The organism is Capnocytophaga endodontalis (assembly GCF_002209445.1).
Classification (GTDB): domain Bacteria; phylum Bacteroidota; class Bacteroidia; order Flavobacteriales; family Flavobacteriaceae; genus Capnocytophaga; species Capnocytophaga periodontitidis.
The window spans coordinates 2,113,871-2,344,556 of record NZ_CP022022.1; the positions used below are offsets into that span (position 1 = coordinate 2,113,871).

Consider the following 230,686-nt stretch of genomic DNA (forward strand, 5'->3'; position numbering starts at 1 on the left):
AGTGAAAGATATGGCTAACAAACTTTTTACAGCAACTCATTTCCAAACCATTAAAAACGAATAGCTATGAGTTATACTAAAACCATTAGAAAAACCGTGAGGATTCCCTATTCAGGGAGTGTGTCGTATGGCCCTTCACAAAATGGAGGTAGTGTAAGTTACAGTGGCACTGTAACTGAGGAAATAGAGGTAAATGTAGAAGTAGATACAGATCCTTTTGAAAAAAGTATCAATGATTGTAACCAATCGGTAGGTGGACTTACAGAAGCTGTTGTAGCTACCGAAGTTGCTCAAATAGCTTCAATAAATACCAATGCTAAAAAAGTAAGTGGTGCCATCATTAAAGGTTTTTTCAGTACAATCCGTTCAGAAATTACTCAGCAAATAGCAGAACTACAATCACAAGTTGATGCAACGCTCATACATTTGCGCGGACTTGCCCAACGCTGTGTAGAGAAACAAAAGCAGATGGAAAGAGATTACAATAGCATTGCTAAACGCTATTTAAAAACTTTTGAAGACCTGAATAATGAACTCTCTAATCGTATATATGAACTGAATAAACCTGCCTTTACTTTCTGCAAACAAAGCAATCAACAAAACAATCGTACTTGTGAGAACGATTTAGTGAGTACTGTAACTATTTTTGCTAAAGAGGAAGCTGAATTAGTAGCGCAAGTCAGTGCTTCAGTAGCCAAAAAAAGAGCACTTGATACTATTGAAAAGGTTAATACTTTTTTGCAAAAACAAAAACAGTTAGAAGAGCTTATCAACCTAAATATGCTAAAAGAAAGCAAAAATGCTACAACATACACTCCTATTTGTTTTATAGAAACGGAAAACGAACAAAAACAAATAGATAAAAAGCTGTATCAACAAGAGTTTATTCCTCAGATGCCAACAAATGAGCTTATAGATAACTTTTTGAAGCAGAATTGGTATAAATTACCTGAAGAAAACACCGTACAGATTGAAAGGTATTTCAACATTGAAGTAGATAATCGTTATTCCAATATCGATGAGCATAGTTCACGAGTGAAAGCTCATATTTTAAAAATGCTACAACTCAATGAAATAGAATGTATATAACCATAAAATCACCTTATAATGAAAGAATTAAAAGAAATTCGTTTTAACGAAAACAATATACAACTAAAGGACAATTTAGTAAAAGGAAGCATATTACCTGAAAAAGTAGCAGAGCTCACTCGTACCATTACAGTACAAGGAGATACAGTGATAGAAGGCCCTGTATACGCTCATAAACTCGAAATACAAAATGGAGACTTAGAAATTCAAGGTGCCGTCTTTACTCAATTAGAACTCTATGTGAATAGTGAAGCTCAAGGAAATGTAGCTTTCCAAAAAAGTGTAGGGTCTGCTAACTCTATTGTTTCAAGAGCTCATAAATTAAAACTTACATTTCATTCCGACATCAATGCTAAAAGCGTAACTCTTTACAATGCTTTTATAGCAGGTAGCATCTATGCCGATGAAATTGTGTTAGATAATTGTGTCGTGTGTGGAGGAGTATTCGCTACTCAACAAATAGACTTGAAAAACAGTGTGGTTGGCACATTCAACACTCCTTCTATACGTATAGAAGGATCTGTGTATCTATTACTTCCAAGTGCTTTTTCTATAGAAAAAATGCTTGCTACTGCCGATGCGCAACTATACAACCTCAGTTTAGCCGATTTAGGTGCTCTCTACAAAGGATTACCGCAAACACCTAATTCAGGAAAAATAACAATGGATATTGAAACCGACGAGGTAAAAAGCACTCTTGTAAATAACGAAATACAGAAAACTCTTCGCAGTTATACTGTTGTAGGCAAAGTATTAGCTGTAGATTTGATAGATACCGATAAGTTTGAAAACCATTTCTTACTTACTGCAGCAAGTTTAGGAGCTCAGCTTCTCAAAACTTATGATTTAGGAGTAGATAAAAATGGTAATACGGCAACTCTTACTCTTAATAAAATCCGTGACTTCTTTTTTGATATTCTCAATGGCAAAATAAGTGTTCAAGATATTAATGGTAAGTTTGATATTTCACAGTTAAATAAGTAGTCTTACTCTTTTTTGTTGTGGTGTTATTTTATTTTTGTATTTTTGCCCTCTGAAAAATCGCTAAGGATAAAGGTAAGTTGCATTCACAACTCTTTACCTTTTTATCTCTTACCTCTTAACTATAAAAATGTACGCACTATTCAAAAAAGAAATCCGTTATTTCTTCACTTCGCCCATTGGTCTTACTATCATTGGGCTCTTTATCGTACTCAACGGCTTGTTCCTATGGGTCTTTAAAACAGATTACAACATTTTCAATGCTGGTTTTGCCGATTTGTTGCCTTTTTTTAGGCTTTCATCTTGGGTTTTCGTCTTTTTAGTACCCGCCATTACGATGAGAAGTATCTCCGAAGAGAAAAAAAGCGGTATGTTAGCCCTCTTGTTCACCAAACCGGTCAGCACTCTGCAAATGGTGCTCGGCAAGTACTTAGGCATCCTCTTCTTGCTCTTTGTAATCCTTTTACCATCAGCCCTGTATGTCTATATGGTATGGGTGTTGGGCAACCCCGTAGGCAACTTAGATATAGCAGGCACTGTGGGGTCTTACATTGCCTTGTTTTTGCTGGTAGCCACCTTTGCCTCAGTAGGCTTATGGGCGTCGTCTATAAGTAGTAACCAAATCATTTCCTTTGTGTTAGCAGCCTTTCTGTGCTTCTTTTTCTTCTTTGGTATCGACCAGCTTATTGCCTTTGTAGCCCCCGAAGATTTTGGTGGGGTAGGCTTCCAAACGCATTTCGACGCTATCAGTAGGGGAGTGCTCGATACCCGAAATATCGTGTATTTTCTCTCTGTTATCTCATTTTTCATATATCTCACTACCTTATCACTCAAAGCCTACAAACGATGAAAAAACTCTTTCAAAACTCTATTAGCAAGGTAGTTATAGCCTTAGTATGCCTCCTTGCAGTCAATTATATCGCCAAACAATGGCACACGCGGATAGACCTCACCCAAGACAAACGTTATACGCTCTCTGAGGTGAGCAAGAAAACACTTGCTAAAATACAGAATCCTATCGAGATTGATGTATTGCTCAAAGGCAATATCCCTACCGAATTTAAGAAATTACAGACTGAAACAATTCAGTTATTAGACGAGTATGCAGCTACCAATAACAACATTATCGTCAATTTTGTAAACCCATTAGAAGGGGAGGAGCACCCCGAAAGTGTGATTCAAGAACTGATAAATAATGGTTATCAGCCCTTGCAAATCACTCAAAATGAAGCAGGAAAATCTTCTATTGAGTATATTTTCCCTTGGGCAGTCATTAGCGATGGCAAGAAGAGTGAACGCGTGCGTCTCTTTGTAAACAAACTTGGCTCTACCGACCAAGAGCAGGTACAGAACTCTGTGCAGAAGTTAGAATACAATTTTACCGATGCGCTCTATAAGTTTGCCTTAAATAAAAAGAAGAAAATCGCAATACTTAGAAGTAATGGTGCCCTAAAAGATATCTATATGGCCGACTTCCTCAAAACAGCGCGCGAATACTACTTTATAGCACCTTTTACCCTCGATTCAGTGGCTACCAACCCCGAGAAGACTCTACACGACCTCGAAAAATTCGATTTACTGCTCGTGCCTAAGCCTACTGAGCCTTTCACCGATGCCCAAAAGCAGGTGGTAGACCAATATATAATGAATGGCGGTCGTGCTCTATGGCTGATTGACAATGTAGCGGTTTCCTTAGAAGATATGTACAAAACAGGCGGAATGACTATGGCAATGCCCGTCAATCTAAACCTTACCGATATGTTTTTCCAATATGGTTTCCGTATCAATTATACTTTGGTAAACGATTTGTACTTCTCCGAAATTATAGTAGCTACTGGTGATGGTTCTCAAACCCGTTATATGCCTATCCCTTGGGTATATAATCCGCTGGTGCTTTCAGGTAATAATCACCTTATCAACAATCATTTAGATGCAGTGAGGTTTCAATTTGCCAATAGCATCGATACGTTGAAAAACGGAGTGAAGAAAACGGTGCTTCTCGCCAGTTCACCTTTCTCAAAAGCAGATGGCACCCCACGCGAAATCAACTTGCGCTTCGACCCCAATAACCAGAATAAAGAAGCCTACAAACACGGAAATATTCCCTTAGCAGTGCTTTTGGAAGGTGAGTTTAACTCAGTTTATAAAGACCGTATTCGTCCCATAAACCTCAAAGAAAAAGCTGATAGAAGCAAACCTACTAAAATGCTTGTAGTGGCTGATGGCGATATTATCAAAAACGATATAGATAGCAAAAATAATATTCCCTTAGAACTCGGTTTTGATAAATGGACAAGCAAATATTATGACAATAAATCCTTCTTGCAGAATGCTTTAAACTATCTTTTAGACGATACTGAGTTTTTGAGTTTGCGCAATAAGAAAGTTCAATTAGCTTTCTTAGACAAACAAAAAGTAGCCGAAAGTGTCAGCAGTTGGCAAATAAAAGTATTTGTGTATCCATTATTACTTTTGATATTGGTAATGCTTTCAGTATTATATTTTTATAGGGAGAAGAACATAAGAAAAGTATAATGCAAAACTACATTGATATTTTAGCACTGAATCAGGATTTCCAAGAATTTATTTTTGATAAGAAACTGTCAAGAATAACAGAAAATTGTTCTTTACTGACTGATTTCTCAAAGATTTACGAAGAAGAGTTATCGAAAATACCTTTTAGAACTAATCTTTTGGATAGTTTTAATGTAAACGAAAATGCACATAGTCGTTTGCTGATTTCATTGTTAAAATATAAACCTGCATTGTGTCACTTTTTGAATTTTCTCACAAAGAAAAAATTAAATTTTGATATATCATTAATTGATAAACCTATTCTTACAGTAGAAAAATGGCGTATTGATGGACTTGTTCAAGAAGAAGGAAAATATGCTTTCATAATAGAAAACAAGATTCATAATGCTGTTGAACAAAAAGAGCAAATTGGTCGTTATATTGATGTATGCAAACAATTAGGGTATAAATTAAAACAGATTTACATTCTATACCTAACGCGTTATGCTGAAAATAAACCTACAATACAAACGTGGGGAAATTATAAAGAAAGTGATTTTGCAGGACGCTATATAAAAATAGCCTATAAAGAAGATATAATTATTTGGCTTGAGGAATATTTACAAGTAATATCTGAAAAAGAAACTATTGTAAAAAGTGCAGTAATACAATATATAGATTATTTGAAGCACGTTTTTAATAGCAGAGAAATATTTAAAGAGATGGACAACAAGTTACAAGATTTCTTAGTTGAAAAGTTACAACTAACTGATGACAATAATGTTAAAAATATAGATATTATTACCACAAAAATTAGTGAAATTGATGAGCTTCAAAAACATTTGAAAGCATTAGTTGAAATAACAAGAGAGAAATGTTTTAAAGATTGGGAAATACAATTAAAAAATAAATTTGTAAACTATGATATCAAAGCTAAAATTAAAGAAGGTTGGTGTGATGTCTATTTAGAACTTAAATATAAGGGAGCCCCTTTTATTGTAGCAATAGAATATGAGTTTTCAGAAGGTATTTATTATGGTATTGCAAAGCATTTTTCTGCTTCAGTCTTAAATGAAGAGATAAAGTACTTTTTCAGCAATTTTCTAAAAGATAGAGAATTTCAATCTAATGATTGGTGGTATGGCTGGAAAGATACTACTTTTCAAGAAGCTTATACAGATTTTTCTTTTTTTCTCAAAGAAGTATTAGATAAATTAGAAACACTAAATAATTAAATGAAAAGAGTAGTAGTAGGACTTAGTGGGGGAGTAGATAGTAGCGTAGCAGCCTATTTGTTAAAAGAACAAGGCTATGAAGTGATAGGCCTTTTTATGAAGAATTGGCACGATGATTCGGTTACTATTTCAGATGAATGTCCTTGGTTAGAAGATAGTAACGATGCGCTTTTAGTAGCGGAAAAGCTCAGCATTCCATTCCAGACAGTGGATATGAGTGAACCCTACAAAGCCCGTATTGTCGATTATATGTTCAATGAATACGAACACGGCAGAACGCCCAATCCCGATGTGTTATGTAATCGCGAAATCAAGTTTGATGTCTTTATGAAGCTTGCTCTTAGTTTAGGTGCCGATTACGTAGCAACGGGACACTATTGTCGCAAAGAAGAAATAGAGATAAACGGTAAAAAAATCTACCGATTGCTATCGGGAAAAGATGAAAATAAAGATCAATCATATTTCCTATGTCAGCTTTCACAAGAGCAACTCAATAAAGCACTTTTTCCTATCGGGGAATTGCAGAAATCAGAAGTAAGAGCCATTGCCAAAGCTCAAGATTTGATAACCGCTGATAAAAAAGATTCTCAGGGACTTTGCTTTGTAGGGAAAGTGCGTTTACCCGAATTCCTACAACAAAAACTACAACCCAAACAAGGCGATATTATTGAAATCTCCAATGATTGGAAAGGATATACTGACTTTGATATGCTACGCCTTTTTGAAACTTATGAAGATGAATTAAAATATTTATCACAACGTTTTGTTTATCGCCCCGAAGACGGTAAAAAAGTAGGTATCCATCAAGGGGCTCATTATTTTACTAAAGGGCAACGCAAAGGTTTAAATGTGGGAGGAACCAAAGAACCTTTGTTCATCATAGAAACTGATATTGAGAAGAATATCATCTATACAGGACAAGGACACACTCATCGCGGATTGTTCCGCAGTGCTTTGTTTATCGCAACCCCTGATGAACATTGGATTCGTGAAGATTTAGCATTAAAAGTATATGAATCGAAAGAGTTTATGGTACGTATACGCTATCGTCAGCCATTACAGAAAGCAGTTTTATACAAAGTGAAAAATGGTTTATATATTCATTTTTCAGAACCTCAAAGTGCTATTACTGAGGGACAATTTGCGGCTTGGTACAGCGGAGATGAATTGGTGGGTAGCGGTGTGATTTCATAGCAAAAAAACACCTTTACCAAATAAACTATAATGTATATTATGTAAAATAGAGGATAAGAAAAGGATATGAGAAAGGTACTTATCATCACTTATTATTGGGCGCCTGCTGGCGGACCTGGTGTACAACGTTGGTTAAAATTTGTAAAATATTTACGAGATTTTAATATAGAACCTATTGTATATATTCCTAAAAACCCAACTTATCCTATCATCGATAATGAAATAGGAAACGATTTGCCTACCGATATACAAATTATCAAACATCCTATATGGGAACCTTATGCTTGGGCTTCGTTATTCTCTAAAAAGAAAACCCAAAAAATTAGTTCGGGTATCATTCCACGTAAAAAAGTTTCTATTTTAGATAAAGTATTACTTTGGATACGTGGTAATTTCTTTATTCCCGATGCTCGTAAATTCTGGGTAAAACCTTCTATAAAGTATCTGAATAAGTTTATAAAAGAAAACCAGATAGAAACTATCATCACCACTTCGCCTCCTCACAGCGTACACCTTATAGGTTATGAATTAAAGAAAAAAATTCCTCACCTCAAATGGATTAGCGATTTCCGCGACCCGTGGACAACTATTGGTTATTACAAAGATTTACGCCTTACTAAATGGGCAGATAAACGTCAGCATTATTGGGAAAAAGAAGTGTTACAACAATCAGACTTGGTGATTACAACAAGTTTCAAGACGCAAAAAGACTTTCATCAGCTTACCAATACTCCTATTGAGGTGATTACCAATGGTTACGATGAGGAAAAAACAATCACCCCTCCCCTATCCAATAAATTCCTTATTTCGCACATAGGTTCCTTATTATCAGATAGAAACCCCAAAATGCTGTGGAAAATATTAGCCGAATTAGTACGCAAAGAACCTCATTTTGCCGAAGATTTCACACTTTGTTTTGCAGGCAAAGTAAGTGAAGAAATCGAAGAAGATATTCGCCATAACGGACTTACACCTTATTATATTAATAAAGGTTATATTAGTCATCAAGAAGCTATTGGTTTGCAAAAGCAATCGCAAGTATTGTTGCTCATCGAAATAGATTCCGAAGAAACACAAGGTATTATTCCGGGTAAGCTGTTTGAATATATGATTTCGGGGCGACCTATTCTCGCCATAGGACCTCATAACTGGGATGTTATACCTATTCTCACTGAAACACAAACAGGTACTTTTGTGGGATATACTGATGCCTCTCAGATGAAAGCCAAAATAGTAGAGTTCTATCATCAATTCCTACATAAAACACTTAAAACCAACCCAAAAAAAGTAGAACAATACAGTCGTAAAGCCCTTACTCAGCGGTTGGCTAAGTGCATTGAAAATAATCTTTCAAGTTAAATTCTCTGCTAAAAACTTGTCTTTTCAAAAAAATATACTACTTTTGTCAAAAAAATAAATCAACCGAAGAATATGTTAGTAAAAGTATACGGAAGTGCAGTGTTTGGAGTAGAAGCTACTACCATTACTATAGAAGTAAATATTGTTAAAGGAATTGGCTATCACCTTGTTGGACTACCCGATATTGCTATTAAAGAAAGTAACTTTCGCATTGCTGCTGCCTTACAGAATACAGGGTATAAAATCCCAGGAAAGAAAATCACTATCAATATGGCTCCTGCTGATATGCGTAAAGAAGGTTCAGCCTATGATCTTAGTCTTGCAATAGGCATATTGGCTGCGAACGAACAAATACAAAGTGACGAAATAGAAAAATATATCATTATGGGAGAACTTTCTTTAGACGGAGGGCTACAACCTATTAAAGGAGCACTCCCTATTGCTATTCAAGCACGTAAAGAAGGTTTTAAAGGTTTTATTTTGCCTGCTCAAAACGCCAAAGAAGCGGCAATTGTAGATAATTTAGAGGTTTATGGTGTTGAAAATATCAAAGAAGTAATTGATTTCTTCAATGGCGAAAGAGAACTTGTTCGTACAGTAGTGGATACTCGTAAAGAATTTTATAAAAATTTAGAATTCCCTGAGTTTGATTTTGCCGATGTAAAAGGACAAGAAACTGTAAAACGTTGTATGGAAATAGCCGCTGCAGGAGGTCATAACATCATTCTCATAGGTCCTCCTGGTTCTGGTAAAACAATGTTAGCCAAAAGATTACCTAGTATCCTCCCTCCTATGACACTTCACGAAGCTCTCGAAACTACTAAAATACATAGTGTTGTAGGTCGTATCAAAGATACAGGTTTGATGAGTCATCGCCCTTTCCGTAGTCCACATCACACAATTTCTGATGTAGCCCTTGTTGGAGGCGGTACATATCCTCAACCTGGTGAAATATCCTTAGCGCATAATGGTGTACTTTTCCTTGATGAATTGCCTGAATTTAAACGTGCTGTATTAGAAGTGATGCGTCAGCCTTTAGAGGATAGAGAGGTTACCATTTCGCGTGCTAAATTCTCTATCACCTACCCTTCTTCATTTATGTTAGTAGCGAGTATGAACCCCAGTCCCAGTGGCTATTTCAATGATCCTGAAGCTCCTGTAAACTCTACTCCTGCCGAAATGCAACGTTATATGAGTAAGATTTCAGGTCCCCTATTAGATAGAATAGATATTCATATAGAAGTCAATCCTGTCCCTTTTGAAAAACTTTCTGATGATCGCAAAGGGGAAAGTAGCAGCGAAATACGCAAGCGAGTAATTGCCGCACGTAACATTCAAACAGAGCGTTTTAAAGAATATGAACACATTCATTACAACGCTCAAATGAATACTAAACAAATACAAAAATTCTGTAAAGTAAGTGAGGAATCTTTAAAACTTTTAAAAAATGCAATGATGAAACTCAACCTCTCCGCACGCGCTTATGATCGTATTTTGAAGGTAGCTCGTACTATTGCCGACTTAGAAGGTACTGACAATGTACAACCTCATCACATAGGTGAAGCCATTCAGTATCGAAGTTTAGATCGTGAAGGATGGTTTGGTAACAACTAACAATGGAATAATTAACGTTAATACACTATAACAATGAGAAAAAATCTTATAGCGATAGCTACCATTTTCATTACTTTGGTAGCTTGTAACACAAGCAACAAAATCAATACTGATGAGGCTACTACACTCATCACTGAATATTTAGAGGAAAATCCCCTCTATGAAACTGGTAAATTCAATACTAATAAACAAAAATTAGTAACCAATAAGGATAAAGAACTCATTGAGAGCATTCAGCGATTATCTGATGAAGGATTGATAGCTATCAACAATGAAAAAACACGTAAAAAGTGGTTTTCTAAGGATAGTGTATATGTGATCTCCCCTACCCTAACTGAAGAGGCTCTCCCCTATTTAGTAAAACAAAACAAAAATAGTGCTCAAGTAAAGACCATTATCTACAAACTAAATAATAAAAAGATAACTCTCGAAAAAAGTACTGAAAAAATGGCTACTTGTGTAGTAGTTTTAGATAAGGAAAAAACTCCTTTCTATAGTTTTGGAAAAGACCCCTATCCCAATAGCAACTTTATTACTCAAAAGTTTAAATTAAAATATAACGAGAAATCAGGATGGAAAATCATAAAAAAATAAACTATGAAAAATTTTAGTATCCTTACTCTCATACAAGCTGTAATGAGCCTCATTTCAGCTATCCTTATCTCTAAAATGTCATTTATAGGTAAGATAGGGGTAAGTACTTTTTACAGCCAATATGCAGTGTTTAAAACGTGGTGGAAAACAGCTATCTTGCTATTTATAGTACAATTCATCTTACTGTTATTTCTGCAAACTTTCCGCTCAAAAGTAAGCGCAGGATTTGCTCGTGCTTTAGCGCTTTTACTTGCTGTTGTAGGTGCAGTGGGGTTCTATCTCTCGTATGTAGATTTCACCACTACTTCTCATAAGATGATGAAATTCAGTTTTCATTTTGGATTTTATCTCTTTTGGATAGCGTGGCTCATTACTTGTGGTTATTTTCTTTTAGCCAAGGAAGCAAAGCAAACGCCCCCCCCCCAAGAAGAAGTGTTATAGCAAATTGTGAAGTCCAAACAAGCCATCCAAAAGCAGTACCTATAGGAGTTGGAACTCCAAAGAGATATAATACTTCTGCTATAAAAAATGGGTAAGCACCAAATCCTGCATTGGTGAAAGTCATAGCAAAACTACCTATGACAAAAGCTGTAAGTACGTTTGGTAAACTTATATTAGTAGTCTCTGGTAAGGCGAAGAAAGGAATATAAAACATCAAAAAGTACATTGCCCATATAAATAATGTATGTATCAAAAAAATCCAACGATGGCGTATTTTCAACACTGAAAATACGCCTTCTTTTATACCGTTTAAAAACGTCTTCACTTTTATAAAAAACTTGCGTTCTGAAGTATATATAAGGTATAAGAAAATCACAAATGATAGCCCTCCTATTAGCAAGATCAATAAGAGTTTTTCAAACGGAATTTTAGAGAGTATAAAGTTGCTTATCACCTCAAATTGCAATACAAAAGCTGTAGCGGTAAACAAAAATAACAAGAGTAAATCAATCACACGTTCAGAGATAATTGTCCCAAACGATTTTTCAAAAGGTACTCCATCATAATTGCTTACTAATAAAGCTCGTGACACTTCACCTGAGCGCGGTATGGTTACATTTACTAAATACCCCATAAACACTGCCATTATTCGATGTAATAAAGAGGTTTTATACCCCATTGGTCTAAACATCAATTCCCAACGAACTGCTCGAGATATATCTGCTAAGAATCCTAAAAACACAGCTAAAATTATATAAAAATAATCAGCAACAAGAAATGTTTTTTTTATCTCAGTAAATTGTTCTTCAGTAAATTGCTGATAAGCATACCAACATAAAAACCCTCCCACAAGTAGTGGAAGGGTAATCTTTAACCATTTTTTCATTCCAAAAGATTTGTTTGTTCATTAGGGAAGATTATAGAAGGTTTAAAGGTTTTTGCTTCTTCAAAATTCATTAAAGCATACGAGATGATAATTACTATATCTCCTCTTTGTACCCTACGCGCTGCAGGTCCATTTAGTACAATAGCTCCTGAATTTCGTTTCCCTTTGATGATATAAGTATCAAAACGTTCTCCATTATTCACATTTACTATTGATACTTTCTCACCTTCTATCATTCCTGCAGCCTCTACCAAAGCTTCATCTATGGTAATGCTACCTATGTAATCTAAATCTGCCCCTGTAACTTTCACACGGTGAATTTTAGATTTTAATACTTCTATTTGCATTTTTATTGTATTAAAAAACGCGACAAAAGTAGGAATAATTTGTCAATTAGCCAATTTGTCAAATTATCATTTTGTTAATTTATTAATTTTAAAATTCAAAATCACCTGATTATGAACAATATATAAAACTTCTTTATATTATTCTTTTTATTTTATTACATAACAATTGTATATATCAAAAAAAACATTTACCTTTGCTTCAACTAAAACTAAAAGTTAATCGCAATGAGTGTATTAGTGAATAAAAATTCAAAGGTGATTGTACAAGGCTTCACCGGAAGTGAAGGTACTTTTCACGCTGAGCAAATGATTGCTTACGGCACGAATGTAGTAGGCGGTATTACCCCTAACAAAGGTGGACAAACACACTTAGGAAAACCCGTATTTAACACCGTAGCCGACGCTGTAAAAGCTATAGGTGCTGATGTTTCTATCATTTTTGTACCTCCTGCTTTTGCTGCCGATGCTATTATGGAAGCTGCCGATGCTGGTATCAAAGTGATTATTACTATTACTGAAGGCATTCCAGTTGCTGATATGGTAAAAGTAGCTGCCTATATCAAAAACCGTAATTGCCGTTTGGTAGGACCTAATTGTCCTGGAGTTATTACTCCTGAGGAAGCTAAAGTAGGTATTATGCCTGGTTTTATCTTCAAAAAAGGCAACGTAGGAATTGTCTCCAAATCGGGAACACTCACTTATGAGGCTGCCGATCAAATCGTTCGTCAAGGTTTAGGTATTACTACAGCTATCGGTATAGGAGGCGATCCTATCATCGGAACTACTACTAAAGAAGCTGTAGAACTACTGATGAACGACCCTGAAACTCATTGTATCGTAATGATTGGCGAAATAGGAGGTCAGTTAGAACCCGAAGCTGCCCGTTGGATCAAAGCTAATGGTAACAAAAAACCTGTAGTGAGCTTCATTGCAGGCGAAACAGCTCCTAAAGGGCGTACTATGGGCCACGCTGGGGCTATTGTAGGTGGTGCCGATGATACCGCCGAAGCTAAAAAACGCATTTTAAAAGAATGCGGTATCCATGTAGTCGATTCACCTGCCAAAATAGGTGAAAAAGTAGCCGAAATACTCAAAAAATAGAAATACTCAAACTGTTTGATTACTGTCTAAAAAGTTCCATATACTTTTTTAGACAGTTTTTTTATGCTTTTTTTGATTAACTCATTCAATATTTGTACTTTTGCACCCCGAAAAGTAAAACATTACATTACAATGAAAAAACTAATATCTATTGTTTTGATTTCTACAATTATATCTTTCTTCAACAACCTTTTTGGTCAAAAAAAACTACTTGACACCGATGTATTCCGTAAAAATCCTTCTGAAGTAACTTCTTTTGAAGAAGCTCAAAAAGAAGCTGAAAAAATATTGCAATATCTCATTCAAGAAGAATTGATTCCTGGCGCTTCTATCACAGTTACCAAACAAGGAAAAATAATATGGCAAGGTGGATACGGCTATGCCGATATTTCTAAAAAAAAACCTATTGACCCTAAAACTACAATTTTTAGGGTGGCAAGTATGTCTAAAGCCATTACTGGAGTAATTTTAGCGCGCCTACAAGAGCAGAAAAAATTTGATTGGAATATGTCTCTATACGAATACATTCCTGATTTTCCCCAAAAACCTTTTGATTTTACTATAAAACAGTTAGCAGGACACTTAGCCGGTATACGCTCCTACAAAGCTAATGAATATACACTCAACAAGCCTTATACTATAGCACAAGGAGTTGATTTATTTAAAGATGATATTTTGCAATCAGCCCCTGGTACAAAGTTTCTTTATAGCAGTTATGGTATCAACCTTATTTCGTTAGCTATTGAAAAATGTCTCAATAAAAAATTTGAAGATATAGCAAAAGAAGAAGTTTTTAAACCTTTAAATATGTGGCGCACTTTCCCTGATAGAGGTAAAATTATTCAAGATGAAGCTATTCCTTACACACGCAGTAAAAAGGGGTTGGATAAAGCTACTGATGTGAATAACTACTTCAAGCTTGCTGGCGGTGGATTCCTTTCTACATCCAATGATATAGCTAAAATGGGTACAGCTATAGAACGCCACAGCTTTCTTTCTCAACCTATCCAAAATGAAATGCTTAAAAAACAATGTACTATAGACGATACTGAAATAAGTTATGGTATTGGCTGGCAAGTACAACGCGATTGGAACGGACGTGATTATTTTGGTCATACGGGTATGGGCGTAGGAGGATTTGGTTGGTTATCAGTATATCCTAATGAAGAAGTAGTAATAGTAATGCTTTTCAACGTAACCGACCCACAAATTAGTATCTATTTGCAACGCCTCACCGACTTTATTTTAGAAGGAGCTGAACATATTCCGTCTATTTATCAATAAATATTCAGTTTTATATATTCTTCCTCCATACTTCAAAAAATTGCAGAGGCATTTACGAAACGCCTCTGCAAATAAGATTTATTTTTTGGTAACTATATTTCTATTTTGTAGGAATATTCTGAAGTATTGCTAACAAGAACTTCCAAAACTTCTGTACAGAAGCTATATTTACCTTTTCAGCTGGCGAGTGTGCCCCTTTGATAGTAGGACCAAAGCTCACCATTTCCATTTCGGGGTAATGGGTTCCTAAAATGCCACATTCTAAGCCTGCGTGGCAAGCTACTACATTAGGTGTTTCACCGAAGAGCGTTTTGTATTGTGTTTTTACAATCTTCAAGATTTCAGCATCTACTTTGGGCTCCCAACCTGGGTAACTACCAGTGTATTCTACTTCAAATCCAGCTAACTCAAAACTACTGCGAATCGTATCAGCCAAATCATATTTAGAAGTTTCTGAAGCCGAACGAGTGAGGCAATACACGTTTATTTCGCCGTCTTTAATTTGTACTCTTGCTACGTTATTACTGGTTTCTACAAGGTCAGTAATCGTCTGACTCATTTTGTACACCCCATTGAAAGCTGCGTAAAGAGCGCGTAATACATCTTCTTGTTCTTCTTCTTCCATTACTTTCTCAGGTACCGCAGTAGGTTCAAGTAATACTGTAAGAGTCGGTTCAGTTACTGAATACTCATGTTGGAGTGCTTGGGTAAGTGTAGCTACTTCTTTTTTAAAAGCGACTTCGTCGTTTTTATCAATAGTTACCACCGCTACGCTTTCTCTCGGAATAGCATTGCGCAAACCGCCTCCATCTACACTTGCAATGTGTAAACCAAATTTCTCAGTACAAGTGAATAATATACGGTTCATTAGTTTGTTGGCATTAGCATAACCCTTATGGATATCTGTACCACTATGTCCGCCGTGCAATCCTTTTATGGTAAGTATATAGCCTACTGAATTATCAGGCGTATCTACCACGTCGTACTCTCTAAACGCCGATACATCTACACCACCAGCACATCCTATATCAATTTCGTCGTCTTCCTCAGTATCTAAGTTGAGAAGAAAATCACCAGAGAGCAATCCGCCTTTGAGACCTTTAGCACCCGTCATTCCTGTTTCTTCGTCAATAGTAAAGAGTGTTTCGAGAGCAGGGTGAGGGATATCCTTACTTTGGAGTATTGCCATAATGCTTGCTACCCCAATACCATTATCAGCTCCTAAAGTAGTACCATCAGCACGTACCCAGTCGCCATCTACTAACATTTTGATACCTTCCGTACTAAAGTCGAACACCGTATCATTGTTCTTTTGGTGTACCATATCGAGGTGTGATTGTAGCACCACTGTTTTGCGGTTTTCCATTCCTGCCGTAGCGGGCTTTTTAATGATTACATTACCCGTTTCGTCTTGATAGGTATCAAGCCCTAAACTTTTGCCAAAAGCCACCATAAAAGCAATGACTTTCTCTTCTTTTTTTGATGGGCGAGGTACGGCATTCAAGCTCGCAAAGTTCGCCCATAACTGTTTTGGTTCTAACTCTGTTATTTTCATTATATTTAGTTATTTATTAGTTATCGTAATATTGTTTTTAGTATTTTGTCGCTAATATCTTTCACTTTTCATTTTTTCACTTTAGAACCAATACCCTATATTAAACAGCCATATTGCTTGCCGTATTTCGGGTGAGTAAGTGCATTTTAGTTCTATAGGTCCCAAAAAACTTTCAATACTATACCCTATACCATAGCCCGAATAATCAGGGTATTTTTCCCATTGAAAACTTTCAAAAAGATTATTATCTGCTTTAGCTACATTAGCCAATATTAACAAGTGATGTTTTTTAAAAGGTTGAAAATCTATCACCCATTCTGTTTTTAAGTAGTTTTTAGCACCAATACTCAAAAAATCATAGCCATAGAAAGGTGAGTAGTTAGAGAACACATTTTTATTATATCCTCCTAAAAAGAAGTCTAATGAATAAGTTTTAGAATTTCCTATCGTAACACCTCCTTCAAACCCTATTCGTGCATTCAATCTTGGTAGTATGGGAATAGCGAATGATATTTCTGTTTTGCCTGTGGTGAACTTATTAAAATTTGCATCATTAGGAGCTGCAAGTGCGTAAAGGTTAAACTGTGTATTAAAAAACACACCTTTACTTGGAAAAAAACTATTGTCAAAACTATCGTATTTTAAATAAGAATATAAACTGCCAAAGTGTTTTTTTTCAGAATATGAAGCAATAGCGCTTACTGAATATATTTGTTCAGCATCAAACTGTACTTTGCGGTGTTCTGCACCTAATCCAAACACAAAACCATTGCCTAAGAGCGTTTGTAAATACAATTGATTTACCCAATCGTAAGCCTCTACGTCCATTCGGTTGAGTTCAGATTGTTCTATTCTATAATTAGATAAACGTCTTGTATTCAGATTACGGTCGAACTGCACAAATTTAGAACGCAATCCATAACTAATATAGAATCCTTTATCTACAAAATAATCAAACTGATAGCGTATATTATCGCCTACGATAAGGTCAAGTGAAAGGAAGTCACTATCCTGTAAAAAATAGTTTTGAGTATAGTTCATCAAGAAGCCTGTTTTCAACAGATTATCATAATGAATGCCAAACTTCAAAAAAGTACGTTGCGGATTTTCTTTCAAGAAAAAATCAATATGTTCCCCTTCAAAAGTATGTCTAATTTGATAATTAATAGAATGGAAATTATTTGTTGCCATTAGGTTAGACAATCCGTCGTTCAATTCTTCAAACGAAATTTTGCGATCCAAGTGTTTTAAGTGGAGTTTTCCACGCAAGTAGCTACGAGTAAAGTGCTCGTTATTATGAAAATGTATTTCTTTTAGATAAAAAGAATCTATTTTCTCTATAGGTTCTCTCCGTTGGGTAGTATGTTTTTGTTGAGCAGCTATTTCACGCAAACGAGGCAAAAAATGTTCAGCAGCTATTTTCCCATTGTTGATGATTGTCTCACCTTTATCAAACGAAATCACATTGAATCCTTCTATATTAGGTTTGATGTATACATCTGTTTCTTTTATTTTCTGTGGCATATTATCTACCATCGGGAAAGTTGTAATTTGTGAAAAGATACTTAAAAAAGAGTTGATTTCCTCACGTTTTGCTAACGGACTCTGTACATCTACCCCTATAATAATATCCATTCCTTTTTTTTTCACTTCGTCTACGGGGTAATTATCAGCTATACCTCCATCAGTAAGCCATTTACCATCTATTTCTACCAAATCAAATAGCGAAGGGAATGAGCCACTAGCTTGTATAGCTTGAGGTAAGAAGCCGTCTTCAAGTACTACTCCTTTCCCTGTTTCTATATCAGTAGCCACGCATAGAAAAGGAATAGGTAACTTAGAAAAATCAAAAATTTCATTCACAGGATAGAGTAATTTCACAAATTCATTATAGATATTTTGACCTTTCGATACTGCACGAGGTAACCCTACTTTGAAGTTATCAAAAGGTAATGCTACAGTATAACGATCGTATATATAACGTTCGTGCAATGATTTTGCACGACGTGAAGTTTTGTCTTGCAAAAGTTTATCAAAGTCTAATTGTCGGAAGATAGAGTCCAATTCATTAGCCGAGTATCCTGCAGCATACATAGCACCTACCATTGCCCCCATACTTGTCCCCCCAATATAATCAATACGTACTCCTGCTTCCTCCAATACTTTTAACACTCCTATATGCGCTAATCCTTTCGCTCCACCTCCACTGAGCACTAAGCCTACTTTTAAGTCTTTATTAGAAGTATTTGACTGACTATAAACTATATAAGGAGTTATTATAAGGAGTATGATAAGTAATAAAATTCTCATACATTTTCTTCTTTTATAAACTTGGCACAAAGGTACAAATAATTGGTGAATTAACAAATTTTAAATTAGCAAGTTCCTATCACAACCCAATACTTTCGTTGGATACTTTTGCCTTTTGCTGAAACAAGAGTTTCTTCAAAAGGCAATTTTGTTATATCTTCAAAACCAGCTACTTTAAGTATTTCAGCTACTTCTTCAGCGGTATAAAACTGAAAACCTTCACGCGCAAAAGGCGTCTTCTCTCCCGTACTTTTATCTATAAAACCAATAGCTACTTTACCTTGTGAGCTGAGTAAAGCGCGAATCTTTTTGTAATAATATAATGGGTTTTCTAAAAAATAAAGGGTATTTACCGAAAAACATACATCAAAAGAATAATCGAAATTAGGGAGCTTATCAGCAGCTACCTCTAAAAAATGTACTTTTTTTTGACTAACTAAAACGTTGTTGTACTCAGTTGCTTCAGTTATCATTGCAGCAGAGGTTTCTACCCCTATATATTGTAGGGAACTTTCCTTGTTAAATAAATACGGGAGATGATTGCCATTACCAAAACCTATCTCTAAAACTTTTTGATGGGGTTGCAGTGCTAAACAATCAATAGTACAGTTTATCATAGCACTATTGGAAGCAAAAATAAAATCGCCTACTTCTTTGGCGTAGTCTCCTTCAGGGTGACGAAACAACTGTCCTAACAGACGCATATCAGTAATGGGAGGGGTCATTATTTCTTATAGTATTTCAATTAATTAGAACGGCAAAGTTACGATTTTTTGTATAATAATTTGTGTAGTTAGTAAAAACATAGTACTTTTACGCCTTTAAAATTAAAACATTAAGTTGAATTTAATCCTATTATCTATAAGATTATGAAGATATTAGTATGTATCAGTAGTGTTCCCGACACTACTTCTAAAATAAACTTTACGGAAGATAACAAACAGTTCAATCCTTCAGGGGTACAGTTTATTATCAATCCTAATGATGAGTTTTGCCTCACTAAAGCTATTATGCTTAAAGAACAATTAGGGGCAAGTGTTACCCTTGTGAATGTGGGAACACAAGAAACAGAACCAGTACTAAGAAAAGCTTCAGCTATAGGAGCCGACGATATCATTCGTATAGATGCCGCCCCTACTGATGCTTTTTTTGTAGCTACTCAGCTTGCAAGAGTTGCTAAAGAAGGTAATTATGACCTTATCATCGCAGGTAAGGAATCTATCGACTACAATGGTGGAATGGTAGGAGGTTATTTAGCTTCGCTTTTAAACCTTCCTTTTATAAACAAATGTATAGGTTTAGAAATTGAAGGCATCAAAGTAACTGCCCAACGAGAAATAGATGGCGGCAGAGAAAAACTAACTGCTACACTTCCTTTGGTAATTGCAGGGCAAAAAGGTCTTACTCAAGAGAAAGACCTCCGTATCCCCAATATGCGTAACTTAATGGCAGCACGCACTAAAGCAATCACGGTATTACCTGCTGAGGCTACCGATGTGAGGGTAACAACTGTAGGATTTGAGAAACTCCCTGCAAAACAACCTGTGAAAATGGTATCTGCCGATGATTTAGATACCCTTATTGATTTATTACACAACGAAGCAAAAGTAATTTAATTAAAAATGTCAGTACTCATATATATAGATTCCGAAAACGGAAAAGTGAAAAAAAGCGCTTTTGAAGTAGCTACCTATGCTCGTGCAATTGCCGATAAACAACAAACAAAAGTAGTAGCTGTAACTATAAATGTACCTCAACCTGAAGTATTAGCTGCTTATGGGGTAAATAAAGTGCTTAGCATTACCAATGACCAACTACAACATATTTCTGCCAATACACTCAATCATCTATTGCAACAAGCAGTAGCAAAAGAAAATAGTACAATAGTGGTATTTAGTGCTTCTTCACAAGCCAAAGAAGTAGCTCCTTTATTAGCTAATAGTTTGCAAGCGGGGTATGTATCTAATATCATTTCTTTACCTACTGAAGATTTTATTGTAAAAAGTAATGTGTTCTCAAACAAAGCGATTAGCCTTAGTCAAATCAATACCCCTATAAAAGTATTAGGATTAGCTCCTAATGCTTTTAAAATAGAAGAAAAAAATGTTGAACTTGCAGTAGAACCTTTTGCTCCTACACTTCCTGATAGTGATCAGGAGATACAAGTAATCACTACTGAGAAAACCTCAGGTAAAGTGTCGTTAGACGATGCTACTATAGTGGTTTCAGGAGGAAGAGGGTTGAAAGCAGCCGAGAATTGGCAGATAGTGGAAGGACTTGCTGAAGTATTAGGTGCAGCAACCGCTTGTTCTAAACCTGTCGCTGATATGGGATGGCGACCTCATTCTGAACACGTAGGACAAACGGGTAAACCTGTAGCGCCTAATCTCTATATAGCTATAGGTATTTCGGGAGCTATACAGCACTTGGCAGGAGTAAATGCCTCTAAAGTGAAATTAGTTATCAATTCTGATCCTGAAGCACCTTTTTTCAAAGCTGCCGATTATGGTGTTGTAGGTGATGCTTTTGAGGTAGTTCCTAAACTCATTGAAAAACTTAAAGCAAGACAATAACAAATAATCCAAACATTATAAACTTTGCCAAGGATTCTGTCCTTTGGCAAAGTTTTTATTTTTTATTTATTTCCCGATACAGAAGCGGGAAAATATGTTTCCTAAGACCTCCTCATTACTTACTTCTCCAGTGATACTGCCTAAATGATAAAGTGTTTCACGTATATCAATAGCTAATAAATCACCCGATAAATGCATTTGCATTCCTTCTTCTACTTTTTCAATAGCTTGTAAGGCATTGGAAAGAGCTTCGTAATGACGGATATTCGTTACTACAGTTGCCTTGCCAGTTTGACTAAGCGTTTGGGCATAATCAGCGAGAAAGTTCTTTAACTCAGTGATATTTTGCCCTTCTTTAGCTGATATTCTTAATAAAGTATCAGTATAGCCTTTGAGAGATTGTAGAATCTCATCATCAAAAGCAGTTGTCTCTTCTGATGATAAGTCTGTTTTGTTGTGTAGTAAAACATATTTAGCACCCTCTCGGTAGTTTTCCTTTACAAAAGTAGTGATTTCACTCACTGTATTATCTTTGTCGTCAAATAGAAATAATATCACTGAGGCTTTTTCTATTTTTTCTTTGGCTTTTTGTACCCCTATTGCTTCTATTTGATCTTGTGTGTCACGAATACCTGCCGTATCAATAAAACGAAAAGCAATACCTCCTATATGTAAGGTTTCTTCAATCGTATCACGAGTTGTGCCTGCAATATCCGATACAATAGCACGCTCTTCATTTAGTAAAGCATTGAGCAAGGTTGATTTGCCTGCATTGGGTTTCCCTACAATTGCCACAGGAATACCATTTTTCAAAACATTTCCTACTGAAAATGATTGGATAAGTGATGATAACGTAGTTTTAATAGTTTTTAAAAGGGTTTTAAACTGACTTCTATCAGCAAATTCTACATCTTCTTCCGAAAAATCTAACTCAAGCTCTATTAGTGAGGCAAAATTGAGTAATTCTTGTCGTAGTGCTTCTATTTCAGAAGTAAAGCCTCCACGCATTTGTTGCAAAGCTACTTGATGAGAGGCTTTACTATCAGAGGCAATTAGGTCGGCTACCGCTTCTGCTTGATTGAGTGCTAATTTGCCATTTAAGAAAGCGCGTTTAGTGAATTCTCCTGCTTCAGCCAAACGAGCGCCATTGGCTAAACACAATTTAATAACTTCTTCTACAATATAATTACTTCCGTGACAAGAAAACTCTACTACGGGTTCTCCTGTATATGATTTTGTACCTTTGAAAATAGTAGCCAAACACTCATCAATCACTTGGTTTTTAGCTTCTAAAGTTCCTAAATGTACTGTGTGGGAGGGAGCGTTGATTAAAGGTTTTTTGCTATAGCTCTTGAATATTCGGTCAGATATCTCTATAGCATCGACACCTGATAATCGAATAACAGCAATAGCTCCTATTCCCGAAGCAGTTGCTAAAGCAACAATAGTATCGCTCGTATATATTGTATTTTTCTTATTCATAGTAAGTGATATTTGTTTTTTCGATGTACAACAATCGATTATTTTCATCGGTTACAACTTCTTCAACCAAATTTCCTATAATATCATAAGAGTATGTGTGGTTTTCAATGCTTGTTTTGTTATTTCTATTGGTATAAATGTATTGTACTAATTTATTCTTATCATTGTATTGTTTAGTATATGAATAGATTAGTGTATCGTTTTTATATTGTTTATAGGTATAGGTATTATGAGAATCATCATATACTTCTTCTGTACAAAAGGCATTAGTAGTCATAAAATCCTCTTTTGTTTTCTTGAGGATTCTGCCCTCTGTATCCTTAATAGTATGAATACTCTGTAGCAATTCTCCTTTTTCATTAAAGAATTGTTCTAAAGTTTCGCCTGTGTTAGGATAGGAATACAAAGTATAATTTTTGAAAGATTCTGAGGTACTATCACATCTTATGACTTTACCTTTAGCATCATACGTGAAAACATAGGTAGTATAATATTGTAGAGTATTTAAATATTGCTTTTGCACTAATATATTACCTTCCCTATTATATTGATAAATATTACTTTCTATAATTTTCTTCTTACCGTCCTCAAATATAGCATCTTCAGTGAGATTACCTTTTTTATCGTATTGATAAACTTCTTTTCTGTACAATTTGCCGCTTGCATTGTATTCAAAAACACTTTTAAACTTACCATAAGAGTGGTATTCATTTTCAGTCCTTTTCTTTAGATTTTTCATATCATCATAATATATTACTTTAGTGATTAAATCCTTTTTATTGTAAAAACTTATAGTTATTTCTTTCAGTTCATTTTCACTGTACTCCTCATCTCTCACACTACGAGCTTTTTTGTTATGAGTATAATGATGTATAGTATAAGTATTTTTACTTTCATCATAAAATACTCTTTCTAACAAATATCCTTCTTTATCATAATGATGGGTAAATTTATACAGATTTTTATTTACTGAACTATCAATTTTGAGGAGTTCTGTTTGTATAGTTTTTACTTTCTCCTTATAGTCTTTAGCATCGGCAAAAAGAGACAGAAATTGAGCTTTTGTTATCAAAGGGATCACTCCTAAAATAATAAGAAATAGTTTGTTAAAATTCATAATTGTGTATTAGTGAGGCGACAAAAGTACGAAAAAACTTGCTAATTCAAAAAAAAATAGTACCTTTGCCCCCGATTTGGAGTAACCTCTGGCGAGAGTCGTGAATGTTGCCCAATGATAACATAATTATTTTATATTTTTTATGGAACCATTATTAAAGTACGTACAAGACAACTTTATTGAGAAAAAAGAATTCCCAGAATTTTCAGCAGGTGATACTATCACTGTGTATTATGAAATCAAAGAGGGAGACAAAAAACGTACTCAGTTTTTTAAAGGTGTTGTAATACAACGCAAAGGTCACGGCGTGACAGCTACATTTACCATTCGCAAAATGTCTGGTACAGTAGGGGTAGAACGTATCTTCCCTATCAATATGCCTGCCCTTCAAAAAATTGAAGTAAACAAAAAAGGTAAAGTTAGACGTGCTCGCATCTATTACTTTAGAGGACTTACAGGTAAAAAAGCCCGTATTAAAGAAGTTCGCTAAAAGAAAATTGATGAACAACATAAAAGCAAAGAGTAAAGTATGCCTTTCTCTTTGCTTTTTTTCATTTACTAATGACTAAATGTCTAATCCCTAACACTTAAACATTTGTACGCAATACTCGACATAGAAACTACGGGAGGTAAATACGATGAAGAAGGTATTACCGAAATTGCTATTTATCAATTTGATGGACATACTATTACTGATCAGTTTATCTCTCTTATCAATCCCGAACGCCCTATACAAGACTATGTTACTAAACTTACAGGCATTAACAACAAGATGTTGCGCAATGCACCAAAGTTTTATGAGATAGCCAAACGCATAGTGGAGATTACAGAAGGGTGTATCATTGTTGGGCACAATGCCGCCTTTGATTATCGCATTTTGCAAACAGAATTTCGCCGTTTAGGATATGAGTACATCAAAACAACACTCTGTACAGTAGAACTCTCACAACAACTCATTCCTGATAAAGAATCGTATAGCTTAGGAAAATTAGTGCGTTCTTTAGGTATCCCGATGAGTGAACGCCATCGTGCTTCGGGCGATGCTATGGCTACCCTCAATCTTTTTAAATATTTACTTGAAAAAGACACTAAAAAGAGTATTATCACCGCTTCAGTAAAAAATGATGTACGCTTAGAAATGGCTTCACGACACCTAAAAATACTCGATGCACTCCCTGAAACCTTAGGCGTATTCTATATTCACAACGAAGAAGGTAAAATTATCTATGTAGGAAAACATAAAAACATCAAAGGACGGGTGAACCAATTGCTCACCTCTCCCTCTAAACGCGATAGATATTTGCAACGCCATACTTATAAGGTAACTTATGAAGAAATGGGAAATGAACTCATTGCAACCCTTAAAGAATTAGAACTTATACAACTTAACAATCCTAAATGTAACAACCGGAGTATTGATAAATTAAAGAATATCAACTATATACTTACTTCTCATTACAACAAAAGAGGATACCTCTGTTTTTCTATAGAATTATTGCAATCGCAAAACAATTTTATCACTACTTTTGAAACACTAAAAGAAGGATTGTTTTTTTTGAAGCGCATAGAAAAAGAATTTCAACTCAACGAAGTAGATTTCTATAACGAATCTCCTGAAATATACAATAAACGAGTTAAAGAAATTTTTGCTAAATACGGACTACAAAATGAAGATGTAGCAATTGTAGATAAAGGCAGAGTAGTAGGTGAAAAAAGTATGATTTTAGTAATAGATGGCAATATCAAAGGGTATGGATTTTTAAATCTGAACTACCAACTCACACAACGTTCTATTTTAGAAACCCTTATCACTCCTTTAGCCAATTCTTTACTCAACCGACACCTTTTACACTCTTATCTCCGTAAGAACTCCAAGGTAAAGGTACTCAAACTAAGCGAACAAAAACCTTATCATAATGAATAAACATTTTTTTATTACACTCTTAGGAACTGCTGTTTTGGTAAGTTGTAACTCAACGAACAATGAAAGTGCCACAGCATTAAAGGAATCGGCTGAAAAGATTTCAAAACTTACTGATTCTATCAAAAAGATTGACGAACAACGCCTTGAAGCATTGAATTTCAGTCTTGAAACTAATGAATTAGCACAACAATATTTTGAAGATTTAAAAATTGACAATCCTTCACAAATTGTTATGAATGCGCTAATGGAGATGAATGTAAAGGATCATAACCCTTACATCAAATCAGAGTCTAACGGCAAATTCTTATTTAATAAAATAAGAATACTCAATGAAAAATGGGTGATTTGTGAATTTACTGATGGTGAATTGTGGGGCGACCTGCTTTTGGAATACCACATTGATGGCAACCAAAATGTTACCTTTAAAGCCCTAGATGAGGTCATCCACCCTAAATAAATGCGAAGCTATACCATCTGAGAGGAATCTGCCTTTGCGCGTTACTTTCAGATGGTTTTCTTCTATAACTAAAAGCTCATCGGCAAGGTACTTCTGTGCTCGCTGTAATAAATATTGGTTATAATCTTCCCCAAAAAAAGTTTTTACTTCTTCTAAATCAATTCCTACCATCGTTCGTATACGCGTAATAATAAGTTCGTTATATCGGTTGTTGAGGGTAAGTTCTTCTTTTTCCTGAGGTAATATTCCCTGCTGTATTTGTTGTATATACTTAATGTTATGAGCAATATTCCAACTGCGTTCTTTTCCATTAAAACTATGAGCTGAAGGACCTATCCCCATATAAGGTTTGCCAAACCAATACGCTGTGTTATTCTTACTAAAATACCCCTCTTTACCAAAATTTGAAAACTCATATTGTATAAACCCTTCCTTTTCAAGAGTGTCTATCAGTATTTGAAAGTGTGTATAGGCTTGCTCATCGTTTATAGGTGGTATTTTTCCCGTAGCTATAAACTTGTGCAAAGCTGTTTTTTCTTCTACTGTAAGTGCATAGGCTGAGATATGTGGAATATCAAAAGACAGCGCCTTATTGATATTCTCCTGCCAACGTTCCTTACTCATTCGAGGAATGCCGTAAATCAAATCAATCGTGATATTATTAAAATACTGTGGAGCTATCTGTAATAAAGTCTCTACTTGGCTTACCGTATGCACTCTGTTCATCAATTGTAAGTCCTCTTCAAAAAACGATTGTACTCCTATACTTAGTCTATTGATACCCAAAGAGCGCAATTGTTCTAACATTTGTTGGGGAGAGGAGTCTCTAAAAAAGTCATCAGGATTAGCCTCTAAGGTAATTTCGGCTGTGGGGCTTACCTTGTTATGTGTGAAGATTGTATGAAAAAGCTGTTGTAATTCGTCATACGAAAGGATACTGGGCGTCCCTCCTCCTAAGTAGACTGTTTGTAATTCACTATTTATAGCTTCATCCTTGCGCAAAATGAGTTCCTCACAAAGGGTATTTACCATTTCTTCTTTTCTTTTCAGAGTAGTTGAAAAATGGAAATCACAATAATGACAAGCACGTCTACAAAAGGGAATATGAATGTATAAGCTATACAAAGTGAAGTATTTTTTAACCTATACGGTCTTGATTTTGTTTTACAAAAGCATCCCAACCACTATAGTTTTGCTGTTTTTGTGCCTTACCACCATTAAAAAAGTGACAAACAGCCACCGCCAGACCGTCGGTTGCGTCAAAGTGTTTGGGGAGTTCTTTTATGTTTAGAAGTTGTTGAAGCATTTTGGCTACTTGTTCCTTGGAAGCACTACCGTTGCCCGTAATAGCCATTTTTACCTTTTTAGGTTCGTATTCAGTAATAGGGATTTCGCGCGATAAACCTGCTGCCATCGCTACTCCTTGAGCTCTCCCTAATTTCAACATTGATTGAACGTTTTTACCAAAGAAAGGTGCTTCAATAGCTAATTCATCAGGTTTATAGGTGTCTATCAGTTCTAAAGTACGATTGAAAATCACACTTAGTTTTAAGTAGTGATTGCTGTATTTACTGAGTTGAAGTTCATTCAGTTGTAAGAGTTTCATAGTATCTCTTTCCACCTGAATAAGTCCAAAGCCCATAATAGTAGTACCAGGGTCGATACCTAAAATAACACGTTCCAAAAGCTACTACAGATTATTTAACGTTAATTTTAATAGGGAGTTCAAATTGAGTGCTTACATTTTGTCCATTTTTAGTAGCGGGGGCAATAGCATCGTTATCAGACAACATTGATAGATTAGCGCGCAAAGAATCCTCAAAACTTTCGTTTTCGGTGCTGAGTAATTCTTTAGTTTTCTCATCAGCTTTAATATCTATGAGCACTATTTTTCCGATATTATCTACTTTTATGTTGAGAATAACACTATCTTTAATAGGTTCAGACACTTCGTAAGGGTCTTTTCGCAAGCGTTCTTCAAAGAGAGCTGCAAAAGTTTTCTCAAAGCATTCTTTTTGAGTAGGTTTAGTAGTAGCGGTATCGCATACCCCTTTAAAAATAGGGTAAGTATCTACATCTTCTTTTATTACTTCATCAAATTTAATCTTAGCAAGAGAGTCTAATTTTTTTTGTAACTCAGCTTCTTTCTGTTCAGGAGTGAGTTGAGATCCATTCTTTTTGCAAGAAGCAAAAGCTAAGAATAAAGCTAAAAAACAAAAGTAAAATTTCATAATTGAATGTGTATTAAATGTTTTTAGGGCTCAAAAGTATTACAAAAAAATGATTTATAAAAATAAATCGTTTATTTTTTGAGGTTTTAAAGTGTAATTTACAGAGTAGTTTGATATATAAATCACTGATAATAAGATAAATATAATTATTTTAAACTTATTTTATAACGTTGTTTTCTTTGTTGTAAATAGTCCTTACGATACCATCGGCGAGACCAATACGAGGTACGTGAACAATCTCAGCTCCCGACCATTTCATTGCATTAGTGAATACAGTGAGAGCATAGAGGATTACGTCGGCGCGATCGGGATTGAATCCTAAGAGCCTAATACGTTCTTCATAAGAAAAACCAGAAACATAGTTGTGATAATCGGTGAGATACTGATAGCTAAGAGGTTCACCTTCTTTACTATTAGAGTTCTTATGGATTTTATTGATATTTCCGCCAGAGCCTATGGCTTCTATATGTTCACAATCTTTAGTGTGTTTTTTTATCCATTTTTCAACATCTTCCCACGTTTTGTCGCTCACCTTGTTATCTAATAAGCGCACTGTACCAATAGGGAATGAACGCGATTTTTTTACTTTCCCTTTAGAAAAGACAGTGAACTCAGTGCTACCTCCTCCCACATCTATATATAGGTAATCTTTATCTTTTTGTATCAAACTTGAAATATCGGTAGAGGCAATGATGCTCGCCTCTTCAGCGCCATCTATAATTTCAATGCGTACTCCAGTGCGTTTATAAACCTCATCGGCTACTTGTTGTCCATTAGTAGATTCACGCATTGCCGAAGTAGCGCAAGCACGATAGTTTTCTACTTGATTTATTTTCATCAGCAAGCTAAAGGCTTGCATAGCATCAGCTAATCTATCAGTATTTTCAGGAGAGATAAGTCCATCTAAAAACACATCAGCTCCCAAACGGATAGGAACACGTACTAAGCTCGCTTTGGTAAATTTTGGGGCTTCATTAGGTTCTTCTAAAACGTTAGAGATGAGCAATCTCACCCCGTTAGACCCTATATCTATAGCTCCTAACTTTTTGATATTCATATTGTAATTATTTATCTTTATCTGCTTCTAAAGCACGTACTTTCAGAGGGTTTTTAGTTAGTTCGGCATATTCTTCCCGATTTCTGAATACATCTAAAGCGGTGTAAATAGCATGGCGGAATGACTCAGGATCGGCAATACCCTTACCTGCTATCTCGTAAGCAGTACCATGATCGGGGGAAGTGCGTACTTTGCTAAGTCCAGCTGTGTAGTTCACACCACTACCAAAAGCAATGGTTTTGAAAGCTATAAGACCTTGATCATGATAAGGAGCAAGCACAGCATCGTAGTTGCGATAAGTTTGAGAACCAAAGAAACTATCGGCAGCAAAAGGACCAAATACTAATATATTTTCATCGAAGTACAGTTTTTTTAAGGCAGGGCGTAGCACTTCATCATCTTCATTGCCAATAACCCCTTTGTCTCCACAATGAGGATTGATACCTAATACAGCTATTTTAGGGCGTTGCAAGCGGAAATCTTTGATGAGAGATTCATTCATCAAACGAGCTTTCTCCATAATGAGTGATTCGGTAATGAGAGAGGATACGTCTTTTAGAGGCACGTGATCTGTAAGTAATCCTACCTTTAAGTCTTCACTTACCATAAACATTAGGCTGGTTCCATTGAGTTCTTTGGCTAAGTAATCGGTGTGACCAGGGAAGTGAAAATTATCAGACTGGATGTTGTTTTTATTGATAGGAGCAGTTACTAATACATCAATTTCGTTATTTTTAAGAGCTTCTACAGCAGCCTGTAACGATAGGAAAGCATATTTTCCACCTTCTTCAGTTTCCTGACCAAAGGTAACTGTAGGAGTTTCTTTCCAGCAGTTGAGTACATTTAGTTTACCTTCAATGGCGGCATCTACACTATCGATGCCTTGAAAATTAGCCATTGTATTGAAATGTTTCTTTTGGAAAGAAACTAATTTATTAGAAGCAAAAATAATAGGGGTACACAATTCCAATATTTGGTGGTCTTCAAAGGTTTTGAGGATAATCTCAAGCCCTATTCCATTCATATCACCAATGGAAATGCCTACTTTTATCAGTTTATCTTTCATAAAAATTGAGATGTTTTTTAGGGTATTATTCTTCTTTTTGATTGTAGAATACGGTTATTTTAGGTAGGCGTTTTTCTACTTCTTCATATTGTTGAGTAGTAAAATTACGGTTGTTTATATACAAAACCCCTTTCCATAGTACTTTTTCGACAGATTTTATAAACTGTTTGAAATCAAGAGGGTTGTTGTTAATATTTACGTAAGTTAAATGAGGATTTTCAGCTAATGCTTGAGGTAATTTGGTAAGATTGTTTGCATTGAAATATACGTTTTCCAAGTGTTGCAAACGCCCTATAGAGGCAGGAACTTCAGTAAGTGCAGCATTGCGCAAAGATAGTTCTTCGAGCAAAGGCAATTTGTCGAAATTATCAGGAAGAGTTTTGATTTTATTTTTAGTGTCGAACTGACTAATGATGAGTGATTTCAGTTTAGACAAGGCAAATACTTGTTCAGGGAAAACAATTAATTCAGCTCCTTCAAACTTTAAATTTTCTAATTGTTGTAAGTTGATGAGAGAATTAGGAACTTCGGTTATAGGATTATAGACGTCTAAGGTTTGTAGAGCAGAAAGATGACCAATATTTTCGGGGAGTTTAGTGAGGTTGTTGAGACGCAACACTAATGTTTTTAGTGATTTATTTTCAGCACTCAATTCAGGAAAAGTAGAGATGCCTACTTCTTTTATTTCTAAATACTCTAATTGATTTGCCTCGGTGAGTAGTTTTTTTAACAAAGTTTCATTTAATTGTACTTGGTCGTTGCTATATATCTTTACTTCTTTAAATTTAGTAAAGTTAGTTTTTATCAATTCATCAACCGAGTTGAAATTTAGGTCGTTACCATCAGAAGTAGCAATGTTTACTCGTATAGATTGCGCTTGAGTAAACATAGGAATTGCTATGATAAAGGAGCATAAAAGTTGTTTTATTTTTTTCATTGTTCTATTTTTTATCTGTAAATAATTATTACTTTTGTACTTTCAGAGTGCAAAGATATAAAAAATATGAGAGTAACACAAACTTATTCTTTTCACAGTAATGGTAAATTACTTATCACAGGTGAATACGCGGTGCTTGATGGGGCACTTGCTTTTGCCCTTCCTACTCGAAAAGGACAAACATTAGAAGTAACTGAAAATGATGTGCAAGGAGGTTGGCAAGCCTTTGATAGCAATGGTAATTTATGGTTTGATAGCGCTGTGCTCACAACAGATGCTGACCAGAAAGTGGCTCAAACTCTACAAAAGATACTCACTACAGCAGCAGAACTCAATCCTGATTTTAAAAACAAATGGATGTATTCACAAGTGCAAACACATTTAGAATTTCCTCGTTTGTGGGGGTTAGGAACATCTTCTACACTTATCAATAACATAGCCCAGTGGGCAACAGTAAACCCGTATGAACTTCTATTTAAGAGTTTTGGTGGTAGTGGTTATGATATTGCTTGTGCTAAGAGTCAAACTCCTTTATTATATCGTCTTCAAGAGGATAAACCCCATAGTTACCCCTTGCGTTTTCTTTTCCCTCATACCCACTATATTTACTTTGTTTATCTCAACCAAAAACAAAATAGCCGAGAAGGTATTGCACGCTATCGCTCAGTAAGTAAAAGCAAACGCAAACTCGCTGAGAGTATCACACACCTTACAGAACACCTTGTATTAGCTTATACCATAGCCGATTTTTGCGCTATACTTAATGAACACGAAATGCTCATCAGTGAGTATCTTGGTATTCCCACAGTGAAAGAATATCTTTTCTCTGATTATAAAGGTACAGTAAAGAGTTTAGGAGCTTGGGGAGGAGATTTTGTATTAGCTATTTCAGAAACTGAAGATACACCGAATTATTTTTCATCTAAAGGTTTTGATATTTGTATTCCTTATGATGAAATGGTGTGAGAAAGTAAATACACTTTGTAGGAATAGAAAGTTTATAGAGTGCAACACAAGAGAAATTTAAAAACTTTATAGAAGTTCAAAAATTTTTTAACATTGGGGTCTATTTTTATTGTTTATCCATCTGAACAGTGCGAATAGGAAATGGTATATTTATATTATGTGCATCAAAACACTTCTTGATAGCCATTATAGCTTCTGATTTATACAGAAAAGACTCAGAAAGTTTCTTGGAAGGAATGGTAAAATATACGATAAAATTGATAGCACTATCGGCAAACTCAGTATAATAAAAAGAAATAGCCGTATCAAGCTCTTTTTGTTGCATCATCTTCCGAATAGTAGTCTCAGTGAGTATTTTCACCTGTTCTAAATCCGATTCATAACCTACACCACAAGTTACTAATACATTGGCTGTATCACTTTCAGAATAATTTTTCATAGGATTATCTACTATAAGCTTATTGGGTATAGAAACATAGTTCCCGTCAGCCATTTTAAGCTTGATAGTACGCAAATTTATATCTTCAATAGTTCCTGTATAGCCCATAGTTTCAATTTGATGCCCTATACGAATACTCTTGCTAAAAGATAAAGTAATGCCTGAAAAAGTATTGCTAAGCGTTCCTTGTAAAGCCAAACCGATAGCTAATCCAGCTACTCCAGCCCCTGCCAAAATGGTTTTGAACATATTTTCGAGATCTAAAATATTTAACGAAAACATAAAGAAGGTAATAACTACTAAAACAGAAATAATATTACCAAGCATTATGCGCGAAGAAGGTTTTACACCGCGCCTTTCTAAGATACGAATGGCTATTTTTTTGATAAGTCTAGAAAGATAAAAGCCCAAAATAAAAACTAATAAAGCTATTACAATATTAGGTGTTTTATCGATGAAGAGTTGAATCCATAGATGTATTTTTTTAGTGAATACTTCTATAATATTAATATAATCATTTACTATTCCGTTTTTCATTGAGTCTAATGAGTTTATTTTATCAGCTGGCAAAAGTACAAAATATATTGTTGATAGTCACTTTTTTGTTATTTATTACATAAATGAGGCTGTCTGAAAAGATTAGACAGCCTCATTTATGGAAGTTATATTCGTTTATTAACGTGAATAATTAGGAGCTTCTTTGGTGATGGTAATATTATGGGGGTGGCTTTCGGTAATTCCGCTTGCAGTGATGCGCACAAAGCGACTCACGGCTTGCAACGTTTCGATATCCTTGGCACCACAGTATCCCATACCTGCGCGCAAGCCTCCGATGAACTGATGCATACTTTCTTGTAGTTCGCCTTTGTATGCCACGCGCCCTACAATGCCTTCGGGGACAAGTTTTTTGATATCGTCTTCTACATCTTGGAAATAGCGGTCTTTACTACCTTGGTTCATCGCTTCTACCGAGCCCATACCGCGATAAGATTTGTATTTTCTGCCTTCAAAAATGATAGTTTCCCCCGGTGATTCCTTAGTGCCAGCAAGCAGAGAGCCAAGCATCACACTATTGGCACCTGCGGCGATAGCTTTTACGATATCGCCGGTGTAGCGAATGCCTCCGTCGGCAATCACAGGGATTCCTTTGCCTTTAAGAGCGTTTGCGACGTTCATCACCGCTGATAATTGAGGATAACCCACACCTGCTACCACTCTGGTAGTACATATAGAGCCTGGACCTATGCCTACTTTCACTGCATCGGCGCCATTTTCGGCTAAATAAAGGGCGGCCTCGGCAGTGGCAATGTTTCCTACCACTACTTCTAAGTCGGTAAACTTGCTTTTTACGGCATTAAGAGCATTCACTACGCCTTTTGTATGTCCGTGAGCTGTATCGATAACTACGGCATCAACTCCTGCTTGTACAAGAGCTTCGGCACGGTCTACTACATCGGCAGTAACGCCTAAGGCTGCTGCTACGCGCAAGCGTCCTAAGCTATCTTTGTTAGAAATAGATTTTTCTTGCAAGTTGGCAATATCTCGGAAAGTAATAAGACCTACTAATTTGTAGTTTTTATCTACTACGGGGAGTTTTTCTACCTTACTGCGTTGTAAAATACCCTCAGCTTCCTTCATAGAAGTGCCTTCGTTGGCAATCACGAGGTTTTTAGAGGTCATTACTTCAGTTATAGGGCGATTATTATCGTGTTCAAAGCGTAAATCGCGGTTAGTTACAATGCCTTTTAAGATTCCGTTAGCATCAACAATAGGTATACCACCAATACTATTTTCTTTCATACAGCGTTTTGCATCACTCACCTTACTGTTTAACGGAAGCGTAACAGGGTCGATAATCATACCGCTTTCGGCACGTTTTACTTTGCGTATTTGTTTAGCTTGCTCCTCAATAATCATATTTTTGTGGAGTACCCCTATGCCTCCTTCGCGTGCCATAGCTATAGCCATAGCAGCTTCGGTTACAGTGTCCATAGCTGCTGAGATAATAGGTACATTCAAAGTGATATTACGGGTAAAATGTGAAGTTATCGACACTTCACGAGGTAATATCTCAGAATAATTGGGGATTAGAAGGACATCATCATAGGTAAATCCTTCATTAATAATTTTATCTTGGAAATTCATTTAAAAAAGAGAATTTAGTTGCGTGCAAATGTACTTCTTTTTTTATATATGAAGCAAATTTTTTCTGAGTATTTTTCTTTTATTGACTGTTTTTTGGTAAGAAAAACACCTATCAGTTTCGGTAAACTTTCAACTGATAAGTGTTTTGTTATATGATAATGAAGAAAATTTTTTAAAAAGTATAGGTTACTCCAAAATGAACTCCTATAGATGAGTAAGGCGCATCAGGAGCTCCCTTGCCTTCCCAACTATAAGTATCTTCCAATAGAGGTGATATTTGAGTTGCCAATTGTTTCAACGCTACTGTTTGAGGAGATGCTGGAGCATTTTGTAGAGTTACCATATAACCTTTGAACTCTTGAAGACTAATTGTAGAAGTAGTGCCTGCTATAGTGCGAGTAGCTGAGAAATCTTTTAGTTTAGATTCCTTGCGAGGTACATTGATGTTAAGATATTCTCCTTCTACAAAAAAAGCTACTCTATCAGCTACTTTAAAACGATAGCCTATTCCTCCTATAAAACCAAAAGGTATTTTTCCGTGGAAATTATTATTAAAATCAGCTTTCATATCTACCATAGTTGTTGAAGGAGCCATTGGGTTAAACATTCTCAAAGGTAATTTAGCATTAAGTTCTGTTTGTATTTCGGTTTTACCACCTATTTTGGTAACACCTCCAGCACGTACATACAAATTATCAGTAATATTGAATACTAATGAAAGGGAAGCTCCATAAGCACGACCGTGTCCCTTCATATTCAATATTTGGTTTTTATTGGTAGGCATATCCTCACCGTAGAGATAACCTAAAGCTAATTCAGCTCCCCAACGTTTATGGAAGAAATAACCTCCGCTCAATTGCGCTTGATAACCTTCTCCATAACTTCCTTTTAAATCGGTGATAGCAGTAGCATTAGTAGCGTCTCTACCTAATGTCTTTTCATGAGCTTTAAATCCATACCCACCACTCACTGAAATGTATGCTTGTGAGTAGATAGCTGTTGCTCCCCAAACGAAAGCAATGACACATAATAATGTTTTTCTCATTTGTTAATTATATAATTTCATTTATTTTTTCAGTAGGGCGCCCTATTACAGCTTTATCCCCTACCACAACAATAGGGCGTTCAATAAGCTGAGGGTATTCTACCATCGCTTCTATAATTTGTTCATCAGTAAGTGTTTTTTCTTTAAAATGTTCTTTCCAAACATTTTCTTTAGTACGAACTAATTCAATAGGAGATAGTTGTAATTTAGTAAGTAGTTCTTTAATTTGTTCTTTAGAAATACCTTCTTTGAGGTAATCTACTACTTTATATGCCTTATTAGCTTCTTTTAAAAGCTCCAAAGCACAACGTGATTTGGAGCATTTAGGATTGTGATATATTTGTATCATAAACAATTTATTGATTTGTGAATTTGCTAATTAGCAAATTACTACTTCTACCCCTCTTTTTTCGAGTTCTTCTACAAACTCGGGGTCTACATTGCTATCAGTGATGAGCATATCTATTTTTTCGACGTAACAGATGAAGCCAAAACCGCGTTTATGTATTTTTGAGGAATCGGCGAGGACGATAGTTTTATCTACACGTTCCATCATTTTTTTGTTGAGATGAGCTTCTCCTACATTGGTAGAACTCAATCCATAATCGAGATCTATACCTTCTATTCCTAAGAATAAAGTAGTACAAGAGAAGTTGCTAAGAGTTTCTTCGGCGAGTACACCTATAGTAGAAGTAGAGTTTTTGCGTACCTCACCTCCTAAGTGGATGGTGTTTACATTAGGGTTTTTACATACTTCTAAGGCAACCCTTAATGAAGGGGTTAACACAGTAAGATTACGGAAACCATAAAGTTTTTGAGCTAATAAATTAACTGTAGTTCCTGATGAAAGTATGATAAACTCATTTTCTTTGATAAAGTCTAACGCTTTAGTAATAATACGCGTTTTTTCCTCTACATTTTGAGTTTCTTTCTCAGTTATTGTTTGATCAAACACATAGCGCATTTGCTTGCTAGCACCTCCGTGAGTACGATGGAGGTAACCTTCTTGTTCTAAGAGCGTTAAGTCTTTACGTATAGTAACTACCGAAACTTTAAGCTTTTCACTCAGTTCATTTACGCTGATGTACTTTTTGGTTTCTAAGCTCTCCAAAATCTTAGACTGTCGTTCATTAAGTACTTTCATATTTTATAATTTTATTAATATTCGTGTTGGAAAAAGTTCATTTAAAAAAGTCTTATATTAACATTTTTGGGGCAAAATTAAACATTATACTGAAAAAAACAAAAGTTTTAGAAATAAAAAAATGCTATTGCACTTAAACACAACAGCAATAATATTTTTATAATACAGATAATTAAGGTTTTAACATTAAGCTAAAAGCATTTCTAAAATCTTGTAACAGAGGGTTTTCTTCTAATAATCGTTCATATTTATCCTCAGGACTTACTGCTATTTTTTTAGCAATTTCTTCATTCACTTTTATTTGAATATTCATATCATAGTTGCGTAATGATCTATGTAGATAATCCAACAAATGATGTTCTATATTCAATATTCCTGTTTTTGCAGTATTACTTGATACTTCTAAATCAATAGTAGTTCCTTCTAATTTCAAATTAGCTATTTTTAGAATGGAGGCTTGTATACGCTCTCCTTTTGCAAGTAATTCTTCTATATAATTATCCCAATAGTGTTGAAAAGTTTCTTGAGTAAATGTTTCTTTAGGTAAAGAATTAGGGTCTATTATAATCTCTTTATTGCTCTTTTGGTGTTCCGTTTTTACGTGTACACTTTTGATAGAAAATCCAGAAACTACATTATGTCGTTGTTCTTTACTAATAGAAGGAATATTAGGAATAGGAGAAGCGGTAGTTATAGTAGGCTGTGATGGTTGGACTACTTTTGTAACCTCATTAGAGGGTTGTTCTTGTCTATTAAAAACGTAAGCCGGAATTACGAAGCGTCCATCATTTTTTTTTTATCTCCTTGGTAGGTTATAGAGGCGAGTTGCATTAAAGCTATTTCTACCAATAGTCGCTGGTTCTTGCTGGTGCGATATTTCAGGTCGCAATCGTTTGCAATAGCAATGGCGTCCATTAAGAAAGGAACAGTTGCACGAGCACTTTGCTCGGTATATTTTTTCTGAGTCTCCTCTCCTACTTCCATTAGAGTTATGGTAGTAGGATTTTTACATACCATTAAATCACGGAAATGGCTTGCTAAACCAGCTATAAAGTGATTGCCATCAAACCCTTGTGCTATCGTATCGTTGAATGCTACTAACAACTCTGGAAGTTTATTGTCTAAAATAAGGTCGGTTACTTTAAAATAGACTTCATAGTCGAGTACATTTAGTATTTCGGAAGTAGCTTGTCGAGTAATTTTCTCTCCTGAAAAACTCACTACGCGGTCAAAGATAGAAAGGGCATCACGCATAGCTCCGTCAGCTTTTTGTGCGATGATTTGTAATGCTTCATCTTCGGCTTCTATTCCTTGTTGTTGGGCTATATACTTTAGATATTCTCGAATATCATTAATTGTAATGCGTTTGAAATCAAATATTTGACAACGTGATAAAATGGTAGGGATAATTTTGTGTTTTTCCGTAGTAGCAAGGATGAAGATAGCGTGTTTAGGTGGCTCTTCTAAAGTCTTTAGAAAAGCGTTGAAAGCAGAAGGAGATAACATGTGTACCTCATCAATAATATATACTTTGTATTTGCCTACTTGCGGAGGAATGCGTACTTGTTCAATGAGTTTGCGTATATCGTCTACACTATTATTAGAAGCAGCATCGAGTTCAAAAATATTGAAAGCAAAGTCATTTTCATCTTCCATTCCAGAAGTTTGCTCATTTATTTTTTTAGCTAAAATACGTGCACAAGTAGTTTTTCCTACACCACGTGGTCCTGTGAAAAGAAGTGCCTGTGCCAAGTGATTGTTTTCAATGGCGTTGAGGAGGGTATTGGTAATCGCTTGTTGTCCTACCACATCACGAAATGATTGAGGACGATATTTGCGTGCTGATACTACAAAGTGGTTCATTGTTATTGTTTGTTAGTTTGATAAGTACCAAAGATGAGGTTAGATTCCACTAACTTATTACCATCTTCTTTTAGGAGTACTAAGTTACTAATTGTTATTTGATGATCATAACGCAATAAAGTCCCTGTATTTTCGTTGTAAATAGGACGAGTTGCGATAGTAACTGTTCCTCCTGTAGCTTCGCTATTAAAAGTAATCTGAGGAGAAGCTGGGTATATGGTATTACAAAAATAACTACTGTTTACTGCATCACTAAAGGTGCGGTAATAGAGCTTATAGTTATTGGGTATTGTACCTGTAACTGTTTTTTCTTTATTTTCTAAGACACCTGCAGGAATTGTGAGATAAAGAGCTTGTTTTTGATTATACTTATACAGAAAATCAACAGCGGTATCATTTGCTCTACAAGAAAGAACATCAGAATTTTCAAAAGAGATAGATTCGACCTCCATATCACCATCGTTGCAAGCCATCGCGAAAAGCCCTATTATAAAAGCAAATAAAAGTATTTTTCTATTCATTCAAGTTTAATATTTTGGCAAAGATATAAAAAAATAATATATAAAAGCCTATTATTTAAGAAAAAGGAGCTAACACAACTTCTAACCCGTTGATTTCAGGGGTAATAGGTATTTGACATCCTAACCTACTATTAGGTTTTACGTGAAAAGCTTCAAAAAGCATTGCTCGTTCTTCTTCACCCATTTCAGGTAGTGTAACTTCGTTTTCATTTTGTACATAGCACTGACAAGAAGCACACATTGCCATACCTCCACAAATACCTATTTCGCCATCTTGAGCGATTTCGTAAGCACGCATTACTTCCATTAGGTTCATATTCATATCGGTAGGGGCTTCTATTTCGTATAGAAGCCCCTCGCGATCGGTTATTTTTAGATGTATTTCGTTCATTTATTTAGCAAAGTATTCTATTTTGCGAACACGGGCACAAATTGGTTTATCATTTTCAAACATTAATATTTGAGTCCAATTTCCCATTTTGTCAAAAGTATAACGATACTTATAGTTAAGTTCTTTTGTAATATATGAGGTGAGTAGATTATGTTCATCATATACTTTAGTAGAGGCTACTTCTGTACGGGTTTTTATTACTTGAGTTTCTCCAGATTTATTGAACATATAGTTGGTTTCTATATAAAAATTGGGGTCATCGGTAGCAGTACAAATTGATTGGATAAGACGTCCTGCTTTATTATATTTATAAGTACAGATAGTTTCTTGACTTGAGGCGTTCAGGAATTTAGCTTTAGAAAGTAACCCTTCTTTGTTGTATTCGTTTTCGGTTTTCAAATACACATTTTTGTTTAGTACTTTATCCTCTGTTTCAGACACTTTATTAAGTTGGTTGTACTTGTAAGATTTTTCACGTGTATACTCTGGACGTATTTTCTTTTCTAACACGAGATTTTTTTCTTCATACAATTGTATATCTTTTTCTAAAGCTGAATTACTCGCTACTTTGTTTCTCTCAATACAATTGCCTAAATCATCATATTTGTAGGTAATAGTAATGAGCCATTCATTGGTATTGCCGTCAGTTTCATCTATTTTTACTAATCGGTTTTTCTCGTTGTAAAAGTATTGTCGGTTTACTAAAAGTTCACCATCTCCTAAGGAAAAAGAGGATTGACTTTTGTTTACTCTACCTTTCTTATCGTAGTAAAATCGCATTCCACCAAAAGGTTGATTCTCGGCATTGTAAGTGATTACTTCGAGATTGCGACCTGTATTGTCGAAAATATAGGCAATATTGGTTTTAGAGAATTTATTTTCATCTTTTTCTATATTCCAATCTTCGGCATAAGGAAAAACGCTATAAGTTTTTCCATCGAAAGTTTTAGTACCTTTAGGGTCAGGGTCGAGAAAAAAAGAATAATCTTCTACTTTTTTAATTTTGCCTTTCAATAGTAATGTTTTGCTGCTAATTGTATCAATTTGGGCATTTAGCGAAGCAGAAAATGCTAAAAAAGTGCTTGCTAATAGTACATTTATACTCTTCATTTTATTTAGTTATTAGTATTTACTATAAGATATATTCACTGTTTAAATTGCTTTTACCACAGCTTTTTCGGCTTCTTTTCTACTGCCATCAAAGCCGTCAATTCCTACTACAGTAGTGTACTTTAATACATATTTTTTATTAGGATAAATTCGGTTGTATATACTTTGGCACATTAGGGTTGCTTCGTGAAAACCACAGAGGATGAGTTTAAGTTTTCCTGGGTACGTATTCACATCACCTATGGCATATACCCCCTCTATACAAGTTTGGTAGTCTAAAGCATTATTTACCTTCACAGCGTTTTTTTCGATCTCTACCCCCCAAGTAGCAATAGGTCCTAATTTAGGAGTAAGACCAAAGAGTGGAATAAAAGCATCGGCTATAAGAGTTTCTTTATTACCTCCTTCTTGCTCTAACACTAATGATTCCAAATGCCCATTTCCTTCTAATCCTACTACTTCATAAGGAGTTTTTAAATTGATTTTACCAGCCTCTTTTAACGCTCTTACTTTCTCAACTGAATCTAAAGCTCCTCGAAATTCATTGCGACGGTGTACTAAAGTAACTGAAGCAGTAGCTACTTTTTCAGCTAAATAAATACTCCAATCTAAAGCAGAGTCCCCTCCTCCTGCAATTACGACGTGCTTACCTATATAGTTTTCTGGATTTTTGACAAAATAAGTCACCCCTTTATTTTCATATTGTTCAATATTAGGTAATTCAGGCTTACGAGGTTCAAAAGTACCTAATCCACCAGCTATAGCTACGGCTTTTCCTTTTATTTGGGTACCTTTTTCTGTAGTTACTATGAATGTATCATCATTATTTTTGGTGAGTGTCATTGCAGTTTCTCCAAGAGTAAATTCAGGTTGAAACTGCTTAATTTGCTCCATTAGGTTATCTACTAATTCAGAAGCTCCTACAGTAGGATATCCTGGTATATCAAAAATAGGTTTTTTAGGGTATAATTCAGTAAGTTGTCCGCCTACTTGTGGGAGTGTATCTATCAAGTGGCATTTTAAACGAAGGAGCCCTGCCTCAAATACTGCAAAAAGCCCCGTAGGTCCTGCCCCTATAATAATGATATCTGTTTCTTTCATTTATTGCTATTTTGGGGGCAAAGGTACAAAATAATTAACAATTAGCAAGTAACAATAAACAAATTATGGTTTCAGAAGTTTAAAATCATCTTTGTTTTCAATAGGTGTGTTTTGGTATTCTAAAGTCCAACCTACGGCACGGGTAGCAAAGATAAGGTTAGAAAGCTCAGTAAGCAGTCTGTTTTGGGCATTGCTCTTCAAAGTAGAAGCATCTACCTTGCGCTGTAATTCTGCTTTCACTTTTTTCTGTATTTTTTCTACATCATCAGGGGTAAATGGGTTTACTTGACTCTGACTCACATCGTAATACTTCATTGTAGGGTAAATCTTCACCTCAGCTTCTGGTAACGATTTAATGATAACTTTTTTTTGTTCTTCGTTTACTTCATAGTCGATTTTGTGCAAGTCATAAGCTACTGTTACATCGGCATTTACTACTGTAAGGATTTTCTTATCAAACGATAGCAAATCCATAAAGTACTTTTGAGTATCGGTATACGAGAGCACTTCGGCAAAATGTCCTTCGGTAACTACCAATTTGCTCACATTTGCGATTTGTGTTTGTATTAGGGCTGTATCAGCCTCTAATCGTTCTTGACTTTCTTTTTTATCGCTAAAATATTTTATAAGTAGCAATACAGCGACCGCTACGACTACTCCTAATAAAAATTTCTTCATTTTTTTATACTTTATTTATTACCTACAATACACCCCAAAAAGCACGCCAAAATACCAATTCCTACACTAACTATTACATAAAGAATAGCTTTTAGTAGTTCATTTTGTTGATATAACTGCAGTACCTCCAATGAAAAAGTAGAGAATGTTGTAAAACCTCCCAAAACACCTGTCATCAGCAATAAGGGTAAAAGGCTCTCCCCTACTCTATTCTTAAAATAGCTATACAATACACCTATAAAAAAGCATCCTAATACATTTACTACCAAAATGCCTATCGGGAATGTACAAGTGCGCACTATCTTGTTGAAGGCTATTGAAAGCATATAGCGCAATGTACCTCCTATAAAGCTACCAAGGCCAACTATTAGTATATCTTTTATCATATCAACGCAAAATCAGCACAATCTTCATACGATATGTATAGAATCCACTTCATACTTTCAGATAGAAAGTAATGATTTTCAGGTATATTATCCAATATATCTACTATGACTTTTTCTAAATATTTAAATGAGAATATATAGGTTAAGTTCGATACATTATCTCCTAAATACACCACTTTTTCATCTGGTGCTATCCCCGCCTCCTCCATTGCAATATTCTTTACAAAAGCTACAACGGCTTCATTCTCATCAAAAAACATTCTTTGATACTCATCCAATAGCTCAAAATCTACCCTACTCCCTTTAAAAGGTAAGTTAGCATTCACCTTATCTACATAAATATCAGAGCTTATTATTTGAAAATCTCCATCTTCTATATGCTCTTCTAATATTTTGATAAGCTCCAAATCATAAAAATTCTTTTCCATTTCTAACACCTAACACCAACTGAATATTCTTATACGAGTTCTTCACCAATTCCTTTGCCTCTGCCTCATCTTTCCAACATACTTTCTCTATATCCTCCTCTGTTTGAGGCACTAACTTTTTCTTGTAAGCTGTGGTCATATCATACCAATAGGTTTCTTTCAAAAAATAGTGTCCATCGCGTTTGAATAGGTGGTAAGTAATCGTCCTAAAACGCTGTATTAGGAGCTTTTTTACCCCCGTTTCTTCCTCCACTTCACGCAAGGCACAAGTAGCAATATTTTCACCCTTTTCTTTCTTTCCTTTGGGCAAATCCCACTTGCCGTGTCGCTTGATAAGCAGAACTTTTCCTTCCTCATTATACACCACACCTCCTCCTGCTTTTATAGTGGGTACAAGCTTCTTAAATTTCTTCATAAGTTTCTCTTCCTTAGGATGATAGAGATATATTCTACTTACCTCTTTACGACCTAATTCCTCGATGATTTCATCAAAGGTTACATCTTTTAATGGAAAATATTTGACGTTCTCAATATTTTCTCGTACATTTGTCAAAATAATCGACTTATCGTCTAAAAAAATTTCATACATAAGCTTATGATTTTAGATAACATTATGGCACAACATACTGCCGAATTTTTACTGCAAATTAACGCAATAAAATTGAATTCTGAAAATTATTTTACGTGGGCAAGCGGTTGGAAATCGCCTATTTATTGCGATAATCGCATAATCCTCTCATTTCCAGAGGTTCGCAATTACGTAGCCAACACTATGGCTACCTACATAAAAAACCATTATTCCACGGCTGAGGTGGTAGCTGGGGTTGCTACAGGGGCTATCGGAATGGGGATGTTGGTAGCCAATGCACTCGAATTGCCCTTTGTCTATGTGCGTCCTGAACCTAAAAAACACGGTCGCCAAAACCAAATAGAGGGATTACTCTCTGCAGGACAGCAAGTAATCGTTATAGAAGACCTCATCAGCACTGGTATGAGTAGTCTCAATGCTGTAAAAGCCCTTCGCGACTTCGGCGCTGAAGTTTTAGGTATGGTGGCTATCTTCTCATATAATTTTGAAGTAGCCAATGCCAATTTTGCTACCGAAAAGCTCTCACTCCATACCCTCAGCGACTACGACCATTTGCTTATCAAAGCCTTAGCTATAGGCTACATCAGTGAGTATGAACTGGATACTCTCAAAGAATGGCGCAAAAGCCCCGACACATGGCGTAATTAACAAATCGGTAAATTATTAGTCAAAACATTGCGAATCTTTCAATAAATTCTCTAATCGATAAATGGGTAAATCAATAAATTAAATAGCTTGATAATCAGTGTTTCATTTTACTACCTATCCTTTTTTTTCACTGAAGGAACAATATAGAAAGAACGAAGGAAGAGCGAACACATACCGAACACAAAGCGAAGATAACACGATACAACACTAACAATCAATAGCTTAAATACTTTATCTTATAATTGAAAAATTCGCAATAAAAACTAAAAAATATTAACAATTTTGCAAAATAGATAAATCGACAAATAAATATGATTCAAAAAACAGAAATCCCCGAAAACTGGGCTGTCTATATCGGTAGAGTGGAAGATAAACCCGCTGTGTTTCGTGTCAATTTAGGTATAGGCGAAACCGATTCCCCTATAGAGGGTTATACCCAATGTGTAAGGCTAAACCTTGTCCTTAAAGCACCCGATGAGTATGGTTTTACTACCGATGAGGAAAGAGAACGTCTCTATAACATTGAAGATATTATAATGCCTTCACTAAAAGAGACTGATTTTTTAGCAGGAGTTGTAACTTATCAGGGTAATACAACTTGGTTTTACTACACCCAAGAGGCTCCTCTATTGGCAGTTAATATCGAGAAGGCTTTCACAAATATCACCGATTACGAACCTGAAATACGTATCGTAGATGACCCCAATTGGGAAATATACTCCGACTATCTTTACCCCAATATCTACGAACATCAAAGCATCAAAAACAGTGCAGTACGTCGCCATTGTGAGCAGTCTGGTGACCATACCGATCAAGAGCGCCCTATAGACCACTGGTTGTATTTCAATACTGAAAAGGATATGGCAGAAGCTATCGATAAGGTAAAAGCCTTAGGCTATGAAATACAAGAAAGTCGCAAAATAGAACCCGAAGAAGGCGATGACCCTAACGAAGATTTAGGCTACCAATTGATAATTACCAAAGTAAATACCGTAGAGGCTATCGACCCCGACACTTGGGACTTGATAGATGTAGCTCTTGATACCAACGGCCAGTACGACGGCTGGGAAACCGTTTTAGTAAAATAACAAATTGCCCGTGTGGCTCGCACCAAATTGACAAATTATCCAATGAATTTAGAAACCCAAAAAACAATCGTCCCCAAGAGTGCTAAAGACCTCTTTGCTCTCTTAGAAAAAGTAGAGACCTTTGAACGCTTGATGCCCGACAACATCAGCAAATTTGAAAAACTAAGCGACACTTCTTTTGTGTTTGCCTTAAAAGGAATGCCTGAGATTTATTTAGAAAAGAAAAGTAGTACCCCTTATAGCCAGCTGGTATTAGGGGAAGCAAATGGTAAAATCCCCTTCCTGCTCACTACCAATATTGCTGAAATATCAGATAAAGAAAGTGAAGTGCACCTACTCTTCAAAGGGGATTTTAACCCCATAATGGCAATGATGGTCAAAACGCCCATCAGTAAGTTTATAGAGGTATTAGTAACAAAAATGAAAGACTTATAATGGCAGGCAATAGCTTTGGCACACTTTTTAGGCTCACCTCCTTTGGCGAGTCGCACGGCGAGGCATTAGGAGGCATTATTGATGGCTGTCCCCCTAATATTCTTTTAGATTTTGAAGCCATACAGCACGAGCTCGACCGCCGCCGTCCAGGGCAGTCAGCTATTGTTACTCAGCGAAAAGAGGGCGACAAGGTACGTTTCCTTTCGGGTATTTTAAACGGCAAGACTACAGGCACCCCTATTGGCTTTATTATTGAAAACGAAAATCAACATTCAGCCGATTATGCCCATATAGCCGAGGTATACCGTCCCAGTCACGCCGATTATGTATATCAACAGAAATACGGTATTCGTGATGTTCGTGGAGGCGGACGCTCATCAGCGCGCGAGACCGTAAGCCGTGTAGTAGCAGGAGCTATAGCCAAACAAGTACTCAAAGGAATACAAATCAACGCTTATGTATCGAGTGTAGGCGATCTTTTCCTTACTAAACCCTATACCGACCTCGATTTGGCCATAGCTGAAACCAATGCCGTGCGCTGTCCCGATCCTATCTTAGCAGAACAAATGGAAGCCTATATCAAGGCTATTCGCAAAGAAGGCGACACAGTGGGCGGAGTAGTAAGTTGTGTAGTAAAAGGAGTGCCTATAGGTTGGGGCGAACCTGTGTTCGACAAGCTCCACGCACAGCTCGGAAAGGCGATGCTCTCTATCAATGCTGTAAAAGGCTTTGAATATGGTAGTGGTTTTGCAGGTACTACAATGCGTGGTAGTCAGCACAACGACCTTTTCAATCCCGATGGCTCTACACAAACCAACTATTCAGGCGGTATACAAGGGGGCATCAGCAACGGTATGGATATTTATTTTAGAGTAGCTTTTAAGCCCGTAGCTACCCTTATGCAAGAACAACCTGCCCTCGATAGCAAAGGCAACATAGTAACAATGCAAGGTAAAGGCAGGCACGACCCCTGTGTAGTACCCCGTGCCGTACCTATTGTCGAGGCAATGACCGCAATGGTGCTATTAGATTTTTGTTTGTTAAATAAAAAACACTAAATTATTTTGATAGTTCAATAGAATTTTTATATCTTTGCAGTCTCAAATTGAAAACTAATTATATCTTAATAAAGAAATGGCACATAACATTAAAAAAGGCGTAATTCTTGGAAAAGAAGTACAAGAAGTATTCAAATACGCCAAAGAAAAAGGCTTTGCTCTTCCTGCAGCCAACGTTATCAGTTCTAACTCTATCAATGCTGCTTTAGAAACCGCTGTAGCAGTAAACGCCCCAATGATTATCCAATTCTCTAATGGCGGCGCTCAGTTTATGGCTGGTAAAGGTCTTTCTAACGACAACCAACGTGCTTCAGTTCTTGGAGCTGTAGCTGGAGCAAAACACGTTCACCAACTCGCCGAAGCTTACGGCGCTTCTATCATCTTGCATACTGACCACTGTGCTAAAAAATTACTTCCTTGGTTAGACGGTATGCTCGAAGCTTCTGAAAAACACTTCAAAGAAACAGGAAAACCTCTTTTTAGCTCTCATATGATTGACCTCTCTGAAGAGCCTATCAAAGAAAATATCGAAACTTGCAAACGTTACCTCGAACGTATGAGCAAAATGGATATGACTTTGGAAATCGAACTCGGTATGACTGGTGGTGAAGAAGATGGAGTGGATAACTCTCACGTTGATAGCAACAAACTCTTTACACAACCTGAAGATGTAGCTTTCGCTTATGAAGAACTTTCTAAAGTAAGCTCTCAATTCACTATCGCTGCCGCTTTTGGTAACGTTCACGGAGTGTACAAACCTGGTAACGTAAAATTAACTCCTAAAATCTTAAGAGATTCTCAAGACTACGTTTCTAAAAAATACAACTTAGGTCATAATGCTCTCGACCTCGTATTCCACGGCGGTTCTGGATCTACTCTCGAAGAAATCCGCGAGGCTATTTCTTACGGTGTTATCAAAATGAACATCGATACCGACTTGCAATACGCTTTCACCGAAGGTGTTCGCGACTATATGAAAGCCAAAGCTGCTTACTTGCAAGGTCAAATAGGTAACCCTGAAGGTCCTGAAGCTCCTAACAAAAAATATTACGATCCTCGTGTATGGCTTCGTGAAGGTGAAAAAACTTTCGTTACCCGCTTGAAAAAAGCTTTCGAAGATCTTAACAACGTAAATACTTTATAGTATTCCCTTGATAAACTTTGTCAAAAGGCTACTCAGTATCAGGGTAGATCTTTTGGCAAAGTTTTTGATTTACTAAAAAACAAATACTTTTTAAATAGAATTTTATGAGCAACAACAATTACAATCTAAACAACAATAGTAATAGCAATAATGGCTATAACTTAAATTTCAACAACAACTACAATACTAACTATCAGAACAACAACGTTCCTGAATTAGTATCGTATGCAACTAATATAGAACAAGCTACTTTCTATCGTAAAACCTACTCTCACGTAGCAATAGCACTTTTGGCTTTTATAGTAGTAGAAGCTATTTTGATAAATACAGTGCCTGAAAGTTTAATTTTCTCTATGGTTAGTAGTCCTTTCGTATGGTTATTTATTTTAGGCGGGTTCTGGTTAGGCTCTATGCTTGCTAATAAATGGACTCAAGCACAAGATAAAAGTACCCAATATAGAGGCTTAGGCATTTATGTACTTTTAGAAGCAATCATCTTCTTACCGATGATTTATATAGCAATAGATCTTAGTGATGGCTTAGCTATCATTTCTCAAGCGGGTATCATTACCTTGTCATTATTTGCTGGACTTACCGCTGTAGTGTTTCTCACTCGTGTAGATTTCTCATTCTTGCGTACTGTATTGGTAGTAGGTGGTTTTTTAGCCTTAGGATTAATCGTTGCAGGAGCTTTGTTTAGTTTTGACTTAGGACTTTGGTTTTCAGTAGCAATGATAGCTTTAGCTGCTGGAGGAATTCTATACGAAACCTATAACATCAAAAACGTATATAGCACCGACCAATATGTAGCTGCAGCCTTACAATTGTTCTCATCAGTAATGTTACTATTCTGGTACGTATTGAGAATCTTACTATCAAGAAGAAACTAAGAATTAGCCAATTTGCTAATTAGCTAATTAGCTAATTTGCTAATGAAAAACAACTTATTGAAACTTTGCTGAAGGTCGTCCTTTAGCAAAGTTTTTGTTTTATAAAGTTTGCTAATTTATAAATTATATACTACTTTTGCACCTTATTATTTTGCTTATGAAAATAAAAGAATCTAAATATTACCACCCTGTTAATATCCTACAACTCGATAATGACGACCATATAGAAGTATGTGATAAATATTGCCTCCTTACTTTTTCAAATCCGTTTCGCTCTTTGCTTGATGATTTGATGGCTCACATCTATCTGGGAAGTGATGATTTAGTAATCCAACGTGATAAACTGAAACATTTTGAAAAATGCACAGATTATTACACTATAGACTATGCCTCTAAACAAAATGAACTTTACGAATCCGAAGAATGCTATTATCATCCTGACTTAGAAGTTTTTCTATTGATTGACAAAAATCTTTCTAATGAGTATGACAATCAGATTTTTGAAGATGGACTCTACAGAGTGAGTTGTGTACATTACCAAAATACCAATCCTAAAGCAAAGGAACATCTCAACGCCCTGTTTTCTGAATATATCGAAAAATATGTTTCTAAAGATTCTAAGGTATCTATCTTATTAAAAACCCAAGTGGGGCTCGAAGTGAGAACACATACTATCAAGCCTTATCGCATCGACTTTGAAACGATGTATAATGATGATTTCTTTGAGGTACACAATAGAGTGAAAAACGCCCTTACCAATGAGAATAAAGGAGTCGTACTCTTTCACGGAATTGCAGGATCAGGAAAAACTAATTATATCAAATGGCTTACAAGTCAAATCCCTAATAAGAAATTTATCTTTGTGCCTACCTCAATGATTGGATCTCTTACCGACCCTGCCTTTATCGGTTTGCTAATAGACAATAAAAATTCAGTATTAGTACTCGAAGACTGTGAAAACTACATAGCCGAACGCACTGCTCTCAATAGCAATACCGATGTCGTATCCTCTATCCTAAACATTGCCGATGGTATGCTTTCCGATGTCTTGGAATGTCAATTGATATGTACTTTCAATTCCGATATTTCTAAAATAGACTCTGCCCTATTGCGCAAAGGAAGATTAATAGCCGAATATAAGTTTAAAGAACTAACTGTCGAAAAATGCAATAAGTATTTACAATCTACTGATAGAGACTTCATCGTAGATAAACCTTATTCTTTGGCTGAACTCACCAATATAGATGTAAAAGAACTAAAAGAACAAAACAAACAAACTAAAATAGGTTTTAAATGATACGCATATTACTCACTTTCCTCTTCTTTTCAATAACCTTTGCTCAAGAAACTGGCAGCCGAATGTCGTTGCTCTTTATGGGGGATGTAATGGGGCATATCCCTCAAGTAGAAGGAGCTTACAATGCTGATACTAAGCAATATGACTATATGCCCGTGTTTGACAAAATTAAACACAAATTCGCTCAAGTAGACTTTGCAATTGCCAATCTGGAGGTTACTTTAGCAGGAAAACCTTACAAAGGATACCCTCAATTCTCCTCTCCCGATGCCTTGGCTGCCGCCTGTAGAGATAGCGGGATAGACGTGTTAGTAACTGCTAACAATCACACCTGTGATAGAGGTAAAAAAGGAATCATCCGCACTTTAAATGTGCTCGACTCTCTTAAAATAGCTCATACAGGCACTTTCCGCAACAAAGCTGAGTTTGATAAAAAAAACCTTTTAGTGCTTTCTAAAAATGGTATTTCAGTGGGTATTCTCAACTACACCTATGGCACCAATGGCTTACCCGTCCCCGAACCTACTGTCGTAAACCGTATAGACTTCAACCTGATGAAACAAGACATCGAGAAAGCTAAAAAAGCACAGCTAGACAAACTGATAGTAGTGATTCATTGGGGAATAGAATACCAACAAAAACAAAACAAAAATCAAGAAGAAGTAGCTCAATTCCTTTTTGATAATGGTGTAGATATCATCATAGGTGGGCACCCTCACGTGCTACAACCTATGTACTATTATCCACAAACAGGACTTCATAAGGAACAGCTTGTTGTCTATTCTCTCGGTAATTTTATATCTAACCAACGTAAATCCCCTTCCGATGGAGGCGCTATGGTAGAACTAACTCTCTTTAAGGACGCGCGAGGCACTCACATCGCCGATAAAGGATATTATTTAGTTTGGGTGAATCGTACCCTTAAAACTAATAAAAAATACCTTTTTGAAATATTGCCTTGCAAAGAATATGAAACAGCTTCCTACAAAGAACTCTCCGAGACTGCCAAAGATAGTATGAATATCTTTATAGACAACTCGCGTAAACTATTTAAAAAGAATATTTTTATCAACGAAAAAGAATAATCATCATCAATTATTCACAATTATGAGAAAATTTTTATTTTTAGCATCAGCACTTTGCTTGATAGCTTGTAAAAATCCTGAAGCTCCAAAACCTGTGGGAGCTCTTCCTCCTTCATTTCAATTACCTTGGCACGAAATGGAGTACTACGCTTTTATCCATTTCAATATGAACACTTTCACCGATATGGAATGGGGTACAGGGGGTGAAGATCCTGCCTTGTTTAACCCTACCGATTTAGATGTAAATCAATGGGTGAAAGTAATTAAAGATGCTGGTATGAAAGGGGTTATTATTACCGCTAAACACCACGATGGCTTCTGCTTATGGCCATCAAAATACACAGAGCATTCTGTAAAAAACTCCCCTTGGAAAAACGGTAAAGGCGATGTAATTAGAGAACTTTCCGATGCTTGCAAAAAAGCAGGACTCAAGTTCGGTGTATACCTCTCCCCTTGGGATAGAAACCACGCCGAGTATGGCAGACCCGAATATGTAACCTATTTCCATAACCAACTCCGAGAATTACTCACCAATTATGGCGAAATATTTGAAGTATGGTTCGATGGAGCTAATGGCGGTTCTGGCTATTATGGTGGTGCTAACGAAACCCGCACTATCGATGCTCATACATATTACCAATGGGATAAAACATTCGCTATAGTACGCGAATTACAGCCCAATGCCACTATTTTTGGCGATGAAGGTCCTAATATCCGATGGATAGGCAATGAGTTAGGCTATGGTACACCTACTAATTGGAATCCTTTTACCTCTAACCCTTCCTTACAAGGAAAAGACCACCTACATCACTTAGGCGAAGGCGATGAAAATGGCATCAATTGGATTCCCGCTGAAGCCGATGTGTCTATCCGCCCAGGTTGGTATTACCACACACGTGAAGACCACCAAGTGCGCCCCTTAGAAAAAATGGTTGATATATACTACGCTTCAGTAGGTCGTGGTTACAATTTATTGCTGAATCTCCCTGTTGATAGACGCGGTTTAGTACACGAAAACGACATCAAGAGATTAATGGAACTCAAAAAAGTTATAGAAGCAGATTTTGCACATAACCTCGTAACTGATGCCTCTGTGACGGCTTCTAATATTCGCGAAAATCACAAGTTTTTCAGCACTGAAAAAACTATTGACAACGATAAAAATACCTATTGGGCAACCGATGAAGGCCTAACCAAAGCTTCCATTGATATAAACTTTACCAAACCTACAACCTTCAATCGATTTATGGCTCAAGAATACATCCCATTAGGACAACGCGTAAAAAAATTCAAATTAGAATATCAAAAAGATGGAAAATGGGAAACTATAGATGAACAAACTACTATTGGCTACAAGCGCTTATTGCGTTTCCCTCCTGTAACAACTACTAAAGTACGCTTTACAATATTAGACGCCAAAGCCTCTCCTCTCATTAGCAACATAGGGTTGTATAATGCTCCTGCCCTATTAGTAACACCTCAGTTCAGCCGTGATAAAAACGGACAAGTAACTCTTACCCCAGCCGATGAATCTACCGAAATTTTCTACACTTTAGACGGCAGTAAACCTACCGATAAATCGTTGCGTTACACTACTCCTTTCTCTGTTACTCATCCTACAACTCTCAAGTTTGTAGCCTACGACCAAAGTAAAAAATTGTATAGTGAAGTAGCTTCTTATTCCTTAGATATTCCTAAAACAAAATGGAAAGTACTCTCCACTATCAATGATATTCAAAAAATAGTAGATGAAGACCCTATTTCTTGGTTTATCCAAGAAAAAAGCAAAACTCCTACAGCTGTTACTATTGATTTAGGAGAACTTTTAAACCTAAAAGGATTTATCTATTTACCTTCACAAGACCGTTGGGCAGAAGGAACTATCAGCCATTATATTTTTGAAGTAAGTACTGATAATGTTCATTGGAAGAAAGTAAGCGAAGGAGAGTTTGGTAATATAAAAAATAATCCTATTGAACAACGTATTACATTTGCTGAAGAAAAAGCTCGTTACATCAAACTCACTGCTGTAAAAACAGTCGATGATACCAATAGAGTATCGTATGCCGAAATAGGAATCATTACACAATAAAGTAAAGTTATGTATCTTACAAACGGAAGATTATCACAAAGCCCAAAATGGCTTTATATTATAGTTCCAACCCTGTTCTTTGCTTTTACAGGGTTGAACTTTTTTGTAGCACAGTTTTTAGACACTACTGCACTCATCCAGCAAGAAATTTCTCAAAAAGGAGAATTACAATTCTTATTTGAAAATTTAGTAGTCTTTGCTATTTTCTTAGGATTATTATTGTTATGGGTAAAATACGTTCATCGTCAGCCGTTAGTAGCCCTCATCACCGCCCGACCAAGCTTCAGTTGGAAACGATTTTGGTTTGCTTTTGGATTATGGGGAAGCATAACCATTGCAATGACTTGTATAGACTATTTATTCATCAGTCCCAATGATTATATTTGGAACTTCCAATGGATACCTTTCTTAAAATTACTTGTAATAGTAGTATTGTTTATACCTTTACAAACAAGTTTTGAAGAAATATTCTTTAGAGGCTATTTAATGCAAGGCTTAGGACTTGCAACGCGCAGAGCGTGGTTTCCGTTGCTTTTCACCTCTATTACTTTTGGTTTAATGCATATAGCCAACCCCGAAGTAGAAAAATTAGGCTACAGTTTACTTATTTATTACATCGGTACAGGTCTGTTTTTAGGTATCACAACCCTAATGGATGACGGTTTAGAATTAGCCTTAGGTTTTCACACCGCTAATAACCTTTTTACTGCCCTTTTAGTCACCTCCGATTGGACAGTATTTCAAGTACCTTCTATACTACGCGATATTTCAGAACCAACCTTAGGTTTCAGTATTTGGATGCCTTTAATATTGTGTTTCCCCCTTTTATTGTATATCTATGCTAAGAAATACAGTTGGAAAGAATGGAAAAAGAAACTTTTTAATCCTTAGTAACTCTGTCGATTACATTTTCATTAGAGAGTATAATCAAAAGGTCATCTTTATTGAGTTTAACATTAGGGTCAGGGGTAACATTCATTTTGCCATCAGAATGTTTTACCGCAAGAATATTTATCTCATATTTGTGCCTCAAATTGAGTTCCATCAACGATTTTCCCACGTAACTTTTCGGTACTTTTACTTCGTAAATAAAATAATCTTCAGCAAATTTAAAATATTCTATAATGGTAGGTCTCAAAACCGAATAGGCTACTTTTTCGCCCATTAATTCTTCAGGAAATACTACTTGTGTAGCACCTATTTTGTATAAAACCTTTTCTTGGGTGTGGTTTACAGCTTTGCAAATCACATTCTTCACTCCCATTTCTTTCAACTGTAGTGTGATAAGAATACTTGCCTGAATATTATCACCTACACTTACAAAAGCAGTGTCAAAATCGTCTCGCACCACTTTTTTTAAAGCTATCTCATCTGTAGCATCTAAAATGATTGCTTCTTCAATCATTCCCTCGTTGAGAGCTTGTTTGATTACGCCTTCACGCGAATCTATTGCCAATACCGTGGCTTTGTTTTTATAGAGCGTTTTAGCTACCGATTTGCCAAACTCTCCTAATCCTATAACTAAAAAATTTTTCATAATCTATCCTATTAAAATATTTTCTTTGGGATATTTGTAATTTCCTTCAGCACGTGGTCTTGAAAAGGCAAGCATAATAGTAAGAGGCCCTACCCTACCAATAAACATCGTAAAAATCAATATTAACTTAGAAAAAGTACACAATTCTGGAGTAATTCCCGTTGAAAGCCCACAAGTACTAAATGCCGAAATAAGCTCAAAAGCTATTTTGGTAAATTCTATGTTAGGTTCTAAAGCGGTAAGAACGATAATCATCGTTAGCACATACATCATCGCTATAAAAACAAGAGCTGAAGCTTTGTTAAAAAGTTTCCAAGAAATACGCCTTTTAGAAAATTCAATATAATTCTTGTTAAACAACGCTGTTTTTATCCCTAAAAACAAAATACCAATAGTAGTAGTTTTAACCCCAGAACCTGTTGAATTAGGTGAGGCTCCTATAAACATAAAAGTTACACAAAATAGAATAGTAGCACTACTCAAATGTTCTAACGGAATGGTATCAAAACCTGCTGTACGCAAACTCACCGAATGAAAAAAACTAATAAGCAAACGATTGAAAGTACTCTTACCATATAAAGTGTAATAATTACCGTATTCCAAAGTAAAAAACAGAAAAGTCCCCGCTAAAAGCAATATAATTGTAGTAATAATCGAAAACTGTGAATTGATATCCAACCTCCGACGCTTTTTGCGTAAATATTCATACGATTGAATAATAGTAGTAAAACCTAAACCTCCAAAAATAATGAGTAAAGCAATCACCCCATTCACAAAAATATTATAGGTATAGCCCTCAAAACTATTAGAAAATAACGAAATCCCAGCATTACAAAATGCCGAAACCGAGTGAAATACCGCCATAAACAATGCGTGCGCAAAGGAATAGTCCTGAATAAATGAACAAAACAAAAATAACGCCCCTACAGCCTCAAAAAGTAGAGTTATAAGCACTACACGCTTAGTAATCGCATAAATATCATAAGTCTTGTTGTGGTTGAGCCCTTCAGCAACCAAACGTTTAGTATAAAATCCAATACGTTTAGCTATAAGTAACACCAAAACAGAAGAAATAGTAAGCACTCCCAATCCTCCAAACTGAATGAGCACTAACAAGATAAGTTTTCCCCAAATAGTGAATGTAGCCCCAATATTTATCACCGAAAGCCCTGTAACTGTCACTGCCGAAGTAGCCGTAAAAAATGCCTCTAAAAAAGATAGGTCTTTTTCTGCTATGTGTGCAAAAGGCATCATCAGCAGTAAAGCTCCTAACACTATCAAAGCAAAAAAGGAAAGCATTATTAGCGTATAAGGGGATATTCTTTTTAACATCTGTTACATTTATTTTCAGCAGGCAAAAGTACAAAATAATTTCAAAACACAAGACTAATTTGTTAATCAATAAGTTATTTTTACTAATCTTCTATTCAAGATACCAACTGTAAAATGTTAGTTAACTAAAGTAACCAAGTGTTTTTCAAAAGAAAATAACAACTATCTCTATCCAAAATAAAAATGAATTATTTAGGTATTAAAAATAAAAATACCTTTTTCGCTTGTTTTCTTAAATTATATTATTACCTTTGCAAATTATAACATTTAACACTAAAAAGTAAATAAAAAATGAATAAATCTGTTTATGTCATTGCTGCAAATACCCATAGTGGTAAGTCGGTAGTGAGTTTGGGAGTCTTGCAAATGATTATGCGCAACACTGCCAAGGTAGGTTACTTTAGACCTATTGTAGAAAGTAAATCTAAAAAAGATACTTTCATCGAAACTGTTTTAGAACATTTCAAACTCGATATGAGTTATGATGAAGCCTATGCCTACACACGTCAAGAGGTTATCGGTCTTAAAAACGAAGGTAATATAGGCGAAGTGTATGATACTATCATCAAAAAATACAAAGCCTTAGAAAGTAAGTTTGACTTTGTATTAGTCGATAGCTCAAGTGCCGTAGACGATAGCTATTTCGATGCAAACTTCAACGCTTCAGTAGCTCAAAGTCTCAATATTCCTGCATTGGTTGTTCTTAAAGATAATTTTTCTTCAGAAGATGAACTCACTAACCAAGTACAAGCTACCCTAAACAATTTTATAGAAAAAGATGTTCGCGTACTCAGCGTGTTTGTAAACAAAGCTACTAATGCTACTGCTGCTACTATCAACCGTTTAGAACAGCGCTTCAGCGATACTACTTTTACCATTATTCCGCGCAAAGAAGAACTCTCTCGCCCTACCATTCGCGAGATTGCTAACGCTCTCAATGCCGAATTCCTTTATAAAGGTGATAATATCGACGTTACCACCAAACGCACTGTTGTAGGGGCTATGCTGTTATCTAACTATTTAGCCAAGCTAAACGAAGATACTTTGGCAGTACTCCCTATCGACCGCATCGACCTCATAGCAGGTTCTTTGGTAGCTAACTATTCTAACTTCTCTAACATCAAAGGGGTAGTGCTCTACGGCGACCTACCTCTCAACCCTTCTATGAGTAAGATTTTCGACGGTATCCAAAAGAATATCCCTATAATGGTAGCTAAAACCGATACTTTCGAAACTGCTAATATCATCGGTAATACCCAAGCTCATATCTACCCTGAAAATACTGAAAAAGTAAAAATGCTTCTTCAACTATTTGATGAAAATGTAGATGCCGAAAAACTCAACAACAGTATCGCTTCTTTCAAATCAGAAACTATTACCCCTCGTATGTTCCAATACAATATGGTACAGAAAGCTCGTGCCGGACAAAAACGCATCGTGCTCCCTGAGGGTACTGACGACCGTATTCTTACAGCTGCCTCACAATTAGCCGAAGATGAACTCGTTTACCTCACTATCTTGGGAGAACCCGAAGCCATTAAAACTCGCGCTAAAAACATTTTGGGCTTAAAATGGAACGAAGAACGTATCAATATTATCAATCCCGCCGAGAGTGATAAATATGAGGCGTATGCCGAAAAACTATACGAATTGCGCAAAAGCAAAGGTTTGGAACTTTCGCAAGCTAAAGATCTAATGCTCGATGCATCTTATTTTGGTACAATGATGGTATTCCTCGGTGATGCCGATGGTATGGTATCAGGAGCAGTGAATACTACTGCTCACACTATCCGTCCGTCTTTGCAATTTGTAAAAACTAAACCAGGGGTAAACACCGTTTCCTCTGTATTCTTTATGCTCTTGCACGACCGCGTATTGGTATATGGCGACTGTGCCGTAGTGCCTAACCCTACCGCTGAACAGTTGGCTGATATTGCTATCAGCTCTGCCGACTCTGCTATTGCCTTTGGCATCGAACCTAAAGTAGCCCTCCTCTCCTACTCTTCTGGTAATTCTGGTAGTGGTGCCGATGTTGACAAAGTGCGTGAAGCAACAGCAATTGTAAAAGAACGTCGCCCTGAGCTACTCGTAGAAGGACCTATACAATATGACGCTGCGGTAGACCCTAAAGTAGGAAAACAAAAAATGCCAAATTCACCCGTGGCAGGACAAGCCAATGTGCTTATTTTCCCAGACCTTAACACCGGTAACAACACCTATAAAGCGGTGCAACGTGAAACAGGAGGTTTAGCCATAGGCCCTATGTTACAAGGTTTGAAAAAACCTGTAAACGACCTCAGTCGTGGGGCTCTTATCCCTGATATTTACAACACTGTACTTATCACTGCAATACAATCAGAATTTTAGTATATCCTCCCTACCCCCTCTCTAAAAGAGGGGGAAACTAACGACTAATAACAAAAGACTAAAATGGAAATATTAATCATTAATTCAGGGAGTTCATCTCTCAAATATCAGCTTATCGACTCTAAAACAGGAGAATCAAAAGCAAAAGGAATTGTAGACCGCATCAATATTGACGGTAGCTACGTGAAATATGTAGCTGTGAAAAACGGCAAAGAAGTAGAAGTAAAAAAAGAGCAACCTATCCCTACTCACGAAGTGGGTATGAATTTGGTAGCTGAACTTCTTACAGACCCCGAAGTAGGCGTTATCCACAACCCTAACGAAATCAAAGGGGTAGGACACCGAGTAGTACACGGAGGTGAAAATTTCGTACAACCTACTGTAATTACCGATGAGGTAGTAGCCGAAATCAAACGCCTTATTCCTCTATCTCCTTTGCATAACCCAGGACATTTAGAAGGAATACGCGTAGCACAAAAACTTTTTGACAAAGCTACCCACGTAGCCGTGTTTGACACTGCTTTCCACCAAACAATGCCTGCTAAAGCCTTCCGCTATGCCATTCCTAATGAATACTATGAAAAATACGGATTGCGCGCTTATGGATTCCACGGTACCAGTCATAAATATGTAGACGCTCAAGCTCGTAAATACCTCAACAACCCACATATCAAAAACATTACTATTCACTTGGGAAATGGAGCGAGTATGGCAGCCGTAAACGAAAAAGGACAATGTGTAGATACCTCAATGGGACTTACACCACTCGATGGACTCATTATGGGAACTCGCACTGGGCAGATAGATGCCTCTGTAGTTTTCTTCTTGGGACAAGAATTAGGTATGAACTATGAAGAAGTGAAAACACTCTTTAACAAGAAGAGTGGTATGCTTGGGCTCACAGGACATTCTGATGCTCGTGATGTAGCAGCTCTATATCGTTCAGGTGATGCCAATGCAGCTCTTTGCTATGAGATGTACGGCTACCGCATTCAGAAGTTTATAGGCGCTTATACAGCAGCTCTTAATGGTTTGGATAGCATTGTATTTACCGCAGGTTTGGGCGAAAACGATGCTCTTACCCGTTCATTTGCTTGTAAGCACTTAGATTTCTTTGGTATCAAGCTCGATGAGAAGAAAAACGAAGAGCTCAATCATCCTACTAAACCCGTAGAGATTCAAGCTGCTGATAGCCGCGTAAAGATACTTATCATCCCTACTAATGAAGAATTACAAATAGTAAATGAGATAGTAAATTTGGTTAAATAACAAAAATAACAAATCATTAGACTATACTGAGGCTTACTAAAAAGTCTCAAAATTGCCTTTATGACACTAAACTTTGCCAAAGTTTTACACTTTGGCAAAGTTAATTATACTGATAATCAATTATTATTAGTTATATTATAGAGGGTTAGCAAATCACCCTCGCAAAACAAAACTCTTCGAATAGCCTCTTTTTTCATTAAATGTTTAAGCCATTAAAAAATACTCCTATTTTTCAACGATTCTTATAAAGATTAGCCTTCTAAAGTTGACTTAAGAAATTAATTCACATTTTCTATTCTTCTACACAAAACTTTATAAGTCTTATTACTTTTAGGTATAGTAATACACCACGAAAACTTTCGCGATTACTTAGTATAGTAAAAAAGTAGGTTCCAACAAGAAAAATGTTTAACATATATGCTGTCAGAATAGCTATCAACTATATTCTATTAAGCTTAATGCAATTGAAAAAAGATATTAGTTGTATAAAAATGTAATTATCTTAACACGTAGCTGATTGTTTTATTTGCAATATAAACAAAATATATTCAAGTACATTCGACTAAAAATCAATATAACTTACTAATAATTAGCTGGTTAAAAAGGATTTCTTTTTTTTAACAGAACAGTAGTAGACTTTATTATATCTAAAACCTAATTTTTTGTTAAAATATTTTTTCCATCGTATAATAATATTTCATATCTTTGCAACCGATATATTAAATAACGTCAGTTCAATATAACAAAACACTGATTTACAACTATGAAAATCAATAAATTACTTACATTGAACTCACGTTAAATAACAAAAGGCGATAACCCGAAAAGCCTTTAACGAACTATGTTAATATGCAAATTTTTTAGTAACTTTTTTTTCTAAAAAGGAATTTCTTTTAGTTCGCCTACGGCGAAAGTAGTGACTCATATAGCTGTTTGCATTGGTGCAGATAAAGTAGGAATGTGTCCGTCTATGTAAGCAACTCCTGACTTAATAACTGCAAAAGCTTGCCTAATAAGCTTGTTACAGACCGCTATCTGTGCTAATTTCCAAGGTTTTCCTTCCTCTCTAAGCCTTTCAAAAAGAGCCTTACAAGAGGAATTATACTTAGCTGCTGACCACGATGCTATAAACAACTGACCACGTAAGGTGCTATGTCCATTTCTATTAATATGTCCGTTGTAATTCAACGATTTACCCGACTGTTGGTAGGTAGGACAAATACCTATATAACGAGATAATTGCTTAGGATTTTCAAAGAAAGAAAAACCATTAGTAATAATCACTAAAGTAGTAGCAACTTTTTTGCCTATTCCTTTAATGGAAGTAAGTAGTTGAACTTGTTTTTCAAACTCTTCCTCAGTGATAGAAACAATATCTTTTTCTAGATTATTGATGAGTTTATCTAAGTTATCTATGTTGTTTTTGAGCATATCAATAGCTAAATTATCTTTTTTATTGAGTAACTCTAAAGATTTTAGCTGGTTTTTACTTGCTGTACGCTGTTTTATTAAGTGAGTAAGTACTGTTTGTTTCTGTTTAAGGAGAATAATCTTATCTGAAGGCATTTTATAAACTTTAGGATTCATTTTTTCTCCATATTCTACTAACAAACGAGCATCTTTATTGTCAGTTTTAGCAGTAGATAGTTTCATTTTTGAAAGGAAATTACTTTGCTTAGGGTTAATTAAACTAACCTTTATTTCTTGTTCACAAAGGTGATAAAGTAGATTAACACCATAGTTACCAGTAGCTTCCATCACACAATGATGTTGCTCTTTATCAAGGGTATTTATAAATTTTTCAATACCTTTGTCGTCGTTTTGATAAGTGATAGTTTTACTTTTAGAAGCAGAAGAGAAAGCTACTACAAAGCTATCCTTGCTAATATCAATACCTACATAACTCATAATGAATAAATTAAAAAGATTAAAAATAACTTTGTTTAAATAACATCTGATAATCTATCGTCGTAAACACAGGCTTAAAACCTAACGAACTATCCAGTTTTACAGATGTGAAAGCACGGGGACTGAACGTCAAAGGCAGTTTTTCACTAACAAAGTCTCGGTCTTTCTCCGTGCTTATTTAAATGTAAAATTACAATTTATTTTTCAAGATGCAAACGTACGACAGAGTAGGGAAGTAATTTTAATTTTCAGTTTTTATGGAAGAAAATACAACTTCAACACAAGAGCAAACAGTATCTCAGGCACAGCAACAAGCTCAACAAGTTGCTAAAGAAAACAATCCTCCTACTATCATTATCCAAAATACCCATTCTTCTAATAGTAATGGGATAGGTACAGCTGGTTTTATATTAGCTTTAATAGCTATCTTTTTAGTATGGGTTCCTTTCTTAGGATGGATCGTTTGGATTTTAGGACTTATTCTATCAGGAATAGGCGTTACCAAAACACCTAGAGGATTAGCTATTGCAGGACTTGCTATTTCTCTAATAGGTCTTATTTTCCTTATCCTTTTAGCTACTTTTTTTGTAGCAAGTACTGCTGTTTCTTAACTTATACTCAAACTAAAAATACCTCCAAAATTTGAATTTTGGAGGTATTTTTCATTATTTTCAAATTAAAAAAAATATAAAACTTTATTCAAACCCCGAAAAAATCAAGGATAAGTAATGCTTTTCTATTTTATAATCTTTTGATAATTAATTACTTTTATATTTTTCATATTTCGAAATCAAAAATAAATAAATATTTCTTTGGTAGTAAAAAAAAAAGTAGTACCTTTGCAACCGCAAAAGAGAAAAAGATATAGATTAATGGCGAGGTAGCTCAGGTGGTTAGAGCGTTGGATTCATAACCCAAAGGTCACGGGTTCAAATCCCGTCTTCGCTACAAAATTAAAACCTAATAAAAATACGCTTTAAAGCGTATTTTTTTATGTCTACACTTTATGAACTTATACAAAGCGAGTATAAAACCGAGTATATTTTCGAGTATACAAAATTGAAAGAACTTATGGAGAAGAAGAAATATTCTATCCCCAAAATCTATCCTAAAATTATTTCTGAAAAACGGCTTTCAGCTTTTTCTGAAAGAGAAAAAGAAGAGATTCTGAAAAAGCATAAACGTTGGTATGTGTATTACTATTTCAGAAATGAAGACGGCAAAATGATAAAACAGCCTTCTATCTTCTTTAAGATAAACCAGGAGTACAAGGATTTTGATAGCAGATATATAAAAATCCACTCTTTGCGAAATATCATAGAGAATATTTTGGAGAGTGGCTATACTCCTAATGCTGATCAACCTGAAATTAGCTCTAAGTCCATTGTTCAAAACAATGATTACACAGTAATTTCAGCTCTTGATTTTGCTTTGAATCTAAAGAAAAATAGTGTTTCTAACAGCACTTTTACAGAATATAAATGCAGAATTGGTCAGTTTCAAAAGTTTCTAAAAAGTAATGGATTAGAAAATACTCCTATAGGTAATATTACTAAGAAAGAAATAAATGATTTTCTCAATTCAGTACTATTAAAATCAAGTCCTCGTAACCGAAATAACACTCTTGCGGTACTGAATGCCATTTTTAGTACGTTAGAAGAAAATGAGATTATTCAGTATAATAATGTTGAAAAAATCAAGAAGTTACAAGCTAAACCTGAACGTAACAAAACCTATACTCAAAATCAGCAAGATGATATTTTTACTCTTATTGAAGAGAAAGATAGAGATTTACTACTATTTGTAAAATTTGTTTCTTATAACTTTTTGCGTCCTATTGAAGTTTGCAGATTACAAGTTAAAGATATTGATTTTGATGGTGCTAAACTAAACGTGAGAGCTAAAAATAAGTTAGTAAAAATAAAAATCATACCTGAAATTTTACTCAATGAAATCCAACATTTTAAAGGACTTAGTCCTAATCATTATTTATTTACTCCTACTGGTGTAGGAGATTGTCAAACTGAAGAAATAAATAAACGGGATTATTGGACTAAAAGGTTTAAGAAAGTAAATGATGAGCTAAATTTAGGTAAAGATTATGGACTTTACTCTTTTAGACATACCTTTATCACGAAACTATATCAAGAACTACGCACACAATATTCCCAATATGAAACCTATGATAGATTAATGCTCATTACAGAGCACGCTACTTTTTCAGCATAAGTTATTGTTATCTCCATTATTAGTAGGAGTGTCGTCAGATTTAGAGCAGGCAGTCATTCCTATTGCCATAAAGGCGAGTAAAAAGATTTTCTTTACCATTGTTGTTAAGTATTAAAATGTTAACGTTAAGTTACTGATTTGATTGTGCAAAGATACACATTTTATTAGTAAATTCAAAAAACATTCTTTTAGATTACACAATTGACGGTAAGATAGAGAAAAATCGAAACAATTTCTATAAATAAAGTACCTTTATGAAGTGTTTTAGAGATAGGTTTTTATATCTTTTTTGAATAAGATATAAATTATATTTTATTGAATTACAGAGTTTTGTATTTTTATAACAAAATATATTTCAATTTTATTTGAGAATATATTTGTAATTTAAAAATAAATGTATAATTTTGTGGCGTTTAAAATATTACTATACTTTTGATATGCTATAAGTATGAAAAAAGCCTTATTTCTTATCTGCTTTTGGGTAGTAAATTGGTCTTTTGCTCAATTGTCTGATACTACTCCTTCAGTAATGCTCAAGTCCTATGTTCAAAAAGATAGAATACTGCTCCGTTGGGCGGTAAATACTCCTATTGAATGGCAGAAAGCAAATCAAAAAGGCTTTGTTCTTCACAAAATACTCCTCAAAAAAGATGGTAATTTCCTCGAAAATCCTGAAAAACAAACTATAGCCACTTTAAAACCTGATAAACAAGAAGATTGGATAGACTTCATTCAAAAAGATAATTATGGTGCTATCATTGCTCAGGCACTATATGGTGAATCTTTTTCTGTAGAACAAGATAGTAAAAATGGTATATCTAAAATTGTAAATATAGCAGAGGAGCTAAACCAGCGTCATACTTTTGCTCTTTTTGCAGCAGATATGTCCTTTGTAGCAGCTCAGAAAGCAGGTTGGGGATTTATAGATACCGATGTAAAAGCGGGAGAAACCTATATTTATCAGGTAGAAGTTCTCGGAATGCCCGAAATAGAGTCGTCTGCGGTGATGGTAGGGCTTTCTGATGTTGAAACACTTCCTAAAATTCACGATTTCACAGCTATCCCCGATGATAAAAAGGTGCTCTTCTCGTGGGGGATTACCTATTTGAAAGATATATATACTTCTTATATCATAGAACGTTCTGAAAATGGCACTGACTTTCAGCCCATTTCTTCAACACCTATTGTAGATATGAATGGAACAAGTAAAAAACAAATGTTCTATGCGACTACTTTAGAAACGAATGATACGCCTTACTTCTTTCGCATCTATGGTATCAATGCCTTTGGCGAAAAAGGTACTCCTTCAGCCCCTATAAAAGTACAAGGCATTTCTGCTACTACAGCTGTCCCTCGTATATCCGATTATAATTTTATTAATGAAGGGGTAGAACTTATTTGGGAATACCCTAAAGAAGCTGAAAAAGCTACTGAAAAATTTGAGCTTTGGCACAATACCAAAGAAGATGCGAACTATCAAAAAGTGGTGGACAATATCAAAAAAGAAGATAGAAAACTGATTTATAAGAAACTTTCAGCGTCTAACTACTTCAAAATAGCCTCAGTTGATAAACAACAAAAACGACATTTTTCACATAGTACTTTAGTGCAACCATCCGATTCTATTCCTCCTGTTCAACCTATTGGGTTACAAGGAAAAATTGATAGTTTAGGTGTGGTTACTCTTTCGTGGAAAGCTAATACAGAGGCTGACTTGGCAGGCTATAGAGTACTGAGAGCTAATACCGATAAAGAAGAATTTGTAGATATCTTTAATCATATCATTACTGAAAATACAGTCCGTGATACAGTGAGTTTCTCTCTTTCTAATAAAAAGGTGTTTTACAAAATTTTAGCAGAAGATTTACGTTACAATCGCTCTCCTTTTTCTGAAGTAATAGTAGTTGAGAAACCTGATAAAAACCCGCCTACTGCCCCTATTTTTAATAATTTCACTACCGAAAACGGAAAGATAACACTGTATTGGATAAGCAGTTCAAGTGATGATGTAGAAAGCTATACCCTAAGTAGAAGAGAAAAAGGAACAGAAAAATGGCAACCGTTACAAGTATTTCACAAAGAAACCAACACATTTATTGATGAAAATACTGAAGGAGGCAAAACGTATGAGTATCTCATTCAAGCAAAGGACAAAGCAGGTCTATGGTCAAGTGCTGACAATGCAACCATAACCATAAAAGCACCAGTAAGAGCTGATAAAGTAATAAAAAGCGTAGATTTTGTAGCCGATAGGAATGCACGTTCTATCTCTTTGTTTTGGAAATATCAAAAAAATGCCAAAGTAACCGAGATACAGATTTACAAAAATGTAAAGGGCAATACTCCTTCTCTTTGGAAAGTACTCACCCCAAAACAACAACACATCACCGATAAAGAAATACATATCAATACAATATATGAATATTACTTTTTACCTTCATTAGCTAATGGCAAACCCACACAAGGTGAAAAAGTAGAAGTTAATTATTAATTTTTTAAATACTTACACTATGAGAAAAGTATTTTTATTAATTGCCTTAGTCGCAATCGTATTTGTAAGTAACGCTTGTGGAAAAAAAGACGACACTAAACCTCAAGAACAACCTAAAAACTCCCTCGAACAAAAATTGATTAGAAAGTGGAAAATTATAGAAATTGGGTTGGAATCTAAAGGTAATGAAGTTCAAAAAGCCGATGATTGTGTTTTTTTTGGAATTTTTACCTAATGGTAGAGGTAGAGAAATCGGATATACAACTCAAAATACAAAAGATTGTATTCCAGATGATAAATTTAAAGTAGATGAAATTCTATTTACTTGGAATATTATCAGTAATGATTTTATCTATAATGGAGAGCGTTTAGGAGAACTTAAAATGAAAATTGTGCAATTACCTGATAAGGATCAAATGTTCAAAATTTCTAAAGGAATGGAAAAAGAAAAAGAACAAGACTGGAATAAAAATGTGGTTTCCATTGTATATCAATTCACGAAAATATAAACTTATAAAAATAAGAAAATTTCTTTTATTTCGAAAGTATGAAAAAAATATTTGTGATCTTTACTTTATTTTTTTGTTCCATTATTTATGGACAAGCACAGCTGGGGGAGTATATTATAGAATCTCACTGTAAAATAAAAGCTCATAATGAAAATTATGGTGGTGGATGTAAAAATCAAGTTCTAATTGAAATTCTCTTTGATAAAGGAAGGAGAAAGATATTAGAACAAGATTTAAATGGTGTCTCCCAAAATCATTACTCCGATTATGGGATAAAAAAAAATAATGTACCAGCTACTTGGAGCCCCTTGCTTTTAAGGTCGGTTGCTTCCAGAAATTGGAAAAGAAGGGTAGGAGGATGTGGAGGAAATGGAACTTTTAATGATTCTGAAAAACTAGAAAGAATTTATTTTTGTGGTAATTTTTTTGAAAATAGCGAAGCAATTGATTGGTGAGACCATATTATATCAGTGAAGATTTATCCTCAATTAGTTATCCGAACAAAAGATGGAGGGGATCTTCCGTCAAAAGATAAAATAAAAATAGAATCTGATTACGGATTTCGCTCTGTGGATTATAATTGGCAATATGACATTGGAGATGGTTATATGAATTTGTCTAAATTTAATGGACAATCAACTATTGAAGTGAATGCTTACGATATTTTAGGAAGTAGAATGGAAAACTTTATTAATAAAAAAATTTCTTTTAGACAAAGATCATCTTGTGGAAATATTTCAGATCCAGTATTTTTTACAGTTAAAAAATCCCTCCCTATTCTTAAAAATGATAATAACGATGTTATCATAACTAATTGTTATGGTGATAAAGCTAACTATACGCTACGCTTTGATCGTCCTTTAAAAGAAGGTGAAAAAATGTCTTTCAATATTAAAAAGAATGGAAGTTTATTAGCTTCTTATAATAATAAAGAAAAATTAGATGAGGACAATACTTTTACTTTTGAAAATTTAGAAGCAGGAACTTATGAGGTTTCTTATTTGGGAAATAGCTCTGCAAACTCTTACTCTCCTTATACAGAGGAGCATCCTTTTATATTTACTATTAAAAATCCTGATCCTGTAAAGTTTTTCATTATCCAACCTAAAAACCCCTCTTGTAATGAGGGGAATGATGGAGAAATATATATAGGAGCTTATGGAGGAGTACATAATTATAAAATACAAATAAATAATAGTGAGTGGCAGGATTTTACTTCTCCAAGAGGAACTCATCATATAGAAAATCTCTCATCAGGAAAATATACTATTAGAGTAAAAGATACTAATGGGTGTATAGGGAGAGATAGGTGGAATGATAATAAAGAAACAATTACAGTTGAATTAAAAGCCCCTGAACCTATTACTATTTCATATCCTCCCGATAGACAAAAACTTCCTTCTTTTAATGGTGCTTCTGATGGATATATCACTGCTGTAATTAAGGGAGGAACTCCTTTATATTTTGGTGAAAAAAAATATAATTTTGTTTGGGAAAATGCAAATGGTGATATTTTAGCTAATACTGAATATAATTTTGATTCCGTAACAGGAGAATTTTCTGTGATATTAAGAAATGTTCGAGAAGGAAATTATTTCTTATCTGTTTATGATAAAAATTATGATTCTAATAATAATAAAAGGGTAAATTGTGCAAAACTTAGAAGTCAATATTATCTTTCTCATCCTGAAAAACTCAAAGCTTCTATAGAACTTTCAAACCCCATCTCCTGCAACTCCCAAAATGAATTTGGCGACGAAAAGGATAAAAACCCTTATGACGGTCAGCGCGATGAAAGTCAGGATGGTGAACTGAAAATTGAGGCTTCAGGAGGGACTCCTTTTACAGGTACTCAAAATGGTGGTAAGCCTTACATTTATACTTGGAAAAAACAAGACAACAATGGCAATTGGGTAATACTCCCTATTGAGGATGATACTGCCAAAAATCTCTCTGCTGGCAAATACGCTATTAATATACAAGATGCCAATGGTATTGTATTGGGTGAGTACAACACCCATACAGTAACTAAAGTGGTAGACGTTGTTTATGAGCTTAAAGAACCTGCCAAATTAACCCTTTCCCTTCAAAAAACAGATGCTACTTGCAAGGGTAACGATGGCAAAATTACCGCTACCCCTGCTGGGGGTACGCCTCCTTATACTTATCTGTGGTCTAATGGGGCTACTACTGCCTCCATCGAAAACTTGCTACCTATGCCTTATACGGTTGAAATCAAAGATAAGGCAGGATGTATGGTACAAGGAAGTACGGCTGTTCTGCAACCTAATAGCCTTACGGTTACGGGCACTATCACCCCTCTTCGTTGCCATAATGCCACTAATGCCGCTATAGCGCTTGCTGTACAAGGAGGTACTGCTCCTTATCAATATCTGTGGAATACAGGAGCTACTACAGCGAATATAAATAACCTTCCCGCTGGTGAGTACAAGGTAAAAATAACCGACACTCAAGGCTGCGCGCACTTCAAAACTTTCACTATCGAAAACCCTCCTAAATTTGAGATTGATTTAGGAGAGAATCGCACGCTTTGCAACGGACAAACACTTACCTTAAACATAGCTATCAACGACCCTCAGGCTACTTATCTGTGGACTGGCGATAATGGATTTTCTTCTAATATGCCTCAAGTAACTTTATCCGAAAAAGGTACTTATAGGGCTACGGTAACTACTAAAGATGGTTGTACAGCAACAGATGCTATTACTATTGAAAGTGCAAATACTCAAATAGCTTCTGAGTTCTTACTCACTACCCAAGCCTATGAAAATGAAGAGGTAATATTAGTAAATACCAGTAATCCTAAAGGGGAAACTACTGAGTGGTTAGTACCCGAAAATGAAGCTATTGAAATCACCAATAAAAATGATGACTATATCTCTCTCATCTTCAAAGCAAAAGGTGAATACCGTATAGGTATCAAGCAAACACAAGGTAATTGCTTTGAGTTGTTCTACAAGAATATCATTGTAGAACCCGCTACCGATTTACCTAAAACTCAAAAAACCAATGAGGCTTTTGTAAGAGAATTTGAAGTCGCACCTAACCCTAATGATGGCAAGTTCAAAGCCAAAGTAGTTTTAGAAAAAGCAGGGGCTATCAAATTCCGTCTATATAGTATCACGGGGCAATTAATAAGCGAGAAAAACTCAGCTTCAGCTACTGAACACTGGATTGATTTTCAAGACCCGCTACCAGCTGCTACCTATATATTGGTTTTAGAAACTCCTTACCAACGATTAAGTAAAAAAATCATTATTATTCCTTAAGTACAATGCGCCTATTCTCTTACATATTCCTCTTTCTGCTCACAACGTGGCAGCTCATAGCACAAACCTACCCTGTGCAGGTAGTGCCTGTGCTCACACCTCCGTATAGTAGTAAGATTGCCGACTATGCCAACCCAATGGCTAATAGGGTACAACTGCAACTCATCACTACCGACTTGAGTGTGCAGAACCGCCCCGTACAATTATATGTAGAGATTAAAGGCAATGGACTTACAGCAGCCTCAGCACCTGTACTTTCAGGCGTTTCACCCTTGCGTATCAGTGGAGGCGAAATCCTCCGCCTTACCAATGCCGAGTTGGCAAGCTACTTCCAGCTACGCAACCTGCAAGGCATCACCTCACAACAATACGCCTCTGCCTTGCCCGATGGGATGTACTCATTCTGCTTTAGGGTAAAAGATGTGCTCAGTGGTCGTTGGCTCTCCCAAAGTCATTGCGCCATTGCCTATCTAATGCTCAATGACCCCCCAATTCTGAATATTCCCTCTGATAATGAGCAAGTAGCTGTAACCGATTTTCAAAACATTATTTTCAGTTGGACACCGCGTCAAATCAACGCGACCAATGTAACCTATTCCTTTGAATTACGTGAGATTTTAGACCCTACCCTCGACCCTCGTTTTGCTTTTGAAGTAAGTCGACGCATACTCAAAGAAGACGATTTGCGAATGACCACCTTCGTCTATGATGTGAGCAAACCCAACCTCATCCCTAGCAGACGCTATGCGTGGCGCGTAAGAGCTATCTCCACAGGTGGACTGGCAGAAAACAGTGTCTTTAAAAATGATGGTTATAGCGAGGTACACACGTTTGTCTACGCCGTAAACTGTAGCAAACCGCTCTTTTTGCTAAGCGAACAGCAGGGTAAAAGTCGTACTAAACTACTCTGGCAAGGGCACACACTGCACCAAAAATACCATATCCAATACCGTAAGAAAAACGTAGAAGGCGCACAGTGGTTCGAGACCTTTACCCGCAATACCCAAACCCTCATCGCCGACTTGGAGGCGGGTGAGTACGAGTTTCGTGTAGGAGCTTCTTGCGAGGGCGAACGCTATGGTATTACTCCCAGCTATGTGTATTCAGATATACAGACTTTCAAAATAGAGAAAACACCCAACACCACTGAGCAAGGGTATAACTGCGGAATTGTACCCAAAATAACGATTACAAACCAAAAGCCTCTCAATAGTTTAATAACCAATGAAGTGTTTACCGCAGGTGATTTTGCGGTTACCCTTTTGGAGGTGAGTGGTAGCAATGGTGTATTTTCAGGTAAAGGCTTTATAAAAGTGCCTTACTTGAACGATACTAAGCTGGCGGTAGAATTTGAAAACGTCAAAATCAACAGTGATTACCAGCTCACAGACGGAGTAGTGAAAACTACTTATGATGCCGATTGGAAAAATGTACAGTTCATAGAAAACCTCATAGGTCAAGGCAAAAAATCTAATGAGATAAACGTACCTTTTGAGATTGATAAGGTAGAAACTCGCAATGGTGAAATAGTTGTTACAGGTAAAGACGGTCGCAAGGAAGTATTCCCATTTGGAGGCAATGATTCCACTGTTAAGGGAAAAGTTACCACTACTACCAATGGAGAAACTACCACTGAAGAAAAAATATATTACATAGATAAAGACGGTAAAGTATCTGAACCTCAAATAGTAGCTCAAGGAGGCAAACCTACCAAAGAAAATACCAATGGTGTTACCCAAAACGGTGAGGCTACAGCCCTTACCGCCAAAGGTATTGAGGTAACTTTTGAGAATACAGCCGACTCTAAATACGCTTATGAAGTCCCTACCAAAGCCTATAGTAAGGACTATCAAAAGCTTGACGGTAAGTACATTCCGTTTAAAGCGGTGGTAAAAGGTGAAACAGAACCTTTCTTAGCCAAAGTACATATCACCGATAAAAATATTAGTGCCGATAGCCTTATCTTCAAAACTGATAAAGGCGCACTCATCGAATCCAAACGAGTAGAAGGTTCTAACGACTTTTTGCTTACACTCAAAGGTTTCCATAGCTTTGCAGTAGAACAAGTACAAGCTACTATCAAACAGGGCAAGAAATACCAAATCGCAGGAGTGTTCAACTTGGTACACCTCTCACCTAAAACTGCCAAGGTAATCCTTGTGCCCACTTCCGAAAACACCTCTATGGATATAGATAGAGTAAAATCTATTTATAGCAAGATAGGAGTAACTTTAGATATCACTTGGGCAGCACCTTTTGATATCACACCTTATTTGACCAATGGTGTGTTGGAAACCAAAGATGTATTTGGCGACCTTACCGATTATAGTCCATCGCAACAGGCGCTTATCAATGCCTACAAAGCTACAGGAAAGGTTGTGAATGATACCTACTACGTGTTTATTACCAATGCCAAGAGCAGTACCGGACAAGGAGGCTATATGGCACTCGGTGGACAGTTTGGTTTTGTATTCGACCAAACCGAAAGAACCCTCGCCCACGAATTGGGGCACGGAATATTTAAACTAGCACACCCATTCAAGAAAAAACAACAAGGTAATGTCCCCTCCCTAATGGACTACACCTCCGATGAAACCCTCCTCTTTGCTGACTGGAAGCAAATCAACGACCCTGCGTTTAAAATAGGTATTTTCCAAGGACAAAGTGAAGGGGAACAAATAAGCGATATTCTTTTATTGTCTCGTTTTATAGAAAATATAAAAGCTCATTCATTTAAGCCTAATTATGATTATGCGGTAAAAGAATTATCTGATGAAACGATTAACTTTTTACCAGAAGTTACATTGCGTTTTTCAAAATTAGAGGATTCAGGTTTCTATTCTTCTGGTAAGATAAAAACAACAGATGGTGATGAACTTAATCTTAGCTTATGGGTTGGTAAGTATTTTAATAAGTACTTAAAGTTTGATAATTTTAGTAATAGTATTCGCAAAATAAAATCTCCCGACCAAAAAAGTGTGAGATATTATTATTCTTTTGCTTCTTTAACAGCTAAAGATCAAGAAATTTTAACATCTCGTGTATTGAACTATAAGGATTTCAATGGGATAATTATTGTAGTTTCCAATGAATATGTAACAATCTTTGAAAATAGCGTTTTAAACTTTGCTAATGATAAAGAAAGAAAAGAAAGATGGCTTAACGCTCTTAATAAAAATATAGAAACAGAGAATTATGAAGAATTGCAAAAATACCCAACTCTCCCTTTTTCTTTAGTAGGAGTAAAAGCAAGACTCTCTTTACTTGAAAAACTTTCAAAACAAAAACTTACTACCTCTAATTCCTTTATAAATAAAATTTTTGGTAGTGATTTAGATAAAGAAATACTCTATGTAACACTATTAAATTCAATTATAGATGAGCAAAATACAGAGCAAAATAATGAACTGTTCAATCGTTTTGTATCATCCTATTTTCAAAATATATATGACCAAGTAGATGATGAAACTACTCGATTAAAGCTTTATAAAGCTGTAGGTAGGTTAGCAGCCTCATCAAATCAAGAAAATGTAAAAAGCAAATTTATTGATATCGTCAATAGTAATAGTTTTGACAAGCATCACGGAGCATTATTAGCTTCTATTTTGATGGGACTTGATGAAAAGAACATTATTGAGACTCAAACTAATTTGCTTACATTGTTAAATGATAATTCTCGTAATGTAGGAGGATTAAAGCGTTTATACAACAAATTAGAAAGTGAAGATCAAGAATATTTCAATTACTATTTCTCTAAATGGGCTAAAAAATACTATTATGATCAATATCAAGAACTAGAAGTTATTTTAAATAGTATTAATAGAAATGGAAATATAAATCAAGGAATTGACTGTAACAGTAAATCTATTCAGTACTTTGCAGTAAATCATATAGCTCTTGATTATATAAATGTTTTTGATAAATGTGGCTCATATCCATTAAATTGTCATTATTTACAAACAATTATTCCAAATGTAGATACTAAAAACCAATATTTCTTTAGTTATGGAGAAAATAGAAAAAGAAAAGAATGTAGTGATAATAACAATAAAAGTGTAATATATTACAAAGCAGGAAAACCTTTTTCTGATTTTGTGATACTCTTTTTCAATGAATCCTATGAATATGCTAACATCAAAAAGGGTGATGTACGAATTGTTCCTCTGTTTTGGGCTGAAAATTTTGCCGCAAAACATCATAAAAAACTAAGCGGACAACAACTAACAATAGCTTTAGAAACCGCTGGTATTTTATTAGCTGCTACTACTGGAGGACAAAGTATCACAGCTGTTAAAGCTATTACTATCACTTTAGGAGCTTCAGCTATTGGTGTAGAAATATATGAAAATGACCTCTTAAAACTTGAAGGAGGAAAAGATTTTGTCGAAAGTGTACGACTGATCAATGCTTTGGTTGGAGGTGCGATTTTAGTAAAAGCTGTAGGTAGCTCAATTGCTGTTGTAGATTTACAAAAAATAAAAAACTTTTTCATAAATGTGCCAGAGAAAGCTGTAGAATTGAAGAAAGGTTTAAATTCTTTTTTAGCTACTGCAAAATCAGGAATTAAATTCACTAAAGAAGCATTAAAAGAAATAAAAGCCTTACTATATGAAGTAGACCTACAATCTTCGTTTAAACAAATTGTTCAAGGAGCAACTGCAAAAGTTAAAAATGACCTAAAAGCCTATATAGTAGCAGCTAATATGGAGTATGAAATAGCTTCTTTGCGCTATTTAGATGCTCTTGACGGTCAAAAATTACTCCTTACACCAAGTGTTGTAATAGTTGATAACACATTAGGTTACAAAAAAATAGGCACTTTAGAAAACGTTTATATCACAGTTAACAACGATGCTAAAAAAGCCGCCAATATAGGAGTTTATACCAAAGGTGAAAAGGTAGTACTATCTTTAGAGAAAGAAGTAAAAATTAGTAGAGTTGAAGAGATTCTTACAGAGGTATTCCCTAAAAATTCTAAATTTATAGATGATACAAAAACAATAGAAAAAATCACTCATTATTTAGCCCCTGAAAATGCCGAAAAATTAAAAGCTATCGGAGGTGAATCAGGATTAAAGAATTTCTTAGCTAAATATAAAGATGCTCCTTGTGGCAATTGTGGAGAAGCAGGTAGGAAAATTTTTGGAGGTCGTACCATAGATGAGATGCTCGAAAACTATGTAGAAGTAGCCTATACTTTTAGAAACCGTCCTGATTTATGGAAAAAAATAGAAGAAGGCGCTTTAAGTAGCAATGCCGCTATGCGTGAAGGCACACAACATATGTTATCCACCTTTAAGAAAAACCCTAAGAAATATACGTCTGAAAACATTGAGCATTTAGATATGAAGTTTGAAAAAGGTTTAGATGATATCTGTGCCAACTGCCGTTATGACGTGAAGTTTATTTCTGAGAGTAAACCTTTATATGAGGAATTTAAAAGCTATAACAGTGAAACGTGGAGTAAAATAGCTAACGATAAAGGATTTATTCAACAGTTTAAAAGCTATTTACAAACTAGTGGAGTGAAGAATATTGATGATTTAGCTTATGTGATCAACAGTAATAAAGCTAATATAAATGAGGTAAAACAAGCTTTTAAAGAATTGTTTAAAAACAAAAAAGATGAGCTCTTTGAGATTATTTTGAAAAACAATACTTTGAAAAATAACTTATTAGGTGAAGGTTTAACTAAAAGTGAAGCTAAAAATGTTTTTGGAGACCTAATAAATTCAACAGATTCTGTTTTGTACAATTTTATAAAATTCTAATTTATGTATTCTCTAATTGAAATAAAAGAAAATATAAATAAAGTAACTCCTTTTAAAGAAGGAATAATTTATAGTTTGTTAAACGACAATTTGTTATATGACAATACACTCTTAATGAAAGGAATAGATGGCACTAGCATTTATAAGATTTCAGATGCTCTAATTCAAGTTTTTGATGAAGAGAAGGGGTGTTATTATATTGATGAAAATTTTAATATTATTAAAAGTAACTATTTCCTTATAGCGAATGAGAATTCTAAATATTTAATAGCTTGGGCTAATGCTGTAAAAATATCAAGAGGAATATATAACAGAAGTATTTGTCTTTTGGAAAATGATTTAGTTAATGTAAAGGAAATAATTCTTGAAGAAAACTATCAGTATTTAAAAACTTATACAAATGATGTACTTATTACATCAAGTAAAGATGTAATATTAGGCTATCATATTTTTCCTACCAACTTCCTTTGGGAATTTCCTCTTTCAATATTTGGTAAATTCAAATATAAATATTCAGAAGAAGAGAAAGATTATGAAGTAGAACAATTCATAGGAATATATAACAATATTCTTTGGGTATACTTAAATGCAAGGGAACTTATAGGAATAGATGTTGAAACGGGAAAACTAAAATATCGTTTTTTAGGAATAGAAAAGAAAAATGCTGTTGGGATAGTAGAAAATTATTTAGACAATGAAGACTATTACATTTTCTATGGTGCAGATTTTAAATTAGATACTAAAAAAGGTGTGATTTTTGGTTTAAAAGCTGATAGATTTTTTGAAATAGATTTGAATAAAGAATCTATAACACCTTATCTTTTGGGGCTGCAAGATAAGATGGAAAAAGCAGAGCTTAATAAGAATGATATTAGTGGTGATACTTTTTTACAAGATAATTTATTGTATTTTTATCTTGCTGAACAACTAAGATTTGGTATTTTAGACATCAATACCAAAGAAATTATCTATGTTTCAGAGCCTATTGCAGTAGTGGAAAGAGATGATTGTTTTACCCAGCTTAAAGATTTAAAAGTCTCAGAAAATAAGGTGTATATCTTAGATAGTAATCACACGTTGCATATTTTTGAACGTGAAGAATAGTTCTTGTTTTATCATACTAATTTCATTTCTATTACTTTTACTTTCATTTAGTAAGCATAGGGACGAAAGCCTTTATTTGAGGAATTTAAAAGCTATAATAGCGAAACTTGGAGTAAAATAGCTAATGATAAAGGTTTTATCAAGCAATTTGAAAGTTATTTACAAGAAGTTGACGAAATAAAAGATTTAGCTTATGTGATTAACAGTAATAAAGCTAATATAAATGAGGTAAAACAAGCCTTTAAAGAATTGTTTAAAAAAGAAGCTGATAATCTTTTCAGATTTCCTGAAGAAGGAGGACTTGGAATTGAAAAAATAAGAAAACTGTTTGGTAGAGACATAAAAAATACCTCTGATTTCTTAGATAAAGTTGAGGATATCAATAACCCAATATATAATTTTATAAAAACAAACTAATGAAGTATCAACACGTAGAGAATGTTCCTAATATAAATAGTTGGGAAATAATAGATAATAATTGTTATTATGCTTCTGGCAATCTAGTAAAAGTCATTGGCAAAGAGGTTAGTATTCCCATTCCTCTTCCGTATTGGGGAGTTGAATTTAACCCTTCTTTTTTTAATGTGTTTACTAATAGGAGTGTCAATACTTTTTTTAATTATCAAGGAAAAGTTATAAACACTTTTGAAGAAAAAGATTTTTATTACTATTTTTCTGATAGCTCCTTTATCTATTATGATAGAGTATCAAAGAGATTAATGTATAATGATTTAGAGCTACTGAGAGGCAAAATGCTATCATTTTATATTTTTGATGATCTCTTATTTTTTGAAAAGGAGAATAAAATTCAAACAATTAACTTCTTATCAGGTCAGTTCCTTTGGGAGTTTTCTCTTGCTTCACTTGGGAAGTGGAAAAATTCGTGGGATGAAGAAAGAGATTTCGAGGTATATAAACTTATAGGTATATATAACAATATTCTTTGGGCTTTTATAGAGATAGGAGGCTTTATAGGCTTAGACATCAAAACAGGAGAGCTGAAATATCGTATTTCTGAATACCATATGGGAAAAGAAAGCAAACTTTTTTTCAGAAGTGATTATTACTTGGATAATGAACGAGGAAAAATTTTTGGATTAGCACATATTTTTATTGAAATAGATTTAAATCAAGCCCCCCCTTTTGTTACTCAATATGGCTTACAAGAGGAGTTTGAAAAGTACAACATCAAAAAAGCAAATGATACTGCCGAAGATTTTGTTGTTCAAGATAATCTATTGTACTTTTATCTTGCTGAACAACTAAGATTTGGTGTTTTAGACATCAATACCAAGGAAATTATCTATGTTTCAGAACCTATTGCAGTAGTGGAAAGAGATGATTGTTTTACCCAGCTTAAAGATTTAAAAGTCTCAGAAAATAAGGTCTATATCTTAGATAGTAATCACACGTTGCATATTTTTGAAAGAGAGGAATAACATCTAAGCTATTATTTTTCAGAGAAATGACTATTTTAGCACCCTATAAAAGTCCTTATACCTTTAGCAAAATGCAATAAAATCACAATAAAATGTTTAAACTAAATTCTAAAATAGATAATGTAAGAGATTATGTTATCTATAAAGGCAAACCTTATTACATCAACACATCACACGAAATTCAATGTGGTGAAAAAAAACAAATGCTTTATAAAACACCTTTAGATCCAATCATTGTTTTTAACAATAAATTCTATTTCAGTGAATGGGAAGATAATTATAAAATCTTCGATGAGAATTTAGAATTAATAGAAGAAGGAAAAAACAGAGTCTTCTATAAGTTATCTGAATTTTACATAGCTTACAACCGAGATGGTAAAAAAACTATTCTCATAGACAAAAAAGATAATCTTATAGAGCTTGAATATATAGATAGGTCTTCTATAAGAGCTTTTTCAAATGAATATATATACATATATATATATATAAAAAGTAAAATATATGATGATGTAATGTCTATCAGAGCCTTTTCTATTCAAAAGAAAGAACATCTGTGGGAGTTTTCTCTTGCTTCATTTGGAAAGTGGAAAAATTCGTGGGATGAAGAAAATTATTTTAAGGTATATAAACTTATGGGTATATACAACAATATTTTTTGGGCTTTTATAGAGATAGGAGGCTTTATAGGCTTAGATATTGAAACAGGAGAATTAAAATACCGTATTCCTGAATATGATCAAGCTATAGGAAAAACTATTTGCAAAGGCAAAGATTTTTTTAGAAGTGATTATTTCTTAAATAGTGAAAAAGGAAAAATTCTTGGTATGGCTATGGATATTTTTATTGAAATAGATTTAACCCAAGAGCCTCCTTTTGTTACTCAATATGGCTTACAGGAAGAGTTTGAAAAGTACAACATCAAAAAAGCAAATGATACTGCAGGAAGTTATGTTGTTCAAGATAATTTATTGTATTTTTATCTTGCTGAAAAACTAAAATTTGGTATTTTAGACATCAATACCAAGGAAATTATCTATATTTCAGAGCCTATTGCTGTAGTGGAAAGAGATAATAGTTTTACACGCCTTAGAGATTTAAAAGTCTCAGAAAATAAGGTGTATATCTTAGATAGTAATCATACTTTGCATATTTTTGAGAGAGAAAAAAGTATCTAAAACTATTGCCTTTTTAAGGTAAAACCACTATCTTTGTACCCAAAATCATTACACAAACAATATACTAAAAACAAGTTCTTTGACATATTGATAAACTTATTTTAACTGAATGCGCCTATTCTCTTACATATTCCTCTTTCTGCTCACAACGTGGCAGCTCATAGCACAAACCTACCCTGTGCAGGTAGTGCCTGTGCTCACACCTCCGTATAGTAGTAAGATTGCCGACTATGCCAACCCAATGGCTAATAGGGTACAACTGCAACTCATCACTACCGACTTGAGTGTGCAGAACCGCCCCGTACAATTATATGTAGAGATTAAAGGCAATGGACTTACAGCAGCCTCAGCACCTGTACTTTCAGGCGTTTCACCCTTGCGTATCAGTGGAGGCGAAATCCTCCGCCTTACCAATGCCGAGTTGGCAAGCTACTTCCAGCTACGCAACCTGCAAGGCATCACCTCACAACAATACGCCTCTGCCTTGCCCGATGGGATGTACTCATTCTGCTTTAGGGTAAAAGATGTGCTCAGTGGTCGTTGGCTCTCCCAAAGTCATTGCGCCATTGCCTATCTAATGCTCAATGACCCCCCAATTCTGAATATTCCCTCTGATAATGAGCAAGTAGCTGTAACCGATTTTCAAAACATTATTTTCAGTTGGACACCGCGTCAAATCAACGCGACCAATGTAACCTATTCCTTTGAATTACGTGAGATTTTAGACCCTACCCTCGACCCTCGTTTTGCTTTTGAAGTAAGTCGACGCATACTCAAAGAAGACGATTTGCGAATGACCACCTTCGTCTATGATGTGAGCAAACCCAACCTCATCCCTAGCAGACGCTATGCGTGGCGCGTAAGAGCTATCTCCACAGGTGGACTGGCAGAAAACAGTGTCTTTAAAAATGATGGTTATAGCGAGGTACACACGTTTGTCTACGCCGTAAACTGTAGCAAACCGCTCTTTTTGCTAAGCGAACAGCAGGGTAAAAGTCGTACTAAACTACTCTGGCAAGGGCACACACTGCACCAAAAATACCATATCCAATACCGTAAGAAAAACGTAGAAGGCGCACAGTGGTTCGAGACCTTTACCCGCAATACCCAAACCCTCATCGCCGACTTGGAGGCGGGTGAGTACGAGTTTCGTGTAGGAGCTTCTTGCGAGGGCGAACGCTATGGTATTACTCCCAGCTATGTGTATTCAGATATACAGACTTTCAAAATAGAGAAAACACCCAACACCACTGAGCAAGGGTATAACTGCGGAATTGTACCCAAAATAACGATTACAAACCAAAAGCCTCTCAATAGTTTAATAACCAATGAAGTGTTTACCGCAGGTGATTTTGCGGTTACCCTTTTGGAGGTGAGTGGTAGCAATGGTGTATTTTCAGGTAAAGGCTTTATAAAAGTGCCTTACTTGAACGATACTAAGCTGGCGGTAGAATTTGAAAACGTCAAAATCAACAGTGATTACCAGCTCACAGACGGAGTAGTGAAAACTACTTATGATGCCGATTGGAAAAATGTACAGTTCATAGAAAACCTCATAGGTCAAGGCAAAAAATCTAATGAGATAAACGTACCTTTTGAGATTGATAAGGTAGAAACTCGCAATGGTGAAATAGTTGTTACAGGTAAAGACGGTCGCAAGGAAGTATTCCCATTTGGAGGCAATGATTCCACTGTCAAAGGAAAAGTAACCACTACTACCAATGGAGTAATCTCTACCCAAGAAAAGATATATCACATAGATAAAGACGGTAAAGTATCTGAACCTCAAATAGTAGCTCAAGGAGGCAAACCTACCAAAGAAAACACCAATGGCGTAAGCAAAGGAGGTGAGGCTACAGCCCTTACCGCCAAAGGTATTGAGGTAACTTTTGAGAATACAGCCGACTCTAAATACGCTTATGAAGTCCCTACCAAAGCCTATAGTAAGGACTATCAAAAGCTTGACGGTAAGTACATTCCGTTTAAAGCGGTGGTAAAAGGTGAAACAGAACCTTTCTTAGCCAAAGTACATATCACCGATAAAAATATTAGTGCCGATAGCCTTATCTTCAAAACTGATAAAGGCGCACTCATCGAATCCAAACGAGTAGAAGGTTCTAACGACTTTTTGCTTACACTCAAAGGTTTCCATAGCTTTGCAGTAGAACAAGTACAAGCTACTATCAAACAGGGCAAGAAATACCAAATCGCAGGAGTGTTCAACTTGGTACACCTCTCACCTAAAACTGCCAAGGTAATCCTTGTGCCCACTTCCGAAAACACCTCTATGGATATAGATAGAGTAAAATCTATTTATAGCAAGATAGGAGTAACTTTAGATATCACTTGGGCAGCACCTTTTGATATCACACCTTATTTGACCAATGGTGTGTTGGAAACCAAAGATGTATTTGGCGACCTTACCGATTATAGTCCATCGCAACAGGCGCTTATCAATGCCTACAAAGCTACAGGAAAGGTTGTGAATGATACCTACTACGTGTTTATTACCAATGCCAAGAGCAGTACCGGACAAGGAGGCTATATGGCACTCGGTGGACAGTTTGGTTTTGTATTCGACCAAACCGAAAGAACCCTCGCCCACGAATTGGGGCACGGAATATTTAAACTAGCACACCCATTCAAGAAAAAACAACAAGGTAATGTCCCTCCCTAATGGACTACACCTCCGATGAAACCCTCCTCTTTGCTGACTGGAAGCAAATCAACGACCCTGCGTTTAAAATAGGTATTTTCCAAGGACAAAGTGAAGGGGAACAAATAAGCGATATTCTTTTATTGTCTCGTTTTATAGAAAATATAAAAGCTCATTCATTTAAGCCTAATTATGATTATGCGGTAAAAGAATTATCTGATGAAACGATTAACTTTTTACCAGAAGTTACATTGCGTTTTTCAAAATTAGAGGATTCAGGTTTCTATTCTTCTGGTAAGATAAAAACAACAGATGGTGATGAACTTAATCTTAGCTTATGGGTTGGTAAGTATTTTAATAAGTACTTAAAGTTTGATAATTTTAGTAATAGTATTCGCAAAATAAAATCTCCCGACCAAAAAAGTGTGAGATATTATTATTCTTTTGCTTCTTTAACAGCTAAAGATCAAGAAATTTTAACATCTCGTGTATTGAACTATAAGGATTTCAATGGGATAATTATTGTAGTTTCCAATGAATATGTAACAATCTTTGAAAATAGCGTTTTAAACTTTGCTAATGATAAAGAAAGAAAAGAAAGATGGCTTAACGCTCTTAATAAAAATATAGAAACAGAGAATTATGAAGAATTGCAAAAATACCCAACTCTCCCTTTTTCTTTAGTAGGAGTAAAAGCAAGACTCTCTTTACTTGAAAAACTTTCAAAACAAAAACTTACTACCTCTAATTCCTTTATAAATAAAATTTTTGGTAGTGATTTAGATAAAGAAATACTCTATGTAACACTATTAAATTCAATTATAGATGAGCAAAATACAGAGCAAAATAATGAACTGTTCAATCGTTTTGTATCATCCTATTTTCAAAATATATATGACCAAGTAGATGATGAAACTACTCGATTAAAGCTTTATAAAGCTGTAGGTAGGTTAGCAGCCTCATCAAATCAAGAAAATGTAAAAAGCAAATTTATTGATATCGTCAATAGTAATAGTTTTGACAAGCATCACGGAGCATTATTAGCTTCTATTTTGATGGGACTTGATGAAAAGAACATTATTGAGACTCAAACTAATTTGCTTACATTGTTAAATGATAATTCTCGTAATGTAGGAGGATTAAAGCGTTTATACAACAAATTAGAAAGTGAAGATCAAGAATATTTCAATTACTATTTCTCTAAATGGGCTAAAAAATACTATTATGATCAATATCAAGAACTAGAAGTTATTTTAAATAGTATTAATAGAAATGGAAATATAAATCAAGGAATTGACTGTAACAGTAAATCTATTCAGTACTTTGCAGTAAATCATATAGCTCTTGATTATATAAATGTTTTTGATAAATGTGGCTCATATCCATTAAATTGTCATTATTTACAAACAATTATTCCAAATGTAGATACTAAAAACCAATATTTCTTTAGTTATGGAGAAAATAGAAAAAGAAAAGAATGTAGTGATAATAACAATAAAAGTGTAATATATTACAAAGCAGGAAAACCTTTTTCTGATTTTGTGATACTCTTTTTCAATGAATCCTATGAATATGCTAACATCAAAAAGGGTGATGTACGAATTGTTCCTCTGTTTTGGGCTGAAAATTTTGCCGCAAAACATCATAAAAAACTAAGCGGACAACAACTAACAATAGCTTTAGAAACCGCTGGTATTTTATTAGCCGCTACTACTGGAGGACAAAGTATCACAGCTGTTAAAGCTATTACTATCACTTTAGGAGCTTCAGCTATTGGTGTAGAAATATATGAAAATGACCTCTTAAAACTTGAAGGAGGAAAAGATTTTGTCGAAAGTGTACGACTGATCAATGCTTTGGTTGGAGGTGCGATTTTAGTAAAAGCTGTAGGTAGCTCAATTGCTGTTGTAGATTTACAAAAAATAAAAAACTTTTTCATAAATGTGCCAGAGAAAGCTGTAGAATTGAAGAAAGGTTTAAATTCTTTTTTAGCTACTGCAAAATCAGGAATTAAATTCACTAAAGAAGCATTAACAGAAATAAAAGCCTTACTATATGAAGTAGACCTACAATCTTCGTTTAAACAAATTGTTCAGGGAGCAACTGCAAAAGTTAAAAATGACCTAAAAGCCTATATAGTAGTAGCTAATATGGAGTATGAAATAGCTTCTTTGCGCTATTTAGATGCTCTTGACGGCCAAAAATTACTCCTTACACCAAGTGTTGTAATAGTTGATAACACATTAGGTTACAAAAAAATAGGTGCTTTAGAAAACGTTTATATCACAGTTAACAACGATACTAAAAAAGCCGCCAATATAGGAGTTTATACCAAAGGTGAAAAAGTAGTACTATCTTTAGAAAAAAATCTAAAATCAGAAATAAATGAGATAGATACTTATTTCAATACACCTATTTCGACAGATATTAAACTTTTACTCAACCAATGGGATGACGATTTATTAAAAACTTTGCAGAAAGATTTATCATCTAATTCTACAGGAGGAGAATTAAGACAGCTTTTAAAGACAGAAGACGATTTTCTTAAATGGAAATTGATAAAAGAAGACCCTGCCTATGCCTTTAAACTTTCTAAAGAAAATAGCTCTTGGACAAAATGGGGAAAAAGTAATTTCTTTAAGGAAATGACAAAAGAAGGCAGAGAGTTTGAAAGTTTTTGTTTACTTAAATTGAAAGATAAGACTTCTGATGTTTATATGATGTTAAAGAATAAAATTCCTGATTTAGATAGTAGAACAATTTTGAGCAATGTTGAACTTTGTATATCAGGAAAATATCCTTGTAAAGAAGCAGGTGAATATTTTAAACCTGATTTTGTTGCTGTTAGAAAAATTATAGATGGAGATGTCGAAATTTTAGATGTTATTATTATAGATTCTAAATTATCAAAATCTACTTCTTGGACAATAAATCAAGCAGAAGCACAAAAAATGTTTGAATATATCGTGAAAAGTGAAGGAAAAGTATTACAAGGTAATTTAAAATTAAATAAAGAAAATCTTGTATATAGGAATAATAGTTCTTTTGTGAGAATTTATAAGGAAAATGGTATAATAAAAGTGAATAATTAATGAACAATAAGCTTAAAAAACTATTAGACTATTTTTATCAAAAAGACTTTGATTGTAAAATAGATACAGAAACAGACATTTTATTTTTTTCTAAAACGGAAAATGATACTAAAAAATGTATACAATTAGATTGTAAAATAAAAAAAGAATGTATACAATTAGGACCTGGCATAACAGAATATATAGAAGTAGATAAGGTAGAAAAAATATTGGAACAAGTAACTAATAAGAAAACATATTTTCATTATACTATTTCTGGTACTGTTAATGTTGAAAGAGGAGGAAATCTTTCTGAAAATTTTTTCATTATTAAAAACGAGAGTGAGTTAGAAGCATATGTTCAATTGTTAGATCCCTATTATAACAATTATACATTACCTTTTTTTAAAGCAATTCCTACTCTTCAAAGTTTTAATGATAAAGTTCTAAGCGTTGTTTCATTTGATGATTATCATAATTATTTGAGAGGTGAAATTGGACTAAAAGCTATGATTATAATGAAACTTTGTAATAATTCTCTATATGAAAAGTATATTAAATATAGAGAAGAAGGGTTTAGCAACTCTCCAAATTTGCAAAATGTGGAGTCTAAATTCCATCAAATTGTCAAAAAAAGTTTTATAGAGTTTAATAAATTAAAAGAGATGTTTAATAGAGAAAATTCTCTATATATTAACCCCTCCTTGTAACAAGCAAGGCGAGTTCTTTATTGCCGACCAAGTTTGGATTAAATATGATGAGTTTGATGAAATTGTAGATATGGTAGTAGTAGAAACTAAACTAAGTCAAAACACTGGTTTAACTACAGGGCAAACTTTAGCACAACAACAAGCGGGAAAAGGTAGCTTGTTTTATAAGCCTACTAATGCAAAAAAAACAGACATTAATGACATTCTTTTGCCAAAAGAAATTAAACAAGGGACAGGAATAAAGTTAAAAGATTTCTACAGACTGTATGGAGATGGTAACAAAACATTTAAAGGAATAACTAAATAATTTTACTTATGGATTTAACAAGAAACAAAATTAAAAGTCTTTTCGAAAGCAATAGAGCTATGATAAATTATTCAGTTACAAAAGAAGATACAGATATGATTATTCTTTGTAAAAAAACTGATAGTTATATATTAAAGTTTGATTGTAGGTTACAATTTGATTCTTTCCTTAGATTTAACCCTTTTACGATTCAATTAAATAAATTAGAAAATTTCGTATATGATTTAATAATAGAAGAGTTGAAAAAATATTATTGTAATGATATAGGATTTGTTATCAAAGATTTCTATAAAACAGACTATTCTTTTTCGCAAGAAATCACCTCTGAGGCTCATTTAGAGGAGTTTTTGTCAGAGTTTTACAAATGTCTTTCATATTATGAACAAGAAGTATTCCCTAAACTATTAGATATAAAGTTTTTAGCTGATTATGTAGGAAGTGTGCCTTTTGAAAGAAAAGCAGAAATAGTTGTTGGAGGGAGTTTCCCAGTACACTTATTTAAAAAAATAGCTATATTAAAATGGGGCAATCATTCAAGATATGAAGAATACAAAAACGAAACATTGAAACTTATTGATTTGTATGCTATAAAGAAACCTGAAAAAACAGAAGAAGTTGCTATTTTCAAACAAGGATTTGATTATTTAATCACTCATTTAGAAAATGAACCCAATCCTTTTTAAATGAGAATAAGCAATAGTTTTTATATCATCATATTAACCCTATGTTTCTTTCTTAGCTTTGTTACAAAAGCAGAAGAGAGTTCCTTTTCACAGAAAAAATTAGCCCCTGAAAACGCCGAAAAATTAAAAGCTATCGGAGGTGAATCAGGATTAAAGAATTTCTTAGCTAAATATAAAGATGCTCCTTGTGGCAATTGTGGAGAAGCAGGAAGGAAAATTTTTGGAGGTCGTACCTTAGATGAGATGCTCGAAAACTATGTAGAGGCTGCCCATACTTTTAGAAACCGTCCTGATTTATGGAAAAAAATAGAAGAAGGCGCTTTAAGTAGCAATGCCGCTATGCGTGAAGGCACTCAGCATATGTTATCCACTTTTAAGAAAAACCCTAAAAAATATGCTCCTGAAAACATTGAACATTTAGATATGAAGTTTGAAAAAGCTTTAGATGATATCTGTGCCAACTGCCGTTATGACGTGAAGTTTAGGGAAGGACAAAAACCTTTATATGAGGAATTTAAAAGCTATAACAGTGAAACGTGGAGTAAAATAGCTAATGATAAAGGGTTTATCAAGCAATTTGAAAGCTATTTACAAGGAGTTAACAAAATAGAAGATTTAGCTTATATGATCAACAGTAATAAAGCTAATATAAATGAAGTAAAACAAGCTTTTAAAGAATTGTTTAAACGCAATACTGATGGAATTTTTAAAACAAATCCAAATATATGGAAGCAATTTGATAGAGTTGATGGAACTGGTAAAATAAATAGTCTTAAAAATTTCAAAGATTTAGTAGAAGATATTTCTTTTGATACTAAACACCCTATTTTTAACTTTATAAAAGCTGAATAATTATGTTTTGTGAAAGTAGAACAATAAACAATGTAATAGCTTATGTAAATGAATATTACATTAATAGCAAAGGACTCTTTAATGCTCAATCAAATGAATGTCTATTAGAAATTTCTGGACAGCAAGAACTATATCCCTTTGGAAAAGGCCATTTGATATCAAGAGAGATTGTGTATGGAGATTCTGCCATAATCAATATTAACGATTCATCTATTGTTATTAATAATTATAGGATAGAAGCTCAAAATTACCCTTACTTTTCTTTTTATGAAATTGATGATAAACCACAAGAAGGGATTTATGATTTTGAAAAGAAAAAAATACTTTTTGAAGCTACAAGTTGGTTAGGAAGAAGTATTATAGACAAGTATATATTTCGTGATTTTAAAAAGAAAATAGCTTGTAGAAAAATAGATTCAGATTTAATTCTTTGGGAGTTTCCTCTTGCTTCACTTGGGAAGTGGAAAAATTCGTGGGATGAAGAAAGAGACTTCGAAATAAGACACTTTATAGGCATATACAATCGAATTATTTGGGCTTTTATAGAGATAGGAGGCTTTATAGGTTTAGATATTGAAACAGGAGAATTGAAATACCATATTCCTGAATATGATGAAGCCATAGGAAAAACTATTTGCAAAGGCAAAGATTTTTTTAGAAGTGATTATTTCTTAAATAGTGAAAAAGGAAAAATTCTTGGTATGGCTATGGATGTCTTTATTGAAATGGATTTAACCCAAGAGCCTCCTTTTGTTACTCAATATGGCTTACAAGAAGAGTTTGAAAAGTACAACATCAAAGGGAAAGACACTTCTACCAAATATGCTGTACAAGATAATTTATTGTACTTTTATCTTTTTGATCAACTAAGATTTGGTATTTTAGACATCAATACTAAGGAAATTATCTATGTTTCAGATCCTATTGCAGTAGTGGAAAGAGATGATTGTTTTACCCAGCTTAAAGATTTAAAAGTCTCAGAAAATAAGGTGTATATCTTAGATAGTAATCACACGTTGCATATTTTTGAAAGAGAAGAATAGTTCTTGTTTCATCATTTTATCATACTAATTTCATTTCTATTACTTTTACTTTCATTTAGTAAGCATAGGGACAAAAGCCTTTATATGAGGAATTTAAAAGCTATAACACTGAAACGTGGAGTAAAATAGCTAATGATAAAGGATTTATCAAGCAATTTGAAAGCTACTTACAAGAAGTTAACAAAATAGAAGATTTAGCTTATATGATTAATAGTAATAAAGCTAATATAAATGAAGTAAAACAAGCTTTTAAAGAATTGTTTAAAAACAAAAAAGATGAGCTCTTTGAGATTATTTTGAAAAACAATACTTTGAAAAATAACTTATTAGGTGAAGGTTTAACTAAAAGTGAAGCTAAAAATGTTTTTGGAGACCTAATAAATTCAACAAATTCTGTTTTGTACAATTTTATAAAATTCTAATTTATGTATTCTCTAATCAAAATAAAAGAAAATATAAATAAAGTAATTCCTTTTAAAGAAGGAATAATTTATAGTTTGTTAAACGACAATTTGTTATATGACAATACACTCTTAATGAAAGGAATAGATGGTACTAGCATTTATAAGATTTCAGATTCTCTAATTCAAGTTTTTGATGAAGAGAAAGGGTGCTATTATATTGATGAAAATTTTAATATTATTAAAAGTAACTATTTTCTTATAGCAAATGAGAATTCCAAATATTTAATAGCTTGGGCTAATGCTGTAAAAATATCAAGAGGAGTATATAACAGAAGTATTTGTCTCTTAGAAAATGATTTAGTCAATGTAAAGGAGATAATTCTTGAAGAAAACTATCAGTATTTAAAAACTTATACAAATGATGTACTTATTACATCAAGTAAAGATGTAATATTGGGATATCATATTTTTCCTACCAACTTGCTTTGGGAATTTCCTCTTGATTCACTTGGTAAAGGTAAAGATTACAGTACAGATGAAGAATTTGACTATGAAGTAGAACAAATTGTAGGAATATATAACAATATCCTTTGGGTTTATATAGAAAGAGGTGGATTTATTGGTTTAGATATTCAAACTGGGGAATTGAAACATCGTATTCTAGGGATACCCAAGGGGAATTTATTAGGCAAAGTCGATAGTTATGTAGATAGTGAAGAGTTTTACATTTTTTATCGTGCAAAGTTTATTTTGGATGATAAAAAAGGAATAATTATCGGTTTAATAGCTGACAGATTTTTTGAAATAGACCTCAATAAAGAAAAAGTAACTCCTATGCTATATGGTATGTGGGATAAAATGGAAAAAATGAACTTGAAAAAATATGGGGTTAATGGAAAAACAAGTTTACAAGGAGATTTATTGTATTTTTATAATGACAAAGAATTACAATTTGGTGTTTTAGACATTAACACCAAGGAAATTATCTATATTTCAGAGCCTATTGCTGTAGTGGAAAGAGATGATAGTTTTACTCGCCTTAGAGACCTAAAAGTCTCAGAAAATAAGGTGTATATCTTAGATAGTAATCATACATTACATATTTTTGAAAGAGAGAAATAACATCTAAGCTATTGCCTATTTAAAGCAAAAACTCTATCTTTGTACCTTATTTTGTTTACACAAACAATATACTAAAAATAAGTTCTTTGACATATTGAACAAGTACAAGCTACTATCAAACAGGGCAAGAAATACCAAATCGCAGGAGTGTTCAACTTGGTACACCTCTCACCTAAAACTGCCAAGGTAATCCTTGTGCCCACTTCCGAAAACACCTCTATGGATATAGATAGAGTAAAATCTATTTATAGCAAGATAGGAGTAACTTTAGATATCACTTGGGCAGCACCTTTTGACATTACCCCTTATTTGACCAATGGCGTGTTGGAAACCAAAGATGTATTTGGCGACCTTACTGATTATAGTCCGTCGCAACAGGCGCTTATCAATGCCTATAAAGCCACAGAAAAGGTAGCAAACGATACCTATTATGTGTTTATTACCAATGCCAAGAGCAGTACCGGACAAGGAGGCTATATGGCACTCGGTGGACAGTTTGGTTTTGTATTCGACCAAACCGAAAGAACCCTCGCCCACGAATTGGGGCACGGAATATTTAAACTAGCACACCCATTCAAGAAAAAACAACAAGGCAGTGTACCCTCATTAATGGACTACACCACTGATGAGAATTTACTCTTTGCCGACTGGAAGCAAATCAATGACCCTGCGTTTAAAATAGGTATTTTCCAAGGACAAAGTGAGGGAGAGTTTGCAGGTAAAATATGGCTTACCCCTGATTGGCGACCTTTTAAATATGATAGATCCCATATCACAGCTATTGATAGAGAGGAACTATCAGAAATACCACAAGGAGCTTTGCCCGCAATTTTAGGAGAAGATAAAAAAGCCTACTACGCCGAGTTCTCTAATAAAGAATTTGTAGGTTATAAAAATTTAGATGGACTCTTTTTAAAACTTGATTATCAAACATCAATAAATGATGAAACAGAAATTTATCTATATAGAACAGGTAATTCTTGTGGTAGTGATACTTATTACAAAACTAGTTGGGGATACATTAAAGATAAAAAAGGTACTGTTAGTTTTACAGTAACTCCTATTACTTTTGTAAATACAGTAACCTGTACCAATGCTAACCCGACAGTCAGTCCTTGTGACAATTTTAGAGTAATTAAAACCTCTGACCTTGCTGAAATAGAACAATATCGTAAAGATTTAAAAGAGTATTTAGCAAATGCTATTAAAAAAATAGCAACTTCACGAAAAAAAGAAGTTGTTGCTGTTGGGCAATACAACCATATTGTAAATAACTTTGTAACTAATGTACCTGAAAAACAACTTTATGAGTTAGAGGAAAAATTACATCTATTATCGTATTATACAAAAATAGATGTAGTACTTACATTTTTACCATTAAGAAAAAATTCCTATATACCAGAGCATATACTTTCCGATTTAGCACAAAAAGCAATAGAGGGTGTTTCTGGCAATAAGTCTGATCGTAAGTTAGTATATTTAGTGGTAGCTTCCTCTGAATATGAGTCTATTTTCAAAGAAGGTACTATTAAAAAACTAAATTGCTATACAATAAGTTTTGCCCAGACAGATAATAGCATTATCCGAAGCAAATATAAAGGGAATTCTATTTTTGAAAGACTTCTTACCCTATATCAAGATATTCCTAAGCCTTTGATAATGAATAAATATTATCAATATGCTGATGGAAGTGTAAGAAATTATACCTATAAATCAAAAGAAAACTTACGAGGTTATCCTTTTATTAAAAATTTAACTTTCTATCAGTCAAAAGAGTTTAGAAGAAATAAATATTGTGTTTATACAAGCGATTATCCCGAACTTTATCAGAATTGTGAAAATCAAAACAGAAAAGCTCTTATAAAAAGTCTAAAAGCTGAATACGCACAAGATGGATTGAAAAATAAAGCACTTTGGGAAGAAGTAGACATTCATCAGTTAGGCAGGTTTAGAGAGGTGTATATGGATTATGGAATAGACAAAACACCTAATTATCCTCTCTACCTATGGCAAAACTCAGTTGATACTTGGCAGTTTAAGAATAAAGTAAAAATAGCCTTAGAAAAAGGAACGCTCCCTCCTGAAGTCTTTTATGATTTTGAAAAACTAAAGGTTTTAGACGGCGCTGTTTATGGCACTTTAGATATCATAAGCCTTATTCCAGGGGCTGATATTTTCACCGACCCTCTATGTGCCGCCTATGCCTCTGCGCGCAACGATGCTACTAATTTAACAATTTACTCAGCTGGAGCTATCTTGCCTCTTGCCAGTGGTGCCTATATAAGAGGAGGAGCAAAAGCTCTCAATGAAGATATTATGGTTGTCGTAGCTAAAAAAGCTGACAACGAAGAGGTTGAGTTAGTTTACAAAAACATAAATGATATAGCCCCTAACGAGCTTTATATTGCCACAACTATCGACAACAAACAAACCCAAGCCTTTTTAGATGAAACTAAAAAACAGTTAGACCTTCATTCTATAAACACTCAGTTAGATAACTTAGGAAAAACTGGAAAACAAATAGCAAACCTTGCTGAAGACCTCTCTAAAAAAACAAACAACATACTTACTAAAGCATTCTCGGAAGGCTCTAAATTTATAGATGATACAAAAACAATAGAAAAAATCACTCATTATTTAGCCCCTGAAAATGCCGAAAAATTAAAAGCTATTGGAGGAGAACAAGGACTAATAAATTTCTTGAAGAAATATAAAGATGCTCCTTGTGGTAATTGTAAAGATGCAGGTAGGAAAATTTTTGGAGGTCGTACCATAGATGAGATGCTCGAAAACTATGTAGAAGTAGCCCATACTTTTAGAAACCGTCCTGATTTATGGAAAAAAATAGAAGAAGGTGCTTTAAGTAGCAATGCCGCTATGCGTGAAGGCACTCAGCATATGCTTTCTACCTTTAAGAAAAACCCTAAAAAATATGCCCCTGAAAACATTGAGCATTTAGATATGAAGTTTGAAAAAGCTTTAGATGATATCTGTGCCAACTGCCGTTATGACGTGAAGTTTAGGGAAGGACAAAAACCTTTATATGAGGAATTTAAAAGCTATAACAGTGAAACGTGGAGTAAAATAGCTAATGATAAAGGGTTTATCAAGCAATTTGAAAGCTATTTACAAGGAGTTAACAAAATAGAAGATTTAGCTTATATGATCAACAGTAATAAAGCTAATATAAATGAAGTAAAACAAGCTTTTAAAGAAGTGTTTAAGCGTAATAGTAATGAAATTTTAAAGTTTATGAATCCTAAACTAAAGGAAAGTTTAGGTATTATAAATCCTAATGATAAAGTAAGATTAGAAAAGTTGATAAACGATACAAATTCAGTACTCTATAACTTTATAAAATCACAATAAAATGTTTAAATTAATTTCTAAAATAGATAATGTAAGAGATTATGTTATCTATAAAGGCAAACCTTATTACATCAATACATCTGATGAAATTCAATGTGGTGAAAAAAAACAAATGCTTTACAAAACGCCACTAAGTCCGCTTGCTACTTTTAATGGCAAATTCTATTGTAGTGAGTGGGAGAATAATTATAAAATCTTCGACGAAAATTTAGAATTAATAGAAGAAGGAAAAGACAAAGCTTTTTTGTATTTATCTAAAGAGTTTTTAGAAACTTATTTTTTAGATGAACAACAAAAAATATTCATTACAGCTCTCTTGGATAGAGAAGAGAATCTTATAGTATTGGGAAATATTGACAAATTTTCTATAAGTTTTTCCCAAATGGGTATATATATATATATATACAAAAAGAATAAAATATACGATGATGTAATGTCTATCAGAGCCTTTTCTATTCAAAAGAAAAAACATTTATGGGAGTTTTCTCTTTCTTCTCTTGGTAAAGGTAAAGATTACAATACAGATGAAGAATTTAACTATGAAGTAGAACAATTTGTAGGAATATATAACAATATTCTTTGGGTTTATATAGAAAGAGGTGGATTTATTGGTTTAGATATTCAAACCGGGGAATTGAAACATCGTATTCTTGGGATACCCAAGGGGAATTTATTAGGCAAAGTCGATAGTTATGTAGATAGTGAAGAGTTTTACATTTTTTATCGTGCAAAATTTATTTTGGATGATAAAAAAGGAATAATTATCGGTTTAATAGCTGACAGATTTTTTGAAATAGACCTCAATAAAGAAAAAATAACTCCTATGCTATATGGTATGTGGGATAAAATGGAGAAAATGAACCTAAAAAAATATGGAGTTAGTGGGAATACAAGTCTACAAGAAGATTTATTGTATTTTTATAATGACAAAGAATTACAATTCGGCATTTTAGACATCAATACCAAAGAAATTATCTATGTTTCAGAGCCTATTGCAGTAGTGGAAAGAGATGATAGTTTTACTCGCCTTAGAGATTTAAAAGTCTCAGAAAATAAGGTGTATATCTTAGATAGTAATCATACGTTACATATTTTTGAACGTGAAGAATAGTTCTTGTTTTATCATACTAATTTCATTTCTATTACTTTTACTTTCATTTAGTAAGCATAGGGACAAAAACCTTTATATGAGGAATTTAAAAGCTATAACAGTGAAACGTGGAGTAAAATAGCTAATGATAAAGGATTTATTCAACAGTTTAAAAGCTACTTGAACACAGAAGGTATCGAAAAAATAGAAGATTTAGCTTATGTGATCAACAGTAGTAAAGCTAATATAAATGAGGTAAAACAAGCTTTTAAAGAATTGTTTAAACGCAATACTGATGAAATTTTTAAAACAAATCCAAATATATGGAAGCAATTTGATAGAGTTGATGGAACTGGTAAAATAAATAGTCTTAAAAATTTCAAAGATTTAGTAGAAGATATTTCTTTTGATACTAAACACCCTATTTTTAACTTTATAAAAGCTGAATAATTATGTTTTGTGAAAGTAGAACAATAAACAATGTAATAGCTTATGTAAATGAATATTACATTAATAGCAAAGGACTCTTTAATGCTCAATCAAATGAATGTCTATTAGAAATTTCTGGACAGCAAGAACTATATCCCTTTGGAAAAGGCCATTTGATATCAAGAGAGATTGTGTATGGAGATTCTGCCATAATCAATATTAACGATTCATCTATTGTTATTAATAATTATAGGATAGAAGCTCAAAATTACCCTTACTTTTCTTTTTATGAAATTGATGATAAACCACAAGAAGGGATTTATGATTTTGAAAAGAAAAAAATACTTTTTGAAGCTACAAGTTGGTTAGGAAGAAGTATTATAGACAAGTATATATTTCGTGATTTTAAAAAGAAAATAGCTTGTAGAAAAATAGATTCAGATTTAATTCTTTGGGAGTTTCCTCTTGCTTCACTTGGGAAGTGGAAAAATTCGTGGGATGAAGAAAGAGACTTCGAAATAAGACACTTTATAGGCATATACAATCGAATTATTTGGGCTTTTATAGAGATAGGAGGCTTTATAGGTTTAGATATTGAAACAGGAGAATTGAAATACCATATTCCTGAATATGATGAAGCCATAGGAAAAACTATTTGCAAAGGCAAAGATTTTTTTAGAAGTGATTATTTCTTAAATAGTGAAAAAGGAAAAATTCTTGGTATGGCTATGGATGTCTTTATTGAAATGGATTTAACCCAAGAGCCTCCTTTTGTTACTCAATATGGCTTACAAGAAGAGTTTGAAAAGTACAACATCAAAGGGAAAGACACTTCTACCAAATATGCTGTACAAGATAATTTATTGTACTTTTATCTTTTTGATCAACTAAGATTTGGTATTTTAGACATCAATACTAAGGAAATTATCTATGTTTCAGATCCTATTGCAGTAGTGGAAAGAGATGATTGTTTTACCCAGCTTAAAGATTTAAAAGTCTCAGAAAATAAGGTGTATATCTTAGATAGTAATCACACGTTGCATATTTTTGAAAGAAAGGAATAGTTCTTGTTTTATCATACTAATTTCATTTCTATTACTTTTACTTTCATTTAGTAAGCATAGAAAAACCCTAAAAAATATACACCTGAAAACATTGAGCATTTAGATATGAAGTTTGAAAAGGGTTTAGATGATATCTGTGCCAACTGCCGTTATGACGTGAAGTTTAGGGAAGGACAAAAACCTTTATATGAGGAATTTAAAAGCTATAACAGCGAAACTTGGAGTAAAATAGCTAATGATAAAGGATTTATCAAGCAATTTGAAAGTTATTTACAAGGAGTTAACAAAATAGAAGATTTAGCTTATGTGATTAACAGTAATAAAGCTAATATAAATGAAGTAAAACAAGCTTTTAAAGAAGTGTATTGTCCTAAAATAAGATTACAGTGATAAGTCTTAAGAACAAAGGCTAAAGATATGCGATAAACAAAGAAAGTAGCTTAATACTTCTTTGAAAATCTACGGACTAACTAATAATTTTAGGACGAACAAAAGAAATAACAAATAAAATCAAAAAAATAATAACGATGAGTTTATATCGATATTTTATCATTTGCTTAATAGCTTTTGCAGTAGTTTCTTGTTATCAAGAGACAGAGATCCCTGTAAAGGCTTCTTTTCAAATGAGTTTTAGAAATGGTGATGAATCAGTACCCGTTTATGTAAAGATGAATAACACCTCTTCAGGGGGAGAGCATTACCAGTGGGAGTTCGAAAGTGGTACGCCTAATACCTCTACTGAAAAATCTCCTGAAGTGCTCTATACACAACACGGCTCATACAAAGTAAAGCTAACAGTTACTAACGAGTATAAAGAATCAGATACTCAAGAGCAAACTATCACAATAAAAGATGCTATCAAAAAAGCAAGCTTTACAAAAGAGATTGTAATGAATAGCTATCCTCCTGTAACAGTGAAGTTTACTAATACTACTCAGGGAGAGAACCTCACTCATAAATGGCTTTTTAAAGGAGGTATCCCTGAAACTTTTGAAGGGAAAACACCTCCTTCTGTGGTTTTTTCTACAGAAGGCAAACACGAAATAACTTTAGAAGTTTCTAATGGGTATGATCGTCAAACTTTTTCAGATTTTGTAGAGGTAAAACCTGCTATTAAACCTGCTTTTTCTTGGCAGATACCTATTGAGGATGAGGATTTACAAGTGCCTGTAAATATCACCTTGCAAAATAAAACTGAAAATGCTATTTCATACCAATGGACGTTCCAAGGGGGTGTTCCTAACACTTCTACTGAAGTAAATCCTAAAGTAACCTATACTAATGCTGGTACTTATACTATAATACTTGTAGCCTCTAATGGTAAAACAACTCAAACTTTACAGAAACAAATTACAGTATATCCTGATACTGGTATTTATGTATTAGAAAATGTAAAATTAGGAATTAATTATGCTCATAACAGCGAAAAAGTAGCAGCTTTCTATTCCACAAAACTGAAGAAATCTTTTTTCTCTAAAGATATTACCGCTGAAAATGCCCCTTTGATAGATATAGTTTTTCAAGGAGGTAGCCCTACTTTTTCAAGCAATAAATTTGTATCTCCAACTGAGGCACAAAAATATGCTTTCTTTCCTATTACAGGAGCAAAAACTACTGTTTTTGTCAATTCACAAGAAATATGCAATTGCGGGATCAATTTCACTGAAGAAGAATTCAATGCAATGACAAATGATAGCCCTTTACGTGCACTTTCTATTACACATTCGGCAGCAGGAGCACAAGCATTTACAAATACATTACCTCGAATAGTGTTATTTCAAACCCACGATGGTAGAAAGGGAGCTATCAAAATAAAACAATTTGTAAGTAAGGGTGCAGAAAATTCCTATATTTTGTGTGATATAAAAGTTCAAAAATAAATAGATAATGAAACTATTATTAAAGTATATGCTTTTGGGAGGACTTTTGTGTATATCTTTTGGTACCAATGCTCAAGATTTAGACATAGAAGCAATGACTAAAGATACAAAGTTTAGAGTAAGTGGAGGCGTCAATGCTGATGCTATGTTTTTTAATTCTTCTGCTGAAAAAAGTACCTTTACTTATATGCTTACAGGAAGTTTGAATTTTAGCTTTCTTACATTTTCAATGCCAGTGAGTTACTCTATTACCAATCAAGGAAATGCTCTGAACTATAAAGTCCCTTTTGACTTTAATAGATTTAGTATTGCTCCTAAGTACAAATGGATAAAATTGTACTTAGGCGACCATACGCTCACTTACTCTCCTTATACACTCAACGGACACCCTTTTCGTGGGGTAGGGCTAGAATTAACACCTAAAGGAGCATTGAAATTTAGCACAATGGGAGGGCGCTTGCTCAAAGCAGTAGAAGAAGATAAAAATATAGGTCAAGCAGCTGTTTTTGAGAGATATGGTTCAGCTATGAAGCTTAATTTTGACAAAGAAAAATATAAGATAGAATTTAGTAGCTTATACGCTTGGGACGTTAAAAATTCATTGGAACATCCTACTGATATTTCTCCCAAGTCTAATTATGCTAATGCGTTAAAATTTGCCACAACTTTTGTAAAAAACTTGAGCTTAGAAGTACAATATGCGCTTTCTATCATTCAGGAAAAGACCCCTCATAAAACTGAGGATAATTCGTTAGACTATTTGCTTTCCTCCTCCAAAAGTAGGGCTTTTGATGCTCGTTTAAACTATCTGATAGGAAAAGCAAATGTAGGAATTGTATATGAGAATATTGATCCTACTTATCGTACTTTTGGAGCTATGTATTTCAATAATGATTTAGAGAATATTTCTCTTACATTTGCCCGTCCGTTTTTTAAAGATCGTATAAGTATAGCCACTCAATTGGGATACCAACGCGACAATTTAAAAGAACAGAAAAATCAAACCTCTGTGAGACTGGTAGGAAGTGCAAATTTGAATGCAAAGGTTTCAGAAAAACTAAATGTATCAGGTTCATACTCTAATTTTACATCCACTACTAACCGCCGTTTAAACGAGTTCGACTATATCAACACCCCGAATATGAATCCTGCCGATACACTTACTTATCGCCAGCTTTCTCAAAACGGAAATGTGAATATGAATTATGTTTTTGGAAAAGATAAAAGTCAAAATGTGAATTTCAACTACTCTATTGCAGGACAAGCAAATGAACAAGGAGGTATTATCGGCAGAGGACAAGCTAGTTTGGTGCAGAATTACAATGCTGCTCATACCATTAGCTTTTCATCTCTGCAAATGAATGTGAATACTTCTGCCAACTACACTCAAAACAAAGTAGGGAGAGAGATAACCGATTTTTACGGTGGGAGTGTTACAATCGCCAAAAAATTCTTTGAAAATAAGCTCAATACAAGTTTAGGAACGCTTTATAATCGAACAAATGACACTTTTGGAAATAGTGTTTTAGGTATCAAGTGCAATGTGTCGTATGTACTACTTGAAAAACACAATTTTTCATTCTATGGAATGCAGATGTTTAGGCACTCACAACAAAAATCTGCTGAGGATATAACGCTTAATATAAATTATAGCTATAGCTTTTAAAATAGTTTCACCTTAAAAAATAACATACAATGCGAAATATATTTTTATCCATACCTTTTGTTTTTCTCACTCTTTGGAGTTCTTCTCTCTTAGGGCAAAATACTGATAACAATGAACTTACTCCTGAATATGCTGCACAACAAATGCAGAAAATAGAAAGGAAGGAATTGTGGGTAGATAATTTGTCTTTACAGAATATTACCTCTTTGCCCATCGGTATAAAAACGCGTAAGAGAGGTGAGAATGCTGCGGATAACGCTACTTATTCAATAGGTATTATAAAGGCTACACTGCACTCTGATTATACCGAGTTACAAGTGTTTGCCAAAGTAGATATTCCTCAAAAAGGGGATGATGGTCGCCCTATTTCTCTATTTTTTGGTGCAAACAACATCAAACTCTCTCATAGTGGGGGTATCATAGGAGATGCCAAATTGGCTTTGCTGGGAGATATAGACATTCCTATCCATAAAGATGCTTGGCAACTTACCCTCTATGGAGGGTTTAACAAACAAACAGGTCAAACTGAAGATTTGACTTATGCAGTAATTGATTGTGATGGTTTTAAAGAATTTCGCCTTTCAGGAGCTGTTGAGTTCTCAAGAGAGCTTATCCTCCCTTTGGAAAATGGAGTTGTAAATGAAGCCCAACAAACAGTACCGATTACATTGTCTAACGGACGTATTGTTGAAGCTCCCAACAGAGTAAGAGGTGATTTTAGCATCACAGCTTCCGCTTGGAATGATTTGATAATGAACGTATCTCTTTCGCCTTTTGTATTAGCTAAAAAACAAAATGGAAGAGACTACGATGGCAATTTTCAGTTTTTAGTATCAAAAGCGGTTCTTGACGTAAGCGATATAAAAAACGACCCTTCTGTTGTTTTCCCAAATATGTACAATACGAAAGGGCTACTCTTTCCTGCGCAAGAGAGTTGGAAAGGAGTGTATGTCGAGAACTTTTCAATAGGTCTCCCCTCTGAGTTTAAAACAAAATCAACCGCTGAGAGTGGAAAACGTATAGAGTTCTCTGCCAAAGGACTTCTTATAGATAAGTTTGGCGTTTCGGGGGTCTTTTCTGCAGAAAATATATTTCCTTTGAAAGAAGGAATTACTGATAAGAACAATGCTTGGGCATACTCATTAGAGCATATTGAGGTACAAATAGAAACAGGCGAATTTGTAAAAGCAAATTTTAATGGAAAAATACTACTTCCTATTACCAATGCCTCCAAGAACAAAAATATAGAACAGTTGGGCTTGCAATACGACGGACTGATTTCAGAAGAAAGATACAGCTTGAATGTAACGACCACTGATGAAATACAATTTGACCTTTGGCAAGCAAAAGCCTCTCTTTATAAAAATAGTTCCATAGAACTAAAAGTAGAGAACAATCGTTTTCTTCCTAAAGCTGTTTTACACGGTAATATAAACTTTGCTGCCAACAAAACTGCAGAAAAAGAAACTCAGGAAAATCAGGAGGAAAGTAAAACTGTAGATTTTAAAGGGATTACTTTTGAAAATTTGAGATTACAAACAGTTTCTCCTATGATTTCTGTGGGAAATATGAGCTATAAAAATGAGGTTTCTTTTAGCAACTTTCCTGTAAGTATTAAAAGCGTAGAAGTGAGAACTTTAGATAACAGAGCAGATGTGTATTTTGATGTAGCACTGAACCTAATGGATAAAAGTGAACTTTCTGCACGAGCTAATATTGGTATTTTAGGTGAGCTAACTTCAGAAAATCACACTTACAACTATAAATTCAAAGGCTTAGACCTTTCTGCTATAGCTATAAAAGGTTCTTTCTGTGGATTTTCTATGGATGGTCGACTTGATTTACTCGAAAATCACCCTATATATGGCAACGGATTTAATGCCGATTTAAAAGTAGAAATCAAAGGGGCTTGCAAGGTAAAAGCTAAAGCTATTTTTGGGAAAAGAGAATTTAGATATTGGTATTTTGATGCCAGTGCCAAGATATCAACGGGTTATTTCATTAATGGTTTTGGTGGAGGGGCTTATTATAATATGAAACGAAATGCACTCGCTGACCCTGCTGAATTTTCTCCTTCAGGACTTACTTATGAACCTTACCAAGAAGGGGGGTTGGGACTCAAAGCATTAGTAAGTTTTGCTATAGGATCTGACAAGGCTTTCAGCGGAGAAGCTGCTTTTGAAATGTTATTCAATAAAAATGGAGGGTTAGATTTTGCAGCCATCTATGGAAAAGGAAATGTCTTAGCTGATATACCTGGAATAGAAAATATACAGAATTTAGTTTCAAAAGTATCAGGAAGTTTAGAAAACAAAGCCTCTTTCTTAGGTTTAGAAAGTAATAACGATAAACGTACAGGTTTTGAAAAACGTTTCTTACCTCTTGCTGAAAAAGCAATACCTACTACTCCTGATAATAAGGCTACTATCCAATTCAAGACAGCTATTCAGTTTGATATAGTCAATCAAACTACACACGGTACTCTTGATGTCTATATCAATGCAGGGTTCATCTCAGGGGTAGGTGAAGGAGGTAGAGCAGGTTGGGCTGTTTTTCATAAAGACCCTAATGATTGGTATTTACATATTGGTACACCTGATGACAGAGTTGGTATAAAAATGGGAGTAGCAGGTGTTTCTCTTAAAACAACTTCTTATCTTATGGCTGGTACAAAATTACCTGCTTCTCCACCGCCTCCTCCCAATGTAGCGAGCTTTTTAGGAGTACAAGCTCAGGAACTCAATTATATGCGTGATGAAAATGCTTTAGCTAATGCAGGAGGTTTTGCCTTTGGTTCTGATTTAAGTATAGATACCGGTGATTTATCATTCCTAATTTTCTATGCTAATTTCAAAGCAGGTGTTGGATTTGATATAATGCTTAAGAATTACGGAGAAGCATCGTGTAGAAATACAGGCAAACAAGTAGGTATAGACGGTTGGTATGCTAACGGACAATCTTATGCTTTCTTACAAGGTGAATTAGGAGTACGTGTAAAGTTGCTTTTTATAAATATGAGAATTCCTATTATATCATCAAGCGTAGCTGTATTAATGCAAGCTAAATTACCTAATCCTGTATGGTTACGAGGTTATGTAGGAGGTGAAATGAATGTCTTAGGCGGACTTATCAAAGGAAAGTTCAATTTCAAAGTTACTATTGGTGAACAATGTGACTTTGGAGCAGCAGGAGGTGCTTTTGAAGGAATGAAACTCATTGCTGATGTATCTCCTAAAAACAATAGCAATGATGTAGATGTATTTGCTGTACCTCAAGCCACTTTTTCAATGAAAGTAAACGAACCTTTTGAAATTCCTGAAGATAATGGAAAAAGTACTTATAGAGTAGTTCTTGAAAAATTTAACGTTCTTGATGATAAAAATCAGGAAGTTAAAGGTAGATTAGAATGGTCACACTTAAAAGATAGAGCTAACTTCATCCCTGAAGATATTTTAGCTCCTCAAAAGAAATTTAAAGTACAAGTAGAAGTTAGTTTCCAAAAACAGGAGGGAGGTATATTTAGACCTATCACCCAAAACGGACAAGTAGCTAAAGAGTTTGAAGAACGTACATTTACAACAGGCACAGCTCCTAATTATATCCCATTACAAAATATAGAATACGCTTATCCCGTAGTATCACAAAAATTTTTCTTAAAAGACGAGTTTGAACAAGGGTATGTAAAACTCATACAAGGACAAGACTATCTATTTGAAGGTAATCAATGGGAGAATGGAGTAAAAATTATAGATAATCAAACCCATAAAGCACAAGAGGTAGCATTTATCTATAACAAAGATGCTAATGAGATTACTTTTGCTATGCCTAAACTACAGACAAAGTCAGTTTATAAAGTTAGCTTTTTTAGTAAGCCTGTAAAAACTAATACAAAAAATGAAAAGAGAAAAGTTACTGAAAATGTAAAGAGAACTCAAGAAGAGGGTAATGATTATGAGGTCTTGCAAAAACAAGCACAATCATTAAGTAAAGAAGGTGAGATAGAACGATTAACGTATGATTTCAGTACTAGTAAGTATAAAACGTTTAATGAGAAAATAAAAGCTATCAAAGTTTCTCATTACAATTTTGTAATACGTCGCTCTAATGCAATTTCTCTTGCTAATACTCTTCAAAAATCAGAACCTTTTGAAGTAGTAGACCTTGTAGGTAATGAGTATTCTAAGAAAAAACCTCTAATTGCAGTAGAAGCTACTTTGCAGGATGCTTATTTTAAACAATACATAAATCCTACTTTGTATAGCCAATTACCAATTGCTGGAAAATATCAATTAAGAAGAGATACAAAAGAGTGGGGACAAATACCCTCAAAAGCAATTTCTATTGATAATAAGTATTTAACTAATGTACAAAACGAAATTTTCTCACAAGAAGTAGAAAATTATTTTCCTTATCAATATGATTTAGCATTAGCTTATAAGATGGATTTTGTAGATATCTTTAGGCAGATTACCAATGATTTAAGTAAAGGGATAATATCTTTCTCAAGTCCAGCACATCAATTTCTAAAAAATACTTCTTTTATACCTATGAGAAAAGGCGATTATTACATCAAACTTATATATACCTTACCTGGGGATAAAAAATCATCAGAAGCTTTACAGATGTATAAAAATCCTATTGATGATTAATAGTATTTACACAACAAAAACTCCTGTTTATAGCAGGAGTTTTTTGTATATAGCAGTTAAAAAGCGTATTGCAATGAAATTCTAAGAGAGTTACTTAATGGATTAACTGTTTGAGCAGTTGAAAAAAGATAAGAAAAGTCAAGTTGCCAATGAGACACATTAAAACCAGTCCCAACGGTAAGATATTTTTTATCTCCTTTGTTTGGGTGTTGATAGAAATAGCCAGTGCGCAAACACCAATGTTGTAAATAGGTATATTCAAATCCTAATGCCCAAGAGATTTCTCGCATCTCTTCTGAAAAACCATTGGGAGCATCTGTAAACGAAGTAAAAATGCCTTCTAAAAAATCAGTCTTTTTATGTTTCTGTGTATCAGAAGGGACTAATAATTTGTTGAGCTCTACAAGTAAAGAAATATCATTTTCGCTATCTACTGATAGGGTGTAACTCCCACTGAGTTTAAGATTAGTGGGCAGGAAAAACGATTGACCTAAGTCCTCGTATTTGATTTTGCTTCCTATATTGGAAATTTGGAAACCTAATGAATAGCTTCCAAAATGATTACCTACAAGATGTTTTTCAGAAGTATAGTAACCTGAAATATCAAATGCTATCCCTTGGGCAGTAGCTTTTTCTTCTGCGGGTGATCGTAAATTGGAATGTAGATAACGTACCAAAATTCCCATTGAATAATATTCACTTAATTTCAGATTATATGAAAGATCTAATAGCCACTCAGATGGTAAAAAGTTTCCTAATCTATATATATCACTTCCAAAAAGTTGAGTTTGTTGGACTTCTCCTATACTAAAATACCTAAGGTTGCTCCCCCAAGCACTTCTGCTCCCTTTTCTATAATAACTGATGTTTGCTAAGAAAATGTCACGAGATAGTTTGTTTAAGTAAGGAGTATAACTCATTCCTATTCCTGATTTTTGCAGAGAGAAAACATATTTTGATGAATTCCAATATTGTGAGAAAACATCAGGAGAGGAAGCGCCCCCTATATCTCCTCTGCCTGAGGCTATAGCATCAGGACTTATAAGTAAGAAAGGAAATGCCGTAGTAATGGGGTGTTCTTTCTCTTGTGAAAAAACATAAGAGCAACTTAATAGTATAATTAGGAGATAAAATTTCATAGTGAATATTCAAAATATTTTTCAAAGATACAATATTATTTTAAATATCTCCTCTTTTGGTAATTTTTTTGAAATATTTTTTACCAAACTACTCACATAGCAAATTACTCACATAGTCTACTATAAAAAGACATACAAGAACGATTGTAAGTGTAATCATCCTCAAAAAGATTTCCAGAGGCTTTAGTAAGGTAGTTCACTACATCTGCTACACTTGCATAGGTTTCTTATTTTTATCAACAAGAGAGCAATATCACTCTACATTGGGCTAATTTTCTTTTTTAAATCTCTAAACTTTGAAGTAGCCATACTCACAACACAACGCTCAGAGAGAATGCCCCCGTGTCGGTTCTTGGAAATGATGATTTCTACCTCATTTTTGGTACTTTCATTGTTGTATTCCTTATCCCAATGGTCAATTCCGTAATATTCAGTACGATAGAGGAATACCACTTCATCGGCATCTTGTTCAATAGTACCAGAATCTCTTAGGTCAGAAAGAAAAGGACGCTTGTCTGTGCGCTGCTCTACATTTCGTGACAACTGAGAAAGAGCAATCACAGGGATATCGAGTTCTTTTGCAAGTCCTTTCAAACTGCGAGAAATAAAGGAAATCTCCTGCTCTCTATTACCAGCTTTAGGATAGGTAATAAGCTGTAGATAATCAACAAACAATATGTTGATATGATAGCGAAGAGCCATTGACTTTGCCTTCATTTTAAGATTTTCAATTGAAATAGACGAAGTGTCATCTATATGTATTTTCATTTGGGTAAGATTGTCTTTCAGAGAGATATAGCGATACACTTCCTCATCTTTAAGTCCTTTGCGAAGGATGGAAGAATTAGGAATGTCAGTATAATTAGTAATAATTTTAGAGGCAATTTGCTCTGCCGACATTTCCAACGAAAATACCCCTACCGAATATCCTTGAGCTACCATATCTACAATTTGTTGTACTAAAAAAGTAGTTTTCCCCATACCAGGGCGACCCGCAACAATGGTAAGATTAGATTTCTGCCAACCTCCAAATACTTTATTGATAATAGTTAGAGAACTTTGTAATCCTGTGAGCTTCCCTTGATGAATACTCTCGAAATTCTTTTGCACAGCCTCTACTAATTCAGGGAACTCACGCGTTTGACGGTTATTTTCAATAAACTTATCAATAAAAAGGTTATTAAAGCATTCAAAAGCCTTATCGCGTATATCGAATATATCATTCTCTTTCTTTTGAGCCATACTGAGAAGTAAGGAGAATTTATTGATAAAGTCACGCTTTACAGAGGCTTGTACCAAAAGCATTATATGGTACTCTATATTAGCAGATGAAATCGCAAAATTAGCCAAATCAATACAGTAAACAGTGTATGAATTTAGCTTTTTCTTCTCAAATTCTTTTCCTAATAGTATCAAATCTACAGTGCCGTATTGTTTCCAAACTCGCACAATAGTTTCGTAAATAGCTTGATGTTGTGGTGCAGAAAAAAGATAAACACTCAGCATATTATAGTATTGTGCAATGAGTTGGGACTCACTCACAAGATTGCCAAGCACGTATTTCTCTATATCTATGTTTTCATTCATTGTAAGTAGATTTAGGTCTGTTTATTTTTGGAACATTAAAGATGTTTTTATTGTTTGACCTCAGATAAGGCATAGTGTTCTTAAGAGTTTGCTTCCAATTTACAATAGGTTTGTTATATCCACTTACCCAGCCATCATCTTTCCAAGTTTCATATTTTATTTTTAAGTGTACATCTAACCCTTCTTCATAAATATCTAAAGTTTTAGCAAAGTTCATAAATTCTTCAAAAGAAGGAATATCAATGTTTTTAGAAATGTTTTCTTTAGGAACTTCTCTTGGAAGTGTTAGACTTTCTTTTTTAGGCATTTCACTTGTTTTTAGAAATTCTCCTAATTGAGAAACAGACTTCTCTTCCCGTTTTTTAATAACTTGTTTAACGATTGTTTTTTCTCTTTCTACAACAAAATTTCTAACAAGGTAGTCAGGAATAATTCTGTATAAGGTAGGAAATCCATTAGTAATCTGATAACTAATAAGACCTAAATTCCGTAAAGTATCTTTACTTGTTTTTATGGTCTTTCTATTTATTTTCAATCTTTTACTCATTACTTTGTCAGAAAATTCAAAATCTTTACTCCCTACCTTATCCCAATTGTCTAACAGAAAAAGATAAATAGCCACTATAGGTGCTGATAGTGGATAAACATCATTAAAAGTCCAAAACTTTTTTGTTAAACTGAGATAGTCCATTATTCTTTGCTTTTTTTGAGTAGCTCTAAGGCTTTTTCTTTATCAATTATTATGAGTTTACCATTCTGACAAATAGCTTCATCTAAAATCCCCGAACTCTTTATTTTACTTGCTGTACTACGCGAACAACCTAATAATTTTGCTAACCCCTTCAGTCCATACTCATATCTTTTGCTCTTGGTTACCAATGCAAGTTCTATTTCTGTTTTCTGAAGTTCCAAGAACTCTCCAACAGTAAGTTGCCATAAAGGCGTATTGTTATTTAGTATACTCATAGCTTCTTTGTAAATACTTAAAATACTTTTATTCCTTTGTGATAACCATTCCACTTTTTAGGAGGAAAAAACTGTTTCCTTTTCAGAAGCTCTCTAAGAACAGTTACTTCTTCCAAAAGCTCTTCAGGAACTTTCTTTAATTTTTCCCGAGACTCTTCTATCTGTTCTTGCTCTGAACCTTGTAACATAGCAATAAGTGTTTGAGTGTCTTTTTTGGACAATTCAAACTGATTAACGGTTTTATAGGCTATCTGTACAAGAGAGTTCATTGGTTAAATCGCTATACAAAAGCAAACTATTACACTTATTTTATATATAAAAATAATTTTTTAATACAAAATATATTATATTTTATATTTATTATTCCCCTTCTTCTGATGTGGTTTCTGAATTTTTTGTATTAGAATTACAAAAAATCTCTTCCTCAGTAAATCCCTGTTCTTTGTAAAATAGAACAGCTTCCCAAAGAGTCAAATTCCGACTGTTTCTACGAGCTAAACCTAACACTGACTGTTGTTGGTTACCTAATCTTTTAGCTAACTCAATGCTAAAATTATTGTCGTTCAAAATTTTTTCGATGATAATTTTACTTACTTTCATTTTTTATTTATATATTTGCAAAATAAATTTAAATACATTTATATTTAAAAATGTATAAATACTTTTGTTTTCGGTTGCAAATATATAACAAGTTATATAAAATAGCAAACTTTTTTGATGCGAAAATCAATTAAAAATAATTAAAATGTTAGAAATCAATGATTTATTATGGAAGAAATAGAAAGCTTATTAGTGAATGTGTTAGAATTAATGAAAGAATACAAAATTACTGCTTATGAAATTGAGCGAAATACGGGCTTAAGTGCTGTTGGAGTGCAAAAAATAATAAATGGAGAGACAAAAAGGCCTCAACCTAATACTTTAAATACCATTATGGAATACATAAATGGAAAGTATATAAATGTGAAAATATCAAAGAGTAATTTGTATGCTGGAGGTAAACATAAAATAAATCAGGGAGGAGTATACAATGATGGTGAAAACACTAAAGAACTCATCAGTGATTTAATGAATATGATCCGCGAGAAAGATATACAAATTTCAAAGAAAGATGAACAGATACAACAACTGCTACAAATCATAGCAGGGAAAAGTTAATCGCTATAATTTTAGTAAATCCAAAATTTATAGAAATAAACAATAGTTTATGAATCATTGTAACACAGATATTTCCATGTATTAATTAACACTAAAATAGAGTATATAACCGAGTATTTTTATTAGGTTTTTGGGGGTTTTTTGAACCTAAAAAGCATTGATAATCAACATATTTTTAAATCAATGCAAAATTCATAACCCAAAGGTCACGGGTTCAAATCCCGTCTTCGCTACGAAATAGGCGTAATTAGTTTGATAATCAACTAATTACGCCAAGTTTTTTTTTAAAATAGATGTGTCAGTTTTTAGATTTCTCTATGTTCATTATCACTTTTTCAAATGTTCTGCTATAAGTTCTAATTCTTTATACCATTCTTCTCCAAATTTTCTAATAAGGGCTTCTTTTACAAACTTATAAATTGGCATCTCTAACTCTTTCCCTAAAGTACAAGCTTCATCACATATAGGACTCCAACGATGATAATTTACCGCTGTAAATGAACTATACTCTTGCAAACGTATGGGATATAAATGACAAGATATAGGTTTCTTCCATTCTATTTTTTTATCATTATATGCTTGTTCAATAGCACAAAGTGCCCAACCTTTTTCATTTCGTACTACATAAGCACATTCTCCCCCATTTATCAATGGGGTTTCCCATTCTCCATCTTCTCCTTTTACATATATTCCTTGCTCCTCTATAGCTCTCTTTCCTTCTTCAGTAAGGTATGGTGCCACTTCTGGATAAATACGTTTCATTATATTGAGTTCTCGCTCTTCTATAGGCGCTCCCGCATCTCCTTCTATACAACAAGCTCCTTTGCAGGCGCTAAGGTTACAAACAAAATCTCTTTCTACTATATCTTCTGAAATAATAGTATTAGCTACTTGTATCATTTTATTAAATTATTATGTTAACAATAAAAAAATAAAAGAGTAAAATGTTACTTTTAACTCTTTTATCTGTTTTAAAAATTTTAAAATCAATATACTGACCTACTCTTAATTTAGATTTTCTTAAGTTGTTGTTGCATCATTTTTATCTGTTCGGTCATAAGATTTTGCTTGTCTAACTTTTTAGCTTCTGTAAGAAGCTCTTGGGCTTCGCGTTTTTTGCGTTTTTGCATCATTATACCTGCTAAACTCAATTTTGCCATTGCTACATCGTAACTCATTGTGAGCCCTAATTGCAAGGCTTTACGAAAGTATTTTTCAGCTTGTGTAAGATTTTTTTGTGAATAAATAATTCCGTACATATAGTTGTAATAGCCTTGTTGTTTACGTAATAAGGCTGTTTCAGGGTCTACGATTTTGCCAAGCCATTTTTCCATTCCTGCAAAATCTTGTTTTCGCAAACGCAAAAAGGTAAGCAATATAAACTCATTGCGAAAATACAATAAAATAGGAATAAGTGATAGAAAAATGAGAGCAATACCATTCCCTATATTTCCTCGAGTGAATTGGTATACTGCCCAAGCTACAATAAGGACAGCTACAACTATTTTTAAGTATTTGTTTTGTAGATATTTCATTTATAGTTTTATTTAAAAAGCTTGCAAAAGTAGTGAATTTCACTGAATAATACTAATATTTAATTGATTTTTTGAATAAAAAGATCTTCAGGATACTCTATATGAGTGAGAAACAATCCACAAGCTGGCACTGATGCTCCTGCTTTATTTCTATTCTTGCTGAGAATAATATCTTCAAAGTCTGTAAGTGATAGCTTTTGTAATCCAACATCTATAAGAGTTCCTACAATAGCACGCACCATATTGCGCAAGAAACGATCGGCTGTGATGGTAAAGATAAGTTGTTTGTCTATTTTCTCCCAATGTGCTTTATAAATTTTGCATATAAAAGTCTTTACATCGGTATGAGTTTTGGAAAAACATTGAAAATCACTATAATCAAGAAGAATTTGAGCAGCTTCATTCATTATTGCTACATTTAATGGATGAGTGAAAAACATTGCATAATCATACGCAAACACATCTTTTTGAGTACTAATATGATACTGATAGGTACGTTTGAGAGCATCAAATCGGGTATGAGCATTTGGTTTCATCTCATATATGTTGTGAACAGCAATATCTTTTGGTAAGAAAGCGTTTAATCTGTGTACAAAGTTGGTAGGTAAAGGTTCGGTTACATCAAAATGAGCAAACATTTGTGAAGCATGTACACCACTATCAGTACGTCCTGCTCCTACTACACCTACAGGAGTTCGAAGTATTGTTGAAAGTCCTTGCTCTAAAACTTCTTGCACAGAAATAGCCTTCGGTTGAGATTGCCAACCGTGATAGTTTTTACCAAAGAAAGAGAGTTCTATAAAATAACGCATTTCGACAAAATAGAATATTTTATTGAATAGGAATAAAAAAATAGGAATTAGACTTTTCTCTCTAATTCCTATTTTTCATTTTCATAGGATTCAATTATTGTCCTAAAAGTTTTTTTACACGTTGGAAATTAGCACTATCTCCTAAAGCTCCATAGATGTTTTTCAATTGTTCTAAGATGTTTTCAACATTACCATTTGCTTTGGTATAGTTTTCTAATACTTCAGCACCTTTTTTGAATAAACTATCTTTTTGATCTCTCAATGCTTCAAATTTAGCAATATCAGCTTTAGAGTTTCCTAATTTGTTCATTTGCTCAATCAAACTATTTCCCTCGTTGATGTAGGTAGTAGAGATATTCAAAGCGGCATCGGCGTAGTTAGGTTTAATTTTAAGTGCTTGTTCAAAACCTTTGCGAGCTTCTAAAATATTACCTTGTTGCATATTGATTACCCCAATATTGTAATGAAGGTCAGCATTATTTGGATCAAGTTGAGCAGCTTCTTGCATTAGTTGTTTAAATTTTTCTTTATTGTCTAACTGCAAGTATACATTAGCTTCAGCAAGGATGATGTTCGCATCTTTAGGATATGCTTTTTTAGCATCTTCAAACGCTTTGATAGCCTCATCAACTTTCTTTTGTTCTACATAGATAAAGGCTATGTTTTTTATGATATCGGCACGTTTAGAAGGTGTTTTTTCAACTCTTGCTTTTTCGTGAGTCCCTGCTTTTACCATTAGTTCAGCTTGGTTTTTATCAGCGAAAGTCTCATCTTGTTTAGTTTGTTTATTGGTTGCGATATAAAGTGTTTCAGCTCCATCATAACCAAGGTCTTTAAGTTCTGAGTACAATTTCACGGCTTTATCATAGTCTTTACCTTCCACTGCTACTACAGCAGCATTGTACAAGAACACAGTATCGCGAGCGCTAAGACGATATACTTGTTCAAAAGCTATTGAAGCATTTTTGTAATCCTTAACTTTGTACTTCTCTTGAGCTTGCCCTACTGCAAAGTTTATAGCTTCATCAGCTAATGATTGTAACTGATTAGTATATTTTCCTTTACCGCCTTCTAATTGTTTTACTTTAGCAAAAGCAGCAGTAGCGTTTTGCAAAGAAGCCAAACTTTTGTTTTTCTTAGTAAGCTCAATATTAGCTTGAGCTTCTAAGAAATAGAACTGAGGAGCGAACTCAGTACCTTCTATACTTCCTTTAATGGCATTTAAACCACTTTGAGCTGATGTTAAATCACCTTTACGGATTTGCTTTTCAATCTCTTTAAGTTCTTTTTTTTGTCCGAATGCGACTGCCGAAATAAGTAGAGCAGCAGCCATTAATAATGGTTTTCTCATATTGTTTTGCAATTTTAAAACAGTTTTTTGTTTTATGTATTCATTTATAAGTCGCAAATGTAGTGCTTTATTTTAAAAATACCAAATATTTTTAACTTTTTATTTAGAAACAAATATTATACCAATTGTATTATTTTGATTATTAGATTATTGCTTTTTCAAGGGAATAGACTACATCCCTAAGAACCTCATCACTTTGTTGTTATGACGGGTAGTAACATTGAGTTGTTGTGTGAAACTAATTCTAAAAGTAGAGTTTTTAATACTTACAAGGTCGGAATCATTAAAATATACACGCTTGTTGTTATGCAATATTGAAAAATCTATTGTTGAACTTTTAATTTTGTAAGTAAGAGCTATGTTATATCTAAAATTTACATATTGATTGATTTTCATTTTACTTATAGGAGCTGTTTCTCCACCAAAATAAAATCCTAATCCTATTAAGCCACTAAAAGTGAGATTGGGAGCAAGTTGCCAAAGATTGGCTACCCCTCCACTAAATCCAGCTTGTATATGTTTAAAATCGTCAGTTCTATCTGGATCCACAAGAGGCAAGCTGAGTTTATGATGGAAAACACCTCCTCCAAAATAGAAACTGAAGAAAGGTTTTAGTGGTTCACCTTCTGGATTAAATATATTTTTTAAAGAGGTTTCTCTCCATTTGGTAAAATACAAAAATTCACTTCCTATCTGTTGTACACGAGCATCTTTGAGAAGGTGTATATTTTGACCATTTTCATAATAGAAACCTTTATAACTTTGATAATAAATATCTAACAAAAACTTATTGCTAATAAAGGAATGTAATTGAAAATCAAAATAGCTCGTTTTTCCATATTTATTTTCGTTGCGCAAAGGCATTAAACCTCTAGCATAATCAAGGTTTACATAGGTATTATGTACTCCTAACCCCAACCCCATTGTAAGAGGATAGTTAGGTAATATTGTTTTATTTTTCAAATCTTTATTAATAGGAGCGTCTTCTATATCAACTGCGAGATAATTGATACTCAATGAAGGTTTTATCCACACTTTATAGTGGTATCTTTTAGTAGCTGTGGTATCTTGTGCCCATAAAGTAGTGATTGATAAGAAAAAAAGAATTATGTATTTCATTTTGTCAGAAGTTAAAGAAAAAGGAGTTAGGGCTTGTAGAACCTTTGTCAAAGTCGTAAAGGACTTTGACAAAGGTTCTACAAAGTTTATACCTTAAATTTTAGTAACCTAAGATTTTTAGCATTTCATCAGCTTTTTGTTGTTCCATAAAGAGACGGGAGGTAAGGTTACCATTTTTATCTTTATTGATAAGCACGATTTTAGGTTGTGGAATGAGGCAGTGTTGCAATCCCCCTACCCCACCAATACTATCTTGGTATGCTCCTGTATTGAAGAAACCTATATAGAGTGGTTTATTTTTGTTATATTTAGGCAGATAGATAGCGTTCATATTTTGTTCGCTGTTGTAATAATCATCACCATCACAAGTGAGTCCACCGAGGAGTACGCGTTCGTACTCATCATTCCAACGGTTGATAGGTAATAATACAAAACGTTTATTAATAGCCCAAGAATCGGGTAAAGTAGTAATGAAAGAGGAATTAATCATATTCCATTTCTCGCGGTCGTTTTGTTGTTTTTGGTACATTATCTCGTAGATAGCGCCTCCTGCCTCACCCACTGTAAAACTACCAAATTCAGTAAAAATGTTGGGTACGGGTACTTTTTCTTGGTCGCAAGTAATTTTTATCTGACGGATAATCTCATCAACCATATAGGCGTAGTCGTACTCAAAAGCTAACGAACTCTTGATAGGGAAACCTCCACCTATATTAAGGCTATCAAGTTCAGGAGCTACTTTTTTAAGTTGGATATAGACGCGCAAACACTTCAAGAGTTCATTCCAATAGTAGGCATTATCTTTAATACCTGTATTGATAAAGAAGTGCAACATTTTGAGGCGTACTTTAGGGTTATCTTTAATCTCTCGATTGTAGAAAGGTACAATATTTTTGTAGCCAATACCTAAACGACTGGTATAAAACTCAGAACGAGGGTCTTCTTCAGAAGCAATGCGAATACCAATATTGTATGAGCCTTTTATTTTTTCTTCAAACAAATTGATTTCCTCATAGTTATCAATGATAGGAATACAATTTTGATAGCCACGATTGATAAGATCGGCAATGCCATCAATATAAGCATCACGTTTGAAGCCATTACACAAAATATAATTCTCTTTGGTAATCAATCCTTCGCTGATAAGGTTGTTGATAATGTTGATATCAAAAGCTGAAGAGGTTTCCATGTGGATATCATTCTTCAAAGCTTCTACCATTACGTGTTTAAAATGAGAACTTTTGGTACAATAACAATAGTTGTAAGCCCCTTTGTATTTGTGTTTTTTAATCGCTTTTTCAAACCATTTTTTGGCACGTTGAATATTCTCAGATATTCTGGGTAGATACATAAATTTGAGGGGAGCTCCATACTTGCGTACAAGTTCCATCAAATCAATATTGTGAAAGCGAAGTTCATCGCCATCTAAAGTAAATTCATCTTGTGGAAAATAGTAGGTTTGGTCAATTAGGTCGATATATTTATTTTTCATTTGTACAGTGTAAATTAAATAATGAGTAATTTTTAGTAAAAAAGATTTGAGGTAACCTTAATTTGTTACCTATTTATTACCTAACTACACCTGATTCAAATACGAAGTGGTGAAAGACTACTTTTAGCCTTAAATTTAATTTGTAGAGAATGAGTGCGTGCAGAGTGAAAATAACTTAAAAATAAAATGTTCATTTTCAACGACCAAAGGTTTTAGTAATTAAATTATCTTATACTTCAGAAATAGTATATTACTATTTGAGTGCAAAAATAATTATTATTTTTGAATTACAAACACATTGAATAGAAAAAAGTGAGGAATATTTTATAGTCTGGAACATTCATTTAGATATTTTTAAGGTTCAAGTTGTGGAATATACTCATTTTATAGAGGACAAAAATACCTCCAGAAAGGATAAAATTTCTTGGAGGTATTTTTTATAAAAACAAATACTATTTTGATTTTCCTTGATTTGCAACGCTGTTAATAGCAGCTGCAATTGCTTCTTGGTCACCTAAGTAATAGTGTTTGATAGGTTTTAAGTTAGCATCAAGTTCATACACCAAAGGTACCCCTGTAGGGATGTTAAGTTTAAGGATTTCATCCTCAGAAAGTCCATCAAGGTATTGAACTAATGAGCGCAAACTATTACCGTGAGCTGCAATGATCACACTTTTACCAGCTTTGATGTCAGGAGCTATCTCGTTGAACCATATAGGCAACATACGATCATAGCAATCTTTAAGGCTCTCTCCGGGAGTTTTTTCCTCTTTAGTAAGTGAGTTGTAACGACGGTCGTGTGAAGGGTGACGTTCGTCGGATTCTTCGATAAATGGAGGACGTACATCGTAAGAGCGACGCCATAAAAGTACTTGGTCTTCACCATATTTAGCAGCTGTTTCAGCTTTGTTTAAGCCTTGTAATGCTCCATAACTTTTCTCGTTGAGTCTCCAGCTTTTGTGAGTAGGTACCCAAAGATCACCCATTGCTTCTAAAGCATTGTTCAAGGTTTTGATAGCTCTTTTAAGTACAGATGTGTAGGCAACATCGAATTTGAAACCTTCTTCTTTCATAACACGTCCTGCTTCACGAGCTTCTTGTACTCCTTGCTCAGTTAAATCTACATCTTGCCACCCTGTGAATAGGTTGAGCTTGTTCCATTCACTTTGTCCGTGGCGTAAAAGTACTACTTTATACATATATAATTCAATTAATTTTGTTTTTATTCGCCTTCATTTTTTCCACCTAAGCCTTTAAGGAAGTTACCTAATTGTTTTTTAGCTTCCTTTTTAGCCTCTTCTTTGGCTTTTTCTTTCACTTTAGTCATTGTGCTATCTCTGTTTTTCATCAGTCCACCAACAGTTTTTGTGATTTCACCTGCTGTACCTGAACTGGTTTTACCTCCTAAAGCCTTTTGTAATGCGTCGGTGCCTTTAGCGGTAAGGTTGTTAATTTGGTTTTTAGCTATTTGGGTAGCCAAATCTTTTACTACGGTTTTGGCATCAGTGCTTACTTGTGGTTTTTTGAAAGTTCCACCTACGGTTGCTACCACAGGCAAGTTAGTTATTTTTTTCTGATTTTCAGGAGTGAGTTTTGACAACAAACCTTCAGCCTCTTTACCTAACATTTGAGGAGGAACATTGAAAGTGAGCTTATAATTCATCTGTTGGTCAAATCCGTGAGAACCTGCTACTTCTATGGCTACATCTTTATATTTGATAGTAAAAGGTTTAATTTTTACTTTTCCATCCTCAAAATCAACCGCTGCTTTTACATCTTTCAGGTTGAGATTGGCTAAATTTAATCCTGTAAACTGACTGTCTAAGGCTGAGAGTAGAGGAGAACCGTGGCTGTCAATCTTAGAGTCTATAAGCGCGGCAAATAGGTCGCCAGAGATACTGTTAATTTCAGGAGTTAAATCGTTTTTCAAATTACCTTTTACATTGATAACTGTATTCACTTTTCCTTGTACGGCTTTTGCAATAGGAGCTATCTTTTCGAGCATAGTAATTTGTGTAAAAGCATCGGATATGTTAAGGCGATTGAGGTTCAAGTCTACGTCAAAGGTAGGTATTTTTTCTTTGGTAGACACATCACCTGTAAGTGCTATATTCCCTCCAAAAATATCTGATTTTAAGTTTTCTAAAGCCACTTTTTGGTCTTTTATAATTAGCTTACCTGATACGTTGCTTAATTTCAAATTGTCGTATAACACCGTATTAGCTTTGGCAGTAAGTGCACAATCTAAGAAAGCGGGTACTTTTATAGCTGATTGAGCAGGAGCTTTAGCAGTTGTTTTAGGAGCTTCTTTAGTTTCTTGTTTAGGAGTTGCTGTTTCGGCAGTAGCAGGTTGCATAAAATCATTTACCACCAATTTGTTAGAAGAAAGGTTAAAGTTTCCTTTGAGGATTTCTTTTCTGAAAGCAAAACCATATAGATTATCAATTGTTCCTGTGAGATGCAAATCGGTTTCACCCGTACGGGCATCGAATTGAGACAGCCCAATGTGTGAAGGACTAAATGCTACATTCAAATTATCGATATGGAAAGGTTTTACAAACTCTTCGCCTGCGTATACAAATTGAGAAAGCGATAAATTACCCTGTGCTTTGATATTTTGGTAGTTTTTAGTTTCTACTGATTTCATATCCAACTGTGTAGCGATATCGGCACGAAGAATACCGGAGAACTTCTTATCCAACGAAATAGGATAAGCTTGTGATAAGTTAGCCAAATTGATAGTACCTTTTATCGCTAAATCAACAAATGGATTTACTACCATATTGCTCACATTGGCACGGGCTGAGAAGTGGTCTTGGTCGATACTCATTGTAAATTTATTGAGGTTTACTTTGGTATCATTAGTAATACCTGTAGCATTATTCACTTTGAGGTCGATAGTGATATCACGCACTGTTTTAGGGAGGTTTGGATATTTGAAAGAAGCATTATCAGCATACATTTCAAGACCAAAAGTAGGGATTTTATCACCTACCATATCTCCCTTAGCAAAACCTTTGAGTGTAAGATTACCTGTAGTTTTTACATTTTCAATACTTTTAGCATACTCTTCAGGAATAAGAGCTAAGAAGTTTTGAAATGAATTAGTAGGGGTGCTAAAAGTAAGGTCGTAATGTTGTCCTTCCTCTAACAGTTGAATAAAACCATCAAATACTAAATCTAATCGATTTACGGTAGCTTTATTTTGTTTGAAAGTGTACTTTTGATTTTTTAGGTCGATACCTAAAATAGCTTGAAGTGTAATGGGTACTTGTTTCATAAAAGTACTTTTATCCATTGCAAAAGTTACATTGGCTTTTGTTTGTGTATCTAAATCTAATACTTCTTCAGCAAAGTTACCTTTTCCGCTATGGTAGATGTCGGCTACTTCCATAAATAGGTTACCATCATCCATTTTGAAAGTGAATTTCAAATTCTCGATGTTGTATTGTTGAATATCAAGTTTAATAGGGGCAGATTCTTCTTCAGGTTTATCGGAAGGGATAGCGATATCAAAGTTACCAGCTCCTTCTTTATTGAGGTGGATGTATACAGAAGCATCTTTTACATTAGCTCCTAACAAATTGTAGTTACCCGCTAATAAATCTTTGATACTCAAAGTTACATCAATATGTTTAGCAGCAAAAAGGGTATCGCCTACAAAAGGCTCTTTATTTACTAATACAAAATTGTTGAGAGTAACGCGTGCCTTAGGAAAGTTTTTGAATAGACTGATATCTACATCTTGTAAAGCAATATTCGCTTTCAAATTCTCATTTGCCATCTCAATCACCTTTTCTTTAATAGTATCTTTAAAGAAAAAAGGGATAGCAAGCATTGCAATAATGAGGAGTAAAAGTGAGATACCTCCCCATTTCAGTATTTTTTTAGCTATTTTCATTGTGTTTATGATTATGTTTTATAGAGGGCAAAGGTACAAAATAATTTTGAATTGTTACAATCGTTCTACAAATAAAACAGTATCATCTACAGAAATTATTTTCACGATGGTGTTAGAAGGGAGGCGTTCACCGGTGGTCATAGCATCTAATTCGTGTATAGTACCGCGCACACTAATGGTTACTTTGCCTCTTCCCTGTTTGTATTCAGGAATAGGGATATAAACCTCGGCAGTTTTGCCTATGGTTTCAGAGAATTTGAAAGTATTATCTTCTGAAAGTTTCATCAGAGCTCTGATAATAAGGAAGAAGAGATATACAAACAAAGCTCCTACTATAGTAGCTAAAGCTATGAGTAAGAGCTGATTGTGTATAATTTTATAAAATGAAATACCAGTCCAGCTAAATCCTAACAAGAAGTTAATCAAATTGCGGAAAGAGAAAAGCTGGAAAGGTGTGTCGCCTCCGTTGAGATCACCGTCAAAATCGGCAGAAGTACCATCGGAGGCGTCACTTCCTATGAATGTAAGAATCATTTGAATGATAAAAATCACTGAAGTAGGAATTGCTATCATCCAAAATCCTTTTAAAAGAGTATCAAGGTTATTGAAAACTTCTAACATAGTATATTGTTTTTTATGGTTATTTATCGTATTGATTTAGGATCTACGCCTGTATTGATAATCGCTTGACGAATATCGGTAAAAGTTTTTAGATTTGCTTTTCCTTTTACAATATCGAAATTATTTCCTTTTTTAAGGAAATAAATAATATTTGATTGTCCACCAAAATAAGGAGGTTTAAGATTATCAATACTACCTCCTGTTCTTACAGCTGTAAAGAAAGCTACGTATTGTTTGACACGTTCTTCGATTTCGTTTTTATTTTGGTTAAAATCGTAAGATACCACTTCCCAGTCACTATTGCTTAGGCGTTTTGCATTGATTTTTACCTTATCTACCACACTTTCAGAGCAAGATGGAGAGTTGAAACGTTTCAAATCAGCAATAAACTCTTCGGTAAGGCTTACATTTGTAGCTTGAGGCCTTGCACCTGTTCTGATGTGTCTCACTACAGTTTTACCATCAGTTTTTTCTACTATAGTTGTAGTAGTTCTTTCGACAGGGGGAGCATTCTTAGGTTCAGGATTATTTTTAGGAGCTGCAACAGGTTTAGGTTCTCTTGTAGGTTCAGGTGCAGGAGTAGCTATTTCAACTACATTATCCTCCTGGTTTTCACGGTTTTTAGTTTGAGAAATAATTTGCTCTAAATCTTTTTGATAAGATTTCAACTCTGAAGCTCCACCTCTTAAATAAGGGCGTAACAAGCTATCAACTTGTTCGCTATTATAAGCAGAATAATCAAAATCTTTTAAGAAATTTTCCCATACAGCTTTTTCAAATTCAGGGCGCAATTTTTCGGTGAGGTAATTGCGTTTTTTTGCTTCGGCTAAGAAAAGAGTTCCTTTAGGGTCGGCATGAGTACTTTTCCAATTCTGCACTTCAGCAAGGAAGAAACGAGCTGGAGATACTACATCAATTTTAAGAGTATCTTTATTGCCTTCCTGTACCATTGTAGCTAATTTAGCAAGTTGTTCTTTATTGAACACAACAGTATCTTTTCCTTCTTCAGCAAAAGTAATTACCAATTTAGTTTCAGTTTCAGGTAAGCCTTTTTTGAGACGAATGTAAGTACTATCAATTTCATAATTATGTTCGTCTATGTTTGTTAAGAAATGGATATCTTCGATTTTGCTTTCCGATTTGAAAGCAATGTATGCCTTGGTAGGGTCTTTAAGCATAGGGAATATAAACCAATAACCTATTCCCACTAATGCCAAAACAAACACCACTATAGATGCTATTTTGAGCCAGAAGAAGCGAGATTTGTGTATAGGTTCATTTTTATTGTCACTCACAGTAGCTAAGCTGTTGTTTATCACAGCAAGTTGATTTTTTGCTCTAGGACTTTCGGAAGCAAGCATTTGAGGATTGTGTACATTACCCTCGATTTCATAGTTTATTTCACCACTTTTAGAGATACTTATCACTCTTTTAGTTTCCTGATTTTCAAACTCAAAGTGATATAAGTGTTCAGGGAGAACTATCTCTATAGGCGAATCACTACGCAAAGAAGTGCTAAACACAATCCCGTTGATTTTCAATGCTACAGCTACTATTTTATTAGAAACGACTGTAAAGTGATATTGCTCAAAAGGTATAGTGAGAGGGATTCTCTCATCCACTACATAATTACTTCTAAAGACAATGCCATTATAGCTAATATTAAATATTTTTTGAGCCTCATCACCTTTGAAGAGGAAATAAAAGCCTTTGCTATCACTATGAGGTTTTATCTTGAAACTACCACTTTCTAAGGATAAGAAAGTGATGTATTTTTGGAAGTCGTACTGAGGAGTTTCTACATAGAGTTTGGTTTCCTTTTCTACAAAAGGAATAAATTCTAAGCTATAACTATTATTAGTACGCTTGATATATCCTTTTTTGATTGCTTTCTTAACGGTATCGTTATAGGAGAACATTTGGTAATACTTAGACTTCTCGAGGAGTAACTCTATAGTATCATCATCAGAGAAAATCTCGCTTTCATAAGTAGTACTCACATCTCTACCATTTCTCATAAAAGCCAGAACTTTGATTCTCTTGTCGGCAATAGTAAAGTGAGATGTACCACTATTATTAGTAGTTGCAGTTGTATTTTGCTGAGTTCTATATTCAGGAAAGAAAAGTTCTATACTATAAGCACGAGGATTCTCTACAAATTCTTTTCTCAAGAAAACAACGTCCTGAATATTATCGAACTCTGGGCGATAAGGCATATTGAAATACTTATCTACTTCATAAATATCACTATAAGGAAAAATTTTAGGAGTATATGGCATTTCTAAAGTACAAGGCTTAGGCTGAAGTTCTTCAGTAAGTTGTTTTTCATAGCCACGTAGGAGATTGAAATAAGGGAAGATATCTTCTTTTTCGTTGAGCAAAGGCGCACCATTCTCGTAATTGATATGTTCAGCGAAGTACATATCCATCAATAAGTTGAGTACTTGTCGTATTCCACGCCATTGCAAAGTGTGAGGAACATACAACGATATAGCAATATACACTCCTGTCTGACCATTTACTTCACGAGAAGAACGGTACTGGGTGTATATTTTGTAGTTTTGCGTAAATTGAAGTGTGTAGAAATCTACACGAGGAGTGTGGATACGAATAAAAGCACTAAGGTCTTTTAATCTATCTTTAACCTCTTTAAGTTGAAAATTAACTCCTTGAGAAGCTAATACTTTACAACCTTGTTTGTAGCCCCATATAGTTAGGCCGACTGTATTAATTTTTGATTCCATTGTAATAAGAAACTTGCTAAAAAACGAGGCAAAGGTATATATTATTTTTGAGAAAAAAAAATATATTTGTAAAAAAAATACCTACCAAAGATTTCACGTCTTTAATAGGTATCAAAAATTATAATTGATATGAACTATTTACTACTTATAATTTATTAGTTTTCAGCAGATTGCTCAGCTGGAGCCTCAGTTTTAGGTTCCTCCACTTTTTCAGCAGGTTTAGCTTCAACTTTGGCTACTTCTGCTACAATTTCGAATGGGAAATCAACGATTACTTCACGGTGTAAACGGATAGCTGCGCTGTATTTACCTGTACGTTTGATAGTGTTACCTGCGATAGAGATAAATTTTTTATCGATATCGTGACCAGCTTTAGCTAATTCTTGAGCAACATCAGCGTGATTAACAGAACCGAAGAGTTTATCACCTGCACCTACTTTGGCTACGATTTTCACTGCCAAGTTAGCAAGAGCTTTAGCTGTTTTCTTAGCTTCTTCGATGATGTGTTGCTCTTTATAAGCTTTTTGTTTTAAGTTTTCAGCTAATACCTTTTTTGCTGAGGGAGTAGCTAAAATTGCGAATCCTTGCGGAATGAGGTAATTACGACCATAGCCGTTTTTTACAGTAACGACATCGTCTTTAAAACCTAAATTATGTACGTCTTGTTTAAGTATAATTTCCATAGTTTCTACTCCTTGTTATTATTTTAATAAATCGGCTACATAAGGCATTAAAGCTAAGTGGCGAGCTCTTTTCACAGCGGTAGCCACTTTGCGTTGGAACTTCAATGAAGTACCAGTAAGGCGACGAGGTAGCAATTTACCTTGTTCGTTCACAAACTTCAAGAGGAAGTCAGCATCTTTGTAATCAATGTATTTAATACCTGATTTTTTAAAGCGACAATATTTCTTTTGTTTAGAAGTGTCGATGTTTAGTGGAGTGAGGTATTTGATATCTCCTTTTTTTTGTTCTACTGCCATTTTCTTACGCTTTTTTAGTGTTTAACTTAGCTCTTCTTTTTTCAGCCCACTCGATGGCGTGCTTGTCTAATTTCACAGTGAGGTAACGCATAACACGCTCGTCACGACGGAATTCCAATTCGAAAGCGTCGATTACTTCACCAGCTACTTTAAATTCAAAAAGGTGATAAAATCCGCTTTTTTTGTTTTGGATTGGGTAAGCTAATTTTTTCAAGCCCCAATTCTCTTTTGCTACAAATTCTGCACCCCTTGAAGTAAGAAAATTTTCAAACTTTTCTACTGCTTCCTTTATCTGTGTTTCAGATAAAACGGGATTCAAAATGAAAACAGTTTCGTATTGATTCATAAAAATAAAATGATTAAATGATTTTTTAATTCAGGGCGCAAAAGTAGTATATTTATTTGAAGTAACAAAATAAAATACATTTTTTTTGCAATAAATCAAATTAATTGACTGATAATAAATATATTAATATTCTATTTCTTTCTCTATTAACATCTCTCCCCTATATATTTTTTGGTAACGAATGAGTTTTTCGTCTTTATAATAACCTATATAATAGGCACGTTCTTCTTGGTGTGCCTCAGCATCCTGTTGGCTTACTTCATCATATAAGTAGGTAGGGCGATTCGTTTCTTTTTTGTGTAGGTCAGAACAGCTAAGGAAATAACGTTGTACAATATTGTCCTTATACAAATAAAGTTTTTGTCCATTCATAGGGATTTCGGCAAAAACCCTTTCTTGTTCAACGGGGGTAATAGGTATTTTAGGCTCAAAAGAGGGGTCAGCACGAAAGGCGTATTGAGAATCAATATGTATTTCTGAGCTTTTTACTTTAAATAGGGTTCGCTCCCAAGTATTTCCTAATAAGAAATACTGAAAACCGTCTTTTTCTCCGCAATACTCATAGGTAAGTAGGGATTGCAAGGGAAAGGCTTCGGTAGCTTTTCGCTCTTCTGGGGAACTTTTGCAAGAGAATAAGGCTAATAAAGAGGCTAATAAGGTCATTTTTTCATTCTTTTCTACTAAATATATAGGTATCTGCTTCTTGAAAATTAGGGTATTGCCCTCCAAATACTTCTTTTATTACAATTTTACCGAGGTAACGTTCTAAAGGTAAGTAGATATCCTTAGCATCTGTACAAACAAACTCTAAATAAGGCATTTTTAGCAAAGGAGAAGCATCTTTTATAGGATTAAAACATATCTTTAGGTTTCTAAGTGTTTCTATACCTACCAAATCGCTAAGGTCTTCTATCTTGTTTTGCTCTAAGTCCAATTCCTCTAAAGGTAAATGCTTCAGAGGAGAAAGATCTTTCACCTCGTTGTGATATAAACGCAAGGTGGTGAGTTTTTTGAGGGCTCTCAGAGGAGATAAATCGCTGATTTGATTCCTCTCTAATTGTAAATATTCAAGATTGGGCAACCACGCTAAAGGGGATATATCGGCGTTTTGGTTTCTATCCAACCAAAGTTCGGTAAGGTTTTGTAATCGTTGCATGCCCTGCAAAGAAATGAGTTTATTGCACGATAGTTTTAATTCTTTTAGCTTGGAAAGTTCGCAAAAAGGAGTTATATCGCTCACTCCACTGTCATAAACCTTTACTTTTTTCAGTTTTTTATACTTGGCAAGAGGCGTATAATCTGTTGCCTTGACATTCAAATAGAGTTTTTGTAGCTTCTCCAAGGGTGGTAAGGATTCTAAATCAGTAATATTCTCCGATAGCAACTCTAATTCCTTTATATTAGGAAACATTTGCAAGTCGGCTAAGTCCTCCGAGTGCAAATCATCGTTATGAATGAGCATTTTGGTAATCAAAGGCGCTCCTTCTTCTTTGACTAACACCCTCCTCCCCTCTTTTACAAGAAGGTCAGCATGTTTCTTTTTCAGATATTGCTTTACTTTTTGCTCTATGAGCTTGCTTTTAAAGGTAATGTAACTCATTTAGTTTAATTTCAATATTTCTTCAAAACTAAGTATCTCGTATTCTTCGTTCAAGTGATATTTTTCTTTGGTTTGTCTGTACCAAACATCGTGTTCTTCCTGAAAACCATTAGTATCAGAGGGCGTTCCATCCTTCCAATACATATCTCCTTTGGCTATCTCCATTGCGTTGTGATAGGTAAGCTCGTGTGTAATACAAAACAAAGCCTCAATATCTTTAGGTGGGGTTGCAAAAAGACTATTTTGAGCTAATTTCTCAGTAGCTTCTTCCCTACTAAGTCCTGCATAGTGCATCATATAGTGTTTTAGCCATTCGCAATAAGAATAGTGGTTATAAATCCAATAACATTGGTCTTCAGTGTCTTCATATACTATTCCGTCACACAAGCCATTTTCGTGAGGTTCCGTTCCTATTTGTGCTAATCGTTTTTGTAAGGCATTCATTTAGTTATTTTTCTAAAAGTAATTCCATAAAATTTGTTATTCCAGAACAATTCTGTTTTCTTTTCAGCCACTGATGCTGGGATACATTGTTCTATGGCATTCAAATCAACCGTTTTGCCTTCAAAATAGGATTTAGAGAAGACACTTTTCTTGTATTGGGTTTCCACAAAGTCCGATGTTTCATCGGCAATAAGGAGTTTGCTTCCTGGTTTGGCAACTCGGAGCATTTCGCTCATAGCAAGGGCTTTATCGTTGAAAAAATTGATACCTCCGTTGTGAAAAACAATATCAAAAGTATTATCGGCAAAAGGCAATTCCTCGGCAGGGCACTGCACAAGGGTAAGGTTTGTTTTCTTTTGCCACTGCTTCTTACATCTTTTGAGCATTCCCATCGAGATATCAGCCCCTACAAGGTTTATTGTTTTCAAATCAATCCCTTGGGGTAGATAACGCAAGTCAGCTCCTGTACCTATGGAAACATAAAGCACAGAAATATTATTTTTCCATTCCAAGCGGCTCATCAATTCCGTACGCAGGCGGTCAATGGCATTTCCATACTTGAGTTTTCCTATCCATTTTTCTCCAAAATCATAAAAGAAAGACATCCAATCGTACATTTTCATATATTTTTGATTGTCTCCACTGACAAAATGGTCATTCATACAGCAAAAAATACCATTTTCTTGTTTTACATCTTCTATTTTTATAGAAGATTTGAATATTTGGGATATATCTTTCATTATATTTATATTTTCGAATTATTTTTTCTTAATCAAAATATCTCCTTCACAAAGCCAAATGGGTTTATTTTCTATCTTTAACTCCTCCCACCATTGTTTTTCTTCTGTTTCAGCATCATCTACAAGACGGAAATTAGAAAAATCTGTACGAGGCGGAGGCAATACAATAATACGCTCTATAGTTGCGGGTTCCAAATAATAGGTATCTGAAAGTTTTTTGAGGAAAAATAGTTGTTCTAACTCCTTTTTATAGCTTAGAAGTGCTTGTTTCTCCTCTTGCAAAAGAGAAACTTCTTTAAGCTGATGAATTATTTTCTGAAGTTCGTCTTCTATAAGTTGTTTTGCTGTTTTCATTATTATAATCCGTATTTAGTCCAGCCCCCATCGTGCCATTGACATTCGTCAATCTTCCACTCCCTCTCTTTTCTGATGATGAGAAAGCGAAACTGACAATTATGTCTGTCTTGAGTGTAGAGGTATATCTTATTCTTAGTAACCACCTCACTATCGATAATTTGATGTTCACCATAGGTACCACCTTTATCTAAAGAATAACAAATTCCTTCAGGACGATAGCCTGCCCTACGCTTGTCGGTACAATACTTTTTGAAGAGGTCTTTGCATTTTTCTCTTACCAAAAGATCGCCCTCTTGGGTATCGTCATTTTTGGTAGCGAAAGCCTCCCACTCGGTCATTGCCACAAAGAAGTCCAAAAGCAGTTGCTTTACTATGGGCAGATCATCAGTAGGGGGTGTTGTTGGTTTCTTCTTGCCTGTGGTGCGTTGGGCTTGTTCAAAGGCTTTTATCTGCTCGGCAGTGAAAGGTTTGTCGAGGTAGAAACTCACCTTGTTATAGTGTGCTACTGCCATAAGTCCTTCAAAGGTTACTCGCGTTCTCTTTAGCGAAAGAGATTTTAAGCGTGGTACTTGTAGGACAATTTTTAGTGTCTCATCAGTTACGGGACAACCGTCTAGCGAGATATGGTCAATAGGTTTGTCGACAAAGTACTTAAAGCCTTCGCCTGTAACTTGTTTGTTGCCCTCTAAGAAAAGGAGTTTTAGTTTGGGCAAAGTCGCTAAGTACTGGAGCGCCTCATCGGTAATCTCGGTATTGATAAAGTCCATATTGACCAACGACTTTACTTGTACGATCTGTTCAACCATCTCGTCGGTTAGGGCAACATCCTTGTAATGATGCCCTTTGCAAAAGCGCTCCTCGGTTACTTCTTTGAGCGCGGTTTCTAAGGTAATGGGGCGTTTGTATGTTGCCATAATGTTTTATTTTTCTTTTATAGCGTTGTAGTAAAGAGCTTCATACATCGGTATAATTTTCTCTTCATCAAAACGTGCTGCTACTTTGCGGGCATTTTGTTTGAATTGCGCCAAGCGGTTTTTATCACTTAAAATATAAATAGCTTTTTCAGCCATTGTTTGCACATCTCCTATTGGACATAAATAACCTGATACACCTTCTTCATTTACCTCCGATAAGCCTCCTGCATTACTTGATACTACGGGTACACCTGCAGCCATTGCCTCTAAGGCTGAAAGTCCAAAGCTTTCGGATTCTGAGGGGAGTAAAAACAAATCTGTAAAACATAATATACGGTCTATATCAGATGTGTTTCCTAAGAAGAGTACCTTTTTCTTGATACCTAAATCCTTACATAGCTGGTCAGCTATTTCGCGCTCAGGTCCGTCACCTACCATTATCAATTTGGCAGGAAGTTGTTGCTGAATGCCATAGAATACCCTTACCACATCGTCTACACGCTTCACTTTCCTAAAGTTGCTAATATGAGTTACAATTACCTCATCGGGAGTTGCCATTACTGTTCGTTTGCAAGGAGAAATAGATTCAGTTTTTTTTAAGGCAATAAAGTTTGGAATAACTTTTATATCTTTATTTACATTGAAAAGGCGCAATGTATCTCGCTTCAAACTCTCGGATACCGAGGTTATCACATCCGATTCGTTGATGCTAAACGTTACTGCTTCTTTATAAGTAGGGTGATTACCTACAAGAGTAATATCAGTGCCATGCAGGGTCGTAATCATAGGTACTTCTATTCCTTCACGTTTGAGCATCTGCTTTGCCATATAGCCTGCATAAGCGTGTGGAATAGCGTAATGCACGTGCAAAATATCAATGTTGTAAGTCTTTACCACATAAGCCATTTTGCTTGATAACGCTAATTCGTAAGGTTGATAATGAAACAAGGGGTACTCCTCTACGTGTACTTCGTGAAAGTGAATGTTCATTTCCAAGAAGTCTAAACGCACAGGATAACTATAAGTAATAAAGTGTACCTGATGACCTTTATGGGCTAAAGCGATTCCTAATTCGGTAGCAACTACACCGCTACCTCCAAAGGTAGGATAACACACTATGGCTATATTCATTTTTTGATGTATTAGATAGGCAAAAGTACTATTTTTCTGTTGGGTATAAAAAATATTAACAAAAAATTATATCTTTGCAGTTGAGTAACAAGTGATAAAATGAAAAAAACAGCTTCTTTTTTAAACATTCATAATGGAGATTTCCTTCTCATAGAAAGTGAAACTATTACAACTAATACAACTTTTTCTAATCTTAGAGAACGTTTTCCAAATAATAAAATATGGGAGGTAGGTACAGGATACTATTGGCTATATTTTTACAATTGTTCTTTTGAAGGAAAACTCTTTGATGTTTCACTTTGTTTTAAAGGTGAGCAACTTGAATGTTTATGTTTTGCGATGAACGAACGACAGACTTCGTGGGAAGATTGGAGTGAAGAATACGAATTGAAAACTGAAAAATATTACAAACAATGGCTCACAGCCCACATTGGTGATAATCACTCTTTTGATTGGGGAAAGATTGAGGCTCTTTATGACCGTAAAGGAGGGGGTACAGCTATTTGGTTAAGTTACAAAAGATGAAATATTCAAACAAATTAAGTCCTTATATAGAAGAAGCCTATAGCTTTTTTTTCTTATTCGATTGATAAACATTTATCAGTATGTGATTGTGACAATTGCATTACTCCTGCTGAAATAGATGATTTATGCCCTATCCCCTTTAGGAGCTCTCACTTCAACAAATTAGCACCTATGTAGAAGCTATGTTAGTGAGTACAGTTAAGGCTATTGTAGAAGTTCATTATTTTTTACCACGTACTGCTTGAACTCCTTTGTGAGGGTAAAATATTTTATATAGACGAGGGGTTCTCACTCTCTAAATGTCATTTTGAACGTCTTGACTTGTGGAAAGCTCCCGAAATAGATTTTTTAAAGCGGTTTTCTCTCGCTTTTTTTGAAGAAGTTCTCAGTGAAAAATACTCCGAAATCACCACGGCTGAAGATTGGTTGGTTTGTTTTGGATTAGCAGGATTGCCCATTCAACCTTTATTAGACTGCTGGATAGCTAATGCTTATAAAATGAATGCAATTCGTTATTTTGAAGAAATTTTTATGTATAGCTTACAAGCTAGAGGAATAGAGTATCATCATACCTATTTTAAAGACAGACACAGAGAACTGAATGTACAAATTACAGAATGGCTTAACAACTGTAAAACATTAAAGATTTTTTATAAAGCTGTAGAAAAATTATTATTATCAGATATAGTTTTAAATAAAAAAGTAGTATATCAACTTGAAAATATGTATAATATATTAGAATTTGAAATAAAAAATCGCTAATTATCAATTATATAATAAAAAATCCATTATAACACTTTATTTTGTTATAATGGATTTTTTTGCGGAGAGAGAGGGATTCGAACCCCCGGAGGTGTTACCCTCAACGGTTTTCAAGACCGCCGCATTCAACCGCTCTGCCATCTCTCCAATTGCACAATTGCTATTGTTATTTCAATTATGCGGGTGCAAAGGTACAACTATTTTTATTACTTGCAAATTTTTGAGACAAAAAATTGCGATGTTTTTTTAACTTATTTTATAACTTATTGTTTTACAAGAAATACAAAAATAACTTTTTAATAATTAGTTATTCATTGTCGCTAAAAACTCTTCGTTATTTCGAGTTTGTTTGATTTGTTTTTCCATAAATTCCATTGCTTCTATAGGATTCATATCGGCTAAATATTTACGTAATACCCAGATGCGATTGAGCGTATTTTCGTCTAAAAGCAAATCGTCGCGACGAGTAGATGAAGCCATTAGATCAATAGCAGGGAACACACGGCGGTTGGCAATACGGCGGTCTAACTGCAATTCCATATTACCGGTTCCTTTAAACTCTTCAAAAATCACCTCATCCATTTTAGAACCTGTTTCGGTAAGTGCGGTAGCTATGATAGAAAGAGATCCTCCGTTTTCTATATTGCGGGCGGCCCCAAAGAAACGTTTAGGTTTGTGAAGTGCATTGGCATCTACCCCGCCTGTAAGCACTTTACCTGAAGCAGGCTGCACAGTATTGTAAGCGCGAGCCAAGCGTGTAATAGAATCTAACAAAATTACCACATCGTGACCACATTCTACCAATCGTTTGGCTTTTTCAAGAACTATATTGGCTATTTTCACGTGTTCAGAGGCTTCTTTATCAAAGGTAGACGAAATAATTTCACCACGTACACTTCGTTGCATATCGGTTACTTCCTCAGGGCGTTCATCAATGAGAAGCACCATCAAATATACTTCAGGATGGTTTTTGCTAATAGCATTAGCTATATCCTTTAGTAACATTGTTTTCCCCGTTTTAGGTTGTGCTACAATCATCCCACGCTGTCCTTTTCCTATAGGCGCAAAAAGGTCGATGAGGCGTGTAGAAGGCGTTGCTCCTTTTCCTGCTAATTCAAATTTTTCAGTAGGAAAAAGTGGTGTAAGGTGTTCAAAGAGCACGCGATCTCGTACCACTTGAGGGTCTAAACCATTAATTTTGATTACTTTGAGAAGAGGATAGTATTTTTCACCATCTTTAGGCGGACGCACTTCACCGTGAACTGTATCACCTGTTTGTAAGCCAAACAAACGGATTTGAGAAGCTGATACATAGATATCATCGGGAGAAGCTAAGTAGTTATAATCAGACGAGCGCAAGAAACCATACCCTTCTGGGGTAATATCTAAAACTCCTTCGCAATCTACAATACTATCAAACTCAAAATCAGGAGCTCTATAACGATTCTTTTTCTCCTTATCAAAGTTTTCATTATTGATATTCAAATAGTTATTGCTGTTATTGTTTGCAATATTACCATTATTATTGTTATTGTTGTTATTATTTGAAAGGGGGAGTGTTTTAGATTGATTATTGTTAGTAGAAGAAGGGGTAAGAGAATTATTTTTTCGTTGAAAATTAGATTTAGTATCTGCTTTTATTTCTACTTTATTATCTTCTGCAGTTTCTTTATTTATTGTATTTTTAGACAAATTTTCTTGTTTAGAGCTTCCTACTTTTTGAGGGGCATCTATTTTTTTCTTTCGTTCTTTTTTAGATGGTGAATTAGTGTTTTCGGCTGTTGTAGCAGCATTTTTTTTAGGAAGTTCTTGAGAAGTTTGATTGGTTTGTTTTTCTTGAAAATCAATAATTTGATTAATAAGTTCAGGCTTGTTTAAGTAGCGATACTTAGGCACATTTAGCCCCTTTGCTATTTCCTGCAATTCAGGTAGCTTTTTAGATTTTAAATCTGTAATGTTAGACATTTTATAAATAGTTGTTAATAAAGTAAATGATTTTTTTCAGTAGAATAAGATAGTGTTTTTCCTCTTTTTAAATTAAGATATTATTGAATAGAATTTTGTAGAGGGACTGAAAACGCGGCAAAGGTACGAAATATTTTTGATATACAAAATATTAATTTGCTAAATTGATAGATTATTTATATCTTTGCCGAATAATTTAGATTTTTAAACTAATCAAAGATGAGTAAAGGACCTATTTCTCAATTCATTGAGAAAAACTTTTTACACTTCAATGCAGCAGCTTTAGTAGATGCTGCTAAAGGGTATGAAACCCATATTACTGAAGGCGGAAAAATGCTCGTGGCACTTGCTGGAGCAATGAGTACGGCAGAATTAGGAATTTCACTTGCTGAGATGATTCGCGCAGGTAAGGTAGATATCATCTCGTGTACAGGAGCTAACCTTGAAGAGGATGTAATGAACCTTGTGGCACACTCTCATTACAAACGTGTACCTCATTATCGCGACCTCACTCCTGAGCAAGAAAGAGAACTCCTTGATGGTCATTACAACCGTGTAACTGATACTTGTATTCCTGAGGAAGAAGCTTTTCGTCGTTTACAAAAGCACTTGGAAGATGTATGGCAAGCAGCCGAAAGTAAAGGTGAACGCTATTTTCCTCACGAATTTTTATACCAAGTAGTAAAATCAGGAGTATTAGAGCAATATTACGAAATTGACCCTAAAAATTCTTGGATATTAGCAGCTGCCGAAAAGAATTTACCTATCGTTTGTCCAGGTTGGGAAGATTCAACCACTGGTAATATTTTTGCAGCCAATGTAATCAAAGGGAATTTAAAAGCCTCTACTGTGAAAACAGGTATTGAATATATGATTTACCTCACCGAATGGTATCGTGCAAATTCAGGAGGTAAAGGTGTAGGGTTCTTCCAAATAGGAGGTGGTATTGCAGGAGATTTTCCTATTTGTGTAGTACCTATGATGTATCAAGACTTAGAATGGGAAGGCGTACCTTTCTGGTCGTATTTCTGTCAGATTTCTGACTCAACTACTAGCTATGGCTCATACTCAGGAGCTGTGCCTAATGAGAAAATCACTTGGGGTAAATTAGATATTGACACCCCTAAATTTATTGTAGAATCGGATGCTACTATTGTAGCTCCACTTATTTTTGCCTATCTTCTTGGTAAATAAGAAATAGAAATAAGAGGTAAGATTTTATATTTCTTACCTCTTATCTTATATAAAAAACCTCTTTAGGCTGTTCTCTTCTTATAAAAATATACCCTTGATAATATACATCTATACAAGCGGTAACTTTTTCATTTTCTATAACTTTTTTCCATAAAGGTTCATTTTCTTTTCGGTGAATATTATTGATGATGAGAGTGCTATCGTTGTGCATATAATTCAAATAAAAATCCAAATTCTCTTTGGGATAATTGATAAAAATAAGATCATAAGTCGTTGCAGTTTGTAATTCGGTTATAAGACTGCAATTTTCGTTTATAGAAAGTTCCTTTTCATCTGTAAAAATAGTTTTTACTTCCAAATAACGAATAATCTTCAGCAATGAAATAAATTGTTTTTTAGATATAATTGATGAATAATCAGTAATTTCACTTGATTTTACTAACTGTTTATTGTACAAGCAACGAGTTACAAAGTTGTAGATAAAAGGAGAATGCACTCCGTGTTGATTCGTTGATTTTATAAAAAATTTTAAATAACTTATGAGCGACATATTTTTCTTTGTTTTACAAACACGGCAAAGATAAAGAAAATTCACGAGTTTATAAATTTACAATTGATTATTTTTTTGCGGATGTAAAATATTATTTGTACATTTGCAGACTATGAGAGAAATTTTATTTAAATATTTACCCGAAAACGCTGTAACTCCTTGTTTCGAACTCATTAAGGCAAACAATATTTATTTGCGTATTGTAAACGAGCGAAAAACAAGGCACGGAGATTATCGGCAACTTCCTAACGGGCAACATCTCATTACAATGAATGCTTCTGCTAATAAATACCGCTTTTTGATAACCTTTATTCACGAAGTAGCACATTTGATAGCTTTTGAACGGTTTGGCAGACTTATCAAGCCACACGGTAATGAATGGAAATACACTTTCCAACAACTAATGAGACCTTTTATCACTCCAGAAATATTTCCTCAACAATTATTAGGCGTATTGCAACGACATTTTTTAAACCCTATGTCCAGCAGTGATGTTGACCCTGTGTTGGCTATAGCCCTCAAACAATTTGACACGAGTGAAAATGTAAGTTTTATTTATGAAATTCCAATAGGAAGTACTTTTCGTATCAAGGATGGACGTGTATTTCGCAAAGGGCAACGCCGTGTGAAATGTTATGATTGTATAGAAATAAGCTCTGGCAAAAAATACATCTTTCAACCTCACGCTGAAGTTGAACTTATTAAAAGTTAAAAAACTGAATTAAAATATTACAAATATATGGTGAACAATTATTATGCAGTGATTATGGCTGGCGGAGTAGGTTCGCGCTTTTGGCCTGTAAGTACTACTGAATACCCTAAACAATTCCACGATATGCTCGGCACAGGGCAAACACTCTTGCAACGCACCTATTCCCGCTTGCAGAAGTTTATCCCTCAGGAAAATATTCTCATTCTCACAAACGAGCGATACAAGGAAATTGTAGAAGAACAAATCCCTAATATATTGCCTAGAAACTTGGTATTAGAACCTTGTATGCGCAATACAGCTCCTTGCATACTCTATGCGGCAATGAAAGTGAACAAGCGTAACCCTAATGGAGTAATGATTGTAGCCCCCAGTGATGCGTGGATTGAAGACGAAAAGGCTTTTATGCACAATGTGATTACGTGTTTCAATGCTGCACAAAAGGCTAACAACATCCTCACTTTAGGAATCGTACCTACTTCCCCTAACACAGGTTATGGCTATATACAATACGACAAAGACGACAATACTAACATCAAGAAAGTAAATCAATTTCGTGAGAAACCCGATTATGCCACTGCCAAAGAGTTTTTAAAACAAGGTAATTTTTTATGGAATGCAGGTATTTTTATATGGAGTACCCAAACCGTACTCAACGCTTATAAAACCTATCAACCTGCTATGTATGAACTCTTTGAAAAAGGGGAAGACACTTATAATACCGAAAACGAAGTAGACTTTATAGCTAAAGCCTACCCTGAAGCTGAAAATATATCGGTAGACTACGCTATTTTAGAGCCTTCTACTAATATTTATGTACTCCCTGCTAATTTTGATTGGAATGACTTAGGATCTTGGGGCTCTTTACACGAGAAATCACCAAAAGATAGTGCTCAAAATGCTGTTATCAACGCAAGAGTATTACTCAAAGATGCTGAAAACAATATTATCCGCACTGAAGGAGCTAAATGTGTGGTAATAGATGGACTCAAAAACTACATTGTAGTAGATAGAGATGATGTGTTACTTATCTACCCCAAAGCAAAAGAACAAAACATTAAGGAAATAGTAAATGAAGTAAAAAGCAAATGGGACTTACATTAAACAAATTACTCATAGAGAAAGGATATATTGCTATTCCGCTTGAGTTTACTCTTACCCAACACCTTGTAGTGCAAGCTAAAATTAATGGTATTGGAGGACGTTTTATTTTAGACTCTGGAGCTTCTAATACTTGTGTAGGAATAGAGTGGATAACCTATTTCAATTTAGAAGCTGAAGACTCAGAGATAAAAGCTGCTGGTGCAGGAGCAAGTGCTATGGAAACACAGGTCGCTATAAAAAATCACTTAGAAATAGGTTCATTAAGCATCCGTAGAGTTCCTTTAGTTTTATTTAATTTGACCCACGTAAACGAAGCATTACAACAATTTAACTTGCTTCCTGTACACGGTGTTATAGGAGCTGATTTACTACTGAAGAAAAAAGCTGTGATAGATTACTCCAAAAAAAAGTTATATTTACTTCGTTAAAACTTATAAAAAGAGGCTACCTGATTTTGTTTAGGTAGCCTTTTTTCTTCTATGATTTGATATGGGATTTTCTTACTTCATTGTCTCTAACTTCCCTTGTGATTTTAGCAGTTCAATTTCTGCCAACTTATAGTCTAACAAGGCAGTAGTATAGTTATTCTTAGCATCGGATAGAGAGCGTTCAGCTTCTAATAAATCAGTGAGAGAAGCTAACCCTTGTTGATAGTTGTTTTGAGTATTGAGTAACACCTCTTCAGCGAGTTTTACGTTTTCTTTTTGTGAATCAATAGTAAGGAGGTTGTTAGTGAGTTGGCTACGAGCATTTTCATAAGCCAAATCCATTGCCAAACGAGTATCTTTGAGTGTAGCTTCAAGCGCTTGACTTTCTATCTGAGCTTGACGTATTTTAGCACGTGTACCAAAACCTGAAAAAATAGGTATATTCACTCCTAAAGTGATAGCTGAATAATCAGAACCGTATACTTTATCTTTTTTACCGTAAAAAATTGGTATTTTAGGTCCCATACTCAAATAACCATAAGTTGCTTGCAATGCTAATGATGGATAGAGCGCTGCACGTTGTACCTTTACATTAATATCTAAAAGTTGTTTTTGTTTCTCAAGTACTTGTAACTCTATACGGTTATTGGTATTTCCTTTATCGAAAGCCAAATCATAATTAGCTTCAAATCCTTCTTTAGGCAATGTAATAGCCTCATTCATAGGCATACCAATCATATATTTAAGTGCATTTTCGGAAAGTTGTAATCCGTTAAGCGCTTGCTGGCGTGCCGATTTAAGATTGTTTACAGCTACTGTAGTACGATCGACATCTATTTTTTTAGATAAACCTGATTGGTTTAATCCTTTTACTACATTAGCTGTTTTCTCAGTAAGAGCTAAATTACTTTCTATATTTTCTAATGTTTGTCGGGTTTGGTATACTTGATAGTAAGCTTTGGCTACCTTTTCTATAATGTCATTTTCAGTAAGTTGTTGATTGAGCATATAGAACTCACGGGTAGTACGCGCTGCTTTTAGTCCCATAAATACCGATTGATTGAAGAGTACTTGGGTAAGTTTAGCTTCGGCATTAGCTGTCCATTTTTGTCCCATTTCCATTTTTAATGGTTCATCACTTGCGGGCATACCTGGAAAAGCAAAGGTACTAGCATCAATATAAGTAGCTTGTAGTTTATGATTATAGACCATACCTCCAGAAGCTGAAATATTAGGAAGTGCATTAGCACGTACTTCTTGTATTTGGTATTCGCTTTTCTTTACTTCTAAGCGAGCTTTTTCGGCATCAGCTTTATTTTCTAAAGCATAACGAATAGCATCTTTTAAAGTCAATTCTTTTTGTTGTGCAAAGCTCACAAAACTGAGGCACAACAAAGCACTCGTAATGATTTTTTTCATTGATATTTGTTTTTAGTCATTAGTTGTTAGCAACTGAAATTAGTTTATTTTTTTTGCTTTCTTTCTTGTTCTAATACCCGTTCTAATTCTTTAAGTCCTTTTTCATTGACAAGTATCCTGAAATAGTACTCTATAATAGTATAGATAGTTTCCCAGAAAGGAAATTCTCTTCCAGGGAAAGTATGAGTTATAGAACGAAGACGTTGTACACTACTATAGAAAATCTTATAGAAGTTCACATTAATATCTTTCCTAAAAAGACCTTCTTGCCAACCTTTTTCTAAGAGTTTATCTATAAAAAGTGCATCAGATTTAGCGAACTCACTTTCCATACGTTCGTATGTTTTAGGATAGTATTTTTGTAGTTCCCAGATAGGGCGATCGCTATTGATGTTGAAAACTTCCTGAACCTTTTTTTGGTTGCGGTATACATTTTCTATCACTGAACCTTCTCCTTGTACAAAAGTATCTACATTTTTACAACTCATCTCTAAAGCGTAATCTAATGTAGCTTCTACCAAGTCGCTTTTAGAGGGAAAATGTTCGTAAAGTGTCTTTTTAGACATCCCCATTTTGTTAGCCAAATCGTCCATTGTAAAGGTTTTAAACCCGTACTGCATAAAGTCGTTTAAGGCTCTTTTCACGATTTCTTCTTTCATACGCTGTTTTCTCTAATTCGGGGGCAAAGGTATAACAAAAAAACTTAATAAACAAAAAAAGTTTCCTTTATTTTAGATAAGAAGTAAGAGGTAAGAGATAAGATTGGTTTATTTAAAGGCTTAAGAAGGTAAATCCTACGCCTACAACTGTTTGTTTATAATTATAATCGATGAGGGAATCGCCATAACCGTGAGATGCTTGCAACAAAATACGCAGGTCGCGACTCAGCGGATATACCCAATTCAGCTCTATGTGTCCGCGATTATGATTAAAATTTAAATTATTTCTCACTCGCAAATTAAAAACATTTTTACGGAATGGATAAGCAATGCCCAATTCACAACGTCCTATATAATTCTCAATATCGGGATTGTCATCTTCTCTTGCTTTTTCTGAAAAACGCCACCAGAAACGGCTATTAATCATTAAATCATTCCATAGGAAAATACCTGATAAAATAATTCTGTTCCAACTGCGGGAATGTGCCGCTTCTTTACCATTAGATTGGTGATTTACGGATAAGCCTATCATTTTCATTTTTAGGTTACCTGCTGAGAAGTTTAGCGGATAGGTAAAGATGAGTTCAGGTTCGTAATTCAGTTCCCTAAACGGACGTGAAAGCTCACCGTTGTACATCTACCAATACGATTGCTGGGTGAAAGCGACCCACACATCGCCTTTACCAAAAGCGTCTTGCATAATTTTAGCTTTTAGGCTGACTTGGAATTTTGTTTCTACGTGTTGATAATCTCTCCATTCGGGGATGGGGCGGTCGGGGTTAAGACTTATGGGTTGCTCGGTAGGGACATCGGTATAGCGGAAGGGCATTATATACATAGGGAGGTATTCTACGAGTTTAAAAGTACCGCGTTGGTCTTCGCGGTCGAGTTCCCACATTTTTGACAAAGTACGTTCTAATTGTGCTTTTCTATGAGCTTTCTGTTCTGCTTTAGGGAGTTCTTGTAGAGAATCATTTATTGCTTCTTGGGCAAAAATGAAAGGTGATGCTGCTAAAAATAGTATAAATAAGGAGTGTTTCATTATTCTGTTCTTTGTTTTGCGGGTGCAAAGGTATGGATAAAAACTTTATAAACAAAAAAAGTTTTCTTAAATAAAAAAGAAGGTCACTTACTTTTTAAAACAAAATAACGCAGAGCGGAAACTCTGCGTTATTTCGAACATAAATTTTAATACAAAATGAAACAAATTCTCGTGATCACGACAGGATTCGAACCTGTGACCGTCTGCTTAGAAGGCAGATGCTCTATCCAGCTGAGCTACGTGACCCTATATTTCAAAAAAAATATTTCAAAAATGCTACTTAAAGGAACATTAATGAAATATTTTATTGTCGGGGCGGCAGGATTCGAACCTGCGACCTCCTGGTCCCAAACCAGGCGCGATGACCGGACTACGCTACGCCCCGAGAAACTTATCTAATGAGTACATTTAGATGCGGAGAGACTGGGACTCGAACCCAGGCGACGGTTACCCGCCGACAGATTAGCAATCTGCTCCGTTACCACTCCGGCACCTCTCCGTTTATGTATATGAACTTATTATTTCTGTTTTGCGGTTGCAAAGGTATAACGATTTTTCATTTCTTGCAAGTTTTTCGCAAACTTTTTTTAATATTTTTTATAAAATATTTATTAAACAGTTATTTATCAAATACATAGTATTTATATATTTTTATTTTAGAAAGAATATATCACTTATTTTTCTATACCTTTTCTCTTCCAAAATTGTACTTCGTCATTTATTTTATATTGAATGTAGAAGATACCAAACAGCAAAATATTAAAAAACTCCAAGCAATTGTGTTACTTGGAGTTTTTAGATATTTGTTTAAATTTGTAAGTACTAATTAAATATCAATAGCTTCACCATAAGCAGCGGCTACAGCTTCTTTTACGCCTTCGCTCATAGTAGGGTGAGGGTGTACAGCTTTGATGATTTCGTGACCTGTAGTTTCTAATTTACGAGCTACTACAGCTTCAGCTATCATATCGGTAACACCAGCTCCAATCATATGGCAACCTAACCATTCACCATATTTAGCATCGAAGATTACTTTGATAAAGCCTTCGGTAGTACCAGCGGCATTAGCTTTACCAGAGGCTGTGAATGGGAATTTACCTACTTTTATTTCATAGCCTTTTTCTTTAGCTTGTTTTTCGGTCAGACCTACTGAAGCAATTTCAGGAGTACAGTAAGTACAACCAGGAATATTACCATAGTTAAGTGGTTCTACGTGCATTCCTTTAATCTTTTCAACGCAAATAATACCTTCAGCAGAAGCTACGTGTGCTAAGGCTTGTCCTGGTACTATGTCACCAATAGCATAATAACCAGGAACGTTAGTTTGATAGAATTCGTTTACTTGAATTTTATCGCGTTCAGTTTTGATACCAACTGCTTCTAAACCAATATTTTCTATATTTGTTTTGATACCCACAGCAGAGAGTAAGATATCAGCTTCAAGTATTTCTTCACCTTTAGCGGTTTTCACGAACGCTTTTACTCCTTTACCTGAAGTATCTACTTTTGTTACCTCAGCAGAAGTCATAATATTAATACCTGATTTTTTGAGGCTCTTTTCGAGTTGTTTTGAAATATCCTCATCTTCTACAGGAACGATATTAGGCATAAACTCTACAATAGTTACTTCGGTACCCATAGCATTGTAGAAGTAAGCAAACTCAATACCAATAGCACCACTACCTACTACAATCATTTTTTTAGGTTGCTCAGGAAGAGTAAGTGCTTGACGATAACCGATGATTTTTTTACCGTCTTGAGGAAGTGCAGGTAACTCACGTGAACGAGCTCCAGTAGCGATAATGATATGGTCGGCACTATATTCAGTTACTTTACCGTCTTTATCTTTTACATCTACTTTTTTGCCAGGTTTAAGAGTACCATAGCCCATAATCACGTCTATTTTGTTCTTTTTCATTAAGAACTGTACCCCTTTGCTCATTGTAGAGGCTACATCGCGACTACGTTTGATAACAGCAGGAAAATCTTTGTCGAAAGAGCCATCTTTTACTTTGATACCATAGCTTTCAGCGTGTTTAAGATATTCAAACACTTGTGCTGATTTTAGCAAAGCTTTAGTAGGGATACAACCCCAGTTGAGGCAGATACCTCCGAGGTTTTCTTTTTCGATTACAGCGGTTTTGAAACCTAATTGAGAAGCGCGAATGGCAGTAACATAACCACCAGGACCACTTCCTAATACAATAACGTCGTATTTACTCATTTCTTTTAAAATTTATCAATTTTGATATTTAGGATACAAAGTTACGAATAATATTTTGATTAGTTGCTATATAAAGCACTTTTTTTCTTAGTTATTTTTTTTAGTTGTTTGAAAAATAGTAGATTAAGAGTAATTTAGCTTTTGTAAAATTCAAAGTTATATTTTTAGTTATGCACCAGAATTGTATTTTTGTTTTATCGGATATTTCTACAAACCAATAGTTGTTTCATAACTATAGATTTTTAGTGAGTAACTCTACAATCTTATTATTAGGAAAAAATTCTTTTAAAACTACCTTCAATACGGTATAGGCTGGGATAGCTACTACCATTCCTACCATACCGAAAAGCGTACCACTGATAAGCGTGATGAGAAAAATCTCTAAGGCAGTAGATTTTACGGAGTTTGAAAATATAAGAGGTTGAGAGAAAACATTATCTATAAATTGTCCTACAATAAAGCCTATAAGTACATAGATAGTAGTAGGTAGACTTACCGTCATAAAATCGTTTTGCAGATTACTGCTCATTGTAAGGAGTGCCATTAATACAAAGCCTATCATTGGTCCTACGTAAGGAATAAGGTTGAGTAATGCACAAAGTAGTGCGATAATAAAGGCGTTCTCTACTCCAAAAATAAGCAATATAACAGTATAAATCACAAAAAGTATGGTGATTTGAAGTATCAATCCTACAAAATAACGTGATAAGAGGTTGTTTATTTTGAAAATAGAGGTTTTGAGTTTTCGTTTTCTGTGGACAGAAAAAGTTGAAAGAAGGGCTATAAGAATTTTTTCACCATCTTTCATAAAGAAAAAGCTGATAAAGAGTACTGAAAAGGCTCCCACTCCAAAATCACTAATAAAAGAGATAAAAGAATTAAGAAAGTTAGGAATATCAATAAAATTCAACATTTCTTGTACTCCAAAAGAATAATCTTCTTTTTGAAGACCTACCTTACTGAGGGTTTGTTGAATAAGGTTGTCTATATTAGTTTTGAGTAAATCGATATTAAGCCCTGATAGGTTCTTGCCTTGTGAAACAAGTAGTGGGATAAACAAGCTAAAAACACTCAAGGCTAACAAGATAAAAATTGTCATTGTAAGGATAACACAGACGGTTTTACTCTTTATTTTTAACCTTTTATAGAAGAACTGAATAAGAGGTTTCCCCATTAGTGTCAGTACCAATGATACAATGAGATAAATAATAATAGATTGCAGTAAGTAGAGTGTATAGAGCCCTAATACTACTAAAACAATGATTCCTACGGCACGAAGTATGCCATTTGCTATTTCTTTTGAGTTCATAATTAATTTATTGATAACCAAAATCCTCTCCGTCTTCATCTTGAAAAACGATAGGGGTTTGCTTTCTTATCCAATTTAAAAATTGTGTAAGGGTTCTCTCTATACTTGGGGGATGTGCACTGATTTCTATAAAAATATAGTCCTCTTGATCTAAAAAGATACGTACACTATATGACCAATCAGCTGGGGGAGGCTTACTCTCAATACCTTTTAGCCAATATTCACCTTCTTTTATTAGATAAGTGCCTATTAGCATTGGATGATGTACATAAGTATCTAAAGAAATAATCTGTTCTTTAATTTCTTCTTTATGCTTTTGATACCAAGTAGCATCTTCAAATATTACATAAGCTTCTGCTGCCATAGTTAATGCGTAAAAAATGAAAAGCATACAATTTCTTTATTTGTCCAAGCTGATAGAATATCTATTTGGCAAATGGTATCATTTTCTTCTTTCCAAAAAGAAGAATGTATCTCACTAATATCTTCATTTAGATAATTCTCAAATGATAATGCAAAAACCTTTTCAAAAAGGTACTCATATATTATATTTTGATAGTCTTTTAACGCTAATAGTAAAGTTCCTTTCTGATAAGATACATCTACTATCTGTGCATCACTCCAATTATTTTTGAGGATATCAAGCTCCATAATTGCTAATAAAACTATAATACGTTGCAAATATACTTCTTTTAGATTTATAGTTCCAAATTTTTAGTTAGTTTTTTATCTTTTACCATCTTAGCTAACAAGCGAAGAATCAATGTTAAATTTGCTAATTTGCTAATTATCTCTTACCTTTGCGCGGTGATTTTAGATAAGCCGTTATGCAAATACCTAACACTTTCAATATCAATGTCAAAGCAAACATTTACCTCCCTATACACAGCGAAGAGGCTTTAGTTGAGGCTTTGCAACAACACAAAAATCCTTTTGTTTTAGGTGGAGGAAGCAATATGTTACTCACCCAAGATATCACACAACCTGTATTACATATTCTTCTAAAGGGTATTAGCATTGTAAAAGAAAATAACGATAATGTATGGATTAAAGCACAAGCAGGTGAAAACTGGCATCAGTTTGTGCAATATACTTTATCTCAAGGTTATGGTGGACTTGAAAACCTCTCACTTATCTATGGAAATGTAGGAACTACCCCTGTGCAAAACATTGGAGCCTATGGGGTTGAAATCAAAGATGTAATGGAGAGTTGCGAGGCTATCAATATTCACAGTTTACAAAAGCGAAATTTTACTAACGCTGAATGTAGTTTTGGCTACCGCGAATCTATCTTCAAAGGAAAAGAAAAAGGCAATTATATTATTACAGCAGTTACCTTTAAACTCACCAAACGCAATCATCTTTTGCATACCGAATATGGGGCTATCCAACAGCTACTCGCCGAAAGAAGGCTCTCCTCCCCTACTCCTAAACAACTCTCGGAAATAGTAATAAGTATACGCCAAAGCAAACTGCCTAATCCTGATACATTAGGGAACTGTGGTAGTTTTTTCAAAAATCCTATTATTTCAAAAACAAATTACGAAGAATTAAAAATTCAATATCCAGATATTCCTTCTTATTCTATTGATGAAACACAAGTGAAAGTGCCTGCTGGTTGGTTGATAGATCGCGCAGGACTCAAAGGATATAGAAAGGGAGATGCAGGGGTACACAACTTACAAGCCTTAGTGCTTGTGAACTATGGAAAAGCTACTGGCAAAGAAATTTTAGCTGTGGCTCATTATGTACAAGCAACTGTACTCAAGCAATTTGGCATCACTTTAGAATTTGAAGTAAATATTTTCTAATGAATATATCAATTGTCATACCACTACTCAATGAACAAGAATCATTACCCGAACTTTATCAGTGGCTACATAAAGTACTTACTGAACATAGTTATTCCTACGAAATTATTTTTGTAGATGACGGTAGTACTGATAATTCTTGGCAGGTGATTGAAGAATTATCGGCTAAAGATAGCAACATAAAGGGTATTCGCTTTTTGCGCAACTATGGTAAATCACAAGCACTACACGCTGGCTTTAAACAAGCACAAGGAGATGTGGTGATTACTATGGATGCCGACCTGCAGGACAGTCCTGATGAGATTCCTGCGCTTTACAATATGATTACCCAAGGAGGATATGACCTCGTATCAGGCTGGAAGAAAAAGCGTTACGATTCAGTTTTAACAAAGAACTTACCTTCTAAACTTTTCAACTGGGCAGCACGTAAAACCTCAGGTCTCACACTTCACGATTTTAATTGTGGGCTTAAAGCCTACAAACAAGAGGTTGTAAAGAATGTTGAAGTATCAGGAGAGATGCATCGCTATATTCCCGTATTAGCAAAGAATGCGGGGTTCAATCGTATTACTGAGAAAGTAGTGCAACATCAAGCTCGCAAATATGGTGTTACGAAATTTGGTATGAGTAGGTTTATCAACGGATTTTTAGACCTTATCACTATTAGTTTCTTGTCGCATTTTGGCAAACGACCAATGCACTTTTTTGGAGCATTGGGGGTACTGATGTTCTTTATAGGATTCTTATTTTCAGCTTACCTTGGAATTGATAAATTATTTATCAACCCTAATGGTCGCCTTATTGCTGATAGACCTCAGTTTTATATTGCACTTACTACTATGCTTATTGGTACACAGTTATTTATTGCAGGTTTTTTAGGAGAAATCATCTTAAAGACTAAAAGTAATGAAGAGAGGTATAAAATTAGAGAAAAAACAAATAACAAATAACGAATGACAAATTACGAGTTACAAAAAAATAGTAAATATAAATAAACTTAAATAACATCAGAATGAATCATCAATTAAAAATATTCAATTCCTTAACAGGAGAAAAAGAAGTTTTTGTACCCTTACACGAAAATAATGTAGGGATGTACGTATGTGGACCTACTGTGTATAGTAACGTCCACTTAGGTAATGTACGTACCTTTATGTCGTTTGATTTTGTGTATCGCACACTTAAATTTTTAGGCTACAAAGTGCGTTACGTACGTAATATCACAGATGCCGGTCACCTTACTGATGATGGTGATGTGAACAACGACCGTTTTGTGAAACAATCTCGTCTTGAAAAACTTGAGCCTATGGAAATTGTACAAAAATACACCGTTGATTTTCATAAAGTTTTGGAGATATTCAACTTACTGCCTCCTACTATTGAACCTACTGCTACAGGACATATTTTAGAACAAATACAACTTACCGAAAAACTACTGAAAGACGGCTTTGCTTACGAAAGCAATGGTTCTGTATACTTTGATGTACTTGAATACAACAAACGAGGGCTCAACTATGGAGAACTTTCTCGTCGTAATATAGAAGAACTCTTTGCCAATACTCGAGATTTAGATGGACAAGGAGAAAAACGCAATCCTCAGGACTTTGCGCTTTGGAAAAAAGCTTCTCCAGCTCATATTATGCGTTGGGCATCGCCTTGGGGGGATGGTTTTCCAGGTTGGCACTTAGAATGTACAGTGATGAGCACTAAATATCTTGGCAATCAGTTTGATATTCACGGAGGAGGTATGGATTTGAAGTTTCCACACCACGAATGTGAAATCGCACAAGGAAAAGCAGGACACGGAGAAAGTCCCGTTCGTTATTGGATGCACGCTAATATGCTCACTATGAATGGACAACGTATGAGTAAATCTACGGGTAATTATATATTGCCAATGCAACTCATCAGTGGGGAGAATACTTTCTTTGAAAAACCTTTTGCTCCTGCTGTGATACGCTTCTGCTTTATGCAAGCCCACTACCGCAGTGTGCTTGACATTTCTAATGAGGCAATGCTTGCTGCTGAAAAAGGCTTCTCAAGGCTTATGGAAGCTGTAAAAACATTGAATGAAATGTCTACCGATTTAGAACATCCAGGACCTCTTTCGTATGAAATTGATCAATGGATACAAAAATGCTATGATGCCCTTTTAGACGATTTCAATTCACCTATACTTATAGCTCATCTTTTTGAAGCTGTAAAATGGATTAATGGTGATGAAAAGATTTCAGTAGCTGAACTCAATGAACTGAAAACTCTAATGAATGCTTTTGTTTTTGATGTTTTAGGTCTACAAAGTGAGCAACAAACTGCTAATAACAACGACAAACTTGATGGAGTGCTTCAATTGCTTATTAATATGCGAATGGAAGCTCGTGCTAATAAAGATTGGGCACTTTCTGACAAGATTAGAGATGAACTTCTTGCAATGGGTATCCAACTCAAAGACGGTAAGGAAGGAACAAGTTACATTGTAAATTAAGAAGAATTTTTAAGCTAACTGCTATGTACAAGTTATTCATACGTCCGTTACTTTTTAGTCTCGACCCCGAGAAGGCACATCATTTTACTTTCAAATATTTGAAGTTGATACACAAAATACCTTTTGTACCCTCTCTCATTCGGGCTATCTATCAAGTAGAACATCCTTCTTTGCACCGAGAGGTTTTTGGATTACAGTTCAAAAACCCTGTGGGATTAGCAGCTGGGCTCGACAAGGACGCTACTTTATACCAAGAGTTATCCAACTTAGGTTTTGGTTTTATAGAAATAGGTACCATCACCCCTAAACCACAACCAGGAAACCCCAAAAAACGACTTTTTCGCCTTATAGATGATCAAGGTATTATCAATCGTATGGGGTTTAATAATGAAGGAGTAGTAGCGGCTGTAGAGAGACTCAAAAAAAACAAAGGTGTATTAATAGGAGGCAACATAGGGAAGAATAAAATTACTCCTAATGAGGAAGCTGTAAATGATTATCTCATTTGTTTTGAACAACTTTTTGATTATGTGGATTATTTTGTAGTGAATGTAAGTTCACCTAATACACCTAACCTACGTTCGCTACAAGAGAAAGAACCTCTAAAGCAGTTACTAAACACCCTTCAAGAAAAGAATTCATCCAAAGAAAACCCCAAACCTATTCTCCTAAAAATTGCTCCAGATCTCACTGATGAACAGTTGTTAGACATCATAGAAATTGTAAAAGAAACACATATTGCTGGGGTAATTGCTACTAACACTACTATCAGTAGAGAAGGATTACACTCCGATAACAAGAAAGAAACTGGTGGACTTAGTGGGAAACCACTTCGTGAGCGCGCTACCGAAGTAATTCGCTTTTTGAGTGAAAAAAGTGGTAAAGCCTTTCCTATCATAGGTGTAGGAGGTATTTTTAGTGAAGAGGATGCTCTTGAAAAATTAGAAGCAGGAGCTTCATTAGTACAACTTTACACTGGATTTATCTACGAAGGAGCTGGACTTATAAAGCGCATTAATAAAAAACTTATAAAAAAGAACCACGCCTTATAAATGGGGCGTGGTTTTAATTAAACAATTGTTGAAGTGTGTAGTGTTGCGGTTACACGAAAATTTTCTATTTATTTTTCAATAAATCTCTAATTTCAGCCAATAGTTCTTCTTGAGTAGGACCTGCAGGAGCTGCTGGGGCTTCTTCTTCTTTTTTCTTCAATTTGTTAATACCTTTTACAAGCATAAACAATACAAAAGCTACAAACAAGAAATTGATCACAGCAGCAAGGAATTTACCATAAGCGACCCCATTCCAAATTAGTTTTTCTAATTCTTGAACTTGAGCAGCTTTAAGTGCTGGAGTCAATAACAAAGGAGTAATTACATCAGATACTAATGATGATACAATAGCACCAAAAGCAGCCCCAATGATAACCCCAATGGCTAAATCTACTACGTTGCCTTTTACTGCAAACTCTTTAAATTCTTTTAAAAATCCCATAATAATTCAATTTTTAAGTTAAAAAAAATTTGTTTTTATTTCGGGGGCAAAAATAATATTTTTTTCTGAAATACAAAAAAGAAAAGGGACGAATTTCACAACTGTCCCTTTTCATCACTAACTAAAAAACTCAATCACTATGACGGTTAAGTATAACTTTTTAAACTGTCATACTAAATATTTTGGTGTTAGGCATTTTGCGTTGTAAATGTAAATCAAAAGCCATACATATATTTCTAATAAAAGGTTTACCTGCATCAGGAACTTCTATATGATTGCCTGCTATATGCAGTAAACCATCGTTTTGCATCTCCTGTAAGTGAGTTATTACTTCGTTTATTTCAGGAAATTGAAGTGCCTCATCACTCCAAGAGGTCTCAAACTGACACATTAGATTAAGAATGTGACGCCTGATAATCAAATCTTCTTTATTGAGAATATGCCCTTTACAAACAGGAATTTCATTCTTTTCAAGACGTGCATAATAGTCGTCTAAATCTTTTTCATTCTGAGCAAAACCATACCAACTATCACTGATAGATGACATTCCTAAACCTATCATCACTTGAGTTTTAGAGGCGGTATACCCCATAAAATTACGATGTAATTGTTTGTTTTTGAATGCGTGATACATACTATCAGTAGGTAAAGCAAAGTGATCCATCCCTATTTCTATATAGCCTGCCTCAAGTAGATGCTGTTTACCCACTTCATACAATTGACGTTTCACTTCTCCTGTAGGTACATCTTCATCTTTAAAACCACGTTGCCCACTACCTTTTATCCAAGGTACATGTGCATAACTATAGAAAGCTATACGATCTGGACGAAGGGTATTACTCTTATCAATAGTAAAGAGTACATCGTCTAAGGTTTGAAACGGCAAACCAAAGATCAAATCGTGGCTTACAGAGGTATAGCCGATAGTTCTGGCTTGTTCGGTAACACGCTGTACATTTTCAAAAGGTTGAATGCGGTGAATGGCTTTTTGTACCTTAGGCGAATAATCTTGTACACCATAACTCACACGTTTGAAACCTAAATTGTAAAGTGTTTGTAAATGAGCTTCAGTGGTATTATTAGGATGCCCTTCAAAGCTAAACTCATAGTTTTTCACTCTATCAGCACGCTCAAAAATACCTTCTATCAATCGGCGTAATTGATAGGGTTGAAAAAAGGTAGGAGTACCACCTCCTAAATGTATCTCTTTAATACGAGGGCGTTCTTTCAAAAAATCAGTATACAATTGCCACTCTTTGAGTACTGCTTCTATATAAGGTATTTCCATTTCGTGACGTTTGGTAATACGCTTATGACAACCACAAAAAGTACAAAGGCTCTCACAAAAAGGTAAATGAATGTAGAGACTAATACCTTCAGTACTATTACTCTCAGAATATGATTTGGATAAACTCTCTAACCATTTTTCAGTGGAAAAAGTACTACTATCCCAATAAGGGACAGTAGGGTAGCTAGTATAGCGAGGACCTGCTACATTGTATTTTTGAATAAGAGATATTGGCATTTTTGTACAAAAAACGAGGCAAAGGTATAAAAAAAAGTGAAAAATGAAAAATGAAAAATGAAAAATAAATAGCATCAACAATATAATCTTCTGAAAACCAATACTTCATATAGATTTTTGTATTTCTCCAAAGAAGTTTCCAAACTCTTTTTCATATAAACTTTCATCCTTGCACAAATCATTGGCAGCATATTGCATTTTGGAAATAAATCCCGTACGCCTATCCATTTGATAAAGTATTGATGCAATTCCTTCTATAGTTTGATATTTTTCTAACCAATGTTCTGCTATGATATATTTGCTCAAATTCTGTGCTTTTTCACTTAACAAGAGTTGATGTTTTTGTAAAGAGTTGTAAAAACGTTGGGCATATTGTTCTAAAGATATAGTAGAATATTCTTTCCAATGCTTAGCAAGGAAGTAATCGTAGTAAATATCTACTAAAACTCCTGCGTAATGGTTGTAAGTAGGCACCAATCGGTGTTTACTTTTCCGGAAAATGGCGTGTGCATCAGTGAAAGTATCTATTTTCCGATGTAATAAAATACCCCGTTGCATTGCTTCGGGGTATTGTAAGTATTCTTTGCCTCGTACGGTATCGGCGATAAAGTTGCCAATAGTGAGCAGTTCATCGCCTTCGCCTGAAAGGTAAATATGAGCCAAAAAATTCATTATAAATAATCTTTTACCTTAGAAAGTGCTTCGGTAATACCACTGGGTTTTTTACCTCCTGCAGTTGCGAAGAATGGTTGACCACCTCCACCTCCGTGAATGTATTTGCCCAGTTCTCGTACTATCTTACCAGCATCTAATCCTTTGGCTTGTGCCAATTCTTTATTGATATAGCACAACAAGAGTGCTTTACCTTCTTCGTGAGCTGAAGCAAAGAAAACAAAAGCATTTTTTACCTCACTACCTAATTCAAAAGCAAGGTCTTTAAGCGTTGCTACCTCAGCATCTACTTGTTTGATAAGACATTGAATACCATTAATTTCAGTAAATTCAGCTTTGAGATTAGCTTTGAGTTGTTTAGCTTGTTCTTTTTTCAGTTGTTCCAATTCTCTGTGCAAAGCCGCATTTTCTTCTTGTAAGTGCGTAATAGCTTTCACAGGGTCTTGTGTATTTTTAACTGTTTCTTTGATACGTTCTACCAGCTGTTCTTGTTCTGTAAAATACTTCATAGCTCCTCCACGGGTAATCGCTTCAATACGGCGAATACCTGCTGCTACTGCACCTTCTGAGATGATTTTGAAATACCAAATATCGCCTGTGTTCTTTACGTGAGTTCCTCCACAAAGCTCTTTGCTATCACCAAACTGAATCATACGGACACGATCGCCATATTTCTCACCAAAGAGCGCCATAGCACCAGATTCTACCGCTTGTTGGATAGGAATATTTCGGTGTTCTTGCAAAGGAATTTTCTCAAAAATACGTTTGTTTACCAATTGTTCTACTTCTTTAAGTTCATCAGAAGTGAGTTTAGCAAAGTGAGAGAAGTCGAAGCGCAAAGCTTCAGGGGCTACACGTGAACCTTTTTGCTCTACGTGAGTACCTAATACTTCACGGAGGGCTTGGTGTAACAAGTGTGTTGCACTGTGGTTGGCTTCTGCCATTTCACGTGCTACTGAATGTACTTCTGCTTTGAACGGGTCGTTGAGTTCTGTAGGAAGATGCTCTGCTATGTGAATGATAAGGTTGTTTTCTTTTTTAGTATCTAAAATATAAATAAGTTCACCATTAGCAGCTTGTAATGTACCTTTATCGCCTACTTGTCCTCCCCCTTCTGGGTAAAAAGGCGTAGTATTGAATACTAACTGGAAGTGTGTACCATCTTTCTGACTTTCTACACGACGATATTTCACTAAACGCACTACAGCCTCTAAGGCGTCATACCCTATAAACTCTTCTTCATCGTCGTCACGAAGCACTACCCAATCATCAGTTTTTACTTGAGCAGCAGCACGCGAACGTTCTTTTTGCTTTTGTAATTGTACTTCAAACCCTTCTTCATCCATAGTGAGCCCTTTTTCAGAAAGAATGAGCGCAGTTAAATCTTTAGGAAAACCATAAGTATCATATAATTCAAAGGCTTTTCCACCCGATAGTTGCTTATCAGGGCTATTTTGAATCATCACATCAAGCATCAACAAACCTTGTTCAAGAGTACGCAAGAAAGAAGCCTCTTCCTCTTTTATCACACTCATAATCAGGAATTGTTGTTTCTCTAATTCGGGGAAAGTAGCCCCCATTTGAGCAGCAAGAGTTTCTACTAATTTATAAATAAATGGTTCTTTTTGGTTTAAGAAAGTAAAACCATAACGAATAGCACGGCGCAAGATACGGCGAATTACATAACCCGCTCCATTGTTAGAAGGTAACTGACCATCAGCTATGGCAAAAGCTACTGCTCTAATATGATCTGAAATCACACGAATTGCAATATTTATATGCTCTTGTTCAGGAGTTACACGACCATTACTATTATAATGACTTTTGGTAATCTCTTCTACTTTGTGAATAAGTGGGGTAAAAACATCGGTATCGTAGTTTGATTGTTTGTTTTGCAATACCATACAGAGGCGTTCAAAACCCATACCTGTATCCACGTTGCGAGAAGGTAGTTTTTCGAGACTACCGTCAGCTTTGCGGTTGAACTCCATAAACACATTATTCCAAATCTCAATTACCTGAGGGTGGTCGTTATTCACAAGGTCGCGACCTGGCACTTTGGCTTTCTCTTCATCTGAACGGATATCCACGTGAATTTCGGTACAAGGACCACAAGGACCTTGGTCACCCATTTCCCAAAAGTTATCCTTCTTATTCCCAAGCAAGATATGATCTTCAGCAATCCGTTCTTTCCAAATATCGAATGCTTCTTGGTCAAAAGGCACACCGTCTTCTTCACTGCCTTCAAAAACGGTTACATAGAGGTTTTCTTTGGGAATTTTGTATATTTCGGTGAGCAATTCCCACGCCCAGCTAATGGCTTCTCTTTTGAAGTAATCACCAAATGACCAGTTGCCGAGCATCTCAAACATCGTATGGTGATACGTATCGCGACCTACTTCTTCCAAATCGTTATGTTTGCCTGATACACGCAAACATTTTTGAGTATCAGCCACACGTTTGTGTTTAGGTTTTGCATGCCCTAAGAAAAATTCTTTAAACTGGTTCATACCTGCGTTAGTAAACATCAAGGTAGGGTCATTTTTGATTACCATAGGAGCTGAAGGGACAATGGTATGTCCTTTGCTTTCGAAGAATTTTAGGAATAGATTTCTTATTTCTTGTGAAGTCATATATTTTCGATTAACAGTTGATAATTAACTTTTTCAGGGCGCAAAAGTAACAATATTTTTTTCAATTAGCAAATTTGCTCATTTACTAATTATTCACTACTTTTGCCCTTATGATTCCAGAAAATATCCTACATACTTCTATAAGTCATCTACGCGGGGTGGGCGCTCAACGAGCTGAACTCCTGAAAACGGAACTCGGTATTTATGAGTATCAAGATTTGTTGAACCTCTTCCCTAATAGGTATATCGACCGAACTAAGTTCTACAAAATCAATGAGCTACAAAACAATAATGCTGAGGTACAACTCGTGGGTAAAATAGTAAATCTACGTACTGTAGAGTCGGCTCATCAAAAAAGCAACCGACTTGTCGCTACCTTTGTAGACGAGACAGGGACTATGGAACTCGTGTGGTTCAAAGGGCTAAAATGGTTGCGTGATTCTCTAAAAATCAACGAGCCTTACGTTATTTTTGGCAAGTTGAATTTCTTTGGAGGAACTTTTTCTATGCCTCACCCCGAAATGGATTTACTCAGCGAGTTCAAAAAAACAGGACATAGCAGTATTCAGCCCGTTTATCCATCTACTGAAAAATTAGCTAAACGCAACATTACCAATAGAGTAATGCGACAATTAGTACAAACCGTTTTCGAAGAAATAGGGTATAATTTTAGTGAGAATCTACCTGACACAATACTCACTGCTATGAATCTCATTTCTAAACGAGAGGCAATGCGTAACATTCATTTTCCTACCAACCAATCCTTGCTTACCAAAGCCTCTATACGATTGAAATTTGAAGAACTCTTTTATATACAAGTACAATTAGTACGCAAAAATCTGTTACACAAACAGAAATTTCAAGGGCAGCCTTTCAAAAAAGTAGGTGATGCTTTTATGAACTTCTACAACCATCACCTCCCTTTTCCTCTCACCAATGCCCAAAAGCGAGTACTGAAAGAAATACGTGCTGATGTAGGCTCCAATGCCCAAATGAACCGTTTGTTACAAGGCGATGTTGGGTCTGGAAAAACAATTGTTGCCCTAATGACAATGCTTTTGGCAGTAGATAATCATTGCCAGGCTTGTTTAATGGCTCCTACCGAAATTCTCGCTAATCAGCATTATCAAACTATTAGTGAGTTACTAAAAAACACTGGGGTAACCGTTGCTCTACTCACGGGCTCCTCTAAAACAAAAGAACGCAGAATATTAGATGAACAATTACAATCTGGAGAACTTTCTATTCTCATAGGCACTCACGCTCTATTAGAAGAGAAGGTACAATTTCAAAATTTAGGACTTGCTATTATTGATGAACAACACCGTTTTGGGGTAGAACAAAGAGCAAAACTATGGCGTAAAAATACTATCCCTCCCCATATTTTGGTAATGACAGCTACTCCCATTCCACGTACTTTAGCAATGAGCGTATATGGCGATTTAGATGTATCGGTAATTGATGAACTTCCTCCTGGGCGCAAACCTATCAAAACTTTACACCAATATGAAAACCGACGTGCAGAGACTTATGAATTTATCAAAAGAGAAATAGATAAAGGCAGGCAGGCTTATGTGGTATATCCTCTCATAGAAGAATCAGAAGCTTTAGATTTTAAAAATCTTACTGAAGGTTATGAGTATATCACAGCAAGTTTCCCATTACCAAAATACAAAGTATCGATTGTGCACGGGAAACTTAAACCTGCTGAAAAAGATGCTGAAATGGAGCGTTTCCTGCGCAATGAAACACAAATAATGGTAGCTACTACCGTAATAGAAGTAGGAGTAAATGTACCTAATGCTTCAGTAATGGTAATTGAAAGTGCCGAACGTTTTGGTCTTTCACAACTACACCAATTGCGTGGACGCGTAGGGCGTGGTAGTGAACAGAGTTATTGCATATTGCTCACAGGCAATAAAATGAGTAACGAAACTCGCATCCGTATGGAAACGATGGTACGCACTAATGATGGTTTCGAAATTGCTGAAGTAGACCTTAAACTGCGAGGTCCTGGTGACCTGATGGGAACTCAACAAAGTGGAGTGCTTGCCTTAAAAATAGCCGATCTCGTGAAAGACCAAGATATACTAAAAGCTGCTCGCTTTCAAGCTATCGACCTACTCAAAACTGACCCTAATTTAGAATTACCTCAAAACCAACGGGTTGCTTATACTCTTAATCAGTTACAACGACACAAGAATTTATGGACATATATTTCGTAATTCTACAAAATATATGAAAATATTCAGCATAAAAGAAACTACTGATAACTCATTTGAAGCACTAAAAGAAATTCGAAAATAGTTTACCTTATTAAGAAGAAAATGAACAAAATAAAAATTTGGATAGGTACTTTTGGTAGAGCTTTATTGGTAGAAAAATGTAAAGAAATGGGTATTTATCAAGGGAATGGCTGTTTTTTTCTATTCAGGAGATACTCGCGATATTGTAGAAAGTGAAATTTTTAACCAATTAGTATATGTAGGACAATATGATTTGTAATAAGGAACCTATTAAAATAGAAGAAATTACAAGAGGAAATATTATAGTATCTTACAAAGGTAATTACTATAAAATTTTAGGAGAAGGGTTGTTGTTATCAGCAAAAAACATTTACAGTTATGTTATTTATCGTAATACAATAGATAATACCCTCTCTTATATAGAACAAGAAGAAATATTACAAGCTATTATAGATTATTTCTCTTACAAAGGACAAAAAATAACAGTTGAATAGTGTAATGAATGTAGATAAATATACACCATTTAAAGACTTTGGCTTCTATCTAATAGTAGCCCTCTTATTATTGCTCACCAGTTATATAACACTCTTTCCTTATCTGCTACAATATGAGGAAAGTAACCATCCCTCAAAAAGAGCAATCTTGAGCAACTCTATTTTTGAGATAGTTTTTTTCTCTTATAACTTCTTGGAAAAGATTACTATTTATGCTCTACCATTGGCTTTTATCACCTCTTTGTTTTCAATAGCAACATTACTATCAATTTTAGCAAATCTGATAAAATATGTATACCATAAAAACAACTGATTTCTTTACAGATAAAGGTATAAATAAAGCCTTATATGATAAAACTCTTGTTCAAACTATAGCCGATGTGTGGTCTGAAAACCAAAAAATTTTAGCAATCTACAATACTCATTACAAAATAGAGTTTAGCTTTACTAAAAACAACATACTTCGTTATGTAATGATTGAAGAAATAACTCCTCAAGAGCAAAAACAGCCCTTTCAATGTGAATTTATTGACGATATAGATATTTTTAAAAAGAGTTTAAACGATATTAAAACACTTTTTAAACGAACTACTACTGATAACAACATTACTATAGACAAAGTCCTTATCCATTTTGAAGATGAAAAAGTAGATAGCTTGTACTATTTCCCTTATTCTGCAAGTACAACAAACACTGAAATTAGAACAACAGATGCACCACTGTAGGAGCTAATACAGCTGTAAAAATACCATTGAATATCATCCCTAAACTTGCGTATACAGCATATTTTTCACTGAGGTTAAACGCTGCCATTATACCCAGCGCGTGAGAAGCTGTACCTAAAGAAATTCCTTTTGCCATCGGACTCTTGATACGAAACCAATTGAGAAAAGTAATTCCAAAAATATTCCCCAAAAAGCCCGTAGTCATCACTGCCATCACGGTGATAGGCTCAATGCCGTGGAGCACACGCGATACTTCTAATGCAATAGGAGTTGTTACCGATTTTGGTGCTAAAGAAATAGCAATATCATTGGATAGTCCTAACCATTTAGCTGTTAAACATACTGTTATAATCCCCACTAAACTACCTGCAAACTGAGAAACTACTAACGGGATAAGTTGTTTTCTTATCTTAGAAAGTTGAAGATAAAGAGGTACCCCTAAGGCTACAATAGAAGGTTTGAGCCAAAAATCAATATACTGTCCAGCTTCTTCATATTTTTCAGGAGATATTTTAAAGATGATAAGATATGAAACTAATACTAAAACAGTAATGAGTACAGGGTTTAAGAATACTGAATTATATTTTTTTTGTAATAGCAATACCCCATAATAAAGGATAAAGGTAATACCTAATAAAACTACTTGATTTTCTGCGAGTGCTTTCATTTTATTTAAGACGTTTACGGAAAAATTGATATACGTGACCAGTAACTACAATCACCACTATAGTACTGATAATAATAGAAATAAAAATAGCTAAAAAGTTTTCACCTATCTGCTTGAAATAAGCCATAATACCTATGCTAGGAGGAACAAAAAAGAGACCTAAATTGGAAATTAGCAAATCGGAGAGAGCTTTAATCGATTGCAGTTTTATCCATCCGAGTTGTAAAAATAAGGTAAGAAAAAGCATTCCGATGATACTAGAAGGAAAAGGAATATGTGTAAGAGCTACAATCAATTCACCTATACCCAAACAGCCAAAAATAATAGCAAAATAACGTATTAACATAACTTGTTTCCATTAAAAAACGGTGGCAAAATTACAACTTCTTTTTTTAATGTGAATAAAAAAATGTAAAAAATTTGCATTATATACATTTTTATTACTACATTTGCAAGATTTTAAAAAGTGACTTATGAGCAATAACTACGACAAACCCCTTTTTTTAGAACAAGCTAACAACAGTTTAGCTGAAAGAGGAAGCGATCAATCTCTTCCTGCTTATGGACTCCCTGATGACGACAAGCCTAAAGGAGGCGGTGTTTTATCAAAAATACTCATCGCTATATTGGCTATTGCAACTGGTGGTTTAGGATATTACACCTATTCTCTCAATAAAGATAGACAAATTACTGAAAATGAGCTCACCTCACAAAAAAAACAAGTGATGAGTGATTTAAAATTACTGAGAGATAGCTACGACAAAGTTGTAATTGAAAACAAAGATGTAAAAGAAGATTTATTGCAAGCGCGCAATAAAATTGACCAATACATCGACTCTTTACAAAATATGAAAGTGAGTATCTCTTCTTTAGCTCGCTTCAAAAATCAAGCTTTCACTTTAGCTAAAGAACGCGACCTTTTGATAAGAAAGAATGACTCTTTAATGCGTGTGAACTCGGCTATCAAAAAAGATTTGGATAGTGTAAGCGTGAAATTAGATTTAGCAAGTGCTAAAGTAGACTCTCTCGCTCGTCAAACTAATCAACTTAAAAAGGTAGTGGAAACAGGGTCTGCTTTGCAAATTGGCAAACTCATTGCTGAAGCAGTGAAAGGCTCTAAAAATAAAACTACCGATAGAGGTAGAGCTGCCGATAAACTGAAAATATGCTTTACTGTAGGTGCTAATAAAATTGCTAAATCGGGATCAAGATACTTCTACATACAAGTAAATTCACCCTCTGGAACTATTTTAGGTAGCAATGAGAGTTTCTCTTCTGGATCAGAAAGTGTGAACTATAGCACTGCTACTCACTTTATTTACGACAACAAAAGTGTAGATATTTGTGACTTTATTGCCAAAGTAGGTAAAGAGTTTGAAAAAGGTACTTATAAAGTAACTGTTTACGACGATAAACTCAACCAAGTAGGTACTACTGATTTACTTCTGAAATAATACAACCTTTTATAAATTATGAAAACTATTAGTTTCTTTATATCATTACTAATTGGATTATTTCTTTATGCACAACCTCAAGATGTTTCAGTAGTGTTTCACGAACCTGCTAAACATTTTACCGAAAGTTTACCTATTGGCAACGGGCGCTTAGGAGCTATGCTTTTTGGCAAAACTGATATTGATAGAATTGTACTCAATGAAATCTCACTCTGGTCTGGAGGAACACAGGATGCTGATGATCCTGATGCTCATATACATCTAAAAACCATACAACAATTTCTATTAGACGGTAAAAATTTAGAAGCTCAATCCCTTTTGCAAAAACACTTTATCGCTAAAGGAAAAGGTTCTTGTAACGGTAATGGGGCAAATGGCAACTATGGTTGTTACCAAATATTAGGCGAGTTACAATTAGATTGGAAAACTAACCTCCCTATAGAAAACTATCAACGCATTCTTCGTTTAGACCAAGCTACTGCTTTTACTTCATTCAAGCGGGGTGATAACCATATTCAACAAATTGCTTTTGCTGATTTTAAAAATGACCTTATCTGGATAAGAATTACAGCTTCTCAGCCCTTAGATATGGATATTTTTCTAAATCGCAAAGAGAATGCTACAACATCTTATAAATCAAATAAAATCATACTCTCAGGTGCCCTCCCTAATAATGATATACAAGGAATGCAATTTGCTTCAGTAATAGATATTCAAACAGATGGAAATCTTCAAAATACAGCCTCTGCTACCTCTGTACAAAAAGCCAAAGAAATAGTATTTAAAATAAGTGCTGCAACCAATTATGATTTTACTAAAGGAGGGCTTACACAAGATGATGTACTACAAAAAGCTAATAATTATCTACAAAAAACAACCATTCCTTTTGATAATGCTATTATAGAAAGCCAAAAGGCTTATCAAGTACTTTTTAATCGTAATCGCTGGTATAGTGATGCTAATACTGACACAAGCTCCTTCAGCACTTTTGAGCGATTACAGCGATTTTACAAAGGTAAAAAAGATGCTTTACTACCTATATTGTATTACAATTTTGGTAGATATTTACTCATCTCTTCCTCTCGTGAAGGTCTCTTACCCGCTAATTTACAAGGCTTATGGGCTGAAGAGTACCAAACCCCTTGGAATGGCGATTACCATTTGAATATCAATCTACAAATGAACTATTGGTTAGCTGAAAGCACTAATCTTTCTGAACTCACAACACCTTTACATCAGTTTACTAAAAACTTAGTTGCTAACGGACGCAAAACTGCAAAAGCTTATTACGATGCTAAGGGCTGGGTGGCACACGTGATTAGCAACCCTTGGTTTTACACCTCCCCAGGTGAATCGGCTGAATGGGGTTCTACACTTACCGGAGGTGCGTGGCTATGTGAGCACATCTGGCAACATTACCTCTACACCCTCAACACTGATTTTTTAAAAGAATATTATCCCGTACTAAAAGAAGCAGCCGATTTTTTCCAAAGTTTGTTAATCAAAGACCCTAAAACAGGCTACTGGGTAACAGCTCCCTCTAACTCACCCGAAAATGCCTATATAATGCCCCAGCTAAAAGATGGCAAAAAGCAAATAGGTAACACTTGTATTGCCCCTACTATGGATATGCAAATAGTGCGAGAACTCTTTAGTAACACTCTACAAGCTGCCAAAATATTAGGTGTCGATAGTGATCTTTACTCTCAATGGCAAGAAATTATAACACATACTGTCCCTAATCGCATCGGTAGGAAAGGAGACCTCAACGAATGGTTAGATGATTGGAAAGACGCTGAACCCAATCATCGCCACGTATCACATCTCTATGGACTATACCCTTACGACGAGATTACCCCTTGGGATACACCAGCTTTAGCTAAAGCTGCTAAAAAAACACTCAAAATGCGAGGAGATAGAGGTACTGGTTGGTCACGTGCGTGGAAGATAAATTTCTGGGCGCGATTACAGGATGGCAATCACGCTTTAGTGTTATTACGACAATTGTTACATCCTGTAGATCCCAATAGTACCAGCGGACAAAATGGAGGTACTTACCCTAATCTCTTTTGTGCTCACCCTCCTTTTCAAATAGATGGCAATTTAGGAGGAGCAGCAGGTATTGCTGAGATGCTTTTGCAAAGTCACGGAAAGAATTATACCATTCGCTTTTTGCCTGCACTCCCGTTCCACCCCGATTGGGAAAAAGGTACTGTGGAAGGAATGAAAGCTCGCAATGGTTTTGAAGTGAGTTTTAATTGGAAAAAACACCGCTTAAAAACAGCTACTATCACCTCTCTCTATGGCGCTGATTGCAGTGTTTTACTTCCTGCAGGTAAAAGCATTTACTACAAACAAACTTTATTAATCCCCTCTAAAAAGAAATCACAAGTAGTGAGTTTCCCTACTGAAAAAGGTGCTACTTATAGTATTCTATAAAGCAAAAAAGGCTGTACAGCAATCCGCTATACAACCTTTTTTGCAAACAAATTAATATGTTATGCTTCGCAACTACTACAGTTCACAAAGTTCATTATCATCTCTTTAGCTACTGATTGACTGCGTTGGTAGTACAAGCTTTTTACTCCTAACTTCCACGCTTCTATCATCACTTTATTCACATCTTTGATAGGCATCACCGATGGAATATTTAAGTTCAAACTCTGTGTTTGATCTATATACGCTTGGCGCTGTGCAGCCTGCGATATAATTTCCATAGGAGATATTTCTTTAAAAGTTTTAAACACGTTCTTCTCTTGTTGTGTAAGCTCTTGCAAGTGTTGCACCGAACCATTATTCAAACGGATAGAACGCCATACATCCTCATTGTTAAGTCCTTTTTCTTCTAACAGTTGAGTGAGGTATTTGTTTTTGCGCATAAAGTTTCCTTTGGAAAGTCCTACCTTATAGTAATTACTTGAATAAGGTTCAATACCAGGGGAAACTTGCCCTAAAATAGCTGAACTAGAAGTGGTAGGAGCGATTGCCATAGTAGTGGTATTACGTCTGCCATAACCTTTTAGCACTTCAGGTTCTCCGTAAATATGCGCCAATTCTTTAGTTGCTTTTTCTGCTTCCTCACGAATATATTTAAAAGCACGCGCATTGAATTGAGTAGCTTCAAAGCTTTCAAAAGGTATCATATTACGTTGCAAATATGAGTGATAACCTAATACTCCTAAGCCTAAAGCACGGTGGCGAATAGCAAAGTTGCGAGCTGCCTGCAAATAGTAATTCCCTTTTGTTTTCTCTATAAATTCTGAAAGTACAGCGTCTAAGAAGAAAACTGCCAATTTCACTGCTTTAGTATCTTTCCACTCATCAAAAAGTTCTAAGTTCATTGATGAAAGACAACAGATAAACGATTCATCTTCACTTGAAGGCAGCATAATCTCACTACACAAATTACTTGAGCGGATAATCATATCTTTATCTTTGTACACCTGAGGGCGATTGCGATTAGCATTATCTGTAAAGATAATATAAGGCAAACCTTTTTGTTGGCGAGATTCTAATACCCGAGCCCACAAACGGCGTTTTTCTACATCTCCATCTATCATCTCCTGCATCCAATAATCAGGTACGCAAATCCCGAAGAAAAGGTTTTGAATAGGGAACTCTACATCTTTAATCTGCAAAAACTCTTCAGCATCGGGGTGGTCGATATCGAGATAAGCCGCAAAAGCACCGCGTCTTACCCCTCCTTGTGACACCACATCCATAGCCGAGTCGAACAATTTCATAAAACTCACTGCTCCGCTTGATTTACCATTATCGGTAACTGCCGAACCGCGACTGCGCAATTCACCAAAATAACCAGAAGTCCCCCCTCCTATTTTGGTTTGCATAATCACCTCGCCGAGTTTGTGAGTAATTCCCTCAATGCTATCAGGCACGTGCACATTAAAGCACGAAATAGGTAAGCCGCGCTCAGTACCCATATTTGCCCAAATAGGAGATGAGAAACTAATCCAACCTTTGGTGATCATCTCTTTAAAAGCTGGTTGTAATTCAGGTTTGTACAAACGTTGTGCAGCGGCGCGTGTGATACGATCTATTGCTCCCTCCACACTCTCACCTTTTAATAAATAGCCTCTATTGAGGATTTGTTCAGACTCTTCGTTGAGCCACCAAATATCTTTTTCTTCGTTCATAACTTTTTATTTTCGGGCTGCAAAGTAACGGCTTTCTATTCGATTTTCACACCCTCTAACGAATAAGTTATTAACAAAGTTTTCAACAATCCATAAAAATCAGTGATTTTGAGTTGGGTATTTCAATTGAATGCTATACCTTTGCAGTCTCATTCTCACAAATATGAAAATAATCACTCTTACCACCGATTTTGGATTGCACGATTATTCAGTTGCTGCTGTGAAGGGCGCTCTCTACAGCAAGTGCCCTGATGCCACTATTGTAGATATTTCTCATTTCATCTCTCCTTTCAACATCTTAGAAACTTTTTATATCCTCCAAAATAGTTACATACACTTCCCTGAGGGTAGTATTCACATCATAGGGGTAGATACTGAACGCTCTGTTTCAAAAAAACATCTATTAATGTCACTCAACGGGCATTACTTTATAGGTGCTGATAATGGCATTTTCCACCTCCTTTCTGAAAATTATACTAATGTAGCATTGTATGAGTTTAATACCCAACCTCCTACCCCTCTTTTTTCTACACTTTATAGTTTTACTTCAATAGCCGAACAAATTTGCAAAAACACTCCTCTTAACCAAATAGGTACTCCTATTGAAAAGTGTAATCCTGTATCATATTTCAGGCCAGAAGTATCTACCGATGAAGCTTTCATTCACGGAATAATTATCTATATAGATCATTATGGTAATGCTGTGAGTAATATTTCGCGTTCTCTTTTTGAGGAAACAAGAAAAGGACGCAAATTTGAAGTTATATTCAACTTGTATTCTTTTAAAAAAGTATACAACAGCTACAGCGAAATGAACGATGATGGCAATATGATGATTCTCTTCAACGAATTGAATTTTCTACAATGTAGTATTTACAAAAGCGATACTCGTTCAGTAGGAGGAGCATCTTCTTTATTAGGTATCAATTGCCTTGATAGAGTAATTGTTCAATTCAAATAAAAAATATTTTTGGAAACTTTTTTTGTTTATTAAGTTTTTTTATTGTACCTTTGCCCCCGATTTAGAACACTTAATATTATTGTAAGAAAAATGAAAAAAGTAATTACTATAGTTGTAATAGTAGCCCTTATGGGATTAATGGCTTTCCGCCTATATTCTAACAAGCAAAAGAATGCTGAAGAAGTGGCTATCGTTGCCCAAAAAGAAGCCCAAGTAGCCGTACGTGCTGCCAAGGTAACAGAAGAAAAAGTAGCTGACCTTTTTACGGCCAATGGTACTTTTGTAGCTGAACAAGACCTAAATGTCTCTTCAGAAATAGGGGGTCAAGTAATAAAAATCTTCGTAAAAGAGGGTGATTTTGTGAGAGCAGGACAAGTATTGGCACAAACAAAAGCCGACAGAACTAATGTCCAGTTAGACAACGCCAAAGCAGCACTCGAAACAGCAAAATCGGATTTAAAGCGCTTTGAAAGTGCTTACCAAACAGGAGGAGTTACCGCTCAACAATTGGAACAAGCGCGCTTGCAACTCAAAAACGCCCAAGCGAACTACAATTCGGCAGCTATCGTATCGGGTGATACAGCGGTGCGTAGTAAAATCAACGGGATTGTAACCAGCAAAGAAGTAGAAGAAGGAACGCTTGTAGCAGCAGGACAAACCCTCTTCAACGTGGTAAATATTGACAATCTGAAATTGAAAATTACGGTAGACGAAAGTCAAGTAGGAGAACTAAAAGTGGGGGATGTTGTTAAAATTAAACCCAGCACTTCTTCTGAATTAGTAGAGGGAAAAATTACTTTTATTGCTCCCAAATCTAACAGTGCTCTCAAATTTCCTGTAGAAATATTAGTAGCTAACAAAGATAAAAAGCTAAAAGCGGGAATGTATGCGACTGCACAGTTTGGCAGTGGTAATGATGAGGTTACAGCTCTTGTGGTACCTCATTCTGCTTTCGTGGGTAGTATTAGCCAAAACAAAATTTTCAAAATTGTAAACAACAAAGCTGAAATGGTAAACGTGAAAAGTGGTCGTAACTTTGGCGATAAGGTAGAAATCATCAGCGGACTTACTGTTGGTGAAGAAGTGATTACCAGCGGTCAAATTAATATAGATAACGGAACACCTGTGAAAATAGTAGAGTAACTTACTATTTATCTTAATATTTGAATCTCTCCGTCTGTATCAAACCTAATCAGGCGTGAGGGATTTTTTATTTGGGTATCGTCTTGACGGTAAGGTACTACATAATCACATTGCGCAATAATTTGGGGATTAATGAGTTGGTAATACAAAGGTGTTGGCTCTCCACTGATATTAGCAGAGGTAGAGACTATGGGTTTGTCAAAATCGGTAATCATCTGTTGGCAGAACACATCTTGCACGACCCTAATGGCTACTGTATTATCAGCAGCTATCACATTCTTAGCCAAATGCAAAGGGTGACTATAAATAATAGTGGTAGGCTCTTGCAAGGTTTGAAGATAAGCCAGCACCTTAGGAGGTATATCCGTTACATAGTGTTGTAACATCTCTGTATCACTCACTAAAATGATGAGGCTTTTGCTCTCACTGCGTTGTTTTATTTGGAAAATCTTAGCTACCGCTTCAGGATTTGTAGCATCACACCCCAAGCCCCAAACTGTATCAGTAGGATACAGAATTATCTTCCCTGCCTTTAATATTTCAGTTATCAGATGGTTATTTGCCATTAGTTTTGTAATTTTGCCCGCAAATATATGTAAAAAAATGTATACCTCCATCATATCTTTCTTTAAAAGTTTTTCTTTCTTCAAAGGGTGCCTCAAAACCATTGCGGTGCTTATTCCCTTGGGGTTGGGCTATTGGTTCGACCTAATGGATATTGGCATACCTATAGCTTTGAGTGTGATTGCGATTTCGCCCAGTGATATTCCAGGAAATCAAAAACACCTTTACGGAGGTCTTTTGATAGCTACGCTATTAGCAATTCTCAGTTGTGTTTTAATAAATCTCACGGCTCCTTACGAGTACTTATTACTGCCTACCATATTTCTACTCACCTTCGGAAACGCTTATATTTCGTTATACGGACATCGCGCTACAATGGTAGCTTTCGCGGGATTGTTTGAGATAGCCTCTACTTTAGCCCACTTACAAACAGGGTGGGGTATCGTGTTGTACAGCGGTTGTGTGCTATTAGGAGGTTTGTGGTACAGTATATTAGTGTATATATTCCTAAAAATACGTCCGCGTTTGTACAGTGAACAGCTGTTAGGGAAGTGCTTTGCTCTTACGGCAGAGTTTTTTTCGGTAAGAGCTGACTTACTCATCGTCAAAGACAGAAGCGAGGGTCTCAAAAAGCTCATCAACCTGCAAACAAGCCTCAACGAAAAATATGAAAAGCTCCGTGAAGCCGTACTCGATTCACGAAGCAAATCAGGTAAAACCGATTATCTGCAACGCCAATTTTTGATGTTTATAGAGCTAGTGGATATCTTCGAGTTAGCTTTAGCCAATCCTGTACAATATGAGAAAGTAGACAAGGCTTTTGCCGATCATCGCGAATATTTACAAACTTATGTAGATTTCCTCAAAGAGCTATCGAGACAGCTACAACAAATGTCCGAATACATTGGGTCACGCAAAAAGATACAATTAGACAACTGTTTAAAAGACTTATTAGCGCAAACCAAAGAGAAAAACGAAGCCTTGAAAGCACTTTCGGAAGTATCGGAAGAAGATAAAGAACGTGCTTTGCTGTTGCGAAATTTTTATATCTATATAGAAAGTCAGTATCATTCTATTGAAAATATCCGACATATTTTCGAAAACTACTATAGCAACGATGCAGGGGTACGTGATGAGAGTACTTATCGCAAGTTTGTGAGTTACCAAAACTACTCGTGGCGACGGCTCAAAGACCATATATCTTTAAAATCTACCTTTTTTAGGCACGCAATGCGTCTATCTATAGTGGTATTTTTGGGTTACCTCATAGGTGATATATTCCCTATCAACAATGCCTACTGGATTATCCTTACCATCTTCATTATTATGCGCCCTGGCTTTGGGATTACCCAAGAGCGCTCACTCAGCAGAGTTTATGGCACTATGATTGGTGGGGTTGCTTCGTTTGCAGTGATTTACCTACTCCCCTACCCTAGCTTGTACCTCTATGTCGCTATTTTGTGTATGCCTATTGCTTTTGGGTTGATTCAAGAGAACTATATGTACGCCTCTATATTCATCACTATCAGTGCGATATTTATTTTTGCACTGATTACACCTAATGTTTACAATCTTATTTATGACCGCCTATTGGATACCGTTATAGGGGTTGGACTATCGTTTGCAGGTAATTATCTCATTTTGCCTACGTGGGAACACAATACTTATAGGGAAGCGGTTACCAAATCAGTAAAAGCTAATATCGGTTACTTACAGCAAGTAAAAGAGATTTTTAACACCGGAGAAGGGATTACCACTGCCTATAAAGTATCACGCAAAGAAGCTGTGTTAGCACTCTCAAACCTAAATACCACCTTCCAACGAATGTTACAAGAGCCGAAGTTTATGCAGTATAAAAATCCATCAGTATACGGGATTATCGTGATACAGCAAACTTTCTTAGCCTCTGTGGCTTCGTTTGGTATTAGGTTGAACAGCAAGAAAGTAACCTTTCCTAAATCGGTATTCAACGAGGCAATTGAGAGTCTTATAGCAGCCTTGCAACACTGTTTGACGTTGCTTGTTGAACCTACGGCTACTGCTCAAACTGATTATAAAACGCCTATTGAACAATTTAATCAGTCCATTAGAGAAATAATAGACACTCCTCAAAATACAGATACCTCTTCACCTATCTCAATGAGAGAGACACAATTCTATGGAGAACAGTTTAATTATTTATTTGGATTAGCAAAAAACTTAGAACAAAGTATAAAAACAATTAACAATTGATAATTATTAACGGAATTTAAAGATAATACGAGATTGAAAATAAGAAGGTATTGGTTTGCCTCTGTGTTGAGCTGGTATAAACTTAGGAAGTTTTTGAACTGCAAGAATAGTCTCTTTACGAGCATATTCAGTAGTACCTCTACAATTGAGTACCTTCACAGATCCATCAGTGTTTACACAAAATTGAATAACAGCTTCTCCAGCATCCTCAAAAGGTCTTTCAAGATGTACTACCGATTGCAAATGCCTGTTATAGTATTCATTAAAACACTTATCTTCTTCAGATTCAGGAACAGCTTTACATTCCATAAATCTAACTTTTCGAGTAATCAATGGATAGTTACAAGCTGCCATTTCAGATACTTCAAAAACAGAAGAATCAACTATAATATTATTAGACATTTTATCTTTTAATTGAGCATAATTTTTAAGACTCAAAAAACAACATAAACATATAAAGATTCTCATAGTAAAACATTTTTTAAAACTATGAACAAGGAATATGCCAAGAATTATACAATCATAAAGGAGAATATATGTACGAAAAAGTTGAAGCTATTGTAATATCAAACTTAAAATACAGTGATAACAGTCTCATTGTAAAGTGTTTTACTAAAACGCTTGGCACACGTAGTTATCTACAGCAAGGTATACTTTCTGCTAAAAAGAACAGCCAAACCATAGCACTTTTTCAACCTTTTACTCTCTTAGAGCTCGTTGCTACTCATAAGAGTAATGGTTCCTTAGGGCATATCAAAGAAGCAAAAGTAACTACCCCTTATCTCTCACTCCATACTGATATATACAAAAGTACAGTAAGCCTTTTTCTTTCTGAAATATGTGCAAATATATGTACTTCTGAGGCTCCTGATATAGAACTTTTCAACTACTTAGAAGAAAAACTTATCTACTTAGATCGTAATGAGTTTTCTGCTAATTTTCATTTAAAATTCTTGCTTGACCTCAGCAAATATCTTGGTTTTTACCCCGATGATAGCGATTCATACCTTCCTTTTTTCAGTTTAGAAGAAGGCCATTTTACAACTACTGAAAATAATACAGCGGTTATTTCAGGAAATGCTCTTTCCTTGTTCAAAACACTTTTAGAAACAGATTATCCAACTCTAAATCAAATTAGAACTAACAAAAACGAACGCAATGCCTTATTGTATCTATTGCTAAAATACTACGAATGGCACTTTCCTAATTTTAAGAAAATAAAATCATTAGAAGTATTACAAGTACTTTTTTAAAATTCTTATCTGCGTTGATTTATAGATCTTTACAATAGACTATAAAAGTTTGTATCACTAAAAAATTGTCAGTTTGTAAAAAAGTAGTACTTTTGGAAAATTTTTAGTTTAAAGATTAAAACAATGAATGCAGAATCGCTTGCTATCAATAATATAGAAACTGAAGTAACTTTTACCAAAAAACCTGAATGGATACGCGTAAAGCTCCCTACAGGAAAAAAATACACCGAATTGAGAAGCGTGGTAGATCGCTATAATCTTCACACTATCTGTACTTCAGGTAGTTGCCCTAATATGGGAGAATGCTGGGGAGAAGGTACCGCTACCTTTATGATTTTAGGAAATATTTGTACTCGTTCTTGTGGATTTTGTGGTGTAAAAACTGGACGTCCTGAAAGTTTAGACTGGGAAGAACCTGAAAAAGTAGCACGCTCTATCAAGTTGATGAATATCAAGCACGCCGTACTCACTTCAGTAGACCGTGATGATTTAAAAGATATGGGAAGCATCATTTGGGCAGAAACCGTAAGAGCAGTACGCCGTATGAATCCTAATACTACTATGGAAACCCTCATCCCTGATTTTCAAGGAGTAGAACGTAATTTAAACCGCATTTTAGATGCTGCACCTGAAATTATCTCTCACAATATGGAAACTGTACGCCGATTAACGCGTGAGGTACGCATTCAAGCTAAGTACGACCGCAGTTTAGGAGTATTGCGCTATTTAAAAGAAAATGGCGCTAATCGTACCAAATCAGGAATTATGTTAGGGTTAGGAGAAAAAGAAGAAGAAGTGATAGAAACCCTTCATGACTTAAAAGAAGCTAAAGTAGATATTGTAACTATAGGTCAATATTTGCAACCCTCTAAAAAACACTTACCTGTGAAACGATTTATAACTCCTGAACAATTTGCTAAATACAAAGAAATAGGCTTAGAATTAGGATTCCGCCACATAGAGAGTGGAGCATTAGTTCGCTCGTCCTACCGTGCTCATAAACACTTATTATAATAATAGGTAATGATACAAACAAAAAAGGCTGCCCCATTGAAAGGACAGCCTTTTGTTTATAATAATAACATATTCTCCTATGCGAGCATTGTTACAGGGTTCTCAATGTATGTTTTGAGAGTTTGTAAAAATTGAGCACCTGTAGCACCATCAATAGTACGGTGGTCACAAGCAAGGGTTACTTGCATAGTGTGACCTACTACTATTTGTCCGTTTTTCACTACAGGCTTCTCAACAATTGCACCTACTGAAAGAATAGCAGAGTTAGGTTGATTGATAATAGAAGTAAATACATCTACACCAAACATACCTAAGTTAGACACAGTGAATGTGCTACCTTCCATTTCGGCAGGAGTCAATTTTTTGTTGCGTGCCTTACCAGCCAAGTCTTTTACCAAAGCACCTATTTGAGTAAGCGTTAAAGTATCCGTAAACTTGATAACAGGTACTACCAAGCCATCTTCAATAGCCACAGCCACCCCTACATTCACGTGCTTGTTGTAAAGGGTTGTATCGCCTTTCCAAGAAGTATTTACTTGAGGGTGTTTTTTAAGTGCCATTGCGCAGGCTTTTACTACCATATCGTTGAAAGATATTTTGGTGTCTGGTAAATTGTTGATTTGAGCACGAGATTCCATCGCGTTATCCATATCAATTTCTATTGCCAAATAGTAGTGAGGTGCAGTGAATTTAGACTCTGCCAAACGTTTCGCAATCGTTTTACGCATTTGTGAGTTCTTCACTTCCTCAGTTACTTCTACACCTACAGGAATTACTGTTGGGATAGCTGGATTTGCTGAAGCTGTAGCAGGAGCTGCTGCCGCTTTAGCACTTGGAGTAAAGTTTTCTACATCTTTCTTAACAATACGTCCATTTTCTCCACTTCCTTTTACTTCAGTAAGGTTAATACCTTTATCTTGAGCAATTTTCTTAGCCAAAGGTGAAGCAAACACACGGTCGTTAGCATTAACTACTGGAGCAGCTGCTGGAGCTACTGTTTCAGTAGGTTTGCTTTCGGATTTAGGAGCTGCTGCTGGAGCACTACCCCCACCTTGTAATGCAGCTAATACTGCATTCACATCAGTACCTGCAGGGCCTATAATAGCCAACAATGAATCCACTGAAGCACTTTCTCCTTCTTTTAAACCTATATACAATAAAGTACCTGAATAAAATGATTCAAACTCCATTGTAGCTTTATCAGTTTCAATTTCAGCTAAAATATCGCCTTCTTTTACTGTATCTCCTACTTTTTTAAGCCAAGAAGCTACAGTACCTTCTGTCATTGTATCACTGAGTCGAGGCATTGTTACCACCTCTACACCTGCAGGCATAGCAACACCTGCAGTGGGAGTATTAGTTACCTCAGCAACTGGTTTTGCTTCTTCAGCTTTAGGAGCTGCTGCAGGAGCTCCACCTCCAATAAGTGCTGAGATATCTTCACCTTCTTTACCTATGATTGCCAAAAGTGTATCTACTTTGGCTCCTTCACCTTCTTGTAACCCTATATATAATAAGGTACCTGAGTGAAATGATTCAAATTCCATTGTAGCTTTATCAGTCTCAATTTCAGCTAAAATGTCGCCTTCGTTTACTTTATCGCCTACTTTTTTAAGCCACTTTGCAACAACACCTTCTTCCATAGTGTCGCTCAGGCGTGGCATAGTAATAATTTCTGCCATTTATGTTCTTGTATTTAATTAGTGTTTTTAGTTTATTTAAAGTCTACTTGGCAAGAAAGGATAATTTTCTTGTTCGTAAACCACATCGTACATAATGTGTTTTTCTGGATAAGGTGATTCTTCAGCGAATTTTTCACACTCAGCCACACGCTCTTTCACACGTTCGTCGATAGCTTCTAATTCAGCATCGGTAGCGTATTTTTTCTCTTTGATAACAGCAAGTACATTGGTGATAGGATCTTGTTTTTTGTACTCTTCTACCTCTTCTTTAGTACGGTAGTGTTGTGCATCCGACATAGAGTGACCTCGATAACGATATGTACGGATATCAAGTAAAGTAGGACCATCGCCACGGCGAGCTCGTTCTATAGCTTCGTATACAGCTTCTGCTACGGTTTCAGGGTGCATACCATCTACCTCTTGGCTGGGCATTTCGTAACCCAAACCAAGTTTCCAAATATTTACGTGGTTTGCAGTTCTTTCTACGGAAGTACCCATTGCATAGTGGTTGTTTTCTACGATGAAAACTACTGGCAATTTCCATAACATTGCCAAGTTAAGTGTTTCGTGGAAAGCTCCTTGTCGCACGGCACCATCTCCCATAAAAGTAAGAGTTACTGCTTCACGATTGAAGTATTTATCGGCAAAAGCTAAACCTGCTCCAAGAGCAATTTGTCCTCCTACGATACCGTGTCCACCATAAAAGCGGTGCTCTTTAGAAAAGATGTGCATAGAACCTCCTAAACCGTGAGAAGTACCTGTACCTTTACCGTACAACTCAGCCATAATACGTTTAGGGTCTACGCCCAAACCTATAGGATGCACGTGGCAACGGTAAGAAGTAATCATCTTGTCTTTGGTCAAATCCATTGCATGGAGGCAACCAGCAGCTACAGCTTCTTGTCCATTGTAGAGATGCAAGAAACCTCTTACTTTTTGTTGGATATAAACTGCGGCGAGTTTATCTTCAAATTTTCTCCAAAAAAGCATATCCTCGTACCATTTTAGGTACACTTCTTTATCAAATTTTTTCATTTGTTAATGTATATAAAAGTCTATTCGTTTTAAAAATATTTGCAAAGGTGCAAAAAAAAAATAATGTAACCAAAAAATATTTAAAAAAAATTTATACCTTTGTCCCATTAATTCAAATTTATAAACGTAATGAAGATAAAATTAACTTCCGCACTTTTGTTATTGATGACGATGATTTCTTGTAAATCAACGACTACCAATGAGGAGGGGAGTACTGCTAACTACGAAATAGTTCCAGCTCCCGAAATGATTACCACCCTTCAAGCTGATGTCGATAAACCCTTCGTTCTTACAGCTGATACCAAGCTCACTTATCCTGAAAATGATGCTGCTTTGCAACAGTACGCTGGGTTCCTGCAAGAGTACATCAAAAAACAGGCAGGAATAGAACTGAAAGTAGCTCCTAACCAAAACAACGAAACTAACACTATTTCTCTATCACAAAACTACTCTAACGACAACAAAGAGGCTTACCAAGTAACAATTACTGCTAACAATATTACTATAAACGGAGCTTCTAAAGCTGGCACTTTCTATGGAATACAATTTTTGAGAAAATCAATCCCTGTACAAAAAGTAAATAAAATAACTTTTCCCGCTAAAAAAATCACCGATAAACCTTACTTTGCTTATCGCGGTGCTCATTTAGACAGCGCTCGCCACTTCTTTTCTGCCGACTCTGTGCGCATCTATATAGATATACTTGCTCTTCACAATATCAACAAATTTCATTGGCATCTCACTGATGATCAAGGTTGGCGTTTTGAATCTAAAAAATATCCTGAACTCACTGTGGTAGGTAGTACCCGCAGTCAAACAATGTTAGGTAAAGAATGGGATAAATTCGATGGCAAACCACACGGTGGTTTTTATACCCAACAAGAGATGAAAGAGCTTGTAAAATACGCTGCCGATCGCAATATTACTATCATCCCTGAAATCGATCTCCCTGGTCACATGGTAGCTGTTTTGGCAACTTATCCAAAATTAGGCTGCACTGGAGGTCCCTACAAAGTGAGAGAAACTTGGGGGGTTGCTGAAGATGTACTTTGTGCAGGTAACGACGAAACGTACGATTTTATCAAAAATATATTGGAAGAAGTAACCGATATATTTCCTTCTGAATACATTCATATCGGGGGAGATGAATGCCCTAAAAACAGTTGGAAAAAATGTCCTAAATGTCAAGCTAAAATAAAAGCTTTAGGTATCAAGGGCGACACAAAACACACTGCTGAAGAATATTTACAAAGCCACGTAATCAGCTTTGCTGAAGAAGTGTTAGCTAAAAAAGGTCGCAAGATGATTGGCTGGGACGAAATTCTCGAAGGTGGTTTAGCTCCTAATGCTACAGTGATGTCTTGGAGAGGTATTGGCGGTGCTATTGAAGCTACTAAATCTAACCACGATGCGATTATGACCCCTATGTCTTTCTGCTATTTCGATTACTATCAAACTGATAAAACTGATAAAGAACCTCTTGCTATAGGTAATTATCTTCCTGTAGAACGTGTATATTCTTTCAATCCTTATCCTGAAGCTCTGAATAAAGAGCAGCTAAAACATATTTTAGGAGTGCAAGCTAATATTTGGACAGAGTATATTAAAACTTTCAAACACGTTGAATATATGGCTTTGCCACGTATGGCTGCTTTAGCTGAAGTTCAATGGGTAGACCCTGCTAAACCTAAAGATTATCAAGGATTTTTACAACGCTTAATGCGCTTACTTTCTATCTATGATGTTGAAGGTTACACTTATGCTAAACATATTTTTGATCTTCGTGCAGAAGTAAAACCTGGTGTAGATGAAATCAATGTTACTCTCTCTTGTTTGCAAGATACTCCTATTTATTATACTACCGATGGTAGTGAGCCCACTAAAAATTCTAATATATACAAAGAACCTGTAAAACTCACTCAAAATACAAATTTGAAAGCCAAAGTATTTGGCAAAGAAGGTGAAAGTGAGTTTAATCAAGAGTTCTTTTTTAATAAAGCAACTGTACGTCCTATAGAGTTTTTGAGCAAACCCACTCAAAACTATGCTTATAATGGTGCTATTACCTTAGTAGATGGAAGAAAAGGAGGTACAAACTCTCGTTCTAGTGAATGGTTAGGTTTTAGTGAAGCTCCTTGTGAAGTACTTATTACCTTAAAAGATAATACTTTAGTAAAAGAAGTGAGTTTCAATGCTTTCATTGAAACTGGTGATTGGATTTATCCTCCTACTAATTTTGAAGTATGGGGCTCTAAGGATGGTAAAAACTACGTATTACTAGGCAAAGAAAGTTACGCTCTACCTAAAGAACATTTTAAAGAAATAAAAACTTATACTCTATCTTTCCCTGAAAAAGAAGTTACTTATCTAAAAGTAAAAATCAATGAAGTAAACAAGATTCCTGCTTTTCACGAAGGTGCTGCAGGCAAACCTGGTTTCCTTTTCATTGATGAAATACAAGTAAACTAAGTTTTTTATACTCATAAAAAGAAGCTGTCTGAATAGTTTTTAGGTAGCTTTTCTTTTTGTCACAAACAATCAAACTCTATAATTTTTCCCAAAAACCAAAAAAAACACCAACTTTACTTTCGTAACGGCACAATATTTGTACAATAGATAAACACTAAAAATAATTTATACTATGGAACAAAGAACATCTGTAGATATCAGTCAGATAAACGAAAAAATTGAGCGTGAAAGCGTATTCATTGATACTCTCACCAATGAAATGAATAAAGTAATTGTAGGGCAAAAGCATATGGTTAACGCCCTACTTATTGGTTTATTAGGTAAAGGGCATATCCTTTTAGAAGGAGTACCTGGATTAGCCAAAACGCTTTCTATCAACACTCTTGCTAAATCAGTACACGGGTCATTTAGTCGTATTCAGTTCACTCCCGATTTGCTACCTGCCGATGTGATAGGTACAATGACCTACAACATCAAACAAAATGAATTCTCCATTAAAAAAGGCCCTATCTTCGCAAATTTTGTCTTAGCCGACGAAATCAACCGTGCCCCTGCTAAAGTACAATCTGCTCTATTAGAGGCTATGCAAGAACGACAAGTAACCATAGGTGACTCCACTTTTAAACTTGATGCTCCTTTTATGGTAATGGCTACTCAAAACCCTGTAGAGCAAGAAGGTACTTACCCACTCCCTGAAGCCCAAGTAGACCGTTTTATGCTCAAAACAGTTATCGACTATCCTAAATTAGACGAGGAACAACAGATTATGCGCGATAATCTTAGCAATAGTTATGCTGTAGTGAATCAAACGGTGAGTTTAGAGCAAATTCTCAAAGCTCAAACAGCAGTACGTGAAGTGTATATGGATGAAAAGATTGAAAAGTATATCTTAAACATCATTTTTGCAACTCGTTATCCTGAAAAGTATAATTTGGCTGAACTTAAGCCTCTTATTAGCTTTGGGGCATCACCTCGTGGTAGTATCAATTTAGCTATGGCTGCTAAATGTTATGCTTTTATCAAACGTCGTGGTTATGTAATTCCTGAGGATGTACGAGCTGTAGTGTTCGATGTATTGCGCCATCGTATTGGCATCACCTACGAAGCAGAGGCTGAGAATATTACCTCAGTAGAGATGATTCACAAAATAGTGAATACCATTGAAGTACCATAAAATATTAAATATTAATAATTAAACGTTAATAATTAATAAATGGCATACACATTAAAAATCAGTATTGAAGGCTCAAGAAAGCCTATAATATGGCGACGTGTGAAGGTGAATAATAACATCACTTTTGAAACACTACATTATATCATTCAAACCCTTTTCAACTGGGACAATGCGCATTTATATCAATTTTACAAATTTCCGAAAAACGACTCTCGTTTGTTTATCAAAACTGAAAAGGATATGGAGTTTGGGAGAGAAATGGGCTTTGTAGGTAATGAGGATGAGGACGATAACTTCGACCCTAATGACCCTATGTCTGTTTTCTTGCACTCACACCGAGATATTTACAAACTGGTGAACAAGCCCCTCCTTTCTGATATATTAAAAAAAGAAAAGGATTATATTATCTATGAGTATGATTTTGGTGATTCGTGGGAACACAAAATTGTGTTAGAAGCTATTGATGATGAAACTCTTATCTACCCTATATGTATCAAAGGAAAAGGTAAAACTCCCCCTGAAGATTGCGGCGGTATTTGGGGTTACCAAGCAATGCTTGAAGTATTTAAAGCTGGTAAACCTAAAACTGAAGTAAAAAATTACAAGGAATGGCTATCTTTCTGTGGTTACAGCTTCCCTTGGGACGAAAATGAGTTTGATATCAATGCCATCAATGAAACTCTCATTATTGATGCTCAAAATAATTACGAAGATTTTCAGTTGGACTTTCAATAATCCCTAACTACATAATTGCTAATTAATTTTGGATACTAAAGAATTATTAAAAAAAGTACGCAAGATAGAGATAAAAACGCGTAAACTCTCCGATAATATCTTCGGAGGGGAATATCACTCTACTTTTAAAGGTCGTGGTATGACTTTCAGTGAAGTTCGCCCCTATCAATTTGGTGACGACATTCGCAATATCGATTGGAATGTAACAGCTCGCTACAACGAGCCTTTCGTAAAAGTATTTGAAGAAGAACGCGAACTTACCCTTATGTTGATGATAGATGTGAGTGGTAGTGAGCTCTTTGGTACCGAACAGCAATTCAAAAGTGAACTCATCACTGAAATAGCAGCTACTTTAGCTTTTTCCGCTTTACAAAACAACGACAAAACAGGTTTGATTCTCTTCTCCGACCAAATAGAACTGTATATACCTCCTAAAAAAGGAAAATCTCACGTATTACGTATTATCAGAGAACTTATAGAGTTTCAACCCAAAAGTTTAAGAACAAATATTTCTGAGGCTCTACAATTTCTCAGCAGAGTGAGCAAGAAAAAAGCGATTGTGTTTATGCTCTCCGATTTTATGGACAAAGGTTATGAGAAACCTATACAAATAGCCGCTAAAAAGCACGATATTACAGGGATTCGAATTTACGACAAAAAAGAAACTGAATTACCTAATTTAGGCTACATAATGGTAAAAGATGCTGAAACTGGAACATTGATGCGTGTCAACACCTCTTCAGCTGCTGTGCGAAATGAGTACACCAAACAATATCGCGAAACAGTAAACTACTTTGAAGCTCTTTGGCAGAAATCGGGTGCTGGTGTAGTGAGTTGTAGAGACGATGAGAGTTACACCCAAAAACTATTAGGATACTTCAAAAATAGAGGTTAGGTCTTTAGCAATAAGCAATAGGTCTTAGAAATTTATAAAGATAAAGGACTAAAAAATGAAACGAATATTATATTTCATACTAATATTATTTGTATTGCCTACTCTTCACGCACAAGAAGTGAAAGTAGCAACTAGTACAAAAAACATAAAGATAGGAGAACAAATAGAGTATAAAATATCCGTACAAGCTCCTGCCGATGCAGTCGTGGTATTCCCTGAAGGTCAAACTTTTGGAGCTTTGGAAATGGTAAAAACTAATCCTACCGATACCTTAAAAGAGAAAGGTAAATTCCGTTTGGAAAAAGCCTATTACCTCACTCAATTCGACGAGGGTAAATACACCATCCCACAACAAAAAATACAGATTAGCCATAAAGATTTTTATACTGATTCACTACTCGTAGAAGTACATAATGTAGCCGTAGATACGCTCAAACAGCCTTTATATGACGCTAAACCTATTGCCGAAGTAACCTCTCCCTCCTCTTCTCACCTTTGGTTATGGATTGTTTTAGGTATAGTTGCTCTTCTTTTAACTGCTGCCGCTTTATACTTTTTTGTATTTCGCAAGAAAAAACTATCTGCTGAAGAAGAACGTAAAAAACTACCTCCTTTTGAACGCGCTATTCAGGATTTAAAAGATTTACAGAACTCCAAATACCTTATAGAATCACAACATAAAGCCTATTACACACGCCTTACGGATATTGTAAAAGAATATTTGGAAGACGAGGTACATATTTTAGCTAAAGAAAGTACTACTGATGAACTCTTAGCTAAAATCAACAACTTACAAAAAACTGGAAAATTATACTTATCGACAGAAACTATCAATAATCTCAAACGTGTATTACAAAATGCCGATTTAGTGAAGTTTGCTAAGAGCAAACCTTCAGATAACAACGCTGAATACGACCGTGAAACTATTGAAAATGTAGTCATTAAAACTAAAGAAGCTATCCCTATTGTAGAAACAGAAGCTGAAACAAATCAAATAGCAGAAGAAGCGAAGGTTACACGCCCTAATAGAAAATTAAGTCGTTGGCAGAAACGCTTAATTATTGGTCTATGTTCATTAGTATTATTTCTCATTTTTATATTTGGCTACAATAAGATACGATTAAAATATTTCAGTATATATGCTCAATATAATAAAGTGGAGTGGGTAACAAGTGATTATGGCTATCCTATTACCGAGCTTACTACCCCCGAAGTACTCATTCGCAAGCAAATAGTAGATATAGTTGAGTATAAATCGATTATAGACAAACAATACACTTTCTATTACGGTAGTCTCAATTCACCACTCTATATAATGACTAATATCATTACCTTCAAGAAAGATGCCCAAAATACAGCATCTCAGCAAGAAGGACAAGACGGTGGACTTACTTTAGACCCCAAAAAAGTGAATGAAATTGTACTTTCACAATTGGATAAAGCCAAAGCAAAAAACATCACTACCTTAACGGAAGAATATACTTCTCCGAATGGAGCTAAGGGTATGAAAGTATTTGGTAAAATGAGTATCCCTAATGAAAAAGGTAAGTATTTTAATGCTTCGTATGAGCTCTATAGTTTTACTGAAAACAATGCACTCCAACAAGTACTTATTACCTACATCAACGAACCTAATGCTAATAAAATAGCTCAAAGGGTCATCAATTCTATAGTTTTTAAAACAGAATAATATGCTTAAAAATATTACATTTGCCAATCCTCAGTTCTTTTGGTTGCTGTTAGTTTTACCGCTAATGGTAGCTTGGTACATGTATTGGAATAAAAAATCTAAACCAAATGTTACTCTATCGTCTACCATCGCTTTTAGAAAGATAAGTTCGTGGAAGGATTACTTATACCATTCTCTTTTTGCTTTGCGTCTATTAGCCGTTGTCTTAATTACTATAGCTTTAGCACGCCCTCAAACACATTCTGAAAATGCACAAACTAAAATTACTGATGGGATAGATATTGTGATGGCAATAGATGTTTCATCAAGTATGCTTTCTCAAGACTTGAAACCTAACCGCTTTGAAGCCTTGAAAAAAGTAGCCTCTCAGTTTGTTAAAGATCGTCCTAATGACCGCATTGGATTGGTAGTATACGCTGGAGAAAGCTATACCAAAACACCTGTAACTACCGATAAGAGTATCATTCTTAACTCATTAGCTGAACTTACTTATGGACAAGTAGAAGATGGAACTGCTATAGGTATGGGGTTAGCAACTGCTGTAAATCGACTCAAAGAGAGCAAAGCTAAAAGTAGAGTGATTATCCTCCTTACCGATGGGGTAAACAACACTGGGGTAATCGACCCGCTTATCGCTGCCGAATTAGCTGCCGAATATGGTATCAAAGTGTATACCGTAGGTATTGGTACTAATGGTATGGCGCTTTCGCCTTACGCTCTCAACCCCGATGGTAGCATAATGTACCGAATGCTACAAGTAGAAATAGATGAATCGTTGATGAAAAAAATTGCACAAATAACTCACGGACGTTATTTCCGCGCTACTAACAACCAAAAACTCCAACAAATTTACGACGAAATCAACAAATTAGAAACCTCTAAAATTGAAGAGTTTAAATACACTGAAGTAGATGAAAAATTCCGCTTACTTGTAATCATCGCTGCTGTGTTATTATTCCTTGAGTTCCTTTTGAAACACACTGTTTTTAGGAATGAAATATAATACAAATGAAAAAAAAAGAAAAAGTAAAATTCATCATTGATACACTTGAAAGTATCTATCCTGAAATCACTATACCTCTACAACACAAAGACCCTTATACCTTACTAATAGCCGTACTCTTATCGGCTCAAACTACCGATGCACGGGTGAACCAAATCACGCCTATTCTATTTAGCAAAGCGGACAATCCGTATGATATGGTACTACTTCCGGTAGACGAAATACAGGAAATTATCAAACCCTTAGGGCTTGCTCCTATGAAATCTAAAGGTATTCACGGGCTTTCCCAAATACTCATAGACAAATACAACGGTGAAGTTCCTCAGACCTTTGAGGCTTTAGAGGCTCTCCCCTCAGTAGGACATAAAACTGCCAGCGTTGTTCTTGCACAAGCCTTTGGCATTCCGACCTTCCCCGTTGATACCCATATACACCGACTGATGCACCGCTGGAAGCTTTCCGACGGTAGCTCGGTAGTGCAAACTGAGAAAGATGCCAAACGACTCTTCCCCAAAGAAAAATGGAACAAACTGCACGTGCAAATCATCTTGTACGGGCGCGAATACAGTCCGGCGAGAGGCTGGAATATGGAAAAAGATATCATAACCAAAACCATTATACAATCGAAAAAATGAATTTACAACAGCGAGACGAAAAACATTTGTGGCACCCGTATACCCAACATCAAACGGCTGCCAAACCTATCGGAATTGTGAAAGGAAAAGATGCTCTCCTTTGGGACGAGGACGGCAAAGAATACATAGATGCCATTGCCAGTTGGTGGGTGAACCCCTATGGGCATAGCAACGAGCGATTAGCCCAAGCTGCCTACAAACAACTCACCCAGTTAGAGCACGTGCTCTTTGGTGGCTTTACACACCAACCTGCGGTAGAGCTTGCTGAAAAGCTCATCAGTATCCTGCCTAAAAACCAACAGAAAGTATTCTTCTCGGACAACGGGTCGACAGCAGTGGAAGTAGGTATCAAGATGGCTTTACAGTACTTTTTCAATAAAGGCGAGAAACGCTTTACGGTAGTTGCTTTTGAAGATGCATTTCACGGAGATACCTTTGCCGCTATGGCAGCTTCGGGTATTTCATTCTTTACTGATGCTTTTAAAGAACATTTGTTGAAAGTAGTGCGCATACCGTTACCCAAAAAAGGAAGCGATGAAGCTGCTAAAAAACTAAAAGAAGTGATTGCCGAACATCACCCTGCCGCCTTTATATTTGAAGCCTTAGTACAAGGAGCCTCAGGAATGCAAATCTATGAACCAGAAGCCTTAGACAAGCTGATTCATATCGCACAAGAAAATGGTGTGATTACCATTGCCGACGAGGTAATGACAGGCTTCGGACGTACAGGGCGCACTTTTGCTTCGGACTATCTCACTCATAAACCCGATATTATGTGCTTATCGAAAGCTCTTACAGGAGGAACGATTCCGCTTGCAGTAACTACTGCTACCCAAGAGATATTCGACGGTTTTTACAGTGAAGACGTGAACAAAGCTCTTTTCCACGGACATACCTTTACGGCAAACCCCACCGGCTGTGCGATTGCCTTAGAAGCTATTCGCATATTGGAAAGTGACGAAATGCAAGCCAATTTAAAACGTATTACACGTCGTCATCAGGAGTTTTTAGCCCGTATTGCGAAATATCCATCGGTAGAGAATGCACGTACCTTAGGTGTTATTTTGGCTTTCGACCTCAAAACCTCTCAAAATACTGACTACTACGGCTCATTCAGAGATAAACTGTACAACTTCTTTATCTCAGAAGGCGTAATACTGCGTCCGGTGGGAAATATTATCTACATTTTGCCCCCTTACATCATTACAGATGCTCAATTAGACCGAGTGTATGATGTTTTAGAAGAAGCGATACAGAAGTTTTCTGATTTGTAAAAAACATAACCTTGCCAAAGATTTCATTATCTCTCCCACAAGGCATATATCTTTGGCAAGGTTATTTTATTATTATTTGTTTAAGTGAAAAAAAAAAGAGTATTTTTGCCGCCTAATTGTAACATTTTTTTCATACAATGAAATTTAAACTCTACTTTTTAATAGCTGCTTTTGCTATACTCCAAAGCTGTAAGAAAAATCCTGCCTCACACCCTGATTCATCACTGAGAGAAACTGGTGAAGAAATTTATACCGAAGCTCTTACTATAGCTGTAGATACTACGGCTGCTACTTTTGAAAATCTTCCCATCTTGGACACTCACTACAAAAAAGGTATCCAATCTGAAACTTACACCTATTATATACAAAATGGTGGCAAAACACGTTGGCTCTACCAAGATATTCCTTCACGCCTGTTTAAAGAGTATCTTTCTGTTTTAGACAGTGTTGCTAACGATGGCTTGGTACCTGAAACTTATAGGCGTACTGCTCTGAAAAAAGCAGTGGATAGTAGTTATGCTCACCAGCTATCCGATGATTACAAAGCTTCCTTAGACAAGGAAATTACTGCCTCATTCTTATTGTTTACCAAACATCTCACCAGCGGTAGATTTACGAGAATTGCTTATGGCAAACACACTTGGCGCAAACCTAAATATGATACTCAGAAAAATATTGACCTATTATTACATATAGATGATAAAACTTCTTTAGCAAGTATTATTATTCCTCTATTCCCTCAAAACAAGCAATATGAGCAGATGAAAGCGCTCTACAAGCAGCTCAAACAACAAGTAGAAGTAGCTGATACTTTTATTACTGTTGATTTTCCTGCAAAGGATTTTGTATATGGCTACACTGCTCCCATAGTGGTACAATTGCGCAACAGCCTTAAACAAAAAGGATTTGAAGCAGCCCCTGAAATTGAGGCTCAAATGGTAGATAGTACTCTTATCAGAACAGTACAGCGCTTCCAAAAAAGCAACGGACTTACAGCTGATGGCTTGTTAGGAAAACAAACACTTTATTTCCTGAATATGAATAAAAGTCGTAAACGCGATTTGTTACAACTGAATATGGAACGTATGCGCGTGTTCAATAACGATTTAGGCGAACACTACGCTTTGGTGAACATCCCCGATTTCAAATTATTGCTCTTTCACAAGGACTCGTTACAATTTCAAACACGTGTAGTAGTAGGTAGAACAGAAACCCCTACACCTATTTTTACCGATACCATTCGCTATGTAGAATTCCGCCCTACGTGGTCGGTTCCACAAAGTATTATAAAAAAGGAAATGCTCCCACAGATTATATCACAAGCCGATCCCGAAAAATACCAAAAAAGAGGTTATACTATGTATGAAAAGGGCAAAAAGGTAGACCCTACTACCATTGATTGGACAGACCCTTCTGTACACAAACGCGGTTTCCACTTTGTAGAAGCTCCATCAGCCTATAACTCCTTGGGGTTAGTGAAGTTCATACTCACTAATGGTATGAGTATTTACCTGCACGACACTCCTTCTAAATATTTCTTTCAGCGTGATGATCGCGCCTTAAGTCACGGTTGTGTGCGTGTGCAAAACCCTAATGAATTAGCTTATCAGCTATTGAAAAATGAAGCTACTGAAACACCTTGGACTTTAGAAAAAGTAAATGAAGCTATGAATGGCAAGCGATCTCAATATCGCATTGCTTTAAAAACGAAGTACAAAATAAATATTCTTTACTACACCGCTTTTATAGATGAAAACGGCGAATTGACTTTAAAAAACGACATCTATGATCTCGATAACGAACAGTTAAAAGAAATAAAGCGATTTGAAAGTTAATCTTTCAAATCGCTTATTGCTTTTTTCAATTCTTCTGATGCCTCTACTAAAGGCAAACGCACATAAGGTTCGCACAAACCTTTAGCCGCTAACATAGCTTTAATTCCTATAGGATTTCCTTCTTTAAAAGCTAATGCTGTTCTAGGAAGCAATTTATATTGAAGTTTGTTAGCCTCAACTGTTTTTCCTTGTCGTCCTAAACGCACCATTTCTGAAAATTCTTTAGGATAAGCAATTCCTATCACAGAAATTGCTCCACTTCCTCCCATATACACCGCAGGCAAAGTAGTAGCATCGTCACCAGAGAGCAAAATAAAATCTTTAGGCATATCTTTGATGATATTCATATCGAGCAGCAAATTGCCCGATGCTTCTTTAATTGCTACAATATTCTCAAAATCATTTGCTAAACGCACGACAGTTTCAGTCGTCATCGATACTCCTGTACGTCCTGGTACATTATACAAAATAATAGGGAGTGTACTTTCTTTCGCAATGGCGGCAAAGTGTGCATATAAGCCGTTTTGCGAAGGCTTGTTGTAATAAGGTGTTACTGATAAAATTGCTACAAACGGAGACAAATCGGTCTGTTTGATTTCGTCAATTACATTTTGGGTATTGTTACCACCTATACCTAAAACTAAAGGCAAACGTCCTTTATTAGCCTTGATAATTGTCTCGCGTACGATGCGTTTTTCATCTTTAGTAAGCGTAGGGGCTTCACTGGTAGTACCTAAGACTACTATAAATTCCACTCCGCCTTCGGTTACATAGTCCACAATGCGGGCAAGTGCTTCAGTATCCACCTGATTGTCTTTTGTAAAAGGTGTAATGAGAGCTACACCAGTTCCTGTTAGTTGGTTTGTCATAACTTCTTATTTATGAATAATGGTTCCTAATACTTTTTTTACTTCTTCAGTAAAAACTCTTTCTTCAGTAAGTGGGCAAGCAATAGTAATATCGTTATACTGCATATCAATTCCTTGAAACCCTATTCTCAATTTTGCTTTTATTGATGAGGATAGTAAGAGCAAGGGCAATTTAGGTTCATTGAAATAGTTGATGAGCAAATCATATTCCTGTTCTGCTAAACGATCAGCATGATAATTTCTCACCTTTCCTTGCCAATTAATTTCTTTATCTACTAAAAAAGGAACTCCATTAGCGTGAGTTTCTTCTGAAGTGTGCTTATATCCTAAAACAATATAGTTTTCAGGACGTATGGAATAGTATTTCATTAACTCTAACAGAGGGTTAACTTCCTTCACTACATCCATATCCACAATACAGCCTACTTTCACTAAGTCGCTGTCTAACCTTTTGTTATACTTTTCTAAGGCTTTAAAATTCTTGCGAATTTTATTTTTTAGGTAAAAATTCTTTATGATGTCCAAAATATATTGTAATTTTGCGTGTGATTGCAAAGGTAAAAATAATTTTTAAAATAAAAACATATTTATGAGAAAGTTTGATATAATGAAGCATTATTTTTTTGTATTATTTGTAACATTTGCCTTTTTAGCCTCTTGCACCCCTGCTAAATACACTGTTACAAAAGAGCGTAGCAAAAACATTCCCGTTACCGAATCTATATCACAAAAAACTGATATAGAAAATTTTATAAGTCCGTATAGAGAGCGTATCAAAGCAGAAATGTCTACCGTTTTAGCTGAAAATGCTCGTGATTTAGTAAAGGATAGGAAAACCACCTTGCTTAACACAGGAATCAGCAATTTTATGGCTGATGCTACCTTTGAAATTGTATCCGAGGCATACAAAAAGCGCACAGGCAAGGAGGTTGATTTTGTGATGCTCAACTGGGGAGGTATCCGCTCCGATTTGCCTAAAGGCACCATCACAATGGAATCAGCTTTTAATTTGATGCCTTTTGAAAATGAGGTAATTGTACTCACTATGCCAGGAACTAAAGTAAAAGAACTCGCCGATTACCTCATACAGCACCGTCTCCCCCACCCTCTTTCTAAACAAGTGTCGTTACAAATCACTAAGGATGGTAAAATCACGCACTTCACCATTAACGGAAAGCCTTTTGACCCTAACAAAACTTATGTAGTTGTCACTTCCGATTACCTATACAATGGAGGCGATGAAATGTACTTTTTTAAAGGCGCTTTAGACGCTGATAAAATAGGCTATAAACTCCGCAACGTACTTATCGATTACTTCAAAAAAATAGATATTTTAAACGCTACTGAAGACCATCGTTTCGAATATAAACCTTAATATATTATGGAAAGAAGAACTTTTTTAAAACATATAGGCGCTTCCTCTCTATTGGTAGGGATGGGAGGATTGGGTTCCTTATCAATGAAACCCGCTAATACCAAGCAAATTACTATCTTGCACACTAACGATGTGCACAGCCATATCGACCCACTACCTGCTACCGACCCCTTTAATCCTAACAAAGGAGGGGTAGCACGCAGGGCTGCACTCATAGACCAAATACGTCAAGAAAACCCTTATACTCTCCTCTTTGATGCGGGAGATATTTTTCAAGGTACTCCTTATTTCAACTTCTACGGAGGTGAATTAGAGTTCAAACTGATGTCAATGCTCAAATACGACGCGGCAACTCTCGGCAATCACGATTTTGACAATGCTCTCGAAGGCCTCTATGCTCAATTACCTCACGCTAAATTTGATTTTATCATCTCTAATTATGATTTTAGCAATACCATTTTAAACGGACATACACTCCCTTATAAAATTTACTATCTTAATGGTATCAAAATAGGTGTTTTTGGTATAGGAGTAGAGTTAGAAGGCTTAGTTAACAAACAAATGTACGGTGAAACTGTATATCTCAACCCTATAGAAATTGCCCAAGATATGGAACGCAAACTGCATAACGAAGAACATTGCGACCTCATTATCTGTCTTTCACACATAGGCTATGAGTACAAAGATAATCCTAACAAGGTGTGCGACTTAAAAGTGGCAGATCAAACATCGTATATTGATTTGATTATTGGCGGACATACGCACACTTTCTTGCCAAAACCTACTTTGGTAACCAATCGCCGTGAAAAAACAACTTTAGTAAACCAAGTAGGATGCTATGGTATCAATTTAGGGCGTATTGACTTCTTTTTTGAAGATGAAAAGCTGGTGAAAAATAAATCTGTTAGCATTGAAGTTTAATAAGTTAAAAAATATTTAGCAAAAAAGTTAGGCTTTTTTTTGCATATTCAAAAAACTTATGTACCTTTGCACCCGATTTAAAAAGCAAGCCTGAGTGGCGGAATTGGTAGACGCGCACGACTCAAACTCGTGTTCTTCGGAGTGAGGGTTCGATTCCCTCCTCAGGTACAACAAAAAAAGCTATCCTAATAGGATAGCTTTTTTTATAACAATTAACTTTCAATACAATGAATATCCATTTTATAGTAGCCCCCAGCACTCACTTGCGCCCCTTGATGATGGCTCTAAATGAACAGCACCACATCACTACCTTACCAGAAGAATTGTCTTCTGAAACTCATTATGTAATTGCTGATCCTCACCTATCACCTACTCACCCCGATTTGTTATTGGCTCAAAACTTAGGGCTTTCACCTATATCACCTAATGCTTTTCTATACGAATATTTCAAAAATAAAACCCGTGTAGTACTCAGTGGTGAAAAGGGTAAGAAAGAGTGTTTGGCACGTGTGCTACACACTATGGATTTTTATAACCAACCTTTGAGTTATTGTTTAGAAACTCCTATTAATGGCAAGCAAGTACATTTTGCAGATACCGAATTTGTTCTTTTTGAAGGAGGAGACAACAGTGCCGCGCTACATCCTACCATTGCCCTCATCAGTGATATCAACAATGGAAAAGTAGAAGAATATCACAACTTTATAGAATCGATTACTAAAGGAGGCATCCTTATTTACAACGAAGAAGATGAAGCTCTCAAAACAATTGTAGAAAACAACGAGAGGGCGATACGTAAAATGGAGTACCGCACCCCCCTATTTGAAACACACAATGGCGAAACTTTCCTTATTACTCCCGAAGGTGAATTGCCCTTAGACGATGCGTCGGCTACCCAAATAAGCTACATTGAGGCTGCCAAATGGGTATGCCAAAATATGGGCATTGATGAAGCCGATTTCTACGAAGCTATGGTGAGTTTCTAATCCTATTGGAGTTCATTAAGCACAGCTACTGTATGGCAGGCTACTACGGCTGCTGTTTCGGTACGCAAACGCGTATCACCCAATGATATAGGCACAAACGCCTGTTGTAAAGCGGTGTTGAGTTCAGTTGTTGAAAAATCACCTTCAGGTCCTATTAGTACTGTGATACGCTCAGGGAACGGAGTGAGTGTTCGTGAGAACAACCGCTTTTCATTTTCGTAACAATGGGCTATATATTTTGCTGAAGTATCTGTCTTCATCGCTTTAAAAAACTGAGTTGATGCAATAGGAGCATTGAGTTTAGGCAAATAACATTGCAGCGATTGTTTCATCGCCGAAAGAAGTATCTTCTCAAAACGCTCTACTTTAATAGTCGTACGATCAGAATGTTCACAAATAATAGGTGTAATTTCATCTACCCCTATTTCAGTAGCTTTCTCTAAAAACCATTCGTAACGTTCATTCATTTTGGTAGGGGCTACTACCAAGTGTAAATAATAAGAACGCGGTGATTGGGTAGTGCATTTCAGTATTCTTACTTCACATTGTTTAGGAGACGCAAAATCTAATTGTGCTTCAAAAAGTTGTCCCTTCCCGTTAGTAATATGTAACACATCACCCGCTTTTTTGCGTAATACCTTTACTATATGCTGGCTTTCTTCCTTATCAAAAAAGCAATTTGTACTATCTAATTGCAGTGCTGGGTGATAAAATAATTGTATACTCATAGTTTAATTTTCTTAGAAATCATAAGCATTTTTCGAGGGCAAAGATACTACAAATTAAAAAAAAATACGTTTTTTATTTTGTAATTATAAAATTTAACTTACTTTCGCCCCGTGAAAAGTAATATTAATATGAAACGCGTAATAGTAGACTACAACAAACTAACCAATGAGATTCTCTCTATGTTAGTAGAAAAATACCCTGATGGGTATACTGATGCAGATGTAATTCGTTTTAAAAACGCTAAAAATGAGACCGTTGATGCCTTAGAAGTACGCACCGAGGACACTATCTATTTAGTGAAAGTAAGTACTCGTTTAGCCGATACAATGGAAAACTTCGACGAGGACGACGACTTTATGAACAATAATGACGATGAAATAGGGGTAGGCGGTTTAGACATCCCCGACGATTCTTCATTAGACGACGAATAAAAACACCTCAAGCGTATGATTTCCGCTTATATTCCTTACTCCAATATTCGATTTTTCTCTACGCTCATCACCGATTATGTAGATGAGCAAGAAAAACTACGCCCTTTCTACAATCACTTTCCTTCAATAACAGAATTTGAAAAGCAAATAACTGAAAAAGAAGCTAATTTCAGTCAAGAAAAACGCAATGTTTTAGTAAGTAGCTTAAAAGCACAATACGCCGAGCTAAAAACGACCCCTAAAGTACTCAAAAATATAGAACTTTTAGCTCAAAGTAATACGTTCACAGTTACTACAGGACATCAGTTGAGTCTTTTTACAGGGCATCTTTATTTTATCTTCAAGATAATTTCAGTAATTAATACTGTTAGACAGCTCACTGAAAAGTACCCCGATAAACATTTTGTTCCCGTGTATTGGATGGCTACAGAAGACCACGATTTTGAGGAAATCAACCATTTTCACCTCAGCAATCGCACCATCTGTTGGAATAGCGACCAAACAGGAGCAACGGGCAACTTTTCTACCAATACACTCGAAGCGGTATTTCAAACGTTTGATAGAGCAATAGGATTGGGTAAAAACGCTGATGAATTGCGAGCTCTCTTCCGCGATAGCTATCTAAAAAACAATAATTTAGCTGAAGCTACTCGCTATTTAGTAAATGCCCTATTTGAAGATTATGGAGTGGTGGTAATCGATGGTAACGACAAAGCTTTAAAAAAGGAATTTATCCCCTATATAAGCAATGATTTGTTACAGAGTGTTGCTCATTGTGAAGTAACTAAAAGTATTGAGGCTTTACAAAAGGTGAATAGCACTTATCCTGTGCAAGTAAACCCACGTGAGGTGAATATGTTCTACCTCACCCCTAACGGCAGACACCGCATCATACGTACCACCGAAGGTTTTGAGGTACACGATACAAATATTCACTTCTCTAAAGAAGCTATTTTAGAAGAACTCAATACCTATCCTGAACGGTTTTCTCCTAATGTTATCTTACGTCCTTTGTATCAAGAGGTGATATTGCCTAATTTGGCTTATATAGGTGGTGGTGGAGAAATAGCTTATTGGTTAGAATTAAAAGGATTTTTTAATACGGAAAAAGTACCCTTCCCCATACTGATGTTGCGCAATTCGGCAATGCTCATTTCACAACGACAAGCTGAGAAAATTGAAAAACTACAGCTTTCTCTAAACGATTTATTCTTAAAACCAGAAGAGTTAAAGAATAAAAAAGTACGACAACTCAGTGAATTTCCTATAGATTTTACTCCTGAAAAGGAATTACTCCAACAGCAATTCACTCATCTATATGAATTAGCTGAACACACTGATGTTACTTTCAAGAATGCTGTAAAAGCTCAAGAAGTCCGACAGTTAAAAGGTTTAGAAAAACTTGAAAAACGACTTTTAAAAGCCCAAAAAAGGAAGTTTAGTGAGGAATTAGAGCGCACTACTATTTTGCAAAGTGAACTATTCCCTAATAACATCTTACAAGAACGTTTTGCTAACTTCACCGATTTCTATTTGCTGAAAGGTAAGGAATTCATCCCTGAATTAGTGAAAGACTTTAATCCCTTTGATTTTAGATTTGTAGTCATACAATACTAACAATATAAAAAAGACGCTAAAGAGCGTCTTTTTTTTGTTGTAAATAGGCATAAAAAAAGCTCCCTAATTTCTTAGAGAGCCTTTTTCACAATGCATATAAATACTACTACTAACTCCAAAATGAAGAAAATTTTTCAGTTTAGAAAAATGTTATTCTATTACCATTGAGTAATAAAGTCTTTTTCACAAGATTTGTTTTAATGAGTATCACACTTAAGGTGATGATGTTTAATTTAGCATTTTTCTGTTTAGTATATAGAAAAATCTGTGCCAAACTTTTTGTTTAATTCACTAAAACATTCAATACACTGACTATCAATAACTAAAATAAAAATTAACTATAACACTTATTTCAAAAGCCTATAACAAAACGTGTAATTATACACCTTTAAATGTGTAGTTGCACACTTTATTACACTATACTATTACCTTCGCCAAATAGTCTTGGGTATTAGGTCCTTCGTGAAACAATAAATCCAATATTGATAAGTTAGGAATAAACCCATATTTATCTGAGAATATTTGATGATATGGAGGCATTGTTATAGGGTATTCTTTTTTAGCGCTACTTAAAAAGCGATAGTCTTTTACTCCTTGAGGCTCGGCTTCATACACTTTTGTCTTATCAAAATTGATATGTACCAATAGGCACGCTAAAATAGTTTCAATAGTATCAAGGTTTACATCAAGTAAATAAGTATATTGTTTTTCAAAAATACGTGCCAAATCGTCCTCGTAATACTCAAAATAAGGTGATGTGCGATAAGCAGTTTCTAAGCTCTTCCAATGCAATCGTTGCCAAGGAAAATTATTTTCTACCTTTACATCTTTAAACAGCTGTCTGCCAGTATCCCCTCCTACGTGTTTGATAGGTAAATTAAGGGCTTGTTTACCATTCGCACCATAAATATAAGCCCTATTGCGCAAAGTTTGCTTCTGATAATTATCCGAAACTTCTAATACACAAGGGTTGTTCAATATCAAATGAAATTGAGCTATTGAAGGAAAATAAGTGGGGTGCAATAATACTTGTGTTACCATTTATTCTTTTTCTTTTTTCTTTTTCAGCAAACTATAAGCTAACCACAAACCGAGCAAAGCAAACACGATATAACGATACGATACGGGCTCTCCATCACCATTCACAGTGGTGAACAGACGATTCCAACGTATTTTCTTAAAGCCTGAAGCGTTTTGGTCTAAACTCATCCAAACGAGTACTGGTTTTCCTAATACGTGATCTTCAGGTACAAAGCCCCAAAAACGGCTATCTTCAGAATTATGGCGATTGTCACCCATCATCCAATAATAGTCTTGTTTAAAAGTATAGCTATTAGCTTTTTGTCCGTTGATATAAATCTCATTACCTTTTACTTCCAATTGGTTGTGTTCATACACGCTGATAATGCGTTTATACAAAGGTAAATTCTCAATAGTAAGTGTTACACTTTTTCCTTTAGCAGGGATGGTAATGGGACCATAATTATCCTCATTCCAAGGGAATGCAGGACTATGAGGGAAGATAGCCTTATTGTACACTCCCGCCTTATTCACATTGCGAGTTACAGATACAATATTAGGATTAGCAGCTAATGCTTTTGCCACATCGTCAGTAAGAGAAGAAAAAATATAGGTATCGTTATTGATAGGATAAGCGCGATCGGTCACACCAAATTGTTGGTACATAGCACTCCAAACTTCTTCTATAGAGTTAAACAAATTAGGCTGTGTTACCACTATATACGATGTTTGTAGTTTAGCACGTATAGGGTAAATTTCTTTTTTGCCATTGATCCATACATCACCATCTTTTATCTCAAGTACATCACCTGGGATAGCTACCGTGCGTTTCACATAGTTTGATTTCTTATCAATAGGTTTATCAACGTGAATACCCGAATTATCACGGAAGTATCTTACCGTATCAGTAGGCCAGTTGAATACAGTAATATCATTTCGTTGTACTTTTTGCAAAGCAGGCAAACGCAAATAAGGTAATTGTGGTGTTTTGATGTATGATTTTGTACCTATTATAGGAATAGAATCGTGTACCATAGGTAATGATAAAGGCGTCATAGGCACACGCACTCCGTAATGGAACTTGCTCACAAAGAGGAAATCACCTACTAAAAGTGTTTTTTCTAAGGAAGAAGTAGGAATCATATAAGGTTGTATGAAATAGGTGTGAATACCCGAAGCTGCTACCACAGCAAAGAGTACAGCACTTACCCACGACGATACATTTTTCTTGATTACCTCTACATCCTTACCTACATATTGTGTAGAGGGCAAATAAGTTACGTAAGCAGCAAACAAGCCTAAAGTCACTACTGAAAGCAAGGTATAGCGTTTTTTGCGATAGTTAAACACGTGTAACCACTCGTAGGTCATCACTACTACCATAATATTGCCTATTACAGGTAAGTACAACAAGAAGACCCACCACCACGGACGTGAGATGATACGCAAAAAAATGACAGTATTATAAAAAGGTACAAAGGCTTGCCACGCTCTGTAACCTGCTTTTTCATAACCTTTCCAAAAAAATAGCCCATTGATGAGCTGTGCAATAATTAAAATGTATAAATATATCATCTTTAATCTTTAATCTTTAATCGTTAATTATTAATTATTTAATTGTTTTAAAAATTCGGCTACACCATCTTTTGAGTGGTGTAATGTTATATGTTTGGCAACGGCTTTCACCTCATTGCGTGCATTATCTACTGCTACGCCACAGCCAACGCCTTCTAACATTTCTAAATCGTTGTAGTTATCGCCAAAAGCAATTGCTTCACTCAGCGACAAATGGTATATTTCGCTCAAAACTACTTTTACCCCTGTGAGTTTAGAAATACTGATGTCTGATAATTCGATATAAGTTTCTTTTCCGCGATAAATTTGCATTACCTTAGTATATTTCTCATTTAATAGTTGGAACATACGCTCAATAAGAGTTTCTTCACCCATTAGCATCAGTTTGTGAGCTCTGTGTCCTGCTTGTTGCCACGCTGTGAGCACTTCTCGGTTAGGACGTACTACAGGAGTTACTTTGGTAATAGTTTCTTCACGTTGTGCCCATTGATCGTATTGAGGTACATACCACTCATCTTTGTAATAAAAACTAATATGTATTTCTGAAGCAAACTCTTTTTCGTTGAGAGTAACCACCTCTTCCAATATCTGAAGAGGAATCACTACTGAGTGCAGTACTTTTTCACCATTGAGTACTAATCCTCCATTATAAGCGATAAGGGGTAAACCTGCTATACCTAAATCTTTTTGTATGTGATACATTTGCTGAGGCATACGTGAAGATACTAAAATGAAAGGCATTTTGTCTTTCAGTTTTTTCACTTCGTGAATGGTATTTTGTGTAAGAGTACGTGAACCGCTTAAAAGAGTTCCATCAATATCAGAAAATATAATTTTATACATTCTTTAGTTATGAGTTAAAAAATTATGAGTTATGAGTTTGCAAAGATAATGCCTTTTTCTTAAAGAAAATAAGTTTCTTGTATTTTAGTTATGTAATGTTGTTGCTTGAACTAGATAAAAATACTGATTACTATATTCTATAATCATCATTTTCAATTCTTAATTCCAAGTACATCACTCATCGTGAAAACTCCTTGTTTTCCTACAATCCACTCCGCTGCCAGCACAGCACCAAGAGCAAAACCATTGCGATTGTGAGCCGTATGTTTGATTTCTATAGTGTCCACCTCACTGCTATAAGTGATGATGTGAGTACCAGGAGTACTATCAATGCGTTTGGCTACAATCGGGATTTCGTTTTCCCCAGCGGTATCTAAATGCCAGCCAGCTTTATCTGTCTCTGCGATGATACCTTCAGCCAAAGTAATTGCTGTACCACTAGGAGCATCGAGTTTTTGAGTATGATGAATTTCCTCAATAGCTACCTCATACTCCTTAAGTCCTGACATTAGTTTAGCTAAAGTTTTATTGAGAGCAAAAAATACATTCACCCCTATACTGAAATTAGATGCATACAAAAAAGCGGTTTGTTGTGCTTTACACAATGTCACCGTCTCGTTATATTGGGATAACCACCCTGTAGTACCTGCTACCACAGGTACTTTATGTGTCAAACTATTGCTGATATTTGCAAAAGCACTATTGGGCGTGCTGAACTCTATAGCTACATCGGCTATAGTAATGTCATAAGGAGTTTCGGCATTATCTATTTTCAAAACAATCTCGTGACCACGCGCAACAGCTATTTGTTCAATGGTTTTACCCATTTTACCATATCCTAATAAAGCAATTTTCATATAATTAATAAATTAATAGTCAATGTTTTATTTTCTTATTTCTTATCAAATACAACTCTTTTTAAAAGTCGCAACTGATGTGTATAATTTCTAAGTTCATTATTGAATATTCCTATATGATCCAAACGATCAATTCGCACTTTCCCAAAAGAATGAATAATTTTATTATCACCTAACAGAATTCCTACGTGAATGATATTTCCTTCTTCATCATCAAAAAAAGCTAAATCGCCTGCCTCACATTCTTCTATAAAACTAATGAGTTCCCCGTATTTCGCTTGTTTTTCAGCAGTGCGAGGTAGATGTATATTGTTGAGTTTAAACACCATTTGTACCAAACCAGAAGCATCTATGCCAAAAGGAGTTTTCCCTCCTGCCAAAAAAGGTACATTGAGATATTCTAAAGCGGTGGAAACTACCCCTTGATGAGGAGTTCTTTGGGTAGATTGAGAAGTGTGTAAAAGATGATTATGAGAGAAAGTTGCTCCTTTGGGTATGTGCAAAAAGAGATCATCTCCTGTTTTCAAACGGAGTTTAGTAAGCCATCGATGTGCGTATTTCTCTTTCTTCTTAAGACATTTTTTGTAGTCCTTATCCGAAATCTCTGTAAACTGACTGTTATCTACCCAGCCTTCTACATTGTCGAATAACAAGCGCACATAGCTCCAATGTTCTTCTTTATCAATCACTTGCAGCAATTCACCAAATAGTAATTGCGTAATCATCTCGGCTCCTTCAAGGGGCTCTAAGCGTACTGGAACAACGCTCAAATGGCATATTCCATAGGGGGTTTCTAATATTTTCATACTCATCACGCGCGCAAAGGTACAAATTAATTAGCAATTAACAAATAACAATGAACAAAACTTACACCTCACCCTCTCCTACCTTCCCTGCAACAACTCTTTTTACAAAAAATAGAATTTAAAATGCAAAACTACAAAAAATAATATAATTAGCTCATACAAAGAGGATTAATTTTTTGACAGGAAGATAAGAGAAGACAGAGTCTTAGATGATTTGGACAGGCTTTTTCAAAATTAGGTTTCTAAATCGTTACCTAATACCTTGAAAAAATAATTTTTATTAATAGGTTATATTTCAGTGTTTTACACCTTTTTTCATATTGTACAGTAACTTGATAAAAAGTACTTTCGCAAATTAAAAAATTAGAGTATGAAAAAAGTAAAACGCTCAACTTTTAAGGTATTGTTCTACCTTAAAAAGAACGCCCCAAAGAAGAACGGTAAAGTTGCTATTATGGGGCGTATTACCATTGACAATCAGGTAGCTCAGTTTAGTACCAAACTTGAAATCCTTCCACAGAAATGGGATTTGAAATATGGCAGAGTAACAGGTAAAACAGAGGAAGCTACCCAGCTCAATCGCAAGCTAGAAGAGATTCGTTCACGTATGGTTACTCATTATGAGGAGTTGATGAAGTACGAGGGAGTGGTTACTGCTCAGAAGCTAAAAGCTACTTTCTTTGGTATAGGAGTAATGGAAGATTCCTTGCTAAAAGTCTATGAGAAGTTTAAAGAGGACTTTGCCCTGATGGTAGAAAAAGGTGTTAGAAGTTATAGTACGCTCAACAAATACGAAAATGTATACACTCATTTGAGTGAGTTTATACAGTACAAATACCGCAGAAGTGATATTTCTTTCAAAGAGCTTACAGAAGACTTTATCAACGATTTTGACTTCTATCTTAGAGTTAATAAAAGTCTTACTCACAACACAATATGGGTTTATATGATGCCCCTTTGTAAAATGGTAGAAATAGCCATAGACAAAGGTATTATCTACCGCAATCCCTTTAAGAATTACATAAGCTCTATGGAGGAGAAAGACAGAGGCTATTTGCTTAGAGAGGAAGTAGAAACTCTTTTACAATATCACCCTAAGAGTGCTTCTGTTGAATTAGTACGAGACCTATTTGTTTTTAGTTGCTTTACAGGCTTCTCTTACATTGACATCAAGCAGCTCAAGAAAAGTCACTTACAATCGTTCTTTGACGGCAACAAATGGCTTATCAAACGCCGTCAGAAATCCGATGTGCCCTGTAATGTACGTCTGTTAGATATAGCCGAGAAAATTATTGAAAAATATGAGGGTACAACTCGTACAGAGGCACTATTTCCTACACCCTCCAATGCTAATTGCAACCTCCTGATTAAAAAGATGATGAAAGATTGCAACATCATTCGTGAAAAACCTATCTCCTTTCACTGGGCACGCCATACCTTTGGTACTCTGTTCTTAACAGAAGGGGTCCCCTTGGAAAGTGTTAGCAAGATGATGGGACATAAGAATATCAAAACCACCCAGATTTATGCTAAAATCACCAATGAAAAAATCAGCAAGGATATGGAAATTGCTGCCGAACGATTAAAGAATTTAAAGATAGGATAGCTTCTCAGTGTCTTTTAAAAATTAGAAATCCATTGATAACATTTCAAAAAGAGATGTGTCAATGGATTTTTTTTGTTGCCTTACAGAAAGCTATTAGAAGAGAAAAAGACTTCAACAAATAAGGAAAAGGGTATTCGTTTGTCACAAATAGAAATACGTCATTAAGGCTTACCTATTTTCCCTGTTTTAAACACTTAAGGCACGTAATGGCGGTTCGTTGTTCGAGTGCAAAGGTATTTCTGTGTTCTTAACGCTTCTTGCAAGGTCAAGCCCGATGGGTTTTCAAAAAAATCTCCAGCCCTTGTCCGTTGTCCTGCGGGTAGTATTTTTTTGAAAAACCTTGCAGAAGCTAAACACAGACCTTTTATGGCACTCGAAACGAAACCAGCTCATTCCGACCTTTAAGCGAATAAAAAAAATGTCAAATATGAGAAAAATGCCGCTTCTTACAGATTGTTTTTTGAAACGAATACCGCTTTTCCTCCCATTGTCGAATAAAAAATTTGAAAAAGACAACCCAAAAGCCGAAAATCGTGCGTATCGTGTCCAAACAAGCCGTAAAGCCGTATAAAACTCCTAAAATGCAACAAGATGAAAAAAGAATCCTGTATCGCAACTAAATTCGTTTCTCACGAAATAAGTCCCTTAGAACATCTGAAAGACTGCCAAGTCTATCAGCTCCGTGTAAAGCTCAATAGCGGTGAGAAACTCACCCGAACAGAGAAAAATTGGATTACCCAAGCGGTCAATAGTAACTGCTTTTTCAGAAATGCTATCCCCTTATTGGGCTACCGATTTGACTTTTCCGATGTACTGAGAAAGTTCATTGTAAAGCAGTATAATACTTGGTATGAATACTATGCTATCGACCGCACCAGCCTCCGTGCCTATCTTTATGGGCGCATAGACCAAATAGTAGAAATTTAGTAACCTAATAACAAATAGAACGCTTATGAATATTGTAGGAAGACTTACCGAAAATGCACAAGTGCAAACCCTATCAAATGGCAAACAAGTCGTTAATTTCTCTGTAGCAGTGAACGACAACTACCGAAACAAAGCAGGTGAAAACGTACAGCAAACCTCCTTTTTTGACTGTGCTTATTGGCTCAGTACGGGAGTTGCTCCATACCTTACCAAAGGTACATTGGTTGAATTGGAAGGACGAGTATCGGCACGAGCGTGGCTCAATCGTGAGGGAGAACCTCAAGCAGGCTTGAACTTTCACACCTCCAAAATCAAATTCCACTTTAGTAAGAAAGCAGAAGTAACACCTAATACCTCTGCAAGTGAGACAAATAACGCAAATGCCATAACACCTTTGCCAAAGCCCCAAGTCACAGCAGGGCAAGTCGCAGAGGAAGACGAGGACGATTTGCCTTTCTAAATGTATAACCCTTTAAAATTGAACAGAAAATGAATATCAGCAAAACACCTACAACATACCTATTGGTGCGTGCCTATACCAATAGCGAATGGGATAGTTGCGACTTTGCTCTTATCGCCCTTACCGAGCAATGGCTTGAGAAAGTGAAAAAAGTAGCCCAACAAGTATCTACCCTAAAGAGCGACCCCGATTTTGTGAACCTTAGTTTCTATGAGGCAAGAACCGACTTTTATACCCTCAGCGATGAGGAACAACCCGACTTGTCCCTCTTGGAAGAACGCACTTGGGCTTTTGTGGAACTCACTGAGGAGGAATTAGCCTCTTTCAATACGCCTGAAAGTCGTTTAGAAATCTACCGAAGCATATTTACCCGATACGATGATTTCTATATAAAAGCCTATGGAAAATACTCCTCCGATGAGTATTGGACAGATGACATCCGTTTTGATGAACTTTTTAAAACCTTTGAAAAATGATAATAACAGACCTCAATGGCGTACCTATAGAGGTAACCGACCTCGATAAAGCCTTAGCGCAAGCCGATAGCTTTAGAAGGTATAAGCATACTGACAATACCCACAAGGCGTTAGACAAGAGACTAAAAGCCTATTGGCAGGACTTATATATTAAACTAAAGCAACTCAAAGAAGCCCAAAACTCAACCCTTAATAAAACCTAACAGCCTATGGAAAGCGTTTACTTAGTCTATAAGACCGATAGCTTGCACTACTTGAGTAGCCGTGTCCTTATGCAAGTATGCACAAGCAAATACAAAGCAATCGAAGTGATAAAAGCCTATTGCAAGCGGTACAAGCTACCCTTTACCCAAGACGACCTAACCAACTTGCAATGGTACGACCAAACCCAATGTAGCAAAAGAAGCATTGAGTTTGAGATAGAACCCCAAGAAGTAGTTTAACCTAAAAAAGAGTATCCCAATGAAACCACTCAAACAAACCCTAACAACTGATCCTCAAGCCCTGTCCTATATAGGGATAATCATCCGAACTTTTGAGCCACTGCACTTTATGAACCTTAGCGACCAAGACCGAGAGGCAACCCTCAAAGCCCGACAAGCCTTAGAAGCTATCGTAAAGGCAAACGGCTACACTGTGAGTTATCACACAGAAAACACTATCAAAAAAGCCCCTTAAAAGATAAGGATATAAAAACAGAAGTATTAATTTAAAAACGAAGTAATGAAGACACTTAACATAAATGTATTCCCCTATAGTGAGTTATCTATAACCTCTCAAAGAAAAGCCGTAGAACACTTTAGATACATCAATGTAGATAATGTAGATTGGTGGGAGGGTGATTTTATTGATTTTGTAGCATTATGCACCTATATCGGTATTGATGTACACCCTAAACAAATCTTTTTTAATGGCTTTTATTCTCAAAGTGATGGAAGCTGTTTTTTCTCTTACATAGATATTCCTAAAATGATAGATGGAATTTCTAAAAAGCGTTGGAGAGAAATTGCCCCTAACTTGCTCTTAGAGTTTGACAATTGCCCTATCCCTAAAAGAATTGTCAAATTAATAGAAGTTGGTGCTATTGACTACTATGCACTTACTAACATTCCTAAACAAGGTTATTATATAGATTTGGAAATCCAATTCTTTTTAGGCGATAAAACCTACAAACGTATAGAAGAAGCCTTAAAAACTCTAAAGGAATGGTTACAAGAGAGTTTAGAAAATATCAATCACCACCTATTTTGTAGTTTGCGAAATAGTTATGAAACACTTATCGGTGACGAAGCTATTGCTAATAGCCTTATTACAAATGAATATCTATTTACCAAAGACGGATATTACAGCGACTATCTAATGCAAAAAATCAATATAACAGAAGTATCAATTTAAAAAAGAAGTATCCAATGGAACCCCATTTTTTCAATCAAATTGCTCAGTTAGCCATACAAGGCAAACTACACTTAGTCATAACTCAAGAAGCAAATAGCCAGCTTGTTGTATCGGTATTGCTTGAGAATGAACAATGCTCAGACCCTGCCAAGCACCTTTTGCCTCCCTTAGTACTTAGAGGTACAGCCGAAGAATTAGATGCAGGCTTTTTTCAAAGCATCACCCAACCCTTAGAAGAAACCTCGTCTCTGCTTGTGAATATGGAGCAGTACATCGAGGCGCAAAAGCAAGCCCAAAGGCAATCAGCTATGGAGAAAGAAAAAGCCGAGAAACAACAAAAGAAATACGATGAGGCTATGAAAAAAGTAGCTGATTTAGAAGCGCAAGGCAAGTACCGAGAAGCGTGGTCAAAACTACCTCCTCCCGATGAGTTCCCTAACTATGCCGATAAAATCCGCAAAAAAAGGTCAGAACTATCCACACACTTTGCTCCTACCTTGTTTGAAGAATAAGTATCAACCCCTAAAAAAGTATTGTTATGCTCATAGCTACCCAACTGAAAAGAATGTTTGTCTTTGAAGAAAACCGACAAACTATTCACCTTGCTGACCCTAATCCATCGTGGTCAGTAGAGCAAGTCAAGAATTTTTACAGCACCCATTACCCCCTGCTCACCAATGCCAAAGCAGGCACACCTTATGTAGAGGGAGACAGCGTTGTCTATCCCTTACAAATCACAATGGGTACAAAAGGCTAAATCTCTATTAATTCTAAAGCTATGAGCCTTGTAAAACAGCTTAAAACAAGGCTTGTAGCTAAAACTAAAAAAGTTATCAAAAACTAAAAAACAACCTAAAAATGTATGCAACAGCAACCCCAACAAACCCTCGCACCCATACAAAGCGAAGCACAGAGAGAACTCTACCGCAGGTTAAGAGAGTTTTCCAAAGCAGTCCAACGCTCCAAAGACCGCTCACAGATACGTCAAGAACAGCAACAAGTAGCCCCGAAAACTCTTTTGCCAATGGTTTTCTAAAAACGACCTTTCCTCCTAAAGTGTATCACTCAAGCAAGCACATCGTTTTTAGTGGAGAAGAGCAGGCACAGCTAAAAACCACTCTCAAGTGTTCCCTCGCTCAAATGGCAGACCATTACGGCTTTACTCCTTTTCCCATAGAGCAGTACGACCTTTCTTGCGGGATTGCCTTAGCCCTTTCTTACAGCCAAGAGCAAATCAAAAAGAGAGATACCAAAGGCACTTTCTGTGAACTAAAAGTATTGAAAGCCCACAATGGCAATGCCTTTTTCTCTTGTGAAGAACGCTTTTATTTGCCTAACGAAGTGTTTTTTGTTCCTCTGCAACCGCTTTATAGACTTCTGAAAGTACATAAAAACAAACCACTTTATGAACTATTTTTATCGGTATATGCCTACCTAAACCAACGTGCTTTTATAGCAAACTATGTACAAGAAGATTGTTTTGTGGCTTATGCCTATGAAATGTTGCAAGATTGTATTAGCCAAGACTATGAAGAAATAGCGGAAAAAGACCACCTCCTGCACCTTTTAAAGCAGGCACAACAAATAGGTACTATTCTTTCCAAAAAGATACGCAACCCTTGCCATTTGGACTTTTTTCAAAGACGTATAGCCCGCTTTATTCCTAAGAATGATTTAGAAGCCGAATGCCTTGCCCTCTCTCAAGCCTTTTATACCTTGTGGCAGGATTTTCCTAACCACTCTATCTATACCCATTTGTACAGAGCAGAGGGCTATGAGCAAGGTGAAGAGGAACTTTTTGAGGTAGAGAAATACCTATCTTTTGTCTATGAAGACCAAAGCGACCTATTCCATACCTATCTTTTAGATTGGCTCAATGGAGAATACTCCCAATGTAGTGAGATAGAACTCCCTACCATTTACAAACATTTCAACAGAACAACACCCCTTACTAACTTTGATTTTGAACAACGTTTCTTTTCTCTCTTAACCGAATTTATAACCCTTTTAAACCGCATTTAAAATGAAATACACAGACCTCACCCCAGAAGTAGGGGAAGTATATCGCCCTACATCGGCACTTGTTTTTTACGAAGACAGTAACCACTACAACCCACAAAGTTATGTAGAGTACTTACACCTTGATAGCAATGGTAACCCTACAGGCGCACAACCCCTCACTCTCGACCAAGCGCAAGCACTTACCAAAACGCTCACCTGCCAAAAAGAGCAAGCACAAGCCTTTCTAATCCCTAAAGGTATTATCCCCCGCAGGGTGCTCCATCTATCCCATAAAGGTGAGGGGCAGGCTGTTTGGTACTCTAAAGAACAAAAAAAGCAGTTGTTTTTTGCATCCTCCCTTGCTATAGAAAGCAAAGAAGTAAATCTACCTCCTCTGTTGTGGAAAGCTACCCCCAAGAACCTTTGGATATATGCTCTGCCGAAAAACCAAAAGCCACACCTTAATACACCTCTGTGCTATGCGCCTTTTTTTAACGTCTATGAAAATGGCAATGTGTGTATGGGGTCAGTGCAGGTAGATGAGCGTAAAGCCTCTTGCTTAGAAGACTTTATCACCCAATGGGAAGATTATTTTTTCAATAGCTATTTTTCTCATCAATTAGGCTCATATCCTATAACCAAAATACCCTTAATAACCCTTTGGCAGGAACTCACTCAAAGTAATAAGTCTTTTCCTTGCGAACTGCTCAATCCCAATCACCTCACCTTACAACAAATCCTATAACAATGAAACAGACCCTAAACACCTCAAACACCCTCAACCCTTTCAATACCTCTGCCCAAACACACAAAGAGCGGGTACATTTTACTGATACAGCTTTGCTCAACGCTACCAATCCTATTAAAGTACATCTGATAGGAGCAGGAGGCACAGGCTCACAAGTAGCCACTGCTTTAGCACGTATCAACCACGCTTTGGTTGCTTTAGGACACGCAGGGTTATCGGTAACCCTTTGGGATAACGACCTTGTAAGTCCTGCCAATCTCGGCAGACAACTCTTTTCAGCTTGTGAGTTAGGAATATACAAATCCACTGCTCTAATAAGCCGTATCAATCGCTTTTTTGGTACAGATTGGAGAGCGCAAACACAGCTATTCAGCACTGAGACCTTTCCCTCTGAAGAAGAAATAATGAGAGGAAGTATTTACCTTTCGTGTGTAGATAGCGCAAAGACACGCTTTGACATTGGGGAAGTACTCACTCATTTAGAGCGAGCCCATCACTACCACAACAACCCTAAGTATTGGTTAGATTTTGGCAACAGCACCCATTCAGGGCAAGTGATTTTAGGTACTTTACAAGCTATTGAGCAACCTCATAGTGATACCTTTATCCCTATAGACACCCTACCTACTGTTACCCAAGCCTTTGGAGAACTATTAACGCAATCCGAGCATAATGACAATACCCCAAGTTGCTCCCTTGCTGAAGCCTTAACCAAGCAAGATTTGTTCATTAACGCCACTCTTTCACAGATGGGAAGCACCCTACTTTGGAACTTATTTAGAGAAGGGCTCACTCCTTACAGAGGCTTTTTCCTCAACCTCAAAGACTTTCGTACACAACCCTTAGCTGTATAAACAACAACACTGACAAGCAGTTATAAAAAATGCTTGTCAGTGCTACTAACTGCCTGTCGTGGCTTAAACTGCCTGCTGGTGCTACCAGCCTTCTTTTCTTTGAGAAAGAAAAGAAGCAAAAGAAAGACCTTACAGATAGATTTTTTGTTAGTTTAGGATAAAGAGAAGCCTTATAAGAAAGCCATTAAAGATAAAAAGAGGAGCTATTTCTTATAGTTAGCCTCCAAAATCTTTAGAATATCACTTTGTTTAAAGAGAATTTTACCACCAATTTGGATATAAGGAAATAGCCCATCATCTCGGTATTGCTGTAGGGTTCTTTTGGTGATATGTAGCAACTCACAGACTTCCTTCCCTGATAGAAATACCTCGCCGTCAAATACAGGACGGAAGTTTTTAAGGATAAAGTCCATTTGCTGTTTAAGGTTTTCAAGCTGACTTAGGTAAGAGCTTAGTTCCTGGTGTGTTTCTGTGAGTAAGTTCATCGGTTTTGAAGGTTAGAGGTTAAAAGCTGTTCTACATCACTACGCTTAAAATAGTTCTTGCGGTGGATGCACGAGAAAGGCAAGAGCTTTTGGTCTTTGTAATACTGCAGAGCACGCTTGCTAATGCCCAAAAGCAGACAAACCTCCTGAGAGTCCAACCACTTTTCTTTTTGCCAAATACCTTTATAAGTATCCATTACCACTTGCAGAGAATTGTTGAGTTGCTGTACATCTTTTTGTATCTGTTCAAAAACAGATTTTTCTATAACTACTACTTCCATTTGCATTATTTTGCGCAAAGGTAAAACAGAACAAGCCCACTTTTAGAAGTAGGCTTGTTTTGGAAGAGAAAGGAGGATTTTGGCTTTATATCTTTACTCTTTCTTCACATTAAACTCAAAATCAAGTTTTTGTTCATTGCCGAAGGAGTCGCTTATCCAAACGGAGAAAGACTGGTTAGCTTCTGAGGCAGAAGTGTAGTAAAGCCTAAACGCTCCTTTGGAGGCAAGAGGATAGACATCATTAACAAGTAAGACTTCTCCTTGTGGAGAGGTACGCAAACTTCCTTTTCCCTCATACTGAAAGTAACGAATAAAATAGCGGTTCTCATCGTATTGGTAGGGAGAGCGCAACTCACAGCGTATTTCTACTGTATCGGTTTTACCTATGCTTTTAGGCACGGGCAATACCTTTACCTCAAAAGGGAAATTTTGTTGTACGTCCAACTCTTTTTTACAAGAGGTGAATAGGCTCACACATAGCATTGCAATGAGTCCTATTACAATTTTCTGATATATTTTCTTCATCGTATTGTCTTTTTAAAGGTTAAAACATATAACGCAGTCCTACAGTAGCACAGGGACGCAGTAGCTCAAAGGAACTTCCCCACAGAGCTGCTACCTTGCCAGAGCAAAGCACTAAAAAATGATCACTTAGGTAAGTCTCTATCTGCAAACCTACCTGTGCGCCATAGAGAAAATTATTTTCATTCTTTAGCAAAGCTCCATCAGGAAGGAGACTTTTGCTATGATTGACTATCTCATAGCCCAAAAGAGCTTCTGCTCCCAAGTTCAAAGCTACCGTTTTACTGCTGTCGCTGATCAAGGCAAAGCTATAACCTCCCGCACCTATATACCTCTCAACAGGTATATTCAGACTCTTGTAAGGGTACAATCGTCTTTGATATTCAAGGGCAAAATGCTTGTAGTTACCCCTTTTAGCATTGATACTATAGCCCAACTGCACCCCAAAATCATCAGAAAAAGAGGAAGTAAAAGCCTCTGGAGGCACAACCCAAGAGAGCGAGATCCCTTTTTGCTTGGGTAACAATCGCTGTGCCTGGGCAATGGAGCCTCCTAAAAAGCACAGACAAATACAAGTGATAATTCTTAGCATTGCCTTTAGAATTTAAGGTTAAACTGTTCAATAGGGCGAGCGGCTATAATCTCCTCGTTGGTGATGAGGAACGATTGGTAACGAGAGCCGTTCTTTTCAAAGATTTCTACCCGCAAAACCTTGTCATCAGAGAGGGTGAGTTGGTCTAACATATACACCGAGCGGGCTTCTTTATGCGCCTTTAGTAGCGATATAGGTTGGTATACGCGCAAGGGCTCAACGGGCACTTCCTGTACAATGCTCTTTTTGGTGGTCTTCTTATCAATGATTTTAAAAATGATAAAATCTACTTCAAAAGGCAGGTTAGAGCGATTGGACAATTGCACATCTATATAGAGCTTGCTATTGTGTACATAGATACCTTTTAGTAGCCATTGTATACCTGCATTCTCCGAACCTATATGCTTGATGTAATTCTTCTTCTGATGGTAGATAGATGACATAATAATTTGCGCTACTGCAGGTGATTCCCAGCCTGTATCGGAGAAGAGAATATCCGACTTCACATTATTGCCTTGGGGCATTCCTCTACCAAAATCAATGGTAAGAGGCTGTGGCGTGGTGTGATAACTTACTTCAAAGCTATAAAAGCCTCCGTCTTGAGTGATAACCGATAGGTTGGTGCTATCGGTAAAGTCTGTTTTAGCTGCCTTTACCCTTAGTACATTCTCGGCATCTTTGACCTTGTCAGCTACTAAGTTTTCACTGCCTAAATCCACATAGCGGATAGAAGCAGGAAAGATAAGATGGGTTGTTTGGTCATAAGCCACCTGCAAAGGGTAAGGTACTACTTTTCCTGATTGTGCTAAAAGTTCCTTTTTCTCAGTACTGAGGGCTGTGTTTTCCTTTGCCTCATTCTGAGCTTGCACAGTAACGGTAAGCATTGTTACCGATAATAATAAGTGTAATTTACGCATAAATAAATAATGTTAAGTGTGTTTAATAGATTGAAAAATAAATAATTGTGTTGTTTTGTGCTTGTGCTTTGTTGTGTGTTTATAGGTTTGTCTGAAAGGCTATTTTTTAGAGATGAGCAGGAGCTGATAACCTGCTTTAACCCTTATGGAAGGCTGTGCAATCTTTTTAGAAAGATAGGACGTACCTCCTTGCACGACCCCTTTGCTCAGCTCAGAGACAATTTGGTCTTTGGCGGAAGAGCTAAAGGTAAAGCTACTCCCTGAACTTTTGCTCATTCCTGCTGCTATCTCTCTAAAGGCATTGGCATCGGAAGAAGCAGGCAGGTATAACCCTTGTTGCCCATCGATGTCGTAGGCAGCTATAGAGACAGGAATTACCTTGCCCTTGTACTCTAAGGATTTTACGGTGAGTAACAATCTATCACCACTCACTTTAGCAGAGGCTGTAAGCAGTTCTCCTTTGGGAATGAGTATGCCTGCTACTCGTATAGGTTCTAAGAGTCTTAGCTGCACCCTTGAGTTTTCTCCTAATAGCTGTTCGATATGCGTACAAGCACGAATGCTATTCTTTAGGATACTACCTTGTGGCTTAAAGCTCTCGCCATTGAAAAAAGCGGTCTGTTGCTCCTTTACCCATTCTTGCAGAGCCTCCTTCTCGGACTGCTTGCGGGGCAAACGACTGACTACCTTTTCCTCTGGGGTATAGACAGGAGCGATGTTTTTACTCTGTTCTGCATTGTCAGCTTCGCTACTATTGTTCCCCTCGCCCTCTTGTAAGCCTGCACCCCCCATCATTGAAGGGTTTTGTTGTCCTTTAGGCAAATATCTTGAAGCCATTTCATAAGACTTTTCCATCAATGCCATTTGGGCATCTATAGAGGTTGGATCTTGCTTGTTGGAGAGTTGAGACTTAAGAGAGGCTATCTCTTCTTTGAGTCGTTGTTGCTCCTCGTAAGCACTATTGTCTTGGTAGAAACTGCCTAAAGTCTGGTGAATATCGCGATAAGACTGAGCGGAACGCTCAAAGGCATTAGGGGTAGCCTTGCGATAACGTGGAGTGGGTTCTTCTTCCTCCTCGATAGCTTCGGGATACTCCTCGCCTTCGTCTTCCTGCCAATAGTCCGACAGCGCATTGAGAGAGGCTTTTTTATCAGCTTCTTTTTCTTCTAAGAGGGCTTCTTCATAGGCTTTTTCCTTATCAGAAGGCAAGAGGGTTTCGGTAGCTTGTGGTATTGCCTCATTGATGCCTACTTGTGTTTGCTCTTGCTCACTTCCGCCACCAAAAAGCAGATACATACAAGCGAGGAAGATTATCCCCATTAGGGCATAGATGATGATTTTCTTGAGTTGTTGTTTTTTAGCAAGGGCTTTTTCCTCATTGCGCTCTTGGAGGGCTTTTTCCTCTTCTTCACTGACTAAGAAACTCGGTGTAGAAGAAGGAGCGTTAGCCTTATCTGAGGCAGGGGTATTACCGTTTTGCTCTGGAAGGGGTGTGTTCTTTTCCATTATTAAGTTGTTTAAAAATTAACGAATCCTTTTTTGGGGTATTCCCCTCAGTAGGTACAATAGTCTTGTTGTCAATATGCTGTATGGCAGGGGCTTCGCCTTGGTGGTACTCTTGGTAAGCGTGCCATAGTATAAAAAGAGTAAGTAGCGAGTAGACTGCAAAGGCTAAGAGTACCAAGCGTTTTCTTTGTGAGGGTGAAAGTCCCTGGCAATAGCTTTGAGTTTGCTTTTTTAGAGAATGTATCTCTCTTTGGATTTTGGCTATCATCTCTCTACGGTTCTAAGGTCTTTGTTTTCTATTACATTGAACTGTTCGATGATAAATCCCTGAGGGTTGTTATCAGAACGCACGGAGTTAATCAACCTGCAGGAGGTAATAAGACTCCTTTCGGTGATGTTGCTGGCGCGGGTGATGAACTGCTTGGCAAAGGTTTCCACCTGATAAGGATAGTTATTAAAGTTACAGCGCACGCTGTCGATGACTACCCGTTGGAGGATATTGCCAGAGATGATGCGGTTGTAATAGCCTTTTTCAGCCAAATCTTTATAGTAGTTAAAGGCAGATTTATCAGCCATAAAAAAGGCACGTTTGGTATTGTCTTCAATTGCTTTTTTATCTGGGGCTAAGTTGAAGAAGAGTTCGTGAAACCTGCGCACGTGTTCTTTAGCCTCGACAGGGCGATTGATTTTCTCATCTTGAGAGAGTGCCAGCATTAGTGATTTACCGTTGTCTAACACATAGATTTTCTCGCGCTGTTTCTCGGCAAAGTAATAGGCATAGCCTACAGCGAAGATACTCACGCCTGAGCAGAGCACAGCAAAGGCTATGGCATACATACGGATTTGCTTGAATCCGTTTTCGATGTTTCTAAAGATTTTAAATTCCATTAATTTTAGTATTCAATTAGACTTGTTTTTACTTCATTAACCTACCTGTAATATTACCTGAAAGAGAGCCAGCTCCTGCACCTGCTATATTACCTGCATTAGAGGTAGCTTGGTTTACATTTCTACCATAATTACCCATACCTCCTGCTTGTATGATCCAACCTGCCACAGTAGGAATGGTAAAATAGCCTATGATACCAATGACCATAAAGATAATGTAGGCTGTGTTGGTAGTATCAGGAATGAAACTTGGGTCAGAGAGTTGCTCAATGTCTCTTTGTAATATAAGGGATTGGATACGTGCTAAAATAGCACTGAACAAATCGGATACAGGAAGCCATAGATAGACACTTACATAACGAGTAACCCATTGTAGTAAGGTAGATTGAAATCCATCCCATACCGAAATGGCAAAGGCTATAGGTCCTAAAATAGACATCACCACAAGAAAGAAAGTCCGTATGGTATCAATCACTAAAGCGGCTGCTTGAAAGAGCATTTCGAGTAGCTCACGAAACCACGATCGGATGCTTTGCTTGAGGTCATACATCCCTCTTTCAATATACATTCCTGCCATTACAGCCATATCTTCGGGCATCCAGCCCAATTCATCAATCTTTTTGTCAAACTCTTCATCCGAGACGAGATAGGCAGTTTCGGGGTTGCGCAATTGTGCCTCTCGCTCTAATCGGTCTTTTTGCTCTTGTAGTTTGTGCAAATCGAGTGTTTGTCCTTCTAAGATGCTATGGGTACCTGTTACCACAGGGCTTAACACTGTATTCATTGTTCCTAACACCAGAGTAGGGAAAAATATTACACACAGCCCTATGGCAAAGGGACGGAGCAAGGGATATACATCCACAGGTTCGGCACGGGCTAAGGCTTGCCATATACGCATTGCCACATAGAACAGTGCCCCTAAGCCTGCCAAGCCTTTGGCTATGGCAGACATCTGAGCTGTTAGGGGCATCATCTCATCGTATAAAGTACGGAGTATTTGGTGTAGATTTTCCATTTATCAGTTTTTTACCAGTATTTGAGTTCCGTTCCATAGAGTGAGAGTACCTTTTGCGCATCGTTTTGCTTCTTAGCTCGTAGGTAGCTTACCGATATGTTCTTCTGGGTGTAGTAACGTACTAAGTTATAGTACTCTTTCACTTCCTTATGCACCTTGTCGATAATATCCATACGCTCTTTGTCGTTCATAGAGAGTGAGGAGCTATTGACGATTTGTTGCAGGTCTTTGAGTAGCTTAGAACTTTCGCCCAAGAGCTTGGAGTAGCCATTGGCAATAGCTGACAACTCTTGAGAGGAGAAGTTAGGGTCTTGGCTCATCTTCTTGAAGTTGGTTACATACATCTTGGAGATGTCACCCACCAGTAGCACCGTTTCCTGTACTTTGCGGGCATCTTTTACCAAGTTATTTACCTTTTTCAGAGCATCGTAATACTCCTTGCCTTGGTTATAGAGCTTTTCCACCTCTCGGAAGTTGTTGAGCATATTCTTAGCCGTTGAGGAGGTCTGCACTATCTGTTGGGTAGTGTTGATAATGCTCTGAGCAAAATTAGTCGGGTCAGTTACTACCCATTGTGCGCTTAGTTTGGGGCTTGCCAGCATAGCTATAGCAAAAAGCCCCGTTAATAACATTTTCTTCATTGACTTTAATTATTATGATTTACGTATGATTATTAGTTTATTACAGTCCATTAGCCATTTGTACGATGGCTTTTTCTAAATTGCCGTCTAACTTCTCGGAGAGTTCCATCACTTGGTGTTTTTCACTCTCTTCGGTGGTGTAGGCAAAGTATTCTTCTCGGCTTACCTCTGTAGCATACACCGCAGAGTGTGTACCTCCTAAGCCTATCCACACTTCTTTGTATTTGCGACGAGAGTCGTTGGAGAGATTGATAGATAGGATTTGCGACTTCTCTTTCTCGGTAAGCCCTAACATCGCTTGGATAGCATCGAACTTGTTCATATACTTGCGCTGGTCGAGCAATATCTTGCAATCGGAGTTGTTGATGATAGATTCCTTCACGATAGGTGAATGAATAATATCATCTACCTCTTGGGTTACAATCACTGCCTCTCCAAAGAACTTACGCACGGTTTTGAATAGGTACTTGATGTACTCTGCCATTCCTTCTTTGGCAATCGCTTTCCACGCTTCTTCGATGAGAATCATCTTGCGGATCCCCTTCAGACGCCTCATCTTATTGATAAACACCTCCATAATGATGATAGTAACCACAGGAAAGAGTATGGGGTGGTCTTTAATCGCATCAATTTCAAAGACGATAAAGCGTTTGGAAAGCAGGTCTAATTCCTTATCGGAATTGAGCAGATAGTCGTATTCACCTCCTTTGTAATAAGGCTCTAACACATTGAGGAAGTTAGCCAAGTCAAAGTCCTTTTCTCTTACCTGCTTCTCTTGTAGTATGGCTCGGTAGTCATTCTTGATATACTCATAAAAGCCATTGAAAGAGGGCGTGTGCGAGGGATTGTCTTTTACCAATTGCAGGTAAAGGTTCACCGCATTGGAAAGGGCTACCTCTTCCGCACGTGTAGGAGGCTCATTGTCTCGCTTCCAAAGGGTGAGTATCAGTGTTTTGATACTCTCTCGCTTTTCGATGTCAAACACTCCATCATCAGTATAAAAAGGGTTAAAAGCAATGGGATTGTCTTCGGTATAAGTAAAGTAAATCCCATCTTTGCCTTTGGTCTTGTGGTGAATAAGCTCACAGACCCCTTGGTAGGAGTTCCCTGTATCTACTAAAACGATATGCGTACCTTGTTCGTAATATTGGCGCACTAAGTGGTTCGTGAAGAAGGATTTGCCACTACCCGAAGGTCCTAAGACGAACTTATTACGGTTGGTGATAATCCCTTTCTTCATAGGTTCATCAGAGATATCCAAATGGATAGGCTTGCCTGTGAGCCTGTCGGCCATCTTAATGCCAAAAGGACTGGAAGAACTTTGATAGTTGGTCTCCTGAGTGAAAAAGCACAAAGCGGGCTCTATAAAAGTATAGAAAGTCTCTTCACTGGGGAAGTCAGCTGCATTGCCAGCTATACCTGCCCAATAGAGAGTTGCCGTATCAATGGTGTTATGGCGAGGCTTGCACTCCATTGAGGCTAAAGCACTACCCACATCGTTTTTAATGCTCCTAAGCTCTTGTGGTTTGTCCGACCACGCCATCACATTAAAGTGCGCTCTGATAGAGGAAAGTCCGTAAGAGTGTGCCTCATTGAGGTATTGCTCTATCCATTCTTTGTTGATTTGGTTGCTACGGCTGTACCTTGAAAGCGAGTGCATATTGCGTGCTGACTTCTCAAACTGTCTGAGGTTCTCATCAGAATTGTCCAAGAACAGATATTGGTTGTAAATATGGTTACAACTCAGTAGCAAGCCCACAGGGGCTGCAAACGACAAACGGCAATCGCTCTTATCGGTAGAGAGTCGCTCGTAACGGCTATCGGCTTGTACCTTAGAAGGCAAGTCTTCTGTATCTGATAAGGTATGCACACAGAGTCTTTGGTTACCAATGCGCATTTGCTCGGCAGAGAGGCATATATCTTGCAGGCTCTCTTTCTCATCGGTGGAAAGGCTGAGATACTGCTCAAAGAGTCCCTTTTTGTGGGGAGTGCCTATATAGTCCTCTGTTTTGAGCTGGCGGAGCTTTATCAGGTTAGAGTCGTTTAAAATACGCTCTAACTGCGCTACCGCTTCCAAAAATTGAGTGGCGTGTACTCGGTTAGTGAGCTCCTTAGGCAAGAAGTTTCCTTTGCAAAGGGAGGAAAAGTTGCTTTGGGCTCTCATTCGGTTTTTAGTGGTTTGGGTGATAAATAGGTAGCATCTGTGATTTAAGAACGGACGTTCGTTAAAATGCTTTTCGTACGAATGAGAGAGAAAACTCAGGTTCTCTCCTTGCAGTTCAGGTTCGTATTGTTCCTTGATAAACCAGTCCTGTTTGTGGATAACGGTATACTGTGGCAATACTTTGATAGCCTTATGCCAAAGTGAGTGGAGTATCTCATAGTCCTCACCCGAAATGGTAAAGAGCTCTGGGAGCTGCACCTCGAAGCCGACGCTGATGTCGGCTTCTTTGGTGAGCAAGCAGTCTTGTTCTATAGCAAGAATAGGGAATTTACTCTCTAAGGTGTTGATTTTAGAACTATTTCTCATTGAGGGTTGTTTTAGGTTTAGGGTAACGAATAAATTGGCGTGGTGATCTTTGGTGACGTAGGTATTTGGGGTGGCGTTTGCGAGCTGCTTGTTTCATCAGGCCGTGTTCACCGTATTTCTGGTTTAGTGAAAAAGTCTGCCAAACCACAAGGCTGACCATACTAACGCCTACCCCCAAGCATACAAAAGAATTGACTCCTACCGTGTAGAGGATCATCACCAAGATAAGCACCGAGAGCAGTCCCCCTGCAAAGATGAAGAGGTACTGCGCTTTGAGTCCTTTGAACTCTACACTTCTGCCGATGCCTTTGTTGATAGAATAGCTGTTTTTTGTCTCCATAAGTTTATAAGAAGAACGAACGCAAGATAGTAGCCGCTACAATTAGGAAGATACAAGCCCCAAACCAACTGGCAGCCGTTTTGCTGGTATCGGGGTCACCGCTACTAAACTTGTTATATACCTTCACCCCACCGATGAGTCCCACCACAGCCCCTATGGCATAGATGAGTTTGGTAGCAGGGTCAAAATACGAGGTAACCATACGGGTAGCTTCGTTGATACCTCCTACACCATTGCCCTGAGCAATGGAAAATTGTGTAACTCCTATCATCGTCAGCAGAAGGAGCCGTTTTAGAATTGATTTTCGCTTCATTGATAATCTGTTATTTTAAAATTTGGTGCAAAAGTAAAGGAAGATAAAGAGCTGGGGGCAAGTGTGGTAGTAGGTGGCTGAAAATGGCGGGGAATGGCTTGTTGTTTATGATACTTAAAACATTTTGGTAAAGAAATTACAATTTGTTTGTTGTTTAAGTTTTTTTTCGTAGTTTTGCAACGAGAATAAAATTAAATTATGGGATACCATCTTATAAATTTGATAGATGGGAAGTTAGAGCATTGCTTTAAAGAAACTTATGAAGAGTTGGTTTACGAGGATGCAATAACAGAAAATACTATTATTTATCAGGGAGAGGAAAAATGGAGACCTTTTAAAATTTCTGAAAGTGAGATATATAAAGCTCTTGCAAACGAAGATTTTAGAATAGGTATAAGGGCTCAACATCTTTTCAAAAAACAAGCTGACAAAGAAGGTTTTATACTTGAGGATTTAAATCAAAATCAAGAAAGTTTTAAAATATATACTAACAATGTTGATAAGCCTATAAAACGAGGAGACTATTTAGTTAGAAATTTTGGTAATATAGAAATTGATGTAAAATGTAAAACCTTTTATAAATTCGATAGGACTCCAAGAGAAACTTTCTTTTATTTTGAATGTGATAATTTATCAAAGCATTTAAATATGCAATCTTTTACCAAAACTCCTATTCTAATAGCCATATATGAAAGAAATCAAAAAGATAAAGTTCAAATAAAAGAAGATATAATACATTTTATTTCGATAGATGAGATAGAAAGGTTAAAAAGAATTCTTCAAAAATCTATTCATTCTCAATATATGATACCTACAAAATATTTACATCAAGGATTTAACTATATAAAAGAAATTTTTGAGAAAATTTAAGTTTTTTTTAAATTTATAATATGAATATTGTTGAACGTTACATTGATAATTTAACAGAAATAGAAAGAAAATATAGCCCTAGACAATTGTTTTATGAGGGGAATTTTTCTCTTTTGGAAAAAGGAAGGAGAGTTTCTGTTGTTGGTTCAAGAAATGTATCAGAAAATGGTATTAAAAGAACAAGTAAAATTGTAGAAATTCTATTAGAAAATGATATTATAGTAGTAAGTGGATTAGCATTGGGAGTGGATACAGTAGCTCATCAAAAAACCATAGAAAAAGGAGGAAATACAATCGCAGTTATAGGAACTTCTTTGAACCAATATTACCCAAAAGAAAATGAACTCCTTCAAAATAAAATAGCTACAGAGCACCTTTTAATATCTCAATTCCCTGAAAATTATCCTACTTCACTTAAGAATTTTCCAATTAGAAATAGAACAATGGCATTAATAAGTGATGCTACTATTATTATTGAAGCCAGTGAAAAAAGTGGAACAAAACATCAAGGATGGGAAGCCTTAAGATTAGGACGTAGTGTTTTTATTTTAGAAAATGTTATAAAAAATCCAAATATTACTTGGGCAAAAGAGATGTTGAAATATGGAGCAGAAGTATTAACAAGAGAAAATGTTAATTTTCTAATAGAAAATATTCCGTTTTTAACTACAAGAGAAGTCAATTATGCATTTTAAATATTTTACTTTTTTAATATATTCTCCTAGAGGTCAATCAGAAAAAGCCTCCCAATCACGAATCTTAGCAGGAAAATGTAAAAATGGTGATATTTTATTTGCAAAATCATTAGCAGATGAAATTATAAAGGAAGGAAAACAATCTTTTTTTAAGGATACTGTTTTAATTCCTGTTCCTCGAAGTGCTCCTCTTACAAAAGGAGCTGTTTTCCCAACAAAAGTATTGGCTGATATATTTGTAGTGAAAGGATTAGGTAATGGAGTTCACGAATGTATTCAAAGAATAAAATCTATTCCTAAATCAAGTAGTCAATATTCAGCAGAGACAAGAAATTCAGTACAGACTCATTTAGATAGTTTAGCTGTGAATAATATTATAATTCCAGAGACAAGTATAATTATTATTGATGATATTTTAACACTTGGACGAACTTCTATGGCTTGTGCTTTAAAGTTAAGTGAAATTTATTCTGAAAAGGAAATAAAAATATTCTGTCCTTTTAGAACAAGAAGCTTTGAAGATAATAATATCTTAAAGGATATACGCTTTGGAGAAATGAAGTTGTCAAATAGTGGAAAAGTTGTTCTTCCTGACTAATTATTCTCCCCTCACACAAACTTCCTAATATCAAACTCCGTTTTACTCTCTACAGATTTAGGCAACACCTTCTCCAAGAGCGCACTTACTTTAAGAGTCGCTTGGGGCAAGGCTTTTTCTATGGCTTCCAATAAACTCGTGCCCTCTACTTTTTGTAGTAGCTCTATGTTCTCGGTGGTAACCTCTTCTTTGTCCTCAGAGAGGAAAGTAGCTACCATTTCCAAGTCCTCAAACGAAAGCCCTGTGGCAAAATCATTGTCCTCTGCCTCTGTGCGATAACTGCACAAATCCTCTTCCTCATCTTCAAGGTTTACGAGAGGTTCCTCATTCCATTCTGTCAGAATATCCTGTTGCTCCTTTTCTGTTAAGGGAATAGCTGTAGAGACTACCTTTGCAGGAGGCACAAACCTACTTTCCCCCATTACCGAAGTTGAAAGAGCTGGTTTGGGTATAGGAGTAGCTTTAGGTTGGGCAGCTCTCTTTTTAGAAAGTGTTACAGGCATTTTGTCCGATAGCAACAACAAAATCACCACGATAAGTAGTAAAATGATAATCTTTTCCATTGTTAAAATATAGGTTTGTATTTCTGTTCGAAACTCTGTGTAATTTCCTCTTGGTACTGCTCGAAATGCGCTTTAAGTACATTGTCTAAATAGTTATATAGACTGATCTTGTCTTCTCCTATCACCTGTACAATACGGGCTATCCGCTGGTGAAACTCAGGGCGTATATACACCGATTTTCCTTCCCTTGCTGAAGTCTCTCCCTGCTCAAAAAAATAACTTTCATACTCATAGAGTTCTGCCTTTTTCTTTTTGGTAGGAGCTGGTTTCTGGGGTGCTTTCTCTGTCTCTATTGGAGCTGTAGCAATGGCAGGAGCAGGCGTGGGTTGCTTGCCTGCCATTAGCTCCATTAGTTCGTTTTCGTCTATAGGTTTTATTGTCTTCATATCTTTAGGTTTTACTGAATAATCTGTACCAACTCATTAATAAAGTCGTCCAAATGACAAGCACTCATCAACTTCTCATCAGCAGGCATTAAGGTAGAACGGAATACCAATCGTTGGTTTTCTGTGCCATCTTTTCGGAAACGCTTACTATCAGAGATGTAGGCTTGCATTAGGTTCAAACCTAAATCAGCGATCACTTGCTCGTAAATCTTGTACAAAGGCGATTTTTCTCTCCCATCTACCTGATTCCAAAACAAATGCACGCTTTTAATAGTACTTTCGGTATTCTTAGCGATGATATTGGAAAGTACCTCAGTAAAACTCAAAGTACTTTCAATCACCATTCTATCGGCAGTGATAGGTGAGAAAATGTGATGCATTTGAGCTAACAGGGTCAATATCCCTGCGGTGTTTACTGTCCCTGGCATATCAAAGAGGATAACCTCTATAGGGAAAGGTGTCTCTGCAATGAGCTGTTGTGCCTTTTCAAGGGCTTCATTGGGCTTACATTGTATTATGGGGTATGCCTTTTTGTTAAGCTCACTAAACTGTCTATGAGCAGCTTTCTTAAAATGCTCGTTGTTCATCACTGTTTTGAGATCTTGTTCTCGCATTCGGTGTAGGCTGTATTGTGGATAATCACAATCCATCACCGCTACATTGTAGCCCATTCGGTAATGTAGCAAGCTGGCTACTAAGGTGGTAAAAGTGCTTTTTCCTACCCCTCCTTTCTGGGTAGAAAAGCTAATGAATTTTGTCGTTGATGTCATATATATATGTTTAAATATGTTTGTAATTCAGTGAGTATATAAGTGCATAGCTATTCAAATACAACTATCTGTAATTAGCCAATTATCTAACTACCTCTATAAGTAAGTATTTACTCACATAAGTAATTGGCTAATTATCTAATTACTTGCGTATGTACATACTTCTATAGCTTTATAGCTTTGTAGCTACATAGCTACCTAATTGCATTTTTACTTCTGTACATACTTGCTTTGGTATGCAGGTGCAAAGGAACATACAAATATACATATACCCTTATGTAGGGTTGTAAATGGCTTTGTAAGGAAGTGATTGGCTTTGTGTTATATACAAATCCTTTGCTAAGAAATTACTTGTTTTGCACCCTGAAATCACTTTACCCGCTCGTAGTGTTAATTTCTATCTTTATGGCTAATTAAAATTCGACCGTTAGGGAGAATTTTCTGTTCACCCGAACAGAGCAAGTTGTGTTTTGAGGTACGCATTAGGCGTGTAGGCACCTCAAAACCACTTGCCCTTGCAGGGAGCTTAAAACGCACTCCGAAGTCGTGGTTTTTTACTAACACTGAATTTATATGACCTTACAGAAAACAACTCACAAACACTCGACAGGTAGGAATAAAAAGATAAATCCTGCTTCTTTTAGATATGTTTTTCGATTGAATGAAGAAGAAAACAATCAGTTTCTCTCGCTTTTCGAGCAATCAGGAATGAAAGTCAAAGCGCATTTTATCACCTCTTTGCTTTTTAACCGAGAGATAAAAGTGGTGAAAATTGATAAATCTGCTTTAGATTATTACACCAAACTCACTGAACTCTATGCACAATTTCGTTCGGTAGGGGTGAATTACAATCAGATTGTAAAGATACTCTACCGCAATTTTTCGGAGAAGAAAGCGGCTGCTTACCTCTATAAATTGGAGAAAGAAACTACCCAATTGATTGCTATCTGCAAACAAATATTAGAGCTTTCTCAGCAAATAGAACAAAAACTAAGGTAGTTTTTAAGACGCAAAACAGCGAGTTATGATAGCAAAAATACATCGAGGAGCGCAGCTGTTAGGGGTACTTTTGTACAATCACAACAAGGTAGCTAAAGGACAAGGAGAGGTATTATACGCTCAAAAAGTGATACAACCTCTGCAAGGAAGTGTAGGCATTTCGGAAGTATCTCGTTCCTTTGCCTCTTATCTCTATGCCAACATAAGGACAGAAAAACCTATCCTACACATCTCCCTCAATCCCGATCCTAACGATAAGGTAAGCGATGAAACCTTTGTAAAGTTGGCTACTGACTATATGCAACAGATGGGCTTTGGCAACCAACCTTTTGTGGTTTACAAACATTCAGATATTGAGCGCAAACACATTCACATTGTATCGCTGGGGATAGACGAAGAAGGTAAGAAAATCCCTGATACTTTTGAAAAAATACGCTCAATGAAAGTATGCCGAGAGCTGGAAACAAAATACCAACTTATCCCTGCTATCACCAATGATTCACAGCTAACAGATGATGAGCTCTTGCCTTTGTCTAAATTAGTCCCCTTAGATTACCGACAAAACGACCTTAAAAAGCAACTGATTCATACTGTAAAACAATTGCTAAAACACTATCATTTTACCTCGTTAGGAACGTTCAACGCCTTGCTCAATCAGTTTAACATAGCGGTAGAAAAGGTAGAAGGCGAACTACAAGGTATTCCTAAGAAGGGTTTGGTATATGTGGTATTGGATGAAAATGGCAATAAGGCAAGCCATCCTTTTAAAGCCTCCAAGATCGGCAAAACACTATGCTTACCTTATATCGAAAAACATTTACAAAAAGAACACGATTACTTAAGAGGACAAGACACCACTTCCTTAAAAACGCATATAACCTTTGCCAAAGAAACAACTCATAGTAAAAGTGAATTTATTCAAAAACTAAAAGCTAAAGGTATTGAGGTCGTCTTTCGTGAAAACAAAGAGGGGAGAACCTACGGGGTAACCTTTATTGACCACAACAGCCGATGTGTGTATAATGGCTCTCAGCTGGGGAAGGAGTTTTCTGCCAATGTTTTTCATCAGTGGTTAAAGTCGTTAGAAGAGCCTGCTCCTGCTTTAACCTCTGAGGTAAATATGTCGTCTGTAACTCCTTATGCAAGTAAAAATCATAACAATACTAGCACTGTTGAAGAGGATACTTTCTCTGATACTTCTTGGACACATTACCAAGAGGATTTTGGCAAGGACTCAGCCTTAAATACTTTCTTTACTCTTTTCTCTTTGGATGATCAAGGGGTAGACTACGAAGAAGAGGATTTTACCAGAAGAATGAAACGTGCTACTGCCAAACGGCGAAAAATAAAAACTCAATCCTAAATGTAGTTATACTAAGTATTTGAACGAAGGATGGGCGAAGGATAAACGAAACTAAAAAATATTGATAAACACTAAAGACAGAAATAAATATGCAAAACGATGATGATTTAAGAGCATTAGCCAAGATTATGGCTTTTATGCGTGCGGTAAGTATTCTCATAGTACTGATGCACCTCTATTGGTATTGTTACGGCTTTTTCCAAGGCGAAAAATGGATATTAGCCGTAGTAGATAGAATCCTGACCAACTTCCAACGAACAGCACGACTGTTCTCTCACCCGCTATACACCAAATGCTTTGCTCTCCTGCTCTTAGCCCTGAGCTGTTTGGGAACAACAGGTGTAAAAAACGACAAAATTACTTGGCGAAAGATTTACATCGCTCTGGGAGTAGGAGCTACTCTTTACTTTGGTAACTTTTGGATTTTGTACTTGCGACTTCCTGCTTCAGTGGTTGCCTTTTTTTATATCCTTACCCTATCTTTGGGCTACATAGCGCTCCTTATGGCAGGTTCGTGGATGAGTCGCTTGTTAAAAGACAACCTTTTAGACGATGTTTTCAACAACGAAAACGAGTCGTTTATGCAGGAAACACGCCTGATGAAAAACGAGTATTCTGTGAATCTACCTACTTTGTTCTACTACCGCAAGAAGTGGAACAAAGGCTGGATCAATGTGGTAAATCCCTTTCGGGCAACCATAGTGCTGGGGACTCCTGGTTCTGGTAAGTCTTATGCTATTGTGAACAACTATATCAAACAACAAATTGAAAAGGGTTTTGCAATGTACATCTACGACTTTAAGTTCGACGACCTCTCTACCATTGCCTATAATCACCTACTGAAGAACTTAGACAAGTACAAGGTAAAGCCCAAGTTCTATGTAATAAACTTTGATGATCCTCGCCGTAGTCATCGCTGTAATCCTATTAATCCCAACTTTATGAGCGATATTTCCGATGCTTATGAATCTGCTTATACGATTATGCTCAATCTCAACCGCTCGTGGATTCAAAAGCAAGGTGATTTCTTTGTAGAGTCACCTATCATTCTATTGGCAGCTATTATTTGGTTTTTGAAGATTTACAAAGGTGGTAAGTACTGTACTTTCCCACACGCCATCGAGTTATTGAACAAGCCTTATGCTGATGTTTTTACTATTCTCACCTCGTACCCCGAACTTGAGAATTACCTATCGCCTTTTATGGATGCTTGGCAAGGAGGTGCACAAGACCAGCTACAAGGGCAGATAGCTAGTGCTAAAATACCACTCTCCCGAATGATTTCACCTCAACTCTATTGGGTAATGACAGGAGATGATTTTTCATTGGATATCAATAACCCTAAAGAACCTAAAATCCTCTGTGTAGGCAACAATCCTGATAGGCAAAATATCTATTCGGCAGCTTTGGGTTTGTACAATTCGCGTATTGTAAAGCTCATCAACAAGAAAGGACAGCTCAAATCCTCTGTAATTATTGACGAGTTGCCTACGATTTATTTTAGAGGCTTGGACAACTTGATAGCTACTGCCCGAAGCAATAAAGTAGCCGTTTGTTTAGGTTTTCAAGATTACTCACAGCTCACTCGTGATTATGGCGATAAGGAAAGCAAGGTGATACAAAATACAGTGGGGAATATCTTTAGTGGACAAGTAGTAGGGGAAACAGCTAAAACCCTTTCTGAACGTTTTGGAAAGGTATTACAGAAAAGGCAATCTACTACTATCAACCGCAATGATACCTCTACCTCCATATCTACACAATTGGATAGTTTGATTCCTGCTAGTAAAATATCTAATCTTACCCAAGGGATGTTTGTAGGAGCTGTTTCTGATAATTTTGACGAGCGTATCGAGCAGAAGATATTCCACGCTCAGATTATAGTAGATAATGAGAAAGTAGTTGCTGAGAGTAAAGCCTACCAAAAAATACCTCAAATCCTCTCCTTTGAAGACGAAAACGGAGAAGACCAAATGCAACAACAAATACAAGCCAACTATAAGCAGGTAAAAACCGATATCATCCAACTCATCACCGATGAGCTCACTCGCATTGAAAATGACCCTGAATTAGCACATTTAATAAGGAAAGAAGAGGGAGAGGAATAAGCCCCTCTCTATTGGCGTTATGACTTGAATCTACCCTTGATAAATTCTTTTGAGTTTATAAGCTTATTTTCCTTCTCATTTTTTTATATTTTCTTTTGTATTTTCAAAAGGGATTAAGCTAAAAAACAAAGAATTAGATATGTCATACATCTGAAATTTTATTTTATCAAAAGTACGTTTCTTCTCTTCAAGATAAAAATCAAATAATTCTTCACCAAAAACATAATCTTGCATAAGTTCTGCTACGGGAATATCTTTTCCCTTTATTATAATTTCAGGATAATAAATTAGTTTTTCTGTAATAGGGTCTTTTATAAAATATTCCTTTTTAAGGTCAAAAACTCCTGGTATAAAAGGTACATTTTTAATATATTTATGAGCCCAAATCGGTCCTATGAATGAATTTATTTGCATAGTGTTTTCACCATCAGTAACGCTATAAATAGTCTTAAAATTTCGAGGAAAATAATATTGAGGAGGAACATTGGAAAGTTGTATGCAAAAATTATTTTCAGACAAACAAACTGCGTGAGAGGCTTTTTTCACTCCCTCTTCAGAAATAAAAGTATTCGAACAATAGAGTTTTTTGTCTGTATCAAACTCAATAATATTGATACATTTTTTCATAATGTCAGTGTTGTAGTGCATTTTTGATAGTTTCTTTTATAATAGTTATTAATTCTTTCACTTTTTCTGGAACTAATTCTTCTTTAACTCCTTGTATTTTTCGAATATGAAAATGCCCTGTGGGTAACTTAGGCTGTAAGGATTCTCTTAACTTAGCCACTCGGTAAAATATTTCATTAGATAAATAATTACCTCCGGGTCCATAATAGATAGATAATTGAGGTAAATCATCATTTATATCTAAAAAAAAATCTTTTGAATAATCTCCTTTATAATAATCATCAAAATCTTTTTTAGTTATAAAATATCTGCCATTATAATTAGTTCCTAACTTACTATCAACCATTTTTTTTGGTAAAGTTGTTTTTATAGTTTCAGCTCCTCCAGGTATAGCTTTACTTCCATCTTCTCTTATAAAATTCATATTATCATTAAATCCTCCACGAGTAGCAGTAGCAAATACATCAATATTATATTCTGCATCTGCTTGACTTATAGTAATTATCATATCTACTTCTCCTTTCTTTTCAATAAAAGGTTTTATATACTTTTCAATAATACCCTCGCCTTGTCCATTTTTTCTATCTTGACTACTATCAAAATCAGTATAACGAACAGGAACTATCATTGTTTGTATATAGCCTCCTAATTCTGTGTTACCATTTAATGCCAATGCTACAACCCCACTGGGATTAGATTGTTTTATATTAGGAGAATACTCCTCTATTTCTTTATTGTTAAACTCATTGAGTATAAATGGGTCAAACCCAGTTATCAATATTTTTTTTGTCCCTTTAGGGGCTTTTGAAAAATCAATTCCTGTATAATTTCGGCTTTTCTCTTCAAAGGTAATGATTATTTCCTCCAAATTAGAGTTTTTCTTCACTATACTTTTCTCAAAATCAATGTCATTTTTAAACAAATAATACCGTTTTAAAGCTACTTGCATTTTATTTCTTGCCCAATACAAGGGACGGTCATCTAATTTGTCTTTTTGTACTCCTGCAATGGCTGCTTTCCAAAGATTTTTAGCTTCTTTCTCTACTTGTTTCTTTATATCTTCAATAGTTAAATTACTATTTTCTAAATAATTAGTGAAATTTTCAACAATATTTTTTATTTGGAATTCTTTATTATTAATAAAATCATTCTCATAGTTCTTTTTTATATCATTATTTTTGTTATTACTTGTAGCAAACAACCCCACTAATTCCTCATAATTTCTACGATAAGTGTAAGGTATAATTATATTATTATCAGCACTAATTTTGCTTTCATTTTCTCCAATTTTAAACTCAAACTCAAACTCTTGATATTGTTTTACTTCTGTTATGTATTTTTCATAGATATAGTTCTCTTTAGACTCATCATAACAAGATATAGGAATAGAAAGAAGTGTTGTTTTTATTTTGTTTTCTTTAAGTTGCCCCTCAAAACTAATCTTTGTATCTTTTAGAGTGATTGTCATTGGAGTGTCATCAGGAATGTTCTCAGTGATTACTTCTATATAAAAAGGTTCCCCATAACAGAGGTTATGTGTTTTGCCATTTTTGAGAATTTCCTTGCCATCAGAAGTAAAAAAATTGACTTCCTTTATACAAGGAGGATTATTATTTGCTAACAGAGGCATCCCTGTAGTATCTATATTTTCAGGAATATTTATTTGTCCTGAGTCTATGAACTCTATTTTACCACTTTCAATAGGAGCATTGGCTGGAGACATCTTACCTGTGCTTACAATAGTAGATTTCTTTATTAGAGCTACATTACCCTGAAACTTAGCATCTCCCATATCTTGCCACTGAGTCAGTGTCAAGAGCTGAAAGCCATCTTCAAAAGTAAAGTTCAAAGGGGCATTTTCTATCTGAGTTCCTACGGTTTTACTTTGAATGGTAGGGGTGTCACTTAGCACTTTAAATGTTCCTATATGAGGACCAAATTTTACTTTTGCCCCATTAATAACAAAAAGCTGGTCTTCTTGAGCTTTATCTTCTTTTTCTTGCTCTTCTTCAATAGCTTCCATTCTTTTTTGGTTACGCTGAGCTACAACTTGAGAAGCTCGTTCCTCTTGTTGTTCTGGAGTTGCTTTACCAATGGTAATGATTTCAGCCTCTTCACGCTCCTTTTCTTGACGCTTTTTATTATTCTTCTCTAAATTTTCTATGTATTTTTGTTGTTTATTTCCAAAGAACCAAGCCATAACAATGAGTATTTTAAATTTGTGTTGTTATTTATTTCATTTACAATAGATTCTATAAGAATACTATTTCTATATTCAAGTAGGTCTTCACCTTTGCAAATTACTTTATCATTCTCTTTGTGATGTCCGTTAAAAAGTAATCCTAACATATTATTTTGATTAAGGAAAGCAATAAAACTTTGTTCATCTTCTAGTAGGTTAGTAATAGAAGCGCAATAGTACTCTATTTCATAACCTTTATGATTGGTAGTAATAGATAGTTGTATCTTTTTCCATTTGATTTTAATAGCAGAAAGATTGAATACTTTGGCTATTCTATTTTCTTCACTGATACCTACTTCCAAGTAATTGAAAGTAGAGGCTATTTTTCGCAATAAAGTATTTATTGTATTTTCTTCAGGAAATATATACTTTATAGTCATTATTTGATAATAAGCTAAATCTGCTTTTTTACCTAAGTACCAAATCTCTATAAGACGTTTATAAGTATCCTTTTGAGCATAAGGCGTAGTATAATCCTTAGTTACAACACTTTCTATGAGGTATTTTTCATTTTTCATCTCTAATATTCTTTGCGTTTTCTATCAGAAGTTGGTTGCATACCAAACCAATCTCTATTAGCTGACCAATGGAGATATTTATTGCGGAGAATTCTTAAAATTTTTTGTTCTTCAAATACCGAATTTCTACTATAAATTTCTGCATTTATTTCTCCATCTCTTGTTTGTTTTTTTGGAGGGAAGTATACATTTTTGTTAGAACTATCTCTTATTTTTAAACTTTCTTTAATTAGTCTTCTATTTTCTTCTCTGTCTCTTTCTTGCATTTCTTTTAAAGCACGTTGTGTTATTTCCATGAGGACTTCATCCCTTATTTGGTTATATTTATTTTCAATTTCACAATCTGGAATAAATCTCCACTCTTTTTCTTCTTCTGATCTTTCCTCTTCTTTTTTATTCTCATCTCTAAAGACATATTTCCTCAAACGTTCTTTAACTTTTATGAGTATTTCGTCTTGAGGATCAGAAATAGGATAATTAGTAACAACATTTTTACTAATTACATTTGCATAGCTATTCCCTAAAAACTCATTAAAAAATTGCTGCATAAAATGTAGAGGGATATAACTATATTCTTTTCGTAAAAAACGAGTGCCTGAAAGTTTGAAATAGCTTTTATCAGAAATTTGATCTAATTGATCTTCCTTATACCAATGTTCTAAAATAAGATACTGTTGGAATGCGTCTAAGTATATATGATTAATAATATTAGTAATATCATAATCAATTTCTATTTCATCAACATATTCAGTACCTGTTTCATAAGCACCTCCTATATCGCAATGGACTCCAGGGAAAGTCTTTTCTATACAATTTTCTACACGCATTTTTGTTAAAGCAAAGTTTTCGCGATGTTCATTCATAGCTGTAAAATGAACTGCTTTTTGGAATTTACCCAAATTATTGAGTTGTAGTTGTTCTACATCATCATCAAAAAAACTTTTTTTACTATGTTGTATACCTTTATCAAGTAAGTCAAGCCCGCTTATATTTCCAAATTCTTCATAGGAAGAAACAGTGTCATAAATCCCTACAAATCTTATCTCTAACCATATCTTATCTAATATTTTAGGATTTATTCCTTCTTTTAATAGATAGTATCCTAAGTAGCCATATTTAGGCCATTTATCTTCTTCAAAGAAATCTATATTTACTCTTACACTGTCCTTATCATAATAAAAATAAGCATACTCATTGTAACCATAACGATTACCCTCATTAGATGGTCTTTTCCCTGTTCTTTCAAATCTTTTATCTAATTTAGTATCTTCTTCTCTCTTATTAGAAACATTTACTTCGTAGAGAAAATTACGTGCTGCTGCAGCCCCACGACTAAAACCAAACACATCCAAGGTGACCTTGATAACCTCATCTGTTTTTTGGGGTAATTTCTCGTTAATTTTCTTAGCCAATTCATAACAACCTCTACGTACTTTTCCTCTAATACCTGTATCACCTGAACCAAATTGAAAGCCTGCACTTATATCTTTTTGTCTATCAAGTGTACCAATACCTTCTATATAGATACGATAATTATCATTACAACAATTCCACATACGGGCTACATTGGTATAATCGTTCATCAGACTATTGTCTACTCCCATTCTATCAAAAAAACCTCTTTCATCAGCTCTGCGATAATCAGTAATGTCCCTTGAGTTCTCTATATTTCTTATATATACATTATGTATCAGAGATTCAAAAAGTTCATCAGAAATACCACTTCTTCGATATTTCAACTCTTCTTCCTTTCTTTTTACCTCTTTTTCATCATCAGAAGGAAGAATTTTAAGGTCATTTTGGTTGAGCACAGTTAACCTTAACTCTGTATTTTTAACACTATTAAGAGTGCCATCAAAAAACAATCCAAACTCTAAATGAATTGTTCCAGAGTTGGTTTCTTGGTAAGTCCCTGAGTTGTATACAAATGTTTGTGCCATAGTTTAGTCAAGTTTTTATTATTCAAAAGGGGTAGGAGGAATAATATCTTCCTCTGTAAATTTTGAAATTTCTAATGTTTTAGGTTCTAAAAAAGTTTGTTTGTCATTATCACCTATCAATTGAAAGGTGAGGTAGGTATTGTTGCGATTTACGCGAATATCTAAGTGAGCCGTTACTTTATCAGCTTCTTTTCCAAATACTTTTTGATAAGCTGCTACTACTGCTTCCCAATCAAAACTTACTTCAGCCAAATATTTTTCTCCGTTTTCTGCTTTATACCAAATTACTAATTCTTTAAACAAGGGACGTTTTTGAATAGGTTCTTCTAAATAGAAGAAATCTTCTTTACCCATATAGGAAGCGAAATCAGTATACAAGGTAGCTCCAGCTTC

Annotated in this window: 222 protein-coding genes, 6 tRNA genes and 1 pseudogene (2 of these 229 cut by a window edge); 118 read left to right on the top strand and 111 right to left on the bottom strand. The window is 35.6% G+C overall.

What is annotated here, in order from left to right; translation table 11 throughout:
- The 11 genes from CBG49_RS09470 to CBG49_RS09520 all read left to right on the top strand — a co-directional run.
- On the top strand, positions 1–64 hold the final stretch of the coding sequence (locus CBG49_RS09470; protein ID WP_088594301.1) for a hypothetical protein. It extends 857 nt beyond the left edge of the window; 64 of the gene's 921 nt are visible here — the last part of the coding sequence; the start codon falls outside the window, past its left edge; it ends in the stop codon at positions 62–64.
- Positions 65–66: 2 nt separating this feature from the next.
- The gene (locus CBG49_RS09475) at positions 67–1,089 is read left to right on the top strand and encodes a hypothetical protein (RefSeq protein ID WP_088594302.1); all 1,023 of its coding nucleotides are present in this window, start codon (positions 67–69) and stop codon (positions 1,087–1,089) included.
- A gap of 18 nt (positions 1,090–1,107) precedes the next feature.
- Positions 1,108–2,073 (top strand): hypothetical protein, encoded by a 966-nt coding sequence (locus tag CBG49_RS09480; protein WP_088594303.1) that lies wholly within the window; start codon positions 1,108–1,110, stop codon positions 2,071–2,073.
- A gap of 127 nt (positions 2,074–2,200) precedes the next feature.
- Positions 2,201–2,920, top strand: coding sequence for a gliding motility-associated ABC transporter permease subunit GldF (gldF, locus tag CBG49_RS09485; RefSeq protein ID WP_088594304.1), 720 nt, complete (start codon positions 2,201–2,203; stop codon positions 2,918–2,920).
- On the top strand, positions 2,917–4,605 hold the full coding sequence (gene gldG, locus CBG49_RS09490; protein ID WP_088594305.1) for a gliding motility-associated ABC transporter substrate-binding protein GldG: 1,689 nt from the start codon (positions 2,917–2,919) through the stop codon (positions 4,603–4,605). Before gldF ends, gldG begins: the two co-directional genes overlap by 4 nt.
- Complete coding sequence (locus tag CBG49_RS09495) at positions 4,605–5,819, top strand: PDDEXK-like family protein (RefSeq protein ID WP_088594306.1); 1,215 nt, start codon at positions 4,605–4,607, stop codon at positions 5,817–5,819. Before gldG ends, CBG49_RS09495 begins: the two co-directional genes overlap by 1 nt.
- Positions 5,820–7,013, top strand: a complete 1,194-nt coding sequence (gene mnmA / locus CBG49_RS09500; protein ID WP_088594307.1) for a tRNA 2-thiouridine(34) synthase MnmA — start codon at positions 5,820–5,822, stop codon at positions 7,011–7,013.
- A 66-nt stretch (positions 7,014–7,079) separates the two neighbouring features.
- The gene (locus CBG49_RS09505; RefSeq protein ID WP_088594308.1) at positions 7,080–8,372 is read left to right on the top strand and encodes a glycosyltransferase family 4 protein; all 1,293 of its coding nucleotides are present in this window, start codon (positions 7,080–7,082) and stop codon (positions 8,370–8,372) included.
- 72 nt (positions 8,373–8,444) lie between these two features.
- Positions 8,445–9,986: a YifB family Mg chelatase-like AAA ATPase gene (locus CBG49_RS09510; protein ID WP_088594309.1), complete on the top strand. Its 1,542-nt coding sequence runs from the start codon at positions 8,445–8,447 to the stop codon at positions 9,984–9,986.
- Positions 9,987–10,019: 33 nt separating this feature from the next.
- Positions 10,020–10,580 carry a hypothetical protein gene (locus tag CBG49_RS09515; RefSeq protein WP_088594310.1) on the top strand — a complete coding sequence of 187 codons (561 nt, stop codon included), beginning with the start codon at positions 10,020–10,022 and terminating at the stop codon, positions 10,578–10,580.
- A 3-nt stretch (positions 10,581–10,583) separates the two neighbouring features.
- The gene (locus tag CBG49_RS09520; RefSeq protein WP_088594311.1) at positions 10,584–11,021 is read left to right on the top strand and encodes a hypothetical protein; all 438 of its coding nucleotides are present in this window, start codon (positions 10,584–10,586) and stop codon (positions 11,019–11,021) included.
- Here the strand turns inward: CBG49_RS09520 and CBG49_RS09525 are convergent.
- Together CBG49_RS09525 and panD are read right to left on the bottom strand one after the other, a co-directional pair.
- Positions 10,951–11,907 carry a lysylphosphatidylglycerol synthase transmembrane domain-containing protein gene (locus tag CBG49_RS09525; RefSeq protein ID WP_088594312.1) on the bottom strand — a complete coding sequence of 319 codons (957 nt, stop codon included), beginning with the start codon at positions 11,905–11,907 and terminating at the stop codon, positions 10,951–10,953. The genes CBG49_RS09520 and CBG49_RS09525 overlap by 71 nt on opposite strands.
- Positions 11,904–12,254, bottom strand: coding sequence for an aspartate 1-decarboxylase (panD, locus tag CBG49_RS09530; RefSeq protein WP_009751096.1), 351 nt, complete (start codon positions 12,252–12,254; stop codon positions 11,904–11,906). The genes CBG49_RS09525 and panD overlap by 4 nt, the downstream gene beginning before the upstream one ends.
- A gap of 225 nt (positions 12,255–12,479) precedes the next feature.
- Here panD and sucD point away from each other — a divergent pair, with 225 nt between their 5' ends.
- Both sucD and CBG49_RS09540 read left to right on the top strand, forming a co-directional pair.
- Positions 12,480–13,355 carry a succinate--CoA ligase subunit alpha gene (gene sucD, locus CBG49_RS09535; RefSeq protein ID WP_088594313.1) on the top strand — a complete coding sequence of 292 codons (876 nt, stop codon included), beginning with the start codon at positions 12,480–12,482 and terminating at the stop codon, positions 13,353–13,355.
- A gap of 132 nt (positions 13,356–13,487) precedes the next feature.
- Positions 13,488–14,639 (top strand): serine hydrolase domain-containing protein, encoded by a 1,152-nt coding sequence (locus tag CBG49_RS09540; protein ID WP_088594314.1) that lies wholly within the window; start codon positions 13,488–13,490, stop codon positions 14,637–14,639.
- Positions 14,640–14,739: 100 nt separating this feature from the next.
- Here CBG49_RS09540 and CBG49_RS09545 read toward each other — a convergent pair whose 3' ends face one another.
- The 3 genes from CBG49_RS09545 to CBG49_RS09555 all read right to left on the bottom strand — a co-directional run bounded on the left by CBG49_RS09545 (position 14,740) and on the right by CBG49_RS09555 (position 19,229).
- Positions 14,740–16,194, bottom strand: a complete 1,455-nt coding sequence (locus CBG49_RS09545; RefSeq protein WP_088594315.1) for an aminoacyl-histidine dipeptidase — start codon at positions 16,192–16,194, stop codon at positions 14,740–14,742.
- Between the two features lie 81 nt (positions 16,195–16,275).
- Positions 16,276–18,504 (bottom strand): patatin-like phospholipase family protein, encoded by a 2,229-nt coding sequence (locus CBG49_RS09550; RefSeq protein WP_088594316.1) that lies wholly within the window; start codon positions 18,502–18,504, stop codon positions 16,276–16,278.
- 65 nt (positions 18,505–18,569) lie between these two features.
- Positions 18,570–19,229 carry a class I SAM-dependent methyltransferase gene (locus CBG49_RS09555; RefSeq protein WP_088594317.1) on the bottom strand — a complete coding sequence of 220 codons (660 nt, stop codon included), beginning with the start codon at positions 19,227–19,229 and terminating at the stop codon, positions 18,570–18,572.
- Positions 19,230–19,373: 144 nt separating this feature from the next.
- Here CBG49_RS09555 and CBG49_RS09560 point away from each other — a divergent pair, with 144 nt between their 5' ends.
- Both CBG49_RS09560 and CBG49_RS09565 read left to right on the top strand, forming a co-directional pair.
- A complete protein-coding gene (locus tag CBG49_RS09560; RefSeq protein ID WP_088594318.1) occupies positions 19,374–20,120 on the top strand; it encodes an electron transfer flavoprotein subunit beta/FixA family protein in 747 nt (248 codons plus the stop codon).
- Positions 20,121–20,126: 6 nt separating this feature from the next.
- Positions 20,127–21,077, top strand: a complete 951-nt coding sequence (locus tag CBG49_RS09565) for an electron transfer flavoprotein subunit alpha/FixB family protein (RefSeq protein WP_088594319.1) — start codon at positions 20,127–20,129, stop codon at positions 21,075–21,077.
- A gap of 66 nt (positions 21,078–21,143) precedes the next feature.
- On the opposite strand, the gene mnmE is transcribed toward CBG49_RS09565, so the two are convergent.
- On the bottom strand, positions 21,144–22,559 hold the full coding sequence (gene mnmE / locus CBG49_RS09570; protein WP_088595303.1) for a tRNA uridine-5-carboxymethylaminomethyl(34) synthesis GTPase MnmE: 1,416 nt from the start codon (positions 22,557–22,559) through the stop codon (positions 21,144–21,146).
- The gene (locus tag CBG49_RS09575) at positions 22,552–23,676 is read right to left on the bottom strand and encodes an RHS repeat domain-containing protein (RefSeq protein WP_088594320.1); all 1,125 of its coding nucleotides are present in this window, start codon (positions 23,674–23,676) and stop codon (positions 22,552–22,554) included. The genes mnmE and CBG49_RS09575 overlap by 8 nt, the downstream gene beginning before the upstream one ends.
- A gap of 142 nt (positions 23,677–23,818) precedes the next feature.
- On the opposite strand from CBG49_RS09575, the gene rplS reads away from it, so the two are divergent.
- The 3 genes from rplS (at position 23,819) to CBG49_RS09590 (ending at position 26,057) form a co-directional block, all read left to right on the top strand.
- The gene (gene rplS / locus CBG49_RS09580) at positions 23,819–24,166 is read left to right on the top strand and encodes a 50S ribosomal protein L19 (protein WP_002678925.1); all 348 of its coding nucleotides are present in this window, start codon (positions 23,819–23,821) and stop codon (positions 24,164–24,166) included.
- Between the two features lie 105 nt (positions 24,167–24,271).
- On the top strand, positions 24,272–25,600 hold the full coding sequence (locus CBG49_RS09585; protein WP_088594321.1) for an exonuclease domain-containing protein: 1,329 nt from the start codon (positions 24,272–24,274) through the stop codon (positions 25,598–25,600).
- On the top strand, positions 25,593–26,057 hold the full coding sequence (locus CBG49_RS09590; protein ID WP_088594322.1) for a hypothetical protein: 465 nt from the start codon (positions 25,593–25,595) through the stop codon (positions 26,055–26,057). The genes CBG49_RS09585 and CBG49_RS09590 overlap by 8 nt, the downstream gene beginning before the upstream one ends.
- Here CBG49_RS09590 and hemW read toward each other — a convergent pair.
- The 6 genes from hemW to CBG49_RS09620 form a co-directional block, all read right to left on the bottom strand.
- Complete coding sequence (hemW, locus tag CBG49_RS09595; RefSeq protein WP_088594323.1) at positions 26,031–27,182, bottom strand: radical SAM family heme chaperone HemW; 1,152 nt, start codon at positions 27,180–27,182, stop codon at positions 26,031–26,033. The two genes, CBG49_RS09590 and hemW, sit on opposite strands and share 27 nt — an antisense overlap.
- A 13-nt stretch (positions 27,183–27,195) precedes the next feature.
- Positions 27,196–27,741 (bottom strand): crossover junction endodeoxyribonuclease RuvC, encoded by a 546-nt coding sequence (gene ruvC / locus CBG49_RS09600; RefSeq protein ID WP_088594324.1) that lies wholly within the window; start codon positions 27,739–27,741, stop codon positions 27,196–27,198.
- Positions 27,742–27,754: 13 nt separating this feature from the next.
- On the bottom strand, positions 27,755–28,288 hold the full coding sequence (locus tag CBG49_RS09605; RefSeq protein WP_009751083.1) for a hypothetical protein: 534 nt from the start codon (positions 28,286–28,288) through the stop codon (positions 27,755–27,757).
- A 157-nt stretch (positions 28,289–28,445) separates the two neighbouring features.
- Positions 28,446–29,345, bottom strand: a complete 900-nt coding sequence (locus CBG49_RS09610; protein ID WP_009751082.1) for a Ppx/GppA phosphatase family protein — start codon at positions 29,343–29,345, stop codon at positions 28,446–28,448.
- Between the two features lie 7 nt (positions 29,346–29,352).
- Positions 29,353–30,411, bottom strand: a complete 1,059-nt coding sequence (pdxA, locus tag CBG49_RS09615; RefSeq protein ID WP_088594325.1) for a 4-hydroxythreonine-4-phosphate dehydrogenase PdxA — start codon at positions 30,409–30,411, stop codon at positions 29,353–29,355.
- Between the two features lie 25 nt (positions 30,412–30,436).
- On the bottom strand, positions 30,437–31,348 hold the full coding sequence (locus CBG49_RS09620; RefSeq protein WP_088594326.1) for a leucine-rich repeat domain-containing protein: 912 nt from the start codon (positions 31,346–31,348) through the stop codon (positions 30,437–30,439).
- Between the two features lie 66 nt (positions 31,349–31,414).
- On the opposite strand from CBG49_RS09620, the gene CBG49_RS09625 reads away from it, so the two are divergent.
- Positions 31,415–32,314 carry a GYDIA family GHMP kinase gene (locus tag CBG49_RS09625; protein WP_088594327.1) on the top strand — a complete coding sequence of 300 codons (900 nt, stop codon included), beginning with the start codon at positions 31,415–31,417 and terminating at the stop codon, positions 32,312–32,314.
- Positions 32,315–32,420: 106 nt separating this feature from the next.
- Here the strand turns inward: CBG49_RS09625 and CBG49_RS09630 are convergent, their stop codons facing one another.
- The 15 genes from CBG49_RS09630 to CBG49_RS09700 form a co-directional block, all read right to left on the bottom strand.
- Positions 32,421–33,290 carry a mechanosensitive ion channel family protein gene (locus CBG49_RS09630; protein ID WP_088594328.1) on the bottom strand — a complete coding sequence of 290 codons (870 nt, stop codon included), beginning with the start codon at positions 33,288–33,290 and terminating at the stop codon, positions 32,421–32,423.
- 138 nt (positions 33,291–33,428) lie between these two features.
- Positions 33,429–34,898, bottom strand: a complete 1,470-nt coding sequence (gene guaB, locus CBG49_RS09635) for an IMP dehydrogenase (protein WP_088594329.1) — start codon at positions 34,896–34,898, stop codon at positions 33,429–33,431.
- Positions 34,899–35,070: 172 nt separating this feature from the next.
- Positions 35,071–35,943 carry an outer membrane beta-barrel protein gene (locus tag CBG49_RS09640; RefSeq protein WP_088594330.1) on the bottom strand — a complete coding sequence of 291 codons (873 nt, stop codon included), beginning with the start codon at positions 35,941–35,943 and terminating at the stop codon, positions 35,071–35,073.
- A 7-nt stretch (positions 35,944–35,950) separates the two neighbouring features.
- Positions 35,951–36,292, bottom strand: coding sequence for an arsenate reductase (glutaredoxin) (arsC, locus tag CBG49_RS09645; RefSeq protein ID WP_088594331.1), 342 nt, complete (start codon positions 36,290–36,292; stop codon positions 35,951–35,953).
- Between the two features lie 30 nt (positions 36,293–36,322).
- Positions 36,323–37,087 (bottom strand): DeoR/GlpR family DNA-binding transcription regulator, encoded by a 765-nt coding sequence (locus CBG49_RS09650; RefSeq protein ID WP_088594332.1) that lies wholly within the window; start codon positions 37,085–37,087, stop codon positions 36,323–36,325.
- A 172-nt stretch (positions 37,088–37,259) separates the two neighbouring features.
- A complete protein-coding gene (locus CBG49_RS09655) occupies positions 37,260–37,520 on the bottom strand; it encodes a hypothetical protein (RefSeq protein ID WP_009751073.1) in 261 nt (86 codons plus the stop codon).
- A 338-nt stretch (positions 37,521–37,858) separates the two neighbouring features.
- Positions 37,859–38,950, bottom strand: coding sequence for a DNA polymerase III subunit gamma/tau (gene dnaX, locus CBG49_RS09660; RefSeq protein WP_088594334.1), 1,092 nt, complete (start codon positions 38,948–38,950; stop codon positions 37,859–37,861).
- 2 nt (positions 38,951–38,952) lie between these two features.
- Entirely contained in the window at positions 38,953–39,471 is a 519-nt protein-coding gene (locus tag CBG49_RS09665; RefSeq protein WP_088594335.1) for a hypothetical protein, read from the bottom strand.
- 55 nt (positions 39,472–39,526) lie between these two features.
- On the bottom strand, positions 39,527–39,862 hold the full coding sequence (locus CBG49_RS09670; protein ID WP_088594336.1) for a 2Fe-2S iron-sulfur cluster-binding family protein: 336 nt from the start codon (positions 39,860–39,862) through the stop codon (positions 39,527–39,529).
- A complete protein-coding gene (locus tag CBG49_RS09675; protein ID WP_009751068.1) occupies positions 39,863–40,972 on the bottom strand; it encodes an RHS repeat domain-containing protein in 1,110 nt (369 codons plus the stop codon).
- A 42-nt stretch (positions 40,973–41,014) separates the two neighbouring features.
- Positions 41,015–42,073 (bottom strand): NAD(P)/FAD-dependent oxidoreductase, encoded by a 1,059-nt coding sequence (locus CBG49_RS09680; protein WP_088594337.1) that lies wholly within the window; start codon positions 42,071–42,073, stop codon positions 41,015–41,017.
- Between the two features lie 63 nt (positions 42,074–42,136).
- On the bottom strand, positions 42,137–42,751 hold the full coding sequence (locus tag CBG49_RS09685; protein WP_088594338.1) for a DUF4230 domain-containing protein: 615 nt from the start codon (positions 42,749–42,751) through the stop codon (positions 42,137–42,139).
- 11 nt (positions 42,752–42,762) lie between these two features.
- Positions 42,763–43,137 (bottom strand): fluoride efflux transporter CrcB, encoded by a 375-nt coding sequence (gene crcB, locus CBG49_RS09690; protein ID WP_088594339.1) that lies wholly within the window; start codon positions 43,135–43,137, stop codon positions 42,763–42,765.
- The gene (locus tag CBG49_RS09695) at positions 43,134–43,565 is read right to left on the bottom strand and encodes a hypothetical protein (protein WP_088594340.1); all 432 of its coding nucleotides are present in this window, start codon (positions 43,563–43,565) and stop codon (positions 43,134–43,136) included. Before CBG49_RS09695 ends, crcB begins: the two co-directional genes overlap by 4 nt.
- Positions 43,546–44,154 carry an NUDIX hydrolase gene (locus CBG49_RS09700; RefSeq protein ID WP_088594341.1) on the bottom strand — a complete coding sequence of 203 codons (609 nt, stop codon included), beginning with the start codon at positions 44,152–44,154 and terminating at the stop codon, positions 43,546–43,548. Before CBG49_RS09700 ends, CBG49_RS09695 begins: the two co-directional genes overlap by 20 nt.
- A 6-nt stretch (positions 44,155–44,160) precedes the next feature.
- Between CBG49_RS09700 and pyrE the strand changes: the two genes are divergently transcribed.
- From pyrE to CBG49_RS09750, 10 genes are all read left to right on the top strand, one after another.
- The gene (gene pyrE / locus CBG49_RS09705; protein ID WP_088594342.1) at positions 44,161–44,802 is read left to right on the top strand and encodes an orotate phosphoribosyltransferase; all 642 of its coding nucleotides are present in this window, start codon (positions 44,161–44,163) and stop codon (positions 44,800–44,802) included.
- A 314-nt stretch (positions 44,803–45,116) separates the two neighbouring features.
- Complete coding sequence (locus CBG49_RS09710; RefSeq protein ID WP_034556002.1) at positions 45,117–45,890, top strand: DUF695 domain-containing protein; 774 nt, start codon at positions 45,117–45,119, stop codon at positions 45,888–45,890.
- A 42-nt stretch (positions 45,891–45,932) separates the two neighbouring features.
- On the top strand, positions 45,933–46,325 hold the full coding sequence (locus CBG49_RS09715) for an orotate phosphoribosyltransferase (RefSeq protein ID WP_088594343.1): 393 nt from the start codon (positions 45,933–45,935) through the stop codon (positions 46,323–46,325).
- Positions 46,325–47,383 carry a chorismate synthase gene (aroC, locus tag CBG49_RS09720; RefSeq protein ID WP_088594344.1) on the top strand — a complete coding sequence of 353 codons (1,059 nt, stop codon included), beginning with the start codon at positions 46,325–46,327 and terminating at the stop codon, positions 47,381–47,383. Before CBG49_RS09715 ends, aroC begins: the two co-directional genes overlap by 1 nt.
- Positions 47,384–47,459: 76 nt before the next feature.
- Complete coding sequence (fbaA, locus tag CBG49_RS09725) at positions 47,460–48,527, top strand: class II fructose-bisphosphate aldolase (RefSeq protein WP_002678943.1); 1,068 nt, start codon at positions 47,460–47,462, stop codon at positions 48,525–48,527.
- 104 nt (positions 48,528–48,631) lie between these two features.
- Positions 48,632–49,417, top strand: a complete 786-nt coding sequence (locus CBG49_RS09730; protein ID WP_088594345.1) for a Bax inhibitor-1/YccA family protein — start codon at positions 48,632–48,634, stop codon at positions 49,415–49,417.
- A gap of 157 nt (positions 49,418–49,574) precedes the next feature.
- Positions 49,575–50,714: an AAA family ATPase gene (locus CBG49_RS09735; RefSeq protein WP_088594346.1), complete on the top strand. Its 1,140-nt coding sequence runs from the start codon at positions 49,575–49,577 to the stop codon at positions 50,712–50,714.
- On the top strand, positions 50,711–51,799 hold the full coding sequence (locus CBG49_RS09740) for a CapA family protein (RefSeq protein ID WP_088594347.1): 1,089 nt from the start codon (positions 50,711–50,713) through the stop codon (positions 51,797–51,799). The genes CBG49_RS09735 and CBG49_RS09740 overlap by 4 nt, the downstream gene beginning before the upstream one ends.
- Before the next feature lie 22 nt (positions 51,800–51,821).
- Complete coding sequence (locus tag CBG49_RS09745; protein ID WP_088594348.1) at positions 51,822–53,891, top strand: alpha-L-fucosidase; 2,070 nt, start codon at positions 51,822–51,824, stop codon at positions 53,889–53,891.
- Between the two features lie 9 nt (positions 53,892–53,900).
- Positions 53,901–54,782, top strand: a complete 882-nt coding sequence (locus CBG49_RS09750) for a CPBP family intramembrane glutamic endopeptidase (RefSeq protein ID WP_088594349.1) — start codon at positions 53,901–53,903, stop codon at positions 54,780–54,782.
- On the opposite strand, the gene CBG49_RS09755 is transcribed toward CBG49_RS09750, so the two are convergent.
- Complete coding sequence (locus tag CBG49_RS09755; RefSeq protein ID WP_009751053.1) at positions 54,772–55,428, bottom strand: potassium channel family protein; 657 nt, start codon at positions 55,426–55,428, stop codon at positions 54,772–54,774. The two genes, CBG49_RS09750 and CBG49_RS09755, sit on opposite strands and share 11 nt — an antisense overlap.
- Before the next feature lie 3 nt (positions 55,429–55,431).
- The gene (locus CBG49_RS09760; RefSeq protein WP_034555982.1) at positions 55,432–56,760 is read right to left on the bottom strand and encodes a TrkH family potassium uptake protein; all 1,329 of its coding nucleotides are present in this window, start codon (positions 56,758–56,760) and stop codon (positions 55,432–55,434) included.
- A gap of 291 nt (positions 56,761–57,051) precedes the next feature.
- Between CBG49_RS09760 and pta the strand changes: the two genes are divergently transcribed.
- Positions 57,052–59,127, top strand: coding sequence for a phosphate acetyltransferase (gene pta, locus CBG49_RS09765; protein WP_088594350.1), 2,076 nt, complete (start codon positions 57,052–57,054; stop codon positions 59,125–59,127).
- Between the two features lie 63 nt (positions 59,128–59,190).
- Positions 59,191–60,396: an acetate/propionate family kinase gene (locus CBG49_RS09770; protein ID WP_088594351.1), complete on the top strand. Its 1,206-nt coding sequence runs from the start codon at positions 59,191–59,193 to the stop codon at positions 60,394–60,396.
- Positions 60,397–61,317: 921 nt separating this feature from the next.
- Here CBG49_RS09770 and CBG49_RS09775 read toward each other — a convergent pair.
- Positions 61,318–62,304: an IS110 family RNA-guided transposase gene (locus CBG49_RS09775; protein WP_088593441.1), complete on the bottom strand. Its 987-nt coding sequence runs from the start codon at positions 62,302–62,304 to the stop codon at positions 61,318–61,320.
- Positions 62,305–62,561: 257 nt separating this feature from the next.
- Here CBG49_RS09775 and CBG49_RS09780 point away from each other — a divergent pair, with 257 nt between their 5' ends.
- The 30 genes from CBG49_RS09780 to CBG49_RS09930 all read left to right on the top strand — a co-directional run bounded on the left by CBG49_RS09780 (position 62,562) and on the right by CBG49_RS09930 (position 105,307).
- Positions 62,562–62,915, top strand: coding sequence for a hypothetical protein (locus CBG49_RS09780; RefSeq protein ID WP_009751049.1), 354 nt, complete (start codon positions 62,562–62,564; stop codon positions 62,913–62,915).
- Positions 62,916–63,178: 263 nt separating this feature from the next.
- A tRNA-Met gene (locus CBG49_RS09785) sits at positions 63,179–63,252 on the top strand.
- 123 nt (positions 63,253–63,375) lie between these two features.
- Positions 63,376–64,533: a tyrosine-type recombinase/integrase gene (locus CBG49_RS09790; RefSeq protein WP_227002865.1), complete on the top strand. Its 1,158-nt coding sequence runs from the start codon at positions 63,376–63,378 to the stop codon at positions 64,531–64,533.
- Between the two features lie 448 nt (positions 64,534–64,981).
- Positions 64,982–67,024, top strand: a complete 2,043-nt coding sequence (locus CBG49_RS09795) for a fibronectin type III domain-containing protein (RefSeq protein ID WP_088594353.1) — start codon at positions 64,982–64,984, stop codon at positions 67,022–67,024.
- Positions 67,025–67,043: 19 nt separating this feature from the next.
- On the top strand, positions 67,044–67,259 hold the full coding sequence (locus CBG49_RS09800) for a lipoprotein (protein ID WP_088594354.1): 216 nt from the start codon (positions 67,044–67,046) through the stop codon (positions 67,257–67,259).
- Positions 67,210–67,533 (top strand): hypothetical protein, encoded by a 324-nt coding sequence (locus CBG49_RS09805; RefSeq protein ID WP_162613458.1) that lies wholly within the window; start codon positions 67,210–67,212, stop codon positions 67,531–67,533. Before CBG49_RS09800 ends, CBG49_RS09805 begins: the two co-directional genes overlap by 50 nt.
- Before the next feature lie 38 nt (positions 67,534–67,571).
- Positions 67,572–67,988 carry a hypothetical protein gene (locus CBG49_RS16110; RefSeq protein WP_227002866.1) on the top strand — a complete coding sequence of 139 codons (417 nt, stop codon included), beginning with the start codon at positions 67,572–67,574 and terminating at the stop codon, positions 67,986–67,988.
- Between the two features lie 15 nt (positions 67,989–68,003).
- Entirely contained in the window at positions 68,004–70,823 is a 2,820-nt protein-coding gene (locus CBG49_RS09810; RefSeq protein ID WP_227002867.1) for a T9SS type A sorting domain-containing protein, read from the top strand.
- 5 nt (positions 70,824–70,828) lie between these two features.
- The gene (locus tag CBG49_RS09815; protein ID WP_088594356.1) at positions 70,829–76,594 is read left to right on the top strand and encodes a hypothetical protein; all 5,766 of its coding nucleotides are present in this window, start codon (positions 70,829–70,831) and stop codon (positions 76,592–76,594) included.
- A 3-nt stretch (positions 76,595–76,597) separates the two neighbouring features.
- Positions 76,598–77,698 (top strand): hypothetical protein, encoded by a 1,101-nt coding sequence (locus CBG49_RS16115; RefSeq protein ID WP_227002868.1) that lies wholly within the window; start codon positions 76,598–76,600, stop codon positions 77,696–77,698.
- Positions 77,699–77,893: 195 nt separating this feature from the next.
- On the top strand, positions 77,894–78,115 hold the full coding sequence (locus CBG49_RS15930; RefSeq protein WP_193433063.1) for a hypothetical protein: 222 nt from the start codon (positions 77,894–77,896) through the stop codon (positions 78,113–78,115).
- Positions 78,115–79,137, top strand: a complete 1,023-nt coding sequence (locus CBG49_RS16120; protein ID WP_227002869.1) for a hypothetical protein — start codon at positions 78,115–78,117, stop codon at positions 79,135–79,137. Before CBG49_RS15930 ends, CBG49_RS16120 begins: the two co-directional genes overlap by 1 nt.
- Positions 79,138–79,229: 92 nt before the next feature.
- Positions 79,230–80,312, top strand: a complete 1,083-nt coding sequence (locus CBG49_RS16125) for a hypothetical protein (protein WP_227002870.1) — start codon at positions 79,230–79,232, stop codon at positions 80,310–80,312.
- Between the two features lie 109 nt (positions 80,313–80,421).
- Positions 80,422–82,989, top strand: a complete 2,568-nt coding sequence (locus CBG49_RS09845; RefSeq protein WP_088594358.1) for a hypothetical protein — start codon at positions 80,422–80,424, stop codon at positions 82,987–82,989.
- Positions 82,989–86,060, top strand: a complete 3,072-nt coding sequence (locus tag CBG49_RS09850) for a hypothetical protein (protein ID WP_088594359.1) — start codon at positions 82,989–82,991, stop codon at positions 86,058–86,060. Before CBG49_RS09845 ends, CBG49_RS09850 begins: the two co-directional genes overlap by 1 nt.
- Positions 86,060–86,749 carry a hypothetical protein gene (locus tag CBG49_RS09855; protein WP_088594360.1) on the top strand — a complete coding sequence of 230 codons (690 nt, stop codon included), beginning with the start codon at positions 86,060–86,062 and terminating at the stop codon, positions 86,747–86,749. Before CBG49_RS09850 ends, CBG49_RS09855 begins: the two co-directional genes overlap by 1 nt.
- A gap of 70 nt (positions 86,750–86,819) precedes the next feature.
- Positions 86,820–87,056, top strand: coding sequence for a peptidase (locus CBG49_RS09860; protein ID WP_088594361.1), 237 nt, complete (start codon positions 86,820–86,822; stop codon positions 87,054–87,056).
- 8 nt (positions 87,057–87,064) lie between these two features.
- A complete protein-coding gene (locus CBG49_RS09865; protein ID WP_088594362.1) occupies positions 87,065–87,739 on the top strand; it encodes a hypothetical protein in 675 nt (224 codons plus the stop codon).
- Positions 87,740–88,591, top strand: coding sequence for a hypothetical protein (locus CBG49_RS16130; protein WP_227002871.1), 852 nt, complete (start codon positions 87,740–87,742; stop codon positions 88,589–88,591).
- Positions 88,592–88,593: 2 nt separating this feature from the next.
- A complete protein-coding gene (locus tag CBG49_RS16135; protein WP_227002872.1) occupies positions 88,594–89,634 on the top strand; it encodes a hypothetical protein in 1,041 nt (346 codons plus the stop codon).
- 203 nt (positions 89,635–89,837) lie between these two features.
- On the top strand, positions 89,838–90,056 hold the full coding sequence (locus CBG49_RS15935; RefSeq protein ID WP_193433064.1) for a hypothetical protein: 219 nt from the start codon (positions 89,838–89,840) through the stop codon (positions 90,054–90,056).
- 3 nt (positions 90,057–90,059) lie between these two features.
- Positions 90,060–91,160 carry a hypothetical protein gene (locus CBG49_RS16140; RefSeq protein ID WP_227002873.1) on the top strand — a complete coding sequence of 367 codons (1,101 nt, stop codon included), beginning with the start codon at positions 90,060–90,062 and terminating at the stop codon, positions 91,158–91,160.
- Positions 91,161–91,307: 147 nt separating this feature from the next.
- Entirely contained in the window at positions 91,308–94,529 is a 3,222-nt protein-coding gene (locus CBG49_RS16145; protein WP_227002874.1) for a hypothetical protein, read from the top strand.
- A 1-nt stretch (position 94,530) separates the two neighbouring features.
- On the top strand, positions 94,531–95,640 hold the full coding sequence (locus tag CBG49_RS16150; RefSeq protein ID WP_227002875.1) for a hypothetical protein: 1,110 nt from the start codon (positions 94,531–94,533) through the stop codon (positions 95,638–95,640).
- A 159-nt stretch (positions 95,641–95,799) separates the two neighbouring features.
- Entirely contained in the window at positions 95,800–96,069 is a 270-nt protein-coding gene (locus tag CBG49_RS15940) for a hypothetical protein (RefSeq protein WP_193433065.1), read from the top strand.
- 2 nt (positions 96,070–96,071) lie between these two features.
- On the top strand, positions 96,072–97,112 hold the full coding sequence (locus CBG49_RS16155) for a hypothetical protein (RefSeq protein WP_227002876.1): 1,041 nt from the start codon (positions 96,072–96,074) through the stop codon (positions 97,110–97,112).
- Between the two features lie 105 nt (positions 97,113–97,217).
- On the top strand, positions 97,218–97,502 hold the full coding sequence (locus CBG49_RS09915) for a hypothetical protein (RefSeq protein ID WP_227002877.1): 285 nt from the start codon (positions 97,218–97,220) through the stop codon (positions 97,500–97,502).
- A gap of 137 nt (positions 97,503–97,639) precedes the next feature.
- Positions 97,640–98,992 (top strand): PKD domain-containing protein, encoded by a 1,353-nt coding sequence (locus CBG49_RS09920; protein WP_088594364.1) that lies wholly within the window; start codon positions 97,640–97,642, stop codon positions 98,990–98,992.
- Positions 98,993–98,999: 7 nt separating this feature from the next.
- Complete coding sequence (locus tag CBG49_RS09925) at positions 99,000–100,658, top strand: hypothetical protein (protein WP_088594365.1); 1,659 nt, start codon at positions 99,000–99,002, stop codon at positions 100,656–100,658.
- A 29-nt stretch (positions 100,659–100,687) separates the two neighbouring features.
- Positions 100,688–105,307: a hypothetical protein gene (locus CBG49_RS09930; RefSeq protein WP_088594366.1), complete on the top strand. Its 4,620-nt coding sequence runs from the start codon at positions 100,688–100,690 to the stop codon at positions 105,305–105,307.
- Positions 105,308–105,363: 56 nt separating this feature from the next.
- On the opposite strand, the gene porV is transcribed toward CBG49_RS09930, so the two are convergent.
- The 6 genes from porV to CBG49_RS09960 form a co-directional block, all read right to left on the bottom strand.
- On the bottom strand, positions 105,364–106,446 hold the full coding sequence (gene porV / locus CBG49_RS09935) for a type IX secretion system outer membrane channel protein PorV (protein ID WP_088594367.1): 1,083 nt from the start codon (positions 106,444–106,446) through the stop codon (positions 105,364–105,366).
- Positions 106,447–106,704: 258 nt separating this feature from the next.
- Entirely contained in the window at positions 106,705–108,033 is a 1,329-nt protein-coding gene (locus CBG49_RS09940) for a replicative DNA helicase (RefSeq protein ID WP_088594368.1), read from the bottom strand.
- Complete coding sequence (locus tag CBG49_RS09945; protein ID WP_088594369.1) at positions 108,026–108,724, bottom strand: transcriptional regulator; 699 nt, start codon at positions 108,722–108,724, stop codon at positions 108,026–108,028. The genes CBG49_RS09940 and CBG49_RS09945 overlap by 8 nt, the downstream gene beginning before the upstream one ends.
- The gene (locus CBG49_RS09950) at positions 108,724–108,999 is read right to left on the bottom strand and encodes a DUF3853 family protein (protein ID WP_088594370.1); all 276 of its coding nucleotides are present in this window, start codon (positions 108,997–108,999) and stop codon (positions 108,724–108,726) included. The genes CBG49_RS09945 and CBG49_RS09950 overlap by 1 nt, the downstream gene beginning before the upstream one ends.
- 17 nt (positions 109,000–109,016) lie before the next feature.
- The gene (locus tag CBG49_RS09955) at positions 109,017–109,268 is read right to left on the bottom strand and encodes a hypothetical protein (protein WP_088594371.1); all 252 of its coding nucleotides are present in this window, start codon (positions 109,266–109,268) and stop codon (positions 109,017–109,019) included.
- A gap of 91 nt (positions 109,269–109,359) precedes the next feature.
- Positions 109,360–109,599, bottom strand: a complete 240-nt coding sequence (locus CBG49_RS09960) for a hypothetical protein (RefSeq protein WP_088594372.1) — start codon at positions 109,597–109,599, stop codon at positions 109,360–109,362.
- A gap of 168 nt (positions 109,600–109,767) precedes the next feature.
- Between CBG49_RS09960 and CBG49_RS09965 the strand changes: the two genes are divergently transcribed.
- On the top strand, positions 109,768–110,157 hold the full coding sequence (locus CBG49_RS09965) for a helix-turn-helix domain-containing protein (protein WP_088594373.1): 390 nt from the start codon (positions 109,768–109,770) through the stop codon (positions 110,155–110,157).
- Between the two features lie 327 nt (positions 110,158–110,484).
- On the opposite strand, the gene CBG49_RS09970 is transcribed toward CBG49_RS09965, so the two are convergent.
- From CBG49_RS09970 to bshA, 20 genes are all read right to left on the bottom strand, one after another.
- Positions 110,485–111,057, bottom strand: coding sequence for a DUF3109 family protein (locus tag CBG49_RS09970; protein ID WP_088594374.1), 573 nt, complete (start codon positions 111,055–111,057; stop codon positions 110,485–110,487).
- A gap of 110 nt (positions 111,058–111,167) precedes the next feature.
- A complete protein-coding gene (locus CBG49_RS09975) occupies positions 111,168–111,692 on the bottom strand; it encodes a tetratricopeptide repeat protein (RefSeq protein ID WP_002678966.1) in 525 nt (174 codons plus the stop codon).
- A gap of 59 nt (positions 111,693–111,751) precedes the next feature.
- On the bottom strand, positions 111,752–112,504 hold the full coding sequence (gene truA, locus CBG49_RS09980) for a tRNA pseudouridine(38-40) synthase TruA (protein ID WP_088594375.1): 753 nt from the start codon (positions 112,502–112,504) through the stop codon (positions 111,752–111,754).
- A gap of 94 nt (positions 112,505–112,598) precedes the next feature.
- Positions 112,599–113,855, bottom strand: a complete 1,257-nt coding sequence (locus tag CBG49_RS09985) for a tetratricopeptide repeat protein (RefSeq protein WP_009751045.1) — start codon at positions 113,853–113,855, stop codon at positions 112,599–112,601.
- A 171-nt stretch (positions 113,856–114,026) separates the two neighbouring features.
- A complete protein-coding gene (locus CBG49_RS09990; RefSeq protein ID WP_009751044.1) occupies positions 114,027–114,974 on the bottom strand; it encodes a DUF4421 family protein in 948 nt (315 codons plus the stop codon).
- Between the two features lie 100 nt (positions 114,975–115,074).
- Complete coding sequence (locus CBG49_RS09995; RefSeq protein ID WP_088594376.1) at positions 115,075–116,466, bottom strand: type III PLP-dependent enzyme domain-containing protein; 1,392 nt, start codon at positions 116,464–116,466, stop codon at positions 115,075–115,077.
- 452 nt (positions 116,467–116,918) lie between these two features.
- Entirely contained in the window at positions 116,919–117,665 is a 747-nt protein-coding gene (gene gpmA, locus CBG49_RS10000; protein WP_009751041.1) for a 2,3-diphosphoglycerate-dependent phosphoglycerate mutase, read from the bottom strand.
- A gap of 23 nt (positions 117,666–117,688) precedes the next feature.
- Positions 117,689–120,367: an AsmA family protein gene (locus CBG49_RS10005; protein WP_088594377.1), complete on the bottom strand. Its 2,679-nt coding sequence runs from the start codon at positions 120,365–120,367 to the stop codon at positions 117,689–117,691.
- A gap of 54 nt (positions 120,368–120,421) precedes the next feature.
- Positions 120,422–120,988, bottom strand: coding sequence for an NfeD family protein (locus CBG49_RS10010; RefSeq protein WP_009751039.1), 567 nt, complete (start codon positions 120,986–120,988; stop codon positions 120,422–120,424).
- Positions 120,989–121,011: 23 nt separating this feature from the next.
- Complete coding sequence (locus tag CBG49_RS10015) at positions 121,012–123,732, bottom strand: hypothetical protein (protein ID WP_088594378.1); 2,721 nt, start codon at positions 123,730–123,732, stop codon at positions 121,012–121,014.
- Between the two features lie 155 nt (positions 123,733–123,887).
- Complete coding sequence (rplI, locus tag CBG49_RS10020) at positions 123,888–124,415, bottom strand: 50S ribosomal protein L9 (protein WP_088594379.1); 528 nt, start codon at positions 124,413–124,415, stop codon at positions 123,888–123,890.
- Positions 124,416–124,433: 18 nt separating this feature from the next.
- Positions 124,434–124,712, bottom strand: a complete 279-nt coding sequence (gene rpsR, locus CBG49_RS10025) for a 30S ribosomal protein S18 (protein WP_002671374.1) — start codon at positions 124,710–124,712, stop codon at positions 124,434–124,436.
- A 4-nt stretch (positions 124,713–124,716) separates the two neighbouring features.
- Positions 124,717–125,058: a 30S ribosomal protein S6 gene (rpsF, locus tag CBG49_RS10030; RefSeq protein ID WP_002679068.1), complete on the bottom strand. Its 342-nt coding sequence runs from the start codon at positions 125,056–125,058 to the stop codon at positions 124,717–124,719.
- Positions 125,059–125,181: 123 nt separating this feature from the next.
- On the bottom strand, positions 125,182–125,721 hold the full coding sequence (locus CBG49_RS10035) for a hypothetical protein (protein ID WP_088594380.1): 540 nt from the start codon (positions 125,719–125,721) through the stop codon (positions 125,182–125,184).
- A 4-nt stretch (positions 125,722–125,725) separates the two neighbouring features.
- Positions 125,726–126,658: a leucine-rich repeat domain-containing protein gene (locus CBG49_RS10040; RefSeq protein WP_088594381.1), complete on the bottom strand. Its 933-nt coding sequence runs from the start codon at positions 126,656–126,658 to the stop codon at positions 125,726–125,728.
- Complete coding sequence (locus CBG49_RS10045; RefSeq protein WP_088594382.1) at positions 126,659–127,102, bottom strand: hypothetical protein; 444 nt, start codon at positions 127,100–127,102, stop codon at positions 126,659–126,661.
- Positions 127,099–127,842 carry a class I SAM-dependent methyltransferase gene (locus CBG49_RS10050; RefSeq protein WP_088594383.1) on the bottom strand — a complete coding sequence of 248 codons (744 nt, stop codon included), beginning with the start codon at positions 127,840–127,842 and terminating at the stop codon, positions 127,099–127,101. The genes CBG49_RS10045 and CBG49_RS10050 overlap by 4 nt, the downstream gene beginning before the upstream one ends.
- A gap of 18 nt (positions 127,843–127,860) precedes the next feature.
- Positions 127,861–128,196, bottom strand: coding sequence for a cell-division protein (locus tag CBG49_RS10055; protein WP_088594384.1), 336 nt, complete (start codon positions 128,194–128,196; stop codon positions 127,861–127,863).
- 2 nt (positions 128,197–128,198) lie between these two features.
- Positions 128,199–129,113, bottom strand: coding sequence for an NTF2 fold immunity protein (locus tag CBG49_RS10060; RefSeq protein WP_088594385.1), 915 nt, complete (start codon positions 129,111–129,113; stop codon positions 128,199–128,201).
- 6 nt (positions 129,114–129,119) lie between these two features.
- The gene (gene bshA, locus CBG49_RS10065; RefSeq protein ID WP_088594386.1) at positions 129,120–130,244 is read right to left on the bottom strand and encodes an N-acetyl-alpha-D-glucosaminyl L-malate synthase BshA; all 1,125 of its coding nucleotides are present in this window, start codon (positions 130,242–130,244) and stop codon (positions 129,120–129,122) included.
- 99 nt (positions 130,245–130,343) lie between these two features.
- On the opposite strand from bshA, the gene CBG49_RS10070 reads away from it, so the two are divergent.
- Positions 130,344–130,769 (top strand): hypothetical protein, encoded by a 426-nt coding sequence (locus CBG49_RS10070; RefSeq protein ID WP_088594387.1) that lies wholly within the window; start codon positions 130,344–130,346, stop codon positions 130,767–130,769.
- Between the two features lie 321 nt (positions 130,770–131,090).
- A complete protein-coding gene (locus CBG49_RS16160; protein WP_227002878.1) occupies positions 131,091–131,531 on the top strand; it encodes a hypothetical protein in 441 nt (146 codons plus the stop codon).
- 62 nt (positions 131,532–131,593) lie between these two features.
- Here CBG49_RS16160 and CBG49_RS10080 read toward each other — a convergent pair.
- Both CBG49_RS10080 and rho read right to left on the bottom strand, forming a co-directional pair.
- Positions 131,594–131,678, bottom strand: a tRNA-Ser gene (locus CBG49_RS10080).
- 156 nt (positions 131,679–131,834) lie between these two features.
- A complete protein-coding gene (rho, locus tag CBG49_RS10085; protein WP_088594388.1) occupies positions 131,835–133,496 on the bottom strand; it encodes a transcription termination factor Rho in 1,662 nt (553 codons plus the stop codon).
- Between the two features lie 219 nt (positions 133,497–133,715).
- Here rho and CBG49_RS10090 point away from each other — a divergent pair, with 219 nt between their 5' ends.
- Entirely contained in the window at positions 133,716–134,690 is a 975-nt protein-coding gene (locus CBG49_RS10090; protein WP_088594389.1) for a deoxyhypusine synthase family protein, read from the top strand.
- Positions 134,691–134,730: 40 nt separating this feature from the next.
- Here the strand turns inward: CBG49_RS10090 and CBG49_RS10095 are convergent, their stop codons facing one another.
- Positions 134,731–135,069 carry a hypothetical protein gene (locus tag CBG49_RS10095; RefSeq protein ID WP_227002879.1) on the bottom strand — a complete coding sequence of 113 codons (339 nt, stop codon included), beginning with the start codon at positions 135,067–135,069 and terminating at the stop codon, positions 134,731–134,733.
- Positions 135,070–135,352: 283 nt separating this feature from the next.
- Here CBG49_RS10095 and CBG49_RS10100 point away from each other — a divergent pair, with 283 nt between their 5' ends.
- The 3 genes from CBG49_RS10100 to CBG49_RS10110 are packed head-to-tail and all read left to right on the top strand — an operon-like array spanning position 135,353 to position 137,481.
- Entirely contained in the window at positions 135,353–135,952 is a 600-nt protein-coding gene (locus CBG49_RS10100; protein ID WP_009412092.1) for a SprT-like domain-containing protein, read from the top strand.
- A gap of 27 nt (positions 135,953–135,979) precedes the next feature.
- On the top strand, positions 135,980–137,053 hold the full coding sequence (locus CBG49_RS10105) for a mannose-1-phosphate guanylyltransferase (protein ID WP_088594391.1): 1,074 nt from the start codon (positions 135,980–135,982) through the stop codon (positions 137,051–137,053).
- Positions 137,038–137,481, top strand: coding sequence for a retropepsin-like aspartic protease (locus CBG49_RS10110; RefSeq protein WP_088594392.1), 444 nt, complete (start codon positions 137,038–137,040; stop codon positions 137,479–137,481). Before CBG49_RS10105 ends, CBG49_RS10110 begins: the two co-directional genes overlap by 16 nt.
- Positions 137,482–137,553: 72 nt before the next feature.
- Here CBG49_RS10110 and CBG49_RS10115 read toward each other — a convergent pair whose 3' ends face one another.
- The 10 genes and pseudogenes from CBG49_RS10115 to CBG49_RS10160 all read right to left on the bottom strand — a co-directional run bounded on the left by CBG49_RS10115 (position 137,554) and on the right by CBG49_RS10160 (position 144,815).
- Complete coding sequence (locus CBG49_RS10115) at positions 137,554–138,900, bottom strand: TolC family protein (RefSeq protein ID WP_088594393.1); 1,347 nt, start codon at positions 138,898–138,900, stop codon at positions 137,554–137,556.
- Between the two features lie 44 nt (positions 138,901–138,944).
- A complete protein-coding gene (locus tag CBG49_RS10120) occupies positions 138,945–139,559 on the bottom strand; it encodes a TetR/AcrR family transcriptional regulator (protein WP_088594394.1) in 615 nt (204 codons plus the stop codon).
- Between the two features lie 112 nt (positions 139,560–139,671).
- Positions 139,672–140,604 (bottom strand): annotated as a pseudogene (locus CBG49_RS10125) (phospholipase A).
- Positions 140,605–140,773: 169 nt separating this feature from the next.
- Positions 140,774–140,847: transfer RNA gene (locus CBG49_RS10130), tRNA-Arg, on the bottom strand.
- Positions 140,848–140,911: 64 nt separating this feature from the next.
- A tRNA-Pro gene (locus tag CBG49_RS10135) sits at positions 140,912–140,986 on the bottom strand.
- Positions 140,987–141,016: 30 nt separating this feature from the next.
- Positions 141,017–141,100, bottom strand: a tRNA-Ser gene (locus CBG49_RS10140).
- Between the two features lie 327 nt (positions 141,101–141,427).
- Positions 141,428–142,825, bottom strand: a complete 1,398-nt coding sequence (lpdA, locus tag CBG49_RS10145; RefSeq protein ID WP_088594395.1) for a dihydrolipoyl dehydrogenase — start codon at positions 142,823–142,825, stop codon at positions 141,428–141,430.
- Positions 142,826–143,057: 232 nt separating this feature from the next.
- Positions 143,058–144,134: an AI-2E family transporter gene (locus tag CBG49_RS10150; RefSeq protein WP_088594396.1), complete on the bottom strand. Its 1,077-nt coding sequence runs from the start codon at positions 144,132–144,134 to the stop codon at positions 143,058–143,060.
- Between the two features lie 7 nt (positions 144,135–144,141).
- The gene (locus CBG49_RS10155) at positions 144,142–144,498 is read right to left on the bottom strand and encodes a hypothetical protein (protein ID WP_088594397.1); all 357 of its coding nucleotides are present in this window, start codon (positions 144,496–144,498) and stop codon (positions 144,142–144,144) included.
- A gap of 2 nt (positions 144,499–144,500) precedes the next feature.
- A complete protein-coding gene (locus CBG49_RS10160) occupies positions 144,501–144,815 on the bottom strand; it encodes a hypothetical protein (protein WP_227002880.1) in 315 nt (104 codons plus the stop codon).
- A gap of 146 nt (positions 144,816–144,961) precedes the next feature.
- Here CBG49_RS10160 and murB point away from each other — a divergent pair, with 146 nt between their 5' ends.
- From murB to CBG49_RS10180, 4 genes are all read left to right on the top strand, one after another.
- A complete protein-coding gene (gene murB / locus CBG49_RS10165) occupies positions 144,962–145,945 on the top strand; it encodes a UDP-N-acetylmuramate dehydrogenase (protein ID WP_088594399.1) in 984 nt (327 codons plus the stop codon).
- Positions 145,945–146,895: a glycosyltransferase family 2 protein gene (locus CBG49_RS10170; RefSeq protein WP_088594400.1), complete on the top strand. Its 951-nt coding sequence runs from the start codon at positions 145,945–145,947 to the stop codon at positions 146,893–146,895. Before murB ends, CBG49_RS10170 begins: the two co-directional genes overlap by 1 nt.
- A 62-nt stretch (positions 146,896–146,957) precedes the next feature.
- Positions 146,958–148,430, top strand: a complete 1,473-nt coding sequence (gene cysS, locus CBG49_RS10175; RefSeq protein ID WP_088594401.1) for a cysteine--tRNA ligase — start codon at positions 146,958–146,960, stop codon at positions 148,428–148,430.
- A 23-nt stretch (positions 148,431–148,453) separates the two neighbouring features.
- Positions 148,454–149,482: a quinone-dependent dihydroorotate dehydrogenase gene (locus tag CBG49_RS10180; RefSeq protein ID WP_088594402.1), complete on the top strand. Its 1,029-nt coding sequence runs from the start codon at positions 148,454–148,456 to the stop codon at positions 149,480–149,482.
- 64 nt (positions 149,483–149,546) lie between these two features.
- Here CBG49_RS10180 and mscL read toward each other — a convergent pair whose 3' ends face one another.
- The 4 genes from mscL to alaS form a co-directional block, all read right to left on the bottom strand.
- Positions 149,547–149,924 carry a large conductance mechanosensitive channel protein MscL gene (gene mscL, locus CBG49_RS10185; RefSeq protein WP_009412106.1) on the bottom strand — a complete coding sequence of 126 codons (378 nt, stop codon included), beginning with the start codon at positions 149,922–149,924 and terminating at the stop codon, positions 149,547–149,549.
- 160 nt (positions 149,925–150,084) lie between these two features.
- The gene (hemN, locus tag CBG49_RS10190; protein ID WP_088594403.1) at positions 150,085–151,449 is read right to left on the bottom strand and encodes an oxygen-independent coproporphyrinogen III oxidase; all 1,365 of its coding nucleotides are present in this window, start codon (positions 151,447–151,449) and stop codon (positions 150,085–150,087) included.
- 105 nt (positions 151,450–151,554) lie between these two features.
- The gene (locus CBG49_RS10195) at positions 151,555–152,121 is read right to left on the bottom strand and encodes an acyl carrier protein phosphodiesterase (RefSeq protein ID WP_088594404.1); all 567 of its coding nucleotides are present in this window, start codon (positions 152,119–152,121) and stop codon (positions 151,555–151,557) included.
- Positions 152,121–154,754 (bottom strand): alanine--tRNA ligase, encoded by a 2,634-nt coding sequence (alaS, locus tag CBG49_RS10200; protein WP_088594405.1) that lies wholly within the window; start codon positions 154,752–154,754, stop codon positions 152,121–152,123. Before alaS ends, CBG49_RS10195 begins: the two co-directional genes overlap by 1 nt.
- 110 nt (positions 154,755–154,864) lie before the next feature.
- On the opposite strand from alaS, the gene recG reads away from it, so the two are divergent.
- The 4 genes from recG to CBG49_RS10220 all read left to right on the top strand — a co-directional run bounded on the left by recG (position 154,865) and on the right by CBG49_RS10220 (position 158,219).
- Entirely contained in the window at positions 154,865–156,979 is a 2,115-nt protein-coding gene (gene recG / locus CBG49_RS10205) for an ATP-dependent DNA helicase RecG (protein ID WP_088594406.1), read from the top strand.
- 269 nt (positions 156,980–157,248) lie between these two features.
- Entirely contained in the window at positions 157,249–157,494 is a 246-nt protein-coding gene (locus tag CBG49_RS10210) for a porphobilinogen deaminase (RefSeq protein WP_088594407.1), read from the top strand.
- Positions 157,495–157,498: 4 nt separating this feature from the next.
- On the top strand, positions 157,499–157,807 hold the full coding sequence (locus CBG49_RS10215) for a hypothetical protein (RefSeq protein WP_040361663.1): 309 nt from the start codon (positions 157,499–157,501) through the stop codon (positions 157,805–157,807).
- Entirely contained in the window at positions 157,785–158,219 is a 435-nt protein-coding gene (locus tag CBG49_RS10220; protein ID WP_088594408.1) for a hypothetical protein, read from the top strand. The genes CBG49_RS10215 and CBG49_RS10220 overlap by 23 nt, the downstream gene beginning before the upstream one ends.
- Here the strand turns inward: CBG49_RS10220 and CBG49_RS10225 are convergent.
- The gene (locus CBG49_RS10225) at positions 158,194–158,886 is read right to left on the bottom strand and encodes an LrgB family protein (RefSeq protein WP_009412115.1); all 693 of its coding nucleotides are present in this window, start codon (positions 158,884–158,886) and stop codon (positions 158,194–158,196) included. The genes CBG49_RS10220 and CBG49_RS10225 overlap by 26 nt on opposite strands.
- A gap of 1 nt (position 158,887) precedes the next feature.
- Positions 158,888–159,232, bottom strand: coding sequence for a CidA/LrgA family protein (locus CBG49_RS10230; RefSeq protein WP_009412116.1), 345 nt, complete (start codon positions 159,230–159,232; stop codon positions 158,888–158,890).
- 127 nt (positions 159,233–159,359) lie between these two features.
- Here CBG49_RS10230 and CBG49_RS10235 point away from each other — a divergent pair, with 127 nt between their 5' ends.
- Together CBG49_RS10235 and CBG49_RS10240 are read left to right on the top strand one after the other, a co-directional pair.
- Positions 159,360–160,340: a hypothetical protein gene (locus CBG49_RS10235; protein WP_009412117.1), complete on the top strand. Its 981-nt coding sequence runs from the start codon at positions 159,360–159,362 to the stop codon at positions 160,338–160,340.
- Positions 160,341–160,358: 18 nt separating this feature from the next.
- Positions 160,359–162,779, top strand: a complete 2,421-nt coding sequence (locus CBG49_RS10240; RefSeq protein WP_193433066.1) for a glycoside hydrolase family 95 protein — start codon at positions 160,359–160,361, stop codon at positions 162,777–162,779.
- A 59-nt stretch (positions 162,780–162,838) separates the two neighbouring features.
- Here the strand turns inward: CBG49_RS10240 and CBG49_RS10245 are convergent, their stop codons facing one another.
- Entirely contained in the window at positions 162,839–164,494 is a 1,656-nt protein-coding gene (locus tag CBG49_RS10245) for a ribonucleoside-diphosphate reductase subunit alpha (protein ID WP_002681210.1), read from the bottom strand.
- A gap of 163 nt (positions 164,495–164,657) precedes the next feature.
- Here CBG49_RS10245 and CBG49_RS10250 point away from each other — a divergent pair, with 163 nt between their 5' ends.
- Together CBG49_RS10250 and CBG49_RS10255 are read left to right on the top strand one after the other, a co-directional pair.
- Complete coding sequence (locus CBG49_RS10250; RefSeq protein WP_009412119.1) at positions 164,658–165,455, top strand: SAM hydrolase/SAM-dependent halogenase family protein; 798 nt, start codon at positions 164,658–164,660, stop codon at positions 165,453–165,455.
- Between the two features lie 90 nt (positions 165,456–165,545).
- A complete protein-coding gene (locus CBG49_RS10255) occupies positions 165,546–166,598 on the top strand; it encodes an efflux RND transporter periplasmic adaptor subunit (RefSeq protein ID WP_088594409.1) in 1,053 nt (350 codons plus the stop codon).
- An 8-nt stretch (positions 166,599–166,606) separates the two neighbouring features.
- Here the strand turns inward: CBG49_RS10255 and CBG49_RS10260 are convergent, their stop codons facing one another.
- Positions 166,607–167,164: an L-threonylcarbamoyladenylate synthase gene (locus CBG49_RS10260; RefSeq protein WP_088595311.1), complete on the bottom strand. Its 558-nt coding sequence runs from the start codon at positions 167,162–167,164 to the stop codon at positions 166,607–166,609.
- A gap of 37 nt (positions 167,165–167,201) precedes the next feature.
- Between CBG49_RS10260 and CBG49_RS10265 the strand changes: the two genes are divergently transcribed.
- On the top strand, positions 167,202–169,394 hold the full coding sequence (locus tag CBG49_RS10265; protein WP_088594410.1) for an FUSC family protein: 2,193 nt from the start codon (positions 167,202–167,204) through the stop codon (positions 169,392–169,394).
- Between the two features lie 6 nt (positions 169,395–169,400).
- Here CBG49_RS10265 and CBG49_RS10270 read toward each other — a convergent pair whose 3' ends face one another.
- Positions 169,401–169,862 (bottom strand): energy transducer TonB family protein, encoded by a 462-nt coding sequence (locus tag CBG49_RS10270; RefSeq protein ID WP_088594411.1) that lies wholly within the window; start codon positions 169,860–169,862, stop codon positions 169,401–169,403.
- A gap of 68 nt (positions 169,863–169,930) precedes the next feature.
- On the opposite strand from CBG49_RS10270, the gene recO reads away from it, so the two are divergent.
- Both recO and lipA read left to right on the top strand, forming a co-directional pair.
- Entirely contained in the window at positions 169,931–170,647 is a 717-nt protein-coding gene (gene recO / locus CBG49_RS10275; RefSeq protein ID WP_088594412.1) for a DNA repair protein RecO, read from the top strand.
- A gap of 123 nt (positions 170,648–170,770) precedes the next feature.
- Positions 170,771–171,661: a lipoyl synthase gene (gene lipA, locus CBG49_RS10280; RefSeq protein WP_009412125.1), complete on the top strand. Its 891-nt coding sequence runs from the start codon at positions 170,771–170,773 to the stop codon at positions 171,659–171,661.
- A gap of 77 nt (positions 171,662–171,738) precedes the next feature.
- Here lipA and CBG49_RS10285 read toward each other — a convergent pair whose 3' ends face one another.
- Entirely contained in the window at positions 171,739–173,343 is a 1,605-nt protein-coding gene (locus CBG49_RS10285) for a pyruvate dehydrogenase complex dihydrolipoamide acetyltransferase (RefSeq protein WP_088594413.1), read from the bottom strand.
- A 36-nt stretch (positions 173,344–173,379) separates the two neighbouring features.
- The gene (pdhA, locus tag CBG49_RS10290; RefSeq protein WP_009412127.1) at positions 173,380–174,378 is read right to left on the bottom strand and encodes a pyruvate dehydrogenase (acetyl-transferring) E1 component subunit alpha; all 999 of its coding nucleotides are present in this window, start codon (positions 174,376–174,378) and stop codon (positions 173,380–173,382) included.
- Positions 174,379–174,507: 129 nt separating this feature from the next.
- Here pdhA and CBG49_RS10295 point away from each other — a divergent pair, with 129 nt between their 5' ends.
- From CBG49_RS10295 to CBG49_RS10335, 9 genes are all read left to right on the top strand, one after another.
- On the top strand, positions 174,508–176,847 hold the full coding sequence (locus CBG49_RS10295; RefSeq protein ID WP_088594414.1) for a beta-N-acetylhexosaminidase: 2,340 nt from the start codon (positions 174,508–174,510) through the stop codon (positions 176,845–176,847).
- Positions 176,848–177,019: 172 nt separating this feature from the next.
- The gene (locus tag CBG49_RS10300) at positions 177,020–178,021 is read left to right on the top strand and encodes an AAA family ATPase (protein WP_088594415.1); all 1,002 of its coding nucleotides are present in this window, start codon (positions 177,020–177,022) and stop codon (positions 178,019–178,021) included.
- Between the two features lie 39 nt (positions 178,022–178,060).
- Complete coding sequence (locus CBG49_RS10305; RefSeq protein ID WP_088594416.1) at positions 178,061–178,756, top strand: plasmid pRiA4b ORF-3 family protein; 696 nt, start codon at positions 178,061–178,063, stop codon at positions 178,754–178,756.
- Between the two features lie 28 nt (positions 178,757–178,784).
- Complete coding sequence (locus CBG49_RS10310) at positions 178,785–179,651, top strand: DUF58 domain-containing protein (RefSeq protein ID WP_088594417.1); 867 nt, start codon at positions 178,785–178,787, stop codon at positions 179,649–179,651.
- 55 nt (positions 179,652–179,706) lie between these two features.
- Positions 179,707–181,341: a hypothetical protein gene (locus tag CBG49_RS10315; RefSeq protein ID WP_088594418.1), complete on the top strand. Its 1,635-nt coding sequence runs from the start codon at positions 179,707–179,709 to the stop codon at positions 181,339–181,341.
- 1 nt (position 181,342) lies between these two features.
- Positions 181,343–182,344: a vWA domain-containing protein gene (locus tag CBG49_RS10320; RefSeq protein WP_088594419.1), complete on the top strand. Its 1,002-nt coding sequence runs from the start codon at positions 181,343–181,345 to the stop codon at positions 182,342–182,344.
- 5 nt (positions 182,345–182,349) lie between these two features.
- Positions 182,350–182,979, top strand: coding sequence for an endonuclease III domain-containing protein (locus tag CBG49_RS10325; protein WP_088594420.1), 630 nt, complete (start codon positions 182,350–182,352; stop codon positions 182,977–182,979).
- Positions 182,976–184,253, top strand: coding sequence for an adenosylmethionine--8-amino-7-oxononanoate transaminase (gene bioA / locus CBG49_RS10330; RefSeq protein ID WP_088594421.1), 1,278 nt, complete (start codon positions 182,976–182,978; stop codon positions 184,251–184,253). The genes CBG49_RS10325 and bioA overlap by 4 nt, the downstream gene beginning before the upstream one ends.
- Before the next feature lie 137 nt (positions 184,254–184,390).
- Complete coding sequence (locus CBG49_RS10335; RefSeq protein ID WP_088594422.1) at positions 184,391–186,088, top strand: L,D-transpeptidase family protein; 1,698 nt, start codon at positions 184,391–184,393, stop codon at positions 186,086–186,088.
- On the opposite strand, the gene dapA is transcribed toward CBG49_RS10335, so the two are convergent.
- The gene (dapA, locus tag CBG49_RS10340) at positions 186,085–186,957 is read right to left on the bottom strand and encodes a 4-hydroxy-tetrahydrodipicolinate synthase (RefSeq protein WP_088594423.1); all 873 of its coding nucleotides are present in this window, start codon (positions 186,955–186,957) and stop codon (positions 186,085–186,087) included. The two genes, CBG49_RS10335 and dapA, sit on opposite strands and share 4 nt — an antisense overlap.
- Positions 186,958–186,963: 6 nt before the next feature.
- Positions 186,964–187,482, bottom strand: a complete 519-nt coding sequence (locus CBG49_RS10345) for a DUF6913 domain-containing protein (protein ID WP_225879469.1) — start codon at positions 187,480–187,482, stop codon at positions 186,964–186,966.
- A 64-nt stretch (positions 187,483–187,546) separates the two neighbouring features.
- Between CBG49_RS10345 and CBG49_RS10350 the strand changes: the two genes are divergently transcribed.
- From CBG49_RS10350 to CBG49_RS10365, 4 genes are all read left to right on the top strand, one after another.
- Positions 187,547–188,332, top strand: a complete 786-nt coding sequence (locus CBG49_RS10350; RefSeq protein WP_009412139.1) for a 5'-nucleotidase C-terminal domain-containing protein — start codon at positions 187,547–187,549, stop codon at positions 188,330–188,332.
- A 6-nt stretch (positions 188,333–188,338) separates the two neighbouring features.
- Positions 188,339–189,253 (top strand): bifunctional metallophosphatase/5'-nucleotidase, encoded by a 915-nt coding sequence (locus tag CBG49_RS10355; protein ID WP_088594424.1) that lies wholly within the window; start codon positions 188,339–188,341, stop codon positions 189,251–189,253.
- 88 nt (positions 189,254–189,341) lie between these two features.
- Positions 189,342–189,421, top strand: a tRNA-Leu gene (locus tag CBG49_RS10360).
- A 59-nt stretch (positions 189,422–189,480) separates the two neighbouring features.
- Positions 189,481–190,239 carry a Mur ligase gene (locus tag CBG49_RS10365; RefSeq protein WP_088594425.1) on the top strand — a complete coding sequence of 253 codons (759 nt, stop codon included), beginning with the start codon at positions 189,481–189,483 and terminating at the stop codon, positions 190,237–190,239.
- A gap of 2 nt (positions 190,240–190,241) precedes the next feature.
- Here CBG49_RS10365 and CBG49_RS10370 read toward each other — a convergent pair whose 3' ends face one another.
- A complete protein-coding gene (locus CBG49_RS10370) occupies positions 190,242–190,967 on the bottom strand; it encodes a 16S rRNA (uracil(1498)-N(3))-methyltransferase (RefSeq protein WP_088594426.1) in 726 nt (241 codons plus the stop codon).
- 129 nt (positions 190,968–191,096) lie between these two features.
- Here CBG49_RS10370 and CBG49_RS10375 point away from each other — a divergent pair, with 129 nt between their 5' ends.
- Positions 191,097–191,399 (top strand): hypothetical protein, encoded by a 303-nt coding sequence (locus CBG49_RS10375; protein ID WP_002681550.1) that lies wholly within the window; start codon positions 191,097–191,099, stop codon positions 191,397–191,399.
- A gap of 15 nt (positions 191,400–191,414) precedes the next feature.
- Positions 191,415–193,016 (top strand): bacillithiol biosynthesis cysteine-adding enzyme BshC, encoded by a 1,602-nt coding sequence (bshC, locus tag CBG49_RS10380; RefSeq protein ID WP_088594427.1) that lies wholly within the window; start codon positions 191,415–191,417, stop codon positions 193,014–193,016.
- A 417-nt stretch (positions 193,017–193,433) separates the two neighbouring features.
- On the opposite strand, the gene CBG49_RS10385 is transcribed toward bshC, so the two are convergent.
- From CBG49_RS10385 to CBG49_RS10405, 5 genes are all read right to left on the bottom strand, one after another.
- Entirely contained in the window at positions 193,434–194,057 is a 624-nt protein-coding gene (locus tag CBG49_RS10385) for a WbqC family protein (RefSeq protein ID WP_009412144.1), read from the bottom strand.
- Positions 194,058–195,611, bottom strand: coding sequence for a signal peptidase I (lepB, locus tag CBG49_RS10390; protein WP_088594428.1), 1,554 nt, complete (start codon positions 195,609–195,611; stop codon positions 194,058–194,060). It lies immediately after the preceding gene.
- A 30-nt stretch (positions 195,612–195,641) separates the two neighbouring features.
- The gene (locus CBG49_RS10395; RefSeq protein ID WP_088594429.1) at positions 195,642–196,454 is read right to left on the bottom strand and encodes a Cof-type HAD-IIB family hydrolase; all 813 of its coding nucleotides are present in this window, start codon (positions 196,452–196,454) and stop codon (positions 195,642–195,644) included.
- Positions 196,455–196,606: 152 nt separating this feature from the next.
- Positions 196,607–197,311: a 4-hydroxy-tetrahydrodipicolinate reductase gene (gene dapB / locus CBG49_RS10400; RefSeq protein WP_088594430.1), complete on the bottom strand. Its 705-nt coding sequence runs from the start codon at positions 197,309–197,311 to the stop codon at positions 196,607–196,609.
- 35 nt (positions 197,312–197,346) lie between these two features.
- Complete coding sequence (locus CBG49_RS10405) at positions 197,347–198,123, bottom strand: C40 family peptidase (protein ID WP_009412148.1); 777 nt, start codon at positions 198,121–198,123, stop codon at positions 197,347–197,349.
- Positions 198,124–198,487: 364 nt separating this feature from the next.
- Between CBG49_RS10405 and CBG49_RS10410 the strand changes: the two genes are divergently transcribed.
- The 14 genes from CBG49_RS10410 to CBG49_RS16305 all read left to right on the top strand — a co-directional run bounded on the left by CBG49_RS10410 (position 198,488) and on the right by CBG49_RS16305 (position 206,745).
- Positions 198,488–199,723: a site-specific integrase gene (locus CBG49_RS10410; RefSeq protein ID WP_016479306.1), complete on the top strand. Its 1,236-nt coding sequence runs from the start codon at positions 198,488–198,490 to the stop codon at positions 199,721–199,723.
- A 591-nt stretch (positions 199,724–200,314) separates the two neighbouring features.
- Positions 200,315–200,650 (top strand): hypothetical protein, encoded by a 336-nt coding sequence (locus CBG49_RS10420; RefSeq protein WP_016479307.1) that lies wholly within the window; start codon positions 200,315–200,317, stop codon positions 200,648–200,650.
- 25 nt (positions 200,651–200,675) lie between these two features.
- A complete protein-coding gene (locus tag CBG49_RS10425) occupies positions 200,676–201,110 on the top strand; it encodes a single-stranded DNA-binding protein (RefSeq protein WP_009413225.1) in 435 nt (144 codons plus the stop codon).
- 29 nt (positions 201,111–201,139) lie between these two features.
- Complete coding sequence (locus tag CBG49_RS10430) at positions 201,140–201,586, top strand: hypothetical protein (protein WP_016479308.1); 447 nt, start codon at positions 201,140–201,142, stop codon at positions 201,584–201,586.
- A complete protein-coding gene (locus CBG49_RS10435; protein ID WP_016479309.1) occupies positions 201,583–201,789 on the top strand; it encodes a hypothetical protein in 207 nt (68 codons plus the stop codon). The genes CBG49_RS10430 and CBG49_RS10435 overlap by 4 nt, the downstream gene beginning before the upstream one ends.
- A gap of 6 nt (positions 201,790–201,795) precedes the next feature.
- Entirely contained in the window at positions 201,796–202,029 is a 234-nt protein-coding gene (locus tag CBG49_RS10440; protein ID WP_016479310.1) for a hypothetical protein, read from the top strand.
- A 19-nt stretch (positions 202,030–202,048) separates the two neighbouring features.
- On the top strand, positions 202,049–202,264 hold the full coding sequence (locus CBG49_RS10445; RefSeq protein ID WP_016479311.1) for a hypothetical protein: 216 nt from the start codon (positions 202,049–202,051) through the stop codon (positions 202,262–202,264).
- 45 nt (positions 202,265–202,309) lie between these two features.
- A complete protein-coding gene (locus CBG49_RS10450) occupies positions 202,310–202,981 on the top strand; it encodes a hypothetical protein (RefSeq protein WP_016479312.1) in 672 nt (223 codons plus the stop codon).
- A 14-nt stretch (positions 202,982–202,995) separates the two neighbouring features.
- Positions 202,996–203,493, top strand: a complete 498-nt coding sequence (locus CBG49_RS10455) for a PRTRC system protein E (protein WP_016479313.1) — start codon at positions 202,996–202,998, stop codon at positions 203,491–203,493.
- Between the two features lie 26 nt (positions 203,494–203,519).
- Positions 203,520–203,738 carry a PRTRC system protein C gene (locus CBG49_RS10460; RefSeq protein ID WP_009744763.1) on the top strand — a complete coding sequence of 73 codons (219 nt, stop codon included), beginning with the start codon at positions 203,520–203,522 and terminating at the stop codon, positions 203,736–203,738.
- Between the two features lie 101 nt (positions 203,739–203,839).
- On the top strand, positions 203,840–205,003 hold the full coding sequence (locus CBG49_RS10465) for a hypothetical protein (RefSeq protein WP_016479314.1): 1,164 nt from the start codon (positions 203,840–203,842) through the stop codon (positions 205,001–205,003).
- Between the two features lies 1 nt (position 205,004).
- Positions 205,005–205,727, top strand: coding sequence for a PRTRC system protein B (locus CBG49_RS10470; RefSeq protein ID WP_016479315.1), 723 nt, complete (start codon positions 205,005–205,007; stop codon positions 205,725–205,727).
- Between the two features lie 2 nt (positions 205,728–205,729).
- Entirely contained in the window at positions 205,730–206,584 is an 855-nt protein-coding gene (locus CBG49_RS10475; protein ID WP_088594431.1) for a PRTRC system ThiF family protein, read from the top strand.
- A 29-nt stretch (positions 206,585–206,613) separates the two neighbouring features.
- Positions 206,614–206,745 (top strand): hypothetical protein, encoded by a 132-nt coding sequence (locus CBG49_RS16305; protein WP_016479317.1) that lies wholly within the window; start codon positions 206,614–206,616, stop codon positions 206,743–206,745.
- Positions 206,746–206,787: 42 nt separating this feature from the next.
- Here CBG49_RS16305 and CBG49_RS10480 read toward each other — a convergent pair whose 3' ends face one another.
- The 13 genes from CBG49_RS10480 to CBG49_RS10540 form a co-directional block, all read right to left on the bottom strand.
- Positions 206,788–207,069 carry a helix-turn-helix domain-containing protein gene (locus CBG49_RS10480; RefSeq protein WP_009750747.1) on the bottom strand — a complete coding sequence of 94 codons (282 nt, stop codon included), beginning with the start codon at positions 207,067–207,069 and terminating at the stop codon, positions 206,788–206,790.
- Positions 207,066–207,350, bottom strand: a complete 285-nt coding sequence (locus CBG49_RS10485; protein ID WP_016479319.1) for a helix-turn-helix domain-containing protein — start codon at positions 207,348–207,350, stop codon at positions 207,066–207,068. The genes CBG49_RS10480 and CBG49_RS10485 overlap by 4 nt, the downstream gene beginning before the upstream one ends.
- A 93-nt stretch (positions 207,351–207,443) precedes the next feature.
- On the bottom strand, positions 207,444–207,875 hold the full coding sequence (locus CBG49_RS10490) for a TraQ conjugal transfer family protein (RefSeq protein ID WP_016479320.1): 432 nt from the start codon (positions 207,873–207,875) through the stop codon (positions 207,444–207,446).
- 19 nt (positions 207,876–207,894) lie between these two features.
- Entirely contained in the window at positions 207,895–208,464 is a 570-nt protein-coding gene (locus CBG49_RS10495) for a conjugal transfer protein TraO (protein WP_016479321.1), read from the bottom strand.
- 5 nt (positions 208,465–208,469) lie between these two features.
- Positions 208,470–209,381 (bottom strand): conjugative transposon protein TraN, encoded by a 912-nt coding sequence (gene traN, locus CBG49_RS10500; RefSeq protein ID WP_088594432.1) that lies wholly within the window; start codon positions 209,379–209,381, stop codon positions 208,470–208,472.
- 99 nt (positions 209,382–209,480) lie between these two features.
- Complete coding sequence (traM, locus tag CBG49_RS10505; protein WP_088594433.1) at positions 209,481–210,887, bottom strand: conjugative transposon protein TraM; 1,407 nt, start codon at positions 210,885–210,887, stop codon at positions 209,481–209,483.
- Positions 210,850–211,155, bottom strand: coding sequence for a hypothetical protein (locus CBG49_RS10510; protein WP_016479324.1), 306 nt, complete (start codon positions 211,153–211,155; stop codon positions 210,850–210,852). Before CBG49_RS10510 ends, traM begins: the two co-directional genes overlap by 38 nt.
- Positions 211,152–211,775: a conjugative transposon protein TraK gene (gene traK / locus CBG49_RS10515; protein ID WP_016479325.1), complete on the bottom strand. Its 624-nt coding sequence runs from the start codon at positions 211,773–211,775 to the stop codon at positions 211,152–211,154. The genes CBG49_RS10510 and traK overlap by 4 nt, the downstream gene beginning before the upstream one ends.
- A gap of 28 nt (positions 211,776–211,803) precedes the next feature.
- Entirely contained in the window at positions 211,804–212,790 is a 987-nt protein-coding gene (gene traJ, locus CBG49_RS10520; protein WP_009389084.1) for a conjugative transposon protein TraJ, read from the bottom strand.
- An 11-nt stretch (positions 212,791–212,801) separates the two neighbouring features.
- Entirely contained in the window at positions 212,802–213,431 is a 630-nt protein-coding gene (locus CBG49_RS10525; protein WP_009389083.1) for a DUF4141 domain-containing protein, read from the bottom strand.
- 40 nt (positions 213,432–213,471) lie between these two features.
- Positions 213,472–215,961, bottom strand: coding sequence for a TraG family conjugative transposon ATPase (locus CBG49_RS10530; protein WP_016479327.1), 2,490 nt, complete (start codon positions 215,959–215,961; stop codon positions 213,472–213,474).
- Positions 215,951–216,301: a DUF4133 domain-containing protein gene (locus CBG49_RS10535; protein WP_009750754.1), complete on the bottom strand. Its 351-nt coding sequence runs from the start codon at positions 216,299–216,301 to the stop codon at positions 215,951–215,953. The genes CBG49_RS10530 and CBG49_RS10535 overlap by 11 nt, the downstream gene beginning before the upstream one ends.
- 4 nt (positions 216,302–216,305) lie before the next feature.
- Entirely contained in the window at positions 216,306–216,572 is a 267-nt protein-coding gene (locus tag CBG49_RS10540) for a DUF4134 domain-containing protein (RefSeq protein WP_074698907.1), read from the bottom strand.
- Positions 216,573–216,812: 240 nt separating this feature from the next.
- On the opposite strand from CBG49_RS10540, the gene CBG49_RS10545 reads away from it, so the two are divergent.
- From CBG49_RS10545 to CBG49_RS10555, 3 genes are read left to right on the top strand one after another with little or no spacing between them, the layout of a single operon-like run.
- On the top strand, positions 216,813–217,484 hold the full coding sequence (locus tag CBG49_RS10545; RefSeq protein WP_016479328.1) for a hypothetical protein: 672 nt from the start codon (positions 216,813–216,815) through the stop codon (positions 217,482–217,484).
- 20 nt (positions 217,485–217,504) lie between these two features.
- Entirely contained in the window at positions 217,505–218,179 is a 675-nt protein-coding gene (locus CBG49_RS10550; protein ID WP_088594434.1) for a DNA-processing protein DprA, read from the top strand.
- A complete protein-coding gene (locus tag CBG49_RS10555; RefSeq protein ID WP_016479330.1) occupies positions 218,169–218,777 on the top strand; it encodes a hypothetical protein in 609 nt (202 codons plus the stop codon). The genes CBG49_RS10550 and CBG49_RS10555 overlap by 11 nt, the downstream gene beginning before the upstream one ends.
- A gap of 11 nt (positions 218,778–218,788) precedes the next feature.
- On the opposite strand, the gene CBG49_RS10560 is transcribed toward CBG49_RS10555, so the two are convergent.
- The 4 genes from CBG49_RS10560 to CBG49_RS15870 all read right to left on the bottom strand — a co-directional run bounded on the left by CBG49_RS10560 (position 218,789) and on the right by CBG49_RS15870 (position 221,060).
- Positions 218,789–219,340 (bottom strand): hypothetical protein, encoded by a 552-nt coding sequence (locus tag CBG49_RS10560; RefSeq protein WP_016479331.1) that lies wholly within the window; start codon positions 219,338–219,340, stop codon positions 218,789–218,791.
- A gap of 2 nt (positions 219,341–219,342) precedes the next feature.
- Positions 219,343–219,726 (bottom strand): DUF3408 domain-containing protein, encoded by a 384-nt coding sequence (locus CBG49_RS10565; RefSeq protein WP_016479332.1) that lies wholly within the window; start codon positions 219,724–219,726, stop codon positions 219,343–219,345.
- Positions 219,727–219,737: 11 nt separating this feature from the next.
- Positions 219,738–220,496, bottom strand: a complete 759-nt coding sequence (locus CBG49_RS10570) for a ParA family protein (RefSeq protein ID WP_016479333.1) — start codon at positions 220,494–220,496, stop codon at positions 219,738–219,740.
- A gap of 390 nt (positions 220,497–220,886) precedes the next feature.
- A complete protein-coding gene (locus tag CBG49_RS15870) occupies positions 220,887–221,060 on the bottom strand; it encodes a hypothetical protein (protein ID WP_167372072.1) in 174 nt (57 codons plus the stop codon).
- Between the two features lie 9 nt (positions 221,061–221,069).
- On the opposite strand from CBG49_RS15870, the gene mobA reads away from it, so the two are divergent.
- From mobA to mobC, 3 genes are all read left to right on the top strand, one after another.
- On the top strand, positions 221,070–221,495 hold the full coding sequence (gene mobA, locus CBG49_RS10575; RefSeq protein ID WP_016479334.1) for a conjugal transfer protein MobA: 426 nt from the start codon (positions 221,070–221,072) through the stop codon (positions 221,493–221,495).
- A 25-nt stretch (positions 221,496–221,520) separates the two neighbouring features.
- Positions 221,521–222,858 (top strand): conjugal transfer protein MobB, encoded by a 1,338-nt coding sequence (gene mobB, locus CBG49_RS10580; RefSeq protein ID WP_088594435.1) that lies wholly within the window; start codon positions 221,521–221,523, stop codon positions 222,856–222,858.
- A gap of 89 nt (positions 222,859–222,947) precedes the next feature.
- Positions 222,948–224,966: a conjugal transfer protein MobC gene (gene mobC / locus CBG49_RS10585; protein WP_016479336.1), complete on the top strand. Its 2,019-nt coding sequence runs from the start codon at positions 222,948–222,950 to the stop codon at positions 224,964–224,966.
- A 75-nt stretch (positions 224,967–225,041) separates the two neighbouring features.
- On the opposite strand, the gene CBG49_RS10590 is transcribed toward mobC, so the two are convergent.
- The 5 genes in view from CBG49_RS10590 to CBG49_RS10610 are tightly spaced (at most 18 nt apart) and all read right to left on the bottom strand, a layout consistent with a single transcriptional unit that may run on beyond the window.
- Complete coding sequence (locus CBG49_RS10590) at positions 225,042–225,593, bottom strand: hypothetical protein (RefSeq protein ID WP_157668386.1); 552 nt, start codon at positions 225,591–225,593, stop codon at positions 225,042–225,044.
- Positions 225,594–225,597: 4 nt separating this feature from the next.
- Positions 225,598–227,793: a C15 family peptidase gene (locus tag CBG49_RS10595; RefSeq protein WP_088594437.1), complete on the bottom strand. Its 2,196-nt coding sequence runs from the start codon at positions 227,791–227,793 to the stop codon at positions 225,598–225,600.
- Positions 227,754–228,353, bottom strand: coding sequence for a hypothetical protein (locus CBG49_RS10600; RefSeq protein WP_088594438.1), 600 nt, complete (start codon positions 228,351–228,353; stop codon positions 227,754–227,756). Before CBG49_RS10600 ends, CBG49_RS10595 begins: the two co-directional genes overlap by 40 nt.
- 2 nt (positions 228,354–228,355) lie before the next feature.
- The gene (locus CBG49_RS10605; RefSeq protein WP_088594439.1) at positions 228,356–230,293 is read right to left on the bottom strand and encodes a phospholipase effector Tle1 domain-containing protein; all 1,938 of its coding nucleotides are present in this window, start codon (positions 230,291–230,293) and stop codon (positions 228,356–228,358) included.
- Positions 230,294–230,311: 18 nt separating this feature from the next.
- A protein-coding gene (locus tag CBG49_RS10610) for a DUF2931 family protein (protein WP_088594440.1) crosses the window boundary here: on the bottom strand, positions 230,312–230,686 show its end. The gene runs 750 nt beyond the window's last position; 375 of the gene's 1,125 nt are visible here — the last part of the coding sequence; the start codon falls outside the window, past its right edge; its stop codon occupies positions 230,312–230,314.

What these genes read in the sequence shown, in the direction of transcription:
- rpsF (WP_002679068.1), bottom strand. Translation starts at nt 125,058, where the DNA reads ATGAATCAATACGAAACTGTTTTCATTTTGAATCCCGTTTTATCTGAA.
- recG (WP_088594406.1), top strand. Translation starts at nt 154,865, where the DNA reads ATGATTCCAGAAAATATCCTACATACTTCTATAAGTCATCTACGCGGG.
- CBG49_RS09575 (WP_088594320.1), bottom strand. Translation starts at nt 23,676, where the DNA reads ATGAATTTTAACAAACTATTTCTTATTATTTTAGGAGTGATCCCTTTG.
- CBG49_RS09815 (WP_088594356.1), top strand. Translation starts at nt 70,829, where the DNA reads ATGCGCCTATTCTCTTACATATTCCTCTTTCTGCTCACAACGTGGCAG.
- CBG49_RS09605 (WP_009751083.1), bottom strand. Translation starts at nt 28,288, where the DNA reads ATGAAATTTTACTTTTGTTTTTTAGCTTTATTCTTAGCTTTTGCTTCT.
- CBG49_RS10260 (WP_088595311.1), bottom strand. Translation starts at nt 167,164, where the DNA reads ATGGCAAATAACCATCTGATAACTGAAATATTAAAGGCAGGGAAGATA.
- CBG49_RS16150 (WP_227002875.1), top strand. Translation starts at nt 94,531, where the DNA reads ATGTTTAAATTAATTTCTAAAATAGATAATGTAAGAGATTATGTTATC.
- CBG49_RS09700 (WP_088594341.1), bottom strand. Translation starts at nt 44,154, where the DNA reads ATGTATGAAATTTTTTTAGACGATAAGTCGATTATTTTGACAAATGTA.
- CBG49_RS09985 (WP_009751045.1), bottom strand. Translation starts at nt 113,855, where the DNA reads ATGAGAAAACCATTATTAATGGCTGCTGCTCTACTTATTTCGGCAGTC.
- CBG49_RS10470 (WP_016479315.1), top strand. Translation starts at nt 205,005, where the DNA reads ATGAAATACACAGACCTCACCCCAGAAGTAGGGGAAGTATATCGCCCT.
- porV (WP_088594367.1), bottom strand. Translation starts at nt 106,446, where the DNA reads ATGAAATTTTATCTCCTAATTATACTATTAAGTTGCTCTTATGTTTTT.
- CBG49_RS09845 (WP_088594358.1), top strand. Translation starts at nt 80,422, where the DNA reads ATGCGCCTATTCTCTTACATATTCCTCTTTCTGCTCACAACGTGGCAG.
- CBG49_RS09520 (WP_088594311.1), top strand. Translation starts at nt 10,584, where the DNA reads ATGAAAAATTTTAGTATCCTTACTCTCATACAAGCTGTAATGAGCCTC.
- pta (WP_088594350.1), top strand. Translation starts at nt 57,052, where the DNA reads ATGAATAAATCTGTTTATGTCATTGCTGCAAATACCCATAGTGGTAAG.
- CBG49_RS10110 (WP_088594392.1), top strand. Translation starts at nt 137,038, where the DNA reads ATGGGACTTACATTAAACAAATTACTCATAGAGAAAGGATATATTGCT.
- traK (WP_016479325.1), bottom strand. Translation starts at nt 211,775, where the DNA reads ATGGAATTTAAAATCTTTAGAAACATCGAAAACGGATTCAAGCAAATC.
- CBG49_RS10265 (WP_088594410.1), top strand. Translation starts at nt 167,202, where the DNA reads ATGTATACCTCCATCATATCTTTCTTTAAAAGTTTTTCTTTCTTCAAA.
- CBG49_RS09970 (WP_088594374.1), bottom strand. Translation starts at nt 111,057, where the DNA reads ATGATACAAGTAGCTAATACTATTATTTCAGAAGATATAGTAGAAAGA.
- CBG49_RS10015 (WP_088594378.1), bottom strand. Translation starts at nt 123,732, where the DNA reads ATGGAATCAAAAATTAATACAGTCGGCCTAACTATATGGGGCTACAAA.
- rplI (WP_088594379.1), bottom strand. Translation starts at nt 124,415, where the DNA reads ATGGAAATTATACTTAAACAAGACGTACATAATTTAGGTTTTAAAGAC.
- CBG49_RS10090 (WP_088594389.1), top strand. Translation starts at nt 133,716, where the DNA reads ATGAGTAAAGGACCTATTTCTCAATTCATTGAGAAAAACTTTTTACAC.
- CBG49_RS10210 (WP_088594407.1), top strand. Translation starts at nt 157,249, where the DNA reads ATGATTTGTAATAAGGAACCTATTAAAATAGAAGAAATTACAAGAGGA.
- mobC (WP_016479336.1), top strand. Translation starts at nt 222,948, where the DNA reads ATGCAAAACGATGATGATTTAAGAGCATTAGCCAAGATTATGGCTTTT.
- murB (WP_088594399.1), top strand. Translation starts at nt 144,962, where the DNA reads ATGCAAATACCTAACACTTTCAATATCAATGTCAAAGCAAACATTTAC.
- CBG49_RS10010 (WP_009751039.1), bottom strand. Translation starts at nt 120,988, where the DNA reads ATGTTAGAAGTTTTCAATAACCTTGATACTCTTTTAAAAGGATTTTGG.
- lipA (WP_009412125.1), top strand. Translation starts at nt 170,771, where the DNA reads ATGAATGCAGAATCGCTTGCTATCAATAATATAGAAACTGAAGTAACT.
- CBG49_RS10155 (WP_088594397.1), bottom strand. Translation starts at nt 144,498, where the DNA reads ATGGCAGCAGAAGCTTATGTAATATTTGAAGATGCTACTTGGTATCAA.
- CBG49_RS10245 (WP_002681210.1), bottom strand. Translation starts at nt 164,494, where the DNA reads ATGAACGAAGAAAAAGATATTTGGTGGCTCAACGAAGAGTCTGAACAA.
- CBG49_RS10450 (WP_016479312.1), top strand. Translation starts at nt 202,310, where the DNA reads ATGAAGACACTTAACATAAATGTATTCCCCTATAGTGAGTTATCTATA.
- truA (WP_088594375.1), bottom strand. Translation starts at nt 112,504, where the DNA reads ATGCGTTATTTTATAGAACTCTCTTTCTTTGGTAAAAACTATCACGGT.
- CBG49_RS10490 (WP_016479320.1), bottom strand. Translation starts at nt 207,875, where the DNA reads ATGAAGAAAATATATCAGAAAATTGTAATAGGACTCATTGCAATGCTA.
- bioA (WP_088594421.1), top strand. Translation starts at nt 182,976, where the DNA reads ATGAATTTACAACAGCGAGACGAAAAACATTTGTGGCACCCGTATACC.
- CBG49_RS10560 (WP_016479331.1), bottom strand. Translation starts at nt 219,340, where the DNA reads ATGGAAAAGATTATCATTTTACTACTTATCGTGGTGATTTTGTTGTTG.
- CBG49_RS10250 (WP_009412119.1), top strand. Translation starts at nt 164,658, where the DNA reads ATGAAAATAATCACTCTTACCACCGATTTTGGATTGCACGATTATTCA.
- CBG49_RS10055 (WP_088594384.1), bottom strand. Translation starts at nt 128,196, where the DNA reads ATGAAAACAGCAAAACAACTTATAGAAGACGAACTTCAGAAAATAATT.
- CBG49_RS09740 (WP_088594347.1), top strand. Translation starts at nt 50,711, where the DNA reads ATGATACGCATATTACTCACTTTCCTCTTCTTTTCAATAACCTTTGCT.
- CBG49_RS09995 (WP_088594376.1), bottom strand. Translation starts at nt 116,466, where the DNA reads ATGAAAAATAAATATATCGACCTAATTGACCAAACCTACTATTTTCCA.
- CBG49_RS09795 (WP_088594353.1), top strand. Translation starts at nt 64,982, where the DNA reads ATGAAAAAAGCCTTATTTCTTATCTGCTTTTGGGTAGTAAATTGGTCT.
- CBG49_RS10325 (WP_088594420.1), top strand. Translation starts at nt 182,350, where the DNA reads ATGAAAAAAAAAGAAAAAGTAAAATTCATCATTGATACACTTGAAAGT.
- CBG49_RS09940 (WP_088594368.1), bottom strand. Translation starts at nt 108,033, where the DNA reads ATGAATGAAAACATAGATATAGAGAAATACGTGCTTGGCAATCTTGTG.
- CBG49_RS09560 (WP_088594318.1), top strand. Translation starts at nt 19,374, where the DNA reads ATGAAGATATTAGTATGTATCAGTAGTGTTCCCGACACTACTTCTAAA.
- CBG49_RS09920 (WP_088594364.1), top strand. Translation starts at nt 97,640, where the DNA reads ATGAGTTTATATCGATATTTTATCATTTGCTTAATAGCTTTTGCAGTA.
- CBG49_RS10460 (WP_009744763.1), top strand. Translation starts at nt 203,520, where the DNA reads ATGCTCATAGCTACCCAACTGAAAAGAATGTTTGTCTTTGAAGAAAAC.
- CBG49_RS10595 (WP_088594437.1), bottom strand. Translation starts at nt 227,793, where the DNA reads ATGGCTTGGTTCTTTGGAAATAAACAACAAAAATACATAGAAAATTTA.
- CBG49_RS10555 (WP_016479330.1), top strand. Translation starts at nt 218,169, where the DNA reads ATGCATTTTAAATATTTTACTTTTTTAATATATTCTCCTAGAGGTCAA.
- CBG49_RS10035 (WP_088594380.1), bottom strand. Translation starts at nt 125,721, where the DNA reads ATGACCTTATTAGCCTCTTTATTAGCCTTATTCTCTTGCAAAAGTTCC.
- CBG49_RS09800 (WP_088594354.1), top strand. Translation starts at nt 67,044, where the DNA reads ATGAGAAAAGTATTTTTATTAATTGCCTTAGTCGCAATCGTATTTGTA.
- CBG49_RS10255 (WP_088594409.1), top strand. Translation starts at nt 165,546, where the DNA reads ATGAAAAAAGTAATTACTATAGTTGTAATAGTAGCCCTTATGGGATTA.
- CBG49_RS15935 (WP_193433064.1), top strand. Translation starts at nt 89,838, where the DNA reads ATGATTAATAGTAATAAAGCTAATATAAATGAAGTAAAACAAGCTTTT.
- aroC (WP_088594344.1), top strand. Translation starts at nt 46,325, where the DNA reads ATGGCAGGCAATAGCTTTGGCACACTTTTTAGGCTCACCTCCTTTGGC.
- CBG49_RS09805 (WP_162613458.1), top strand. Translation starts at nt 67,210, where the DNA reads ATGAAGTTCAAAAAGCCGATGATTGTGTTTTTTTTGGAATTTTTACCT.
- CBG49_RS10220 (WP_088594408.1), top strand. Translation starts at nt 157,785, where the DNA reads ATGTATACCATAAAAACAACTGATTTCTTTACAGATAAAGGTATAAAT.
- CBG49_RS09545 (WP_088594315.1), bottom strand. Translation starts at nt 16,194, where the DNA reads ATGAAAATAACAGAGTTAGAACCAAAACAGTTATGGGCGAACTTTGCG.
- CBG49_RS10285 (WP_088594413.1), bottom strand. Translation starts at nt 173,343, where the DNA reads ATGGCAGAAATTATTACTATGCCACGCCTGAGCGACACTATGGAAGAA.
- CBG49_RS09525 (WP_088594312.1), bottom strand. Translation starts at nt 11,907, where the DNA reads ATGAAAAAATGGTTAAAGATTACCCTTCCACTACTTGTGGGAGGGTTT.
- CBG49_RS09695 (WP_088594340.1), bottom strand. Translation starts at nt 43,565, where the DNA reads ATGGAAAAGAATTTTTATGATTTGGAGCTTATCAAAATATTAGAAGAG.
- CBG49_RS10465 (WP_016479314.1), top strand. Translation starts at nt 203,840, where the DNA reads ATGTATGCAACAGCAACCCCAACAAACCCTCGCACCCATACAAAGCGA.
- CBG49_RS10320 (WP_088594419.1), top strand. Translation starts at nt 181,343, where the DNA reads ATGCTTAAAAATATTACATTTGCCAATCCTCAGTTCTTTTGGTTGCTG.
- CBG49_RS09650 (WP_088594332.1), bottom strand. Translation starts at nt 37,087, where the DNA reads ATGAAAGTACTTAATGAACGACAGTCTAAGATTTTGGAGAGCTTAGAA.
- bshA (WP_088594386.1), bottom strand. Translation starts at nt 130,244, where the DNA reads ATGAATATAGCCATAGTGTGTTATCCTACCTTTGGAGGTAGCGGTGTA.
- CBG49_RS09540 (WP_088594314.1), top strand. Translation starts at nt 13,488, where the DNA reads ATGAAAAAACTAATATCTATTGTTTTGATTTCTACAATTATATCTTTC.
- CBG49_RS10040 (WP_088594381.1), bottom strand. Translation starts at nt 126,658, where the DNA reads ATGAGTTACATTACCTTTAAAAGCAAGCTCATAGAGCAAAAAGTAAAG.
- CBG49_RS09590 (WP_088594322.1), top strand. Translation starts at nt 25,593, where the DNA reads ATGAATAAACATTTTTTTATTACACTCTTAGGAACTGCTGTTTTGGTA.
- CBG49_RS09550 (WP_088594316.1), bottom strand. Translation starts at nt 18,504, where the DNA reads ATGAGAATTTTATTACTTATCATACTCCTTATAATAACTCCTTATATA.
- CBG49_RS10305 (WP_088594416.1), top strand. Translation starts at nt 178,061, where the DNA reads ATGGCATACACATTAAAAATCAGTATTGAAGGCTCAAGAAAGCCTATA.
- CBG49_RS10370 (WP_088594426.1), bottom strand. Translation starts at nt 190,967, where the DNA reads ATGAGTATACAATTATTTTATCACCCAGCACTGCAATTAGATAGTACA.
- CBG49_RS10100 (WP_009412092.1), top strand. Translation starts at nt 135,353, where the DNA reads ATGAGAGAAATTTTATTTAAATATTTACCCGAAAACGCTGTAACTCCT.
- CBG49_RS09510 (WP_088594309.1), top strand. Translation starts at nt 8,445, where the DNA reads ATGTTAGTAAAAGTATACGGAAGTGCAGTGTTTGGAGTAGAAGCTACT.
- CBG49_RS10230 (WP_009412116.1), bottom strand. Translation starts at nt 159,232, where the DNA reads ATGTTAATACGTTATTTTGCTATTATTTTTGGCTGTTTGGGTATAGGT.
- alaS (WP_088594405.1), bottom strand. Translation starts at nt 154,754, where the DNA reads ATGACTTCACAAGAAATAAGAAATCTATTCCTAAAATTCTTCGAAAGC.
- CBG49_RS10240 (WP_193433066.1), top strand. Translation starts at nt 160,359, where the DNA reads ATGAAAACTATTAGTTTCTTTATATCATTACTAATTGGATTATTTCTT.
- CBG49_RS09505 (WP_088594308.1), top strand. Translation starts at nt 7,080, where the DNA reads ATGAGAAAGGTACTTATCATCACTTATTATTGGGCGCCTGCTGGCGGA.
- CBG49_RS10150 (WP_088594396.1), bottom strand. Translation starts at nt 144,134, where the DNA reads ATGAACTCAAAAGAAATAGCAAATGGCATACTTCGTGCCGTAGGAATC.
- CBG49_RS10050 (WP_088594383.1), bottom strand. Translation starts at nt 127,842, where the DNA reads ATGAAAGATATATCCCAAATATTCAAATCTTCTATAAAAATAGAAGAT.
- CBG49_RS16140 (WP_227002873.1), top strand. Translation starts at nt 90,060, where the DNA reads ATGTATTCTCTAATCAAAATAAAAGAAAATATAAATAAAGTAATTCCT.
- CBG49_RS10440 (WP_016479310.1), top strand. Translation starts at nt 201,796, where the DNA reads ATGGAAAGCGTTTACTTAGTCTATAAGACCGATAGCTTGCACTACTTG.
- lpdA (WP_088594395.1), bottom strand. Translation starts at nt 142,825, where the DNA reads ATGAGTAAATACGACGTTATTGTATTAGGAAGTGGTCCTGGTGGTTAT.
- mobB (WP_088594435.1), top strand. Translation starts at nt 221,521, where the DNA reads ATGATAGCAAAAATACATCGAGGAGCGCAGCTGTTAGGGGTACTTTTG.
- CBG49_RS09975 (WP_002678966.1), bottom strand. Translation starts at nt 111,692, where the DNA reads ATGAAATATCTACAAAACAAATACTTAAAAATAGTTGTAGCTGTCCTT.
- pdhA (WP_009412127.1), bottom strand. Translation starts at nt 174,378, where the DNA reads ATGAAAAAATTTGATAAAGAAGTGTACCTAAAATGGTACGAGGATATG.
- CBG49_RS10180 (WP_088594402.1), top strand. Translation starts at nt 148,454, where the DNA reads ATGTACAAGTTATTCATACGTCCGTTACTTTTTAGTCTCGACCCCGAG.
- CBG49_RS09965 (WP_088594373.1), top strand. Translation starts at nt 109,768, where the DNA reads ATGGAAGAAATAGAAAGCTTATTAGTGAATGTGTTAGAATTAATGAAA.
- CBG49_RS09780 (WP_009751049.1), top strand. Translation starts at nt 62,562, where the DNA reads ATGGAAGAAAATACAACTTCAACACAAGAGCAAACAGTATCTCAGGCA.
- CBG49_RS10420 (WP_016479307.1), top strand. Translation starts at nt 200,315, where the DNA reads ATGAAAAAAGAATCCTGTATCGCAACTAAATTCGTTTCTCACGAAATA.
- CBG49_RS09495 (WP_088594306.1), top strand. Translation starts at nt 4,605, where the DNA reads ATGCAAAACTACATTGATATTTTAGCACTGAATCAGGATTTCCAAGAA.
- CBG49_RS10565 (WP_016479332.1), bottom strand. Translation starts at nt 219,726, where the DNA reads ATGAAGACAATAAAACCTATAGACGAAAACGAACTAATGGAGCTAATG.
- CBG49_RS10540 (WP_074698907.1), bottom strand. Translation starts at nt 216,572, where the DNA reads ATGATAGGAGTTACACAATTTTCCATTGCTCAGGGCAATGGTGTAGGA.
- CBG49_RS16305 (WP_016479317.1), top strand. Translation starts at nt 206,614, where the DNA reads ATGCTTGTCAGTGCTACTAACTGCCTGTCGTGGCTTAAACTGCCTGCT.
- CBG49_RS09790 (WP_227002865.1), top strand. Translation starts at nt 63,376, where the DNA reads ATGGAGAAGAAGAAATATTCTATCCCCAAAATCTATCCTAAAATTATT.
- CBG49_RS10300 (WP_088594415.1), top strand. Translation starts at nt 177,020, where the DNA reads ATGGAACAAAGAACATCTGTAGATATCAGTCAGATAAACGAAAAAATT.
- dapA (WP_088594423.1), bottom strand. Translation starts at nt 186,957, where the DNA reads ATGACAAACCAACTAACAGGAACTGGTGTAGCTCTCATTACACCTTTT.
- CBG49_RS09755 (WP_009751053.1), bottom strand. Translation starts at nt 55,428, where the DNA reads ATGAAAAATTTTTTAGTTATAGGATTAGGAGAGTTTGGCAAATCGGTA.
- CBG49_RS09960 (WP_088594372.1), bottom strand. Translation starts at nt 109,599, where the DNA reads ATGAAAGTAAGTAAAATTATCATCGAAAAAATTTTGAACGACAATAAT.
- CBG49_RS10375 (WP_002681550.1), top strand. Translation starts at nt 191,097, where the DNA reads ATGAAACGCGTAATAGTAGACTACAACAAACTAACCAATGAGATTCTC.
- CBG49_RS09675 (WP_009751068.1), bottom strand. Translation starts at nt 40,972, where the DNA reads ATGAAGAGTATAAATGTACTATTAGCAAGCACTTTTTTAGCATTTTCT.
- CBG49_RS10535 (WP_009750754.1), bottom strand. Translation starts at nt 216,301, where the DNA reads ATGGAGACAAAAAACAGCTATTCTATCAACAAAGGCATCGGCAGAAGT.
- CBG49_RS10070 (WP_088594387.1), top strand. Translation starts at nt 130,344, where the DNA reads ATGAAAAAAACAGCTTCTTTTTTAAACATTCATAATGGAGATTTCCTT.
- CBG49_RS16130 (WP_227002871.1), top strand. Translation starts at nt 87,740, where the DNA reads ATGAGAATAAGCAATAGTTTTTATATCATCATATTAACCCTATGTTTC.
- cysS (WP_088594401.1), top strand. Translation starts at nt 146,958, where the DNA reads ATGAATCATCAATTAAAAATATTCAATTCCTTAACAGGAGAAAAAGAA.
- CBG49_RS16110 (WP_227002866.1), top strand. Translation starts at nt 67,572, where the DNA reads ATGAAAAAAATATTTGTGATCTTTACTTTATTTTTTTGTTCCATTATT.
- dapB (WP_088594430.1), bottom strand. Translation starts at nt 197,311, where the DNA reads ATGAAAATTGCTTTATTAGGATATGGTAAAATGGGTAAAACCATTGAA.
- CBG49_RS09685 (WP_088594338.1), bottom strand. Translation starts at nt 42,751, where the DNA reads ATGAAGAAATTTTTATTAGGAGTAGTCGTAGCGGTCGCTGTATTGCTA.
- CBG49_RS09955 (WP_088594371.1), bottom strand. Translation starts at nt 109,268, where the DNA reads ATGAACTCTCTTGTACAGATAGCCTATAAAACCGTTAATCAGTTTGAA.
- sucD (WP_088594313.1), top strand. Translation starts at nt 12,480, where the DNA reads ATGAGTGTATTAGTGAATAAAAATTCAAAGGTGATTGTACAAGGCTTC.
- CBG49_RS10335 (WP_088594422.1), top strand. Translation starts at nt 184,391, where the DNA reads ATGAAATTTAAACTCTACTTTTTAATAGCTGCTTTTGCTATACTCCAA.
- CBG49_RS10355 (WP_088594424.1), top strand. Translation starts at nt 188,339, where the DNA reads ATGGAAAGAAGAACTTTTTTAAAACATATAGGCGCTTCCTCTCTATTG.
- CBG49_RS10475 (WP_088594431.1), top strand. Translation starts at nt 205,730, where the DNA reads ATGAAACAGACCCTAAACACCTCAAACACCCTCAACCCTTTCAATACC.
- mnmE (WP_088595303.1), bottom strand. Translation starts at nt 22,559, where the DNA reads ATGAATAAGAAAAATACAATATATACGAGCGATACTATTGTTGCTTTA.
- CBG49_RS10315 (WP_088594418.1), top strand. Translation starts at nt 179,707, where the DNA reads ATGAAACGAATATTATATTTCATACTAATATTATTTGTATTGCCTACT.
- CBG49_RS10005 (WP_088594377.1), bottom strand. Translation starts at nt 120,367, where the DNA reads ATGAAAATAGCTAAAAAAATACTGAAATGGGGAGGTATCTCACTTTTA.
- CBG49_RS10045 (WP_088594382.1), bottom strand. Translation starts at nt 127,102, where the DNA reads ATGAATGCCTTACAAAAACGATTAGCACAAATAGGAACGGAACCTCAC.
- CBG49_RS16120 (WP_227002869.1), top strand. Translation starts at nt 78,115, where the DNA reads ATGAAGTATCAACACGTAGAGAATGTTCCTAATATAAATAGTTGGGAA.
- CBG49_RS10295 (WP_088594414.1), top strand. Translation starts at nt 174,508, where the DNA reads ATGAAGATAAAATTAACTTCCGCACTTTTGTTATTGATGACGATGATT.
- CBG49_RS10605 (WP_088594439.1), bottom strand. Translation starts at nt 230,293, where the DNA reads ATGGCACAAACATTTGTATACAACTCAGGGACTTACCAAGAAACCAAC.
- CBG49_RS09925 (WP_088594365.1), top strand. Translation starts at nt 99,000, where the DNA reads ATGAAACTATTATTAAAGTATATGCTTTTGGGAGGACTTTTGTGTATA.
- CBG49_RS10485 (WP_016479319.1), bottom strand. Translation starts at nt 207,350, where the DNA reads ATGGAAGTAGTAGTTATAGAAAAATCTGTTTTTGAACAGATACAAAAA.
- gpmA (WP_009751041.1), bottom strand. Translation starts at nt 117,665, where the DNA reads ATGTATAAAGTAGTACTTTTACGCCACGGACAAAGTGAATGGAACAAG.
- CBG49_RS16125 (WP_227002870.1), top strand. Translation starts at nt 79,230, where the DNA reads ATGTTTAAACTAAATTCTAAAATAGATAATGTAAGAGATTATGTTATC.
- CBG49_RS10600 (WP_088594438.1), bottom strand. Translation starts at nt 228,353, where the DNA reads ATGAAAAATGAAAAATACCTCATAGAAAGTGTTGTAACTAAGGATTAT.
- CBG49_RS09630 (WP_088594328.1), bottom strand. Translation starts at nt 33,290, where the DNA reads ATGAAAAACGGAATAGTAAATGATTATATTAATATTATAGAAGTATTC.
- dnaX (WP_088594334.1), bottom strand. Translation starts at nt 38,950, where the DNA reads ATGAACCACTTTGTAGTATCAGCACGCAAATATCGTCCTCAATCATTT.
- CBG49_RS09640 (WP_088594330.1), bottom strand. Translation starts at nt 35,943, where the DNA reads ATGAGAAAAACATTATTATGTGTCATTGCTTTCGTTTGGGGAGCAACA.
- CBG49_RS10435 (WP_016479309.1), top strand. Translation starts at nt 201,583, where the DNA reads ATGATAATAACAGACCTCAATGGCGTACCTATAGAGGTAACCGACCTC.
- CBG49_RS09515 (WP_088594310.1), top strand. Translation starts at nt 10,020, where the DNA reads ATGAGAAAAAATCTTATAGCGATAGCTACCATTTTCATTACTTTGGTA.
- traJ (WP_009389084.1), bottom strand. Translation starts at nt 212,790, where the DNA reads ATGGAAAATCTACACCAAATACTCCGTACTTTATACGATGAGATGATG.
- CBG49_RS10195 (WP_088594404.1), bottom strand. Translation starts at nt 152,121, where the DNA reads ATGAATTTTTTGGCTCATATTTACCTTTCAGGCGAAGGCGATGAACTG.
- recO (WP_088594412.1), top strand. Translation starts at nt 169,931, where the DNA reads ATGTACGAAAAAGTTGAAGCTATTGTAATATCAAACTTAAAATACAGT.
- CBG49_RS10225 (WP_009412115.1), bottom strand. Translation starts at nt 158,886, where the DNA reads ATGAAAGCACTCGCAGAAAATCAAGTAGTTTTATTAGGTATTACCTTT.
- rho (WP_088594388.1), bottom strand. Translation starts at nt 133,496, where the DNA reads ATGTCTAACATTACAGATTTAAAATCTAAAAAGCTACCTGAATTGCAG.
- hemN (WP_088594403.1), bottom strand. Translation starts at nt 151,449, where the DNA reads ATGCCAATATCTCTTATTCAAAAATACAATGTAGCAGGTCCTCGCTAT.
- CBG49_RS10410 (WP_016479306.1), top strand. Translation starts at nt 198,488, where the DNA reads ATGAAAAAAGTAAAACGCTCAACTTTTAAGGTATTGTTCTACCTTAAA.
- CBG49_RS10455 (WP_016479313.1), top strand. Translation starts at nt 202,996, where the DNA reads ATGGAACCCCATTTTTTCAATCAAATTGCTCAGTTAGCCATACAAGGC.
- gldF (WP_088594304.1), top strand. Translation starts at nt 2,201, where the DNA reads ATGTACGCACTATTCAAAAAAGAAATCCGTTATTTCTTCACTTCGCCC.
- CBG49_RS09620 (WP_088594326.1), bottom strand. Translation starts at nt 31,348, where the DNA reads ATGAAAAAAATAAAACAACTTTTATGCTCCTTTATCATAGCAATTCCT.
- CBG49_RS09770 (WP_088594351.1), top strand. Translation starts at nt 59,191, where the DNA reads ATGGAAATATTAATCATTAATTCAGGGAGTTCATCTCTCAAATATCAG.
- arsC (WP_088594331.1), bottom strand. Translation starts at nt 36,292, where the DNA reads ATGATACAAATATATCACAATCCTAAATGCTCCAAATCACGTTGTGCT.
- bshC (WP_088594427.1), top strand. Translation starts at nt 191,415, where the DNA reads ATGATTTCCGCTTATATTCCTTACTCCAATATTCGATTTTTCTCTACG.
- CBG49_RS09930 (WP_088594366.1), top strand. Translation starts at nt 100,688, where the DNA reads ATGCGAAATATATTTTTATCCATACCTTTTGTTTTTCTCACTCTTTGG.
- CBG49_RS10120 (WP_088594394.1), bottom strand. Translation starts at nt 139,559, where the DNA reads ATGAAAGAAGAAATCGTGAAAAGAGCCTTAAACGACTTTATGCAGTAC.
- CBG49_RS09775 (WP_088593441.1), bottom strand. Translation starts at nt 62,304, where the DNA reads ATGAGTTATGTAGGTATTGATATTAGCAAGGATAGCTTTGTAGTAGCT.
- CBG49_RS09950 (WP_088594370.1), bottom strand. Translation starts at nt 108,999, where the DNA reads ATGAGTATACTAAATAACAATACGCCTTTATGGCAACTTACTGTTGGA.
- CBG49_RS10510 (WP_016479324.1), bottom strand. Translation starts at nt 211,155, where the DNA reads ATGATAGCCAAAATCCAAAGAGAGATACATTCTCTAAAAAAGCAAACT.
- CBG49_RS09750 (WP_088594349.1), top strand. Translation starts at nt 53,901, where the DNA reads ATGTATCTTACAAACGGAAGATTATCACAAAGCCCAAAATGGCTTTAT.
- mobA (WP_016479334.1), top strand. Translation starts at nt 221,070, where the DNA reads ATGACCTTACAGAAAACAACTCACAAACACTCGACAGGTAGGAATAAA.
- CBG49_RS10590 (WP_157668386.1), bottom strand. Translation starts at nt 225,593, where the DNA reads ATGAAAAAATGTATCAATATTATTGAGTTTGATACAGACAAAAAACTC.
- CBG49_RS10395 (WP_088594429.1), bottom strand. Translation starts at nt 196,454, where the DNA reads ATGTATAAAATTATATTTTCTGATATTGATGGAACTCTTTTAAGCGGT.
- CBG49_RS09735 (WP_088594346.1), top strand. Translation starts at nt 49,575, where the DNA reads ATGAAAATAAAAGAATCTAAATATTACCACCCTGTTAATATCCTACAA.
- CBG49_RS10430 (WP_016479308.1), top strand. Translation starts at nt 201,140, where the DNA reads ATGAATATCAGCAAAACACCTACAACATACCTATTGGTGCGTGCCTAT.
- CBG49_RS09475 (WP_088594302.1), top strand. Translation starts at nt 67, where the DNA reads ATGAGTTATACTAAAACCATTAGAAAAACCGTGAGGATTCCCTATTCA.
- CBG49_RS10495 (WP_016479321.1), bottom strand. Translation starts at nt 208,464, where the DNA reads ATGCTAAGAATTATCACTTGTATTTGTCTGTGCTTTTTAGGAGGCTCC.
- CBG49_RS16135 (WP_227002872.1), top strand. Translation starts at nt 88,594, where the DNA reads ATGTTTTGTGAAAGTAGAACAATAAACAATGTAATAGCTTATGTAAAT.
- CBG49_RS09565 (WP_088594319.1), top strand. Translation starts at nt 20,127, where the DNA reads ATGTCAGTACTCATATATATAGATTCCGAAAACGGAAAAGTGAAAAAA.
- gldG (WP_088594305.1), top strand. Translation starts at nt 2,917, where the DNA reads ATGAAAAAACTCTTTCAAAACTCTATTAGCAAGGTAGTTATAGCCTTA.
- CBG49_RS10480 (WP_009750747.1), bottom strand. Translation starts at nt 207,069, where the DNA reads ATGAACTTACTCACAGAAACACACCAGGAACTAAGCTCTTACCTAAGT.
- CBG49_RS10385 (WP_009412144.1), bottom strand. Translation starts at nt 194,057, where the DNA reads ATGGTAACACAAGTATTATTGCACCCCACTTATTTTCCTTCAATAGCT.
- lepB (WP_088594428.1), bottom strand. Translation starts at nt 195,611, where the DNA reads ATGATATATTTATACATTTTAATTATTGCACAGCTCATCAATGGGCTA.
- rpsR (WP_002671374.1), bottom strand. Translation starts at nt 124,712, where the DNA reads ATGGCAGTAGAACAAAAAAAAGGAGATATCAAATACCTCACTCCACTA.
- CBG49_RS09865 (WP_088594362.1), top strand. Translation starts at nt 87,065, where the DNA reads ATGGATTTAACAAGAAACAAAATTAAAAGTCTTTTCGAAAGCAATAGA.
- CBG49_RS09745 (WP_088594348.1), top strand. Translation starts at nt 51,822, where the DNA reads ATGAGAAAATTTTTATTTTTAGCATCAGCACTTTGCTTGATAGCTTGT.
- CBG49_RS10235 (WP_009412117.1), top strand. Translation starts at nt 159,360, where the DNA reads ATGAGCAATAACTACGACAAACCCCTTTTTTTAGAACAAGCTAACAAC.
- crcB (WP_088594339.1), bottom strand. Translation starts at nt 43,137, where the DNA reads ATGATAAAAGATATACTAATAGTTGGCCTTGGTAGCTTTATAGGAGGT.
- CBG49_RS10445 (WP_016479311.1), top strand. Translation starts at nt 202,049, where the DNA reads ATGAAACCACTCAAACAAACCCTAACAACTGATCCTCAAGCCCTGTCC.
- mnmA (WP_088594307.1), top strand. Translation starts at nt 5,820, where the DNA reads ATGAAAAGAGTAGTAGTAGGACTTAGTGGGGGAGTAGATAGTAGCGTA.
- CBG49_RS09670 (WP_088594336.1), bottom strand. Translation starts at nt 39,862, where the DNA reads ATGAACGAAATACATCTAAAAATAACCGATCGCGAGGGGCTTCTATAC.
- CBG49_RS16155 (WP_227002876.1), top strand. Translation starts at nt 96,072, where the DNA reads ATGTTTTGTGAAAGTAGAACAATAAACAATGTAATAGCTTATGTAAAT.
- CBG49_RS10350 (WP_009412139.1), top strand. Translation starts at nt 187,547, where the DNA reads ATGAGAAAGTTTGATATAATGAAGCATTATTTTTTTGTATTATTTGTA.
- CBG49_RS09480 (WP_088594303.1), top strand. Translation starts at nt 1,108, where the DNA reads ATGAAAGAATTAAAAGAAATTCGTTTTAACGAAAACAATATACAACTA.
- CBG49_RS10530 (WP_016479327.1), bottom strand. Translation starts at nt 215,961, where the DNA reads ATGAGAAATAGTTCTAAAATCAACACCTTAGAGAGTAAATTCCCTATT.
- CBG49_RS16115 (WP_227002868.1), top strand. Translation starts at nt 76,598, where the DNA reads ATGTATTCTCTAATTGAAATAAAAGAAAATATAAATAAAGTAACTCCT.
- CBG49_RS10215 (WP_040361663.1), top strand. Translation starts at nt 157,499, where the DNA reads ATGAATGTAGATAAATATACACCATTTAAAGACTTTGGCTTCTATCTA.
- CBG49_RS10545 (WP_016479328.1), top strand. Translation starts at nt 216,813, where the DNA reads ATGGGATACCATCTTATAAATTTGATAGATGGGAAGTTAGAGCATTGC.
- rplS (WP_002678925.1), top strand. Translation starts at nt 23,819, where the DNA reads ATGGAACCATTATTAAAGTACGTACAAGACAACTTTATTGAGAAAAAA.
- CBG49_RS10525 (WP_009389083.1), bottom strand. Translation starts at nt 213,431, where the DNA reads ATGAAGAAAATGTTATTAACGGGGCTTTTTGCTATAGCTATGCTGGCA.
- CBG49_RS09860 (WP_088594361.1), top strand. Translation starts at nt 86,820, where the DNA reads ATGGTAGTAGTAGAAACTAAACTAAGTCAAAACACTGGTTTAACTACA.
- CBG49_RS09555 (WP_088594317.1), bottom strand. Translation starts at nt 19,229, where the DNA reads ATGACCCCTCCCATTACTGATATGCGTCTGTTAGGACAGTTGTTTCGT.
- pdxA (WP_088594325.1), bottom strand. Translation starts at nt 30,411, where the DNA reads ATGAAAGATAAACTGATAAAAGTAGGCATTTCCATTGGTGATATGAAT.
- CBG49_RS09760 (WP_034555982.1), bottom strand. Translation starts at nt 56,760, where the DNA reads ATGTTAAAAAGAATATCCCCTTATACGCTAATAATGCTTTCCTTTTTT.
- CBG49_RS09625 (WP_088594327.1), top strand. Translation starts at nt 31,415, where the DNA reads ATGAGAGTAACACAAACTTATTCTTTTCACAGTAATGGTAAATTACTT.
- CBG49_RS09855 (WP_088594360.1), top strand. Translation starts at nt 86,060, where the DNA reads ATGAACAATAAGCTTAAAAAACTATTAGACTATTTTTATCAAAAAGAC.
- CBG49_RS10270 (WP_088594411.1), bottom strand. Translation starts at nt 169,862, where the DNA reads ATGAGAATCTTTATATGTTTATGTTGTTTTTTGAGTCTTAAAAATTAT.
- CBG49_RS10105 (WP_088594391.1), top strand. Translation starts at nt 135,980, where the DNA reads ATGGTGAACAATTATTATGCAGTGATTATGGCTGGCGGAGTAGGTTCG.
- CBG49_RS10570 (WP_016479333.1), bottom strand. Translation starts at nt 220,496, where the DNA reads ATGACATCAACGACAAAATTCATTAGCTTTTCTACCCAGAAAGGAGGG.
- CBG49_RS09850 (WP_088594359.1), top strand. Translation starts at nt 82,989, where the DNA reads ATGGACTACACCTCCGATGAAACCCTCCTCTTTGCTGACTGGAAGCAA.
- CBG49_RS10365 (WP_088594425.1), top strand. Translation starts at nt 189,481, where the DNA reads ATGAATATCCATTTTATAGTAGCCCCCAGCACTCACTTGCGCCCCTTG.
- mscL (WP_009412106.1), bottom strand. Translation starts at nt 149,924, where the DNA reads ATGGGATTTTTAAAAGAATTTAAAGAGTTTGCAGTAAAAGGCAACGTA.
- CBG49_RS10170 (WP_088594400.1), top strand. Translation starts at nt 145,945, where the DNA reads ATGAATATATCAATTGTCATACCACTACTCAATGAACAAGAATCATTA.
- CBG49_RS10060 (WP_088594385.1), bottom strand. Translation starts at nt 129,113, where the DNA reads ATGGCAACATACAAACGCCCCATTACCTTAGAAACCGCGCTCAAAGAA.
- CBG49_RS09610 (WP_009751082.1), bottom strand. Translation starts at nt 29,345, where the DNA reads ATGAATATCAAAAAGTTAGGAGCTATAGATATAGGGTCTAACGGGGTG.
- panD (WP_009751096.1), bottom strand. Translation starts at nt 12,254, where the DNA reads ATGCAAATAGAAGTATTAAAATCTAAAATTCACCGTGTGAAAGTTACA.
- CBG49_RS10425 (WP_009413225.1), top strand. Translation starts at nt 200,676, where the DNA reads ATGAATATTGTAGGAAGACTTACCGAAAATGCACAAGTGCAAACCCTA.
- CBG49_RS09915 (WP_227002877.1), top strand. Translation starts at nt 97,218, where the DNA reads ATGAAGTTTGAAAAGGGTTTAGATGATATCTGTGCCAACTGCCGTTAT.
- CBG49_RS09715 (WP_088594343.1), top strand. Translation starts at nt 45,933, where the DNA reads ATGAATTTAGAAACCCAAAAAACAATCGTCCCCAAGAGTGCTAAAGAC.
- CBG49_RS10115 (WP_088594393.1), bottom strand. Translation starts at nt 138,900, where the DNA reads ATGAAAAAAATCATTACGAGTGCTTTGTTGTGCCTCAGTTTTGTGAGC.
- CBG49_RS10550 (WP_088594434.1), top strand. Translation starts at nt 217,505, where the DNA reads ATGAATATTGTTGAACGTTACATTGATAATTTAACAGAAATAGAAAGA.
- pyrE (WP_088594342.1), top strand. Translation starts at nt 44,161, where the DNA reads ATGATTTTAGATAACATTATGGCACAACATACTGCCGAATTTTTACTG.
- traM (WP_088594433.1), bottom strand. Translation starts at nt 210,887, where the DNA reads ATGGAAAAGAACACACCCCTTCCAGAGCAAAACGGTAATACCCCTGCC.
- fbaA (WP_002678943.1), top strand. Translation starts at nt 47,460, where the DNA reads ATGGCACATAACATTAAAAAAGGCGTAATTCTTGGAAAAGAAGTACAA.
- CBG49_RS10405 (WP_009412148.1), bottom strand. Translation starts at nt 198,123, where the DNA reads ATGAGTATGAAAATATTAGAAACCCCCTATGGAATATGCCATTTGAGC.
- CBG49_RS09665 (WP_088594335.1), bottom strand. Translation starts at nt 39,471, where the DNA reads ATGAATAGAAAAATACTTTTATTTGCTTTTATAATAGGGCTTTTCGCG.
- CBG49_RS09730 (WP_088594345.1), top strand. Translation starts at nt 48,632, where the DNA reads ATGAGCAACAACAATTACAATCTAAACAACAATAGTAATAGCAATAAT.
- CBG49_RS09945 (WP_088594369.1), bottom strand. Translation starts at nt 108,724, where the DNA reads ATGGACTATCTCAGTTTAACAAAAAAGTTTTGGACTTTTAATGATGTT.
- guaB (WP_088594329.1), bottom strand. Translation starts at nt 34,898, where the DNA reads ATGAATTTCCAAGATAAAATTATTAATGAAGGATTTACCTATGATGAT.
- CBG49_RS09680 (WP_088594337.1), bottom strand. Translation starts at nt 42,073, where the DNA reads ATGAAAGAAACAGATATCATTATTATAGGGGCAGGACCTACGGGGCTT.
- traN (WP_088594432.1), bottom strand. Translation starts at nt 209,381, where the DNA reads ATGCGTAAATTACACTTATTATTATCGGTAACAATGCTTACCGTTACT.
- CBG49_RS09990 (WP_009751044.1), bottom strand. Translation starts at nt 114,974, where the DNA reads ATGAAATACATAATTCTTTTTTTCTTATCAATCACTACTTTATGGGCA.